Here is a 230,686-nt window from a genome sequence, read left to right as displayed (position 1 = left end):
TGCCTTCTCGAGCAGTGCGGCGAACTTGATCTTCTCGTTGCAGCGCATGCAGGGGTTCGGCGTTCGGCCCGCCGCGTACTCGGCGATGAAGTCATCGACGACGTCGAGCTTGAACCGTTCCGAGAAGTCCCAGACGTAGTACGGGATACCAATGATGTTCGCGGCTCGCTGGGCGTCCATCGAATCCTCGATGGTGCAGCATCCGCGGCTTCCGGTGCGCAGGGTTCCCGGCATCCGGCTCAGTGCCAGATGCACCCCGACGACCTCGTGGCCGGCTTCGACAGCGCGCGCTGCGGCGACCGCGGAATCCACTCCGCCTGACATAGCTGCTAAAACCTTCACCGGAACAGTGTACGCGCCGTATTCTGGGTGCGCTCTGTTTCGGCGAACTCAGGAGCCGAGGACAGTTTTGCGATCGGACAGTCCGGCTCGCGCCGCCTGGGCGTACGCGTGCGGAACGGCGGCGATCAGTGCGTCGATGTCGTCGTCGGTTGTCGAGTGCCCGAGCGTGACGCGGAGTGCCCCCCTGGCCTCGAGTTCATCGCGGCCCATGGCGCGAAGCACGTGCGACGGCTCGGGGATGCCCGCCTGGCAGGCCGAGCCTGTGGAGACCGAGACACCGGCCATGTCGAGGAGGAACAGCAGCGAATCGCCCTCGCAGCCGGGGAAGGCAAAGTGCGCGTTGCCCGGGAGGCGGTTCGACCCCGTCGCTCCGTTGAGCTTCGCGGTCGGAACCGCGTCGAGGATCCCGGCGATCACGCGGTTCCGCAGTGCGGTGAGCCGGCCGGATTCAGTGGACAGCCGCGCCTGGGCGAATCGGGCGGCCACGGCGAACGACACAGTACCTGCGACATCCTGTGTGCCTGATCGCACCTGCCGCTGCTGGCCGCCGCCGTGCAGCAGCGGTTCCACCTGAGCCGAACGGGAGACCACGAGGGCACCGATTCCGACGGGTCCGCCGATTTTGTGCGCGGAGACGCTCAGCGCCGCGAGGCCGGCACCGCCGGTGCTGCCCGAGTCCCGCCGCACAGCGGCGAAGTCCACGGGAAGGTAGCCGTACGCGGCAACCGCGTCGACGTGCAGCGGAACGTCATGTGCTGCGGCGAGCGCGGCGATGTCGGTGACCGGCTGGATGGTTCCGACCTCGTTGTTCGCCCAGAGCATGGTGATCAGGGCGACACGTGGGCCGTGCTCGGCCAGTGCCCGTTCGACAGCGGCAGGCTCGACGGTGCCGTCGCCGTCGAGCGGCAGCCAGGAGATCTCCGCTCCCTCGTGTTTCTCGAGCCACTCGAGGGTGTCGATCGTGGCGTGGTGCTCTCCCCCAGGCGCGAGGATCACCTGGCGGGCACTGTCGACGTTGCGCTTCCAGTAGATGCCCTTCAGGGCAAGATTGATGGACTCGGTACCGCCAGAGGTCAGGACGACCTCGATCGGGTCGCAGCTGAGAGACGTGGCGATGACCTCGCGCGCCTCCTCCAGCATGCGTTTGGCAGACTGCCCCTGCGAGTGAATGGACGCGGGGTTCCCCACCTGACGCATGGCATCCGTGTATGCATCAATCGCCTCAGGAATCATCGGGGTCGTCGCCGCGTGGTCAAGGTAGACGACCATGGCGGTCCTCCCTACTTTCGTCGATTCACGCACGAAACCCGTACCCAACTACTCTAGGTCGCATGACTTCTGCCGGCGCACAGCGCACTCTCGGTGTGCAGGCAACACCGCACGGCGGCGAACTTCGAGTCTGGTCTTCCTCAGCCCAGCAGCTTGAACTCGTGCTCTTTGACTCGAGAGATCCGAACTGGGTCACCGAGACCGTTCCGATGGAACACGGGGCAGGCGACGTCTGGACGGCGCGATCACCTTCGCTGAAAGCGGGGACGCGCTACGCGGTTCGAGCGGCCGGCCCCTCGGGCCCGACCCACGCGTTTGCCCCGTCGAAACTGCTGATCGAGCCGTACAGCCGCGGAATGGTGCGCGTCGCGCCCGGACAGTTTCGCTCGGTGGTCGTCGACGACGGTTTCGACTGGGGCGGCGTGACCAAACCCCACGTGCCGCTCGACAAAACGGTGATCTACGAGGCACACGCCAGGGGCATCTCGATGCTCAACAGGGGTGTCCCGGAGCACCTGCGAGGCAGCTACGCAGGACTGGCCCACCCGGCGACTCTCGATTACCTCACCGACCTCGGCGTCACAACCGTCGAGCTGCTCCCAGTGCACGCGTTCGCATCGGAGCAACGACTCATCAAACAGGGCCTCACGAACTACTGGGGCTACAACAGCCTGAACTTCTTCACCCCGCACCAGCCGTACGGTTCGAAGGCCGCTCAAGTGGAGGGGCCTGGCGCCGTGCTCCGCGAGTTCAAGGGCATGGTCCGGCTGCTGCACGAGGCTGGGATCGAGGTGGTCCTCGACGTTGTCTACAACCACACAGCCGAGGAGGGCAGGGACGGGCCGACGACGAGCCTGCGCGGGCTCGACAACGACGCCTACTACCGTCAGACAGCCGACGGCACGTACATTGACGTGACCGGTTGCGGCAACAGCCTGAACACGGCGCACCCGGTCGCACGCCAGCTCGTTCTCGACTCACTGAGGTACTGGGCAAACGACGTTCAGGTAGACGGATTCCGCTTCGACCTGGCCGTCACCCTCGGGCGGGATGCTAATCACGAGTTCTCGGCCGGGTCCGAGCTGTTGCAGGCGATCACCTCAGACCCCCTGCTTGCCGGCGTGAAGATGATCGCCGAACCGTGGGATGTCGGCGCTGGCGGCTGGCAGACCGGCTCGTTCCCGAACGGCTGGAGTGAGTGGAACGATCGGTACCGCGACCGGGTGCGCAACTTCTGGCTCTCCGACGTCGACTATGCGCGACGTGCCAGTGCAGCCCCCGTCGGCATCGGCGGTTTCGCCACACGCCTTGCAGGGTCAAGCAACACCTTCCCGGTCGAGCGCGGCCCACTGGCGTCCGTCAATTTTGTGACGGCGCACGACGGATTCACGCTGGCCGACCTCGTCTCGTACGACATCAAACACAACGTCGGCAACGGCGAATCGAACCGTGACGGCACAGACAACAACCGCTCGTTCAACCACGGCGCCGAGGGCCCAACCGCCGACGTCGCCGTCTTGGCCACCAGGCGCAAGGCGATGCGCAACCTCCTGGGCACGCTGCTGCTCTCGTCAGGTATACCCATGATCACCGCTGGTGACGAGTACGGCAGAACCCAGCGTGGCAATAACAACGCGTACTGCCACGACTCCGAGCTCACCTGGCTGAGCTTCCCGGTCGACGGCTGGCAGCACAACCTGCGGGCGCACGCCAAGCGGTTGATCGAACTGCGGCGGCAGAACCCGGCTCTTCGCCCTGTGCGGTTCGGCCGGGTCGGTGAGGCGGTGCCGAGTGCGAGCCGGATCGACTGGTACGACGCTTCAGGCAACACGATGAGTGAGGACGACTGGGCACGCGCAGACAACCGCACGCTGCAGTATGTTGCGGCGTCCACTCCCGAGTTCGAGGACTTCAACCGCATCCTGCTGATCGTCCACGGTGTTGAGGAACCCACGACCGTGACCCTGCCTGCGCACGACGACGTCACACGGTTCGAGCTGCTCTGGCGAAGTGATGATGAAACACCGAGAACGGATGCTGTCAGCTCGGTTCCCGGGGACACCATCGACGTTGCGCCAACATCGATGCAACTGTTCCGGCTCTTCTCCAACGACGCCTGACGGGCGGAACATGGCGAAAAAAGACACCTCCGTGGGGACCCCCGCGACCGTAGCGCTGGTGAAGGCGGGGATCGCGTTCACTCCTCACCCGTATGATCACGACCCTGCAGCCGCCGGTTACGGCCTCGAAGCGGCAAGCGCCCTCGGCATCGAAACGACCAGGGTTTTCAAAACGCTGCTCGCCGACGTCGACGGTGCGCTCGTCGTTGCCGTCGTGCCCGTCGCCGGACAACTCGACCTCAAGGCGCTCGCCGCTGCCGTCGGAGGCAAGAAGGCCCGGATGGCCGACCCCTCGCTCGCCGAGCGAAAGACCGGCTACGTCGTCGGCGGGATCAGCCCGATCGGACAGAAGACCCGGCTGCGAACGGTCGTCGACACTTCGGCGGCCCAGTTCGGCAGCGTGTTCGTGTCTGGAGGGCGACGAGGATTCGACATCGAGCTCGCGCCGGTCGACCTCGTGTCGGTGACCAGCGCCACGCTGGCCGGAATCGGCAAGGTCTGAGCGAAGCCCGGGGCCTGGAAACCCACGCGTGTGCGTGTTTCCGGGCCCCGTGGCATCCGCTCTATTCAGCCGTGTGAATCAGTCCAAGCTCGGCCGCATTGGCCAGCAGGTTGTTCTTCGGCACCACGCGCACGCTGTAACCGAAGCCGCCAGGCCGACGCAGCTTGACCGAGCCGACGAACTCGAGGGCGGAACCGTCGTGCTCTGCGCCGTTTCGCTCGTCCTGCTCTACCTCGAGATTGCGCGTGCGGGTCTCGTGCAACTCCTCGTCGCCCGTTTTGCTCTGTCCATAGACCACCTGAACGGCGACGTCGTCCGGCGAGAGGCTTCCGAGTCGCACGGTTGCACGCAGCCGGAGCTCATCACCCACCTGCGGTGTGGCGTCGAGGCCACCGGACTCGACGTGCACGATGGAAACATCCGACCAGGCCGCGGCAACTCGCCGCTTCCACTCGGCCAGCTGGCGTGCGGCCCGGTACCCGTCGAATCGCAGCTCGGCCTGGCTCGAGTGGGCCGGGAGATACAGTTCGGACACGTACTGGCGAACCATCCGGTCTGCGCTCAGTTGCGGCGACAGGGTCGCGAGTGTGTGCCGAACGTGGGTCAGCCAGCGCTCGGGTTCACCGTTCTCGTTCCTGTCGTAGAACAGCGGCGCAATCTGGTGCTCGATCAGTTCGTACATCGAGTTCGCTTCGAGCCTGTCGCGCTCAACCGGGTCGGTCGTGACGGCGGACGGAATCGCCCAGCCGTTTTCGCCGTCGAAGAACTCGTCCCACCAGCCGTCGAGAATCGACAGGTTGAGTGCACCGTTAAGCGCAGCCTTCATTCCGCTTGTTCCGCAGGCTTCAAAGGGGCGCAACGGGTTGTTGAGCCAGATGTCGGTTCCCGGGTACAGTTTCTGCGCCATCGAGATGTCGTAGTCGGGCAGGAACACGATGCGCTCGCGTACCGAAGGGTCGCTCGCGAACTCGACCACTTTTTGGATGAGGCGCTTGCCCTCCTCGTCGGCCGGATGCGATTTGCCGGCGATGACGATCTGGATCGGGCGTTCGGGGTCGGTGAGGAGCCGCTTGAGCCTGTCGGTGTCGTGAAGCATCAGGGTCAGGCGCTTGTATGTCGGCACCCGTCGAGCGAAACCGATGGTGAGAATGTTGGGGTCGAGGATGCTGGCCAGCCAGCTCGGAGTCACTCCCCCCGGGTTTTGGCTCGCCCAGGCACGGGCGACACGACGCCTGGCGTCGGCAACCAGCTCGGCGCGCATGACGTTACGGGTTTCCCAGAGCGCGGCTGTTGACAGCTGCGGGCTGGTCCAGTCCGCGCCGACCGTGTCTCGGCTCCCCCATGTGGCTTCGGCGAGCGCCGTCAACTCCGGCGCGGTCCAGCTCGGGGCGTGCACACCGTTGGTGATCGATGTGATGGGCACATCGTCGGCGTCGAAGCCGGGCCAGAGCGAGGAGAACATGCCCCTCGAGACCTGCCCGTGCAATTGCGACACACCGTTGGCGCGCTGGCCGAGGCGCAGGCCCATGACAGCCATGTTGAAGGCGCCACCGGCTGTTTCCGGTTCGCGCCCAAGCGCCAGAATGTCGTCAACCGCTACCCCGGGGAGCAGGTCGGTCTCAAAGTACCGCCGCACGAGGTCCGTTGAGAACCTGTCGATGCCGGCGGGCACCGGCGTGTGGGTGGTGAACACGGTGCCTGCACGAACGACCTGCAGGGCCTCGTCGAAGCTCAGTCCGCCACGGATCAGGTCGCCGATGCGTTCGAGGCCGAGGAACCCGGCGTGGCCCTCGTTCGTGTGAAACACTTCGGGCGGCCGCACCCCCGCGCGTTCGGCCCAGGCGCGAATGGCCCGGACGCCGCCGATACCGAGGAGGAGTTCCTGCCTCAGCCGGTGTTCCTCGGCACCACCGTAGAGCCGGTCGGTCACTCGGCTCAGCTCATCGGAATTCTCAGGAATGTCGGTGTCGAGGAGAAGAAGCGTGACGCGACCGACGGCGGCAACCCAGACTCGTGCGCTCAGCACCCGGTCGTCCGGCAGGCTGAGGGTGATGACGACTGGGCTGGAGTCCGGCTGGCGAAGCACGCGCAACGGAAGTCCGTCAGGGTCAAGCACCGGATAGGTCTCCTGCTGCCAGCCGTCCGATGACAGTGACTGGCTGAAGTAACCGGCACGGTAGAACAGGCCGACAGCGATCAGCGGGACGCCGAGGTCGGAGGCGCTTTTCAGGTGGTCACCTGCCAGGATGCCCAGTCCCCCCGAATACTGCGGCAGGGCGGCAGCAACTCCGTACTCCGGCGAAAAGTACGCGATGCTCTCGGGCTTGTCCCCCTCGAGGCCCTGGTACCAGCGGGGCTCCTGCAGGTACCTCTTCAGGTCGTCGCGCAGCGCGTTTGCGCGACCGACGAAATCGTCGTCTGCGGCGAGTTCATCAATCCGCTGCTGGCTGATCTCCCCGAAGAGGGTCACCGGATCGTGCTGGTAGTCACGCCACGCGTCAGGCGAGATCTCGGAGAACAGCTCCTGGGTTGGCAGGTGCCAGGCCCATCGGAGGTTGCCCGAAAGTGTCTCGAGAGAGGAGAGTCGCTCCGGGAGTGCCGGGCGAACGGTAAATCGTCGAATGGCCTTCACGCGTTCAGCCTAAGGGTGGGAGGGCGTTCGAAGTCAACACTCGCCCTATTGGGTCGAAGCAGTTTGGTCAAGGCTCATCACTGAGCTCGCTATTCGCGGTACGGTCGGACCGTGGCGAAGAAAGCATCGAGCACAGCGGCGGCGTCAGCCCCACGTGCAGCAGAAACCAGACCATCCGCTCCCGCACGAGGAATCGGGCGCATTCCCGTGCTCGGCCTCTCCCCCGTTGTCTCAGGCGGCCGATGGCCGGCCCGTGGCTACGTCGGCGAGGTGATTCCGTTCGGTGCGACGGCATTCCGAGAGGGGCACGACAGCATCGGCGTCGAGCTGTTGCTCACCGACCCATCGGGGCGTACGCACAGACATCCAATGCGCCTCGTGACCGTCGGTCTCGATGATTATTCAACGCTCGCCCAGGTCACATCGGTGGGAACGTGGACCTTCTCGGTGCGCGCGTACGCCGACGAGTGGGAAACCTGGCGGCACAACGCCGAGATCAAGATCCCCGCAGGCATCGACGTCGAGCTCATGTACACGATGGGTGCCGAACTCCTTGCTCGCGCGGCGACAGACAAGAACCGCCCCGTCCGCGAGCGCGATGCCCTTGCCACCGCCGCAGAATCACTTCTGGACGTCTCTGCTGGCGACGAGGTTCGCTTCGCCGTTCTTTCGGATCCCGAACTCGAGCGCATCATGCAAGTCCGCCCGATCAGAGGACTGGCCAGCGAGTCCGAGCCAGCCGAAATGCGGGTCGAACGCGCTCGCGCGGGCTCCGGCTCCTGGTATGAATTCTTCCCACGTTCGGAGGGCGCGAAGCAGCGCAAAGACGGCTCCTGGCAGTCCGGGACCTTCCGCACAGCGGCAAAGCGCCTCAGCGCGGTCGCGGCAATGGGCTTCGACGTGCTGTACCTGCCGCCGATTCACCCCATCGGTACCTCATTCCGCAAGGGTCCGAACAACACCCTCAATCCGGGTGAGCACGACCCAGGTTCGCCGTGGGCGATCGGTTCCCCCTCCGGTGGACACGACACCATCCACCCGGATCTTGGTACCGTCGAGGACTTCACCTGGTTCTTGGGCCAGGCCGCGAAGAAACAGATCGAAGTCGGCATCGATCTGGCTCTCCAGGCCTCGCCCGACCACCCGTGGGTCATCGAGCACCCCGAGTGGTTCACGACCCTCCCAGACGGGTCCATCGCGTACGCCGAGAACCCGCCAAAGAAGTACCAGGACATCTACCCGGTCAACTTCGACAACGATCCCGAAGGCATCCGCGCGGAGGTCCTCCGTATCGTGCGTTACTGGATCTCGCTCGGCGTGAAGATCTTCCGGGTCGACAATCCGCACACTAAACCCGTCGAGTTCTGGGAGTGGCTCATCGCCACTGTGAACGCTGAGGAGCCCGACGTCATCTTCCTGGCAGAGGCGTTCACCCGTCCGGCCATGATGCAGGCGCTCGCCCGGGTCGGCTTCCAGCAGAGCTACACCTATTTCACCTGGCGCAACACGAAGGAAGAGCTCGAGGAATTCTTCACGAGCATCTCGACCGAAACGGCCGATTTCCTCCGCCCCAACCTCTTCGTGAACACGCCGGACATTCTCACCGAGTATCTCCAGTTCGGTGGTCCAGCCGCGTTCACCATCAGGGCAGCCCTTGCCGCGACTGCGGCGCCAACCTGGGGTGTCTACTCCGGGTTCGAGTTGTTCGAGAACGTGGCCCGTCCCGGCGCAGAGGAGAATATCGACAACGAGAAGTACGAGTACAAGCCACGCGACTTCGCTGCTGCCGAAGCCGCAGGGCGATCGCTCTCGATCTACCTGGGCATACTCAACACGATCCGCAGGGAGCACCCGGCCCTGCAGCAGCTGCGCAACCTCACGCTGCACTCGAGCGATGACGACTCGATCCTTGTCTACAGCAAGCACCTCGACGGTGCATTCACACCGTCTGGCAACTCCGACACCATCCTGGTTGTCGCCAACGTCGACCCTCACTCGGTTCGCGAGACCACGGTTCACATCGACTCGACCGCGTTCGGTATCCCGCTCGGCACCCCGTACCGCGTGACGGACCTCGTCACCGGCAACAGCTGGCAATGGGGAACAGACAACTTCGTCCGGCTCGACGCATTCGTCGAACCGGTACACATCTTCCACGTTGAGGAGCTGAACCAGTGACAGACCCCACAAACCCGACCCCTGATGCACCGAAAGACCCGGTAACAGAATCGCCCTCCCAGCAGGTGAACCAGACGCATGCCGCGAAGCCGGTCGTTGAGAAGCCCCAGGTCGAGGCGGTGACGGATGCTGTCAGCAGCGCCGATTCCGCTTCTGACGTTGAGAGCGCCCCGGTTCCAGACGAATCGGTCCTCGAAGCTGTAGCTTCGGGCGCCTACTATGACCCGCACTCCGTTTTGGGACAGCACTCCGCAGGAGCCCGGACGGTCATTCGTGTGCTCCGGCCGCTCGCTTCAACGGTGACCGCCGTCCTCTCCACCGGTGAGGAAGTTGAACTCGAGCACCTCTACGGTGGAATCTGGGCCGGAAGCCATTCCTATGGTTTCGCCGACTACCGTGTGCGTGCCACCTACGAGAACGGTTCGCCCTGGACATCGGACGACCCCTACCGGTTCCCGCCGACCATTGGCGAACTCGACCTCCACCTGATCGGCGAGGGTCGGCACGAGGAACTCTGGCAGGCCCTTGGCGCCCGCCTCACGACACAGGCGTCCTTCGGCGACCCCGTCGTAGGCACAGCGTTCACCGTCTGGGCACCTCACGCCCGCGCTGTCCGAGTAATCGGCGACTTCAACGGCTGGTACGGCCCGTCGCATTCGATGCGCAATATGGGTCCGACCGGAGTCTGGGAGATCTTTGTCCCTGAGGTTGCCGCTGGCGCCAAGTACAAGTTCGAGATTCTCGGAGCCAACGGCGAATGGGTACGCCGCGCCGACCCGATGGCACGGTTCACCGAGACTCCCCCACTCACGGCATCCGTGGTCGGAGAGTCGACGCACACCTGGTCCGACTCGGAGTGGCTCGAGCACCGCGCGTCAAACAACCCTCACAACGGGCCGATGAGCATCTATGAGATGCACCTCGGCTCCTGGCGACCCGGCCACGGATACCGTGACCTCGCTGACCCGTTGATCGAGTACCTGCGCGCCCTCAATTACACGCACGTCGAATTCATGCCCCTCGCGGAGCATCCGTATGGCGGTTCATGGGGCTATCAGATCAGCGGCTACTACGCGCCGACCAACCGGTTCGGCCACCCCGACGACCTCAAATACCTCATCGACCGTCTGCACCAGGCCGGCATCGGCGTGCTGATGGACTGGGTGCCTGGACACTTCGCCACAGACGAGTGGGCCCTTGGGCGTTTCGACGGACAGGCCCTGTACGAGCACCCCGACCCGCGGCTCGGCGAGCACAAGGACTGGGGCACGTACATCTTCAACTTCGGCAACAGCCAGGTGCGCAACTTCCTCGTCGCCAACGCGCTGTACTGGCTGGAGGAGTTTCACGTTGACGGGCTTCGCGTCGACGCTGTTGCCTCGATGCTCTACCTCGACTATTCGAGGGAAGAGGGACAGTGGGTGCCGAACGAGCACGGCGGGCGGGAGAACCTCCAAGCCATCAGCCTGCTGCAGGAAGCGAACGCGACAGCGTACAAGCGCAACCCCGGTGTCGTGATGATCGCCGAAGAGTCGACCAGCTGGCCCGGTGTGACGAAGGCCACCTCAGGCGGCGGGCTCGGCTTCGGTATCAAGTGGAACATGGGCTGGATGAACGACACCCTCCAGTACATGCAACAGGACCCGATGTACCGCACGCACCACCATGGGGAGCTCACGTTCACCTTCGTGTACGCGTTCAGTGAGAACTTCCTGCTGCCGATCAGCCACGACGAGGTCGTGCATGGCAAGGGCTCGCTGCTGTCGCGCATGCCTGGCGACCACTGGCAGAAGCTCGCCAACGTTCGAGTGTTCCTTGCGTTCATGTGGGCGCACCCCGGGAAGCAACTGCTGTTCATGGGCCAGGAATTCGGGCAGCCGTCCGAATGGTCTGAGGCACGGGGGCTCGACTGGTGGATCCTCGACCAGCCGGCTCACCAGGGCCTGTTCAACCTCGTCGGCCAGCTCAACGCTGTCTACAAGGAAAACCCGGCGCTCTGGGCGCTCGACAACGACCCGAGCGGTTTCGAACTGATCGACGGAGGAGATGCCGAGAACAGCGTGCTGTCGTTCCTCCGCCGCGACAACGAAGGCAACACGATCGCCGTCCTGCTCAACTTCTCGGGTGTCGCACTCAACTCTCATCGGATCGCGCTGCCGGAGGCCGGAGAGTGGGAAGAACTCCTCAACACAGACGCCGCCCATTACGGCGGTTCAGGTGTGGGAAATATGGGGTCGGTCACCGCAACAGATGTGGCGTGGGGCGGTCGTCCGGCATCCGCCGAGGTTACGCTGCCGCCGCTGGGAAGCATCTGGCTCCGGCTTCGACGCTAAACGTTCGCCAGACACACAAAAGCTCCGGCCGAGTCGATCCTGAAAACGGGATCTTCTCGGCCGGAGGTTTGTCGTGTTGTGGTTCTAGTAGAGCAGGTTGGTCAGTCGCGCACGCGCACGACCGACACGAGGATCGGTGACACCGACAACCTCGAACAGGTCCAGGAGGCGTGTGCGAATCACGGTGCGCTCCTCGGCGTCCGCGGTCTCGAACAGGGTGAGGAGCCGGTCAAATGCGTCCTCAACGTGTCCACCCGACAGGTCGAGGTCAACGACGTCGAGCTGCGCGGCCAGGTCATCCGGCTGGGCAGCCGCAGCTGAACGGATCTGTTCAATGGTCTTGCCCTCGAGCCTGTGCAACAGGCTCACCTGGGCCAGGCCGGCGATTGCCATCTTGTCGAGCGGGCTCTGTGCAATGGCCTTCGAATACGCAGCGATCGCTCGGGGATAATCGCCTGCCTCGATCGCCTCGTACGCTTCAGCGTGAAGGGGCGGAAGTGGCGGCTCGACTGGTTCGGCCTCTTCGACCGGCTGCCCCGCGACGACAGCCGTCGACACGACTCCGGTCTGTGCCGCAGCCTGGAGTACCTGTTCGAAGACCTCCCGAACCTGCTGTTCGGGGATCGCACCGGCGAAAAGTTGCAGAGGACGACCACCGATGAGCGCGACCACGGCGGGAATGGACTGCGCCTGGAACGCCTGCGTCAGCTGCGGGTTCGCGTCCACGTCCACCTTCACGAGAAGGAGCCTGCCGCCGTATTCGGCGATGAGCTTCTCCAGGACGGGCGAAAGCTGCTTACACGGGCCGCACCATTCGGCCCAGAGGTCGACGATGACGGGCACCTGCTGCGAGATCTCGAGGAACTGCGCGAAATTCTCGTCAGTTCCATCGAGCACGAGCGACGGCACGTCGACCGTGCCAGGTGTACCAGGTGCACCAGGCGCCGGTGTCGCGGCAGCTTGCGCTCCTGCTGGTGGTCGATTTACCAGGCTGGACAGGTCGACTGCGCCGCGAAGCGCGGCGCCGTTCAGGGCAGACGGCCCGGGCTGGACGCCGCTCATGCGAGTTCCGCCGCTGCGGTCAGGCCCTGGCTGAAGCCGAGCAGCCTGATCTGGTCGCTGCTCCCTGCCGGGGGCACGTAAAACAGAAGCTGGTCACTGTAGGTCGATTGCACGCCCTTCTCCGTTTCCGTGAGTCCACTCAGCGCGGCTACCGCGCCTGATGGCTTAATTTTGGCACCAACCTCGAGGGGCTTCACGACCTCGGTTTCGGCGATGTTGACAGACACAAGGGCACCCGACTCGTTCGTGGCCAAAGCGACAGGGGGCGCCTCACCCGCCGCGACAGAGAACTCGATGGACGCCGTGGTGGGAAGCGCAGCCTTCTTGGCTTCGCGGTCAGAAGCAATGACGCCTCGAAGGGTGTCTCCTTCAGCATCAAAGAGTGATGCGAACTCACTGTTCTCACCGTTGGTGATGACGTCCGCGTATGCTGCGGCGAGCTTGTTCGGGGGAAGCAGAAGGAACGACGAATCCGGCGGCAGTTGCGCCGCTCCGATCGTGGCGGGTGCCACTTCGGGGATCTCCGCTTGCGGCTCGAGACGCATGGCGTACTCGACCTGATAGTTTGACCGCGGCGTCGCCTGAACGAGCACCATGGCCGTTGGAGCCGACGTCGGGTTGGCTTCATCCTGGACGACACTCATCACCGTTCGCGGCCAGGTATCGGTCGCCTGAGGCAATGTGAGCCCGCCCGGCGCCGACGGGATTACTGGCGACGCAGCGTACTCGGGGATTTTCGCCCGGATGGCATAGTTGCCCTTGCGCTCGTCGAGCGCGGGACCGACGAAACGGGTAGCGGCGAGGTCAGCGTTCAGTGCCTGGTCCGCTTCGAGAGTGGTCGTCGAGATGCGTGCTGTGATCCGTTCCAGCTGCGGAGCGGTGACGGCGGGGGCAGGCTGATCGTCCTCCTGCTCGGCGTCCAGCTCTGTTGCGGTCGGCGTCGCTGACGGCGACGCGTCAGGTGCGAGGTCCGGCCAGAATCCTGCAGAACAACCGCTTAAGGCGAGCGACGAGACCAGCGCGATGGGTACCAGAGCGATCATGGACCGGCTCCGCGAACGCTTCGGAGCGCTTCCGTGTCGTTTGTCGGACTTGTAACGCGATGGCTTGGGCACCTTCGGCATTTTCTCCATTCCGGGTCCAGCGCTGATGCCTTTACGGCGCGGCCCGCGACTCTTACGCATGTGGTTGATTCCGAGCAGGTAAAGCGCGAGCCCGACAAGAAGCAAGACGATTCCCGCCGTGATCAACGGACCGGCCCACGGGGTCCTGTTGTCGAGCGGCCAGGAGACGGAAACCTTGGACGGGGCCGGCTCCGTACCATTCGATGCGATGAGGACGCTGACGTCTTCTGGCACGTTGATGGTGGTGAGAACTGCAGCTTCTTCCGAGTTTTCGGCCAGCCACAGGTCGGACCCTCGAGGGTCATCGAGCACTGCCTGAGCCGCCTTCTCCTCATCGGTGAGCGGAGCGGCATCCTCGGGGGCTGCGTCTTCATCGTCCGCTTCCTCGGGGGTGACCACCGAGCTAACGAGCTTCCCGGTCTCATCGTCCAGGGACAACCTGTTGTACGACGCGTCGCCCAGCCATGCGGCTACATCCGCCGTCCTGCCATAGGACACGAAGACGCTGTCACTGCCGGAGACCGTCAGCGTTTGCTGGCCGACTTCCGAAACGAGGACGTCACCACCGATCACGGTGTACGGCAGGTCGCCTTTAACGGTGGTCTCGACGGCGTAGGTGGACGGACCGAGAAAGACGGTGCGCTGAGCGATGCCGAGCACAATCATGGTCGCGGCAACAACGAACGCCACAATAGCGAGTACGAATCGCACTAAATCTCCTTCTCTGTTGCAACCGAACGGGCATTTTCGCCCGATTTGCGGTGAACATCGGGCCGGAAGCAACAGGCACAGACGTTTCAGACTATCCGAAATCCCTGAGAGGGAGCTAGCAGCCGCCCCGTTTCGACGGGTGACGTTCCGGCCGGTTCGTCGACCACTACGATTGTGAAATGTCCATGGTGAGGGAACTCCGGTGAAGATACAGAACCCGTTCCGCTTCGGGCTTATCGGCACACTTGGTGTCGGACTCGGGCTTCTCATCCTGTTTTCGATCGTGTCGCTTTCGACGATCCTGACCTACATCGGCGCTGCGATTTTCATCGCCCTCGGGCTCGACCCAATCGTGACGGGGTTGGAGAAGAAGCGTGTTCCTCGCTGGGCAGCGCTCATCATCGTCATCGTCGGCCTGCTGTCGCTCTTCGCTGGGCTCGTGTGGATGATCGTGCCGATCATCGTGGACCAGATTTCTGAACTGATACGGATCATCCCCGACCTTCAGACCCAGTTTCAGGCGTATCCCCTGATCGAGAATCTTTCCCAGCAGTTCCCATTCATCGACTTCCAGAAGATCATCGAAGACACCGGTGACTTTTTCACGTCGAACATCACGAACATCGGTAGCGGTGCCATCAAGTTCGCCGTCGCGATCGGTACCGCGTTCTTCGGCGCTCTGATCGTCCTGATCCTCACCATCTACTTCACCGCGTCACTCCCCGCAATCAAGCGCGGCTTGTACCAGTTGGTTCCCGCCACCCGGCGCGAGCGTTTCGCTGACCTCGCCGAGCAGATCACCGACTCGGTGGGACGATACGTCATAGGCCAGGTGGGCATCGCCGCATGCAACGGCATCCTGACCTTCATCTTCCTGTCGGTTATCAAGGGCCCGTTCCCACCCGTACTCGCCTGCGTCGCCTTCTTCTTCTCGATGATCCCGCTCGTCGGAACCCTCACCGGGTCGATCATCATCACCCTTGTCTGCCTGATACCCGGACTCGGTTCACCTCTCACAGCGCTTGTCGCTGCGATCTACTACCTCATCTACATGCAGATCGAGGCGTACGTACTGAGCCCCAACATCATGAGGCGCGCTGTCAGCGTGCCTGGGGCGGTTGTGGTCATCGCGGCTCTCGCCGGAGGTTCGCTGCTCGGACTTCTCGGAGCTCTCATCGCCATCCCAACGGCTGCGGCGATTCTGCTCATCATCAAGCAGGTCGTCATCCCGCGCCAGAACGAGCTGTAACGATCGTCAGGTACCTGCGACAGCTCGGTTCAGACGTCCCACTCGTCGGGCAGCGGTAGCGCAGCGGGATTCACAGCTCCGACGATTTCCGAAAGCACGCGGCGGGTCTGTGTCTCCCCGACCCAGAGGTGCTTGCCGCCGTCGACGGCAATGAGGACGGCGTTGGGCACGCTTGCGAAACGCGCGGCGGCTTCCTCGGGGCGAAGATAGTCATCGAATTCCGGAATCAGCGCGATGAGGTCGCGAGGATCGTCCCGCCACTCGTTGAGTTCGTCCTGCGTTGCCCTGTGCAGGGGCGGGGACAGCAGGATGGCACCCTCTACGGCGTGATCCCTGCCGTACTTGAGCACAAGTTCGGTGCCGAACGACCAACCGACGAGCCACGGCCGCGGCAGTCCTCTTTCAGTGATGAAGTCCATAGCGGCGCGCACGTCGTGCTCCTCGGTGACTCCACCGCCGAACTCGCCCTGGCTTGTTCCACGCTCGGATGAGGTGCCGCGGGTGTTGAAGCGCAGCACAGCGAGGTCCGCCATCGCCGGGAGCCGGGCCGCAGCCTTTCGGAGGATGTGGGAATCCATAAAGCCGCCGGCTGTCGGCAGCGGGTGCAACGTGACAAGAGTCGCGACCGGTTCGCGGTCGACGGGCATGGCCAGCTCGCCAACAAGCGTGAGCCCGTCAGCGGTGACCAGAGTGATCTCTTCGCGTACCGCGGGCAGGACAGTGCCGCCTCGCACCTCGATCATGTTCATGGGTTCCGTTTCAGCCGATGCGCCAACAGTGGTTGTGCCAGTGGCGACGCGCGGCGAGATCTGCGTCATCACCGAGCACGCCGTCTGCCCGCCAGATCACAAGATGCGGAACAGCCGGTGCGATGCCCAGTCCGCAGCCGGGGCACAGGTACTCCTTGACTGCCCGCTCAGCGCTGACGGGCTGGACAAAGAATTCCCGACCGCGCCGTGTCTCCGTGCGCTTCCAACCGGACAACAGGTGTTCGAGCGACCCGCCCTCGCCTGCCGATGGGCTCCCACGGCGGCTTCGTGGCCGGTTGCTTCTAGGCATGCACCCATCCTAGGTAACGCGTCGGACGTCAGCTTCAACGCGACGCGCGGAGTCTGCTCAGTACCAGTTCTTCGCCTGGGAGTGGCCCCATGCGCCGCACGGTGTACCGTACCTGCCGCTGATGTAGCCGAGGCCCCATGTGATCTGGGTGGCCGGGTTTGTCGCCCAGTCGCTTCCCGCGCTGCCCATCTTGCTACCGGGCAGAGCCTGCGGGATGCCGTATGCACCGCTCGACTTGTTCTCGGCGTTGACTCGCCAACCGGATTCCTTGTTCCACAGGGCTACCAGGCAGGAGAACTGGTCTTCTCCCCAACCGCGGGCGAGAACCATGTCGTGGGCGATCGCCTGCGCCGAGCCGGGATCAGCTGTCACCTTCGGCAGTGGCGCTGCAGTCTTCTTGGTTGACCCGGTCGCCTTTTCGTCTTCAGGCTCTTCCTCAACCACAACGACCGGCTCAGGAATAGGCGCGGCCACAAACTCGTAGCCGTCGCGAGTGAAGCTTGTCTCGTAGGCACCGGTAACGGCGAGGGCCTGGGTGTCGGCCCCGTCGTAACGGTCGGCGACCTGGAAATACGGGGACGCTGTTGCTCCGGAATACGGGTCAACCACGTTCACAGCGACGACCGCAACCGCCGCAGCGAACGAGAAAAAGAACAGCGTAAACGGACTGCGCGATCGGGGTCTCTCAAACGCCCTTCCGACGCGAGATGCGGGTGGGGAGGACTCGAGTTTCACAGGATGTTTAGCCACGATCTTTCGATTTTAGCCCAGAACAGGGGTTACCGCGAGTTTGCGACAGGAATCACCGAACAGCGAGCATCACTTCGATGACGCTGTCGAGCAACAAATCGACCTGCGCTTCGCGGTAACCGCCACGTTGTGCCCCGAATACGGCCGTGCGTACCGCGTCGGTGCTGAACGGAACTCCACGCTCAAAATAGTCGGTCAGCGAGACGCACAGCGCATCGACATCCGCGACCGAGTATCCCTGGGCCAGGATGCTCGTCCGGTGGAATCGTCGCCCATCCGGCCGCGTGATTCGATTAAGGATCACCTGCGCGGTCTCCCGAGCGGAGCCGAGCCACTCGCCTTTGCCACGTTCGGTGAAGGCGCGTTCGCGCTCGCGAAGGGCGAACGCGTCCTCGAGGCGTTCGAGTGCCGCATCAACGTGGCTGGTTGAGTACCCGCCGCGGACGAGAGAAAAGGACGTGTGTCGAATGTCGGATGCCGTCAGTCCGGTTGGTCCGGAATCGTCGGCATCGTATGCCGCACGCGCTTGAGCAAGGAACGCGTCAACCTGGGTGACGTTGTAACCCTTCGTGCGCTTCCTTGTTGGAGGGAAAGTTGTGCTCACGCGTTCATCCTTTCAGCACCCTGAACGGGTTGCCTAACCGAGCGATCGGACATTTACGCTGTGATCCCGCCGACGCTGAAAAGAGCGAACACCGCGAGGGCTACCGGCGCAGACGGAAGCATCGAGTCGATCCGGTCGAGGAATCCACCATGCCCTGGCAGCCATGAGCTGATGTCCTTGATGCCCATGTCTCGCTTGATCAACGACTCGGTCAGGTCTCCGAGAGTCGCCGTGCCGAGGAGTGCCAGCCCAAAGACCACTCCGACCCACCATTCGGTCTGCAACATGAAAAGGGCAAGCAGCACTCCGGTGACCACGGCCGCAACGCCGGCTCCGGCGAAACCTTCCCACGTTTTCTTGGGGCTGATCTTGGGCGCCATCGGGTGTTTGCCGAGGGTCAGTCCGCTTGCGTATGCACCGATGTCCACTGCCACGACGAGAATGAGGAACGCGAGGGTCCACCACTGCCCCTCTGGCTGAAGTACGAGGCTGATCGCGAAGCTCGCGAGGAACGGAACGTACAGCTGCACGAGCACAGCGGTCACCAGGTCGCGACCGAGGTTGCCGCCGGTGCGTAAGCCTTTCTCGAAGAACTGCGCGATCAGCCGCCAGAGGACAACAAACAGAATCGCCCCGGCGAGCAGCGGCCAACGCCAGTTCGACTCGAGGAAGTAGGCGCCGGCGATGATCGCCACACCTGCCGCGACGGCCGGAATCACGTCGATCCGTCGACCGCTCTCGCGAAGCGCCCGAACAAGTTCGAACGTCGCGAACGCTACGACGGCCGCGCAAAATGCGACGAAGATTGCTTTGACGAAGATCAGGCTCGCGATCAGGATGACTCCGAGCAGGAGACCGAATACGGTCGCCATGACGAGGTTACGACCGGCGCGTGCCTCGATGCGTTCGTTGACCTGGTCGATCTGCGCCCGGGTGGTACGAACCTGTCGCTCAATGTCGGCACGACGTGACCTTAGTTGAGCCTGGAGTTCGTCTCGCGACATCCGCCTCGGCCGCGGGCCGTTGCCGCCTGAGGGGTCGCCCGGTTCGGTCATGCCGCCACCGTGTTTCGAGAGAGCACCACGGGATCTAAATCTCGAGGAGTTCGGTCTCTTTGCGCTTCAGAGCGTCGTCAATGGCGTCGATGTGGGTCTTGGTGACCTGCTCGAGTTCCTTTTCCGCCCGAGCGACGTCGTCATCGCCCACCTCACTCTTGAGAGCGTCGAGGTCGTCCTTGCCCTTGCGACGGATGTTGCGCACGGCGACTTTGGCATCCTCACCCTTGGTGCGGACAAGCTTCACGTATTCCTTACGGCGTTCCTGGGTCAGCTCCGGCAGGGTGACGCGCACAATAGTTCCGTCGTTGGTCGGGTTGGCGCCGAGGTTTGGGACGTCGCGGATCGCCTGCTCGATGTCTTTGAGCGCCGTCTTGTCGTACGGGCTGACGATGATCGTGCGAGCTTCGGTGTTGTTGAGCGAAGCGAGCTGGTCGAGCGGAGTCGGTGTGCCGTAGTAGTTCACGAGGATCTTCTGGAACATCTGCGGGTTAGCGCGGCCCGTCCGGACCGTGGCGAAGTCATCCTTCGCAACCTCAACTGCTTTTCCCATTCGGGTTGTTACGTCAGAGAGAACTTCCGCGATCACGTGCGACTCCTTCTAGTTGCGTGTAGTCATCCTCCATTCTACGTGGAGGACACTGGTGGGTCTGTGGACTGGAGGTCAGTTACTGACCAGGGTGCCGATGCCTGCGCCGAGAATCGCCTTGGTCACGTTGCCCTCAGGCGCCATGCCGAAGACCTGCATGGGCATCGCGTTGTCCATGCACAGGCTGAACGCCGTCGAGTCGACGACCTTGAGTCCGCGCTGGAGCGCTTCCTGGTAGGTGATGTGGTCGATACGAGTCGCGTTGAGGTCGACCTTCGGGTCGGCCGTGTACACGCCGTCGACGCCGTTCTTGGCGACGAGGACGATGTCTGCGTCGATCTCGAGGGCGCGCTGCGCTGCGACGGTGTCCGTCGAGAAGTATGGGAGGCCTGCGCCCGCACCGAAGATGACGACGCGGCCCTTCTCGAGGTGCCGCTCTGCACGACGCGGGATGTACGGCTCAGCGACCTGTGTCATGGAGATGGCCGACTGCACACGGGTTTCGGCGCCGGCCTGCTCGAGGAAGTCCTGCAGTGCGAGCGCGTTCATGACGGTTCCGAGCATGCCCATGTAGTCGGCGCGTCCTCTGTCCATTCCCCGCTGGGACAGCTCAGCGCCACGGAAGAAGTTTCCTCCGCCGACGACGATGGCGATCTCGACGGTCTTTGCAGCTTCAGCGATCTCGCGTGCGATGTTGGACACCACGTCGGGGTTGACACCCAGCGAGCCCGCACCGAACGATTCACCGGAGAGCTTGAGAAGTACCCTGCGCTTCTTCGTGACTGTAGACATCCGTTATTCGCCTTTCGTAAAGCTTTCTGAGCCCAGCTGTTGCGTGTCGCTTCCACGCATGAAAAAGGAGTCCGGATCACGTAGGTGATCCGGACTCCTCATGGTTTACTTACGCGCCGACCTTGAAGCGGGCGAAGCCCGTCACTGTCAGGTTTGCGTCGGCAAGAACCTTCTTGACCTGGATCTTGCTGTCGCGTGCGTAGTCCTGTTCGAGCAGTGCGACCTGCTTGAAGAACGCGGTCAAACGACCCTCGACGATCTTGGGAAGTGCCGCTTCCGGCTTTCCTTCGTTCTTCGAGATCTCGGTGACGATGTCGCGTTCCTTCTCCACAGTCTCTGCCGGAACTTCTTCGCGGGTGAGGTACTGCGGGTCGAACATGGCGATGTGCTGGGCAACCGCGCGAGCGGTCTCAGCGTCATCTCCGGTGTAGCTGACGACGACGCCGATCTGCGGGGGCAGGTCCTGGCTGGTCTTGTGCAGGTAAACAGCGAACTGCTCACCCGTTACCAGGGCCACGCGGCGCAGTTCAACCTTTTCGCCGAGGATTGCAGCCTGGTCGTTGATCAGGTCGGCAACCGACTGGTTTCCGGCCGGAGCAACGAGTGCGTCCTCGAGCGAGGCAGCGCCTGAAGCCGCAACAGCGTCGAGGACCTTGTCGGCCAGGGCAACGAACTTGTCGTTCTTCGCAACGAAGTCGGTCTCGCAGGCGAGCTCGATCAGCGTCGTGGTTGCGCCATTGTTCTTGGCCGCAACGAGACCCTCGCTCGTGGAGCGGTCAGCACGCTTGGCGTTACCCTTTGCTCCCTTGAGACGCAGGATTTCGGTGGCCTTCTCCATGTCACCTTCGGCCTCGACGAGAGCATTCTTGGTGTCGACCATTCCGGTCCCAAGCTGCTCGCGAAGAGCCTTGATGTCAGCAAGAGCGATGTTTGCCATATTCGTGAAACTCCTCGTTTGCGATTAGTTGTTGTCGGCGACCGGCTGCTTCTCAGCCTCGGTCGCTTCCGCCTCGAGGCGCTCTTCGGTCTTCTCGTCGCTTTCAACAGCAACGACCTCGACCGGAGCGTCTTCGGCGATTGCCGCGTTCTTCTCAGCCACTTCAGCGTCAGCGTCGTTCTGCTCGACGGGGGCTTCTGCTGCGTCGGCTCCGAGGAGCTCTGCTTCCCAGGCGGCCAGCGGCTCAACCGGGGCTTCGCCCTCGACTGGCTTCTGGTGACGCTGGATCAGGCCCTCAGCCGCTGCGTCCGCGATGATGCGGGTGAGCAGGCCGACCGAGCGAATCGCGTCGTCGTTACCCGGGATCGGGTAGGTGACTTCGTCCGGGTCGCAGTTGGTGTCGAGGATACCGATGACGGGGATCCCGAGCTTGCGAGCCTCGTCAATGGCGAGGTGCTCTTTCTTGGTGTCGACAACCCACAGAGCCGAAGGCGTCTTGGTGAGGTTGCGGATTCCGCCGAGCGACTTGTGAAGCTTGTCGAGCTCGCGCTTCTTGATGAGCATTTCCTTCTTGGTGAAGCCCGACTTTGCGGTGTCTTCGAAGTCAAGCTCTTCAAGCTCTTTCATGCGAGCGAGACGCTTGGAAACAGTCTGGAAGTTGGTGAGAAGTCCACCGAGCCAGCGCTGGTTGACGTAGGGCTGGCCGACGCGGGTTGCCTGCTCGGCGATCGCTTCCTGTGCCTGCTTCTTCGTTCCGACGAAGAGGATCGTTCCACCGTGGGCGACGGTCTCCTTGACGAAGTCGTATGCCTTGTCGATGAACCCGAGCGACTGCTGGAGGTCAATGATGTAGATGCCGGAACGCTCCGTGAAGATGAATCGCTTCATCTTCGGGTTCCAACGGCGGGTCTGGTGCCCGAAGTGCACGCCGCTGTCGAGCAGCTGGCGAATGGTTACGACGGCCATGAGCCGTTCTCCTATTCTGACGCGCCCGGGATCCGGGCGAGCGTCTGTCGGTTGTCAGTGCGGCCGAGTGGCCGCTCCTCCTGGTGCCCGGCGCACGTCCGCCCTGTCGTAGTTCACGAGAGAGACCGAATGGAAGTGGGAGCCGAATGGGCACGCGTAGTCACCCCGACATGCGAGGTGCTCCGAATATCTTAGCAGGAGACGGCGCGCTCCCGGCGTCCTCAACCGGTGCGACTTTTGTGGGTTGTGCCCACAGAGCCCCAGCTCGAAGCGGCGACCCCCCGGCTGTGAATCAGAGTGGGTGCATGACTGTTCGCGCCAGCACGCTTGTGTGCAGCGCACTCGCGACGATGTGTCTCGGAATGCTGTCTCCGCACGCGTACGCTGACGGCGGCGGCCCCGGAGTGACGGTCGCGGCCCCGGTGGACTATGAGGCCGCCGGAACATGGACGTGGCCCATCGTCGCGTCTCGCGCCGTACTCCGGCACTTCGAAGCTCCGGCGACTGCCTACTCCGCGGGACATCGCGGAGTGGATCTCCTCGCACCGGTGGGCAGCCAGGTCATCGCACCTGCAGACGGCGTCGTGAGCTTCGCCGGCCGGGTCGTCGACCGCCCGCTGCTTTCGATCACCTCTGCCGGCGGGCTGGTCTCGAGCATCGAGCCGGTTGAAGCATCTGTAAGCGAAGGCGATCTGGTCACGGCGGGAGATGTCGTCGGGATTGTGGCCGTTGGTGGACACTGCTCAGATATTTGCGCCCATTTCGGTGTACGGCTGTATGGCGAGTACGTGAACCCGATCGCTTTGCTTGAGACGGTCCCCCGCGCGATTCTCCTGCCTGTGAGAGGCTGAGCGGCATCAAGCCCGAGGATGCGCTCCGCGGTAGCTTTCCTTGAGGCGCTCGGCGGACACGTGGGTGTAGATCTGTGTTGTGCCGAGTGAGCTGTGGCCAAGCAATTCCTGAACGGCCCGGAGGTCGGCGCCGCCGTCCAGCAGATGGGTTGCGGCCGTATGCCGGAGCGTGTGCGGACCTTGCGCGGACCCGCCGGGGAGCGCGGCGAGGAGTCGGCTCACGAGTGAGTACACGCTGCGTGGCCCCATCCGTGCTCCCTTGACTCCCAGGAAGACTGCATCCGTGCTCTGCTCCTGCCGGGTCGACAGTGCAGGGCGTCCCTGTCTCAGGTAGTCGACGAGAGCGGAGTGCGCCGGCACGCCGAACGGAACTACCCGCTCCTTCGATCCTTTGCCAAGCACACGAACGGTCAACCGGTCGAGATCTATGTCGTCCTGATTGAGCCCACACAGTTCGGAGACCCGAATCCCGGTGGCGTAGAGAACCTCGATGAGTGCAGAGTTGCGCAAGGCGACGGGGTCGCCGTTCGCTGCACTCTCGGCGAGCGAGGCAAGCATGACGTCCATCTGGGTGCGCTGAACCACGTGCGGTAGCGACCTGCCCGTCTTCGGCGAACGCAAACGGACCGCCCGGTCAATATCGACGTAGCCGTTTTGGGCCAACCATGCAGACCAGCTGCGCACAGAAGACGATCTCCTGGCGAGGGTAGTTGCACTGAGACCGGACTGGGACGAACTCCACAGCCAGTTCCGGAACAATTCCAGATCCACGTGCGCCACGTCGTCGACGTCCCGTTCAACCGCGAACGCTGTGAAGGCCGACAAATCAGATTCGTAGGCACGGCAGGTCGACGGGGAGTACTGGCGCTCGACAGCGATGTAGTCGATGTAGCGCGCGGTAGCCGTCGAAATCTTCACATTTCCAGAATCGCGTATCCGGGAACAGTTCATCGACAGACTCACCAGGGTTCAGCCCTACCGATAATTCGGGAACGTGCCAGCAATCGGGTGCTGTACCCCGCGGCTCATTGTTTTCGCGTCACAAATATCCACCCCTGCTCGCGCTCGTTCACGGCTCCACGGAGCTGCAGAACACCGAGCACCGACTGCACGACGTCGAGAGGCAGACCCGTTCGTCTCGCAATGTCATCAACGGACCGTCCCGTGCGGGTAGTGAGCGCATCGAGCAAGCGCAGCTCTTCCGAGCTGTACTTCGTAGATCCGGTGGAGCTCCCGAAGATGTTCTCCTCGAGTTCACCACCATCGACAAGTTCTGCCATCTCGTCCGCATTGGTGACGCACGTCGCGCCGTATTCCCGGATCAGCCGATGACACCCAGCCGACGCGGCACTGGTTACTGAACCGGGAACCGCTCCAAGCGGCCGACCGAGCGCCGCCGCGTGCCCCGCGGTGTTCAGCGATCCGGAGCGCCACCCCGCTTCGAGGACGACGGTCGCCTGACTCATCGCCGCAATAAGCCGGTTGCGCTGGAGCAACCTAGGATAAGTACGTGAACACCGCAGCTATATACGCCCGCCAGTCCGAAGACGTCTCAGAGGGTATCGACCGACAAGTGGCACGATGCCGCGCACTGGCCACCGCCCGAGGCTACGACGTGATTGAGCCCTTCGAGGACAACGATACGTCGGCCTTCAAGGACCGAGGCGAGGCGACCGCGTGGGGCAGGATGCTCAGGGCGCTTCGTAGCGGCCTCGCCGACGTGGTTATCGCGGTCGACCTCGACCGACTGCTTCGCAGCCCTCGCGACCTAGGGACGTTGATCGAGACTGGCGCACGCCTTCTCACAGTCGACGGTGAAATTGATCTCACGACGGCGGACGGCGAATTCCGGGCCTCCATGCTCGCGTCGCTCGCACGCTTCGAGGTCCGCCGGAAGAGCGAGCGACAGCTTCGGGCGAACGAGCACCGGGCTGACGGAGGCAGGCCCACACCCGGCCGTCGGCGTTACGGCTACGAGACCGACGGCGTGACCCTCCGCGAGAGCGAAGCCGTCCACGTCCGCCGCATGTTCGAGCACGTCGCCGGAGGCGGCTCTATACGTTCAATGGCGCTAACCCTGCGGGAGGAGGGCGTCGACCCCGCGCCAGGCAAACAGTGGGGACCGGGACGGGTCCGCTACATCCTGACTAACCCTTCCTACGGCGGTGAGGTCCACCGCCGAGGCGCTGCGCTCCCATCTACATCGATAGAGCCCGTCGTCGACCGCGAACTCGCGGAGGAAGTTCGCGCGATCCTCGCCGACGATGCCCGCCGCACGACGCCGGGCCCGACTCCGCGCTACCTGGGGTCTTCGCTTGCCACGTGCGGTATATGTGATGCGTCCATGATGAATCTGGCGGGTGGTTACCGCTGCCGAGAGAGCTCGGCACACCCGTTCATCAAGAAGGAATTCCTGGACACCCGGATTCGCGAAGAAGTCGCGCTCGCGTTCCTGAGCACAGGACACGAACTAATCAAGTCCGACAACAAAGGGGCGGCGTCGCCTCTGGTCGCCGCCCTACACAAGAACGGCGCGGCCGCGCGGCGAACGGCGGCGGACCGCGACGAAGGATTACTCTCACCCGCCGATGCCCGTATAAGGCTGACCGAGCTTCGAGCGGATCGCGAGAGCATCGAAGCGCGGCTCGACGCGCTACGTACGGAACGTTCAACGTCGTCGTCCCTCGCCGACGTTGCCCGCGAACTTCTCGGCGACGAGCCGCGTGTCGTGTCAACTGGAGAATTCTTCGGACCCATGCGTGACGCTCTTGTCGAAAGCTTTGCCGCCCTTGATATCGACCGCCAGCGCGAGACCGCCCGCGCTCTCCTCGACATCACGGTTGACAAAGGACGTGACGCGCGGCGCCGCGTCCGGGTGTGGCACAAGCTGGCAACCCACTTGAACCCCGACCCGACGGCCCTAGCCGACGACTACGACGCCGAATAGGAAGGTCGACTCGCGTAGCCATGGCGAGCTAATAGCGGTCGATCGGACTGTCCAGCGCCGTCGTGGTCGTGTCCTTCGGCGCCGCACTCTAAGAAGAGTCAGGGTCGCGCTCGCCGGATGGGTCGCCGCCGCAGGTCGTGCAAGCTTCGAGCAGCGCGTGTAAACACCCCGTTCGTCCCTCTTCGGTGACAAAGTGACGATACTTACGTCACTTTGTATTCCCCCCTTAAGAGCTCTCTCTCTTGTAGAGGTAATACGAAGTGACGTAACTTCCGTCACTTCGTCACATCTTCCCTCTCGGCGCCGACGTGAGGGCGCGCTGGACCTGACCGCATCTGTGCTTCTGGCCGTGCCTCCGGCGAGCGCCCGAGCGTACAAGGCCGACCGCAGCGCCGGGCGCAGCCTAATACTGAGCAGTTCACGCCTTCCCGGCCCTCTCTTCCTCCGTCCCTGTCGTCTAGAGACGATGAATCACGAACAGAGAGAATCCCATGCCTAACGACGCTCCCATCGTCGACGCCCCCTCCGCTGAGCGCTCGCAAAGGCTCCCGCGAAGCAGGCCTCGCCTTCTCCTCGGCTCCGGCGAGCGCCCGAGCGTTCGCTTCGCGCACTCGCGCCGAGTCGTCCGCCGCGCACCCACCGTCCTGAAATCGGAGACGGGAGCGTGACGGCACCGACGCGGCTCGCTTACCCACTCGCGGACGCATGCCTCATGTGCGACGGACCCATTCTCTACGCCGGGCGAGGGCGCCGAGCGGCCTACTGCTCGCCGACCTGTCGACGGGCCGGACGGACTGAGTACGAGCGTAACCGCGCTCGCCTAGCCTCTCCGACGGCGAGGGTGTCTGCGTCGGCCGAGATCTCCCCCGAAATCGTTGAGCTGGTTGCCCGGCGCCGAGCGCGTCACGCCACTCACCCGTACACCGCAGTCCTTCACGCCGCCGACGACTGGCTCCGGTCAGTCGACGACCTCGATCAACTGCCCGGCAACCTCGGCGACTGGCGCGAGCGCTTCACTGACGACGGTCGTATGGGAGGCGAGTGGAGAAGGCGAGCCCGTCCGCGAGTGGCCGACCCGGCGGCTCTGTGGCTGGCCGAGCATCACCCGGAGGAACTGGCGACGTTCCCGCCGGACGTGTGAGCCGCCTGTCACATAACTAGTAAGTGAGGGCAAAGGATCGTCCCGTCGTCGCTAGTCGTTCGACGGCGGGATGGGGGTCCGGAGCCCTTGATCGTCCCGTCACAAATCGCAGCGACGGGGCAGCACCGCTTCTAGCGTGCGCGGGGCGGGCCTCCTCTTCGGTGCTCCTGTTCACCGTCGAGACGACGGCTCGCCCCCATTCTTCTCCGCCTTTCCCGGCGGTTCCACTCGACGAGGCAGGTACTCGCAGAGCTTCCCGCACCCCTTTCACCCTTTTGGAGATTTCCCATGTCAAACACGTTTACCACTGCTAGCGACCTCGCAACTGTCGCCGCCAAGATCGTAGGTCTCGACCTCAACCTCGCCGGACACGTTTACCGCGACGTCGCCGCCGACTTCAGTTCCGGGCAGGGCAGCACGGTGCGCATCCCAGTTCCCGGCGCGGTAAAGACGAACACGATTTCGATCTACAACACAACGGTGCCCCTCGTCGCTTCAGAGCTCAACGAGCAGGGAATCGACGTCACTCTGAGCACCCATGCGTACAGCCGCGTCCCGCTTGCCGATGGACATCTTGACCTCGACATCACGGACTTGGCACGGCAGGTCCTCGCTCCACAGGCACAGAGCATCGTGCGCTACGTCGAGACCGAGGTTGCCGCCGCGCTCACCGCGACTCCAGAGACCACGTCGATTACGTACGACCCGGCGAACCCGGCGAGGTCATTTACCGCGATCCGCCGGAAGCTCCGTGACAACGGCGTGAAGGCTGACGCCCCGATGATCGCGGCCGTCGGGTCTGACGTCTTCGCCGACCTCCTCGACGGACCGACAGGATCCGCAGGGACCACCTTCGACGCTAATGGGAAGGTCCGAGGTTTCACGGTAGTCGAGTCGACGCGCCTTGCACCAGGGGAAATCGTCGGGTTCATCAAGGAGGCCTTCGCGCTGGTTGTCCGCGCCCCTCGCGTACCGGACGGCGCAAGCTTCGGCCATAGCGTGACGACACAGAACGACGATGGAACGAGCTTCGCCGTCCGTTACATCCGAGACTTCGACTCCGCTCTCGCGATCGATACGTCGCTCGTGTCCGCATACGTGGCCGCTCAGGCACTCCCACTCGCCGTCGACCGGGAAGACGGCACCGTTGCACTCGTCGAGAACGGCGGCGCCATCCGCGTGCTAACTGCCGCATAGTCGGCCAGCATCCAGCCAGCCAGCTCTAGATAGCCCTCGGCCCACTTCCATCGCGGCGGAGGCCGAGGGCCTTCTACGGATGAGCTTCGTCCGTTCAGTGCTCATACGCTTATCGAACTCATGCTGTGGAGGCACCCCCAGTTGCTCGTCCAGCCGATAGTGTTCCTGAATGACCCCGATTGACCTCTCCGCAAGTACAGCGAGCAACGAGACGAACGCGACCGAAGTCGACGACGCGGACGAGACCGATTCCGTCGCGCCCCACGTCGACCCGATAACGTACTTCGGGACCGAATTCGACGTTCACGGTCTCGTTCGACGGTTCAACCAGCGGGCAATAGTTGTTCCCTCCTTCGACCCGAACTCGGAACTGCCTGACGAGCGAGCGCAAGGGTTTCAGCGAGGTGTGGTCTGGCGGCCTGCGCAGAAGCAGAAGTTCATTGAATCCCTGCTGCTGGGCTTCCCTGTGCCCGGCATCTTCCTTGTGGAACAGCCCGGTAAGAAGTATCTGGTCCTCGACGGACAACAACGCCTCACTACTCTTGCGGCTTTCTACGGCGATAAGTTCCGTCTGGACAGCGTCGACGACAAGTTCGTCGACAAGACCTACTCGACACTCGCCGACGACGTACAGCGCATGCTCGACGACACGTTCATCCAGGCAATAATCATTCGCACTCCGACATCAGTCGACGAATATGAGAGCGTCTACCAGATTTTCGAACGGTTGAACTCCGGCGGCACACAGTTGCAGCCTCACGAGATCCGAGTCGCGCTCTACGGCGGCAAGACTGTCGAAGCGATCCGTGAGCTGAACAACGACGATAACTGGCGCAAGCTTTTCGGCAATAGAGATCCACGGTTGAAGGATCAAGAGCTTATTCTTAGAGCTATCGCGCTCAACGCGGAGTCGGAGCAATACTCTGCGCCCCTCAAGGTCTTCTTGAACACTTTCCTCGGCGACCACCGAAACGGAGAAGGGCTCGATCTGGAAGGCCTGTCGCGCCAGTTCACGGAGGCCGCGCGGATCCTCGCCTCGTCGCTCGGAGAACGGCCTTTCCGGCTGGGAACACGCGTTAACGCTGCCATTCTCGAATCCGTGTTCGTTGCGGTGATGGACTTTGTGGCGTCGGGCGCCCACGTCGACCTCCCGGACGAATGGTGGAAGGCCACCTACGACACTCTCCTCACAAACCAGGCCTACCTTGAGTCGGTCAGTAAGGCCACCGCTAACGAGGACACCGTCGCCCGGCGACTCGCGCTGACTCGGGACGCGTTCCGGCGATGACTCGGGCGGGCGTTCGCTATATCGATAGGCGCGCGGCTATTAGGCGGCAACTCGGCGAGATCGACAGCATCGTTCTACTTGCCGGAACGGAAGATGACCTCGCCGTAAGAGGATACCTGGAGCAATTCGCTGTCGTACGTCTCAGCGGCTTCTTGGAAGCAAGCCTCGGCCACATGATCAATGGCTACCTCGAAGAACATACCGCCTCGCGCGTCCTGAATTTCGGCAAGCGCCAGGCGAAGAGGCTCCCGAGCTTGAATCCTGAAAACCTCGAACAGCTAGTTGCCAGCTTCGACAAGGAATGGGGGGCTTCCCTCAATGAGTTCTTAGCTCTCGACGAGAATCGCCAGACCCTCGCAAACCTGATCGGCGCCCGACATGCGCTTGCCCATGGAGACATGACTCACGTCTCTGGCAGCCTTTTGCGTCAGTATCAATCCGTGGCAGAGGCCACGATCTCCCATCTCATGGACCGATTCTTGCCTTTACCCTGAGCCGGACGTGGGGGGTGGGCCCTCCCTCCCCCTCCGTCTCGATCCGATACGGCTTAGCGTCTCCGCGTCTGTACGGGCAAAGGAGTCGCGATCAATACGTCTTCTCCCAAACCGACCTAGGCGACCGTCCCGCGAGTGCCCGGCCCTCGTGTGTTCTACTCGGTGGCCGCCGAAGCGCTCCGCACCCGACGACGCGGCACGAACGGCTCACAACCTACACGCTCCCGCCAGCGTTCACTTTGACCGAACGCACTCATTATTCCGGCGTGGGCGGTACGCTCGCGCGCTTCGCTTGAAGTTCGCGTAATACAACCCGACTGAGACGATTGGTACGCGGGCATGGAGGATCTCACGCTCTAGGATCGGGCTTATGCACCTTCCTGACTGCGCCCGCATCCTGTGGCGAATAGCATGCGACCTCCAGCATGGACTCCGACAAGTTGACGTAGGCAGCTTGGCCGACTGGTTCGCGGCGGTCGCCACGGGGTCCGCGTTCATTGTTGCTGCACTGGCCTACAGGCGCGACATACAGCTACGACGCGAGGCACAAGCGAGACTCGTCTATTCGAAACCGACCACTGCAAAGGTGATCGATGCCGGGGAGCAGGTAGACCCGGAAGGCAACATTCCTATGGTCATCACTAACGGTTGCCATGTAGTACAAGGCGCGGACGGTCGATGGCGCACATTCGCAGCCGAACCGCTTCTCCGAGTCAGGATCGTGATTCATAACGGAAGCGCAGAGCTAGTTAGCCGCCCGAAGGTATACCTCGTTGATGAGGGATATGGCGTATTCCTCCCCCACGGCGAGGCCGAACTAAATCCCATCGATCCAGCCACTGATTTTGCGCAGGACTTCGTGGTCCCCAATCCGCATCACCCCGGCCAGCCCGCCCTTAGTACCATGCTCACTTTCCGGGATGCGCACGGCGCATGGTGGAGACGGAACGGCGATGATCCCGTTCAATCGATCGCTCCGCTAGGCGAGCCACACCGCACCCCCACAGGACGCGCCTGGCGCCCAGTGCGGTAGATGGCACGTCAACTCACGCAGGTCGTGCCGCCGCTCGATATTGAGAACGCTGCTTCCACCTTTCGTCGACGGGGGTGGGGGTCGGCCCCCTCCTCCCCCCTCGCTCCCGCCCGATCCGGCTTAGCGTCCGCCATTCCATGCGCATGACCTGTTATTTTTCACTGACGCACGTCAGCGAACTCTCGTCTACTCCACGACTCCGCGCAGCTGCGCAGGCTTGCGCATCGGCTTACACCGCACTTCTCAGGACCGCCTAGACCAGGCCGACCGTCAAAAACTCGAAGCTAACGGCCACTACGGATTCTGCAAGGACCGAAAGGACGCCCCCGACACGCTTCGAGCTTCAGAACGGCGAGGCCCGGCTTGCGGCAGCTCGCCTCGCGAGGTTCGGTCAGGGAGCCGGGTGCCCCTTAGCGAATGTTCGAAGCGCGGGGAGCCTGGGAAGGTCTGCCCACATTCGACTGGAGCTCTCGGTCGTCGAGGCCCCCGCGATCCGGAAGGCGTCGAAGGGCATCGTCGCGAGTATCCCGGAGAGGGCAGATGCTTTCGCCGACGATACGTAACCGACCTTCCGACCTCGGCCGTAAACGGCGATCGCATGCGGATCGTGCTTATTCTCCGGTTCAGGCTTGAGCAGGTACTCTGCACCGCCGAACGTGTCCCGTTCCTTGTGAGTGAGACAGTACGCAGAGCCGACGATACGAACCCGGATCGAGTCGACCCCGCGAATGTCAAGTATCGAGAGCGCCCTCTCGTCAACGGAAACCTTCTGTATCCGAGGCTGGCGAGCAGCTGGGCTCTCCTTCTTCTCCATATCGGCGACCCAGTCGTCAAACGTCGTGCCGTCGGGCTCTACGACTTTAGTCTCTACGATTCCGCCCGGCCGATTTATGGTCACGGCTAGACCCTTCGGCGCCGCGACCGGGGTAATCACCGGCGGGGTGGATCGCTTCTGCGACGTCGTCGCCGTGGGCCGCTTCGGGGGCGTGCGCCCTAGTAGCCAGTCGAGAATCCCCATCTATGGAGCCTATAGACGACTTGCCCGCCTTTCTCCCGCCATTCAGGGGGCCATCCTTGCCGCCGAGCACGCCCGCCGCTGTCGCGATGCACTGGCGGCTCCTCCGCAGTGCTCAGACAAATCTTGAAGGCCCCTAGGAAATTCCCGCACGCCATGGCGGGTTCCTAAGGGTCGCGAGCGACTGAGCGACCCTCAGACGGGCACACAGCGACTCTACTTCTCTTGCCAAACAGCAACGCCGAAGCCCCTCCGACGAAGGTCGAGAGGGGCTTTTTCTGTTGTGGCGCTGCCTCACGCTTTATCTGCCCGTGCGCGTGACGGCGCTCGCCCAGACCCACGCCCGGCGGACTGTACCGTCTCGTAATTCCCACTCCACGTGCACGGCCCGACGCGTCCAGGCGATGGCGCGGCCTTGTACACGGACGGCCGACTCCAGGAACCTCACCCAAGCATCAACCGTGACGGCTACCCGCGCCTCTTGCATGGCGTCGGTGCGAGCTCGGCGGCTGAGAGCGATGTAGGCTGCGGGCAAATTACCACTTCATTGATAGCGGCGTCGGTCAAGTCACTGCCGTATTCTCGCGTTGCTGCCCACGGGTTCGAAGCTATGCGGGTCAACTTCACCTTCCCAGCGACGCGGGCCGAAGCTATCCTTTCCTCATGACCGACGATGACCTCGGCACACCGAACTGCGACCGCTGCTTAGTTCCTATGACCCTGAGCGGCTCAGTCAGACACCCTTACTGGGCTTGTCCAGAGTGTGGACTTCGCCGCGTGAGCTGAGCTGGATCATCGGCCACATGGCGCAGCACGACCCGAACGTACTTATTTGCTTTTTCGGTGCAGAAAACGCCACTTCGTCGGTGAGCCCCCACACGAAACCTCAGACAGCACAGCGCCAAATTCGACGATTCGGCCGATCAAAGCATCGTGCCCACTCGGGTAAGGGCGGTCCACTCCCCCGGCCAGGAAGGCGATAGTCGTTCCCTGCGCGGCAAGTGCCGCCCGGTGTGCCGCTCCATCGATCCCGTAGGCGGCTCCGGAGACGATCGCGAAACCTCGCCCGACAAGGGCGCTGGCGGCCTCAACAGTGACGTGCTCCCCGTACCCGGTGGCGGCGCGTGCACCGACAAGGGAAATCGACCGATCGGCTTCACGCAACCGTGTGACATCGCCGCGAACCCAGAGGGCGAGCGGCGCGTGCAGCCCAAGGTCGTCCAGTCGTGCGGGCCATCCCGGGTCACCGGGGATGATCAACGTTGCGCGATTGTGTGCAGCCAGGCGCACCGCGGCGAGCGCTGCCACCGAATCAAGACGCGGCATCCAGCGCGCCTGCGCCTTTCGAATCTCTTCGTCCAGTCCATCAGCCTCCCCCTCGCCACCACGGTCCGTCGAACGCACCTCTCGGCAGATTCGATCGGCGCTCCACTTCTCGACCAAGGCACGCAGAGAAACGGATGCCCCAAGTGCCGAGAGCAGGAATCCTGCCGTTCCGTCGCCCGGTTCGGCAAGGCTGCTCCAAACCGCCCTGGCGAATCGCTCAGCGGCGTCTGCACCCGCGTCGATTCCTGCCTGCCTCGGCGGAAGAGCTGTGTTCCTCGCAGTGACTGAGGCGATCGCGCGTCTCACCTCGTCCGGATCCAATTCAAATAGCCGCATGTCAGATTCCTTTTCTCAGGAACAACGCCCTGCCGATGTGGGACTTCTCCGGGCGCTCCGAACCATCCATATCGGCGAGGGTCCACGCGACCCGGAGCACACGGTCGTAGCCGCGCATTGTGATGCTGCCGTGCTCGAGAGCTCTGTCGATCGGTTCGGTGACCTGGCGCGCAAGAGCCCTGGCACCCGAACGCAACCACGGCCCTGGCACCTGCCCGCTTGTCACCCATCCGGTGCCGTCGAGCCGCTCCCTGCTGCGCTGGCGGGCCGCTGCAACGATTCGCCGCGCTTCAGCACTTCCGAGGCGTTCCTTCTCACCGGACACCGTCATCTCTGCACGGGAGATTCGCCGCATTCGAAGCTGAATGTCGATTCGGTCCATCAGGGGGCCGGAGAGCCGACCCAGATATCTGCGAATGGCACTCGGCGGGCACACGCACGTGTTTTCCCTGCTGCCGTACTGCCCGCAGGGGCAGGGGTTCGCGGCGAGGACAAGCTGGAAGCGCCCCGGAAAGTGCGCGACGGCGTGGGCCCGGTGAATGCTGATGGTGCCGGACTCCAGCGGCTGCCGAAGGGCGTCGAGGACGCTCGTCTGAAATTCGGGGGCCTCGTCGAGGAACAGCACACCGTGGGCCGCTCTTGCCGCCGCGCCGGGGCGGATGAACTTACTTCCGCCGCCGAGGATGGATGCAGCGCTCGCGGTGTGATGAGGGTTCTCGAACGGTGGCCGGGTGACAAGGGCCGTTCCGATCGGCTGTCCGGCAAGCGAACGAATCGATGTCACGTCGAGTGCTTCGGCGACACTGAGGTCTGGCAGAATTCCGGGCAGCCTGGCAGCCAACATCGTCTTTCCGGCTCCGGGCGGGCCGAGCATCATGAGGTGGTGGCCTCCGGCCGCAGCGACCAGCAACGCCTGGATCGCTTCGTCCTGGCCCACGATCTCCGCGAGGTCCAGGTCGACTGGAGCGCCAGCATCCGCTCCCGACGTCAGAATCGGTGTCACCGGCACTGGCGAGAGCGCAGCACCGTGCCAGATCGCTGCCTCACGCAGGGAAGCGACAGGGATGACCGTTACGTCCGGGATGAGTCGTGCTTCGTATTCGTTGCCCGCCGGCACCATCACGGTTGTTCGCCCCGCCCGCACGGCTGCGAGCACCGCCGGAAGGACACCCGGGGTCGGGCGCAGCCTGCCGTCCAGGCCGAGTTCACCGATGTGCACGACTCCGTCAATGGAATCATTCGAGACGACGTTGTCAGCAGCCAAACAGGACAGCGCGATGGCGAGATCAAAACCGGAACCATTTTTGGGCAGGCTCGCCGGAGACAGGTTCACGGTGATCCGCTGTCCGGAGAGCCTGCATCCCGCGTTTGCCGCCGCCTGTCGAACACGTCCCTCGGCTTCTCCGAGTGACCGGTCGGCGAGGCCGATGATCACAAATTTGGGAAGCTGCGATGAAATATCCGCCTCAACTTCGATGAGCGAGCCGTCGAGCCCGAGCAGCGCAACAGCCCAGGTGCGCCCGACGGTCATGAGTGGACTCCGGTGAGATGCTCGATCCGCGGCGGCCCGGAGTACGGGAGAAACACCGCGATTGCGTCGATGCGGATGGACGCCACCTGGGGATCGTTCTCGGCACACCAGGTCGCAGCTAGTCGCCGGAGGCGAGCCAGCTTGGCCGCGGTGATGGCCTCAAACGGGTGCCCGTAGGCGAGCGTCGAGCGTGTTTTCACCTCGACGAATGCGAGGACCGCCGTCTCTGCCGCGATGATGTCGATCTCGCCTTGACGGCACCGCCAATTTCGATCGAGGATCCGGTAGCCCAGCCCGACGAGGTGTTCGGCGGCCAGGTCTTCACCACGGCGGCCGAGGGCGATCCGATTCGATACGTATTCCTCCACCCCTCGATGCTGGAACGCTCAGCATCGACGTGCACGGACAACGGGGATCTGGGGAATCAGCGGGCGACGGCGGGCCTTGTGAGGGACCCGCAGAGCGAATAGCAACCACTGGACGATATGTGCCCCAGCGGTGAAACTGAGACCGTGCCAGAACTCCCCGAAGTACATGCCCTCACCACCGACCTGGGCTCGCGGCTGATGGGCCGGGTCATCGAGCGACTCGACGTTGTCGCGTTCGCCGCACTCAAGACCTACGACCCGCCGGTCAGCGCTCTGACCGGCACCACCATTGGCGCGGTGACACGACACGGCAAGTTCCTCGACATCGCATCGGACGACCTGCACATCGTGATTCACCTCGCGCGAGCGGGCTGGATCCGGTGGCGCGAGAATGCGCCAACCGTTGCGCCTCGCGGCGGTAAGACGGCGCTCGCCGCGAGGCTTGTGCTCGACGACGGGTCAGGACTCGACATCACCGAAGCGGGATCGAAGAAGAGCCTGTCCATATCGGTGGTTCGGAACCCGCTTGATGTGCCAGGTATCGCGCGGCTTGGCCCGGATCCGCTCGATGAGAGCTTCACTCTGGGAACGTTTGTGGCGATCCTGCGCGCCGCGGGTCGGGCGCAGATCAAGGGTGTGCTCCGCAACCAGTCGATCATCGCTGGTATCGGCAACGCCTATTCCGACGAGATTCTTCATACGGCTCGCATGTCGCCATTCAAACCGGCGACGCTCACCGATGAGGAGGCGGCACGACTCTTCGACTCCCTGCAATTCACGCTTCGCAACGCAATCGAGCGCGCTGACGGCCTCGCGGCATCCGAGTTGAAAAAAGAAAAGAAGTCAGGGCTTCAAGTGCATGGTCGCACGGGCGAACCGTGCCCGGTGTGCGGCGACATGGTGCGCCAGGTCATCTTCTCGGACACGACGTTTCAGTATTGCCCGACCTGCCAGACCGGTGGCAAGGTGCTCGCGGACCGGGTGCTGTCACGACTGTTGAAGTAGCCGACCACGCCAAACCCTAGGATGTTCAGGTGAGCGGAATTCCCGGGACTCCCCGGCCTGTGTCCATCTACCCTCCGGCGACAAGCCGAAGCTTGGACTCGTGGCTGGCCTCATCTTCGACCAGCACACCTGTCGGCATGCCGAGCCGCCTGCAGCAGATCGCTGATGCTCGGGCTGCGGACATCTCTGTTGGCGCGGTCGCGGTGTCCGGCGGAATCGTGACGATGCTGTTGGGCGCGTACTGGAGTGTCGCAGGTTTAGTCGTCCTGCCGGTGATCATCCTCGGCATCGTTGGCGCTGGGCTGGTTGCGCTCGGCAACGTCCTGCTGCGTCGGGCTCGCAGTCGACTACCGAATGAGCAACGGCTCCGTTCCACCCGCGGCCCCCGCACGGCCCGGGGTGGTGTCGTCACCGCAGCGTCTCTCTGGGGCGTGATGGCTGTGGTCACCGGCGGAGCGTGGTTCGAAGCGCCCCCGCGTGACGGCCTGATAGTGGTGGCCATCGGGTTCTATCTCTTTTTCGCCCTGTTGCTTGTTGTAGGTTTCGTGGTGCCAGCGACTATTCTCGGCCGGGCGAGGGAATCATTGCGCCGCGCAGCCGCCGAGGACGCTGCATACCGCGCCCTGCTCGAGCATGATCGCCTGACCTGGAGCCCACGGTACGGCGACCAAATGTTCGGCCCGTTGTAGCCGCCTCTTTCCGAGAGGGCGGAGCGGAGATCCTGACCGCGCACACGCTCGACCACTCCTAATACGACTCGGTCCGATCGAACCTGAGCAACCCTCGCATTCCCCTAGACCGCGCACGGCTTCATTGGGCAGAATCTGATCATGACGCATACCGAGGGTGGTATCCGAACACCCGATCAACGGTTGCGAGTGTTCGTCAGTTCCACCCTGAAGGAACTCGCCATCGAACGGAAGTTTGCACGCGCGGCCATTGAACGCCTTCACCTCGCGCCAGTGATGTTCGAGCTTGGCGCCCGACCTCACCCGCCACGAGCGCTCTACCGCGCCTACCTCGATCAGAGCGACATCTTCGTTGGCATCTACGCTGAGCGGTACGGGTGGGTGGCCCCGGGTGAAACGGTGTCGGGTCTCGAAGACGAGTACAACCTCTCCACCGACCTCCCCAAGCTCATCTACATCCAGGACCCTGCGCCCGGGCGAGAGCCCCGACTCGTGGAGCTCCTGAACCGCGTGCGCGACGACGATATGGCCGCGTTCAAGTCTTTCGCCACACCTCAGGAATTGCGAAAGCTGCTCGAAGCGGACCTCGCCACCCTCCTCGCTGAACGATTTGATCAGAGCCGTCGGCCCGCTACAAAACCGATCCCTATTCCCCTCGCGGCGGTCGAACGCTCTGCGACCATGCCGACTGCGCTGACCGCGCTCATCGGCAGAGAGGCTGAGCTCACGTCCATCGAGGATCTCCTGAGCCAGCCCTCGGTCCGATTGGTGACTCTCGTCGGGTCGGGCGGAATCGGAAAGACGCGGCTGGCGCTCGAACTCGGACGCCGCGTCGGCGCGAACCCTGACGTCGAGGTCGCTTTTGTGGACCTCTCCCCCGTACGGAATGCAGCGCTGGTTCCCAACGCCATAGCCGAGGCGCTTGGAGTGCTCGACACAGGGGACGAACCGGTGATGGACAAGCTCCGAACCGCTTTGGGCGATCGCCGCATGCTGATAGTTATCGACAATTTCGAGCAGGTTCTCGAGGCCGCACCGGCTCTAAGCCGGCTCCTCGCGTGGGCGGCCGGGGTCACCTTCCTTGTCACCAGCCGCTCGCTCCTCCGCATCTCCGCTGAGCACGCAGTGGACGTCGAGCCGCTCAGCCTCCCAGACACCACCAGATCCCTCAGTCCGCGCAAAGCAATGACGGCGGCAGCCGTCGCTTTATTTGTGGAACGCGCACGGGCAGTGAAACCGGACTTCGAGGCGACGCCCGAGAACGTCGGCGCCATCGCTGCAATCTGTATTGCCCTCGACGGGGTTCCGCTCGCCCTCGAGCTGGCGGCGGCAAGGGTTCGGCTGATGCCGCCAGCGGCGATTCTCGAACGGCTCGACAGGCGCCTGTCGCTCCTCTCGGGTGGGGCACGCGATTTACCGGCCAGGCAGCGTGCACTTCGCAGCACCATTGAGTGGAGCACGAATCTGCTCGGGCCAGACGAGAAACGACTCCTCGCCCGCCTGGGAGTCTTTGCTGGCGGCTTCTCCCTTGAAGCGGCGGAATCGGTCGCGGGCGAGGATGCCGACTCACAATCCGATGTCGTCACCGCCCTTGGCGTGCTTGTCGACAACAGTATGGTGCGCGAGTCGGACCGCGGCGACCGCCCCTACTTCTCCATGCTCGCCACCGTGCGTGAATATGCCGTCGAACAACTTGACGCTTCGGGTGACGGAGGTGCAGCCCGCGACGCGCACGCGAAGTACTATCTAGGCTTTGCCGCGCACCTCGAGAACGACCTCGAGGGCACACGTCAACACGACATCATCGAACAGCTCAACGACGACCGCGACAACCTGCGTGCCGCCGCGCGCCATCTCCTCGACACGAAGCAGTCTGACGCCGTCACGCAGTTTGCCTGGTGCCTGCTGATCTACTGGTGGGTCGCCGGCCTGCTCGGCGAAGTGCGTGCGTGGATGGAAGAGGTCCTCGCAACCGACCAGCCCATCACCGAGAGATCCCGCGCTATCGCCCTGTACTTCACGCGCTCCATCACTCTCTGGCATGACGCGAACGATCACGTGCTGCCCGGCCTGACCGAAAGCGTTGACCTGTTTCGTGACATGCACGACAGCGTCGGTGAGGGGTTTGCCCTCATCTTCCTGGCCCTCGCCATCGTCGCTGACAAACAACCGGACACGCCACGCGCCCAGGAGTCGCTCGAGCGCAGCGTCCATCTGCTGCACACAGCCGACTATCGCTGGGGCGAAGCGATGGCCCTCGTCACCCTCGGCCGGCTCGCACTCATGCAGAACGCGGTCCCCGACGCGATTGAGCGGTTCGAGGAGAGCCTCCGGCTGACGAGGCAGGGCCACGACGACCTCGGCACAACCGTCGCGTTGCAACACCTCGGCTGGGCGCAGTTCGTCAACGGCAGAACGCTGGTCTCTCGTCGGCTGTTCGAGGAGAGCCTCGAAACCGCCGCGCACATCGGTCATGCTGAGGGAGTGGCTTATGGCCTGGAGGGGCTGACCGCCATCGCCGCAGCCGAGCGCCGCTTGAAGCGGGCCGGCCGCCTTCTCTCAGCGGCTGACGAACTCCGCAGGCAAACGGGGCTTTCCGGCGCCAACAGATTCTCGTTCGCCGAGCGTTATCTCGCGCCGCTCCTCGCGGCAGAAAACACCGATCGGTTCGCGAAGGGCACAGCCAGCGCAGGACTTTCCCTCGACGAAGCCGTCGAGTACGCCCTCCACGCGGACTGACTCATCGCCCTACTCGTCGAGCGCGAGTTCCTTCGGAAGTTCAAAATCGCGCGTCGACAACTCTTCGATGTTGACGTCCTTGAACGTCAGAACACGCACGCTCTTCACGAACCGGTCCGACCGGTAGACATCCCAGACCCACACGTCGGTCATGGTGATCTCGAAGTAGAAGTCGTGCTCGGTGTCGCGGCGAACGAGGTCGACGTCATTCGCCAGATAGAACCGACGCTCAGTCTCGATCACATACTTGAACTGCGACACAACGTCGCGATACTCGCGATACAGGGCAAGCTCGACCTCGCGGTCGTAGTCCTCGAACTCGTCTTCTTCCATGGTGAGTCCATTCTACGCGTAGGAAACGAGCCAGCTCTTCCGGTGAAAATCGGTCACCCCGAGGGTACGAATCGCGTCGAGATGCTCCCCGCTTCCGTATCCTTTGTTGCCACTCCAGCCATACCCGGGCATGACTGCGTCCTGCGCAATCATCATGCTGTCGCGATGCACTTTTGCGAGAACGGATGCCGCGGCAACCGACACACAATCCCGGTCGGCTTTGATGCGGGTACGGACATCGAGCGGGCTCGACAACACGGGGTTCAGCCAGTCGTGGTTGCCGTCGAGCAGGATCACGCTTGACGCGACGTCCGCGCCCTGTGAATGAAGCGACTGAAGCGCTCGCTTCCCTGCGAGCCCAAGACAGTGCGTGATGCCGAGCTCATCCACCTCGTGTGCGTCAGCCATCCCGACAGCCCCGAACAGCACCCACTTGCGCAGCAGCGGTTCGAGTTCTTCCCTCCGCTTCTGGCTCAGCAGTTTGGAGTCGCGAAGGCCGGTCGGATGGTCGCCACAGGTCTCCGCAACAACGGCCATGCCGACCGCGACAGGGCCGGCGACGGCACCGCGCCCGACTTCATCACAACCGATCACGAAACGTTTGCCCGAGGAATAGAACTCCCGCTCAACCACGTCGTTCGGGTCAGACACTGCCATCACTACCCGTTCGATTCCCGGATTCCGGCGAACACCGACGGGTAGTTGTCGAGCCACTCCCAGCGGGCACTCGGCCAGCTGATCACGAAGGCGCGACCCACAACGTTGTCGACGGGGACGAACCCATTGCCCGGCTGTTCGCGGTTGTACCGCGAGTCCTTCGAGTTGTATCGGTTGTCACCCATCACCCACAGCGAGTTCGCGGGCACTGTGACGTCGAACGCATCCTTCGACACGCTCGTCACCCCGGCGGGGACAGTGACGTACGGTTCCTGGAGCGGTACCCCATTGACGGTCAACTGTCCGAGCGTGTTGCAGCAGACCACGTGGTCCCCCGGCAACCCGATCACGCGCTTGATGAGGTGGTCATCGCTGTCAGAGGCAGAAAGACCGACGGCCGACATCACCCAGTCGACGGCAGCCACGAGGGGCGGTTGCGTTGGCTTCGCCGTCGGCGGCAACCAGCCACCCGGATCGCGAAAGACGACAACGTCGCCGCGCTGCAGTTCAACGAGGTCTGGAACGAGCTCGTTGACGAGGATGCGGTCGTCGATTTGAAGGGTTTGCTCCATCGAGCTCGACGGAATGAAGAACGAACGCACGAGGAACGTCTTGATGAGGAAGGAGACGAGCAGCGCGACCACGAAGATCACGAGGACATCCCTCACGAAGAGGAGTGCCCCCTTCTTCTGGGACCGCCGTCGAAGCCGCACAGACGTGTCGTCTGCTGGCACTGATGTTTCTGTCATTTAACCGCCCGAGCTCCCCACCAGTTTATCGGTGGGGAGCTCAGTGAAGTTTCGCTGGTACCGCGAAAACCTAGTTGAAGCGCTTTTCCTTGATCTTCGCCTTCTTGCCGCGCAGTTCGCGGAGGAAGTAGAGCTTGGCACGACGAACATCACCGTGGGTGATGACCTCGATCTGCTCAATGACCGGGGAGTGAACCGGGAACTTACGCTCGACTCCAACACCGAAGCTGACCTTACGGACAGCAAAGGTTTCGCGAACGCCTTCGCCCTGGCGACCGATCACGATGCCCTGGAAGACCTGGATTCGAGAACGGTTGCCCTCAACGATGTTGACGTGAACCTTGACCGTGTCACCGGCGCGGAATTCGGGGATGTCGCTCTTGAGGGATGCTGCATCGACGCTGTCGAGGATGTGCATAATGATTCGCTCTCTGTAACCGCCACAGGTCGACTACGAATAAGGGATAGTTGAAAGGTGTCCGCTGCCCTGAGAACTCAGGGCGAAGGCGCTTACTCCCCTGTGGCAGAGTTTGGCCGCGGCACAATGTTCTATTCTGCCATGAAACGGATGCCACGTGCAAAGCGGCCGGAAACCCTCACCTCTCGTCTGTGGAGTTTTCCTGAACGATGATGACGTTGTCGCCGGTTGAGCCTGCGGGTGGAACACGGCGCTGAGTCGGGGGCGTGGCCATCTGCTCGAATTCCGCAAGCGTTTCGCGTGCGCGCCTGGCAGCATCCGTGAAGAAGGCCCACACGACATACCAGAACGCGACGATTCCAATGAGAACTCCGAGCACGGCGAATGTCGACGTGTTCGGGCCGAACAGGCCGAAGCCGACGATGAACGCGTGCCACAGGGTAAGGATGGCAACATCCCACCACGCCACAGCCTTTTCGCGACGCACCGTAGGCCGAACATAAATGAGTGCCGAAACGGCGAGGAGCACCACAAAGAGGATCGGCATCGCGATAACGAGGCCGAGGAACTCCCAGCCGCCACCGCCGAAGATCCCCCATCCGATGAGCGGCCAGATCGGGAGGGCTACGGACGCGATGAACATCCAGGTCCGGAATGTCCGACGTACAATCATGGGCCCAGCCTAGGGTGCCGCGCTGGGAAAATCCCGGCCAGTATGCCGTGATCGCTCAGGGCTGAAGCAGGTCGGGGCGTACGCGACGGGTGCGCTCCAGCTGCTGCTCGCGCCGCCAGGCCGCGATCGCACCGTGGTTGCCGCTCAGCAGGATGGGCGGAACCTCGAGTCCGCGCCATGAGGCGGGCTTGGTGTAGCTCGGGGCTTCGAGCAGCCCATCTTCGTGGGATTCCTCCACGAGCGAGTGCGGGTTGCCGACAACCCCGGGAATCAGCCGCCCGATCGCCTCGATCATGGCCATCACGGCGACCTCGCCCCCGTTGAGGACGTAGTCGCCGAGGCTGACCAGTCGAACCCGAGCGCGCGTCGCTGTGTGATCAAACACCCGCTGGTCGATGCCCTCGTAACGACCGCAGCCGAAGACCAGGTGCTCCTCGTTCGAGAGTTCACGGGCCATCGCCTGGGTGAAGACGTCACCGGCCGGCGAGGGGAAGATCACGAGCGGACCATCGCCCTCGACGGCGTCGGGCTCCGAGTCCGACGCCAGGATGCCGTCGAGAATCTCACCCCATGGTTCGGGTTTCATCACCATGCCGGCGCCGCCGCCGTATGGCGTGTCGTCGACCGTGCGATGACGGTCCGTTGTGGCGTCCCGCAGGTTGTGCACGCCGAGGTCGATGATCCCGGCCTGGCGCGCCTTGCCAAGGAGTGAGATATCGAGCACGTCGAAGAACTCGGGAAAGATCGTGACGATGTCGATTCGCATGCTCAAAATCCTATGGTGAACGCTTCACGCCCGCCGACCGCACTCCGTTTGACGAAACGCGCCGGTGCGACGTCGAACTAGTTGCGTGACGAGTCGTGTGCGTCGGGTTCCGTTGAGCCGGCAGCCGGCTCTTCTGACTCGGCAGAGGTGTCCGTGTCAACATCCTCATGAACGACTTCGCCGTTCACGGTATCCGTGTCATCATCGTCATCCTCAGGCAGCTCTTCGAAGAGCCCGGCTGGCGGCGTGATCGTGACAACTCCGGCCGCGATGTCAACAGCGGGAACAAGGGCTTTCACGAATGGAAGCATGACCTCGCCAGAGGCTGTTTTCACGATGAGAAGATCCTGTGCTGGGAAGTGCTCAACACGAGCGACACTTCCGATGGTTTCACCATCACGGGACACGGCGAGTCCGACGAGCTGGTGGTCGTACCAGGCGTCTTCCTCCGTGGAGGGCTCAGCTGTGTCCTGCTCGATCCAGAGGATCGCTTTGATGAGCGTCTCCGCCGCTGTGCGGTCGGCGACACCCTCGAAGAATCCGACGGCGTGGCCGTTGTACCAGCGCAACTCACTCAGAGTGAGAGTCTTGCCGTGCCAGGGCGACCCGGTCGGAACCTGCAGTGTGAAGACGGCCCCAGGCACGAAACGTGCGGCAGGATCGTCTGTGAAGAGTTCGAGCTTGATGGCTCCCTTGAGCCCGTGGGCCTTCGTGAGCCGACCCACCCTGAGCTGGGTCTTCGGCATTTTTTCGGCGCTCACCTTAGGAATCAGTGTCGACGACGTCGACGCGTACGCGACGACCATCGGCGAGGGCAGAAACCAGGGTGCGCAGTGCCTTTGCCGTACGGCCTGAGCGGCCGATCACACGGCCGAGGTCCTCGGGGTTCACACGAACCTCGAGGACCTCACCGCGTGGTGAGCTCTGCGCTACGACGGTCACGTCGTCCGGATTGTCAACAATCCCCTTGACGAGGTGTTCGAGAGCAGGTGCGAGCAATTGTTACGCCTTGTCTTCTTCTGCAGCAGCGGTCTCGTCTGCGGAAGCGGCCGGAGCCTCATCCTTGACGGCCGGCTTCTCTGCCTTCGGCTTGAGAACAGGCTTCTTCTTCTCGTCAGCGACGAAAGCAACCTTGGGCTCCTTGACCTTGACGGTCGAAACAGCGTCCTTGTCACCCTTGAACTTGCCCCAGTCACCTGTGAGCTTGAGGATGGCGGCGACCTGCTCGGTCGGCTGTGCGCCGACGGAGAGCCAGTACTGTGCACGATCGGACTTGACCTCGATGAACGAGGGGTTCTCGGTCGGGTGGTACTTGCCGATTTCCTCGATGACGCGGCCGTCGCGCTTGGTGCGTGAGTCAGCAACGACGATGCGGTAGTACGGTGCGCGGATCTTACCCATGCGCTTCAAACGAATCTTGACAGACACAATTCTCCTGAATTATTTGTTGTGTGATTGTGCTCGTCACCGGGAGCGTGGGGGCACACTCGGTCCGAAAGCTTTTATTGCTGTAGCGCCTGATTAGAGGGTCGGGCGAGTACAGACTCGACTAACCATTCTGTCAGATATTTTGGCGATTGGTGACCACGCCCGGTGAGGCAGCTTAACCGTTCATGCTGTCTCGCCAGGCGAGCCAGCGCTTGACCTTGGCAATGTCATAGTTCGGCCCAGTCAGCCCAACGGTGAACATCGTGGTTCCGAGCGCATGCAGCCTCTCAGCGTCGTGCTCGCTGGAGTGACGCAACTCCGTGGAAATCTCGATCTCTCGGACATCTCGACCGACCGCCTCTCCGTGGGCACCGAGAACCTCCAGCTTTTCCGCGAGTACCTCCGGCGAGCTGAAGCTGTGCCAGATGTCCGCGTGCTGGGCAACGATCCGCAGCGTCTTCTTCACGCCGCCCCCACCGATCATGATCGGGATCTTGCGTGTCGGCGCCGGGTTGAGCTTCGACCACCGGTCCTCGATGACGGGCAGGTCGCCACTCAAAGCCGCAATCCGGCTTCCCGGCGTGCCGAACTCGTAGCCGTACTCGTCATAATCGCGTTCGAACCACCCCGCTCCTGTTCCGAAGATGAACCGTCCACCCGAGATGTGATCGAGGGTTCTGGCCATGTCGGCCTGGAGGTTCGCGTTGCGGTAGCTGTTGCAGTTAACGAGCGTTCCAAATTCGACACGGCTCGTCTGTTCCGCCCATGCGCCGAGCATCGTCCACGCTTCGAAGTGCAACCCGTCTGGCTCACCGGACAGTGGGAAGAAGTGATCCCAGTTGAAGAGGATGTCCGCTCCCGCCTCTTCCAGTTCCGCGACGGCGTCGCGGATGGTGCCGTATGCGGCGTGTTGCGGGGCGAGTTGAACTCCGATGCGAATGGGGCGTTTCACAGATGACGTCATGCACAAAGCCTAAAGGCGGCCGCCCAGCCGCCGTGGAAGAATCGATGTGTGCCGCGATCCGCGCGGCGGAGGTGGAACAACCGTATGGGTATCGAGTTCACACGATCCGAGCGATCGACAGTCGGCATCGAATGGGAACTCGCGCTGGTCGATCGCAACACGGGCGAGCTCGTCTCTGCGGCCGATGAGGTGCTTCGCGCACTTGAGGATGCCGACGGCCAACCCCACGCACACATCACCGGTGAGCTGCTCCTCAACACCGTCGAGCTGGTCAGCTCTGTTCACTCGCGCGTGAGCGACGCTGTTGCCGACCTCGACGCCCAGTTGCGAGAGGTGCGGCAGGTCACGGACCCCAGGGGCATCGAGCTCATCGGCAGTGGTTCACATCCGTTCGGCCAGTGGTACGACCAGCCGGTCGCCAACAAGGCTCGCTACCACAAGCTCATCGAGCGCACCCAGTGGTGGGGCAGGAACATGCTCATCTGGGGAATGCACGTGCACGTCGGCATCGAGGATCGCGACAAGGTCATGCCGATCCTCAACAGCATGCTGCGATTCTTCCCTCATCTGCAGGCACTGTCGGCGTCGAGCCCGTACTGGGGCGGCGTTGACACCGGCTACGCGTCCAACCGCTCCCTCATGTTCCAGCAGTTGCCGACGGCCGGGCTCCCCTACCAACTGGGAAGCTGGGCTGATTTCGAGGGTTACGTCGCAGACATGACCGCCACGGGCACCATCGACGACTACACGGAGGTGCGGTGGGACATCCGGCCGTCACCACACTGGGGCACCATCGAGATTCGGTTCTGCGACGGAGCGTCGACACACGCTGAGCTCGCGGCCATCGCGGCGCTCATTCACTGCCTGGTTGAGCACCTGTCGACGCTGCTCGACGAGGGACAGGAGCTCCCCACCCTTCAGCCCTGGTACGTGCGGGAGAACAAGTGGCGTTCAGCGCGCTACGGCCTGGACGCGATCGTCATCATCGACAGCGACGGTACGCAGACGCCGGTGAGTGATGACATCCGTCACCTGATCGACGTGCTCTCACCGATCGCCGCAAGGCTCGACTGCGCAGACGAACTCGCGTCGATTCGAACGATTCTCGAAACCGGAGGGAGCGCCAAGCGCCAGCTTGCGAGTGCGGCCGAAAATGGCGGGGACCTCAGAGCCGTCGTTCGCACACTGGTCGGCGAGCTCCGCGAGGGATCAGCGCCGGCCTGAGATCAGGCCAACGGGCTCAGCTGTACCGCCGAGCCCGTTGCGCATCAGCGCCCGAGGAACTTCTGCAGGCTCGCGAGCTCTTCTTCGGTCGGGGCAGCAGAACCCGCTGCGCCGCCGAGCCCGAACCCGGAACCTCCTGGCGCAAGATCGGCGCCCGACTTGGTTCCAGCTGCGAGAGCCGCATTCTCGGTTGCGCGCTTCGCCGGGTTGCCGCTCTTGGAACCCTTTTTCTTGGGCTGCTGCTTCTTCGATCCGCCGCTGCGGGCACCGGGAATCGGGCCCATGCCCGGGATCTGCGGCACGCCGCCCTTGGCAACCGTCTTCATCATCTTCGCGGCTTGCTCGAACCGGTTGACCAGCGCGTTGACCTCGGTCACCGTCGATCCGGAACCGCGAGCGATGCGCAGGCGGCGCGAACCGTTGAGCAGCTTCGAGTTCTGTCGCTCGGCGAGGGTCATCGACTGGATGATCGCCTCGGTGCGAACGATCTCACGCTCATCGAAAGAATCGAGCTGCTGCTTCATCTGGCCCATGCCCGGAAGCATGCCCATCATCTTCTTGATCGACCCCATGTTGCGCAGCTGCTGCATCTGCTTGAGGAAGTCATCGAGAGTGAAGCTGTCGGTCGAGAACTTCTCGGCCATTGCGAGGGCTTCTTCTTCATCGAACGCCGACTGCGCCTGCTCGATGAGGGTGAGGATGTCACCGAGGTCGAGAATGCGGCTCGCCATGCGGTCGGGGTGGAACGGCTCGAAGTCGTCGAGGCCCTCACCGGTTGACGCGAAGATGATCGGCCGGCCGGTGACGGATGCCACGCTCAGCGCGGCACCACCGCGAGCGTCACCGTCGAGCTTCGACAGCACGACGCCCGTGAAGTCGACGCCCTCCTGGAAAGCCTGCGCCGTCTTGACGGCGTCCTGTCCGATCATGGCGTCGATGACGAAGAGCACCTCGTCTGGGTTGATGGCCTTGCGGATGTTCGACGCCTGCTTCATCAGCTCGGCGTCGACACCGAGCCGACCGGCGGTGTCAACGATGACCGTGTCGTACTGCTTCGTCTTGGCGTACGCGATCGAGTCTTTTGCGACGCGAACGGGGTCACCGACACCGTTCCCAGGCTCGGGAGCGTAAATCGCGACGCCCGCCTGCTCCGCAACGACGGTCAGCTGCGTGACGGCGTTCGGGCGCTGAAGGTCAGCGGCCACCAGAAGCGGCGTGTGGCCGTCTTTGGCCAGCCACTTGGAGAGCTTGCCGGCGAGCGTTGTCTTACCGGCACCTTGAAGGCCAGCAAGCATGATGACCGTTGGCGGGTTCTTCGCGAACTCCAGTCGGCGCTGCTGGCCACCGAGGATCGCAACGAGCTCATCATTGACGATCTGCACGACCTGCTGTGCCGGGTTGAGCGCCTTGTTGACCTCATCGCTGAGGGCGCGTTCACGGACCTTGCCGGTGAACTCCTTGACGACGTCGAGGGCGACGTCGGCGTCGAGCAGGGCGCGACGAATTTCACGGACTGTGCCGTCGACATCCGACGCGGACAGCGAACCCTTCTTGCGAAGGTTCTTAAAAGTCTCGGAGAGCCGGTCTGAGAGGTTTCCAAAAGTAGCCATTTGGTGTCCAGTTTACCGAGCATTGCATCGTGCTGTGGACCCGCGGGTGCCGAGGGTTTACTCGAGCAGTTCGATCCCAACGGATTCGCCGCGGTTCGACAGGGAGACGACTAGCGCGAGGTCGGAATTGTCGGGGTCGAATGCGAACTCGAACGCCGCGAACGGGGCGCTCTCGCCCGACTGGTGCGGGTGAATGGCAACCCGGACGAGCTGAAGCGACCGAATGATGTCAACGTCGTTGTCACCCGAGCGGTCGACGAGCATCTCGAGGAGATCGTCACCCACCTCTTCGATGGTCGACTCGATGAAGCTGGTCACGTCGGAGTTGCGGTTGTCGACGTCGCTGAGCATGGCTTCGCGCGCACGCAGGTCGAGTCCGTCGAGCGAACTGACGAACCCCGCTGCCGTGTCGAGCCCGTCGAGAGTCACCGTCTGTCCGCCCGGAGAACTCACTGTGACGTCGACGGGCTGGTCGCCGACCTCGACGGTCTCCGACCAGTAGATGGCTCCGTCTGCGTCGGTCTCGAGCGCCCCGAAGAAGTCGTGTTCGGTCGTCATGATCAGCCAACCAGTTTCTGCGCGAAGACGTGCGGGGTGAAGCCGGTGAGGTCGTGGATTCCCTCACCCTGACCGACAAGTTTGATCGGGATGCCGGTTTTCTCCTGAACGGCGAGGACGAACCCGCCCTTGGCGGAGCCGTCGAGTTTGGTGAGCACCAGCCCGGTCACACCGGCGTGCTCAATGAAAGCCTCGGCCTGCGCGAGCCCGTTCTGACCCGTTGTCGCGTCGAGCACCAGGAGCACCTCAGCGATCGGCGCCTGCTTCTCGACAACCCGGCGGATCTTGGAGAGCTCGTCCATCAGGCCGCCCTTGGTCTGCAGCCGCCCGGCAGTGTCGATGAGCACGATCTCGATGCCGTTGCGCTTCGCAAAATCGACGGTTTGGAACGCGACGGATGCCGGGTCCTGCCCGTGCTGCTGGGGACGAACGATCTGCGCTCCCCCGCGTTCGGCCCAGGTTGCCAGCTGGTCGACGGCTGCCGCACGGAACGTGTCAGCCGCACCGACCACGACGCTGCGTCCGTATGTGCCGAGGAACTTGGAGAACTTGCCGATGGTTGTGGTCTTGCCGACGCCGTTGACGCCAACCACGAGCACAACAGCCGGGCGTTCGCTGAGCTTCAACGTTGTGTCGTATTTCGAGAGGCGTTCTTCGATCGATTCGCGAAGCATCCGCTGGAGGTCTCGAGGGTCTGTTGTGCGGTACCTGTCGACTTTCGCGTGCAGGTCGTCGATCACGGCCTCGGTGACGTCAGGACCGAAGTCTGCGGTCAGCAGCGCGTACTCGAGGTCTTCCCACGTGGTCTCGTCGATTGTGGGCTTCGTGAACATGCCCTTGAGCGCGCCAGACAGGGACCAGGACGAAGTTTGTGCCATGCACTAAGACTAACGAGAGTCTCGGGCAGCGTTAGCCCGCCTTCTCCTCGTTCGCTACCCGCTGACCGACGACGGCAGACACTCCGTCCTGCCGCATCGACACTCCGTAGAGGGCGTCGGCGATCTCCATCGTGCGTTTCTGGTGGGTGATCACGATGAGCTGGCTGGAGAGTCGCAGGTCCTCGAAGATGGTCAGCAGCCGACCGAGGTTCGCGTCGTCGAGCGCCGCCTCAACCTCGTCCATGATGTAGAACGGGCTCGGTCGAGCCTTGAAGATTGCGATCAGCAGGGCGACGGCGGCAAGCGAGCGTTCACCGCCGGAGAGCAGCGAGAGGCGCTCGATCTTTTTGCCTGCCGGTTTGACGGTGACCTCGATGCCCGTTGTGAGCATGTCGTCGGGGTTCGTCAGCGAAATGCTGCCTGTGCCGCCGGGGAACAGGATCGGGAACACCTCACCGAACGCCCTCAGGGTGTCATCGAACGCACTCGCGAAGATGGTCTGCATCTTGTCGTCGAGCTCTTCGATGATGGTCAGCAGGTCTTTGCGGGTGTTCGTGAGGTCGGTGAGCTGCTCGGTGAGGAACTTGTGCCGCTGCTCGAGCGCCGCGAATTCCTCCAGCGCGAGCGGGTTCACGCGTCCGAGCTGTGCGAGTTTGCGTTGCGCCTTGTCGAGGCGTTTCTGTTGTTCCGGTCGAGAGAAGCGGATGCCATCACTTCCGTTTTCCTCGCCACTCGCGTCGGTCGTTGTCTGATCCGGAATCAGAACCTCGGGGCCGTACTCGGCAACGAGCACGTCTTCGACCAGTCCCAGCTCCGAAGCGGCGCGTTCGAGCAGGCTCGACAGGTGCAGCTTCTTCTCGTAGATCTGCAGCTCGAGTCCGTGAACGTTCTCGGTGATGACCTGCAGGCGGTCGCGGAGGCTCTGCTCCTCCCGGCGCAGTCCTGTCAGTTCTGCGTTCTGGCTTGCGCGCTCCTCCTCGGCCCTGGCGAGCAGGAGTTTCGCCTCGGCGACGGACCCGTCGACCGAGTCGAGGACCGACGGGAGGATGTCGGCGACCGATGTGGCTGCGTCGATCTGGCGCTGGCGGATCACGGCCCGGCGGGCGGCGGCCTCCGCTGCGACCCGGTCTGCCTCCATTTGGGCGAGCAGGTTCTTCACCCGTTGCTCTTCGGAACGCACGCGTTCCCGCGCGGTCTCGAGTTGAAGGCGGGACTCGACCTCACGTTCGCGAGCCTGCTCGAGCTCGACGAGGAGCGCCTCGCGGCCTGAGACGTCGAGGATCGGTCGTGGACGCGATCGTGCCGCATCCAACTCAGCTTTGGCCTTGTTTGCCGCGGACTCGGCGTCAGCAACAGCACCAGCGGACTGCGCGAATGCCGCGCTGAGCCTGTCGCTCTCGGCCGTCGACGCTTCGACCTGCACGCGGGCGCGGTTGAGCTTCTCCGCCTGCGCGGCGAGCTGGGCATCGAACTCACGCAGCGCGCCGAGCGCGCTCTTGGACAGTTCCTTGGCTGAGCCAAGCGCTGTGCGCTGCTCGGCGAGTTCGAACCGAACGTCCTCGAGCGCGGCGGTGACCTCGGTGAGCCGCTCGGCGGCGGCGTCACGTTCGGCGATGAGTTCGATGCGGCCCTGCTTGGCGCCGGATCCGCCGCGGAGGACGAAGTCGGTGAGCACGTCTCCCGCGCGGGTGATCAGCGTGACCGGGCCGCCGAGACCGGTGAGGGAAGGGACGGCGAGTCGTGCCGCGTCCACATCATCGGCGATGCCAATGAAGCCGAGGATTCCAAGCACGCCGTTCGGCGCGGCGACGACGTTTGTGGCCGCAACCACGCCGTCGACCGTCGGCCAGACGATTTGCCGCCCCGTGGCATCCGCAATGACGATTTCGACCCGACCGAGGTCGTGGTCCTTCGCGTGGGCGATTGCGCGCTCGGCGGCGGCGCGGTCGTCGGCCAGGAGACCGTCGGCCAGGGTGCCGAGTGCCGCGGCGATGGCAGCTTCGAAGCCGGGTTTCACCGAGACGGCGTCGGCGACCAGCCCGCGGATACCGTCGAGCCCGGCGGCGATGAGGTCGGCTGAGCCGTCCTTGATGTTGAGGGCACGTGAGAGTGCGCTGGTCTGGGCGGCGAGCGCATCACGTTCGCGTTCGTGACCGTGCAGCAGTTCGCGGAGGCGTTCGATTTCGGCTTCGGTTTCGAAGACCCTGGCTTGGGCGAGCTCGTACGCTTCGTCGAGCCCGTTCTCTCCCGCGTCGACGTCGGCGGCCGTTTCCTCCACCTCGGCGAAGTGGCGGATAGCCGCTTCACGGCGTTCGGTCGCCGCTTCAAGGGCGTTCTCCTGGCGAAGGCGTTCGCCCCGGACAGCAGCGAGTCGTGACGCTGCGGCGTCGGCCTGTCCGGTGAGTTTTGTGATTTCGAGGTCGTGTTTGGATACGAGCGCGCTCTGCGCGGCGATCTCCATGTCGACCGCGTCGAGCCGCTCACGTGATGCGAGGGTGGCTTGCTGGGCGGACCGCCAGGCGTCCTCGGCCGTTGAGATGGCCTGTTTGAGGGAGTCGACCTCGGCTCTGGCATCGTCGACCATGGCGCGAGTGACGCTCGATGACGAGTCAAAGGACTCGGACTGCGCTCCGAGGAGAGCGAGCCTTTGGTTGGCGAGGGTGTACAGGTTGCGGAGACGTTCCTGCACCGACTCGAGCGCAAAACTGGTGCGGCGGGCTGCGTCGACGGCGTCGCCGACCTGTGCCTGTTCGATCCGGGCGATGCGCAACTGCTTCTGCTCGAGTTGCTCCTGCAGCACGATGCGCTCGGTGTGCCGCTCGCTCTCGGTGCGGCCGTACCCGTCGAGCAGGGTTCTGAGTGTCACGACCTCGTCAGCGAGCAGTCGCGCCTTGGCGTCGCGCACAATCGACGCGATCGATTGGGCTTCGCGAGCGATTTCAGCCTGGTGCCCGAGCGGCTTGAGCTGTCGACGGATTTCACCGGCGAGGTCGCTGAGCCGCGTGAGGTTGGTCTGCATGGCTTCGAGCTTGCGGAGGGTCTTCTCCTTGCGGCGGCGGTGTTTGAGAATGCCGGCCGCTTCCTCGATGAACCCACGGCGTTCCTCAGGCGTCGCACGAAGAACCGCATCGAGCTGGCCCTGGCCAACGATGACGTGCATTTCACGACCGAGGCCCGAGTCGCTCAGCAGTTCCTGAACATCGAGCAGCCGACAGGTGTCGCCGTTGATGGCGTACTCGCTGCCTCCGTTGCGGAACAGTGTGCGGCTGATTGTCACCTCGGTGTATTCGATCGGGAGGGCCCCATCCGAGTTGTCGATGGTGAGGATCACCTGCGCGCGACCGAGCGGACCCCTCGTGGACGTCCCGGCGAAGATGACGTCCTCCATCTTGCCGCCGCGGAGGGTTTTCGCGCCCTGCTCCCCCATCACCCAGGCGAGGGCGTCGACCACATTGGACTTGCCGGAACCGTTAGGGCCGACCACACAGGTGACCCCCGGCTCGAAGGCGAAGGTGGTGGGTTGCGCGAACGATTTGAAGCCCTTGAGGGTGAGGCTCTTCAAATACACGCTCGCTCCGGTTCTCTCACGCTCTCCTGGCGCACAAATTCTTTGCACTACCGTACCCAACGAATAGCGCAGCGACCCGAATAGACCCGGCCAGAGCGTCGAATGTCCGCTCTTTACAGGTTCCGAGCCCCAGGGTTAAGCTGGTCGGCTGCCCGCGCCGAGCAGCAACGGAGCACGCCGGGAGCCAGTCATGACCATTCAGTTTCACCTCGAGGAGACGAGCATCGATGAGCTCGCCATACCCTCAACCCTCGACTCCGTGGATGGTCGCGCGTTCGTCGAGATGACCGAGCTGCGCAACACCATCGAGCGTGAGGTTCTCGGAACCGGAGACACGGAGTCGACGCCGCGCGAACTCCTCTCGGCGTTTTCCGACAGGTTCGCGCCAAAACGACTCTTCCTCGCTCGGGCCAACGGCAGGATCATCGCTCGCGGCGTCTACGAGTGGCAGCCGGAGGAGGACGCTCCGGCGGCGTTCCTCGAACTTCAGGTTGTGAAAGGCGCCCGTGGGCGCGGCGTCGGAGCCGCGATGCTCGACGTGCTCGAAGCTGCGGCTGTGAGCGACGGGCTCACGGTGTTCCAAGCGTGGAGTTCGCATGTGCTGCCGGTGTCTGCCGACGTGCTTTCGCCCCCGACCGGCTTCGGTGCGATCGAAAGGAACTCCCCGGCCGCCCGCTTTGCATTGGCGCATGGGTACCGCCTCGAGCAGGTCGACCGCATTTCACGGATCGACCTGCCCATCGATCGCGCCCTGCTCGAGCAGCGACGTCGCGACGCCCAAGCCCACGCCGCGGACTATGCGGTCGTGCAGTGGGTGGGGCGGTGCCCCGACGAGTGGCTCGCCGACATGGCGCGCATGCACCAGAGAATGTCAACGGACGCTCCCGCCGCGGCGATCGAGTTCGCCGAAGAACAATGGGACGAGACACGCATGCGCAACCTCGACGATCGCAACGAGGCCGGCGGTCGTGTCAACCTCACCTCGGCCGCGCTCCACATTCCGTCACATCGTCTTGTCGGTTACAGCGACATTGCCTTGCCCGAACAGGAGGGGTCCCCGGCAATCCAGGAGGACACGCTTGTGCTGAAGGAGCACCGGGGACACCGGCTCGGAATGCTTCTCAAGGTCGCGAACCTCGAGCAGCTGATGGCGGTGTCGCCAAAGACACCACGCATCACGACGTTCAATGCGGAAGAGAACCGGCCGATGCTGAACGTGAACGAGGCTGTGGGGTTTGTGGCGACGGGCTGCGAGGCCGCGTGGAAAAAGACCCTGTAGCCCGGTCGTAGCGGCCGATCAAAGAGTCGTGCTCTCCGCGCCACTCGAAATGGTTATCCCCGAAGCCCGCTCGGCCCGAAGGCGCACTGCTGAAATCGGTTCGGCCCAAATGGTCATTGCACAATCGGTTCGGCCTGAATGGTCATTAACATTCGATTTCAATCGCCATATGGGACCGATCGAATGAACCAATCGCCCTTTGGGACGAATCGAATGGACACATCCCCCGTTATGGACGTCCGGCGACGTTTCAGACCCGAAAGTTGTGCGTCTCAAGCGCTCCGCCGCACGGAAGTTCGCGCGACGTCCGTCACATTGGGCGGCCTTAGGCGACAGGCACCTCGATGATCGGCTCGTCGTTGACACTCAACACACGCCACTCCTCCCCAAGGCGCTCGAAGGTTGCCACAGAGCCGTTTCGGATCAGGTCGAACTCACGCCCGGCAAGTGACGACAGCGTGTAGCGAATCAGGGTGCCGTGGCAGACAATCAGCGTGTTCCGGTCGCCGTATTGCGCGCTCACCCGCTCGAGGGCAGTGGTTGCACGCGCGACGACCGCGTCAATCGACTCGAGGCCCGGGTAGTTCCCGTCCGGCCAGTGTTCCGCGATGACCTCGGCCGTTGCGCCTTCTGCGTCGCCGTAGTGTCGCTCGACGAGCTCATCGAATGCGGGGCCGAGTTCGATCCCGAGTCCGTCGGCGATGATCGACGCCGTCTCACGGGCACGGCTCAACGGTGAGCTCACAATGACTTCCCAGTCCACCCCGGCGAGGGTCGCAACGGCGTCGCGCGCCTGTTGCCGCCCTGTGTCGTTGAGCGGGATATCCGTCGATCCCTGCAGACGGTTTTCGAAGTTCCAGTCGGTCTGGCCGTGGCGAATAAAAGCGAGAGTCATACATCCATCCTCGCCGGGGCCGCGCGTTCTCCCTAAACGGGCGTCAGCGAGCGCTCACCGTCGGCGCTGGCACTTCGGGCAGAAGTGCGACGAGCGGTTCATGAACTTCTCCCGGCGAATGGCAGTGCCACACCGGGTACACGGCTTGTTCTCGCGCCCGTAGGCGTTGAGGCTGTGCGCGAAGTACCCCGAGGCGCCGTTGACGTTCACGTACTGGGCGTCAAAACTCGTTCCGCCCTCGGCGAGCGCCTTCTGAAGCACGGCTCGAACCTCGGTCAGGAGCAGGGCAGCTCGACGCTTCGAGAGCGACGATGCGGCCTGCTCGTAGTGAATCTTCGCCGCCCACAGCGCCTCGTCTGCGTAGATGTTGCCGATGCCTGAGATGAGCGTTTGGTCGAGGAGCGCGCGTTTGACCCCTGTCGTTTTGCGGCCGAGCAACGAGAAGAACCGGTTGTCGTCAAAAGCGGGGTCGAGCGGGTCACGGGCGATGTGCGCCACCTGGCTCGGCACGACGGCGGGGCCAACGACGGCGCCCGAGAAACCACCCGGGAACCCATCAGGCGTCGGCAACAGCGAGTCGACGGCCATTCCGCCGAAGATTCGCTGGTCGACGAAGTTGACAAGCAATTCACCGTGGTCGGGCGATTCGATCCCGATCCGAATGCGCGTCAACCGGTCATCGGTTCCCGGCAGGCGCAGCAGCATTTGCCCGCTCATTCCGAGGTGGGTGACGAGGGCAGTTCCGTTGTCGAGGGGAAACCAGAGAAACTTCCCACGCCGCACCGCAGCGACGATCTGTCGTCCTTCGAGGACATCGACGAAGATTCCGGATGCCACGTTGTGACGTTTGAGGGACCTCGCGTCGAGAACGTCAACACTGGTGATCGTTGCGCCGGTGACGGCTGGCTCGAGGCCGGCTCGCACCACCTCAACCTCAGGAAGCTCGGGCACTCAGCTCGGTCCACGCGGTCAGTGCAGCAGCCATCTCGGCGTGCTTCTTGCTCGTTCCCTCACCAACGGCGGTCACGAGGTCTCCGACGGTGACCGTCGCGACGAACACGCGGTTGTGGTCGGGGCCGGACGCGGTGATGTCATAAACCGGGGCAGGCGCGTGGTGTTGGGCTGCCGCTTCCTGCAGGCTCGTCTTCGGATCCATGGCCGCACCAAATCGTGCGGGGTCTTGGAGCAGCGGTTCAACGAGCCTCAGCACGAGTGCCGCCGCTGTCTCAAGGCCCTGCTCGAGATAGACAGCTCCGATAAGCGCTTCCATCGTGTCGGCGAGAATCGATGCCTTGTCGCGGCCACCGGTCAGTTCTTCACCGCGACCGAGCCGGAGGTACTGGCCGAGACCGATCTTCCTGCCGATTTCGGCAAGAGCGATCGTCGACACGACGCTCGCGCGCATTTTGGCGAGGGCACCCTCCGGCAGTTCCGGGTTCTCGCGGTACAGCTTCTCGGTGACACTCAGCCCTAGCACCGAGTCGCCGAGGAACTCAAGGCGCTCGTTGTGCGGGATGCCGCCGTTTTCGTACGCAAAAGAGCGGTGTGTGAGCGCATGCTCCAACACCGCCTCGTTAAGTGACACACCGAGGGTCGCCAGTAGCGACCCTCGGTCCGTCGAGCTTTCTGTTACCGACACTCTCGAGCCTTCGGTTTCAGCGAGCGAAAGCGCAGACTAAACGTCGGCGACCTTGCGTCCCTTGTACTCCATGAACAGCGCGGTTCCGGCAGAGTCTTCGACGACCTTCGCGCGGTGCGGGAGGCTGTACGTGATCTTGCCGTTTTCAACGGTCTTCACGAGGGTGGGGGCTTCGGCCTTCCACTGTGCACGGCGTGCACGGGTGGAGGCTCGTGACATTTTCCGCTTCGGAACAGCCATGACTTATCTCTCTTCTTTGCTTGGAGCATCCGAGTTGTCGGAGCTTGGGTCTTGGGAGAATCCTGCGAGCGCAGACCAGCGAGGATCCAGGTGCTCTTGGGGTTTTCTATCCGGGTTATCTGCCAGCCGCTCGCCGGTCTCTGGGTCGAGTCCGGGACAGTCTGGCCGGCATACCGGCTGAAACGGCAGTGACAAAACCACTGCGTCTCTGATCAGAGATTCAAGATCCACATGGTCATTGTGAACCTCTAGGTCAGAAGCTTCTTCACCAGAGTACGCGAAAAGCTCCTGAAACTCGACTTGGACGCTCTGGGAGATGTCAATCAGGCATCTTCCGCACTCCCCCGTCGCAACAGTTTCGATCTCGGCGGTGACGAGGATGCCCTCGTGTACCGATTCGAGGCGGAGGTGTTCGTGAACAGGAGTGCCCGCCGTGACGGCGATAAGCCCGGCACCCCAGGTCTCGGAAGCGTCGACGGTGAGGTCGCGTTCCTGCATCTCGCCCGGTCGCCGCACGAGGTCGCGGATGTTCACCGCGAATGGCAGCTTGGTGTATTTGGTCACCGAGAAATTCTACAGGGGACGCGGCACGCCTGCTGGACGTCGGCTGTATGTTCCGCCCAGGACGGATGCCGGGGCGAACCTCGCCCGAACCCGAACGGGCAGTGTGGCGTTCGTGGCCATCGCGCGTTGCAGCCGGGTGACGTCGGCAACGAGCGTCGCCCCCTGAGCCGGAGTGGCACCGAGCGAGAAGCGGAGCCGCTCGACGGAGTCGAGCAACCGCGCAAGCGATTCGCGTTCCGCGTCCCCGAGGACGAGCGACCCCGACAGCCGAGCGGCGAACCCGCGCGGAGTTTCCGCTTCGCTTGCACCGATACCGAAGTCGACAGAACTCTCCAACAGCTCCTCCCAGGCCACCGTTGGACCGGCCCGTCCCGCAGCGATGCTGCGGAATCGACGACGGCGCCTGTGGATGCGACTCAGGGCGGGAACAGCAACTATGACAAGAGCGACGAGACCGAGCGCGACGAACAAGCCGAGCGGCGCCTCGTTCTCCCCGACCTGGGAGGCGGTCGGCGCTTCGGCGTCTGGGCCGGTCGGGGCCTGTTCAAGGGGGTCCCGGTTGGCGGAATCCAGGTCGTTCGGGCCTGCCGTGGATTCGTCGCTCGCGGTCGACACGGCGTAATCGGGAACGGATCCGCGGCCAGGTGTCGGCTCGAACGGCACCCACCCGATTCCCGAGAAGTACAACTCGGGCCACGAGTGCAGGTCGTCTGAAGCGACGGTGTAGTTGCGTCTCTCGCCGGCCCCACCGAGGCGATCACCGGGGAGGTATCCGAGCGACACCCGTGCGGGGATGTCGAGGGTCCTCGCCATGATGGCCATGGCAGACGCGTAGTGAACGCAGTATCCGCTCTTTTTCTCCAGGAACCGCGCGATGACATCGAAGCCGTCACCGTCGTAGCCGTCCTCGACTGGCGCTTCGATCGAGTAGGTGAAGTCGGTGCTTCGAAGGTAGTGCTGGAGGGCGTATGCCTTGTCGAATCCGTTGGTGGCGTCCCCGACCGCCTCCCGAGCGGTGTCGGTGATGATCTGCGGAATGTCTGGTGGGAGCTCGAGGAAGCGGCTGACCTCACTCGGGTACGCGCCGGGTGCGGCGATCAGCTGTTCTCGTGTTGGTTTGATGAGGACACTCTCGGCGATGTACGACTGGCCGTTTGCGCTCGACAGTCGGCTGGAGAGTGTGAGCCCGTCGACGTCCCACAACCATCGACCGGAGAGGCCGACGACTCGAACGCTTGGGAACGGCACTGGGATCCAGGGAGCGACCATCGACCCCACTTCGACGGTCGTCGTTGTTGGCTCGGTTGCCACCTCGGTGGACAGCCCGGGCACATCGACAAGGAGGTCGGGTTCGTTGAGCACCCGTTCGGACGCGCGGCTGGCTGACCAGGTGGTGCCGTCGAACTGGTCAAGGGTCAGCAGCCGAAAGTACAGGGACTCGTCTGTGGTCGTCGAGTAGGTGAACTGTCTGGCGCCTCCCGGGCGCCGGAGGTCCTTGCCGAGGTCGGCCAGGGGGCTCACGCCGCGACCAAATGACGAACCGCCCGATGTTTGGAACAGGCTTTCGCCGTTGTAGCCGGGTGCCGTTGCCGCGAGCAGTAGCGACCCGATCACCGCAAAGGCCCCGATACCGAGCATTCCGTGGGGCCGCTTCCTCGCCGACTGGCGAGCTCGGGTGTCGACCCAGAGCAACACCAGGTACGCGGCAGCGCACAACGCGAGCGCGATCAGGTTGACCTCGCCGATGATGAACCCGGGTACGAGTGCGATTGCCACAAGCGGGATGCCGACGAGCGCTGGCATCCTGAAAACTATCGCCGAAAGGTCAGCGAGGATCGCGAAAGTTCCGGCTCCTACGGCGAGAATGAACCGGATGCCGAGGTCGGCCTCGGCTGGGGTTCCCTGCCTTCCGATCGACCTCAGTCCGTCCGCTGTGAGACCGCGGAATGCTTCCACTGTGTCCCACGTGGGGATCACAAGGCCGAGTGCGGTGTCCGACGCGAAGAACAGTACGAGCATGGCAAGCCAGACCGCTGCCCCGATCAGGGTGCCGATGCCGGTGGGCGCGCCGAGGCTCCGCGTTGATGCCGCCGAGCAGAGAATCACCGTGCCGAGCAGGGCGACCCCGAGCCACCAGGATGGGCCGTCGAGGAGCGGTGAGAGCGTGGAGATCGCAACGAGGTAAACGAGCAGTGTTCCGAGGGTCACCGGCCAGAGGCGCCTGCCGTTCGCACGTCGGGCGAAGATGTCGGCGCGACGTTTGGTCCTGGCGGTTCGGGCTCGAGAGGCCTGCTGGCGTTGTGGGGGTCGGGCGGCGACCCGGCGTTCGGGAGCGACAGTTTTAGTTCCGGACATGCCCGTTGCCCCTCGGCATTGCCGCCCCAGGCTGGCGGGCCGGTGTTCCAAAAGCTGCGCGCGACCAGGCATCGAGCACCGTGGTGTGTTCAAACAGGGCCGCTGTGCGCCAACCGGCGTCGCCCAGTGTCTGGACGTCGATCGGATAGTCGGTGCTCTCGCGGCGCTCGGCCGGCGCAAAAAACGCCACGGCCGGGTCTGCGTTGATCTTCATTCCGGCCAGCCGCCTGGCACCGAGCGGCGAAACCTGTCCGAGAACAGCGAACACCGGCATCACTTTGCCTGTACGCCGGATGACGGGGCCGAGCCCCGCGGTGACGTCGTAGTCGTTCGGAACCGGCCACCGCCTGGCCTCGGCGAGCGTGTCGAGCAAGGCCGACGCTGCGCCCGGCTCGAAGTGGGACGTCGAAAACGGTGTCGTCCCGTCTCCGAGAGGAACAGCATCCGTCACCGTTTCGACAAGCCACACCTGGTATCCCGTTTCAAGCAGGTGAACGCCGAGCGACGCGACCAGTTCGACCATGCGCTCGAAGTGAGTGTCACTCATCGCGCCTGACGCGTTGCCGTGCCCGGCAAGCGAGGTGTCGAGAAGCAGGGTGGCCTCTGGGTCGCCCTGGTGTTCCTCCTGACGCACCATGAGCTCACCGCGGCGAGCCGTCTGCCGCCAGTGCACACGGCGAAGCGAATCGCCCGTGCGGTACTCGCGCGCAATGAGCTCATCCGCGCGCTGCACTGCGAAGTGGTTGAGTTCGTGACGCACGCCATCACCGCTCGCATCCTTCAGCCCGGCGTCAGGGAGAAGGGTGACCCGAGGGGTGATCGAAATCTCGCGGGTGCCTGCGATTGCCCGCTCGCCCTGAACCAGACCGAAAGGGTCGCCGTGGGTCACCCAGAGTGGCCCGACCGTATACCGTCCGCGGTGCGCCGACCGAAGCTCGTACTCGAGATCTGTGGCGTAGCCGCGCCCACGCACCCAGCGTCCCTGCGGGAGTTCACCACGCGGCGGTCGACCGAAGACGAACGGCACCTGATCGCTCCACAGCGCGATGGTGTCGAGGTTCGCCTTCGACTGCACTCGCGTTCGCACCGTCGCCGGCTCTCCGACCATCACGCTGGATGGGGAGAACGATCGCGCAGCGCTGAGTTGCGGTTTGTGCGCCTGCACGTAGACCACGCTGCCCGCAAACAGCAACACGAGAAACGCCGAGAGGTACAGTCCCTCGCGCCGATCGAGGGCCGTCGCCACGATCAGCACCGCCGTCGCGATGATCAGCACACTCCAGCCCCGAGCCGTTGGCCTAACGGCCCGCGAACGTCCGGGACGGGGTGCTGCCATGATCAGGTCCCGGTCGTGTGTGACGGCGGTACGACGGTCTCGTCGATAATGCCGTCGATGATGTCGCGAATCAGTTCGTCGGTGTGCTGGTGGTGACCGAGCGCCCGGCTTGTGGGCATGAGCCTGTGCCCGAGCACCGCGTGTGCCAGTTCGTCGATGTCGTCAGGAAGAACGAAGTCACGCCCCTGAACGAGGGCGAAGCTCTTCGCTGCGCGCACCAGCTGCAGGGTAGCGCGCGGACTGCCGCCGAGCCGCAGGTCGGGGTGTTCCCGAGTCGCACGCAGAATGCGCACGGCATACGCCTTGACCGCCGGGGAAACGTAGACGTCGCGCACACTCGCCATCATGCGTTGCAGAGCGGATGCCGTCACTACAGGCTCAAGGTCGGCAAGCGGAGTCGACACGTTGCGTGCGGCCAGCATGCTGAGCTCCGCTGTCTCGTCGGGGTATCCCATCGAGATGCGTGCCATGAACCGGTCGCGCTGCGCCTCGGGAAGGGCGTATGTACCCTCCATCTCGATCGGGTTCTGGGTGGCGATGACGGTGAACGGGCTGGCCAGCCGGTAGGTGGTTCCGTCAACGGTGACCTGGCCCTCCTCCATACACTCGAGCAGCGCTGACTGGGTCTTCGGTGACGCCCTGTTGATCTCGTCACCGATGACGACGTTGGCGAACACGGCCCCCGGCTTGAACTCGAAGCGTCGCTCCGCCTGGTTGTACACGGAGATGCCCGTCACGTCGCTCGGCAGCAGGTCAGGCGTGAACTGGATGCGACTGACCGAGGCGTGGATGGACCTGGCCAGCGCCTTGGCCAGCATCGTTTTTCCAACACCAGGGACGTCTTCGATGAGGAGGTGGCCTTCGGCAAGCAGAACGGTCAGGGCCGTTCGCACGGCGGAGTGTTTACCGTCGATGACCGATTCGACGTTGCGGATGATGTCAGCGGCGAGCTGGTGCGCTTCGGCGACGTTGAGGCCAGCGGAGTCCTCCGCTGTGACCACCTGTTCGTCCGTCCGCGCTGACGTTGGCACGCTGGTCATGATCGCTGCAGGAATCGGGCAACGGCGCTCGGCACGTACGGGGTGACGTCTCCTCCAAGGGACGACACCTGGCGCACGAGGGAGCTCGAAACATGGGCGTGAGCCGGGTCCGGGAGCATGAACACCGTTTCGACACCGGCGAGGTGCCGATTGACGATGGCCATCGGCGTTTCGTATGCAACGTCGACCTGAGAACGGATGCCCTTGACCAGGGCCGTCGCGCCGACGTCAGTTGCGTAGTCGACGAGAAGTCCGACGCTCCACGATGCGACAACGATCTTGCCGTCGATGTTTGCGTCCCGGATGGACTCCTCGAGCAGAGAAACACGTTCGGCGATGGGGAGCAGAGCCACCTTGGACGGGTTATGCACGACGAGGACATGAAGTTCGTCGAAGAGTCCTGCGGCCCTCGCGATCACGTCGAGATGCCCGAGCGTGACGGGGTCGAATGAGCCTGGAACGACGGCGATCCTCTGCATGGCCTCAGCCTAGTGGCACGCGGAACCGGCGAAGCCACTCCCCCAGAAAATCCGCAGTGACCGGAAAGACGTGCTGAACCCAGTTCGGCTACTGCGGACGATGCTGGCTAGTTTTTGCTCAACGCGGCGCGAGCCGATGAATCCACACGCTGCTCGAGGGCGTGCCGAAGAGCAACGTGGTTGTCGAGCGCCGTGTCAGCATCGAGCACGGCCTGGGCATCGCTTCGAGCTTTCGCGATGAGCTCTCCGTCCGACGCCACCCGGAGAAGTTTGAGCGATGAGCGCCCGCCCGACTGCGCACTGCCAAGGACGTCGCCCTCCTGCCGGAGTTCGAGATCCGCCTCGGCCAGTTCGAACCCGTCGAGGGTCGCGGCGACAGCGTCGACACGGGCGCGCGCGAGGGTGTTCGGTGCTGAGTTGGTGACGAGGAGGCAGAGCCCTGCCCATTGTCCCCGACCAACCCGACCGCGCAGCTGGTGCAGCTGGGAGACGCCGAAGCGGTCAGCGTCGAGGACAACCATGGTCGACGCGTTTGGCACGTCGACTCCCACCTCGATCACCGTCGTTGCGACGAGGATGTCAATCTCGTGCGCGGCAAACGCGCGCATGATCCTGTCCTTTTCCTCACTCGGCATCCGGCCATGGAGACCTTCGATTCGAAGTCCGGCCGTCGCCGGGATACGACGGAGCTCAGCCAGTGTGCCGACGACCGTCGACCGCGGAGGACCAGGGTCCTTTTCGGTGAGATCAGGAACCGGCGCCTCAGGATCTGTCGGGTCGAACTCTTCCTCCTCCGGCTCGTTGACGTCGATGGCTGAGCACACGACGAAGGCCTGCCGGCCTGCAGCCACCTCTTCGCTCACTCGATCCCACACCCTGTGTATCCACCCCGGATGCTCGGGAAGCCCTGCGACATACGATTCGATGCCCGCACGACCGGCGGGAAGCTCACGGATCGTGCTGACCTCGAGGTCGCCGAACACCGTCATGGCCACGGTGCGCGGAATCGGCGTTGCTGTCAGCACGAGGACGTGCGGCGGCTTGTTTCCCTTCTGCCTGAGCGCTTCGCGCTGCTCGACCCCGAAGCGGTGCTGCTCATCGACGACAACAAGACCGAGGTCGTAGAAGGTGACGCTCTCGCCAAGCAGGGCGTGGGTGCCAACCACGATGAGAGCCTGGCCGCTGACGATTCGCAGCAGAGCCTTGCGTCGCTCGGCCGCTGGTAGTGCCCCCGTGAGCAGCGTGGGGAAAAGTCGGGCGGAGAGATCAGGGCCGAGTGAGCGCACGAGGGAGCGCAGGTGCTGAGCAGCGAGCACCTCGGTCGGGGCGAGAAACGCCGACTGCCCACCGGAATCGGCTGTGGCGAGCATGGCGCGCAGAGCGACGAGAGTCTTACCCGACCCGACTTCACCCTGCACGAGCCGATTCATCGGAATATCCTCGGCCATGTCCTGCGCGATCTCCGCACCAACCCGCGTCTGGTCGCCGGTGAGCTGAAACGCCAGTGCGTTATCGAATTGCTCGAGCAGCCCGCCGGGAACAGGAACACGGGGGGCGGTCCGCTCGAGCCGAGCAATCTGGCGCTGCTGAAAGAGCGCGGCCTGCAGGAGGAATGCTTCTCGGTAACGCAAGGCGTCGTGCGCTCCGTGCCAATCGGCATCCGTCTGCGGCCTGTGGACTTTCTCAATGGCTTGCCCGTAGCTCTGCAGGTTTTCGCGCTGGCGCACCTCAAGCGGAATGGGATCCGGCAGTTCGGGAAGTGAGTCGAGAACGAGGGCCATGGCCTTGTGCACTTGCCAGCTCGCCACAGTGCTTGTGGCCGGGTAGATAGGAATCGGCGTTTCAGCCCATTTGCGCGCTGCAGATGGCCCTGTGTTCTGGTCTGTCGATTCGAAGAGCTCGTAGTCGGGGTGGGCAAGCTGCAGTGCACCCTTATAGTCGCCAACCTTGCCGGCGAAAATGCCGCGTGCGCCGGGTCGAAGCTCACGGGTGCGCCAGGCCTGGTTGAAGAAGGTGAGGTTGAGGACTCCCTTTCCGTCACTGATGCGCACCTCGAGGATCGAGCCTTTGCGTGCCTTCATCGTGCGCTCGCGCACCTCGAGAACCTCGGCGACGATGGTCACTGGCTCGCCGACGGGCAACTCACTGAGCGCGGTCAGTTCGCCCCGGCGGGCGTAGCGTCGGGGATAGTGTTCGAGCAGGTCGCCGACGGTGACGACGCCAAATGCCCGCTTGAACGCGGCAGCCGTGCGGCCGCCGATGACGCTGTCCAGCTTGGCGGCCAGGGGCTCCACGTTCATGGTCCGAGTCTATTCGGACGCACAGACACTCACCCTCCGGCCGACGGGTACTGTTGGCGGGTGACCAGAATCGTTTCCGGGTTTGCCGGTTCCCTGACCTTGAAGGTGCCGAAATCCGGCACGCGGCCGACGAGCGACCAGGTGCGCGAAGCGATGTTCTCGGCTCTCGATGCCCGCGGGATTCTTGAGGGGGCGCAGGTGCTCGATCTCTACGCCGGTTCCGGTGCGCTCGGCCTTGAGGCTGCGAGCCGCGGCGCAAGCGAGGTCGTGCTCGTTGAGCGAGCGACGGCGGCCGCAACGGTCTGCAAACTCAACGCGAAGGCGGTGTCGAAGGCTGCGCCGCACAAGTTGACAGTAGACGTTGCTGCCCGCTCGGTGCAAAGTTACCTTGACTCCGCCGTTGGCCCGTTCGACCTGATTTTTCTCGACCCGCCGTATGACCTTCCCGAAGCGGAGCTTGCAGCGAACCTCGCGTCGCTCGTCCGCCTCCTCGGCCCGGATTCGCTCGTTGTCGTCGAGCGTAGTTCGAGGTCGCCTGAGCCGACCTGGCCGACCGGAATGGTTCCGACCCGCAGCAAAAAGTACGGCGAAACACTGGTGTGGTGGGCTGTACCCAAGTAGGACTACTAGCCGGTCTTGCCGTTCCACCCTTCGTAGGGATCCCAGCCGAGTACACCGGCGATGGCCTGACCGTCGAGGGTGACGCCGGTTCCTTCGGTGACGTCGCCGATTACGCGGAAGCCGGACGGCAAAGCAGCGTCAGCGCTGAACGTGGCGAGCAGTGCGTGGTCCTCACCGCCACGGAGCGCTGCCTCGGGGTCGGACCCCAGGCGATCCCCGTGCAAGTTGAGGTTCACTCCCGAGGCTTTTGCGATCCGTCTGGCGTCAAGAGCCAGTCCGTCTGAGACGTCGAGCATCGCCGTAGCACCGGCCAGGGCGGCGGTGACGCCGGAAGAAATCGGAGGGCACGGGGCGAGTTGTGCGCCGACGGTGTCTGGGTGCTCACTCCTCAGCCGGTCCGCGCGGGCACGGTCCGGCTTTCCGTCCGCGTCGACGGCATCGGAGAAGAGGAGTCGCAGTCCGGCCGCCGCAACCCCGGCGTCGCCACACAGCGCGATCACATCGCCCGGTCGCGCGCCAGAGCGGGTGACCGGGGCCCGCCCCTCAAGGTCGCCAAACGCTGTGATGGCCAGAGTGAATGTGTCGGAAACCGACATGTCTCCGCCGACAACACCGCAGCCGGGCGCGAGTTCGGCGCAGGCATCCCGGAGCCCGCTGGCGATCTGCTCAAGCAGAGCCACCGGAGTGTCGCGGGTTGCGGCGATCGCGACGACGAGGGCCGTTGGTCGCGCACCCATGGCAGCGACATCGGCAAGGTTCGACGCGGCGGCCTTCCAGCCGAGGTCGTGCCCCGTTGACCAGGCGAACCGAAAGTCGGGCCCGTGCACCATCATGTCCGTCGTCACAACGAACCTGCCGTCAGGGGCGGCGATCACCGCGGCGTCATCCCCTGGGCCGAGAAGAGCTGCTGACGCCACGGGAAGCAACGGGAAGATGCGCTCAAGCACGGCCAACTCATGAACGCTTCCGACGGTGTCGAGCTCAGCGCCCTCGGCGTCGGGGCGGGAGTTGTCAGGCTGCGTCATGGGTTCAACGGTAGCCTGAAAGAGATGTCTTCTCGCGCTCTCCCCTCCCGCTCACTCGCCAGCGGCGTCCTCCTCGCCGCACTCGTTTGCCTCGGCGTCACCGGCTGCAGCCAGGCGGTCAGCCTCTCGCCAGCAGCTGACGCCAACAACCCCGCATGCGCGGACGTGATGGTTCGGCTGCCGGACACGGTCGCCGACAAACCAAAGCGCGAGACGAACGCCCAGTCGACCGGGGCGTGGGGCAACCCGAGCGCTGTGATCATGCACTGCGGCGTCGCCGTACCTGGACCAACCACTGACACCTGCATCTCGCTCAACGGCGTCGACTGGATCGCCGATGAGAGTGATGCCGAGAACGACACGTACCGCTACACCACGTACGGCCGCGAGCCCGCCGTCGAGGTCGTGATCAACGCCGACGCAGAAACCGGAGGGGTCTCAGGCACGACAGCGCTCATCGACCTCACCGGCGCCGTCTCCGTGATCCCCACGACGACGGCCTGCGTTGGCCCGGAAGAGGTGCTCGACTAACCGATCCGCCGAGCGTCGGCCACGTCGATGAGCTCGGTGATGAGATCGGCGTAGCTCAGTCCGCTTGCAATCCAACAGCTCGGGAACATCGAGATGGGCGTGAAGCCCGGCATCGTGTTGACCTCGTTGACGACGATGCCGTCCTCGGTCAGGAAGTAGTCGACTCGCGCGAGGCCTTCCGCGCCGATCGCCTCGAACGCACGAAGCGCCGTCGACTGCAGCTGCGCGAGCGTTTCCGCGTCGATGTCGGCCGGGCAGACGAGGTCGATCCCAGGAGCGTCGAGGTACTTGGCGTCGAAGTCGTAGAAGTCTCGTCCGGTAATCACGATTTCACCGGCGACGGATGCCCGTGCGGGCTCCCCCGGACGGCCTCCGAGCACAGCGATCTCCACTTCGCGCCCAGGCATCCCCTTTTCGATCAGGACCTTGTCGTCCTCGGCGAACGCGATGAGCATGGCTCGATCGAGTTGCTCGGGTGACGTGACCTTGCTCACACCGACGCTGGAGCCGGCACGAGCAGGCTTGACGAAAACCGGCGCACCGAGAGCGGCAAGGGCGTCGTGGGCGACAGAGTTGTCAACGTGGTACTCCCTGCGGGAGACCGTGCGCCACGGAGCGACGGCGATACCGGCGTGCTCGAGCACCGTCTTGGTGAAGTGTTTGTCCATGCCGAGCGCTGAGGCAAGCACTCCGCTTCCCACGTACGGCATGTCGATGAGCTCGAGCATGCCCTGGAGGGTGCCGTCCTCACCGAACGGGCCGTGCAGGATCGGAAAGACAATGTCGATATCGCCAAGCGAGGTGTTCACGCCGTCGACCGTGACGGTCAGCTCACGGCTTGTCGCACTGTCAGGCCACCGCACCCGGCTACCGTTGTCGACGACCTCAGGCAGGTGAGCCGGGTCGAGGGCGAACCGCTCGAACCGGTCCTCTTCCAAAACGAAGACGCCATCCCGGGTGATCCCGACTGGCACAACGTCGAAGAGGGTGCGGTCAATCGCCTGAAGCACTCCCCCTGCCGTGGCGCAACTGATCGAATGCTCGCTTGAACGACCTCCAAACAACACCACCACCCGGCGCTTCTCGATCATCGTTTGTCCTTTCGCCCTGGGGCTCGTCGCTGTCTGTCGTGAGGTGAGGTGCAATGTCTTTGGGGTCGAGGGTGCCGTCGAGCACCTGCTTGACCTGCTCGACGATCGGCATTTCGACGCCGATCGACCGAGCCAGTTCGAGCACGGGAGCGACGCTCGCAAGGCCTTCGGCCGTTTGCTGCATCTGCTTGACCACCGCCGGGAAGCTGTAGCCCTGGCCGAGCAGTCGACCGGCCGTGTTGTTGCGCGACAACGGAGATTGGCACGTGGCGATCAGGTCGCCGAGCCCGGCCAGGCCGGACAGGGTCTCCGCTTTCGCGCCCTGGGCAACGGCGAAGTCGGTCATTTCGACGAGTCCGCGTGTGATGATCGACGCCTTGGTGTTCTCCCCATAACCGACGCCGTCGACGATTCCGATCGCAACGGCGATCAGGTTTTTCAGCACTCCGCCGAATTCGGTACCGATGACATCCGTGTTCACAAATGTTCTGAAGTACTTGTTGCGCGCGAGCAATGCGACAGCCTGCGCCGTTTCGAGGCTCTGCGAGGAGATGACGGCGGCTGTGGGCTGTTCGCGGGCGATCTCGAGCGCGAGGTTGGGACCGGATGCCACGGCAATGCGTGCCGGGTCAATATCGAGCCCCTGGGCGATGACCTCGCTCATGCGAAGCCCTGTGCCCCTCTCGACTCCCTTCATCAGGGAGACCACAATGGTGGTCGGTTCGATGTGAGGGCGAATCGCTGCGAGGTTCTCGCGCAGGGACTGGCTGGGAACCGCGATAAACACCTGCTGTGCACCCTTGAGGGCGTCGGCGAGGTTCGCGGTCGCCGTGAGGTTGTTCGGGAGCTGAACTCCGGGCAGGTAGTCGCTGTTGCGGTGCGACTTGGCGATCTCAGCGGCCAGCTCTGGCCGGCGAGCCCACATGGTGACGTGCGAGCCGCCATCCGCGAGGATCTTGCCGAAGGTCGTGCCCCAGCTGCCCGTGCCGAGTACGGCGACACGCGCTGTTGTTTTGCGGCTCAAAATCGGCCTGTGTCTTTCTGGTTGTGTTTGCTCGGGTCCCACGGCTCAGCGGGTGGGGTCTCACCGCGGAGGTCGGCCAGGAGCTCGGTGATCGCGGCCATCACGACGGCCGTTGCTTCGTTGAGCGTTGTGTTGTCGAGCGGCCGGTCGGCGAAGGCCGAGAGGTCGACCGGGTCGCCGACCTTCACGTCGATCCGCTTGGGCGGGAAGAAGCTGATCTTGCGTGAGTACCGCGCCATCACCTTGTCGGTTCCCCAGTGCGCAATAGGCGTGATCGGGATGCCATGGGTCAAGGCGATCCGGACGGCTCCCGTTTTGCCTCGCATCGGCCAGAGGTCGGGGTCTCGGGTGAGCGAGCCCTCCGGATAAACGACGACGCCCTGGCCTTTCTCGACGAGCTGTCCGCCAGCGGCGACGGGATCCTTCCCGCGAACCGCACCGGCACGCTCGACGGGAACCTGCCCGGACTTGCGCAGCAGGTAGCCGACGACCGGCACGTTGAACAGCCCGGCCTTCGCCATAAATCGCGGCGCCCGACCGAGCTTCCAGACGGCCATTCCGATGACGATCGGATCGATCTCGCTGAAGTGATTCGGTGCGAGAACGAAAGGCCCGTTGCGCGGGAACTTCTCGCCATCGGTGATCTTCAGGCGCATCATCAGCGACGCTGGTGGCAGCGCTATCGTCGCAAGGAGCCAGTAAATGGACGGGCGGGTCTTTTCCGCGCTCGCCCGGAGGCGAACTGGTTTCGGGGCAGTCACCGCCCCATTATCCTTCGAGTACGAAGTCGGCCCCCAGCTGCTCGAGCTTCGTGATGAATTTCTCGTAGCCCCTGCTGATGATGCCGACGTTCGACACTGTCGACGTTCCCTCAGCGCTGAGCGCAGCGATGAGGTGTGAGAACCCGCCGCGGAGGTCGGGAACCACGATGTCTGCACCGTGCAGCTTCGTTGGACCTGAGATCACCGCTGAGTGATTGAAGTTGCGCTGGCCGAACCGGCACGCCTGTCCGCCGAGGCACTCCTTGTGCACCTGGATGGTTGCGCCCATCTCGACAAGAGCGTCGACGAAGCCGAAACGCTGCTCGTACACCGTCTCGTGCACGATCGAAACGCCGCGCGCCTTGGTGAGCGCAACAACGAGTGGCTGCTGCCAGTCGGTCATGAAGCCGGGGTGAACATCTGTCTCGATAATCACCGGGTTCAGCTCGGTTCCCGGGTGGTAGAAACGGATGCCGTCATCGTGGATGTCGAACTTTCCGCCGACCTTGCGGTAAACGTTGAGGAACGTGAGCATCTCCCCCTGGCGTGCGCCTCCGACGAAGATGTCACCCTCTGTTGCGAGAGCCGCAGCTGCCCAGCTGGCGGCTTCGTTGCGGTCGAAGAGCGCCGTGTGGCTGTAGCCCTCGAGCCGGTCGACACCCTCAATGCGGATGACACGATCGGTGTCGACCGTGATGATCGCACCCATCTTCTGCAGGATGTTGATGAGGTCCATGATCTCGGGCTCGATGGCAGCGCCACGAAGCTCAGTGATTCCCTCTGCCCGGACAGCCGTGAGCAGAACCTGCTCAGTGGCGCCAACGCTCGGGTACGGAAGGTGAACCTTCGTGCCCTTGAGGCCGTTCGGTGCGCTCATCCGGATGCCGCTCGGCTGCTTCTCAACAACAGCGCCGAACTGGCGCAGAACCTCGAGGTGGTAGTCGATGGGGCGGTCGCCGATGCGGCAACCACCGAGGTCGGGGATGAACGCCTCGCCGAGGCGGTGCAGAAGCGGACCGCAGAACAGGATCGGAATGCGGCTGGACCCGGCGTGAGCGTCGATGTCCGCCATGTGCGCACTCTCGACGTTGGAGGGGTCGAGCATGAGCACGCCCTCCTCGGTACTCGTGACCTTGACGCCGTGGACGTCGAGGAGTCCACGGACCACCCGAACATCGCTGATGTCGGGAACGTCGCGAAGCACGCTGGGGGTTTCACCGAGGATGGCGGCAACCATGGCCTTCGTGACCAGGTTCTTCGCACCCTTCAGCTCGATGCGTCCCGAAAGCGGACGTCCACCGTGAATGGTGATTTTGTCACCTGCTAGGCCCACGCTGGCTCCTGCCCGTGATGCATCCTGAAGAAGTGAAGTCAAATGTATTACCTGCGCAGCCTGATTACTTGATGGGGAGTGTCCGAGGCCGCCAGTTCTCCCTGGCTGCCTCAAATTCGGTGATTCGCGCCTCGTCGCGCAGGGTAAGGCCTATGTCGTCAAGGCCTTCAATCAATCGCCATCTAGTGTAATCATCGATCTCAAATGAAACCGTGAGCTCACCGACAGTGACCTTCTTGGCAACCAGATCGACGGTTACTTCTATTCCCGGTGCGCGATCGATCTCGTCCCAGATGCGTTTCGTATCGTCCTCGGAGATCTGCGCGGCCAGAAGGCCCTGCTTGCCAGAGTTACCGCGGAAGATGTCACCAAACCTCGGGCTGAGGATGACCTTGAACCCGAAGTCGCGCAGCGCCCACACGGCGTGTTCGCGCGAGGAGCCCGTGCCGAAATCCGCCCCGGCTACGAGCACGCTTGCGCCTGCGAACTCGGGTTGGTTGAGCACGAACTCCGGGTCCTGGCGCCAGCCGGCGAAGAGCGCGTCTTCGAATCCCGTCTTGGTGACGCGCTTGAGGTAGACAGCGGGGATGATCTGGTCGGTGTCAACGTTTGACCGCTTCAGCGGTGCGGCGATGCCTGTGACAGTGGTGAACTTGTCCATGCTCAGTTCGCTCCTTCGAGGTCGGCGGGGCTTGAGAGAGTGCCGCGAATCGCCGTAGCCGCCGCGACGAGCGGCGACACGAGGTGGGTTCGTCCGCCCTTGCCCTGGCGTCCTTCGAAGTTCCGGTTGCTCGTTGAGGCACAACGCTCACCTGGAGCCAGCTGGTCTGGGTTCATCCCCAGGCACATGGAGCAGCCTGCGAACCGCCATTCGGCACCGAAATCCTTGATGATCTGGTCGAGGCCCTCGGCCTCCGCTTCGATCCGCACCCGGGCGGATCCAGGGACAACCATGACTCGAACGCCGTCGGCCTTCTTCTTGCCCTGAATCACGGAGGCGAAGGCTCGAAGATCTTCGATTCGGCTGTTTGTGCATGACCCCATGAAGACCGCGTCGACAGGGATCTCCTTCATCGGGGTACCCGCGGTGAGGTCCATGTACTCGAGTGCACGCTCGGCGGCGGCTCGCTCGTTCGGATCGGTGATGCCGGCCGGGTTGGGGACAGCGTCGCTGAGCGACACACCCTGGCCCGGGTTGGTTCCCCAGGTGACGAACGGGTCGAGGGTGTTGGCGTCGAGGAAGACCTCAGCGTCGAACGCTGCGCCGTCGTCCGTGGACAGTGTGTTCCAGTAGGCGACGGCCTCGTCCCAGTCAGCACCTGATGGTGCGTGCGGGCGACCCTTGAGGTACTCATAGGTGATCTCGTCCGGTGCAACCATGCCGGCGCGTGCCCCAGCCTCGATCGACATGTTGCAAATGGTCATGCGTCCCTCCATGGAGAGAGCACGAATCGCCGAACCGCGGTATTCGAGCACGTAGCCCTGGCCGCCACCGGTTCCGATCTTCGCGATCACGGCGAGGATGATGTCCTTCGCGGTGACGCCGGGCCGGAGCTCACCGTCGACGTTGATCGCCATGGTCTTGAACGGCTTCAGCGGAAGGGTCTGCGTGGCCATGACGTGCTCGACCTCGCTGGTTCCGATGCCGAAGGCCATGGCACCGAATGCGCCGTGCGTCGAGGTGTGCGAGTCTCCGCAGACCACAGTGATGCCGGGCATCGTGAGGCCGAGCTGGGGACCGACGACGTGCACAATGCCCTGCTCGATGTCCCCGAGCGAGTGCAGGCGAATCCCGAACTCGGCTGCGTTCTTGCGCAGGGTCTCGATCTGGGTCCGGCTCGTCAGATCGGCGATGGGCTTGTCGATGCCGATCGTCGGAGTGTTGTGGTCCTCGGTTGCGATCGTCAGGTCGGGGCGGCGAACCGGGCGACCGGCCAGGCGCAGCCCATCAAACGCCTGCGGGCTTGTGACCTCGTGAACGAGGTGAAGGTCGATGTAGATGAGGTCGGGGTTTCCGTCCTCCCCCTTGGCGACGAGGTGGTCATCCCAGACCTTCTCGGCGAGGGTGCGCGGCCGTGGCGTCGGTGCGGCGTGCTTCGGGTGGCCGGTCGGCGCCGGCCCTGTGTGCTCAGTGGACTCAGTTGTCTGCTGCATGATGCGTTCCTTGCGAAGTGTGGTGGATCAGGCATCGACGAACCCCGCGACGGGGTGGCCTGGTGACTAGGCCCCGTCGCGGCAGCTAAGAAGCATCCCGAACAGCACGATCCACAGAATATCACCCACCCGCGACGGCGGCCCTCTTGTCGGCATCCCGAGGCGCGTCGCCGGCGCCACCGCCCTCTTTCGCGCCGGAAACTCGCAGCTCTTTGACCCTAGGATTTACCCGCGCGTTACTCGCGCCACATTTGTCGACTTCTGCCCCAGGAGCCCCATGTCTTCCGTCCCTCCCCCCGCCGGCCGCAGCCTCGCTGTCTCGAGCATCGGCTACATGATCTTTTTCAGCCGCTGGTTGCAGGCGCCGCTCTATCTGGGACTGATCATCGCCCAGCTCATCTACGTCTGGGTGTTCATCCAGGAGCTGTGGCACCTCGGCGACGATGTCATCAACCACTCGGCCGACGTGACCGAGGCAAGTGTCATGCTCGCCGTGCTCGGTCTCATCGACGTGGTGATGATCGCGAACCTGCTCATCATGGTCATTATCGGCGGGTACGAGACGTTTGTTTCGAAGATCAATCTCAGTGGCCACCCCGATCAGCCCGAGTGGCTCTCGCACGTCAACGCGAATGTGCTGAAGGTCAAGCTGGCGATGGCCATCATCGGGATCTCATCGATTCACCTCCTGAAGACCTTCATTGAGGTCGGAAACATGACGGATGCCGGCAGCGGCTCGGACGTGACCGGAGAAAACTACACCTCGCTCGGCGTCTTCTGGCAGGTTGTCATCCACATGGTGTTCATCGTCTCGGCACTCGCCCTCGCCGCCATCGACAGGATGTCGAAGCATGTTCCGCCAGCGGGGCACACCGCCGGGACCTCGCCGACCGGAATGGCGCCCTCTGACCCGTTCGCCGCCGAGCACCGACTCCCGAACACCCACATTGAGGCCGACGCGATCGCTCGCGCCGCAGGGGAACGGCCAGCGCTGCACAACTGATCACGGTGCAGGGCAAAATAGTTCCTCCCGCATCCCGTGCGGGGTGCCACACTGAGGGATGGCGTCCCGCATCGAAGATTATGCGCTGATCAGCGACTGCTACACGGCCGCGCTCGTTGGCATGGACGGAAGCATCGACTGGTTGTGTATGCCCAGGTACGACTCGCCGTCGATGTTCGGTGCTCTCCTGGGCACCGACGACCATGGCAGGTGGAAACTGGCCCCCACCTCCCCGACCGCCCGCGCCAGCCGACGCTATGACGGAGACTCGTTCACCCTGATCACGACGTGGACAACTGACGCCGGCGTGGCGGAGGTCGTTGACGTTATGCCGCAGAGCGACCACCGCGCCGACGTCGTTCGGCGGGTTCGCGGCATCTCGGGTCGAGTCGAGTTCGCCCAGGAGATACGAATTCGGTTCGGTTACTCGTCGGCCATGCCCTGGGTGCGCAAGGTGCCCGAGGAGTCGGGAACGGCACTCGTGGCGGTCGCCGGTCCGGACGGCGTGATCGTGCGAGGTCCTGAGCTCTTTGCCGCCGATCACGAGCACGCCAACTTCTTCGTCGTGAGTGCGGGGAACACCGTCGACATGACGATGACCTGGTTTCCCTCGCACCGTGAGCCGCCAGGCCCGCTGGACGTCGATGAGCAGTTGCAGCTCACCGCCGACTGGTGGCTCGAGTGGTCGGCCATTCTCGAGCAGCACGGAGCGTACGCAGAGGAAGTCGCGCGGTCGCTGCTCATTTTGCGTGCGCTGACGCACGAGGAAACCGGCGGGATCGTTGCGGCAGCGACGACCTCTCTCCCAGAGAACTTCCGCGGGAGCCGCAACTGGGACTATCGGTACGTCTGGTTGCGCGATGCATCGCTCACGGTCACGGCCCTCGTCTCCTGCGGCATCCTGGACAGTGTCAACCGGTGGCGACTCTGGCTGCTTCGGGCCATCGCCGGCGACCCGAAGGATGTTCAGATCATGTATGGGTTGAGCGGGGAACGTGATCTGCCAGAGCGGGAACTGCTCGACCTGCCCGGCTACCGTGGGGCTTCGCCTGTGCGGGTGGGAAACGCGGCAGCGCTGCAGTTCCAGTCGGATGTCATCGGTGAGGTGATGGTGGCGCTTCACGACGCCCGGGTGGCCGGAGTCGCAGAAACCGCATACTCCTGGGCACTGCAGCGCGCGCTGGTGAGCTTCATGGAGACGCACTGGCAGGCGCCAGACCAGGGCATCTGGGAAATTCGAGGCACACCCCAGCGGTTCACCCATTCCCGGGTGATGATGTGGGCGGCGTTCGATCGTGCCATTCGAGCGGTGACCGAATTCGGGCTTGACGGCCCTGTCGACAGGTGGATCGAACTGCGAGCGCTGATTCGTGAGGAGATCGAGGAGGAGGGTTTCGATCCCGTCCGCAACTGCTACACCCAGTACTACGGAACCTCCGAGGTTGACGCGTCGCTGCTGCAACTGGTTGAAGTGGGCTACTGCAGACCGACAGACCCCCGAATGCTCGGAACCGTCGCCGCGATCGAGTCTGACCTGCTGCGCGATGGTCTGGTTTTGCGTTACCGCACCGAAGCCGGCGTGGATGGGCTGCCGGGCGACGAGCATCCGTTTCTCGCCTGTTCATTCTGGCTGGTGACACAGTACGCGGCGAGCGGGCGGGTGGCGGACGCCCGAGCGCTGATGGACCGGCTCGTCGGCTTCGCCAACGACGTTGGGCTGCTCTCGGAGGAGTACGACGTCACGAGTGGCAGGCAGGCCGGAAACACCCCACAGGCGTTCTCCCACCTGGCCCTGGTGCTCGCCGCGAAGGCGATTCGCGCCGCCGAGGCTCGACAGGATTCGTAGCGGGCGGTCAGTGGGATCGCGGTCCGGTGACGATCGCAAGAACTCGTTCGAGAGGGCCTTTGCCGAGGAAGCGCTGCCAGAGCCACGAGAAGACGAGGGTGCCCGCGATGAGCCAGAAGAGAAGCGGCCAGCCCGGATAATCCACGGCGCCCGAACCGTCGCGAATTTGAACGGCGACCGCCAGTACGAGGATCTGCGCGGTGTACACGCTCAACGCCATGGATCCCGCGGCTGCGACCGGCGACAGAACCGTTGTGACGAAGCGCCGAACGACGGCCGGTGCTGACGATGTCAGAAGCAGCACGACTCCGAGAACCGCGACGGCGACGCCGCCCGATCCGAAGATCTCAGCGGTTGATCCCGAGTGTGCAGCGGCTGTGACCTCTGGCGAGAGCCGGGCGACCTGATACCCGGCGACGGCGGAAATGCTGCCAAGGACGATGAGGAACAGTTGTGTCGCGGGCCGGGTGAGACCGGACCGCGCGGCTATCAGTCCGGCCAGCAGGAAGGGAATCCAGACGAGCGCCGGATAGTAGCCGGTGAGGAGGTACTCGCGAGCGCCGCCCAGTATCGTGCCGACGTCGCCTGCCTGGTCGGCGACGGCGCTGGCCAATGCGGGAGCCGCGAGCGCGACAACGACGAGCAGGGCAGCGAGGACGCCTCGAGGCAGGAACAGCAGGGGTAAGACGAGAACGAACATGATCGCGTAGTAGTCGAGAATGATCGCGATCTCGCTGCCGAGCGAGGTGAGCACGATGCCGAGGAGGAAGACGAACAGGGCTCGAATGAGGACAACGCGGTAGATGGCCGCCCGGGAGCCGCGCGGAGACGGGAAGTCTTGCCCGGAGAGGATGCCGAGGGAAGCCCCGGCGAGCGTCGCGAACAGGATTGAGGATCGCCCGTCGACCACCAGCTCGGTGTCTGACGGGTTCGGCATCGTGTGGGCCACGAACATGCCGAGGATCGCGAGCCCGCGGGCGATGTCGACTCCGACGATTCGGGACGGTGGGGTCCCGGATCGGTCGGAGGCGACGTCGCCCAACATGGCGGCTAGACCGGCGCAGTCCCGGCGAGAAGCTCGGCCAGCACGCGTCTGCGTTCCGCTTGTGCTACCGGGTCTGGCACCGGCAGTGACGCGAGGAGCCGCTGTGTGTAAGGATCCTTCGGAGCTCCGAGCACCTCAGCTCCTGTGCCTTCTTCGATGAGTTTGCCGTGGTAGAGCACAGCGATTCGGTCGGCCAGGATGTCGACGACCGCGAGGTCGTGGCTAATGAACAGAGCAGCAAAGCCGAGCTCGGCCTGAAGCTCGGCAAACAGCTCGAGCACGCGAGCCTGAACCGAGACGTCGAGCGCACTCGTCGGCTCGTCCGCGATGAGCAGCTTGGGGTTGAGCGCGAGCGCTCGAGCCAGGCTTGCGCGTTGGCGCTGCCCACCACTGAGTTCGTGTGGGTAGCGCTCACCGTACGATTTCGGCAGCTGAACCGCTTCGAGCAGTTCGCCGACCCGAAGCGAGACGGCGCGGGCGTCGAGGTCCTTGCGGTGCACTTTGAGCGGTTCAGCGACGCACTCGGTGATGGTCAGCAGCGGGTTGAAGCTCGACGCGGGGTCCTGGAAGACAAAGCCGATAGAGCTGCGCTTCGCACGGAACGAGCGTTCCTTCATGCCGTTCATCTCAGAGTCGAGCACTCGAAGTGATCCACCGGTGACCTTGGTCAGGCCGGCGATGGCTCGACCGATTGTGGTCTTGCCTGAACCGGACTCCCCCACGAGTCCGAGCACTTCGCCGGGGGCGATGGTGAAGCTTACGTCCTCCACGGCCCTGAAGCCTGGACGACCCATCCGGCCCGGATACTCAATTTGCAGGTTGCTCGCACGCACGATGGGTTCGACGTCGTGCGGCACTGGTGCCTTGCGCTCGGCCGCGTGAATACGCTGGCCGATGCGCGGGACGGCTGCGAGTAGCTTCTTCGTGTAATCGTTTTGCGGGTTCGCAAAGAGGCTGTAGACATCCGCTTCTTCAACGATTTTGCCCTGGTACATCACGATGACGCGGTCAGCGAGGTCAGCAACGACGCCCATGTTGTGGGTGATCAGCACGATGCTCGAGCCGAACTCGTCGCGGCACCGCCGAAGCAGGTCGAGGATCTCGGCCTGGACGGTGACATCGAGCGCCGTTGTCGGTTCGTCAGCGACGATCAGTCCCGGGTCGAGGACAAGGGCCATGGCGATGACGACGCGCTGCTTTTGCCCACCGGAGAACTGGTGCGGGTAATAGTCGACCCGCACCTCAGGCTCGGGGATGCCGACCTTGGTCAGGATCTCGATTGCCCGGGCCCGAGCAGCTTTTGCACTGAGCTTCGAGTCGTGCGCGCGGAGTCCTTCCGCGATCTGCCAGCCCACCGTGTAGACGGGGTTGAGTGCCGTCGACGGCTCCTGGAACACCATGGAGACGTCGGAGCCGCGGATCTTGCGCAGCTGATCTTTCGAGACCGAGACGACGTCGTTTTCACTCGCGCCGTCTTTGCTTCGGAGAATCACGGCGCCCGAACGGGTAGCGGTTTCGGGCAGCAGGCCGAGGATCGTTTTGGCTGTGACGGTCTTGCCACTCCCGGACTCCCCCACGATGGCGACGACTTCGCCCGGGGCGACGCTGAGGCTGACGCGGTCGACGGCCTTTACAGCGCCGGCGTCGGTCGCGAACGAAACGTCGAGGTCGCGAATCTGCAGTACGTCGGTCATGATCGTCCTTCGTTCTCGAGACCGGCGAGTCCGCCTGGCCCTGCGGTAAGGCTTCCGCCGGGAACCACAGATGTTTCAGCGACCGTTCCCGATGAGGCTGCGACGGCGCGGCGACCGCGGAGTCGTGGGTCCGCGAGGTCGTTGAGGCTCTCGCCGACGAGTGTCATACCGAGAACGGCGAGCACGAGGGCAACGCCGACGGGGATCGACGTCCACCAGATTCCACTCGACACGTCGGACAGCGCCTTGTTGAGGTCGAAGCCCCACTCGCTTGCGGAGGTCGGTTCGATGCCGAAGCCGAGGAAGCCGAGGCCGGCCAGGGTCAGGATGGCCTCTGACGCGTTGAGGGTGAAGATCAGCGGGAGGGTTCTGGTCGCGTTCCGGAGGACGTGCCTGAACATGATCCGAATGTTGCCTGTGCCGACGACTTTCGCGCTTTCGACGTATGCCTCTGACTTAATGCGGACCGTTTCGGCGCGAATTACCCGGAAATACTGCGGAATGAACACGACGGTGATCGAGATCGCCGCGGCGAGAATTCCACCCCAGAGACTTGACTGGCCGCCCGAAATGGCGATCGACATGACGATGGCGAGCAGCAGGGTCGGGAAGGCATAGATGGCGTCACAGATCACCACGAGGATGCGGTCGAGCCAGCCTCCGAAGTATCCCGAGATGAGGCCGAGGGCGACTCCAGCGAAAATCGAGAGCAAAACCGCGACAACCACGACGCTCAGGGCGGTTTGGGCGCCCCAAATGACGCGGGAGAGCACGTCGTACCCGCCGACGGTCGTTCCGAACAGGTGCTCGGCGCTCGGAGGACGCTGTGCGCCGAAAGCGCCGGACTCGTCGCGGAGCTGGCTGTAGCCGTATGGCGCAAGCAGCGGGGCGAAAAGAGCGGTGAGAACGAAGAGCGCGGTCAGGACAAGGCCTGTGACGAGCATGCCTCGCTGGATGCCGACGCTCTGCGACAGCTGGTGGACGACCGGAAGGCGGCGCCACACACTCTGCTTGCGCACCGGGGTGGGCGTTGGTGTGTTGACAGTCATGGTTAGTACCTCACTCGCGGGTCGATCAGAGCGGCGACCACGTCGACGATGAAGTTGGTGAGGGCGACGATCACTGCCAGCAGAACGACGATGCCCTGAACAGCGACGAAGTCACGTGCCTGGAGGTACTCCGTGAGTTGGAAGCCGAGGCCTTTCCATTCGAAGGTCGTTTCGGTGAGCACGGCGCCGCCGAGGAGAAGGGCGATCTGCAGGCCAATGACCGTGATGATCGGAATGAGCGCAGGGCGGTAGGCGTGCTTCGTGACGAGACGGAACTCGCTGACCCCACGCGAACGTCCGGCATCGACGTAGTCGGTCGAGAGCGTTCCGATCACGTTGGTGCGGACGAGTCGCAGGAAGATTCCTGCTGTGAGGAGACCGAGGGTCAGTCCGGGCAGAACGGCGTGAGACAGGACGTCGCCCAAAATGCCGGGGTCGCCGATGCGGAGCGCATCCCAGAGGTAGATGCCTGTTTTGCCCTCGAGCAGCTGCATCTCGAGTTCGGTGCTTGTTGTTCCGCGCCCGGACACCGGAAGCACGTTGAGCCAGACGGAGAAAACGAGTTTCATCAGCATACCCACGAAGAACACGGGCGTTGCGTAGAAGAGGATGGCCACGACGCGCAGGATGGCGTCCGGGGTCTTGTCCCGGAAGTATGCGGCGATCATGCCGAACGGGATGCCAACCGCGAACGCCACGATGAGCGCGTAGAACGCGAGCTCGAGGGTTGCCGCACCGTATGTGAGGAGCACCTCGATGACCGGCCGGTTGTCGCTCAGCGTCGTGCCGAAGTCACCGGTGAGGATCTGTCCGAGGTACTCGAAGTACTGGACAACGATGGGCCGGTCGTAGCCGGCCGCAGCGACGCGTTCGGCGAGCTGGTCAGCGGTGAGGCGATCGCCGAGCGCAGCGGTGATCGGGTCACCTGTCGTACGCATGAGGATGAATACGAGGGTGACGAGGATGAAGATCGTGGGAATGATGAGCAGGAAGCGGATGACGAGGTAACGCCAGAAACTTCCGCTTGACCCTTTCCGGGGGCGGGGGGATGCCGACTTCGACGCGGGTGTTGTTGTCCCGTTCGTCGCCGGGATGGTGAGGGAACTCAGCGGTCAACCTGCCAATCACAAAGGTGTGCAGGGCGACCGGAGGTAACCGGTCGCCCTGCAGAGTATGCCGGAGGTGGACCTCCGGCGGAAATAACTTACTTGCTCAGTGGTGCGTAGCGGAACTTGAACGAAGCGTCGAGGGTCACTCCGTCGACGCCTGATCCGGCAACAGCGACCTGTGAACCCTGGAGGTAGGGAACGGTCGAGAGGTCCGCGGCGACCTTCGCCTGGATCTCCTCGAGGACGCCAGCGCGCTCGTCGGGGTCAACCGTGGTCGCCTGCTGGATGATCAGGTCGTTGACTTCCTTGTTGTCGTAGTGGTTCGCGAGGAAGTTCTCGGTCAGGAAGAACGGCGTCAGGTAGTTGTCGCCGTCAGAGTAGTCCGGGAACCAGCCGAGCTGGTAGGCGGGGTATACATCGCTTGACCGGTCCTTCGAGTACTGGACCCACTCTGTGGTCTGCAGGTTGACCGTGAAGAGGCCCGATGCTTCGAGCTGCGACTTGATCAGCGCGTACTCGTCGCCCGATGACGGACCATAGTGATCGTTCGAGTACTGCAGGTTCAGTTCGACCGGAGTCGTGATTCCGGCTGCGGTCAGCCGCTCACTTGCCTTCTCTTCCGAAGGTGCGCCGTTTCCGTCTCCGTACAGGTCTTTGAGAACCGTGGTTGATCCGGTCAGGCCCTCAGGCATGAAGGAGTAGAGCGGGGTGTATGTGCCCTTGTAGACCTCTTCGGCGATTTCCTCGCGGTCGATGAGGTCGGCAACGGCCTGGCGAACAGCGAGAGCCTTTGCCGGGTCGGCGTCGGCCGTGGTCGAACCGAACGGCTGCGTGTTGAAGTTGAACACGATGTAGCGGATCTCTCCACCGGGGCCCTGGTGAACCTTGACCTTGTCGTTGCCTTCGAGGTCAGCGATGTCCGTCGCGCTCAGGCTGCGGAACGCCACATCGATGTCGCCCTCCTGCACGGCGAGCTTGAGGTTTGCCGACTCCGCGTAGTACTTCACGTTGACAGTTTCGGTCTCAGCCTTGCCGAGCAGACCCTGGTAGTCCGGGTTGGCCTTGTACGAGATCAGGTTGTTGAAGTCGTAGCTGGCGATGGTGTACTGGCCAGCGAATGCTTCGCCGTCGACGATTTCGTCGTCAGTGGTGAGAGCGTCAGCCGCGAACACTTCCTCGTCAACGATCGGGCCGGCTGGGCTCGACAGGATCTGAGCGAAGACCTGATCGTTTGCCTGCTTGAGGTTGAAGACGACTGTGGTCTCGTCCGGCGTCTCGACACTGTCGAGGTTGTAGAGAAGCGACGACGGGCCGTTGTCGTCCTTGATGGCGAGCTGGCGGTCGAACGAGAACTTGACGTCAGACGACGTGAGTTCGTTTCCGTTGGCCCAGGTCAGTCCTTCTTTGAGCGTGACCGTGTACTGAGTGGGCGAGGTGAACTCGGCGGTCTCCGCGAGGTCGGGTTCGACGTCCGGGCTGCCGTATGGGGTGTTCATGAGGAACGGGAACACCTGGTTCATGACAGCGAACGATCCGTTGTCGTACGAGCCAGCCGGGTCGAGGGTGGTGACCTTGTCCGTGGTTCCTACGGTGATGGATTTTGCTGAACCGTCGGAGGAATTACTCCCCGAGGTGCCTGCGCAGCCGGAGATCGCGAGGGCCGTGACAGCGAATGCTGCGGTGGCTGTTGCGATTCGCTTGCCGTTGGTGGATGCGGATGCCATATCCGTCTCCCCTTCTGTGAATGTGTGGACATCGGGACGCGCGGACATCAGTCTGCGACGCCGCAGTGTTTTGGTGTGTTCCTTTACTAGCACAACCGAATGCAGGACGTGAGGCGGGCTCGGGCAATTCCTCGCGGGATTTACACGTCTGCAACATTGGTGCGAAGAACCTTCGACGGATGCCACGGGGCAGGAAGAAGGTACCGAACGCGCAGAGACTGTCAGTTCGAAGGTTAACCACAAAAAACCCCCGCAACAGGAACCTGTTACGAGGGTTTTGTGAGTTGTGACCCCAACGGGATTTGAACCCGTGCTGCCGCCGTGAGAGGGCGGTGTCCTAGGCCGCTAAACGATGGGGCCGGAAACAACGTGTTCGAGTATGGCACACGAATTGGGCTCGATCAAATCGAGCACCCCGCCAGTGCTCCGACACCTTTCGGGAGCGGGTTCAGCCCTACGTTGAGCTGCCCAACTCGCTCCTGCCAGCGTATGCACATACCGCCTCTGCGTCGACCCTCGAGCCGCGTATGCAGCGGAGAGAATACGGGAGCACGCCGAGGTCGCGGTGGGTCCACCCGAGTGACCCTCTCCTCGCGCGCCGTCTTGCTCGGCGGCCGTCGAACGAGTTAGCTCGGAGTATGAAGCTGACGAAACTGGAACACGCCGCGCTCATTCTGGAAGACTCCGGCAGGAAGCTCTTCGTCGATCCGGGCTCGTACACCACGGCGATCACCGACGGAGCCCAGGCCGACGCCATAGTTGTGACGCACGAGCACGCCGACCACTGGACGCCCGAGCAGCTCGAACGCATCAGGTCCAAGAGTCCAGAGGTGCGCATCTTCGGCCCGCAGGGTTTCGCGTCGGCGGCCTCGGCGTTTCCTGTCGAAGTGGTTCAGGAGGGCGATCGGATCGAGGTCGGGCCATTTACACTCGAGTTCTTCGGCTCTCGTCACAACGTAATCCACTCGTCCATCCCGGTCGTCGACAACGTCGGGGTGCTTATCAACGGCAGTCTCTACTACGGCGGCGATTCGTATACCGTGCCCCAAGGCGTCGACGTCGACGTGATGGCTGTTCCTGCTGGGGCGCCGTGGCTGAAAATCGGTGATGTCATGGACTACGTACTGGCCGTGAAACCACGGCGCGCCTTTCCCACACACGAGATGGTGCTCGCGAAGGTCGGGAAGGACATGGCAAACACTCGCATCACCTGGGCGACCGAACAGAACGGCGGAACGTTCTTCCCTCTGGCACCGGGAGACACGCTCGACATTTAGGGCCGGAATGGCAGGTGCGATCGGCGTCCCGAACGCATCGGGTCAGCTCCGGTGCGGCGCTATCGCGCAGTCCCTACACCACGAACACCCAGCGCGCCATGGTTCGGCCCCTGTTACCGATCACGGTCAATTGCAGGCATACTCGTGCTTACGCGGAACGGTCGCCCGTTCCGCACGTATTGGGCTAGAGGAGCACGCCAGGATGACAGACGAACCAGAGATCGAACCGATCGAGATCACCTACGACGAGGACCTCTACCCGGCTCGACCTAAACGGCTTCGACCGCGCTCCAACATGCGCGCCAGCAGTATCCGCCGGTCGTTCTCTGATCCACGAGCCGCAGACGCGTCCAACCCGTCCTACGTTGAATGGCTCATCCGCCAGTCGATGTTGCGCGACGCTGAGGTCCTCGGCCGCGGGCTCTCCGGGCAACCGAGCATGTGGCGAAACCCGTACGCGCGACCTGATGCGCGCCGGGCGATCCAGACCGCGTCAGTCTGGTTCACGGCCTACCCGATCTCGCTCATTACCGGCGACAAGTCCTACCTGGCGGCGCTTGGTGACGATGCACTGTGGGACGCGTTCGAAAAAATCGGGATCACAGCGGTGCACACGGGACCCGTGAAACAGGCCGGCGGAATCACCGGTTGGACGAGCACCGCAAGCGTCGACGGGCACTTCGACCGCATCAGCACCCAGATCGACCCGGCATTCGGCTCCGATGACGAGTTCCGCCAGCTCTCCGACGTCGCCGAGCAGCACGGCGGAAGCGTCATCGATGACATCGTGCCGGGCCACACAGGCAAGGGCGCAGATTTCCGTCTTGCAGAGATGGGTTACAAGGACTACCCGGGCATCTACCACATGGTCGAGATCCCGGAGGAAGACTGGCACGAACTGCCCGACGTTCCCGACCACAGGGACTCCGTCAACCTTGACCCGGCAACCGAGGCACGCCTCGCCGATCTCGGTTACATCATCGGTCAGTTGCAGCGCGTCATCTTCTACTCCCCAGGAACAAAAGAGACGAACTGGAGCGTGACAGCGCCGGTCCTCGGCCCGGACGGGCGTACACGCCGCTGGGTGTACCTGCACTACTTCAAGCAGGGTCAACCGTCGATCAACTGGCTCGACCCAACATTTGCCGGAATGCGCCTGGTCATCGGCGACGCCCTGCACTCGCTCGGCGACCTGGGTTCCAGCGCCCTGCGCCTCGACGCCAACGGTTTCCTCGGAGTCGAGAAAAGTGCCGAGGGCTCCCCCGCATGGTCAGAGGGCCACCCGCTCTCCGAAGCAGCCAACCACGTCATCGCCAGCATGGTTCGCAAGGTCGGCGGCTTCTCCTTCCAGGAGCTCAACCTCACCATGGAAGACATTCGCGACACGGGCCGCGTTGGCGCCGACCTCTCGTATGACTTCATCAACCGACCTGCCTACCAGCACGCGCTGGCCATGGGTGACACCGAGTTCCTGCGCCTCACGCTGCGTACGTCCCTGTCTACCGGTGTCGAGCCGGTCAGCCTCGTTCACGCGTTGCAGAACCATGACGAGCTGACCTATGAGCTCGTTCACTGGGCGACCCTTCACCGCGCCGACCTGTACTCGTTCCGTGATGAAGAAGTGACGGGTGCGCACCTGGCCGAGACCATCCGGGCGGACCTGCTTGAAAAACTCACGGGTGACGCGGCGGACTACAACCTGGTGTTCACCACCAACGGAATCGCCTGCACAACGGCATCCGTTATCGCGGCAGCACAGGGATATTCGACGCTTGACGCCATCACCGAAGACGCGATTGAGAACATCCGCAAGGCACATCTTGTCCTCGTGATGTTCAATGCCTGGCAGCCCGGCGTTTTCGCGCTGAGCGCGTGGGACCTGCTCGGCATGCTCCCGCTGCCGTCCAACGAGGTTACAGATCTCATCGCCGAGGGTGACACGCGGTGGGTTCACCGCGGCGCCCACGATCTGATGGACGTCGAACCCGATGCAACAGTTTCAAGTTCCGGGATGCCACGTGGCCGTTCGCTTTACGGCTCACTTCCTCACCAGCTCGAGGATGAGAACTCCTTCGCGAGCCAGGTGGCCCGCATCCTCGAAGCTCGGACGTCGCTCGGCCTCGACGTTGGAACCCAGTTGGACATCCCTGACGTTGCTCACCCAGGCATGCTCGTCATGGTGCACCGCCTAGACGGTGGAGACCCCACTCTCGAGGACGCACGTCTTCAGGTGACCGTGCTCAACTTCACAGGTGAAACCATTGAGGGCACCGTTCGCTCCTCAGCGTTCACCCCGCGCCGCATCGTGTACAACGCACAGACCGGTGAGGAGATCGGGCACGTCGACGACCTGCAAAGCTTCACGGTCCACCTTGAGCCATACGCGGGTCTGTTCCTGCTCGGGCGCGACCCCGAGGAAGAGCCCATCGAGCCGATGGACACACTCACAGAGGACTGACGTTCATTTCTCGACACCGTGAACAGAGCCCCGGTCGCCCGGGGCTCTGTTGCGTCTCGGGCGGAGTGGTGCCGCCTCGAGAAGCCCGTGCCACGTCCACGCTTCCGACGGCATCGCCACCTGCCTGGCGGGGCCCTGCCGGTACGCTGGGTCGTCCAGTCCGATCATGAGGAGTGTCATGGCAGCGAAGCAACCAGCGATGTCGCCATCGGACCTGCCGGTCGCGGACGTGCTCGACCGCGCCACTGGCCCTCGGCGTGACGAAGCCGACGAACTTCTCGCGCTGTTCGGGGAGATCAGCGGCGAGCGCCCGGTCGTCTGGGCGGGCCGCATCATCGGTTTCGGAGAGTTCGAGTACCGCTACGAGAGCGGACGCCGGGGTCGCTCTCCCCTGCTGGCCTTCGCACCCGGCCCGACCAAGCACACGATTTACCTCGTCAACGATTTCTCGGAGCGCTGGCCCGACCTGATGCCACTGCTCGGGAATCACCGTGTCAGCAAGGCCTGTCTCTATCTCACACGGCTCACCGGGGTGGATCGCACCGCGCTTCGGACCCTCCTCGAGCGCTCCCTCGCCGAAACCCGACTGCAGGCCTCCGATTAGCTCAATCGCGGTGAGTCACCGACCGCGACGACGCCGCATTGCTGTGTAGATACGCTCAACCACCCACAGGAGCACGCCGATCGCCAACAGCACGATAGCGATCCAGTACTGACCGACCGCGCGCCCTGACGTCCACGGCAGCACCAGATACAGGCAGGTGATTGTCCCGACGACCGGCAGGAAGGATGGGGTGTGGAAGTGCTTGTGGTCGACGGGCTGGCGTCGCAGCACCAGCACCGTGACGTTGACGACCGCAAACACGGTGAGCAGGAGGAGCGACGTCGTGCCGCCCAGCAAAGCGACCACCGAGCCTTCAGCGTCAAGAGAGACGTAGACGATAAGGCCGGCTGCCAGCGCGCTGGTGAAGAGGATCGCGGCCCAGGGGGTGCGGCGCTTCGGAGCGACCTTCGCAAGGAACGGCGGAAGCACGTTCTGCCTGCTCATTCCATACAGCAGACGGCTCGCCATCATCATGTTGATCAGGGCGGTGTTTGCAACCGCGAACATCGAGATGAATGGCAGCAGATCATTGATCGGGAATCCCGGCGCAGCCGCCTCGACCGCCGTAACGAGCGGTGTCTCGCTGCCGACGAGTTCGCCGATGGGCACCAGCGCGACCACGGTGATCGACACAAGCACGTAGATCACGGCGGCGATGCCGAGTCCCGTCAACATCATCTTCGGGAAGATACGACTGGGGTCCTTGGTCTCCTCCGCCATGTTGACCGAGTCTTCGAATCCGACCATCGCGAAGAAGGCGAGAGAGGTGGCTGTACTGACCGCGAGCAGCACGTTCTTGTCCTCCGGCGTTTCAAAGGCCACGACCTGCGACCAGTCTGCATTGCCACCGGAGATCGCCCACATACCGATGAGGATCACGAGCAGGAGACCAGACAGCTCCACCAGCGTCAAAACGACGTTGAGCCAGACACTCTCGGCCACACCGCGCAGGTTGACCAGCATGATGAGCACGATGAATGCCAGTGCGATGAGCATCGTCGTCGTGGCTTCGCCCGGGAGCCCAAAGGCGACAGTGAGGTTCGCGGCAAATGCACGGGACGCGGTCGACGCCGAGGTGATGCCAGACGACATCACGACAAAACACACGATGAACGTGACGAAATGAATACCGAACGCTTTGTGCGTGTACAGCGCAGCACCAGCGGCTTGAGGGTACTTTGTCACGAGCTCAAGATAGGAGAACGCCGTCACCGTCGCCACCGCAAACGCGAGCAGGAACGGCAGCCAGGCAGCGCCTCCGACCTCAGCGGCCACCTGGCCGGTGAGCGCGTAGATGCCGGTACCGAGAATGTCACCGACAATAAAGAGCAGCAGAAGACCGGGCCCAAGTACCCGCTTCAGCTCGGGCTGTTCCGGCTCGACCGTTTTGACGACTTGCGTCCAGGACGGATCACTCATCTGATACCCCTCTCGTTGAACACAGCCGACCACATCCGCCGCTCCAGCTCAACCCTGTTCCGGCGATATGGCTCAGCGAGCCGTGACGTGCTGATTGAAGGCGATGCTTGCGGTTGCTCAATATATCGAAGCGGATGCCACTTCGCTCGGCAAAGCGGGCGGCTTGCGTTTTCGCGAAACGCGCGTTTCGTTTGCTTCCTCCCGAGCGGGTCCAGGCGGCTGGCGGCTGGCGGCAGTCATCCAAACCGACGTCAACTCAGCCGCCCGCAATTTCTCGACGTGTCTGCTCCCTCTGCGCGAACTGTTGTACTTGCCATCGATGCACGTCGGGCAACCAATCCAACGGAGCCGTGCTGCCCACGCGCGGATCATCAGATTCGATGCCGTCCCTCAGCGCACGCACGTACGCACGGTCCTGCTCGATCCGGACCGACATGTGCTCATGTCCACCGACCGATCCATGACCGGGAATGACGACGTCGACGGCGTCGACCAGAGACCCGAACCGCCCCAGCGCGGTGAGATAGTCCTCATCCGGGTTCGTAGCTTCGAGGTCGAGGAACGGCATCAGGATGTCTGAGAGCATGTCACCGGCGACGAGGACCCTGCGCTCCTCGATCAGCAGGGCCGCATGGCCTTGGGCATGCGCCCGGTGTTCGAGGATTCGCACTGTGGGGCCATCCCAGGGGATCCATGTGGCCCCGGCCGACAGACCGCTGACGAGACCGAGAAGATCCGTCGGGATGTCGTCGGCATACTCCGGAGGCAACATATCTGCGACCCGGGTTCCCCAATCGGCGGTCGACAGCAATCCTCTCAGCGCAGCGGCGCAACCGGCTGTGCCGTATCGAGGCACTTCGCCGAAACGCGCGTGCCAGAGCACGTGGTCCCAGTCTGGGTGAGTGGAGAAACCTGCCACAACGGGCTGGCCTAACTCGTGAAGGTCATCCGCGATGGAGATCATCTCGTGCTCGGTTATTCCGGGGTCGATGAGCAACACCCCCTTCCGGCCTCGCACGAGCGTGCAATTGCTCTGGATGAACTCGCTTTCATGCACGAACACACCATCGGCCACCTGCTTCAGCATCAGACGCCTTCCTTCGCGCGCTCAGTGCTGCCCTGACTGTTTGTCTGAGTACTCCGATCCGTCCCCTGCGTGGCGTCGTCCTGCATGATTGTGCGGTTCATTTGTTCTCTCCTGTTCTGACAAGGATGGGTAGTGAGCTAGGTATTCAGCCGAGCGCCATGGCGGCCACTGCGAGGGTGCAGATCCCGATACCCGCTCGTTGGCTTACGGCGATCCGCTCGCCGAGAAATAGGGCCGCAAGCAACACCGTGATGGCCGGGTAGAGGGAGGCAAGGACGCCGGCGATGCCGAGACCGGTCGATTGAGTAGCGACCATGAAGGCGAGGGTGCCGACAGCGCCGAGCACACCGGAAGCACTGCCCCAGCCGAGAACGCGAGGCGAGGGACGCCAGTCCTGACGCAAGCCAGCGGCCGCCATAAATATCAGGACTGCTCCGAACGATTGGTTGGCGACAAGCGGCAGCAGCCCGGCACCAGCGGAAACCTGAGCGAGGGCGACGAAAAGAACACCGAACCCCACACCCGCGATAGCACCGTCGACAAACGCTAATCGTGAGTTCGACGACCGATCACCACTTGGAGTGCGGGACACCAACCAAATGCCCGGCAGCGCGGCGACAATACCGAACCAGACAAGCGAACCGGGCCATTCGCCGAAGGCTGCGCCGGCGAGCACGGTCAGAACGGCGGCTCCGACGGCCGAGGTAGGCGCAACGAGGCCCATTCGGCCGCGGGCAAATCCGCGGTAGAGGGAGATGCTGCCTGTTGCCGAGCCGGCTCCTGCCAGGAGTGCCCAGACGAAGTCCGTCGCGCTCGGGCTACCCGGCAGCATGAGCCCAGCGACGAGCATCACGAGAGCTCCAGCACACTGCCCGACCAGCGCAACCTGCCATGACGAGTACCGGCGCGAACCGACGCCGCCGAGAAAGTCCGAGGCGCCGTACGCGATTGCCGAAGCGAGCGCCAGGAAGAAGCCGATGTTCATGGCATCGAGTCTGATGCGCATGCGGACTGGTCAAAAGGTCCGCCTACCGACCGCAAGAGTGGACCATTTGATGTAATAGTGGCATGACAGTGAAGTGGGTGCGCGGTGGCCCCGATCTGCTCGTGATCCTGGACCGCGAGAACGGGCCGCTGGGGATTCAGATCCAAAACCAGCTGAGGGCGGCGATACGCGACCAACGACTCGCCGCAGGCGAACGCCTACCGTCGACTCGGCATTTGGCCGAGGTGCTCGGAGTCTCTCGCGGCACCGTCGTTGACGTGTACGAGCAGTTGGTGGCGGAGGGGTACGTCGATTCAGCGGTCGGCTCAGGTACACGCGTAGCCGTCATATCCTCGACCGTCGCGCCTGCCCCACCAGCCCCAAGCGCGGTTCCGGTCCCGGCGTCATCATCCCGCCTGCTTGAGGTCGATTTCGAATACGGCATACCCGATCTCGGCACGGTACCGCTCGTGGACTGGAGCTGGGCGATGTCGGAAGCGACGCGAACGCTTCCGACCGCCCAATTGGGTGACGAAGACCTGGCGGGGTCGAGGCACCTTCGAGAGGTTGTGACCGCATACCATCGCCGCGCCCGATCCGGCTCCGCGGCCGCTGACGATGCCGTGATCGTGTCCGGCTTCCGCCAGGGACTGACATTCGCCCTCGCGACACTGGCACAGCACGGCATCCATCGCATCGGTCTGGAAGACCCCGGTCCGCGCGAGCACGACCTGATCGCCCGTCGTGCCGGCCTGGACGCCGTGCCAATTCCAGTCGACAATCAGGGCCTCGATGTGGACCGGCTGCGAGAGTCAGGGGCACGGGCGGTCTTGCTGACACCGGCACACCAGTGCCCAACAGGTGTCGCACTTGGGCCATCGCGGCGACGGGACCTAGTTGCGTGGGCTGACCAGGTTGATGGGGTGATCCTCGAAGACGACTACGACGCCGAATTCAGGTATGACCGTCAACCTGTCGGCTCGCTGCAAGGCCTGAACTCCACTCGCGTGATCGCTTTGGGGTCGGTCAGTAAAACGCTCGCCCCCGCGATGCGGCTGGGTTGGGTGCTCGCCCCTCCGCAGTTCATAGGCAGCATCATCGAGGAGAAGCGGCTCAGCAGTCGCGGCGCTCCCGGCTTGGATCAGGAGGCGCTGGCACTGCTCATGGAGACGGGTCGCTTCGACCGCCACCTGCGGCGTGTGAGGGAAATGTATCGCGCGCGCCGGGATGTCCTCGCCGTCGAAGTGGAGCTCGCTTTCGGACCGGGACGGCTACGCGGCCTCGCCGCCGGGTGCCACGCCATGCTGCACCTGCCCGACGGCTCATCGGAGCGCGCCGTCGTCGCTACAGCAGCGACCATGGGCGTCCGCGTAAGCCCACTCAGTGACTACCGAATCCCGACCGCGGGCCCCGGAAAACAACCGCTTCCTTACCCTCCGGCTCTGGTTCTCGGCTTCGGCAACATCGACGAGTACCAGATCCGCCGAGGAATCCGCGCACTCGCAATTGCCGTGAGCCGTTCGGCGCTGCGGTGAACTGTCTCCCGGAGCGAATCGCGCCGCTCACGGCACACCGGGCGGGGCGGCCGTGCGGTTGGCTACGCGTCTGCTCTGCACACGCGCTGTCGTACTTGTAGTGGTACGTGCCGAACCCGATCGTGCTTAGAATTCATAGCTTGGCTGATGACTGCTTATTCGCTGCATCATCTCGATCAGCGATTCGACGTCCTCGGCGGCCGGCTCGTTGTTCGGGAAGCGATGTCGTTCTAACGGAGTGGTCGTCCTGATCGGTCATTCGCTGCTCTCTGATGCCCGGCCCGCCAGCTCCCGAGCTACTGCTCGTCAAGCCGCGAAGCAACCTCGGGCGGGAAACCACCTGTGGCGATCGGACCCCACCGTGTGGGTGTGATCCGAATCAAAGACTTGTCCTGAATGGCCATGGCCGCGCGGTACTCATCCCAGTCCGGGTGCTCGCCAGCGATGCACCGAAAGTAGTCGACCAGTCCGTCAGCGGCTTCAGGCATGTGCAGCACCTCAGCATCTCCGTCGACCTGCACCCACGGGCCGTCCCATTCGTCGGAGAAGACCACGACCGAAGTGTGAGAATGTCGGTCGGCATTGCGGGTCTTGCTGCGGGCCGGGTATGTGGAAATCACGATCCGGCCGTCGGCGTCGACGCCTCCGGTGACCGGAGACATTTGTGGTCGGCCGTCCGCACGAGTTGTGGCGAGGAGCATGCGGTGGCGTGGTCGGACGAAGTCAAGAACTTCGTCGCGGCCGACGTGGGTTGAGGTTGCGATCGTTCGAGCCATTCCCCGACTATATCCGCGGTGCGAGTGATGCCCGAACAAGCCATTGGTCAGCGAAGTTTCATCGGCACACGATGTCCGCCAGGAGCCACGGCGACGCCGTCCACACACGACCTCGTCACGTCATTCCGTCTCAAGCTAGTGAATAAGCGCCTTGAGCAGGATCATCGCGATGCCGAGTGTTGCCGTTCCCAGGCTGCCGAGAATGCGGACAGTCCACGCGCTGCCACGCAACGCGAAAGCGCGGTAGCCGAGCGCGCCGAGAATCACCACGCCCACCCAGAGCGCCAGCCAGATCGCCAGGGCGTCCGGGATGACCCGAAGGGCACCGATCAACAGGAGGACACAGGGAATCAACGCAGAGGTCAAAAAGCCCACCGAACGACGAAGAGACCGCTTGAACGCCGTCCCAAGCGCTATGTCCTTTCCCTCCATCACGGCGTGTCCCGCCACCGTGCCGGCATACACATGCGCCACCCAGAACACGATCACCGTTCCAAGAACGCTGAGGAAGGTCGCCCATGAGGAGGCGCCGTAAGTCCCTGAGACGACAATCATTCCGCTGACCAGGAGCGTCCCGTATACCGATTCTTCGGTAACGAAGCTGTTGCGCGGGTCTTGCTCTGTGCTCGAGCCCGGAGGTGAAAGCTTGCTCATCGGGCGCTCGCTTCGGCACTGGCCTCACTCAGGTGCTCACGACGGTGTGCAGCATGCCGGTGCGGCACGGAGGAGCCTGCACGTCGTACAAACCTGCCCAACCCAGTCAATTCGCGATCAACGGGCGCACTCCGCCTCGCACAGCGAGGAGCCCATTCGACCAATTCCTCTGGCGTGAGTACATGAAATGACCCGATCACGGTGCCTCCGTCTCACGGCACAGTCTGGCACTCTCGGTCGGTGAGAGCCAGAGCTGTGAATCGTATGGTCAGGCCGCAGCCTGACGATGCGGGGTTCCATCCCCATCCCTGCACGGCCGGCGGTCCTCGACGTTTATCCTCCAGTCCGGATGATGCACTCCCCCGTCTTCCGCTCTAACGTCGCCTCAGAGCGGGCACCAATCGGGTTCGACCACGGCGCTCGATAGCTCAGACCGCAGAAGGAGAAACAAGTGAGCGATCTCACCGCCACACCGCTGGATGCCCACGCCGGATCTGCTGGATTCCGCGAGCGCCGTGCGAACGGACGCGCGGCGCGGGAACGCTCACCCAGATCGAGCCACGGGAGTTGGGAGCCTTCCGCACAGCGCGTCGATCCGATCTCCCTGTTGGAAGAGCAGGCAAGCGCCCGGATACCTGAACTCATTCCCGTCCGCCACGCACGCATGATGGTCTCGCCCTTCACCTTCTACCGCGGTGCAGCCCTCCTGATGGCAGCCGACCTGGCCACTGCACCGACGAGCGGGCTCACCGTCCAACTGTGCGGCGACGCGCACCTGTCGAACTTTGGACTGTTCGGAACTCCGGAGCGCCGACTCACGTTCGACATCAACGACTTCGATGAAACCCTTCCGGGTCCATTCGAGTGGGACGTGAAGCGACTCGTCTCCAGCATCGAGGTAGCTGGCCGACACCGCGGTTTCACTGACGACGAGCGGCGCGCAATGCTCCTGGCCGCCACGCGGGGATACCGAAAGCACATGCTCGACTTGGCCGCGGCATCCGCCATAGATGCTTGGTACAACACCTTCGACGTGGAGCAGGCGCAATCGTGGTTGCGCGATGAACGCAAAGCATCGCGTGCAGGGAAGAGGCAGGTAGAAGGCTTCGACACGGTCGTGGCAAAAGCGCGCACCAGGGACCGGATGAAGGCGTTCTCCAAGCTCGTCGCCAGGGTGGACGGGAAACTGCGGATCATCGCTGACCCGCCACTCATCGTGCCGGTCGAAGACGTCGTCGGCGACGAGCGAAGTGCGGAGGAAACTGAGGCGTTAATGCGTTTGCTGCTCGCGCAATACCAGACCACACTTCTCACAGAGCGCCATCCCCTGTCGGAATACACGTACGTGCACATGGCGCGGAAGGTGGTCGGCGTCGGAAGCGTCGGCACCCGGGCATGGATTCTCCTTCTGACCGGACGCGACGACGCCGATCCGTTATTGCTGCAGGCGAAGGAGGCACAGGCATCCGTTCTGGAACGTTTTCTCCCGCCCAGCCGCTACACCAGCCACGGCGAGCGGGTGGTGCGCGGTCAACGTTTGATGCAGGCTGCAAGCGACACTTTCCTCGGGTGGCAGAGCGCCACTGGGGACGGCGGCGTGAAGCGCGACTTCTACCTGCGTCAGCTTCACGACTGGAAGGGGTCCATCGATCCCGAGGTCATGGTGCCTAAAGGTGCGATGCTCTATGCGCGGATGTGTGGCGAGACTCTCGCACGCGCGCACGCACGGTCGGGCGACCGCGTTGAAATCGCGGCCTACCTGGGCAGGTCAGCCGCATTCGACGAGGCGATCGCGGACTTCGCCGAAAGATACGCCGATCAGAACGATGCCGACTATCGCTCCTTCGTTGACGCCATCCATTCGGGGCGCCTCAAGGCTGCCGAGGTCTGACCAAAAGCAGGATCGCGATGGATGTGGCGCGGACATTCCCGCCCGCCAGAGCAACAACTCAGTCTCTCTACGACCAACCTCGGACGAGCGATGGTCCCTGAAACACCGATTCCAATAACCCGCCCTGCGGTGAGGGCAGGTAAGCCGCCTTGGGGCCAGTAAGCCATGCTGTCTCGCTGGGTTTCATCGCCTTGGTGCCGACTCCTAACTCGGACTCAACGGTCAACTCACCACTCTTGACCTGCGCCTGTAGGGGCGGGGATCCGCCGGATGAGTCGCGAACGGAAAACGCCGTGAGAAAGCACCCGGCGGTGCCCCGCGCGAGAGGACTGAACGCGTTGGTCAGCCTCGGACGCTGTATCGGTGTTCGGGACGGCCCGTCGATCCGTAGCGGAGGGTCACTTCCACGTCACCGCGGGTTGCCAAGACGGCGAGGTGCCTCTGCGCCGTCGCCCGAGACAGACCGGCGCGGCCGGCAATCGCGCTCGCGGACGTTTCACCGTCCTGCAGCAAGTCGATAATCAGCTTCTCGGTTGTGGAACGTGACACGGATGCCACTCCACCAACCCGACCGTGCATCACCCGCTGAGCCTTTTCGATAGCCGCCTGGTCGAGCTGGCGGTCTTCCGGAGCAAGGTTGCGGAACCGGCGGTATGCCTCCAGCTGGTCGCTCAGCCGTGTGGGTTCAAACGGTTTGATGAGGTAGTCCAACGCGCCTGCGCGGAGCGCACGGCGGACGGTCGCACCATCTGACGCCGCACTGATCACAATCGCGTCAACGTCGATCTCGGCGACGAAGGCGATCCCGTCGCCGTCGGGAAGATAGACGTCGCAGATGACGAGATCAGGCTGTAAATCGCGCACCGCCGCGCGCGCGGCGCGCACTCCTCGAACAGGCTCGAGGGCGGTGTAGCCGGGGCGCGCAGCCACGATATCTCGATGGAGTCCGCCGACGTGGAAGTCGTCGTCGACAATGAGCACGGAAATTGTTTCGGTCATCGGTCTTCTCCTCGTTCTGGATGGGCCGGCGGCCGCATGACCCCGGGCAGACGGGCGCAGAACACGGCACCGCTTCCTTCGCGGCCACCAGCGTCGGCCAGCCACACCTCGCCGCCGAGACGCGCCGCGACGTCGCGGACGAGCGGCAAACCAATGCCCCGCCCATGCACAGCGTCCGGGTCCAGCTCTTTTCGCCGCATCTCACCGAACACCTGGGCACCGTCGGGCACACCCTGCCCGGAGTCGGACACGGTCATACCGAGTGTGTCGCCGTCGTCGAGCAGTTCCACGTCAACCCAACGCGGCTGCTTCCCGTAGACGGCCGCTCTGACTGCGTTGTCGACGAGGTTGGCGAGCACCGTGGCCACCTCTTCGGGCGCAGAGACGACTCCGCGCACCAGCGAGTCCGAACCCACCGTCAGCAGCACGCCACGCTCACCGGCCTGCGCGGACTTGGCTTCCACCAGTGACAAAAGAAATGGCTCGGTCAGATGCCCACCGGCTGCCGGAATATCAGCGGAGCGTGACGCATCCAGCACGTCGTCGAGATAGTCTCGTGCGTCGGGCACGCGGCCCGCGTCCATCAGCCCGGCCGCGACATGCAGGCGGTTCGCAAACTCGTGGCGCTGCACCCGAAGCGCGTCGGTCATCGACGCAACGGATTCCAGGCGATCCGTGAGGGTCACGACGTCGGTACGGTCGCGAATCACCGCGATCATGCCGAGGTCCCGATTCGGGCGGGACACCGGGTGGGTATCGATGAAAACGACATGGTCGGCGAGCACGACTGGTTCATCCGCGTCCGATCCCCGTCGCCCCCTGGACGGGCTCTTCGGCTCACCGGCCAGTGCCGCGATCACCGGACCAGGCAGCGCGAGGTCGTGGATGCGGCGCCCAACCAGGTCGGAAATGCCGAGCAATCGCGCGGCCGTCGTGTTGGCGACGGTCACCACGCCGTCCGGTCCCCAGGCGAGCACCCCATCGCCTACCCCGTCGAGCACCGCTGCCTGATTCTGTATCAGGGCGGACATCTCCTCGGGCTGAAGGCCGAGGGTGAGGCGCTCGAGGCGGCGCCTGAGGACGATCGAGACCACCGCGCCGAGGGCAAGGGCAGCTGTGGCGGCCAGCGCAACGCCCCCAAGGAGGAGGGGAAGCTCTTTGAAGACACTGCTCGGGGCGAACCCGACGCTCACCTCGCCCACCGGCTCATCGGTATCGGGGTCGCGGACAGGAACCTTGGCGCGAGCAGACTCGCCGAGAGTGCCCGATTCCCACGACACCGTCTCACGTCCGGCCAGCGCCTCGGCAAATCCTGTGCTCACCTCCGCCCCGAGCATTTGCGGGTCGGGGTGTGCGAGGCGTATCCCGTGATCGTCCGTGATCACGATGAACAGCGCGCCGGTGTTGGCCTCGGCCGCCGCCGCGAGAACGGAGAGCGGTCCTCCACGAAGACTCGCATTCGACGGCGTACCGATGTCAGCAGAAGCTCGGGCGACGCCGGCGCGCGCATCGGAGTCGGCGGCGACCGTGCGTGCGATCGACAGTGCTGAAGTTTCGGCCTCAGCCCGTAACTGTTGAACGCCGATAGAGACGAAGACGCCGGTGCAGATCGCGACGATGCCGGTAACGCATGCGAGCTGCCACAGGAGCATCTGCGTCGAGAACCGCATCTCTGCCTCCGATCGACGCATGAGCAAAATGCGCACAACTAACGATACGCGCAATACGTGCAAGAAAGCGCGATACGGGTTGCCGCCCCTTCGGTCTGCCTAAGCTTCACATCCATCGTCATACGCCTCGGCAGCGACCCCCGAGCGGGACTTCCTGACCTGGCCGCACCTCTAAACAAAGACAAAGGAGTCGATGTGCTCGTCGTTCTCGGATTCACCATGATCCTCACCTTCATGGTGCTCATCATGACCAGACGGCTCACGCCGATGGTCGCTCTTATCCTCGTTCCCACGATCTTTGGCCTCTTCGCCGGCGCCGGTCTGGGTCTCGGCGACATGATCATCGAGTCGATCGGTGATCTGGCTCCAACAGCGGCGCTGCTCATGTTCGCGATCATGTTCTTCGGCATCATGATCGACGTCGGGCTGTTCGATCCCCTCATCCGTTCCATCACCCGCTTCCTGGGCAACGACCCGGCGAAGGTCGTTCTGGGCACGGCGATCCTGGCCGGCGCGGTGTCACTAGACGGCGACGGTTCGACGACGTTCATCATCACGACGTCCGCGATGCTGCCGATTTACCTGCGTCTGGGAATGAGCCCAGTCGTGCTCACCTGTGTTGCGGGCCTTATGAACGGCACACTCAACATCGTGCCGTGGGGCGGCCCCACCGTTCGGGCCGCTTCGGCGCTGGGCGTTTCTCCGACCGACATCTTCGTACCGATGCTGCCCTCACTCGCGACGGGCCTCATCATTGCGCTGGCGTTCGCCTGGTTCCTGGGTCTGGCCGAGCGCAAGCGCATCGGCTCGCTCGAGTATTCGCCGGCTGCACTGGCGGACGCCACACCGACAGCGTCGCCGGGTTTCTGGCGCGGGCTCTTCGGCGGCAACCGAGTCGTGCGCGGCACAGACGTCAGGCCCGGAGCAGCGGCAACGCTTTCCACAACCGGCATCGTGACTGTGCGCCCGGGGCAGCGCCTTCCGGCAGGGCCCATAGCCCTGGCCGAGCAGAAGTTGCTCGAGGTCGACGACCACGACACGATGATGGCCGACACAATGCTGAGCGCGGATCGGCCGACACTGCGGCCCAAGCTGATCTGGGTGAACTTCGGGCTGACCGTGGCGGTTATGGTGCTGCTCGTGCTCGATGTCATGCCGCTGGCTTACATCTTCATGGTCGGCACGGGCGTGGCCCTCATGGTCAACTTCCCCAAGCTCCGCAGCCAAGCAGACGAGATAGTCGCTCACGCCCCGAGCATCGTCGGCGTCGTTTCCATGGTGCTCGCCGCGGGCGTCCTGGTCGGTGTGCTGAACGGTACTGGGATGGTTACGGCCATGGCCGACTGGGTTGTGAACGTCGTGCCGGCGTCGATGGGTGAATACCTGGCTGTCATCACCGGAGTGCTCTCTATTCCGATGACCTTCTTCATGTCAAACGACGCGTTTTACTTCGGTATTCTTCCTGTGCTGGCCGAGAGTGCGGCGACCTACGGCATCGACCCGGTGGAGATGGCCCGCGCGTCGATCATCGGTCAGCCCGTCCACCTGCAAAGCCCTCTGGTACCAGCCATTCTTCTGCTCGTCTCTCTCGCAGGCGTCAACCTCGGCGACCACCACAAGAAGGTGCTCTGGCGAGCATGCGTGGTCTCTTTAGTGATGCTGCTTGTCGGCGTGCTTGTCGGCGCCGTCCCGTTTGGCTAAGCGCAGATCAAATCCACAGGTGCTCGTACTGGAGGCGGCGCGGAGGAATGTGGATGGGCATCCTCACCACGCGCGGCGATCTCCTGCGCGAGCACTGTCGAGGAAGCCGACCCCGGATGAATCGACCCTGAGCTCCCGATCAGTCGGTCTTCGACCGTTGTCTATACCCTCCTCCTCGAAGGCCCGTCGGCACCCCGCAACGCGTTCAGCGACATCCGGCGGCCCAACGACGAGAGGGCGCCGTCGCCCGCGTTCGAGGAGATGCTGGCCACGGCGCAACCGCCCTCAACGTTTCCACCCCCCTCAGCGGGAAGGACGGGCACTCGCGTGATGTCATCGATGGCCAGCGGCAGGGCGCTTAGGGGTCGACCGCTCGCGCTACTGCGGTATCAGCCAGACGTATCCGAACGGTTTCAGCTCGATACCGTTCGACGAACGGCCCGAGATCACGTCCGTTCCCGCCAATGACGGCAACGAGACGGTCTCATCGCTGACATTGATAGCGGCGATCACCTCATTCGGCGTTCCCGCTGCACGGCGGACGACGAAGACCCGGGGGTCAAGAACTTCGATTTGTTGATCGGCGAAGGGTGAGAACGCGGGCAACTCTCGACGCAGCTCAAGCAAGGTTCTCAGTCCTTCGAGCATCCCCGATCGACGCGGCGACGACTCGAGTTCTTTCGCGAGCCGGTCGGCGTCGAGCACTTCGCGGTTGATCCGCCGTGAGATGTCGCTCGCCTCCATACCGGCACGATCCTGGCCCGAGCCAAGGAGCGAGTGGTAGTAGATCGCGGGAACGCCGATGAGTGACAAGAGAATGGCATGCGCCGCCAGTCCCCGAACGACAGCAGCTGCATCCGGGTCCTCATCGTTCGGGTCCACCAATGCGTCCAGAAAATTGGTGTTGAGCTCGTACACGTCCTCCGTACCATCCGGATGCCGGGCCATCGACACCCGCCCCCCGCGGGCGACCGTACGCTCGACCAGGAGAGCACGGTCCTCGTCGGTCAAGAGGCCTCGGGTGGGACGAATTCCGATTCCGTCGTGACTCGCGAGGAAATTGAACCAGGTGGCAGTGTCGCTCACCGGGCCGATCGTGCTTGCCCAGTCCGAGAGCGCCGTGGCGCTGCCGGTCACGAATGCGTGCAGCACCAGCGGAGGCAGCGCGAATTGGTAAACCATGTGTGCCTCGTCCGACCCGTTGCCGAAGTACGTGATGTTATCCGCGTGCGGAACATTCGTCTCGGTCAAGAGCAGCGTTCCAGGCGCGAGTTCATCGACGAGGATCCGCCACAGTCGAATGATGGCATGGGTTTGTCGCAGGTGGATGCCGGTGCTGCCGGACTCTTTCCACAGGAAGCCAATGGCGTCGAGGCGCACCGTGGTTGCGCCGCGCGACAAGTATCCGAGCAGAACGTCGGTAAGCTCCAGGAGCACTGCTGGAGTCCTCGGGTCGACATCCACCTGGTCAGGTCCGAACGTCGTCCATGCCCGGGCGACCGTCCCGTCTGGGCGCTCGTACTCGTGGACGAGCGGTGCCATCCGGGGGCGCACGACACGGGAGATGTCGAAGTCATGACCGGGCTCGAGGAAGTAGCCGGCGTACCGCGGATCGCCTGCGAGCCATCCTTGGAACCATGGGCTCGAGGTGGAAAGGTGGTTGGCAACGAAGTCGAGCGCCAGCGCATGGTCTGCGCGGAGGTCCGCAATGTCGTCCCACGAGCCGAGCTCCGGGTTGACCTCCCGGTGGTCTACGACCCCGAACCCGTCGTCTGAGGTCCACGGGTAGATCGGGAGCAGATGGACGTCGGTGACGGCATCCCGGACGTGATCCCTGAGGACCGATGCGAGCGTATGCAGTGGTGTCTCACCCTCTCGCCGGAACGCATCGCCATAGGTGATGAGGTAGGCAGAACCCTCGTCGGGGCGTTCCCTGTCCGCAGGGCCCAGCTCCGGAGCCCAGCGATGTGCGAGATCGAGGAGTGCATCGAGCACCTCGTCGGCGCGCCCCGCGTAAAGCTCAGCGACGAGCGGGCTGAGCCGGCTCCTCAAGTGGTCGAAGTCGACATGAGTCATCGCGTTGGCTCCTTCAGCAGTTGGCGGACCAGATCCAGCCCGTGATCGTCAAGTTCGGAGATCCGGTCCGAGAAGCCGCGCAAACCCGGCGCAGCAAGGACAATGTCGGCCCACTCGTCGCGGAGCGCGAAGGAGGGGCGGGCGACGAGACAATCGGGGTCGGTCGTCCATAGGCGTCCGTGTTGCCAAGCCCGGGCCTCAAGCGACATCCGCCCTCGAAGCCCCTGGGAGCCGTCCTCGCCACCCTCGTGAAATGTGTCCGGTGAGACACGCATGGCGTCGACCAAACCGACACTGGGAAGCATCGGAGCACCGCAACCCAAGAGGTAGGCGTCCTCACCCATGATTTCGCGCACGAGTGCGAGCCCGGAACGGTATGCGGCTATTGCCGTGACGTCTTCCTTGTACCGGCGCGCAGGTACGGCGCCGGAGTACAGGAAATCGAGTTTGAGGTAGTCGACCCCGAGGTCTCGCAGACCGGAAAACACCTCCGTGAGGTACGTACGCACGTCAGGGTGCGTGAGGTCCAGGCCGACGAGGTCATCGCCCCAGTTGTAGCCTGCGGGCCCGGTCAGCCAATTTGGATGCCGCTGCGCGAGGTCCGAGTGCGAGCCAACCGAGAACGGCGCCAACCAGACGCCCGCCCGTCGCCCGCTGTCGCGGATCGTCGCGACGGAGTCGGCGAGCGACCCGAACCGGGGGCTTGGCTTTGTCCACTCCCCCGTGCCGAGGCTCCACCCATCGTCGATCTGGACGACGTCGACCGGCAGCCTCCGGTCATCGATGGCCTGCAGATTCTCGAGGACGTCCGCCGCAGTGACGTCCTCGAAGTAGCGGTACCACGTGCACCACACTTGAGGCGCAGATGTCTCGATGCGGGCTCCGTTCGCCCTGCCGAAGCGGTCTCCGAAGCTCGTGAGCGCCGGGTGCGGGTTCTCGACTTTAGCCGGGGATGCATCCGGTACTGTCCATTGCTCGACTGGTTTGTCGGTTTCCACGATGACGCGATCACCGCGCCACACGGCACGGATTGATGGCACGTCGACCGAGGCGTCCAGCGTGCCGTAGACGCGTGCCGCCGCACCATCTCCCGGGTCGACGACGAGGAGGCCTTCTCCCTGCACTCCTTGCTCGAGCAGGGTGGTTCCCGGGCGAAACCGCATGAGGTGCTGCCACCCCTCGGCGGGACGCTGGAGCGCGTCGCTTTGCCGATACCAGGTCGTGGGGCTCCAGCTTTGCCATCCCTCGGTGTAGACCGCAGCCGCCGCAGCGACCGGTATCTCGTCGATGATGTTCATGCGGCGTTCCTCCGGACGGTTGCGGGGGTGAGATCAAGGTCGACGGGGTGCACAGGTGAACCGTTTGCCTGGGCGGAGGCTGTCGCGGCGAGGCCGATTCGTACGGATGCGGCTACGTGAGCTGCAGAGTTCTCCGGTTCGCGGTCGTCCTCGATGGCACTGAGGAGTTCGCCCATCGCGCCAGCGAAACCGTCGGTGAACCACTGGCCCTCTAGAGCGAAGCGGGTGCGAGTCTCGCCGCGGTCGAGTTCGACGAAGTCGCTGCCCAGCAGCACGCTGCCTCGGATGGTTCCCTCGGTGCCGTGGATCCAAAAGGGGCAACCGCCGGCATTGGTCTGAGCGTTTCCGACGATGCGGAGTGAGGCGCTGGCGCCCGTTGAGAGTGACAATTGCAGGGCCGCATGCCATGGGTTGCGAGCCGCTTCAGGTTGACCGGGAACGCGCGAGTCCTGTGCCGTCACCGACGTCACCTGAGAGCCTTCGAGCCAGCAACGGGTGATGTCGATCCAGTGCACGAGGTAGTCCGACAGGAGCATGTGGGGCATCTCATCGAACGCAGTGCCGGCGAGTGGCGGCAACGGTTTGTCGTGCAGATGCGTCACTCCGACGACGTCTCCGATGCGGCCGTCGCGGATGAGCAAGGTGGCAAGCCGCCAGGCAGGCGCCCATCGAGCGTTCTGGTTCACTGCAACGCGCAGACCGCGCTCGCGAGCGACACCGAGAATGTCGAACAACCGGGGAAGCTCCGCCTCTTCGATGCTCAGCGGCTTCTGTGCAAGGACATGCTTGCCATTGACGACAGCGGCCTCGATGAGGTCGAGTCGCCCGGTCGGCCCGGTGGCGAGGTCCACGACCTCGATCTCAGGATCTCTGAGGAGTTCCGTCACCGTGTCGTAGACAGTTTCGACTCCGAAGCGGGTCGCCAGTTCCTGCGCGGGTCCCGGTGTCCGCGAAGCGACGGCGGTGACCCGGATCCCCCAGGCGGCGTACGCGGGGAGGTGTGCGCTCCCAGCGATCGCCCCTGCGCCGATGAGGCCGACGCGCAGCCGGGAAGCAGGAACCTGCGGCCGGTAGTCGGGCAGTTCGATCATCGTGTGTTCTCCGGCGCGGCGTCGAAGCGAAGGATTGCTTGCAGGATCGCGGAGTCACCCGCGTCCAGGCGCGTGAAGATGTCGGAGACGTCAACGGCATCCACGACGTCGCTGATCAGCTCACCTGCGTCAATCGCTCCGGAGAGCATGAGCTCCATGACCGTGCGAACCAGCCGCGGTTGGTCCCATTTGCCCCCAAGGCCAACTGGCACGCCGGAAATCTGGCTCGCGACGAGGCGCACGCGATTGTGGTGGAACTCTTCCCCGAGGCGCAGGTTGGACGCGCCGCCTTGATAGAAGCCGGATGCGGCGACCAGGCCCTCGACAACGACAGACCGTACGGCCTCGTGTAACGCCCGGTCTATACCTGACAGCTCGATGGCGCTGTCCGCCCCTCCACCGGTCGCTTCCCGGATGTATGCACCCGCGCCGCCCTCGCGGAGAGCATCGACTGTATCGACCGCACCGAACGCCGCGGCCTTCTCGAGCCGCCCCTTGACGGCGTCGACAGCGAGCACGCGAGCCCCGGACAATGTTGCAAGCCGGGTGGCGAGCAGACCGATGACCCCTTGACCAAAGATCGCGACACGCTCACCCAGCCGAACGTCGGCCGCGAGAACGGCGTTGAGCGCGATCGAGGCGACACGCGCGAAGGTGCCGAGGATTGGGTCGGCACCAGGAGGCATCCGTCGCCAGTCGAGTGCACCTGCCGGCAGCACGGCTTCGCTGCGGTGTCCCCAGATTCCGTGCACGATGTCGCCGACTCCCAGCGTCGAGACGTCGCCTGCGACCTCCACAACCTGCCCGACCTCCGAGTAACCCCAGCCTTGCACCGGGTATACGAAGCTCGGCTGGCCGGGAACGAACAGCCGCCGCTCGCTGTCCCACGTCGCGTTGAGGTACGGGTTTGTTCCCCGGTATGCGGTGAGCTCAGTGCCCGCGGAGATGCCCGAGTACCACGTGGCAACCCGTACCGTGCCTGGGACGAGTGTCGCGGCATCGATCTCGACGAGTTCAACGTTGCCGGGCTCGGTGAACTGAACGATTTGAGGCACGGAGGTGCACTCCTTCCGTTTTGCGAAGGTTGTGTTGCGAAACCGAAAGGATCAGCCCTTTTCGGCACCAGCCGTGAGCCCGCCAACGAGGAGACGCTCCGAAGCGAAGAAAAGAACGATGATGGGCAAAGTGATGATGACGGAGCCAGCCATGAGTACCGTCGTCGGGACCTCGATGCTTCCCGAGAGCTGCGAGAGGCCGAGTGAGACGGTCCACGAGTCGCGCTTCTCCACGAGGAAGAGCAGAGCGAAGAGGAACTCGTTCCAGGCAATCATGAAGATGAACAAGCCGTTGGAGACGACAGCAGGCATGGCAAGTGGAAGACTGATCTTCCACATCGTTTGCAGGCGCCCACAGCCGTCGATCGCGGCGGCCTCCTCGAGCGAGACCGGAACCGTCGCGAAATAGTTCCGCAGAGTGTAGATCGAGACAGCCGCGACCTGCGAGACATACACGATGATCAGCGCGACCAGCGATCCGCGCAGTCCGACCTGCGTGAAGAAGACGAAGAGCGGCACGGCGAGCAGGATGGCAGGGAAGAAATACACCGCAAGGAAGAGGCCGGACACCTGGCGACGACCGAAGAACTGCAGGCGGCTCACCGCGTAGGCGCCTGGAATTGTGACGAGCAGCGTGAGCAACACGGTGCTGAGCGCCACAAGCAGCGAATTACGCATGAAGATGATGAAGCCTTGACCGCCCTCCGAAACGGGAGTCAGCACATCGACGTACGTGGATAGATTGAATTCGTCGAGCGAAATCCACAGCGCCCCGGGGTTCTGGAGCAGCGAGTCCAGCGACCGAAAGCTCAGCAGCGCCATGTAGTAGAACGGGAACAAGGCGACGATCATCAGCAGGACGATTACGATTGGCTTCAAAACCCTGAAAAGGCGATTCTCGAAGCGGTCGCGGTTGAAGCCCCGGCGCTCGGGACGAGAAAGTGCCGTCTTGTCGAGACCTGTGGCGGTCATGCCTGTTCCTCCTGTCGTCCGAAGAGTCTGAGGTAAACGGTGACGAGAATCGCGAGGATTGCCGCGAGTACGAGCGCCTGCGCCGCAGCAGCTCCGATATCACCTCGTGCTGTCATGTAGTCGAAGACGCGTACGGCAACCACTTGGGTTCCCGCTCCCCCGCCAGTCAGTAGATAGATGTCGTCGAAATTGTTGAACGTCCAGATGAAGCGCAGCACGGTCAGGACAGCAATGGTCGGGACGAGCTGTGGCCACAGGATGTGCGCGAATCGTTGGCTCGGCGTTGCCCCGTCGATTCGGGCCGCCTCGTCCAGCGATTCAGGCACCGCCTGGAGTCGGGCAGTCAGAAAGAGGAAGGCGAACGGGAACGATCGCCACGCCTCGAAGCAGATCACCGTGACGAGGGCGATGGGCACCTGGATCTCGAGTCCGAAGAGGGACACAGGTAACCACCGCTGAGAGAGAAAGGCGACCGGCTCTGACCATCCCAGTACAGTCTGACCAAACCAGTTCACCAGGCCGTACTGCGGGTTGAGGAGCGTCGACCAGACGAAAGTGGCTGCGACGACGGGAGCGACGTAGGGAAGGAGGAGCGACGCGCGGATGATTCCGCGCCCACGGAAAGGCTTGCGCAGGGCGAGCGCGGCGATGAGCCCAATGCCGATGGCGAGACCGGTACCGAATACGGAGTAGACGATCGTGGTCCACAGTGCTTGCAGGAAGCCTGGCGAGGTGAGCACCTCGATGAAGTTTTCGAACGTGTACGAGCCGAACAGGCCGGTCTCACGGATGTTTATGAGTCGGACTTTCTGGAACGCAAGTGCGATGGCCCAGACGATGGGAACGACGACCGCGATCAGGATGATGGCAAGGGTCGGTGCGATCAGCAGCAAACCAGCGCGCCGTTCCTCACGGTTGCGCCGCGAGCGGCCGCGACGAGCGCCAGGCGCCGCGCCTGCCCTGAGATCAGGCCCGTCATTCGGGATGATGGGGGGCCGACCTGAAAGGTCAGCCCCTCCTGATAGCTGAGTCACTGGAGCGACTCCTGGACGGCGCGGGCCGTCTCGGCCGCCGTGGTCGCCGCCTGCTCGGCTTCGGCGCCCTGAGTGACTTCATTGACAGCGTTGGCGACGGGCTGCTCGCCCTGAAGTGCTCCCAGTAGGTCTCCCTGGCCCTGGGGGATGCCCCACCGTGCAATGTTCGCCGGGCCGGCGGCAACAGCATCGAGCACCTCGGCCGAGTAGAAGTCCGAAAGAGGAGCCTTCGTGTCGACTCCGGCAGGGAGCGTGGCCCACACATCGGAGTAGCGCGTGGGTTCATCCGGCGTTCCGAAGCGAGCCGGCACCTTGCCCTCCGGTGCAATTGCGATCCAGTCTTCGTAGCCGTCGCTCATCATGAACTTGATGAACTCCTGCGAGCCCGTCGCATTCGCGCCGTCAGTGATGGTCCACGACGTGATCTCGCCAAACTGCGCAGGTTCGTCCGAGTCAGGCCCCGCAATCGAGGTGACGACGCCGGTGTTCTCGGCGAGGAACGCCGGGTTTTCGGCGCACTCCGGGCACGTGGGTTTGGCGTCGTTGCGCAGGCCTGCCATCTCGTCCAGGACGAAGCTCGACCAAATGAACATTGCGGCCTGGCCACCGAAGTACGTGGCACGAGTCGTATCGACGTCCTGGGCACCAGGAACCGAGTAGTTCGAGATGAGGTCGCCGTAGAAGTCAAAGGATTCGACGCACTGCTCGGAGTCGAGTGTGATCTCGGCATCCTCGTCAACGAGCTGGCAGTCATTTCCCAGAGCGATCTGCTCGAACGTCTGCTCGGTGAACGCGTCACCTGGCGCGGTCGCGCCAACGAAACCGGCAAGGTCAGAAGAGTTCAGCGCCTCTGCCGCCTCGAGGATCTTGTCATACGAGTCCGGCGCGTCGAGGCCAGCAGCCTCGAAGAGGTCGGTGCGGTACAGGAGCATCTGAAGCCACGACTCACTGGGAACAGCGAGCTGTGCGTCGCCGTCGGCGGTGAGCTCGAGTGCCTTGTCGGAGAACGTCGACGGGTCGAGGTCCTCGACGACGGCTGAAACGGCCTCGGTGTCGATGAGTTCGCTCGCCGAGAGGGTACGCACCTGTGGGAGGGAGATGCCGCCGATGACATCGGGGAGGTCGCCTGCTGCGGCCGACGACGTGATGAGCTGGGCGAACTGGTCCTCGGCAACCGATACAACTTCCACGTCGATGCCTGACTTCTCTTCGAAGTCCGCGACGATAGCCTCCGTGGCCTCGACGCGGTCGGGCAGATCTTCCTGAACCCAGAATGTAATGCCTTGTTCCTCAGACGTCTCACCGTTCTCAGGCTCCGATGTACAGCCGGCGAGTGTGACCGCTGCTACCGCGGACACTGCCATCATTGTCACTGCTATGGATCGACTCTTCATCGCGCGCCTCCTTGAGCATGATGTACCGCAGGGTAATGCCAGCCGCAGTCGAACGACCGATACGTATAAAAGTTAGGTTCGTTTTGTCTAACTGTCAAGCATAATAAGAACAAAGAGATAGGGGGGGCCGGTGAATGCCCGGACCAGGCGATGTGCTGGCACTCATTCGAGAGCACGGCAAACTTACGCGCGGCGACGTACTCAACCTCACGGGCCTGTCCCGTATGACGGTCTCATCACGCATCGACGCATTGCTCGATGTGGGGCTAATCGTCGAGCGAGGGACTGAACGCGTCACGGGCGGCCGCCCATCCAGACGGCTCGAATTCAACACCTCACACGCCACCATTGTGACGGCCTCGGTCGAGACGACCCACACGACGGTTGCCCTGACAGACTTAGCGGGTCGCGTGCGAGCAGAGGAGCGTGTCGCTGTCGCGGTCGCCGATGGACCCGACGTCGCCCTCAATGCAATAGCCGAGCGTGCACGGTCGCTTCTCGGCGGCGAAGGCGACCGCACCCAGGTAGCAGCCATCGGGATCAGTGTGCCAGGCCCAGTCGACCCTGACACGGGTCGGCCGAGCCAGCCACCCATCATGCCCGGCTGGGACGCCTACCCGGTACCCGAGCACCTCCGCGACGCGCTCGGGGTTCCAGTTCTCGTCGGGAATGACGCTGACGCTGCCGCTCTGGGTGAGCAGCGCACCGCTTACCCTGATTCCCGGTCGCTGTGCTTCATCAAGGTGTCGTCAGGAATCGGCACCGGAATCGTCCTCGGCGGGAACGTTTACAGGGGTACCGATGGCGGCGCCGGCGACATCGGGCACGTCAAGATCGCCGGGTACGAGCACCTACTGTGCCATTGCGGCGCCTACGGATGCCTCGCCGCTGTCGCTTCCGGAGGTGCCGTCGCGCGTGCGCTCACAGAGCTGGGAAAGCCGGCCACATCCGGTTCTGACGTTGGCAAATACCTCGCAGCAGGCGACACCGACGCGGCAAGGTTGACGCAGGAGGCGGGCCGGGTCATCGGCGGAGTCGTCGCGACCGTCGTGTCGCTCCTCAACCCTGCCGAGGTGATTCTCGGGGGCATGCTTTCGTCAGCGCCCCTACTGACCGGTGTGCGCGAGACGCTCTATCCTCGTTCCCTCCCTCGAGCAACCCGGCACCTGAGCGTCAGGCTCGCCACGCTCGGACAACACGGAGCTACCGTCGGCCTCGCGGCCCTCGTCGTGGACCGCGAGTACTCGGCCGCAGCTGTGGACCGCTATTTGAGCAATTGAGGACGGACAGTATGGACTGATTGATTCTCCTCATGTCGACTTCTTCAGTGCACGATCCGACATCGGCGTGGACGCCTAAGCGACCGAAGTGCCAGTCGAACGCGAAGTGCTCACTCTTCACGTTTGCGGGAAGAAACGGGCGACGGACCGTTACCTTCACGAGGTAGGGGGATCTGGGTTCATAGCGCGGCCCGCATACGCAAAAACCCCCGCCGTGGCGAGGGTTTTACTGCTGGGGTACCTGGACTCGAACCAAGAACAAATGAACCAGAATCATCCGTGTTGCCAATTACACCATACCCCAATGGCCGAAAGTGTTACCCCCAGCCGAGAGTCAACTGTAGCCTAACCGCGACCCACTCTCAAATTGAGTCGCGGACGATGGCCGCCGAGACCTGCGCGCCGGCGCCGGCAGCGACGATGAGCTGCTCCGGACCCGGAGGAGTGATGTCTCCAGCGGCATATAAACCAGGAACGCTCGTGCGGCCACCCGCGTCAACCAGGAGCAGTCCGCGCTCGTCTGTGAGGGGCTGGAGGGTATCCAGGTAGCCATGGGTCGCGTGCCACAGCGGGCGCACGAAGCCACCGGTTCGCGGTACCACTGTTCCGTCGACGAGGCGCAGCCCGGTGAGCGCTCCTCGGTCTCCGACAAACTCAGCCACCTCGCGTCGCTCGACAGGAATATTCCGCGCCGCAAGCATCCGCTCGTCGGAATATGTCACTTCACCCACACCGTTGGTGAACACGACGACGTCGTCTGACCACACAGTTGCCAGAAGTGCGCGGTCAGCGAGGTCGTCGCTCTCGCCGATAATGGCGAGCTGCTCCCCCGCCTTTTCGTAACCGTCGCACTCGTAGCAGCTGTGCAGTGCCGTGCCGTAGTAGGCGCGCATGTTGCCGATGGCCGGCAGCGTCTCGGTGAGTCCGGTTGCCACGAGTACCCGTCGCGTGGTGACGTCGCGGTCAGCCGAGCCGCGGATGCCGTCCGCCTCAACCCGAAAGCCCTGATCGAGCGGACTGACCCGGGTGACGGTAGCGAACTGCACCTCGGCGTCGTCGTATCCGGCAACTTCCTCGCGGCCCATCTTCCGCAACTCGAGCGGTGAGACGCCGTCGCGCGTGAGAAACCCGTGCGAGTTCAGGGTGGCTGCGTTCCGCGGACGGTTGCCGTCGAGCACAAGCACCCGCTGGCGGGCGCGCACAAGGTTGAGAGCGGCGGAGAGCCCGGCCGGGCCCCCGCCGATCACGACGACGTCGAAGTCCGTGCTCACGACGCGAGGTGCGCCTTGAGCCGCTCGAGGCGAGCGAGGGCGTCGGCTTTTCCGAGGATCTGCATGGACTCAAAGAGCGGCGGAGACACCCGGCGCCCCGAAACGGCAACGCGGAGCGGCCCGTACGCAATGCGCGGCTTGAGGCCGAGCCCCTCGATGAGCGTCGCGGCGAGGGCGCCCTGGAGCGTCTCGGCGGTCCAGTCGGCGTCGGTCACATCAGTGAGCGACGCGATCGATGCGTCCAGCACCTCAGAGGCGTTCTGCGGGAGGCTCTTCAGCGCGTCGTCCTGATAAGCAAACCCCGTGGCATCCGTGAAGAGGAATCCGAGCATGCCCGGAGCTTCCCCAAGCAAGCCGATGCGCTCCTGAACGAGGGGCGCCGCTTCGGCAAGGATTCGACGCTGGTTTTCGGTCAGCGGTTCGGTGAGGATGCCAGCACTTACGAGATACGGAATCGTGCGCTCAGCGAAGTCATCGGCTGCGAGCAGTCGAATGTGGTCTCCGTTGATGGACTCCGCCTTTTTGAGGTCGAAGCGGGCGGGGCTCGGGTTGACGTTGACGACGTCGAATGCTGCAACCATCTCGTCGAGCGAGAACACGTCACGGTCGGCGGAAAGCCCCCAGCCGAGCAACGCCAGGTAGTTGACCAGGCCCTCGGGGATGAATCCGCGGTCCTTGTGGTGGAACAGGTTCGACTCGGGGTCGCGCTTGGACAGCTTCTTGTTGCCCTCACCCATGACGTAGGGCAGGTGGCCGAAGCGCGGTACGAACGTGGTCAGTCCGATGTCGATGAGAGCGTGGTACAGCGCGATCTGTCGCGGGGTCGACGGCAGCAGGTCCTCGCCGCGGAGGACATGGGTGATACCCATGAGCGCGTCGTCGACGGGGTTCACGAACGGGTATAGCGGCTGACCGTTTGGGCGAACCACGACAAAGTCGGTGAACGAACCGGCCGGGAAGGTAATCTCGCCACGAACGAGGTCGTCGAAGCTGAGGTCGGCGTCCGGCACCCGGAGACGAAGCGCCGGCGAACGGCCTTCGGCACGGAACGCAGCCTTCTGCTCGTCGGTCAGGTCGCGGTCAAAGTTGTCGTAACCGAACTGCTTGGGCCTACCGGCAGCCTCGTTGCGCGCATCGATCTCTTCGGCGTTCGAGAAGCTTTCGTAGACGTGACCAGCGGCCTTGAGCTGCTCGATCACACCGGAGTAGATCTCGGAGCGCTGCGACTGCCGGTATGGACCCTGGTCTCCCCCGACGCCTTCACCCTCATCCCAGTCGATCTTCAGCCAGCGAAGAGCATCGAGGATCTGCTGATAGCTTTCCTCGCTGTCCCTGGCGGCATCCGTGTCTTCAATCCGGAAGACCAGTTTGCCCCCGGTGTGCCGCGCATATGCCCAGTTGAAGAGGGCTGTGCGGATCAGACCGACGTGGGGCGTACCCGTCGGGGACGGGCAAAATCGGACGCGAACGTCTGTGCCGGTGGCCGTGGAGAACTGGGGTGTAGTTGCGCTTGACATCGGACCCAATCCTAGTCGCTCGGCGCTGCGAACCCCGGAATTCCGCTAGACCGCAGAGTTCCGCAGCGTGCCGAGCCCGCTGATCTCGACCTCGACAACATCGCCGGACACAATCGGACCGACGCCGGCAGGTGTGCCGGTGAGAATCACGTCGCCTGGCAGCAGCGTGAACACAGCTGATGCGTAGGCGATGATCTCGGCGACCGAGTGAATCATGTCGGTCAGCGGTGCGTTTTGTCGAACGTCGCCGTTCACCCGGGTCTCGAGGGTTGCGCCGTCGAACGTGAGCTCGGTCTCAATGACGGGGCCGAGCGGGCAGAACGTGTCAAAACCCTTGGCCCGCGTCCATTGGCCGTCCGACCGCTGGAGGTCGCGCGCCGTGACGTCGTTTCCGATCGTGTACCCGAAGATGACGCTGTCGGCGTCCTCCGCCCGAACGTTCTTCGCGACCGAACCGATGATCACGGCGAGTTCACCCTCGTGCTCGACCTGCTTCGACAACGACGGCAGGGCGATGCGATCGTTCGGGCCGATCACCGAGGTATTCGGTTTGAGGAAAAGCAGTGGCTCCTCTGGAGCCTCTCCGCCCATCTCCTTCGCGTGGTCGGCATAGTTCTTGCCGACGCACACGACCTTCGACCGCGGGATCACCGGCGCGAGAAGAACGGCGTCGGCGAGCGGCACCCGCTCACCGGTCGTCTCGAACCCCGAGAACATCGGGTCGCCGGCGAGAACAACAAAGTCCGTCTCGTCGAGAATGCCGAAGTTGATGGCGCCGTCGTGGCTGAAGCGTGCGATTTTCACAGGATTCCTTCTGTCGGGTTAGGCGTCGAGCCTGTACAGCCAGCCGTGAGTGTCCTCGCGGCGACCGTACTGAATGTCTGTCAGTTCATCACGGATGCTCATGGTCAGTTCTCCGGGAAGCGCGTCTGGCGATCCGATTGAGAAGTCCGGCCCTTTGAGTTCAGCGATCGGGGTGATGACCGCAGCGGTCCCGCAGGCGAACACCTCGGTAATGTCCCCGGACTCCACACCGGCGCGCCACTCGTCGACGGTGACTTCCCGCTCTTCAACGTCGAAGCCGCGGTCGCGAACGAGCTGGATGATGCTGTCACGTGTGACACCCTCGAGAATGCTCCCTGTGAGTTCGGGCGTCACCACCTTGTTGTCCTTGTGCACGAAGAAGATGTTCATGCCGCCGAGCTCTTCGATGCGGTTGTTGGACTCAGCATCGAGGAACAGCACCTGTGCGCAACCGTTCTCCGCAGCTTCCTGCTGGGGCAGCAGCGACGCAGCGTAGTTGCCGCCGCATTTGGCCGCTCCGGTTCCGCCGCGAGCTGCGCGGCTGTATGACGTGGAGAGCCAGATCGACACTGGCTTCACACCGCCGTGGAAGTACGCTCCCGCCGGGCTGGCGATGACGTAGTAACCGACCCGCTGCGCGGCCCTCACACCGAGGAACGACTCGTTGGCGATCATGAATGGGCGAAGGTACAGGCTCGTGTCTTCGCCGTCAGGCACCCAGGAGATGTCCGCGCGGACGAGCTGGGTGATTGACTCGAGAAAGTCATCGACGCTCAGTTCGGGCAGGGCGAGCCGGTGAGCTGAACGCTGGAACCGCTCAGCGTTCTTCTCGGGCCGGAACGTCCACACCGATCCATCAGCGTGGCGGTATGCCTTGAGGCCTTCGAAGATCTCCTGGGCGTAGTGAAGAACGGATGCTGCTGGGTCAAGTTGTAAAGGACCGTACGGCTGCACGCGGGCATCGTGCCAACCCTCCTCGACCGTCCAGTCGATGGCGACCATGTGATCGGTGAAGTGCTTCCCGAACCCGGGGTTGGCGAGAATGACTTCCCGTTCGGCCTCTGCGACAACACTGTCACTCGGCCGCTGCTCAAAGGACAGAGGGAAGTATTCGGTTTCGGTTTCTGCGAGTGCCATGGTTACGATCCTTCGGTGAGCTGATGCTCGTGTTTTTCGCGATTTGTCTAGTGTGCTCCGATAGCGCGAGCGATGGCATCCCCGATTTCAGAGGTGCTTCGCACGCGAGAATCCCGCAGGGCGATGTCTGCGGTGACAGCAGTGGTCACCGCAGCGGATTCTTCCGCGAGGCCCAGGTGCTCGAGCAGGAGCGCGACGCTGAGGATGGCGGCGGTCGGGTCCGCTTTCTGCTGCCCGGCGATGTCGGGAGCTGAACCGTGGACCGGCTCGAACATGCTCGGGAACGCGCCATCCGGGTTGATGTTTCCCGAGGCCGCGAGCCCGATACCACCGCTGATTGCGCCGGCCAGGTCTGTGAGGATGTCGCCGAAGAGGTTGTCCGTGACGATGACGTCAAATCTAGCAGGGTCCGTCACAAGGAAGATCGTCGCCGCGTCTACGTGGAGGTAATCAACGGTGACCGTCGGGAACTCGGCAGCAACGTCGTTCACGATGCGCTGCCACATGCCCCCAGCGAAGGTAAGCACGTTCGTCTTGTGCACGAGCGTGAGCTTGTTGCGTCGCTGTGCGGCCTGGGCGAAGGCGAACCGCACAACGCGCTCGACGCCGAACGCGGTGTTGACCGACACCTCGTTTGCCACCTCGTGAGGTGTGCCGCGACGAATCGCGCCGCCGTTTCCGACATACGGCCCCTCTGTTCCCTCGCGCACCACCACGAAGTCGACGTCGCCTGCGTCGGCGAGGGGGCTCGGAACACCCGGGTACACACGGGTTGGGCGCAGGTTCACGTAGTGATCGAGAGCGAAGCGCAGCCCGAGCAGAAGTCCGCGTTCGATGTTGGCGTCTTTCAAGCGCGGATCCCCGGGAACGCCGCCGACGGCTCCGAGAAGAATGGCGTCGTGCGCCGAGATGCTCGCCAGGTCCTCAGCCGTCAGCACATCGCCGGTTTCGAGGAACCGGGTCGCTCCGAGTGAGAACCAGGTCTTCTCGAAGACCGTCCCGCTCGCCGCCGTCACCGCGTCGAGCACCTTGACGGCCTCTGCGACGACCTCCGGGCCAATCCCGTCTCCTGGAATTACAGCGAGTTTGACGGGACCGGGCATGTGCGCTCCATGTGTGCGAGAAGGCGAGTGTGAACTGATTCCCAGCCTACTGCGCCGTTTCGCTGCCGCCCCGCACGTTGCGGAGCGCCAACGCCCCGACCGCGCCGGCCGCAACGATGAAGCCGAAGCCGACCCAAGCGGCGAGACCGACGCCGCTGTCGAACGCGACGCGCGCCGACTCGAGGAGCGTCGCCCCAACGTCCGCGGGCAGTTCACCCGCAACAGAGACCGCTCCGCCGAGCGTTTCCGACGCCGCTCGACTTTGCTCGGCCGAGAGGTTCTCCGGCACGACGACCGCGTTGCGATAGGACGCCGTGAGGATCGTTCCGAGCGTCGCTGTTCCGAGAACGGCACCGAGCTCATACGCGGTTTCGGAAACGGCAGACGCCGCCCCGGCTTTCGCAGCCGGCGCGTGGGCAAGCACGAGTTCGTTCGACACGGTTTCGGCAGAGCCGATGCCAAGGCCGAGCGCCACGAAGCACAGGGCAATTCCGGTGGCCGTGATGTCGCCGCCGGTCAGGGCGATGGCACCGTAGCCGAGGGCGGAGAACGACAACGCGACAGGAATGACGATCGACGGACGCACCCGCGCGGCGACGGGCACGATCACGAGCCCCGCCACGATCATCGTGAGCAGCCCGGGCACGAGCGCCAAACCGGCGGCGAGCGGTGCCAGCCCAAGCACAAGCTGCAGGTGCTGGGTGACGAAGAACAGCCCACCGACGAGGGCGATCACGCTGAACAGGTTGACCACGATCGCGCCGCTGAACTGCGGAATGCGAAACAGGGCCATGTCGATCATCGGAGTCTCGACCCGGGACTGCCGACGCACGAACACCACACCGGCAAGCACAGCACCGGCGATGCAGAGCACGGAAATCACGTCGATGCCCTCGGTCGCCGCGTGTTTGATGCCGTAGACGAGCGGAAACATGGTGACAAGAGAAAGGACAATGCTGATCGGGTCGAGTCGACCCGGGTGCGGGTCGCGGGACTCAGGAACGAGGAACGGCGCAAGAAGAAGCAGCGGAACAAGAACGGGCACGGCGATGAGGAACACCGATCCCCACCAGAGGTGCTCGAGCAGCAGACCACCGATCACCGGTCCGAGCGCACTCCCAGCGGCAAATCCGCTCGCCCACACGGCAACAGCCAGGCGCCGCTGCTCACGGTCGGTGAAGATGTTGCGGATGAGCGACAGAGTCGACGGCATCAGCATTGCGCCGAAGAAGCCCAGTATCGCGCGGGCGCCGATGAGCAGCTCGATCGACGGGGCGAACGCCGCGATGATCGACACAACCCCGAATCCGGCCGATCCGATCAGAAGCAGTCTCCTCCGGCCAACCCTGTCGCCGAGGCTTCCCATCGAGACGAGCAGCCCCGCGAGCACCAGCGGATAGATGTCGATCATCCACAGCAATTGTGTTCCGCTCGGTGTGAGGTCCTCCGAGATTGCCGGAAGCGCAAAGTTCAACACCGTGTTGTCGACCGAGACGAGCAGCACCGGGAGCATGAGCACCGCGAGGGCCGCCCATCCACGTACTCCGACCTTCGCCCCGAGAGAAGCGGTTTCTGTTGTCGAGTGTGTGGTTGTCATGCCGGGGAATTACCTTTCAAAGCTGCGGACGCCTGAATTACTGTACCGGCTGGACGGTACACTAGACAAATGACGTCTGCTGCAGAGCGATACGATAAGCGGATGCCACGGCCTGCGTCGACATCGGACCGAATCCTCGTTGCCTACGAAGACCTCCTCATTGAGGTGGGTGAGCGGGGCGCGACACTCGATGCGGTTGCGTCGCGTGCCGGTGTGTCCAAGGGGGGCCTGCTCTACCACTTCGGGTCGAAGGACGCGTTGTCCGCCGGGCTGGTTGAACGACTGAGGGGCCTCACCGAGGCCGACCTGTTCCTGATGAAAGCGGCACCGGCAGGGCCTGTCGACTACCTCATCCGCACGTCGATCGACGCGGCGAGCCAGCTCGACCGTTCGCTCATCGCGACCTCCCGCCTCGCACAGGCCGCCGATGCCCGAGCAAGCGAGGCTCTCGCCACCATCCGCACGTCCTGGCTGACCCTCATCACCGACGCGGTCGGCGACCCCGCTGTCGCTCGCGCCATCGTCCTGGTCAGCGACGGCCTGTACTTCAACTCGGCGATGCTCGGCATGGGAACCCCAGATCCCGCCGACGTGTCTCCCGAAGGAATCGAGAGCCTTCTCACAGTTCTGGCCCGTTTTTCCACCCCTAGCGCGGGTTAACGCCTCCCAAGTAATGTGTCGGCAGGTCGGTTACGGCCGGCCCAACGTCGATTCACACAGAATCCGCAGAATTAGAGGAGCAGCACGATGAGTATTGGTTTGGGAATCTTCCTGATGGCGGTCGGCGCGATCCTCACCTTCGCCGTCAACATCTCCGTCGAATGGCTCGACCTCGACCTGATCGGCTACATCCTGATGGGCGCCGGTCTCGTGGTCTTCATCGTCGGACTGGCTCTTCTCACCCGCAAGCGCCGCTCGGTCGTCACCAACCGCAGCACGGTCGACCCGGCCACCGGTGGCCGCATCGACACGGCGGAGCGTAACGACACGCTGTAGACCAGCGAAACGTAAAAGGGAGGGCAACGGTTGTTGCCCTCCCTTTACGTTTGTGTCCGGGGTTTTACTCGGTGATATCGATCTCGCGAAGGATCGTCGCGTCGATGTCAGCGCGAACGGCCTCGAGAATTTCGTCTGGCACTGGCGAGTCGACGGTCAGCACGCTGAGCGCCTGTCCACCGGCTTCGCGGCGTGCAACCTGCATACCGGCGATGTTGATCGATGCCTCGCCGAAACGGCGGCCGTAAACGGCGACGATTCCGGGACGGTCCGTGTAGAGCATGACGATGTGGTGGTTCGAGATCGGAACCTCAACGTCGTAGCCGTTGATCTCAACGAGCTTCTCGATCTGCTTGGTACCCGTCAGCGTTCCGGAGACCGACACCTGGGAACCGTCGCTCAACGCACCGCGCAGGGTAATGACATTGCGGTATTCGTTGCTCTCGGCATCCGTTATCAATCGAACGACAATGCCGCGCTGCTCGGCGAGCAGCGGCGCGTTGACGTACGACACGGTCTCGCTCACGATGTTGGTGAAGATGCCCTTGAGCGCGGCCAGCTTGAGCACACTGACGTCGTAATCGTTGAGCTCACCGTGCACCTCGACGTCGATGCTCGTAAGCGGCGACGTCGTGAGGGACGCGAAGATCTGGCCGAGCTTCTCGACAAGCGGAATGCCTGGGCGGACGTAGGGGTCGATGACGCCGCCCGCGACGTTCACGGCGTCTGGTACCAGCTCACCGCCGAGGGCCAGTCGCACGGACTTGGCGACGGAGACACCGGCCTTCTCCTGCGCCTCATCTGTCGACGCTCCGAGGTGAGGCGTCACGATGATGTTGGGGAGGGAGAGGAGCTTGTCGTCCGTCGGCGGCTCGGAGACGAACACGTCGAGGCCAGCGCCAGCGATGGTTCCGTCGAGCAGAGCGTCGTACAGTGCGTCCTCGTCGATGAGTCCACCTCGAGCGACGTTGACGATGTACGCCGTCGGCTTCATCAGTGCGAACTGCTCAGTGCTGATCATGCCTGTGGTTTCCGGGGTCTTCGGCATGTGGATCGTGATGAAGTCCGACTGGGCCAGGAGCTCGTCGAGGGTCACGAGCTGCACGCCGAGCTGCTGTGCGCGCGCGCTCGTGACGTAGGGGTCGTATGCGATGACGTTTGTGCCGAATGCCTGCATGCGCGCGGTGATCAGCGCACCGATGCGGCCGAGGCCGATGATGCCGATGGTCTTTTCGTAGAGCTCGGTGCCTGTGTACTTCGAGCGCTTCCACTGCGAGCCCGCCAGCGCGTTGTGCGCCTGCGGAATGTGGCGGGCCAGGCTGAGGATGTGTCCGACGGTGAGTTCGGCGGCCGAGATGATGTTCGAGGTCGGCGCGTTCACGACCATGACGCCCGCTGTTGTGGCGGCCTTGATGTCGACATTGTCGAGCCCGACGCCGGCGCGCGCGATCACCTTGAGGTGCGGTGCAGCCGCGATGGCTTCCGCGTCGACCTTCGTGGCCGAACGCACAAGAACGGCGTGTGCATCAGCGAGAGCCGCGAGGAGCGCGGGCCGGTCGGTTCCGTCGACGTTGCGGACGTCGAAATCGGGCCCGAGGGCATCAACGGTCGCTGGGGAGAGTTCTTCGGCGATCAACACGACCGGTTTTGACACAGATGAATCCTTTGTTTGCAACGGGGACGTCGGGCGCCGCAGCGGTCGGAGCGCTCGTACTGTCGACTTTACTCGGTCCGGTCGGCGTATTACGTCAGCAGGGACCCGGCACCGAAGAGGGCGACGATGTCGAGTGCCACCACCGCTGAGACGCCGAGGCCCGTGAGGTAAAGCAGGACCTGTGCGAGCAGATCCCTCGTGCGGCCGAGGCGAAACGCCAGCAGGAACACGGCGATCGGAATCAGGACGCCGATGCTGAGCACGATCCAGCCGAAGACCGAGATTGCGGTGTCGGTGTCGGACACCAGCCAGCTGATGCCGAGGATGTTGCCCACGGCCTCCCACGCGTCGTACGCGAAGAAGAGGCCGAAGACGACGGCGAGGGTTGTCGTGACCCAGCGCGGGACGCGTGGTCGAGCGGGTGCGCTCTCGGTCATGCGGCACCCCCGACGAGGAACGGCACCGGAATGAGAACGACCACGCCGACAGCGAGCGCGATCAGGCGGACACGGGATGACACGGCTCCCCTGGTGAGCCAGAGGACGGTGCCGAACCAGAGAGCGGGTGCAAGCACGGCAAACCACAGTCCGACGGTGTACATCACCCCGCCGATGATGTCGGTGGGCGTGGCCGAGTCCCTTTGCGCCGCAATCAGCCAGCCAATGATGTAAAGGAGGTACACCCCGCCGAGAATGCCGTGCACAACCAGGGCCACGGAGCCCATCTGGACGCGGGGCTGAGCGTCACCTGTAACGGTGGGCGTCCCGGGTTTGCCGACCACTCGCCATCCGGGCGCCACCTTCGGGCGTGGCGCTGTCGCGCTGGCGGTCGGCTCTGACGCTGAGGTTTGCGCTGGTTCGTCGTCACCGGCCCAGGTCAGGGCCTCGTCATCACTGTCTCGGGGCATGGCATCCAGAATACTGTGGCAAACGACAATCGCCCGCTCCCCCGCCTGCCGTGCGAACGGCCAGGGTGGGGAACGGGCGAGAACGTCAGGAAGCGACTAGCGCGCAACCGATCCGTCTGTGTAGTCGTCGTCGTTCGAGGCGTTCCATGCGAAGAGCTTGCGCAGTTCGCGGCCGGTCTCCTCGATCGGGTGAGCTTCGCCCTTGGCGCGCAGCTCCAGGAACTCCGGAGCTCCAGCGTCCTGGTCGTCGATGAAGCGCTTGGCAAAGGCACCGGACTGGATGTCGGCGAGAACGGCCTTCATGTTCTCCTTGACCGACGGGTCGATAACGCGGGGGCCCGAAACGTAGTCGCCGTACTCTGCCGTGTCTGAGACGCTCCAGCGCTGCTTGGCGATGCCGCCCTCCCACATGAGGTCAACGATGAGCTTGAGCTCGTGCAGCACCTCAAAGTAGGCAACCTGCGGCTGGTAGCCGGCTTCGGTGAGGACCTCGAAGCCGTACTGCACGAGCTGCGAGGCGCCACCGCAGAGCACAGCCTGCTCGCCGAACAGGTCGGTTTCGGTCTCTTCGGTGAAGGTGGTCTTGATTCCACCCGCACGGAGCCCGCCGACGCCCTTGGCGTAGCTGAGCGTGAGCGGCCAGGCGTTGCCCGATGCGTCCTTCTCCACTGCGACGATGACGGGAACGCCTCGTCCTGCTTCGTACTCGCGACGGACCGTGTGGCCTGGGCCCTTCGGGGCGACCATGAGAACGTCGACACCCTCGGGCGCCTCGATGTAGCCGAAACGAATGTTGAAGCCGTGGCCGAAGACGAGAGCCTTGCCCTCGGACAGCTGGTCCTTGATGGACTCTGCGTAAATGGTGCGCTGGAACTGGTCGGGCGCGAGGATCACGATGACGTCAGCCCAGGCGGCAGCGTCTGAGACGCTCTTGACGACAAAGCCCTGCTCCTCGGCCTTGGCGATCGACTTCGAGCCTTCCTTGAGGCCGATGACGACCTCGACGCCGGAGTCGCGAAGGTTCAGCGCGTGAGCGTGCCCCTGCGAGCCGTATCCAACAACGGCAACCTTCTTGCCCTGGATGATCGAGAGGTCGGCGTCAGCGTCGTAAAAAATCTCAGCCACTTGTTTATCTCCTTGTTGTTGAGGTTGTTGCGTGAGCGTAAGCGCGTGGTGCGCGAAGTGCTCGCGGGTTAGTTCTTGAATACGCGTTCGGTGATTGATTTGGATCCGCGGCCAATGGCGAGCTGCCCGGACTGCGCGAGCTCCTTGATACCGAAGGGCTCGAGCACCCTCAGCAGCGCGTTGGTCTTGCCTGAGTCTCCGGTCACCTCGATCACAACGGCGTCTGTGGCGACGTCTACGACACGAGCGCGGAAAAGGTTGACGGCTTCGAGCACCTGCGAGCGGGTCGTGTTGTCAACGCGCACTTTGATGAGAAGGTGCTCTCGCTGCACGGACTGGGCAGGGTCGAGCTCGACGATCTTGATCACGTTGACGAGCTTGTTGAGCTGCTTCGTGATCTGCTCGAGCGGGAGGCCCTCAACGGTGACGACGACGGTGATCCGGCTGAGCCCTGGTACTTCGCTCTTGCCGACGGCGAGGGACTCGATGTTGAAGCCGCGTCGAGCGAACAGCCCGGCGACACGGGTGAGCAGACCTGGTTTGTCTTCCACGAGCAGGCTCAATACGTGGGTGGTCATCTCTAGGCCTCCTCATCGAACGACGGACTGTGGTCCCTGGCGTACTGCACGTAGCTGTTGCTGACACCCTGGGGAACCATGGGCCAGACCATTGCGTCCGCGCTCACCACGAAGTCGATGACGACGGGTCGATCGTTCGTCTCGAGCGCGAGCTGGATTGCCGCGTCCACTTCGTCGGCCTTGGTCACTCGGATGCCGAGGCAGCCGTATGCTTCAGCGAGCTTCACGAAGTCCGGCACGCGGATGGTGTCGTGTCCGGTGTTCAGGTCGGTGTTCGAATACCGTCCGTCGTAGAACAGCGTCTGCCACTGGCGAACCATGCCGAGCGACGAGTTGTTGATGATCGCCACCTTGATCGGAATCTTGTTGATCGCACAGGTCGCGAGTTCCTGATTTGTCATCTGGAAGCATCCGTCACCATCGATTGCCCAGACCACACGGTCGGGTTCTGCGACCTTGGCGCCCATTGCCGCTGGAACCGAGTACCCCATGGTGCCTGCGCCGCCGGAGTTGAGCCAGGAGTTGGGGCGCTCATACTTGATGAACTGTGCCGCCCACATCTGGTGCTGGCCGACACCGGCAGCGTACACACCCTCCGGACCGGTCAGCGCGCCGATCCGTTCGATGACGTGCTGCGGAGCGAGCAGACCATCTGTCGGCTCGGTGTAACCGAGCGGGAACTCCTCGCGGAGCCCGTTGAGGTACGCCCACCAGGCCTCGTTGTCGGGAGTGGTCTCTCGACGGGCCAGGGTATAGGCGGCGGTCAGGTCGACGATGACGTCCTTGGCATCGCCAACGATGGGAACGTCGGCCGTGCGGATCTTGGAGATCTCGGCGGGGTCGACATCTACGTGGATGACTTTGGCGTGAGGCGCAAACAGCGCGGTCTTGCCGGTGACACGGTCATCGAAACGCGCACCGAGCGCAACAATGAGGTCGGATTCCTGCAGGGCGAGAACCGCGGGAACCGTTCCGTGCATGCCCGGCATCCCGAGGTGCTGCGCGTGCGAGTCAGGGAAAGCTCCGCGAGCCATAAGCGTCGTGACGACCGGGGCTCCACTGAGCTCGGCCAACTCAAGAAGTTCAGCGGACGCTTCAGCGCGAATCACTCCACCACCGACGTAAAGGACGGGCTTCTTCGCTTCGACCATCAGCTGGGCCGCCGCCTGGATCTGCTTGCCGTGTGCCTTCGTCACCGGGCGGTACCCGGGAAGGTCGATCTTGGGTGGCCAGTTGAACGGAACGGTGTCCTGCTGGGCATCCTTGGTGATGTCGACGAGCACTGGTCCAGGTCGACCGGTTGAAGCGATGTGGTACGCCGCCGCGATGGTCGACGGAATCTCGGAAGCATCCGTCACCAGGAAGGAGTGCTTGGTGATCGGCATGGTGATGCCGACGATGTCAGCCTCCTGGAATGCGTCAGTTCCCATCAGGGTGGAGAACACCTGGCCGGTGATCGCGAGAAGCGGCACCGAGTCCATGTGCGCGTCCATGATGGCGGTGACGAGGTTGGTCGCCCCTGGACCGGACGTGGCGATAGCCACTCCAACCTTCCCGGTGGATGCGGCGTAACCTTCGGCCGCATGACCTGCACCCTGCTCGTGGCGAACGAGGATGTGACGAATCTTCGTCGTGTCCATGAGCGGGTCGTAGACAGGAAGGATGGCACCGCCGGGCAGGCCGAAAACGTCGGTGATACCGATCAGTTCCAGCGTGCGGACGACGGCCTGAGCACCGGTCAGCAGTTCCGGCGTCTGATCGCCGCTATTTTGGGCCGCTTTGAGTGTGGATGGCGACATGGCGGGGAAAGAATCCGCAGGCATCGTATGGGTTCCCTTGTGAGAGTGGAGATCTGAATCGGGGCGGCAAATTACCCAGTAATCGCGCCCTCCGCGGCGGAGTGCACGAGCTTGGAGTATTTTGCGAGAACGCCTCGGGTATAGCGCGGGGGAAGCGGTGCCCAGCCGTTGCGGCGGGCGGCCAGCTCTTCTTCGTCGACAAGTAGGTCGAGCGACCGAGCTGCGATATCGACCCGTATCAGATCACCATCGCGCACGAAGGCGATGGGACCAGCGTCCACCGCTTCGGGTGCTATGTGGCCGATGCAGAGGCCGGTTGTGCCGCCTGAGAATCGACCGTCCGTCAATAGTAGTACATCTTTTCCGAGCCCAGCGCCCTTGATGGCGGCTGTGATGGCGAGCATTTCGCGCATGCCAGGACCACCCTTGGGGCCTTCGTAGCGGATGACGATGACGTCTCCAGCGGCGATCTCGCCATTGGTCAAAGCGTCCATGGCGCCACGCTCCCTCTCGAAGACGCGAGCGGGACCCTCAAAGATGTCGGCGTCGAAGCCGGCGGTCTTGACGACAGCACCTTCGGGAGCGAACGAACCGGAGAGGATGGTGATTCCGCCGGTGGCGTGGATCGGGTTATCGAGAGTGCGGATAACCTCGCCGTCGAGCGGCATGGGGTTGAGCGCAGCGAGGTTCTCGGCGACGGTCTTGCCTGTCACGGTCAAGCAGTCTCCGTGGATCAGACCGGCGTCGAGAAGTGCCTTCATGACAACGGGGACTCCACCGTGACGGTCGACGTCGTTCATGACGTACTTGCCGAACGGCTTCAGGTCGCCAATGTGCGGCACCTTGTCTCCGATGCGGTTGAAGTCATCAAGCGTGAGTTCGACCTCAGCCTCGCGAGCGATTGCGAGGAGGTGCAGAACGACGTTCGTCGACCCACCGAATGCCATAGCCACGGCGATCGCGTTCTCGAACGCTTTTTTCGTGAGGATGTCACGTGCTGTGATTCCGAGACGCAGCATGTTGACAACGGCCTCACCTGAGCGGTGAGCGAAGTAGTCGCGGCGGCGGTCCGCCGAGGGCGGGGAAGCCGATCCAGGAAGGCTCATTCCGAGCGCTTCAGCGACTGACGCCATGGTGTTTGCCGTGTACATGCCACCGCAAGCACCTTCACCAGGAGCAATGGCGCATTCAATGCGCTTGAGGTCCTCCTCGCTCATGGTGCCTGCCTTGCACGCACCAACGGCTTCGAACGAGTCGATGATCGTGACGTCTTTTTCGGTGCCGTCGCTGAGCTTGACCCAGCCGGGAGCGATTGAACCGGCGTACAGGAACACGCTGGCGAGGTCGAGTCGCGCCGCTGCCATCAGCATGCCGGGCAGCGATTTGTCGCAGCCAGCCAGGAGAACCGTTCCATCGAGGCGTTCGGCCATGACGACTGTCTCAACCGAGTCTGCGATGACCTCACGCGAGACGAGGGAGAAGTGCATGCCCTCGTGGCCCATGGAGATGCCGTCAGAGACGGAGATGGTTCCGAACTGCAGCGGGTATCCCCCACCTGAGTGCACGCCTTCCTTGGCACCCTGGGCGAGCCGGTCGAGCGACAGGTTGCACGGGGTGATTTCGTTCCAGCTCGACGCGATACCAATCTGGGGCTTGTCCCAGTCTTCGTCGCCCATGCCAACAGCGCGGAGCATTCCACGCGATGTTGTGGCTTCGATTCCGTCTGTGACTGCTCTACTGCGAGGTTTCAGGTCGATCTCTGACATAGATCGAGTCTAGAACCTTGAACATGCCCCAAGATTCATCGGCCGGTGGCGGCGCGCTCCTGAGCCAGGGTGGCCAGCACAGCAGCGACGTCGGCGGGCGACGCAACCCGGTAGTTGGCGACGGTGTCCCCCGGGCCACATTTGAGGGACAGGTCTCCTTCGCCGAGCGCCGCGAAACCGTCCTCGTCGGTGACATCATCGCCGGCGTACAGAACGGCTGTCGCTCCTGTGTAGTCCCGGAGGTGCCGCAAAGCGTCACCCTTGGTGACGGAAAGGATGGAGAACTCGATGACGTCCTTGCCGTCCCGAACCTTGACCTGCAGGTTCGCGTCGGCAACGGCTCGCCTCGCTGCCTCGTTCGCGGCCAGCTCGAGTTCGTCAGGGAGACCCCGAGTATGCAGCGCGAAACCAGCGGGCTTAGCCTCAACCCAGGTGCCCGGGTGTTCCGAACTCACGACCGCGAGCACACCTGACAGGGTCGCAACGCGCGCGCGATCGCCGTCACTGAGGGGCGGGTGGGTGTCGACACCGTCAAATCGATATTCCGCGCCGTGCGATCCAACGAGCAGGATCCCATCCGGCGACTCCGACGCACGTGACAGGCTGTCCACAGCCCTGCCTGAGACGAAAGCCACCGTCGTGTGCGACACCTCAAGCAGCCTCGCTACGGCGTCACGAGCCTCGGGTATCGCCCGCGACTCCTCAGGGTTGTCAACGAACGGCGCGAGGGTCCCATCGAAGTCCAATGCGACCAGGAGATGCTCGGTCGACGCCAGGCGGGTGAGCGCTTCGTCGAGAGTGGGAAACATCGGCTCGCTCATCGACGGTCGTCCGGGTGTTCGTGCGAGACCGGGTGGGCGGTCGTCGACTGCTTGAGTTCGTCAAGGAAGACGCGAGACCACTTGACGACGTCGTTTTCAAGAACGCGCTTGCGCAGTGCGCGCATTCGTCGACGCTTCTCCGCCGCTGGCATGTCGATGGCGCGAACGACTGCTTCCTTCACACCCTCGATGTCATGGGGGTTGATGAGAAGGGCCTGACGCAGGTCATCGGATGCTCCGGCGAATTCGCTGAGGACTAGGACTCCACCGAGATCGGCTCGAGTCGCTACGTATTCCTTAGCCACGAGGTTCATTCCGTCGCGAAGCGCTGTGACCAGCATCACATCAGCTGCAAGGTAGAGGGCGACCATCTCCTCACGCGGATAGCCCTGATGCAGGTAGTTAATCGCTGTGTGGCCGATGGAGCCGTAGTCACCGTTGATGCGGCCGACGGTCAGTTCGATCTCGTCGCGGAGTTGCATGTAGCTCGCCACACGTTCACGACTCGGGCTCGCCACCTGCACAAGCGTCACGTCCTGGACGTCGAGGCGGCCCTCTGCGAGGAGTTCACCGAAGGCCTTCAGCCGGTGACCGATGCCCTTGGTGTAGTCGAGCCGGTCGACACCGAGCATGATCGTCTTCGGGTTGCCGAGTTCCTCGCGGATTTCTCGAGCGCGGGCCTGAACTTCCGGCTTTTGAGCGAGCTCGACGTAACTGGTCACGTCGATCGAAATCGGGTACGCGCGAGCGATGACACGACGAACGGGCGCGCCGCGGACGTGCGACCTGTCCCCCGTTGTTGCGTCCGACGAGTCCCCGACCGGAACCCAGACCCGGGTTCCCTTCGTCTCGTAGCCAAACAGCCGACGAACGGCACGAGTGAAGTTGCCGGCGTCTGCGACGCGCTGGAAACCGATGACGTCGGCGCCGAGCAGGCCGGAAATAATCTGCTGCCGCCACGGCAGCTGAGAGAAGATGCCGTATGCGGGAAAAGGAATGTGGTTGAAGAAGCCGATGGTGAGGTCGGGGCGTGCCTCACGGAGCATGCCTGGCACCAGCTGCAGCTGGTAGTCGTGCACCCAGACGGTCGCACCCTTGTCTGCAATCCGGGCCGCCGCGTCTGCGAAGCGTCGGTTCACGGCCACGTAGCTGTCCCACCACTCCCGGTGGTAGCTCGGCTGGGCGATGACGTCGTGATAGAGCGGCCACAGGGTGTCGTTTGAGAAGCCCTCGTAGTACCGCTCAACCTCTTCCTCGTTGAGTGCGATGGGCACCATCTGAATGTTCTCGTGTTCGAACGGATCGAGGACGACGTCCGCAGCTCCTGGCCAGCCTACCCAGGCGCCATCTGTCGACTTCATGAGCGGCTCGAGTGCGGCGACGAGGCCACCGGGCGACATCCGCCAACGCTGGTTGCCCTCTTCATCTGTCACGCTGTCGACGGGGAGCCGGTTCGCGACAACGATGAAGTCGTAGGTTTCCGGTTCAACTTCGTTTTGCGATGCCACTCTGCTCCTTTGTCGCCACTGTTCTGTGGCTGAACAGGCTACCAGCCGGACCAATTCCGCCCCGGGCGGGAGCACATCCCTCATCGTTTGTGATACATGGCCTGTCCCGATTGCATCTATGGACGGAGCGCGACGTTGTCAAGCGTCCGACCGAGTGACCGAATAGTCGATACCGTTGTCGAAAACGGAGGGAATCCCACATGCGTAAGTACGTCTTGAACTTCAGTGTTCTCAGCGCGATCGCCGGAGCGTTTTCGCTCATTCAGACCTCGAAGACCGCTCCGCGTGACTGGCGTCTGGCCCTGCTCTGGGCCGGTTGGCTCGTCGCAGTGGCCAATGCCGTTGCGACCGTTAGCGAGAACAGTGACCAGAAGAAGTTGAAGTCTTAGTCGAGTAACTTCGATTTCCGCGCCATTTGAGGCGTGTCGGCGTGTCAAGCCCCGCATTTGGGGTGACGAGACCCACACTGGTCATATCACTCGCACCAGCCACAGGGAGCTCCGGACATGTTTGGTCGCCGCCGACACCGCGCACCGGTAAACGTTGCTCCTCCGACGCCAGTCGAGGTGCCGATTCCCGCCGTTCAGCTTTCGGAAGAGCAGCTGTTCGATGTTGTGCGAAAGCGCCTCGAGGATTTCATGGGCGCTCAGGGCGAGTGGTCGCTTGTTCGTCGTGCTGACGCAGACACCGACGAGTTTTTCCAGGACATGGCTGCGTTCTCGCTCGCTCGGGATGTGACGAGCTCAATCCTGGGCAAGACCGTTGTTGCGCCGGAAGCCAGCCCCGAGATTGACGTCAAGCTGTCCGGTTTTGCTGGATTCGGGGCATCCGTTCTCGATGCGGAGCCGTTCGAGGCCCCTGACTTTGACACCCTCGTCACACGACCGGTCGCCGAACAGATCACGTTTGAACTGAACGCCATCGCGGTGTGGGCTGATCCCAAACGCCACGACCCGGCTCACGTCAGCGCTGAGCTGGTCAACCCACCGGTACCGACAGACGAGTCACGACCGATCGCGCACGCCTCCTAAGCAAACCGGCGGTCGTCGACTCCGATCGGGTCCCAGCTTGCGGGGCCGGCGGATCCGGCAGCGTACTCGTTCATGGGCACGGCGCCGGACTTCCATGCGGCAAGGACGGGTTCAACGATTCGCCAGCACTGCTCCGCGGTGTCCCCGCGGACCGACAGCGACGGGTCGTTGTCGAGAATGCCCTCGAGAACCTCGCCGTAGGCGTTGAACTGACCCGGGCTGAACTCCGCCTCGAACACCACCCGATCCAGTTCGTGCGGGTCGCCTGGGCCGTTGACGTTCAGCGAAAGCGACATTTGGTCTGGGGCGAGGAACAGCCGGAGCACTGTGGGGTGGGCTCCCCCGCTGAAACCAGTTGGCACCCACTTTGCCGGCTTGAACGTCACGATAATCTCACGCCTGCGTTCGCCAAGAGCCTTGCCTGAGCGGAGGGTGAACGGCACTCCGGCCCAGCGCCAGTTGTCGACCTCCAGAGTGACCTCCGCAAGTGTCTCCGTGTCGCGGGCCGGGTCGACGCCGCCCTCGTCGACATAGGCCGGGTAGTCTCGGCCGTCGACGGCGCCAGCCGTGTACCGGGCTCGACGCGATGAGGCCGAGGGATCGTTCGCCCACGGTCGGGTCGCCCGCAGGACGAGGCCCTTTCCGTCGCGAAGGTCTGCAGCGTCAAGCGTCGACGGCGGCTCCATGGCAACGATAGCCATGACCTGCAACAAATGGCTCTGGATCATGTCGACGAGGGCGCCGGCCTTGTCGTAGTACCCGGCCCGTCCCTCAAGACCGAGTTGCTCGTCATAAACAATGTCGACCCGCTCAATGTGTTCAGAGTTCCAGAGGGGCTCGAAGATCCGGTTGCTGAACCGAAGACCAAGCACGTTGAAGACCGTCGACCGGCCGAGAAAGTGGTCCACGCGGTGGATCTGGTTCTCCGGCACCAGCTTCGCGAGCTGGGAGTTCAGTGCCGCCGCACTGTTCCCGTCGGTTCCGAACGGCTTCTCGAGGGCAAGGACCGTCGCGTCAGGAAGGTCGACCTGCCCGAGGGCCGCACAGGCTTTCATCGTGACCGCGGGCGGGAGTGCAAAGTAGAACGCCGGTGTCCCGCCGGTTTCCGAGAGAAGTTCGGTGAGCGCGGCCGGGTCTGTGACGTCCGCGGTTCGGAAGACTGTTTCGCCGAGCAGTGCGTCGACAGCTGAACCGGATGCCTGGACGGTCGCGAAGGAGGACGACACGGTCTCGCGCCAAGCGGCATCCGTCATCGTCTCCACTCCTACACCAATCAGCCGGACCTGACGGTCGGGCTGTGCTGTGAGGAGCTGGCCAAGGGCGGGGAGGAGCAATCGAGACGAGAGGTCACCGCCTCCGCCGAGAAGGAACAGGGTCGTCGTTGTCCGATTCATGCTCTGACCATAACGTCGGAGGCATGCGTTTGGGGAACGGTAGGCGGACGGCGCGAACTCAGGTAATCTGTCGGCGCCCTTTGACGAAGTAGGCGATGGGTCCGATCCAGTTCACAGCGATCAGCGCACCCCACAACTTCTTGGGACCGTTGACCTGCTCGGGCGGGCGTTTGGCAAGGTCGACCCACGCTGCGGCGGCCAGCGCGAGCTGCACGGCGCCGACGAGGACAACGACCACCTTTCTCCCCGGGCTGAACTCACTCCACTTCGGTTTCTTTGACATTGTGTGTCCTCCTGTTCGAACCATGCATCGAGCGCCGTTGAGATCTCGTGCACCCAGACTGCCGCTCCGGGCTCGCGGTCACAAGGCGTCGAGGAAGACAGCCACGTCGGATGCCACTCTCTGCGGCTGTTCCCAGAGAACGAGATGCCCACAGTTCGCGTACACCACGAGTCTGGATCCGGAGATGGCTGCCGAAAGCGCCTCGTGATCCCGGCGAGAAATGATCTCATCGGCACCGCCCCGAATGATCAGCGCGGGGCAGTCGATTCGACCGGCCTCCGTAGGCTGCCGCGCAGCGGTCAGCCCCGCGAGCGTCGCCTTCCAAACCCGCGCCGGCATTCGTAGTCCGTCACGCACACGATCGTCGAGATACCAGGCGGGCACCGGGACGGACAGCGGGAACCAGTCAAGTGATTTCCGCACCCAGGCCGGATCAACGGGGTCCGTGAGCATGTCCACCTCGGCGAACGGCGCTTGACCAGAGAGCGTCAGAGGCGAGCCAACCAGCACGAGAGCCGCTACCCGCTCTGGACGAGAGACGGCGACCTGTTGCGCAACGTAGCCGCCGCTCGAAGAACCAATCAGTATCGCTGAGTGGGCGCCGATGACATCCAGAAACGCCAACACGTCGGCGGCAGCGTCATCGAGCGTGTACCCGTCTTGCGGCTTGGTCGCCCCGCCATACCCGCGCTGGTCGAACGCGAAGACGTGGAACCGGTGTGGCAACACGAGCAAAAAACGATCAAACGCGGCAGCCGATTCGCCCCACCCGTGCAAAAGTATCAACGGGACTTCCCCGCGTTGCCCCTGTTCAAAATAGGGCACAGTGACGCCGGTGCTGAGGTGCGCCGCTGCCGTGTTCACACGTCGAGGCTATGCCTTCCCGTTGTTGGCCCGTCACCCCTCGGTGGGTCGCGTTTTCAGGTACGCCCGGGCTGTCGGGTAACACTCACTCGAGATCGAGGGTGGCGGCCAGCCAGCGCTGTGCGCGTTCGATGAGGTTCTGCGCAAGCTGGGTGTTCCCTGCCCAGTTTTCGAAGCCGTGGGCGCCGCCTACGACCGTCTCGAACTCGACAGCCACTCCTGCGGCGCGCAGTCGTTCGGCGTACGCGGCAATCTCGTCGTAAAAAAGCTCTATGTCTCCGGCACACAGCCAGGTCGGCGGGAGGTTCGAAAGATCTGAACGCCTCGACGGTACCGAATACGGCGGAACGGTGGCTGCTCCGGGTTCCTGATTCAGATACGACCTCCAGCCAAAGCGGTTGGCCTTATTGTTCCACACCGGGTGGTCGGTGGCATCGAGCTCTCTCCGAGCGGCAGTTCGGTCATCGAGCATCGGTGCGAACAGCCACTGTGCCGCGGGCTGAATGCCGCCGTCATCGTGCAGCTTGTGGACGAGAGACGCGGCGATGCTGCCACCGGCGCTTTCGCCAGCAACCACCACGCGCGCCGGGTCGATTCCCAGTGCGTCCGCGTTGTCGTGAATCCACCTCCAGGTGGTGAGCGCGTCATGGAGCGCTGCAGGGAAAGGCGATTCAGGAGCGAGGCGATACTCCACCGACACCACGGGAATCCCGAGGGCGGCCACCGTGCTGAGGCAGAGCCTGTCGTCCTGCTTCGGAGAACCGATCACCAGGCCACCACCATGGATCCAGAGCACCGCCGGGCGACCCGAGGATCTTCGCGGCTCGTAGATCCGAAGTCGCAGGCCCCCGAAACGCACCCACCGCACCGTGACGTCGGCCACCCGTGGCGAGCGGAGAAGGCGAGGCCCCAACCGCCCGATGGTCCGAATGAGCCGCTTACTGTGGTCCATTCGCGGCAATTTTTGGAGCGCCGCTCGCAGCTCGGGGTGGACCGACTCGCTGTTCACTGTGGACTGCTCTCCCTGGCGCTCGCGACGAGAAATCTTTTCCAGAGGCTAACCCATCCACAACAAACGGCCACGCCGCACGAAAAAGTCCCGATCATCGAGTGACGATCGGGACTTCGTGGTGCACCCCCCGGGACTTGAACCCGGAACCCACTGATTAAGAGTCAGTTGCTCTGCCGATTGAGCTAGAGGTGCGTTTTCCGCTCGAAACTTGCGTTTCGAACCGTGGAAAACAATAGCATGCGCCACGCCCACTGAGCGAATCGAGCGCGCCTCACCATTTTGGTCCGCCGGTATCGTGGTTCCCATGACGATTTCGCCGACATTCTCGCTCGCAGACGACCTTTCCCTTGCTCTCCGACTTGCGGATGCCGCGGACGCCATATCCCTGTCACGCTTCCGTTCCGCAAACCTCGAGATTTCGACGAAACCGGATGCCACGCACGTCACCGACGCTGACCTCGCCGTAGAACGTGCAATTAGGGAGGTCCTTGCCGCCGAGCGGCCGGACGATGGAATTCTCGGTGAGGAATATGGCACAGAGGGTCCGACAAACAGGCAGTGGATCATCGACCCGATCGATGGCACAGCGAACTTCCTGCGCGGGGTGCCGAACTGGGCAACCCTGATCAGCCTGGCGGTCGACGGCGTGCCCGTCGTCGGCGTAGCGAGCGCTCCCGCCTTTCGGAAACGCTGGTGGGCGGCCGATGGCGGTGGCGCCTGGCTCGCCGAGGACGGTGCTGAGCCACGCCGCCTGCACGTTTCCGGTGTGAAGAAGCTGGAGGACGCCTCCCTGAGCTTCCAGAGCATCACCCAGTGGGACGAAGCAGGTTACCTCGACCAGCTCGTCGACCTGAGCCGCACGGTCTGGCGCGACCGGGCATACGGCGACATGTGGTCATACGGTCTCCTCGCCGAGGGACTTCTCGATGTCGTCGGCGAGTTCGACGTCAAGGAGTATGACATCGCTCCGTTCGCCGTCCTGGTGAGGGAGGCCGGCGGCCGCTTCACGGCGATCAACGGGGACGACTCGATTGCCGGCAGGAGCTCACTTGCCACCAACGGCATACTGCACGAAGACGTCCTCCGCAAGCTCGGTCACTGAGCAGGCAACATCCCACCTCGGCCCCCTACTATTCCCTTATGACGAAGCGCCCCAGTGAACCGGTATACAGCACAGCAGTCGCAGTGGGACGCACGCTTTTCGGCGGGCTGGGGCTTAAGCGAATCGTGACCGGTGCCGAGAACATTCCGGCGACCGGCGGCGCCGTCCTCGCTATCACCCACTTCGGGTACATGGACTTCGCACTCACCGAGTGGATGGTCTGGGGCCGCAACCGCCGCCGGGTGCGCTTCCTCGCAAAGAAGGGTGCGTTCGACAAACCCGTCGTTGGCTGGCTTCTTCGCGGCATGCGACACATCTCGGTCGACATGAAAGCCGGGGCGGAGGCCTTCTCGCAAGCCACCGTCGCACTCAAGGCCGGTGAGATGCTCGGCGTCTTCCCCGAAGCTGGCGTGAACACCTCCTTCACCGTTCGCGAGTTGAAGACCGGCACGATCCGAATGGCGGCCGAGGCCGGCGTGCCTGTCATTCCCATCGCTGTATGGGGCGGCCACCGGCTGCTCACCAAAGGCCGCAAGCCGTCGCTCCGTGAGGCGTTCCGCACGCCAATCAGCTACGCGATCGGCGAGGCTTTCACCGTCGCCCCAGACGTTGACGCCCGCGAACGCACCCTTGAACTCCGCGCAACGATGCAGGCCCTGCTCGACACCGCACAGGCGACCTATCCTCACGACGGAAAGGGAGCCTGGTGGCAACCGGCTCACCTGGGCGGAACCGCTCCCACTCCGGAAGAAGCCGCAGCGGCCGAAGCCGAACGTCAGCGTCGCAAAGCCCGCGAAGCCGAAGCCAAAGCCAAAGCCAAGTGACCGCAGGCGCCCGCGTGAGGGCTGTCGCTCTGTGGGCTGCCGCAGCTGTCGCACTCGTCGTTCTCGCCGCACTCGTCTGGGCCAACACAGTGATGGCTGGCGACCGCACGGCCGCACTCAAGGCCTGGACGAACGATGCCATCACGATCACAGACACTGACCACAGCGTGATCCTCTCCCCCACATCTGGCGCGAGCGAACAGGGCCTGGTGTTCGTGCCCGGCGCGAAGGTCGACCCGTACGCCTACCTCTACAAGCTGTCCGGGATCGCCGAGCAGGGCACCACCGTGGTCATCACCAAGCCGATCCTCAACCTGGCCATCGCCGATCCCCGCCCGCTCGACACCTTCACAGCCGACGTGCCTGGCGTCGATCGCTGGCTCGTCGGCGGGCACTCGCTCGGCGGAGTGAAGGCGTGTACGTACGCCACGGACGCCAGCGTCGACGGACTCGTCCTCTTCGGCAGCTACTGCGCGACTGACCTCTCACGCAGTGGGCTCCCTGCGCTGAGTTTCGTTGCTGAGAACGACGGCCTCAGTTCACCGAAAAAGATAGCGGATGCCAGTGGCAACCTTCCCGGCACCAGCACGGCTGTCGAAATTGCAGGCGCGAACCACGCCAACTTCGGAAACTACGGGACGCAACCGGGCGACGGCGAGTCCACCGCGGACGATGACGAGGTGCAGCGGCTCCTCACCGACGAATTCACCGCCTGGGCGGACGGACTCGACCGCTAACGCCCGACCGTTTCTCCCGGGCCGCGGGGTGCCTGCTCACCGGGCCAATGGCATCCGCTTCTTCGATTCGTTCGAGACCCGTGCCAGGCGTCCTGGGCCGACGAAAAACAGCGGCGGCCGGTAGAGCAGTGGTGTGTGATCCCCCGGCGAGATCGTTACGCTCGCGCGACCGAACTTCCACAGCCGGTTGAAGAGGAAAACCGTCACCTCGGTTGGGTCGGTTGGCGACACCTGCCAGGTCCCCGTGCCCCACTGGGCGGGTTGCCCGCGGCCGTTGAAGATCACCGTCGGTTTCGGAAACCAGCCGACCGTCGGTTTGCGAAGAATGAGTTCGAGCCGTCCGGGATCCGCCATGCTGCCAGCTAACCAGAAAGAGTCGGGCAACAGAAAAGGACCACCCCGGAGGGTGATCCTTTTCTGTTCAAGCGCGTGACAGCGACTCTGGAAGTGGAGATGCGGGGAATTGAACCCCGGTCCACTGCTGTGGTCGTGTGCCTTCTACGGGTGTATCCAGTGAAGACGTTCTACTCGGCTCCGGAATTTGCCACTGGCACCTACTCCGACAAGCCCAGCCTCAGTTTGAGTCCCTCTACGCCCTAAGACACAACGTAGAAGCAATCTCTCTAAATGGCGCCAGGATCCGGGTAGAGAGCATTCCCGGTCTGACGGACTTCTTTAGTGCGCTCGCTTAGGCAGCGAGGGCGAAGTCAGTGCGCTTTGAATTGGCACTTATTGTTTTCCAGAGATCGTTAACGAGATAACCCTGGATCCTCGACCCGCTTCTCACAGTTGCGCAGGCAGTGTCGAAACCGATCATCCCCATGCGAATCGTGTGCGTCGTCCCGCATGCGGGAGACGCCTCGAAGTGAATCACTATCACGCGCTGTGGAGTTGCCAAACCGGGAAACCCGGCGATTGCCGCATCGTGCTGATGCAGCTTTTCAGTATACATCCTGAATTGTCTCCCGGGAAATGTTGCGGCCCTTGTAGTCTCGCAGGATGAGCGAAGAAGCGCAGAGAAGTAGCGGTGTGACCATCATCTCGGTTCGCGGCGAGGCGTTCGTGGAGGTGGCACCCGAGCGGGCAACGGTGAGCATCGTGATCGCCGTCGATGGGCCGGAGAAATCTGCTGTGCAACAGAGGGCGTCCGATGCGAGGAACCAATGCATCTCGACCATCCGACCGATGTCGGACGCGAAGGCAGGGCCTGTCACCGAGTGGACGGCGAGCCAGCTCCAGGTGTGGAGTGAGCGGCCATGGAACGCGGATGGCGCACAGCTGCCACCGGTCTTTCATTCGCGCTCCACTCTCGACGTGACGTTCTCCGATCTGGACGCGGTCGGCGCCTGGACTGACACCGCGGCGGCAATGGACGGCGTGACCATCGCGGGGATCGACTGGAAGATCACCGATCTCACTCGACAGGAACTCGAGGGTCGGTGCTCACGCGACGCTGTCGCGAATGCTGCGGCGAAGGCATCCGTCTACGCCTCAGCGCTTGGCCTTGGCGACGTGAGGCCGATCGAGATCTCAGAACCCGCTGCGTCTCAGCCGGAGTATGGAGCAGTGAGCCGGATGGTCATGGCCTCGGCCGGCGATCCTACCGAATTTGCGCCGAAACACATACGCATCGCCGTGCAGGTGAACGCGCGATTCGAGGCGCGCTCTGCCGACTAGGCCTTCTCGACCAGCGCGTCCTGAAGCCTGTCGAGCTCGTGAAGGGTGAGTCCTGAGGCGAGCAGGTATCGATGGACAGAGCCGTGCTCGGCTTCGAGCTCATCGAGCACCGCGTCGAGCACCTCCCCCGGGCTGCCGCCCATCAGGACGCGCAGCTCTGGGGTCTCGGTTCCACCGTGCTGCACGATGATCGAGATCATGTTGTCGAGCCACTCACCGCTAAGGTTCTCCTCCGAGCGGGCGTAGTCCTCGACCACAAGCTGACGGTCGACGCCGACGGCCAGTAACGCGAGAGCAACAACGACGCCGGTGCGGTCCTTCCCGGCGGTGCAGTGCACGAGAACCGGAGCCTCTTCCATGGCAAGCAGTTCGCGGAGTGCGCGAGCAACCACCTCGGAGTGCTGGGTGACGATGCGGCGGTACAACGTCGACAGGCTCACAGCCGTCTCACCCTGCGACGCACCGGAACCCTCGAACAAGGGCAGGTGAACGCGTCGAACCTCGAGACCGTCGAGGTCGTCGGGCATGACACCTACCTCGAAATCGTCGCGCAGGTCGATGACGGTGCCGACGCCGAGCTCACGCACGTGTTGCTTGCCGTCCTCACCGAGGCGGTAGAGACCGTCTGAGCGAAGCAACCGACCATAACGCACCCGGCCGTCGAGAGCCGGATAGCCGCCGACATCGCGGAAGTTGTACGTTCCGCTCACGGACAGCTTCGGCGCGATGGTCACTACTCTCCCAAGTGGTTCTTGGCCGCGATGGCGCGCGCTGCTTCACGCGTGGCTTCGCGCTCACGCAGCGTTTGCCGCTTGTCGTATTCCTTTTTACCTTTGGCGATGGCGATCTCGACCTTGGCCTTGCCGTCACTGAAGTACAGCTTGAGCGGGATGATCGTGTAACCGCCAGGTGCGACCTTGTGACTGATCTTCAGGATCTGCGCCTTGTGCAGCAGCAGTTTGCGCTTGCGGCGGGGCGGGTGGTTGTTCCAGGTGCCGCCGGTGTACTCAGGGATGTGCACGGCGTCGAGCCACGCTTCACCGCCCTCGATAAAGGCGTATCCGTCGACGAGCGACGCACGACCGGCACGAAGCGACTTCACCTCGGTACCGGTGAGCACCATTCCGGCTTCGAAGGTGTCTTCAATGAGGTAGTCGTGGCGCGCCTTGCGATTGGTGGCCACAACGTTTTGACCACGTTCCCTGGGCACGAGCTACTCCGTTGTCTTAATTGAAGCGGATGCTATCCGCTTGCGTGAAAAGCGCCTGGCGCGGTGCCCGGCAGCCCATCAGTCTAACAACACGGCAAGCGCCGTGTGAGCTAGATCTTCAGATACCGCTTGATGGCGAAGTTCGCCGAGAGGGCAGCAAGCACCATTCCGACGAGCAGCAGCAGTGGCACAACGACAATCGCGTCGGAGATGTCGACGAAGTTCACGAACGGCATCATCGGAGCCAGGTATCCGTCGATGAAGAAGTACACGATCGCGATGACCGCTCCACCGGCGAGGATCGACCCGATCACCGCGGAGAACACGCCCTCCAGAATGAACGGCGTCTGAATGAACCGGTTCGACGCGCCGACCAGGCGCATGATGCCGATCTCTTTCCGCCTGGAGTACGCGGACAGTCGAATCGTTGTTGCGATGAGCAGAACGGCCGCGATAAGCATGAGCGCCGCGATACCGATGGCTGTATAACTGGCGACGTTGAGCACCCTGAAGATGGCGTCGAGATACTGCCTCTGGTCGGTCACTTCTTCAACACCTGGTGTTCCGGAGAACGCTTCGACAAGAACCTCGGACTGCGACGGGTCCTTGAGGTTTACCCAGTAGGTCTCGTTGAGCTGCTCAGGCGCGACCAGCTGCGCGAGCTGGTTGCCCTCGAACTGCTGCTGGAAGTTGTCGTACGCCTGCTGGTGATCCTCGAAGTAGCTCTTGTCGATGAACGGTGCGAGCGTTTCTGACTCGAGCTGGCCAAGAACCCCGGCCTTTTGCTCCTCGTTCGCTGCCCCGGCCGTGCAGGTCTCCGCCTGCGAGTCTGCCGTGCAGAGGTAGATGGCGACCTGCGCCCTGTCGTACCAGTAGTTCTTCATCTGGCCGATCTGCATCTGCATCAGAACCGCGGTGCCGACGAAGGTGAGCGAGATGAAGGTGACCAGAATGACCGAGATCACCATCGACACGTTGCGGCGGAGCCCGGTTGAGGCCTCCTGCCAGATCAGGGAGAGCCTCATCGAACCGGCCCCACGTTCTGCTCGTCGCCCGTATCCGGGTCGACGGTGCCACGCAATCCAAGTCGCTCGGCGAGCGAAAGGTGCTCGGTGAGGTCACTCGTCGCCTCGGGGCGAGGAAGTGTGATGGCACCCGTCGCGTTCGATGCGCCGTCGGTGTCCGTCGTGTCGTCCACCGTAGCGACGCGAGTGGGTGCTGGAACGCTCGCGACAGCATCCGTTGTCGAAATCAAAATCTGGTGTGCCTTCGTTTCTGCGTCTGCCTCAGCTGTGGCCTCACGCACCTGATCGCGGGCGATCTTGGCTGACTGGCCCTTGGCGACGGCGGGCCTGAGCTCTGGCACGACGCCGGTTGTGCCGTATCCGCCTTCTCGCTCGTCACGAACGATGACGCCGTCGACGAGTTCGATCACGCGGCGCTGCATCTTGTCGACGATGCCGGCTTCGTGGGTGGCCATCAGCACTGTGGTGCCGCCGGCGTTGATGCGCTCGAGAATCTGCATGATGCCGGCGCTGGTCGCCGGGTCGAGGTTTCCGGTCGGCTCATCGGCCAACAGCACCTGGGGCTTGTTGACGACGGCGCGCGCGATCGCGACACGCTGCTGCTCGCCACCTGAGAGTTCGTGCGGGAGGCGGTCAGCCTTGGTTTCGAGGCCGACCATCTTGAGCACGTCAGGCACGGCCTCCTGAACGTAACCGCGAGACTTTCCGATCACCTGAAGAGTGAACGCCACGTTCTGAAACACAGTCTTGTTCGGCAGGAGGCGGAAGTCCTGGAAGACCACGCCGACGTTGCGACGGAAGTACGGGATCTTGCGGCTCGAAATCGAGCCGAGGTCGTTACCGAGGACGAAGATGGATCCGGAGGTCGGCTTCTCCTCCTTGAGGATCAATCGCAGGCAACTGGACTTTCCCGAACCTGACGCACCGACGAGAAAGACGAATTCTCCTCGAGCGATTTCCAGGTCCATGCTGTCGATTGCCGGACGCTTGGTGCCGGAGTATTTCTTCGTGACGTTCTCAAACCGAATCATGACTCTCCGAGCCTAGGCAGCGATCGAAGCAATGACGGCATGACACGCCTGTGACCGGGACTCCGGCCCGGATCGGCTAGTTGTCGACGGGCTGTTTACGCCAACGGATGCCTGCGGCGATGAATCCGTCAAGGTCACCATCGAAGACGTTCTGCGGGTTATTGACCTCAAAGTCCGTGCGCAGGTCCTTGACCATCTGGTACGGCGCCAGAACGTATGACCGCATCTGGTCACCCCAGCTGGCCGTGATGTTTCCGGCAAGTTCCTTCTTCTTGGCGTTCTCCTGCTCGCGCTGGACAAGAAGCAGTCGGGACTTGAGCACGCGCATCGCCGCTGCCCGGTTCTGAATCTGGCTCTTCTCGTTCTGGCAGCTCACGACGATGCCCGTCGGCAGGTGGGTGATCCGCACAGCCGAGTCGGTCGTGTTGACCGACTGTCCACCGGGGCCTGACGACCGGAAGACATCGACCCGGATGTCATTGTCTGGGATGTCGACCTCTTCGGTCTCGGCCATCAGCGGAACGACCTCGACTGCCGCGAAGCTCGTCTGCCGTTTGCCTGCCGAGTTGAAGGGGCTCATTCGCACCAGACGGTGGGTCCCAGCTTCGACGCTGAGCGTTCCGAACGCGTAAGGCGCATCGATCTCGAACGTCGCGCTCTTGATGCCCGCTTCCTCCGCGTAGCTGGTGTCGAGAACCGTCGCCTTGTACTTGTGCTGCTCGGCCCAGCGCAGGTACATCCGGAAGAGCATGTCGGCGAAGTCAGCGGCGTCAACACCACCGGCGCCAGCGCGGATGGTCACAACAGCGGGCAGCGGGTCGTACTCACCGTTGAGCAGGGTCTGCACCTCGAGGCTGCCGATCTGCTTCTGCAGGTCGGCGAGTTCGGTGCGCGCCTCGGCAGCGGAGTCCTCGTCGCCCTCGGCGTTCGCGAGTTCAATGAGCACCTCGAGGTCGTCGAGCTGCTGCTCGATGGCGACGATCCGGGCCAGCTCTGACTGCCGGTGGCTGAGGGCGCTGGTGATCTCCTGTGCCTTCTCGGTGTCGTCCCACAGGTCAGGAACACCGGCCTGTGCGCTGAGGTCAGCGATGTCAGCGCGAAGAGCGTCCAGGTCGACAACCTCGCGGATGTCCTGGAAGGTGGCTCGGATGGAAGCGATTTGGGCACTCAGGTCTAGATCTAACATGTCGAGTCCAGCCTACCTTTGGCGAACGTTCGAGCGTCTGCCCGCCGCGGCATACACTGAAAAGTGATGACCACCGACAAATCGACAGCCGAGTTTTCCTTCCGCTCCGTCGCCGTCGTGGTGTTTCTTCCCACACTGTTGTTCTCGATCGGCGAAGGTGCGCTCATCCCGCTCATTCCCGTTGCAGCCACCAACCTCGGTGCGAGCCTGGCCATCGCCGGTGTGATCTCCGGCATGGTGATGATCGGTGAGCTCGTCGGAGACATCCCCAGCGGTTGGCTCGTGAGCAAAATCGGCGAGCGCGTCGCCATGATCGGCGCGTCCGCGATCTCCGTGCTCGCCGTACTCGGCGCTGTGCTTGCGCCGAACGTCTGGGTTCTCGCGGCGGCCATTTTCGTCCTCGGCCTGTCGACAGCGGTGTTCGCCCTCGCCAGGCACGCGTTCATGGCAAGCTACGTGCCGATCCAGTACCGGGCTCGAGCCCTGTCCACCCTCGGCGGGGTGTTCCGGGCCGGCCTGTTCATCGGCCCCCTCATCGCCGCTCCCGTCATCCATCTCACCGGCGGAGCGCAGGGCGCGTTCTGGATCATGGTCGTCTCCTGCCTGGCCGCCGTGCTCATTCTCATCTTCCTTCCGGACCCCGAATCGGTGTTCTCCCGAGCATCGCATCCGCAGGCAGCGCATTCGACCCACGCTGCAGGCACACAATCGCCCGGCGCCCGATCCAACGGACTGTTCCACACGATCTGGAACTCCCGCGGGGTCCTCGTCCGGATGGGGTCAGGAGCGGCCCTCATCTCGGCGATGCGCGCGACCCGCACCATCATCCTCCCGCTCTGGGCGGTCAGCCTCGGCGTCAGCGAGGTCAACACAGCACTGATCATCGGCATCGCTGGAGGCGTGGACTTCGCGCTGTTCTACGCGAGCGGCCAGATCATGGACCGCTTCGGTCGCATGTTCAGCGCGATCCCATCCCTGATTGGACTAGGACTCGGGATGCTGTTACTCGCCTTCACGCACGATTCCCCGAATGCGGTCGGCTGGTTCATCGCGGCCGCAGGGCTGCTCGCGGTCGCCAACGGGATCGGCAGTGGAATTCTGATGACGCTCGGCGCCGACCTCGCCCCGGTCGGCTCCCCCGCCCCGTTCCTCGGCGCGTGGCGGTTCACCGGCGACCTCGGTGCCGCTGGCGCGCCTCTTCTCGTCGGCGGACTCACCGCCGTGCTGTCCGTGTCGTTCGCGGCAGGGCTGATCGGTGTCGTCGGCATCCTCGGCGCGATTCACCTCGCGCGAATCATGCCGCGGTACCTGCAGCCGAGGCCCGGCCGCAGGCTCCCCTAGCTCCCGCCGGGGGACGCCGCCTGAACACTCGACACCACGAAGACGGTGACGAGGCCCACAAGGGCGATGCCGCCAAACAGAGACGCCATAACTGTCAGCCGCGACCGACCGGGAGCCGACACAAACCGCGTGACCACCAGTGCTCCGTACAAAATCACCACAAACGCGGCGCCCACCGCAGCGATCACCGTGTGAATCGACATCAGGGGCACGAGCACGGCCAGCACGATGATTGTCAGCAGGGTCCCAAGCCCAAGCCAGATTGCTCCGGTCGAGGTTTGCAGGGCCGGCTGGTTCCGCATCAGTGTCGGGTCGTCCTCCCGGCGGTCGCCGTCGCTCGTCACTGCTTGTCCGCCTCCCGCCAGGTGTCACTCTCAATGTGAGAACCGGCCTGCGGCCCCATCTGCAGCATGCCACCGTCAACAGGCCACGACGCGCCCGTGACGTAGCTCGACGCCGGTGAGGCGAGGAAGGCGATGACGGCCGCGACCTCCCGGGCGTCACCGGGCCGGCCGAGCGGCACTCCAGGTCGCTTCACCTCGTGCGGGTCCTGATCGGTCTGACCGGTCATCGGCGTGGCGATCTCACCGGGAGCGACGGCGTTCGCGGTGATGCCGTGTTCCCCAAGCTCAAGCGCCAGTGTTTTGAGCAGCCCTCCGAGTCCGTGCTTCGCGGCGTCGTACGCAGCTGACCCAACGCGGGGCTGGTGTTCGTGGACGCTCGTCACTCCGATGATCCGTCCGCCGTTGCCCGCAGCGACCATACGCCGCGCAGCCCGCTGGATGCAGACAAAGGCTCCGTCGAGATCGGCCGCGACGGTCTTTCTCCAGTCCTCAAGCGGCATCTCGAGAAACGGTCCGTTGTCACCCCTGCCCGCGTTGTTGACGAACACGTCCACTCCGCCGAGCTCCTGGGCAAGCGCGTCGATCGCGTCGCCGCAGCCGTCGAGGTCGGTGGTATCGAGCCGCGCCGTGACGGCGTTGCGTCCGAGCTCGCGCACCTCACGCGCCGTTCCCTCCGCGCCGTCTTCGTCGCTGTGCCAGGTGATGCCGACGTCCATTCCCGCTTCGGCAAGGGCGACAGCTGTTGCACGCCCAATTCCGGAGTCCGCTCCGGTGACGATCGCGAATCGTGGCTCAAAACTCATGAAGTTGCTCCTTCGATCGGGCACGAGTGGAACGTGCGTGGTGCTTCTACGCAACACCGGCTGTCCTGAGCCGTTCAACCCCTTGACACGGTTCTCCCGCCGCACGACACGGCACTCCCGGGTCAGCGGAACACGCTCCGAGCCACGCTTGTGACTTCCAGACGGATGCCATCTGGCACGAACGCGGTCAGCACCGGCGGCCGCCAATACGACGAGAGGGTCACCGTCGCGCTTCTCCCATCGAGTGAGACGGCCTGCTCCAGGCGGAGTTCCTCGAACCTTCCTGTCGGGTTGTTGCCGAGGAACTCCTCCACATCTGCGGAAACCCCGGCAGAGGACAGCGTCACCCGGGGCACACCGTCGTTCACTGACACCGTCGATAACTCGAACGATTCCGCACCAACGAGAGCGGCAGCATCCGCAAGACTGAACAGCCGTTTGCGTTCGACGTACAAGGACGTTGCGGCCGCCACAAGCAGAATCACGATGAGGGAGAGCATGCCGTAGAAGATCGCGAGAATGAGCGTCGACCCGTCGTCGTTCGGCCGGCCCTGCTTCAAGGACGTCATTGCTCGGTCCAGAACCGGGAGACCCGCTGGGTCGCGGACGATTCAATCGGAACACTTGCCGCCGAGGAGAGGTCGAGAACGTCTGGGACCAGTGGAAGGGGCACATTCACGCGAACGGTGACGGTCACGATTGCGTTGCGTGAAGGGCAACTCGGAGCACCGGAGCACTGCACACTCGTGGAGGCGGAGGCCGCGTTCACACCGTAGTCGGCCAGGCCAAACTCGATGGCTCTGCTCGCGCGCGCCGCAGCCTCCTCCTGGTTGGGCGCCTGAACGAACACGCGGACAGCCTGGCGTGCAGCACCCTCCACTGCGAGCGTGCCCGCTTGCAACGCGGCCAGCGTGATGACCAGGTAGACCAGGGGCACAAGCAGAATCAGACCGACCGTGATGAATTCGAGCGCCGCCGTTCCCGTCTCGCTCCTCAGCCCTCGGAGGACACGACTCGAACCAGCCCTATTCGGCATCGTCCAGTGTTTCGACGGCAGCATGCGCGTCGACCTCCAGCCCTTTGTCGAGGCCGAGCAGCCCGATCACCGGCAACGTGGTGACCACCCGAATTTCGGTACTCGCGTGACCGAGGTACGTGCCGTAGCTTGCGGTGATGTCGCCAGCGAAATCGGATCCGACGGCGGTTGTGATGAGCTCGCGGGTGCGCTCGACTCCATCAGCGAGACCGTTGTCGGCTAGCGCCGCGAACCGCGCGCCTTCCGCTGCAGCATCGGTCACCGTGTTGCGAACATGAAGGGCAAGGCCCAACTGCAGCACCGAAACCGTGAGCAGGGTGAGAAGGACGGTAACCAGGGTGAACTCGACGACGGCCGATCCGTCGTCGTTGCGCCAGTCCAGGCGTGCGAACACGTCAGAGCCCGGAGACCCTGCTGATGGCCTGTTCGAAGATCTGGCTGAGCGCCGGACCAGCCAGTCCCCAGATGACAATGACAAGTCCTGCCGTCATTAGGGTGATCAACACCCAACCGGGCACGTCTCCCGTGTCGTCGTTGAGCTGGTCAGCGATGGTGTGGCGAAGTCGCCGCAGTGTCTTCATGAAGCTCTCTCCTTCTCGTGTGTCGGTGTTGCATCGCGGGTCAGAAGCCGGACTGAAGTACGAAGATTCCGGGGAAGATTGCGAACAGAATGGACAAGGGCAGGATGAGGAAGACGAGCGGGATCAGCATCGCGACCTCCTTCTTCCCCGCGACCTCAAGCAGTGCTCGCTTGGCATCGTCCCTGGCGTCCTGCGCCTGAGCCCTGAGCACCTCGGCAAGCGGCGATCCTCGCTCGAGTGCGGCGACCAGTTGCTCGACACAACGGTTCAGAGCGGGAATGTCTGCCCGCCGAGCGACATCGGTCAGCGCTGTGGCGAGCGGCACTCCCGTGTGAACAGCGGTGACGACACTTCGAAACTCCCTGCTGAGTTCGCCTGAGCCGATATTCCCCATCCGGCGAAGCGCGTCGAGGATGCCCTCACCCGCTGAGAGGCTGAGGCTGAGAAACTCGAGCACGGTCGGAAGCTCGGCGGTCATTCGGTCCGCCCGGGCCGTCGCTTGCCTCGAGAGGGCGGTGTCGCGAAGTACCAGCCCGCCGATGCCGCACAGGATCGGGAGCGCTATGACCAGCGCAACCGGGAGCATCCGATTCACCGATCCGATTCCAGCACCCACGACACCCAACCCGAGTCCGGCCAGGCACCACAGAAGCTGCTCTAGCCGAAACCTCTGCACGTCGATATCCACACCGGCGCGGTCGAGGTTGCGTTGCACAATCGCGCTCCCGCCGAGCACAGCGGTCAGGCTGGCGCTGAGCCTTCGTAACGCAGGGCTGAGCAGCCTGCCGAGAATCGGAAGAGGATCGGTGAATCGCCTCTCGGTGTAGAGCCGGGCGCCCTCGGACACATCAACAAGATACGGCGCAACCCGGTCAGCCAGGGTGGGGCCGCCGAACCGGGGCAGCATGGCGACGATGGACCAGAGCCCGAGGCCCAGGGTCGCACCGAAGAGGATCCCCCAGCCCAGCGACGTGCTCACGTGAACCACCGCCTCTCCTGCGGCAGCCTGCCGAGCGCGAGCATGATTCGGTAAGCGATCACTGAGACGGCAGCACCAACGGCGATGAGCACCGCTCCACCTGGCGAGTTGTATGCGACGGATGCCTCGGGGCGCGTTGACAGCAGGAGGAGAATGAGCCACGGAGCCGCGACGCCCAGTTTGGCGGCGCTCTTGATCCACGATTGCCTGGCCTCGACTTCCGAGCGGATCGCGTGATCGGACCGAAGGTAGGCGGACAAACTGCGCAGCACGGTTGCGAGGTCTGCGCCGCCGACCTCACGCGCCATTCGCAGGGTTTCTATGATCCGGTCCGGTACCGGGTCCGCGAGGTGATCCTTCAGCCGATCAAGGCTTCCGCTGAACGAACCGGTGCTGCGGTAATCACGCTCGAATCCGGCAAACTCTTCCCGAAGCATCTCAGGGCCCGTGCGCGAGAGGCTGGCAACGGCGTCGGGCAGGGCAAGGCCCGAACGGACGGACCCAACGAGGTGATCGACGACATCGGGCCACAAGGCACGGTGAGCCATCCGCTTGGCTCGCGCACGCCATCGAACGAGAAGAACGGGAAGTAGCCCTCCAAGAACAGCTCCACAGAGGCCAAGCGCGAGCACCCCTGTGAGAGCGAACGCGAGTGCGGCAACGAAAACACCGGCGAGGATCGAGAGCGCCAGAAAGACTGGAACCGGCACGGCCGCGAGGCCCGCACCTGCGAGCGCCGAGTGAAGCCGCCCACTGCGTCGCGCCGTTGGCCGGGTGCGCTCGTCCTTCGCGGGGAACAGCCAGGGTGACGCGGTGAGCAGCACACCGGCCGCGAGCAGGCACCCGAGGAGGAAGGTCATGTTCCGCCCCTTCGGAGGATCGCACTCGGGTCGATTCCCGCGGCATCAAACTTGGCGCGTTTTGTGGGGTGGCTTCCTGTTGCCTGCAACAGACCGTCGCGCAGCCCGAACAGCCGACTTGCCTCGATCACCGGGCCGTTCAACACCCCGCTCAGCGCGAGGATCTCGTGAACCCGGCGAAACCCGCTGCCGTCGATCTCGAGATGCACCACGATGTCGATGCATGACGCGACGGTCGGCTGCACGAACGCGGAGTCGATATTGCGCCCGGCCAAGAGCGGCAATGTTGACAGCTTCACGAGCGCGTCCCGGCCTGAGTTCGCGTGGATCGAACACATCCCGGGAAGTCCCGAGTTCATGGCGATGAGCAGGTCGAGGCTTTCAGCCTCACGAACTTCGCCGACCACGAGCCGGTCCGGTCGCATCCTGAGCGCCTCCTTGATGAGACGGCGCAGTGTGACCTCACCGCTGCCTTCGAGGTTCGGCTGTCGGCACTGCATGGCGACGACGTCAGTTGCGGAGAGGTCGAGCTCGAACGTCTCCTCGACGGTGACGATGCGCTCGTGCGCTGGCGCCGTGCCGAGCAACGCGCCGAGCAGCGTGGTCTTGCCAGCCTGGGTACCGCCTGATACCAGGATGTTTTGGCCGCTGCGAACGCAGGCCCTGAGAAACTCGGCAGCCTGCGCGCTCAAGGAGCCGAGGGCAACCAGCTGGGCGAGATCGCGGACGTTCCGTCGGAATTTGCGAATGTTGACCGCAACATGCCGCCTCGTGACGTCTGGAATGGTGACATGAAGTCGTGAGCCGTCTGGCAAGGAAGCGTCGACGAACGGAGAGCTGAGATCGACACGCCTTCCCGTGGATTGCAGCATGCGCTCGACCAAGTCACGAACCGCGGCCTCGGTGAGCACAGTGTTGGTGAGCTCAGCCACGCCGTTTCGTGCGACGAAAACCTTGGTCGGCGAGTTGATCCAGATCTCCTCAATTCCAGGATCATCGAGATATCCCTGGAGCGGCCCGAAACCGGTGAGCGTCGCGACGATCTCGCGCTCAGTTGCGTCCTCGTCGGCGATCAGCGGGAGAGTGCCTCCGAGCGCTCGTTCGCTGTAGCGCCGAACTTCCTCACGAACGTAGGTCTGCGCGAGCCCCGATGACGACGAGAGGTCCGCCCCATCGCGCCGCACTCGCTCGCGAATGCGGTCGGTGATGATCTCGGTGGCCGAATTCATGGAGGAATTCTGCCCGAAACCGACAGGGGCCCGCTTAAGTTATCCACAGGCCACAATTGGGGTGCCCCCGAGGCGGGAGCAAGTGGTCCCCCCGGTTTACAAGCCTCCGCTTCCCCCTAGACTTGTACAGCCAGCGGGAGTGGTGAAATTGGCAGACACGCAGGATTTAGGTTCCTGTGCTTTCGAGCGTGTGGGTTCAAGTCCCACCTTCCGCACGGATCGAGTGGCCCGACAGTCACACCGACCATCGCCGAGCAACGACTTACGGAGTAGTAGCCGCTCATGATTTCGACAGGCCTCATCCCCTGGCTCGACCCGGAAAGCATCATCGGTTCAGCAGGGCCATGGGCGCTACTCGTTGTTTGCCTCATCGTCTTCGCCGAGACCGGCTTGCTCATCGGCTTCCTGCTCCCCGGCGACACACTCCTCGTGATCACCGGCCTCCTCACGTTCCACGGCATGCACTCCGGAACGGCGACAGGCCTCGACCTCGAAATCTGGTGGGTCGCGCTTGCGATCGGTTTCGCCGCTTTCCTCGGCGGAGAGGTGGGCTATCTGATCGGGCACAAGGCCGGTCCGCGAATCTTCGAACGCAAGGAGTCGGGGATTTTCAGCGTGACGAATGTGCAGCGCACCAATGCATTCTTCACCCGCTTTGGCGGACTCGCCGTCATCCTGGCCCGCTTCGTCCCGATCGTCCGGACCTTCGCGCCCGTCGCTGCCGGCGTTGGCCACATGAACTACAAAAAGTACTCGCTGTACAACTTCATCGGCGCCATCATCTGGGGCGTTGGCCTGACTTACTTCGGCTATTTCCTCGGCTATATCCCGCCGGTGGCGAACTTCGTCCAGGAATACATCGACGTCATTCTCATCTCCGCCGTGGTGATCACCCTGATCCCGACCATCTGGCACTACATTCAGTCCAGCCGCAAAGCAAAACATGAAACCGCCGCAGGGCCCGATGGCCGCACCGATGCGGAAGAAGCAGCCCACCTCGCGCTCGATCCCGAAACCTTCCGGAAGAAGCCCGACGTTTCTTAAGGGTGCTGCGGATGCTCGTGGCCGGCGTGTTTCGCTGGCTCAAGTTGGAACGTAGAGTGCTCGACGTCAAAATGGCCGCTAAGGCAAGCTGAGAGCGTGTCAAGCATCTCCCCGGTCCTTCCCCCGCTGAAAACCTCGGCGTCGACGACCACGTGAGCGGTGAAGACGGGCTCTCCCGACGTGATCGACCAGACATGGACGTCGTGCACATCGACGACGCCTGGAGCGCCCCGGATATGATCGCGGATCTGCTGCACGTTTGTGTCGGCCGGTGTTGACTCGTTCAGCACACGCCACACATCGCGAAGCAGCACCCATGCCCTCGGGAGAATACCGGCCGCGATGAGCAGGGACGCGATGGCGTCAACCTGCACGAGGCCGGTGAACAGGATGATGATTCCGGCGATCAGCACACCGACCGAACCGAGCAAATCGCCAAACACCTCGAGATAGGCGCCACGCATGTTGAGCGATGTTTTAGCCGAACTCCTGAGGATGACCATCGAAACGGCATTTGCGATCAGGCCGATGACGGCCACTACGAGCATCGGTGCAGCAAGGATCTCGATTCCCGACGGATCGAGCAGGCGCTGGATGCCCTGGTAGCCGATCCCCCCGGCCACAACCAGGAGGAGAAGTCCGTTGAGCAGCGCGCCAAGCACCTCGGTCCGGCGATAGCCATAGGTGTGCCGCTCGCTGGCAGGCTTCGCGGCGATACTGAGCGCCACCAGGGCGATGAGCAGTCCGGTGAGGTCGCTGAGCATGTGCCCGGCGTCAGCGAGCAGGGCGAGCGATCCCGTCAGGATGCCGCCGACGACCTCAGCGACGAAGACCACCGCGACGATGGCCAGGACCACGAGAAGACGGGAGCGGTGAATATCGCGCGGTGTGTGATCGTGGGCCATAACACCACGCTAGGCGGCACTGCAGCTCCGCACCAGACTCCGCGGGTTGATGGTAACGATGGCCGTTCTCATTACCCGGCTGGCGCGATCGGTCCGTCCGCCGGATACCCTTTCGGTTTATGCCGTAGCGACCGACCGCAGGGTCGGAATGAGATCGGCGAAGGCCCTCGCCCGGTGGCTGATCTCGTTCTTCGTCTCAGGAGCGAGCTCAGCCGCAGACACGTTGTGGCCCTCGGGAACGAAGATTGGGTCGTAGCCGAACCCGTGACTTCCGCTGGGCTGTGTCGCGAGGGAACCGGGCCACACGCCGACCGAGACATGTTCGAAACCAGCGCGGGCGTGACCATCGGGCACGACCAGGGCGATGTTGCAGAGGAAGCTCGCGGCGCGGTGCTCGGGAGCAATGTCGGTGAGTTGAGCGAGCAGAAGCTCGAGATTATCCCTGTCTTTGTGCCCGGGACCGGCCCACCGAGCGGAAAAAATTCCGGGAGCCCCGCCGAGCACGTCCACGGAGATGCCGCTGTCATCAGCCATAGAGATCCGGCCCGTGTGGGCGGCAGCCGCTCGTGCCTTGATGAGCGCGTTCTCGCTGAAGGTCACACCGTCTTCGACCGGCTCAGGCCCGTCGTAGGCAAGAACAGTGACCTCAGGCATCGCAGCACCGAGAATCCTCTGAAACTCCTGAACCTTGTGCTGGTTGTGCGTGGCCAGCACCACCTCGATCGTCATGCTGAGGCTCGGCCCAGGGCCTCAACCTGAAGAGCTGTGAGGTCGGCTGCTCCGCCGACGGCCAGGTCTAGCAACGAGTCGAGCTCTCTCCGGTCGAATGGCGCCCCCTCTGCCGTGCCCTGCACCTCGACGAAAAGGCCACGGCCGGTGACGACGACGTTCATGTCGGTCTCCGCGCGAACATCTTCAACGTATGCGAGGTCGAGCATCGGTTCGCCGTCGATGATTCCGACAGACACGGCCGCAACGCTGTCGATCAGCGGTTGCGCCTTCTGGCCAATGAACTTCTTCTCGCGGGCCCATTCAATCGCGTCCGCGAGTGCGACGTACGCACCAGTGATCGCAGCGGTCCGCGTTCCCCCGTCAGCCTGGAGCACGTCGCAGTCGATGACAATGGTGTTCTCGCCGAGAGCCTTGGTGTCGATGACGGCACGAAGGCTGCGGCCAATGAGGCGGGAGATCTCGTGGGTTCGTCCTCCGATACGACCCTTGACCGATTCACGGTCCATTCGGCTGTTGGTCGAGCGCGGCAGCATCGAGTACTCGGCCGTCACCCACCCTTTGCCTTTGCCCGCGAGCCAACGCGGTACGCCATTAGTGAATGACGCGGTGCAGAGGACCTTGGTCTTGCCGAAAGAGATGAGCGCTGAGCCCTCGGCCTGGTCGCTCCAGCCCCGCTCAATCGTGACCTCACGCAGCTGTGTGGTGATTCTGCCGTCTTTGCGGATGGTGTCTGTCACGAGAATGCTCCTTGAAGTTGCACCGGTAACCGGCGTGGGGATGGGAAAAACAAAATAGGGAGGCTACGAGCCGTAAGCACGCAGTGCGGCGAGGTCGATCACGCCGGTCTGTACGAGATCGACGTGTGAGATTTCCCGACCGATAAGTCGGTGAGCGAGTTCGAGGAACTCGTCTTCGCTTGGACCTGTCGCTTCATAGTGGTGGGCAGGCGGGCGTGGGCTGGTGCGCTCGAGGCCGCCGGAAACGAGTACGCGGTAGACGTCGTTGGCGGTTTCGGTGTCGCTCGACACAAGCGTGACACCGGGGCCCATGACGTAGGAGATCGCCCCTTTGAGGAAGGGGTAATGGGTGCACCCGAGCACGACCGTGTCGACCCGCGCCTCGACGAGGGGCTGCAGGTACTGTTCTGCTGTCGCCAGTACATCGGCACCGGAAGTGATTCCTGCTTCGACGAACTCAACGAAACGAGGGCAGGCCGCAGTGAAGAGTGCCAGTTCGGGTGCAGCGGCGAACGCATCCTCGTAGGCCCGGGAGTTGATGGTTCCCTCGGTACCGATCACTCCAACCCGTCGGTTGCGTGTGCTCGCGACAGCGGTCCGCACTGCCGGCTGAATAACCTCGATGACCGGAACCGAGTATCGTTCTCGCGCGTCTCGAAGCATCGCAGCTGATGCCGTATTGCACGCGATGACAATCATTTTGACGCCCTGTGCAATGAGGTCATCGAGGACTTCGAGGGAATAGCGGCGAACATCCGCGATGGGCTTCGGCCCGTATGGCGAGTGCGCCGTGTCACCGACGTAGAGGATCTCTTCGTTCGGGAGCTGGTCCTGAATCGCTCGAGCGACGGTGAGCCCACCGACTCCGGAGTCGAAGATTCCGATTGGCGCATCATTCACGGGTTCCAGCCTACCGCGCCATATGAGCTCGGGCCGGGAACCGCAACCCTGCGCTCAAAAGAGCGAACCCGTCGCTAGGCTGGCGGGGTGAGCCTCTCGACATCACCACACAACTCAACAGCCCTCCTCACCGATCGTTATGAACTGACGATGGTTGATGCGGCGCTTGCCCATGGAACAGCTGACACCGAGTGCATGTTTGAGGTGTTTGGTCGCCGCCTGCCTGGCGCACGTCGTTACGGCGTCGTTGCGGGCACCGGGCGCCTCCTCGAGATGATTCGGGACTTCCGGTTTTCGGAGACCGAGCTGTCGTGGCTGCGAGACAACGCCGTTGTCGCGCCACGAACACTCGATTGGTTGAGTGATTATCGGTTCTCCGGTGACATTTGGGGATACCACGAGGGCGAGGCCTACTTCCCGAACTCCCCCGTCCTCACGGTTGAGTCGAGCTTCGCTGAGGGCGTTGTTCTCGAGACCCTCATCCTCAGTGTGCTCAACTACGACACGGCCGTCGCCAACGCGGCGACCCGTATGGTGACGGCTGCGCACGGTCGCCCCATCGCAGAGATGGGCTCACGCCGGGCCAACGAGCACGCCGCTGTGGCCGCTGCGCGCGCCGCATACGTCGCCGGGTTTGACGCAACCAGCAACCTTGAGGCTGGGCGCACCTGGGGCATTCCAACCATGGGCACTGCTGCCCACGCCTTTACCCTTTTGCACGAGACCGAAGAAGAAGCATTCCGCGCGCAAATCGCGGCCTCCGGGCCGGAGACGACGCTCCTGGTCGACACGTACAACGTTGAGGCCGGCATCGAAACAGCGGTGCGTGTGGCCGGCGCGGAGCTCGGAGCCGTGCGCCTGGACTCAGGCGACCTGCCCACCTTGGTTCTGGAGGTGCGCGCACAACTCGATGCACTTGGGGCACCACACACGAAGATCACGGTGACCAACGACCTGGACGAACACGCCATCGCAGCTCTGGCAGCGGTGCCGGTCGATTCGTACGGTGTCGGAACCTCAGTCGTCACTGGGTCAGGCTCCCCCGCTGCCGGCATGGTCTACAAGCTCGTTGCTCGCAAGAACACCGAGGGCTCATGGGTCTCGGTAGCGAAGACTTCGGAAGGCAAGGTCGGCGTCGGCGGAAGAAAGTTCCCCGTCCGCCGCCTCAATAGCTCGAACATTGCCGTCGAGGAAGTCGTGTACGTTGGCGACGGCCCCGAAGCATCCGCTCGCTTGCATGAGTCGGAACGGCCGCTACTGGTTCAACTAGTCGACCGTGGCGAGATCGACGCGCAGTACACGGGTCCAGCCGGAACGGCGAAAGCACGCGAGCACCGCGCCCGCGTGCTGAAGGAATTGCCAGCGGATGCTGCACGGCTTGGCCGCGGGGACCCCACGCTGCCGACACGCTTCGTCAGCTGAGAAAAACCGAACTATTCGGACTTCATCTTTTCGTAGATCTCTTTGCAGGTCGGGCAGACCGGGAACTTCTCGGGGTCGCGACCAGGCGTCCACTTTTTACCGCAGAGAGCCTTCACCGGCTTACCGCTGATGGCCGACTGCAGGATCTTGTCCTTCTTCACGTAGTGGGAGAAGCGTTCATGATCGCCGGGCTCGACGCCCTCGCTGTTTAGGAGCTCTTCGAGTTCGCGGTCAAGAACCGATGTGCCTCCGGCGTCAGGCCGGGATCCGGGGTCTGCGATACTCACGCGTGCGTCAATCATGCTGCAATTGTACGCGGTTCACTGGGCCTAATGACTGACGGCGAATGCCATGATTTCGGGTCCGCGACGGTCGAAAACGCGACCGCCGAGCCACACACCGAGGATCAACGCGACAACACCGAGTCCGACTCCCGCCCACAGGGAAAGCACATGCCAGGACGGCTCGCTCGTGAATCCGAACCAGGCCAGAATCAGGGCAGGCGTCGCGACCAGGAGTGACCCGACAAGCCCAAGCGTCTGCGAGAGGCCGCCGAGGGCGCCGGACGACTGAGGCTGCTGGAACGGGCTGTCGCCGGGCAGCGCAGCCGGATACGGGAATCGCGCGGAGATGTAGCTGGACAGGCCGACTCCTCCGAGGAACAACGCGGTCGAGACGCCGATCATCGACGGGAGCACGACCCAGTCGCCGTAGAAGGTGATGCTCACCATCGATCCGATGATGATCAACGGGACGCCGATGAGCAGGATCGGGAACATGCGACCGATTCGGTCTGAGAAACCACGAATGCCGGAGGCAAAGTGCAGCCAGACCGCCGTCGAGTCGAATGCGAGGTCGTTGTGGAGTGACCAGCCGAGGAAGATCGCCATCACGGGCAGGGGAAGCAGCGTGAGCGTCTGCATGTCAACGCCGACCACAAGGAACGGCACGATCATGATGATCGGCACGATCGGGATGATCACGATTGACACGAGGTAGCGGGGGTCGCGGGCCCAGTAGGTGATGCTCCGAGCGGCGATGACCGCCCCGGGACGACCGGGCAGAACGTCGAACCAGCCCATGCCACCGTAGGTCCTAACAACGGGCTCGCGCTCGGGAGTGACGAGCATGTGCGCGACAACTCGGTCCCAGGCCAGCCAGAGCAGGCCCACTGTTGCAACGGCAATCAGAAGCTTGAGGAACGCAGCGCCGATGTCTCCCATGGCAACGTCACCTGGGAACGACCAGACGGCACCGAAGGGGGTCCAGCTGATCACGTCGGCGGCGCTGCCGAGGACAGCGGCTCCGTCGCGGCCCCAGTTCACGCTCGAGAGAAGAATGACCGCCGGAGCCAGGAGCACAAGCAGAACGATGCCGATAACCCCGGTGAGTTCCCGCGAACGGCGGGTGGCGAGCAGCAGGGAGGCGACGGCAGTGGTGACTCTGGCGGCGATAACGCAGGTCGCGACGGCGAGCAAGGCAGACAGGAGCGCCAGGGTGAACGGGAAAAACCCGCGCGACCAGGTGACCGCCGTCAGAAGGCTCAGGATCACAAGTACGACGGAAGGAACACTGACCAAAGCGGCGACAAGCAGTCCCGTTGACAGTGTGCGATCGCGTGTTCCGAAAAGGGCGAACGAGCGCGGGTCCATGTCATCGTCGACCCCGAAAATGAGAGGCAGCAGGACGAAGCCGAGGACCACGAACGAACCGATGAAAACCAGAACGTTGCGAGTGAGATCGTCCGGCGCGAAACGCAGCGCTATGAGGGCTGCGCCGAGGAGGTAAACGATTCCAGCCCCCGCTACGGTCGCCAGAAGAATGCCGAACACCTGCCATGGGCTTCGCCGAAAGACGTTGGCCAGCAGCTGCAGCCTTAGTCGGAGAAGCTGTGCAACCATTCCATACCTTCTGCGGCCTTTCGACCGCCAGCGAGTTCAACAAATCGGTCTTCGAGAGTGCCACTTCCTCGAACGTCATCGACCGCACCGGCAGCGAGCACTTGCCCGTTCACCACGATCGCGACGTGGTCGCACACGCGCTGGATCAGATCCATGCCGTGGCTCGAGAGCACTACGGTTCCGCCGTGCGCGACATACTTCTGGAGAATTTCGATCACGTTCGCGGCAGATACGGGATCGACCGATTCGAACGGTTCGTCCAGAACGAGCAGTCGCGGCGAGTGAATCATCGCGCAAGCCAGAGCGACCTTCTTGGTCATTCCGGCTGAGTAGTCGGTGACCAGCCGGTTGAGGGCGTCTTCCAGACCAAAGGCAGCGGCCAGGTCCTTGACGCGAGACCGGACGGTTGCGCCGTCAAGACCGCGGAGCACACCGGAGTAGTAGAGCAATTGGGCGCCGGTGAGTCGGTCAAAGAGTCGCAGCCGGTCGGGCAGCACTCCGATTGCCCGCTTCGCTTTGTCCGGGTTTTCCCACACGTCGATCCCGTGCACTGTGATGTGCCCGGAGTCGGGACGGAGAAGACCCGTGATCATGGAGAGCGTTGTGGTCTTACCTGCCCCGTTGGGGCCGACAATCCCGTAGAAGGAACCCTCTCGAACCTCGAGGTCGATACCGTCGACCGCGACAGTATCCCCGAAGCTGCGTGACAGGTCGCGAATACTCAGGACAACGGGTGACGTACCTGTTCGGTCCAAATCGTCATCCCGAGTGGACTGGTCCAGGAGCGCCGTTTCGAAATCATCACCATCGAAGACATTAGTTTCGGACAGCTCTGTCGGCAGTTCAGCTGTTGTGGCGTCCGGGAAAACGTCGGCTTCGGGGTACGCGCGGAAAACCTCGGTCGCAGAGTCAGCGGAGTCGGTCGGCTCATTGTTAACCAGTGTCCAGTCCGCTTCCGGAACCATCGGCTCCGTTACCGCGAGCGATTCGATGACTGCAGTCTTCTCCGGGCTCTCATCCGGGTAGACGTCATTTCCAACGAACTCCTGCTCTTCGAACGGCTGCGCGGTCTCGGGCTCGGCCACGTCGCTGTCAACGAAGAGGTCATCGTCGGAACGTTCCGTACCCGCGTCAGTTTCGCGAGCGGGTGCCGTCGGATTTTCGTCGGACGCCGAGGAGACAGGAACGAGAGAGAGGAACGGCCACTTCTTGCTCCACACAAACTTCATCGGCTCGTGGTTTTCCAGACCCGTCGCCTGTTCAGCCGCGTCTGGCATGGTTTCGAACTGCAGCGCGGCTTCCTCAGCGGAGATTTCCGGGAGGGGCGGGCGATCGTCCGCCTCAGACTTCGGCGGTTCCATCGTTTCCGCTGGCGGCACATCAACCTCGGCATCTAGTTTGTCGTGGGCGCTCTCCGGAACCCGGGCAACGCTGCCGACGTCCGCTGACGTTTCGTCCGAACCGCTTTCCGGCGTGACGTGGACAGGCAACGGCGGGACGGGAGGCACAACGGGCAACGGTGGAACAGGCGGGATCTGGCTTGCATCGATCGGGACCTTCGGTCCGACGTGCTCGACCACTTCGGTCGGGGACTTCGCAACCGATGCGGCCACGCGCGCTCGAGGCGCCGGAGTTTTGGCTGACGTCGGTGTGCGCGAGGACGTCGTGGCCTTGGGCGCTCTGGCGGGAGTGCCAGCCGAACGGCCCGTTTCCTGGTCGTTGCGCGCCTCTGACACAGGCGCCTCCGGCTGCTCAGAGGCGATCGAGCCAGTTCCCGCTACAAGTTCAGTGGGCGTCTCGCCTGCAGTTGATGGCGTGGCCTGGATCGGCGATTCGAGTGAGGTCGATTCGGTGGACCCGATGGCGGCGTCACGAAGGTCACTCTCGGTCGACGCAGGAGTTTCCGCCTGAGTCTTCGTCATGATTTTGTGGGGCGTCGCCTTCTTCGGTACGGCTCCGGCCGTCTTCGACTTCGCTGGCGTCTTGCGGGCGGGCGCCTTCGCTGCGGGCTTGTTCACCTGCGCCTGGCCGGAGGAGGGAGTGGCCGGTTCGCTGGCGGATCCAGGCGCTGCTACCTGGGCCTTGGGGGTCGCTCGTGGTGCGCGGGGCTTTCCCGTCGATGATCCCGCGGATGATGTGCGCGCCGGAGTCTTTTTTGCGCCGGAGGCCCCTGCCCCCGCGGTAGTCGTCTTCGCTGGGCTCTTCGGGGAGCCCGGTGTGGCCTTCTTCTTTGCTGCGGGAGCGGATCGGGGCTTCGCAGACGACTCCGGTTCGGTGGTCGGGAACGCCTTTGCGCTCGATTCGCCGGATCCCGATGCGTGACCATCGGCGCCCTGCGGGGCACCGGAGGACTCGATCAAAGGGCTAGAGATCGGCGCAATCTTTTTAGGGTCATCTGGTGTGTCGTCGGGGGAAGCGGGCGGCACAGTAGTCACTGACCCAACCTATCAATTGCCCGTGGCCGATTCGAGACGGATGTCGTTTTGCGTCAAATCTGAACCTGTTAATACGCCGAGTGGCTTATTACGATACGACAACAACAAACGACTTGCTACTGACCCCAATCCGGGTGCCGCGCTAACGTGGACGATGGCATAACGGGGTGTCATTTCGTCTACTTTCAGGTTAACTCCGAACAAATTCCGCCACAGTTGGCGGCCGGACTGCCTTGAATCGATCTTGAGGAGAATCTCGTGACCACCCAGGTAGTAATTCTGGCCGCAGGTATGGGAAGCCGACTCGGCCGTTCATTGCCGAAGCCGCTGACCGAGCTCAGCGACGGCCGCACCATCATGCAGCAGCAGTTCGACAACATCCACCACGCGTTCGGGAAGAACGTCAAGGTGACCATCGTTGTGGGCTACAAGCTCGAGCACATCATCGAAGCTTTCCCTGACGCATCGTTCGTGTACAACGAGCAGTACGACCAGACCAACACATCGAAGAGCCTCATGCGCGCACTCAACGCCTCGCAGCCCGGTGGCGTGCTGTGGATGAACGGTGACGTCGTCTTCGACCCGACAGTTCTTGATCGTGCTGCCGCCATGATGGCCCGCGACCAGTCATTCGTCACCGTCAACACCTCGAAGGTGTCGGACGAAGAGGTCAAGTACACAACCAGCGCCGAGGGATACATCCAGGAGCTGTCCAAGACCGTCAAGGGCGGACTCGGGGAAGCTGTTGGCATCAACTACGTCTCACGCGATGACAAAGCCAACCTGCTTCGCCAGCTGGGCCGTGTTGACGACCAGGACTACTTCGAGCGCGGCATTGAGCTTGCGATCGAACAGGACCGCATGCTCGTCGAGCCCGTAAACATCTCCGACCTGTACGCCGTTGAGGTCGATTTTGCGGAAGACCTCGAGCGGGCAAACCTCTTCGTTTGATCTCGTTCCTTCGACAGACCGGCACGCGTCCTTGACCGTGCCGGTCTTCGTTTGCGGATATGTTTGTGGCTGTGAGTTCTGATTCCGGCGTGCGCCGCACACAGCGGTCGTACCTGACCAGATACCGCCACGCGCTCTGGCTTTTGACCAAGCGGGACCTTCGGGTGCGGTACTCGACAAGCGCTTTGGGCTACGTCTGGTCGATCCTCGATCCACTGGTCATGGCGTTCATCTACTACTTCGTTTTCGTCGTTGTCTTTCAACGCGGCGGCTCGGTTGGTGAAGACCCGTACATCGTGTTTCTCCTCGCAGGGCTTCTGCCGTGGATGTGGTTCAACGGCGCTGTCTCTGACAGCACGAGAGCGTTCATCCGCGAGGCGAAGCTTGTGCGCTCCACCTCAATCCCTCGCACGATCTGGGTCAATCGCCTGGTCCTCTCCAAAGGCATCGAGTACGTTGCCGCACTGCCCGTGCTGTTGGCATTCGCAATCTTCACGGGCGCAGCCCTCAACTGGAACGCACTGCTGTTCCCTCTTGCCATCCTCATCCAGGCGGTTCTCACGATCGGGATCGGCCTCATCGTTGCTCCCCTCGTTGTCTTCTTCCGGGACCTCGAGCGAGCAATCAAGCTCGTTCTCCGGTTCCTCTTCTACGCCTCCCCCATCGTCTACGGCTTCAGCGACCTCCCCGCCGAACTCCAACCATTCGCAGCGTTCAATCCGCTCGGCGGCATCTTCTCGCTGTACCGCTCAGCGTTCTTCCCTGAACAGCTCGACTGGTACCCCGTCATCGTGTCGGCGGCAATGAGCGTCCTCTTCCTGCTGATCGGGCTGTGGGTATTCAAGCGGTCCGAACGCACCGTTCTAAAGGAGCTGTGATGCCGACCCCCGTCATCCGCGTCGCAGGCGCCGGCATTCGATTCAGGCGCAATCGTGGCGGTCGCAGAAACTTCAAGGATCTGTTCTCAGGCAGCACACGGCGCTCGCGCCCCGGTGAGTTCTGGGCGTTCCGCAACGTGAGCTTTGACGTGATGCCCGGCGAAGCGATCGGCGTCGTCGGTCGGAACGGGCAGGGCAAGTCGACGCTGCTGAAGCTCGTGGCCGGCGTTGTTTTGGCTGACGAGGGCACAGTCGACGTCACAGGCGGTGTCGCACCGCTGATCGAGATCACCGGTGGTTTCGTAAATGACCTGACCGTCCGTGACAACGTCTACCTGACCGCTGGTCTGCACGGCATGACCAAGCGAGAGATCGCGGCGCGGTTCGACGACATCATCGACTTCGCGGAAATCGGCGACTTCATCGACACCCCATACAAACATCTGTCGAGCGGCATGAAGGTGCGCATCGCGTTCAGTGTCATCTCGATGCTCGAAGAGCCGATCATCCTCGTTGACGAGGTGCTCGCCGTCGGTGACCGCAGTTTCAAGGAGAAGTGCTACCGCCGCATCGAGGAGTTGCTCGCCGGGGGTCGCACACTCTTCTTCGTCTCACACAACGAGAAGGATCTTCGCCGGTTCTGCACGCGCGGCCTCTACCTGGACAAGGGTGAACTCGTTCTCGATGGTCCGATCAATGAGGTTCTCGACAGGTACAACGCCCAGTACCACAGCTGACCCCAACGGCTGTCAAGCCCACCGGTCTCCCAGCGTGCGAACCTAAACTTATTCTTCTGCGCACCAGCGTGATGAGGGGTAGTTCATGAAAACGCAGTCTGACCGAATCCGTATCGTTGACGACGCCGAGTTCCGCTCCGACCCGGTGGATCCCACTCACGGGCCACTGTGGCTCCGCGGCGTCGATCGCGCCCTTTCCGTTCAGCGACCGGTTGTCGTGGCCCACATTCGTGGCCTCCGCCGACAGTACCCAGGCGCCACTCCCGACCAGCTGGTCAGGGTGCTTGAGCGGCGGTACCTCACGGCCATCACCTCCGGCGGCGCCGCTGTCGGCGCGACAGCCATGGTGCCCGGGGTAGGAACCGGCATCACGATCGCACTCTCCGGGGCAGAAACTCTCGGGTTCCTCGAGACAACAGCCCTCTTCGCCCAGTCGGTCGCCGAAGTGCACGGCATCGCCGTCGACGACCCCGTGAGAGCGCGAGCCCTTGTGATGACGCTCATGCTCGGCAAATCCGGAATCGACCTGGTCAAACAGTTCACCGGCCAGGCTTTCCAGGGCGGGCCGCCACGCAACAGGTACTGGGGCCAGCTCGTGGCCTCGAGCGTCCCGCAAGCTGTGATGGGCCCCGTCGCTGACGACCTCAAACGCCGCTTCCTCAAGCACTTCGCCGTGAACCAGGGATCCTCGTTCGTCGGCAAAGCGCTTCCGTTCGGTATCGGCGCTGCCATCGGCGGCATCGGCAATCACCTCGCAGGCAAGCAGGTGATCCTGTCGTCGAGAAATGCCTTCGGCCCCGCACCCCTCGTCCTGCCTCTCGAACTCGAGCCGCGAGACCGCTCTCGCACCCCGAGCAGGACCATGCGTGCACTTCGCGAACGGATGCCATCACGCGCGAAATCAAAAAAGTCGCCTGATTCAGACCCAGGGAACTAAGCGCTCCTAGAGCTCGTCGTCATCCTCGCCGGTGTCACCCGTCGGCCGGGCAGATCCGCTCGCCGACCCCGAAACGGCTGCGGCCGGTCCGCGCGAGGGAACCGCCGAGATCTGCTGCTCCTCGTCATTGGAGTGAATCGCCGAGTAGTGTTCCCACTGGTCCATCAGGTGCTGGACGGCCGCGTGGAACCGCGCGGTCGCCGCGCCGGGGGCGGTGTCTCCGAAGTATCGCTCGGCCCACACGGCCAGGCGACCGACAGCATCCGGGTCATGAAGAAGGCGATCCGTGTGCCGCACGATCTCGGTTGCGTCGTCAGCCGTCAACCACTCACAGGCGGAAAGGTAGCCGCCGAGATCGATCTTCGCCTCTGGATCAACGGGGCGTGTGATCATCAGCGGCTTGCCGCTGGCCAGACGATCGTAAACCATGGCCGAGATGTCGACGATCGCGACGTCGGCGCTCGAGAGCTGCCAGCCGAGCTCTGAGCCTGTGTCGTGAACGTGCTGCGCTGTCGGATCCGCCGTGTTCGCGGCGGCGAGCATTCCGATGATCTCCCGGTTCGCCGCTCCATACGTGTGATCGACAACACCGCTGCGCGGGTGCGGCCTGTAAACCACCCGGTGCTTTCCTGTGGCGAGGAGGGCCCGCACCAGCTTCACACCGTGGCTGGCGATCGAACCGTACGCCGCAGAACGGCGGTCACCCTCCCACGTTGGCGCGTAGAGCACGACGGTGCGCTCGTCAGGGGTATAGGGAAGCACGCCCGAGTAATGGTCGGCCTGCGGACGTCCGATCTTGATGGCGCGCTTGTCGAAGTCGAAGTCCCACAGCACCTTCTGCAGGCGTGCGAGCGCGGCGTCACCGGCGACGAGGCTGTAGTCATACGCCTTGAACTGGTTGGTCGTCATGTACATCTTGTCGCTCTCACCGTGGTTGATGAAAACGTGCCAGCGCTGCCCGTACCGGAACATCTGGAAGTTCTTCGTGTTCTGGTTGACGTAGAACACGATGCGGATGTCCTGCTCGGCGAGCGTCTGCTCGAGCGCCACGACGGTTCGCACATAGGCGACGGGGAGCGGTGATTCCTCGAACAGTTTCGTCGCTGCGGTCGCTCCCCGGCTCAGCACCACCACAGGCCAGGTTTTCGCGAGTTCTGCGAGCGGTTTGTACCACTGACGAATCTGGTACATGTTGACCTGGCCGTCGGCGAAATAGACGGCGATCTTGTACTTGCCCGGTTCGAGCGGTGGCAGCTTCGAGAGCCGCTGAGACAGCTCGCCTCGAGCTCGACGGTTGGCCAGCAGGTCCCTGCCGATCTTGACGGCCTTGCGCGCGTCGCGGAGTACACCCATACCTTCAAGGGTACCCAACTAGATAACCGGCGGCCGCCCCGCACGGGCCATTCGCACGACTGTGCGCCAACGAACTGGGCGCCGTTCGCCCGGGTTCTCCCGCCAGCCTTCACGCCAACCGCCGAACCATGCCTTCAGCACGACGGGCTTCCTCCACCAGCGCAGCAGCTGGATGCCGGTCCACGAGCCGACATACACCGGGATGAGCGGCAACGGCAGGTTGCGCCGCGCCAACCACACGCGGTTGCGCGCGTTCAGCCGGTAATACTCAGCGTGACGCGTCGGCTGCACGACGGGGTGGTTCGCTTCGAGGTCACCCGCGTACCATGCCCGTTTTCCCTGGTCCCACACCCGCCAGGCCAGCTCGATGCCCTCGTGGGCATAGAAGAATTCGTCGGCCCATCCCCCGGCCGCGTCGAACACCTGCCTCGGCAGGAACACTGCGGCTTCGAGGCAGGAGAACACGTTACTCGGATGCCGTGGGTCACCTTTCCGAATCCGCGGAATCCATCGGCGCGGAGACTCGATACCCGTCGGATCATCGAGCCGCGGCTGCACAAGTCCGATATCGGGCTGAGCGGAAACGAGAGCGATGCAGTCGGCCAGGAAACTGGCATCCGGAATCGAGGCATCGTCATCAAGAAAGAAGATGTAGTCGCCATGCACCTCGACTGCACCCCGATTGCGCCCAGCGGGGATACCGAGGTTCTCGGCGAGACCGAGTGCACGAACACCGTCTGGCAGCCCCGCTGGCTGCCAACCGTTGCCGACGACGACGATATCGAGGGCGACATTCTGTTGCGTCTGAATCGAACGGATGCCACGGGCCAGGTCATCGGGACGGGTGCCCTGGGTGAGCACAACGACTCCGACGGTCGGCAGGGTGCGCTCAGGCACGGACACGTTTCGACGACATGATCGCAACGAAATGTCCGAACAGGGTGACCAGGCCAACACCGAGCAGGAGAACGAGAACCCAGCGCATGGCGAGGACCTCTCCGACGAAGAGGCCGACCACAGCTGCCGCGAAGATCACCATGGTGAGTTCGACCGAGTGGAAGATGCGGTGGAACGGCAGGAACTTCGCGACCTTGCGAGCCAACGCGAGCGCTCCCCCGCGCGGTGCGGATTCGCTCTCGCTGTAGGTGAGCTTGGGAGCACCGTAGTTGGCACGGGCGACACGGACCATGTCGTTGAGCGCCTTGTTGAGCACGATCACAAGGGCGAGGAGCGCGCCGAGGGTCGTATACAGGTAGTCGGCTGGGGCCTCGAACGGGTACCCGGCGGCGCGGATCGCCAGCGCGAGTGGGATGAGCGACTCGGTGGAGTAGTGCCCGACGGCATCGAGGAAGGCACCTGCCGGAGACGAGGTGCGTCGCCAGCGTGCGACCTCACCGTCGCTGCAGTCGACGAGCATCTGCAGTTGGCCGAGCACGAGGCCGAGCAGGGCGCCCCAGATGCCGGGGATGAGCAGAGCACCGGCGATCGACCAGCCGGTGAGGATCATGAGTCCGGTGACGCCGTTTGCGGAGATCGGCGTGCGAAGCAGCAGCCAGGTCAGGTACGGCGAGATGTTGCGCAGGTAGAGCGACGCTGTCCAGTGCTCAGCGTTCCGACGACCGCGAACCTCGGGGGGTTGGGCGACGTCGCGCAGTTCTGAGATGGAGCGAGGTTTGAGGGGCCGTTCAGCCGATACTTCCGACACTCGTGCCTCCGCTTCTTTCGTTCTTCAGCGCGCTGATGTTGCTCGCCAGCGATAGGAAGCCGAGCACGAAGCCAACTCCCCAACAGAAATGAATACAGGGCAACACTACGAGAAACCAGAGCTGCGAGCGCACGCCATCACGACGGGCGACGATCAGGGTGGCGGCGATCACGAGCAGCGCGTACACAGCGGGGATGACCCAGCCGAGAGAGAGGATGGCGGATCCACCGAGTGCTGCCTGCACAATGCCGGCAATCCCGAGCAGCACACCGATGGTCACGCCGAGCACCATCACCGGAGGTGCGAAGTAACGAAGGGTGTTGGCGCTTGGGAACCGTCGGGTGAGTTCGCCGCGCCACATACCGGTCGAAAAGAACTGGCGGGCAAGCGCAGAAAGGCTCGGTCGGGGGCGATAGGTCACTCGAAGCTCCGGCGTGAACCAGACGACTCCTCCTGCGCCACGGATGCGGCGGTTGAGTTCCCAGTCCTGTCCTCGTTTGATCCGCTCGTCGAACATGCCAACACGCTCGAGCGGTTCGCGGCGGAACACACCGAGGTACACAGTGTCTGCCGGGCCCTCGGCACCGCCGACGTGGTGCGGAGTACCACCGAGCCCGACCTTGCTTCCGTATGCCCTGGCGACCGCCCGCTCGAATGCCGTCGTTCCCTGGGCATCCATGATGCCTCCGACGTTGTCGGCGCCCGTGCGGGTAATCGTTTCGACGGCGATGCGTGCGTAGTCCCGTGGGAGCACGGAGTGCGCGTCGACGCGGACCACAATCGGGTAACTCGTTGCAGCGATGGCGATGTTGAGACCAGCCGGAGTCGAGCCGATCGGGTTGGCGATCACGCGAATGCGTCGATCAGCACGAGAGAGTTCGTCGACCAGTTCGTTTGTGCCATCGATGCTCGGGCCGACGGCGATGGCCACCTCGAATGGGCCGGCATAGTCCTGCTCGAGCAGGCTCATCACAGCGGCTTTCACGTGGGTGACGTCGTTGAGAACCGGCATGACATATGAGACACCGACGAGCTCGGCGGCTCCGCCAACTGATGGGTTCTCAGTCATGGTCTCCACTCGCTGAACTGGTCGGCTTGAGCCTACCAGTGAGTTTTTGCGCGTCTCCCGCGACATTCTCAGCTCGGTGTTCTCCGCCGGCCCACGGCGAAGCGCCCGTGAACCAGGGGCTCACGGGCGCTTCGGGTTGAAACCTAGAGAACGAGTTCTCCAAGCGTCACTGTTGCTTTCTTCGTGTCACCATTACGGACGTAGGTGAGTTCGGCCTCGGCTCCGGCCGCGAGAGCCCTGACCTGCGCGGTCAGGTCAGTCGCGCTGGTGACCGGGAAGCCGTTGAAGCTGGTCACGATGTCACCCTTGGTGAGGCCGGCCTCCTCGGCCGATCCTCCCGGAGTGGCTTCGTTGATCAGGGCGCCGACAACGGGGCTGTCTTCCGCAGTCGCGGCATCGCCGACTGTTGCTCCGAGAAGACCGTGCGTGGCCTTACCGTTGTCGATGATCTCGTTCGCAACGCGCTCAGCGATGTTCGAGGTGATCGCGAACCCGACACCGATGCTTCCGCCCTGCGTGGACGAATCTGAACTCGACGCGCTTGCGATCGCGACGTTGACACCGATGAGCTTGCCCTCCTTGTCAACGAGCGCACCTCCGGAGTTTCCCGGGTTGATGGCTGCATCCGTCTGAATCACTGAAAGAGAGATGACCGCCTGCTGACTTGGCGCGGCGTCAGGCGTCTGACCGGGAATGTCGAAGCCCCAGATGTCGTACGGGTCCTGCTGGTTCTCGTCGGTGTTCGAGTTGTCATCCGGCACCGCGGAAGACGCGACGGTGATGCTCCGGTTCAGCGCGCTGACGATTCCGTCTGTCACCGTTCCTGCGAGTCCGAGTGGGGCACCGATCGCAACGGCCATGTCGCCGACGTTGAGCTCGCTCGAGTCAGCAAACGCCATCGGGGTCAGGTCAGTCGCACCCTCGAGCTTGATGACGGCGAGATCATAAACCGGGTCATTGCCGACGACTGTCGCGTTGTAGAGCTTGCCGCTGTTGTCGGTGACCTGGATTTGGGGCTCGGCCAACTCGCCGTCGAGGGTGACCACGTGATTGTTTGTGAGGACGTAGCCGTCCTTGCTCAGAATGACGCCAGAACCGCTTCCGGCGCTCTGTCCGCCTGCCACCGAGAGGGTGACGACACTTGGCGACGCCTTTGCGGCGATCGCCGACGTCTGGGTGACGTCCTCGGTGTCGTTGATGGTGACGTTTTCAGAGCCGATCGCGTTCGAACTGACAGTGCTGCTCTGGTTTGTCGTGATCAGAGCGGACGTACCTGCTCCGGCTGCTCCGCCGACCAGTGCGCCAACGGCCAGGCCTGCAACGAGGAGGCCGACGTTGGAGCGACGCTTTTCGCGCGGCGCGGGAGGCTGGGGGTGGGTGTTCGGTGCGTACCCGGTCGGGCCGTAGCTGGCGCTGCCAGCTGTGGGGGTGCCGTAGGGCTGGTAGTGCTGGCCACCGAACTGTGACGACGCGTCGTAGCCGTTTGGGATGGGCGCCGTTCCGTAGTTCGCCGTTGGCGCCTGCGGGGAACCGAAGGCCGCGCCCTGGGGCGCTGGAGGATAGACGTCCGTCGGCGCGGTTTCGTTGCGCTGCGGCTGCGGTGCACTCCCGCTGAACGGGGGAAAGTGAGCGGCGGCTGCGGTGGGGGTGTCCTCAGCCGCCGTTGCCTGGTCAGAGGACCCTTGTGCCGGTGACTCCGCGGCTGAACCTGTGCCCTGCTGCGCGGCCGGGTTCGGCAGCGGCGGGGCGGGGGGTACGTTTTCGTAGCCCTGGGTTCCAGCAGTGGACTCGACGCCCGAAGCGGGGCCAGCATGGGGGGATGCGGCGTTCGCATCGGGATTTCCGGGTGAAGGAACCTGACGGTTCTCGTCGCCGTTCGAGTCCTGAGGGTGATCGGTCATTGTGGTGCTCCTTCCAAGCAGAGCTAGCTTGGCGACTCTAGCTGTACTTTTCATTCGTGCTGTCTGTGAGCGGCCTATGCCCCAGCCGAGACATCGCTAGGTCGGCTCCGCGCTCCGATGATCGACCGGCTTAGGTGAATTTCAGCCTATCGATTTCCGCTCAGCACCCGGGACCGTTCGGGTTTCTGTTGCACTCTTTGTCGACGAGAACGGTCTTCGCATCCCCGGCGAGCGCCGCGATCGTCACCGCGGGTGCTGAGAGCGTGCCGTCGATTGACATCCATGCGCGTCCTACAGCCCGATACTCGACGGTGAACGCAACGGTGACTGTGACTGAGTAGACGCCGGTTTCGGCGAAGACGTGGCTCGTCGGGGTTGGCGAGAACTCGGGCAGGCCGAGTTCAGCCCATGTAGCTCCGGGAACGGATGTCCTCGACGTTGTGCCATCTCCCCAGGACCAGTTGTAGCTGGCTGGGGTGAAGCGAACCTCGATGGGGACGTCAAACAAAATGCCCGTTTGCATGTGGCGACTGGTGTCGGCAATGAAGTTGGCGGGGAGGCCGATGAGGAGCCAGCCGTCGGGCTCCATCGAGAGGCTCGGGGCGTTGGGACGGAAACGAGCAAGATCGTTGAGCGTGACGAGATCCGGGAGACAGATGGCACCTCCGGTGCACATCATGCCGGTGTCAATGCCGCCAGGGCCGTCGGATCCATCCGAATTGCCCCCGTCACCTGAGCCGCCGTCGTTGTTGTTCCCTCCGCCGTTGTTGCCGCCGCCACCGCCGTTGTTCTGGTCGCCCCGGATCACGGCTTCGCCGTTCTCGATGCTGCCGACTGAACACGTCCCGAGCTTCACTTCGATTGGCGTGCATGCGTTCGCGACCGCGGCGTACGCCGGACTCCCAACCCCGATAACAACTAGGAACCCTACGAGCACCGCTAGCAAGAATCTTGATTTGACCATACGTCGCTCTTCGCTATTGACAGTGTTACTGGGTTCACAGAGACCTCGAATTCGACTTCGAGGGGCGCGCGATCAACCCGATCGTCCGGAGTGACGTCTGCACCGCCGGAGTCAAGGACACGCACTTGGGAGACGTCAAGGCATAACTGGACTGTTATTGCACCTTCCTCCAAGTTGGCCATCGTTGTCTGATCAAAAGACGACGACCCCGTCGTCCGGTAGCCAGCAGATACAAGTCCGCCGATTCCAGCTGCTTCGGTTAGCCAGAAGGCTTCGGTCACGTATGGTCGGATACGTTCTGGCTCTCTTCCCCCGTCCGCTGAAACAGCGTCTGAGATGGCGAGGTACTTCGCGTACGTGTCCGTCGCCGCCGCCAGCGCCTCCTCCTCCGAGGCGAACACTGTGGTCGATGTCGGCGTGGGCGTCGGTTTCGGGGCGGCCGCCGTGCAGGCGACCAAAGCCGCACCGACGAACAACGCGACGGTCGTCGCAAACGTGCGCCGAAGCATCCGTCGTTGGGTTCGTCCGCCGAATTCCATGCAGTCACGTTAGAACAAATCGCCTGATCCCGCTTGAGTTATCCACAGGGGCGGCCCGCGCCGGTTAGCCTTGAAACCGGATACGGCGAATGCCTGTCGGCGGAAGGACTCGAATGACTGTGCACGGCTCCTGGCAGCGAACCGCAGAGGGCGCCGGGCTGCTCAAACCCGACGGCTCGATCGCGGCCACTATTTTCGCCGAGATGAGTGCTCTCGCGACCGCGACCGGCGCCATCAACCTCGGCCAGGGTTTCCCGGACGAAGACGGGCCGGAAGAAGTCCTGTCCGCAGCTCGCCGAGCGATCACCGAGGGCGTGAACCAGTACCCGCCCGGCCGCGGCACCCTCGACCTTCGCGAGGCGATCGCCGAGCACCAACAGCGGTTCTACGGCATCACCTCGAACCCGGAAACCGAGGTCCTAGTCACCGCAGGCGCGACGGAAGCCCTCGCCTCAGCGATTCTCGCGCTGACCGAAGCCGGCGACGAGGTACTCACGTTCGAGCCCTTCTACGATGCGTACGGCGCACTTATCGCTCTGGCGGGCGCCCAACACACCACAGTGCAACTGCGGTGGCCCGATTTCCAGCCCGACCATGACGAGCTTCGCAGTGCCGTGACTGACCGCACGCGCATCATCCTCGTCAACAACCCGCACAATCCAACCGGCTCGGTGTTCTCGCGCGAGACACTCGAGTTGATCGTCGAACTGGCACACGAACACGACGCCATCATCGTGACCGACGAGGTCTACGAGCACCTGACCTTCGGCGTCAGCCACACCCCCGTCGCTTCACTCCCAGGTGCCTGGGACCGCACACTCACCATCTCGTCCGCTGGCAAGACGTTCAACACCACCGGCTGGAAGATCGGCTGGGCAGTTGGTCCCGCCGCCTTGATCACCGCGATCCTGACGGTGAAACAGTTCCTCACCTACGTGAACGGTGCGCCGTTTCAGCCGGCAATCGCGACAGGACTCCGGCTCAGCGACGCCTGGTTCTCTGCCGTCGCCACAGATCTGGAGCGCAAACGCGACGTCCTGGCATCCGGTCTTCGGGCATCCGGATTCGAATTGTCGATACCCGATGGCTCCTATTTCATAGTTGCGGATGCCACGCGGCTGGGATTCGACGACGCCACCGATTTCTGTCGTCGGCTCCCGGAACTCGCCGGGGTTGTCGCTGTTCCGCTCGGGGCGTTTGTATCGCAGAACCATCGCGACGACTATGCCTCACTCGTCCGCTTTGCCTTCTGCAAGAGAGTGGACGTGCTCGAACGGGCCGCTGCCCAGCTGACTCGCTTGGGGCGATAACTGGCCAGGGTCGACCTTAGGCAAGCTCACTCATTCGGAACGACGCGGAACCTTCGCAACGCGAGAGCCGGGTTGCTCAGTCGAACATCCGCGATGTGTGATGCAGAAGCAAATGCCACCGCGACATCTGTTTCGATTCCAATCCCGGCGATCTGAACTCCCGAGGGGTCAACGATCAGGCTGTTCCCAACGCCGATCGGCGGCGTGTGGTCGGCTCCGGCGACATAGACCGTGTTCTCGATCGCCCTGGCGGTGACGAGTGTTCTCCAGTGGTGCTCCTTGAGCGGTCCTCGCACCCACTCGCTTGGCACGAGCACGACGTCGGCACCCGCGTCGACAATGCGACGGGTCACTTCAGGAAAACGGATGTCGTAACAGGTCTGAATACCGAACCTCAGGCCACCTGCGACGAACGTTTCAGGCTCAGTCAGCTCACCCGGCACGACAAAGTTGCTCTCGGTCTGACCGAAGGCGTCGTAGAGATGCTGCTTACGGTAGGTCGCCACCAGCTCGGCCTGCGGGGACAGCGCCACGATGGTGTTGGAGAACCTCGTCGTGTCCCTGCGTTCGGCCATGCCAGCGACCAGGTGGATACCGAGGTCCTGGGCGAAGCCAGCGATGGTTTCGACGAATTCCCCGTCGATCGGCTGTGCACGAGCTACGAGCTCCGGCCCCATCGGGTCGACGAACACACTCGAATACTCGGGAAAGACCACAACGGCGGCCCCGCGCTCGGCCGCGCGCTCGGCAAGTTGGCGAATCTCGGTGAGGTTCGCGTCGACATCCGCGGTCGGGCTGAATTGCGCAATGGCGATGCCAACGGGAGCGTGCTCGATCATGCGCCCAGCTTAGACAGCGAGACACGTTTCGTCGCGGTTGTCTGGAATGCTCCCTCTTGTCGTGCACAATGAACATATGGGATACCTCGTCTATGGCGATGGCACGGAATATGAGATCGACGACCGCGCCCTCGCTCACCTCAAAATCGTTATTGGCTCGAAGCTCCGTCGACAGGAGGGGTTCTTCGTCAGTTGGGAGCACCGGCCTGAGGATGGATCCGGTCGAGTGTCTGTGTGGGTATCGCCAGCCATTCCCCTGCAGTTCCGCTTCGTCGGCAGCAAGCCGCCGCAGCTGAACCGCCACTGGCTCGAAATCCTGGCCGACTCCTCATTCGGCCCGCGCGGATTGCACCTGGTCAGCGAAGCGGACGCAGACAAGATGCCGCCCGTTCGCCCCGGAACTGCTTAGAGAACCCTGTGCGTGTGGTTCGGGGGTGTCAACATCCTCGAACCACAAAAACAGGCGATTCGTTGCGCGCAACCCGAACCCCGGACAATTCCCAACCGTCGATCCGCGCGAAAACGGCACAAATGTGCATGCTGCTTCGTTACTAAGTCGTTACAAATCTCGAAACTAAGATGCAAAGTTGCGCAATTTAGCGTAACCTCGAACAAGTCCGACGGCCTCTCCAGTGCCACAGGACCTCTCGTGAGGCACCTCCCGTCGTTTCCTCGCGGGACGCTCACAAACCATGTTGAATGACGACGCAATTTCCCGAATTGTACTGAGGCCCCGGAGAACTCCTTTGGCAAATGCTGCTGCCCCCATGTCACCGAACGGCTCATCGACCCCTCGAGACACCCCGCAGCAGTCGCATACCCACAACTCCCTTCCCAGCCGCCGCAGCCTCCGCATGCAGGCAGCGCTTCAGGCTGAAGCAGAACTCCTCGCCGAGCAGGCCGTTGCGACATCCGTCGCTCACGCCGATGAGGCTCCTGTTGTGAGTCGTCGGCGCGACCGGCGCAGCGCTCAGGTCATTGAGAACACCGTCGAACAGGTCGCGGAGTCAACAACAGTGTTCCCCCCGGCCGCCGCGCTCGATGCCGAGCCACAGCCCGTAATCATCCATGAAATCTCGATGCCGACTCCGGCTTGGGCCGAGTCCAAAGCACCGGCGCCGGAAAAAGTCGCATCGGCAGCGACACAAGCCGCAAGCGAGCAGAAGCGCACCGAGCCTCCCGTGCTGGTCAGTGATAGCCACGCGGTCCTGGCGGCAGCGTTCATCGCTCCCGCCACAGCGTCGCACCCGCCACGCGCCACGTCGCGCCGTCTGTCGGCTGACACCGCTCTCAACTCAGTTGTATCGGCTACATCGGTCGCCCAGCCCACACCGACCCTGATGCCAGGAGAACGGAAGAGTCGCTGGAGCAACCTCCGCTCGACGGGAATCGTCGCTCTGGCCGTTCCTGGCCTGCTGGCGACGATCGCGCTTCCGGCCTACGCCTTCGCGCCGACCGACGGTGCCGTCGCAGACGCCAACAACCAGATCGTGAGCCAGGCCGCGAAGGGTCAGTCATTCACGGTGAGCGATGACGTCACGCTCGGGCAACTTGAGCGCGACGGATATTCGGCGACGAGCTCCGAGGAACTCGACGCACAGTATGCCTCAAGCACTTACGTGTTCGACGGCACTGCGACCATGGCCGCATACCTCGCACCCTCGTCGAGCGGTTGGTGGCGTCCGCTCCCCGGCGAGATCACCTCTAAGTACGGTCCCCGCGGCCTTATTTGCAACAGTGTCGGATGCTCCAACTCCTTCCACGAAGGAATGGACTTCGGCGGCGCCTGCGGAACTCCGATCAAAGCAACGGCCCCCGGCCGCGTGACCTTCGTCGGTAACGCTGGTGCCTACGGAAACCGAGTGATCATCGATCACGGCGACGGCGTCGAGACCATCTACGGACACCTTCTGAGCGGTTCGTTCGAGGTCGCCGTTGGTGACACGGTCGCCGGCGGAGATTTCATCGCCGAAGTTGGTGCAACCGGCGTCGTCAGCGGCTGCCACCTCGACCTCAAGGTCAACGAAGATGGTGAGCACACTAACCCGGCTCCCTTCCTGCGTGAAAAAGGCGTCGTCGTCTAATACAGCATCGCTATGCCGGCAACACTGGCATGTGACCGGTGCCGCCAGCGAGATTCGTAGCGCAGCCGACACGTCGACACACCCTGATCCGGGCGATAACGCCCGGCAACGTGCGATGTCGGAGGTGGGTGTTTCACTCTCTCCATGAGCACTTTGGGCAGGATTTTCTGGTCCGCGACTGGCGGCCGCTCCCTCGTCTGCTCACAACTGTCGATGTCGGTGGTGGGTGGTGTACTGAAGTCATGAACGAAGCAGTTCGACACTCAGGGTTCCGCACCTTTGCGGGCACCCCGCCGTGCCGCTGCTTTCCGGGTGTTGCTGCTGGTTCGGTGTTCGGTGGTGACCGGGTGTTATGACTCTCGCGGTGAGTGATCTTCCACCGGTCTTCGGGTCGGAGGGAGAGGCTGCGCTCACCGGCCTGTTGCAGCACGTCGGTGACGTTCTCACCGTCCTGGATTTGGATCATCTGGACCGGTTGAGCGGGGACCAACTGTTGACGCAGATGAGTCAGGTCGCTCATGTGCTGCGCGGCAGTGAAGCCGCGCTCGCGGCGATGAGCGCGGAAGTGGCGGTGCGGTCCGACCCGACCCGGGGTGGGGAGGGCCTTGCCGCGAAGCACACCTATCAGCGTCCGTCGCAGCTGATCGAGGTGATCACCGGGCTGTCGTCAGCGACAGCGGGCCGGTTGATCCGGGTCGGGCAACGCACCACCCAACGCGTCAGCGACGCCGGACTGCCGCTGCCGCCCCTGTTTCCCGTGGTCAGCAAAGCGTTGCATGAGGGTTTGATCGGGGTAGAGGCGGCGGAGAACATCACCCGTGAACTCTCTCTCGCCGCACCCCGAGCCGAGGTGGAGCACCTCGCGATCGCGGAAACCGCGCTCGTGGAACAGGCCACCGGCGCAGGATGGCGTGACGGCCTGCCCCTCTCAGCGGACCTGATCGCGATACAGGCACGGCAGTGGCGGGAACGGCTCGACGAAGACGGCATCGAACCCCGCACCGAGAAAGCATTCCAAAAACGCAACTTCTGGATCTCCCGCACGGCGACCGACGGACTAATCAAGTTTGGTGGCCTCGTCACTGTGGACGTCGGGGCGAAACTGCACGCTTTGTTGGATGCGATCCTGAGCCCACGAACGGATTCCCGGTACGAGCCAACCGGAGAAGCGCCTGGCGTTGCGCCCGGGACCTCGAGCGGCGACCACAGCCAGACGCTTCATGCGCCTAGAGGCGCTCCAAGCGCATACGACGCTGCGAGGCGGATCGGAGTTCCCGACAGGCGAACAAATCCCGGAGAAGAGGCGCTGACGGGCTCTGTGGACGGCGAGGAGGGGGCGCGGCTCGTCGATCGTCGGACTGCGGGGCAGAAACGAGCTGATGTGTTCGCGGCGATGATCGACTCACTCGCCCGAGGCACCGATGCTCCGACCGTTACGGGCGCCTCCCCCACAGTCGTGGTCACTGTCACCGCCGATGTCCTCGACTCCGGCAAGGGCACCGGACAGATTATCGGAGTCAACACGCCGGTCTCCATGTCGATCATCAAGCAGATCCTCAGCGACGCCAGCATGATCCCGGTGTTCATTGACCCCGACGGCAAAGTGGTCGCCCTCGGCAATGACCAACGCGGGTTCAGCCGAATCCAGCGCATGGGCATGATCGCCAGGGACGGACCAACCTGCGCCATGCCCGGCTGTCAGATCCCTGCCACCGGTTGTGAAGCCCATCACGTCGTCGAGTACAGCGAAGGTGGCCCAACACACCTCGACAACGGCGCACTGTTCTGTTGGTTCCATCACCGCATGATCAAGACGGGGGTCTTCACGGTCGAGATGGTCAACGGCAAACCCGAAGTCACCATCGCAGAATGGCTCCGCCGCAAGCCGTACTTCCAATAGGCAGGAGATCGGCTTCGGAGGGAACCCTCACACGCCGCGAGCGGACTAGCGGGGGCAAGCAAAAGGCCCGGAATCTTTACGATTCCGGGCCTTTATTGTTGCGGGGGCAGGATTTGAACCTACGACCTCTGGGTTATGAGCCCAGCGAGCTACCGAACTGCTCCACCCCGCGGCACAAGAAATGACTCTAGCACGGGATTTTCGTTCGCGCCAATCGAGGCACCAGGTGAAGGTCGCGAGGGACTCGTTGCGCACCGTTCCATCCATCACTTCTGGCCTCCGAAGTTGTTCAAAAGCCTCACGGAGTCGATGTGCAAGAGGCTCGTGGGGTCACACGCCAGCCGCCGTCACAGCTCCAACGAGAGCGCGTGAAACGGTTCCTCCGTGAAGGCGCGCGGACAGAGCTGCGGCGAAGGGCACGAAGACCAGAGTCGCGGCGAACGGCACGAGGACCAGCCCTGCAAGCGAAGCCCGCGCGATCAGTTCCCCGGTGACCCGTACGTCTCACCGGGGCAAGGCGTGGATGGAAACGAATCTCTCCACGTACACCAGCGAACCCGACACGCAGCGGCCTGAGCGAACGCCGATACCGTCGTCCAGATCTAGGGGCCAGCGCATTCCACCTCGTCACGGCGGCGACACGAGATTCTTCAATGAGTAGCTGACCATCTCGACACCGAAAGGATTCCGCGACCAACTCAACCTCAAAGCGTTGTGCGCCCCGCGCAGCGGACGAACCTTAGGAGCTATATCCGATGCCCATCTCAGAGTTTCCCGACGCCACAGGTACCTGCACAGCCGCATAGTGAGCCCTCGCGGACACGTGGGCGCAGGGAACGAGGTCATCATCGGCTCTTTGGCGAATCCGAGGCCCAGGAGTTTCCGGAGCTTCGAACCCCTTTCGCGAGGGTTAAATGAAGATGGGGTGCCGACCGAATACTCGGTCCGCACCCCATCGCAATGGTGTTGTTATCCGCCGATCAGGGCAATCGCTTCCGCAAGAGCTTCGGAAAGACGAGTGTCTGCCTCACCGTACGCGGTCCAGTCGCCAGCCTGCAGCGCAGCGTCACGGTCCGCCATTGCGGCTTTCGCCTCGTCCAGGGCGACCTTAAGAGCCGCATCCGTCACCGGGTCGCCAGTCTGCGAATCCTCAGTGCCGCCGTCTTCTGTTCCCGTGCCCGGTTCTTCACCAGCATCGGGTGCCGGCGCGGCCGGGTCGTCTGTCGGAGGCGTATTGGTGTCACCGGCCGTTGCTCCTGAGTTACCACCGAACAGGCTGTCCAAGGCTTCGTCAAGCGTGTTCTCGAACGCGATCTGGTCACCGAATGCTACGAGCACCTTCTGAAGAAGCGGGTAGCTGGTTTCACCAGTCGACTGGACGTAAACCGGCTGCACGTAGAGCAGTCCACCACCAACCGGAAGAGTCAGGAGGTTTCCGTTGAGCACCTTCGACTGTCCCTGCTTCAACAGGTTGATGAGAGACGAGACTTCCGGATCGGTGTTGAACGCGTTCTGCACCTGACCGGGACCAGGGACTGTTGCTTCCTTGGGCAGCGTCAGCAACCGAAGTTTTCCGTAGTCGTCGCCGACCTTCCCGTCCGTTGCCCCGGCGTCAGCATCTACCGCCAGGTATCCGGTGAGCACGCTTGATGCGCTGTCACCGGTACCCCGAGGAACGAACGTTGAGTACAGGGAGAATGTCGGAGACTCCTGGCCAGGCATCTGCAGCGTCAGGTAATACGGCGGCTGCAGGAGGTTCTGAGCAGCTTCCGACTGCGGGTCAGCAGGGGTCGACCACGCGTCGGTCTTCGAGTAGAACTTTCCGGCATCCGTCACGTGATATTGACCGAGGATGGATCGCTGCACTTTGAAGAGGTCCGCCGGGTAACGAACGTGGCTCATCAGGTCACCGCTCATCTCGGAGATGGGCTGCAGTGACGATGGGTAAATCTTCTGCCAGGTCTTGAGGATCGGGTCCTCGGTGTCCCAGGCGTACAACGTCACCGAACCGTCATAGGCGTCGACAGTTGCCTTCACGGAGTTGCGGATGTAGTTGATGTTGTCCAGTGCGAATCGCTGGTCATTGTTCTCACTGTCAGCGATTGCCGTGGAGAGACCGACTGTCCGGGAGTACGGGTAGGCATCCGACGTGGTGTATCCGTCGACGATCCAGACGACTCGACCGTCAACGACGCTCGGGTACGGGTCCGAGTCGAGAGTCAGGTACGGCGCGACCTTCTGCACACGGGTCGAGGGATCGCGGTCGTAAAGAACCTGCGACTGGTCGGTCACAGCATCGGACAGGAAAATCTGCTCCGACTGGAACTTGAGTGCGTAGACCAATTTGTTGAGCACGCTGTCAAGCTTCGGGCCGCCGTCACCGTCGAAGGTGTTGTAGGTCTCGGAAGCACCCTCGTCACCTGACGGGTAGTCAAGCTCGACCGGAGTCGCGTCTGAGGGCGCACCGACGATGGAGTAGTCAGGAGACGCCTCACCGAAGTAAATCCGTGGCTCGAACTCCCCAAGCGCTCCCGTCGTCGGGATACCCGACTCGAGGAACACAGGCTGTCCGTCAACCGAACGCTGGTTACCGTACGCGGCAACGAGTCCGTACCCGTGGGTGTAGACAAGGGTGTTGTTGACCCAGTTGTCGGTTGCGTCCTGCTTGAGCTCACGCAGCGCAATGACCGTGTCCTGGCTCTCGCCGTCGATGGAGTAACGGTCAACATCAAGGTCTTCAGAGAACGCGTAGTAGTTCTTGAAGCGCTCAAGCTGCGAGATCGATGGGCTAACAAGGGCCGGGTCGATGATCCGGATGGAAGCCGTGGTCTCGGCATCCTCACGGAGCGCGCCCGCTGTGGCGTCTGTCTTCGCGTTGTACGGGATCTCTTCGACGTCATTGACGTTGTACGCGTCACGGGTGAGGTCGATGTTTCGCTGGATGTACGGCTGCTCGAGGCTCTTTGCGTTGGGGTCAACCTGGAACCGCTGAACAACCCACGGGTACGCCGTTCCGATCAACAGTCCGGCGACGAGAAGCAATGCGGTACCAACAACGGGCAGTCGCCAGCGACCGATGAAAGCGGTCACGAAGAAGAACAGGGCGACGAGCGCTGCGATTCCGGCAAGGATGACCCGGCCAGGAATGGTGGCGTTGTCATCTGTGTAGTTTGCGCCGGTGATCAGGTCACCGGTCTGGTTGAGCGTCACATACTGGTCCAGCCAGATCGACACCGCTTGGAGGGCAAGGTACAGACCGGCCAGGATGGCGATCTGAATTCGGGCGGCCTTGGAGATGCGCAGCTCACGACCCGAGGCGTGGATCGATCCGTAGAGGTAGCAGACGGCGATGGTCAGGATCGTCGAGAGGAGAACAACGGCTGAAGCAAACCCGACCAGGCCGCGGTAGAACGGCAACTCGAACATGTAGAAGGACACGTCGAGGCCGAACTGCGGGTCAACGGTTCCGGCCGGGGTCCGGTTGAACCAAATCCAGACGGTTTCCCAGCGGGTCGCCGTGGAGAATCCGGCGAAGAGCCCGAGCAGCGCGGGGATGCCGTAGGTGGCGGCCCGACGAAGCGGCTCGACCAGTTCCTGGTACCTGTCCAGCTGGCTGGACAGCTTCGCGTATACCGGTCGCAGGCGGTACGCCAGCTGAATGGCCACGTAAACCGGAACGGCCATACCGATGAAGCCGACCACAAACATGATCGCCGAGGCGTACCACTGGGTCGTCAAAACGTTGGTGAACCCGACCTGCTGGAACCACAGGAAGTCCGAGTACAGCCCCGCGAAGATGAAGAATGCGACAACAAGCGCTCCGACCACCGCAGCGGTGATTGCCAGGGGCGCTCGAGATCTGTTCGGGGTAGCGGAATTTGAAGGTGTAGCGGAAGTCACTTTTGGCCTCTGTTGGTACTCGAACGGAATTCCAGTCTATTGGGGAGTTTCAGTCCCCCCGGCTGCTCCCAGCGTGGTCACCGCTCACTCACAGGTAGGCAGCGCCTCGAACCCGGAATCGCTCGAAATTGCGTCGAGGACGGTCGCAGCCTGGTCGAGGGTCGCGACGCTAAACACACGGATGCCGTCTGGAACGTGACCGACGACCTCGTTGCAGTTCGTCTCGGGCGCAAGGAAGTACTTCGCGCCGGCATCCCGTGCACCAAACAGTTTCTGACGGATGCCGCCGATGGCTCCGACGTTTCCTTCGGCATCGATGGTCCCGGTTCCGGCGACATGGGATCCGCCGTTGAGTTCACCCTCGGTCAGTTTGTCCATGATTCCGAGCGCGAACATCATGCCGGCGCTGGGCCCGCCAACGTTGTCGAGCTGGATAGTGACGTCAATCGGGAAGTCGTAGACCATCTTCGTGGCGATCCCGATGATGCCAGTCTCCGTTCCGTCCGCAGCGGTCGCAGGCGTTGGGGTGATCGGGATGTTCATGGGCACTCCCCCACGGACAATGCCGAACGCGGCGGCTGATTCGGTCCCGTTCGCCGCGATCTCCTTTCGGAGGGACGCCAGGTCAGTGACGGTCGTGCCGTTGACGCTGACGAGTTCGTCCTCCACCTTGAGCTCCCCATCGGCTGGCGTGTCCTCGGCGACCTGGCCGACCGTGAGTTGAGCCGGGAACTCGTACCCGAGGGTTGTGAGCGCGGCGGCGACGGCATCCTGCTGGGAGTCGACCATCAAGGCTGCGTTTTCGGCGTCCCGCTGCTCGGTGGTCTCGCCGACGGGGAAGATCGCCTCAAGTGGGACCACTGTCTTGCTCGGGTTCAGCCAGGCGAGGCTGATCTCGAACCAGTTCGGACGCTGGTCAGGGTTGCCCACGGCCTGAACGGTGAGCATGTCAAGCGCGCCACCGGTCTCGAAGGTTTCCGCACCATCCACCGTGATCATCGGCACCTCCTTGTCCTCAATCTCGACGGAGCCGAGCGTGTTGAACACCGGACCCGGCTGCTGGATCACATAGGAGGTTGGCCACAACGCAAGTACAAGCAGAATGACGAAAGACAGGCCAAGCGCAAGCCAGCCACGTTTCGAGCGCTTCCTGGCACGTTCGAGCTGCGCAAGCTCGGCCGGGGTCGCCGGGTACTGCTCGTCGGTGTCCGATGGCGATGGAGGAAAGAGAGTCACTGCGGCCTTTCATGCTGTTCGCGGCTGGCGGACACCGGCAAGCGGAAGCCACGCGAAACTCAGAGGTTCACGCACTAGCGTAGATCGAGCAACCGCACGATGTCTGAAAGGTGGCCTCAGTGCCCGACGTACCTGACAACAATCCCGAGGACGAGTTCCGTGACATGCTGCGGGATTTCCTGTCCGGGAAAGGCGGAGTGGATCCGAGCCAGCTGGCTGGTGCCGCTGGCCTTCCCGCTGACCCGGCCAGCATCCAGGCCATGCTCGGCCAGTTACAGAACGCCATGCGCGGAGCGAGCGACGGTGGAATCAACTGGCAGGTCGCGACAGACCAGGCCGTTCAGATCGCGACGGCAAGCGCCGTTCCGACGTCACCCGAGCAGCGCGCACAGCTCGACCAGGCTTTCCACATCGCAGCTCTCTGGCTTGACGATGTGACACAGATCACCGAACTCACGAGTGTTCCGAAACTGATGACACGTGGCGAGTGGGTTCGGGCAACAATGCCGGTGTGGACCCAGCTCGCCGAACCAGTCGCGACCAGCATTTCCGACGCGCTGACCCGCGTTCTGAGCGAGCAGGCGCCCGAAGAGATGCAGAGCATGGTGCAGGGTGCAAGCAGCCTGCTGCGCAGCATCGGTGGCGCGCTCTTCGCCATGCAGCTCGGTCAGGTCGTCGGCCAGCTGTCGAAGGAGGCCGTCTCCGGTGGCGACATCGGCATTCCCCTCCTCGAAGACAACCAGGCCGCGCTCCTCCCCCAGAGCGTTTCGGCGTTCGGTGAGGGACTCGACATTCCCGACGACCAGGTTCAGATTTATCTCGCGGTGCGTGAACTCGCGCATGCGCGGCTCTTCCGGCACGCACGCTGGCTGCGACTGCACCTGATCTCGTCCATAACTGAGTTCGCCCGTGGCATCCGTATTGATACCGAGCGACTCGAGGGTCTCGCTGACAGTTTCGACCCGGCGAACCCGGAAGAGCTGCGCCAGGCGATGGTTGATGGCTCGCTCATTCCGCCGAAGACAGATGCGCAGCTCGCCACTCTCGCTCGCCTGGAAACGACGCTCGCTCTTGTCGAGGGCTGGGTTGATGTCGTGACCGGTTCAGCAACCTCGCGGCTGCCGAAGTCCGACGCCGTCGCGGAGACCGTCAAACGGCGCCGCGCCACGGGAGGGCCCGCCGAGTCGGCGTTTTCCACCCTCGTCGGCCTCGAGCTGCGCCCGCGTCGGTTGCGTGAGGCTGCGGCGATGTGGCAAAAGGTGACGGATGCTGTCGGTAACGAACAGCGGGACACCCTCTGGTCACACCCTGACCTGATCCCGTCCGCTGACGACATCGATGATCCGACGTCGCTGATCGAGCGTCTCGAGGCTCGCGCTCGTGGTGACGTTCCCGAGCCGGACGAGTTCGACACTGCGCTCGCGGATCTGCTGCGAGGCGAGGACGACCGATCGAGCGGATCGAGCGACGAAACCCCGCCGAGCGTCTAAGGTTCATCGAGCCTCAAGCCCTGGGGAAACGTCGGTCGCGACGGCGCCCGTGCCGCGGTGAACCACTTCGGTGCACGAGCCACGGTGGTCCCGCGTCGCGGTGGCCCCTCGTCGCGATGCCCCACTGCAGCGCCCGCACCTCTGTGGATAACTTTCCCGGGCGGTGCGCCGCTGCGGCAGGATGTCCTGCATGCTCCTCCGACTCGATCCGCGCTACCCGGTCGTCTGGCGCGATACGACGTCGCTGCAGATCGGTGCGGAGACCCCGGTCGCGACACTGTCGAACGTAAGCCGACCGCTCGAGCAGGTAATCGGTGCCCTGATGGCGGGCATCAGCCGACCTCAACTCGAGCGGTTGGCGTCACGCCTGGGCCTTGAGTCAGAAGAGCTTGCGACCTTCCTCGAGCGGATCTCCCCCGCACTCGTTTCCGAGCCCACCAAGCGGAAGGCACTCGGCTGGGTGGTCGACGGTTCAGGACTCACAGCCGACCGCATCGCCTCGCTTTTGACCGGCACCGAGCCCACCCCGCGCGGGTCGACGGGGGCGGCCAATATCACCCTCGCCATTCTTGTCGCCAACCATGTCATCGACCCGCGTCGGTATATTCGGTGGCTGAGCCGCGACATCCCGCATCTGGCCGTCATTTATACGGACACCGGAGCTCGGGTCGGGCCGCTGGTGGAACCGGGCGCCGGCCCGTGCCTGCACTGCCTCGCCAGGCAGGCAGCTGAACACGACGCGGCGTGGCCGGCCATCGCCTCACAACTGCTCGGTCAGGGTGCAGCTTCTGAACGCGAGCCGCTGGTCAGCACAGTAGCCGGGCTCGCGGCTCGGGTAGCGGAGGCACACCTCGCCGGGGCGAAGTCCGAGTTGACGTTCTCGAGCGTCAGTTTCGACGCGCACTCGCCGTCTGGGCGCCGCGTCGAGCACCGGCAACACCCGGATTGCGGATGCCGATCTCTGTCAGGAAACGGGAGCGCTCCCTCGGCTGGGTACCGCGGCCTGGCTGCTCCCCCCACGACAGGAACAGCCGCGATCGCGCCCGGGTGATGCCGACATAGAGCAGTCGCCGTTCCTCGTCGATCTGCTCAAACGTTTTCGCGTAACTGATCGGCACGAGGCCCTCGCTGAGCCCTGGGAGGTAGACAACGTCCCACTCGAGCCCCTTGGCGGAGTGCAGTGTTGCGAGGGTCACAGCTGATACCGTCGGCTCGTGCTGCCCGGCCTGGCGCTCGAGCAGTTCATCGGTGAACTGGCGGAAGGTGGTCCCCGGCGGCATCTGGTCGACGAGGCCCATGATGGCGTTGAGCGACTCCCACCTGTCGCGAACGGCGCCGGCTGTCTCGGGTGCCGTGTGGGTCCAGCCGAGCGAGCGGAGCACGTCCGATACTGACTTGAACAGGGGCTCATCCATCACCGAGACTGAGGCCCCACGAAGGGTCAGGATGGCCTGGCGCACCTCGGGCAGTTCGAAGAACCGCTTGCTGCCCCGAAGGAGGTATGGCACACCGACGTCGCTGAGCGCCGTTTCGATGGCAGCCGACTGAACGTTGATTCGGTAGAGAATTGCAATGTTCTCCGGCTTGACCCCCGAACCGATCTGCTGGAGCACAGACTGGGCTATCGCTCGAGCTTCGGCCTGGTCGTGTGGGTAAGCGGTGATCTCAGGGGCGGGCTGCGACTCGGCGGACCGGTGGGCCTGAAGCGTGAGTGCGCCCGTTCGTCCGCGCATCAATCGGTTGGCGGTATCAACGATGTGCGGCGTCGACCGATAGTTGTGTTCGAGACGCACGACAGTGGCATCCGCGTGTCTCGACGGGAAGTCGAGGAGATAGTCACTCTTTGCGCCCGCGAAGGAGTAGATGGTCTGGCTGGCGTCTCCGACGACGCAGATGTCGTTGCGGTCGCCGATCCAGAGGTCGAGCAACTGCTGTTGGAGAGGCGAGACGTCCTGGTATTCATCGACAACGAAGAACCGGTACTGCTCGTGCACCTGCATGGCCACGGCGGGTTCGGTTTCGATCATTCCGGCGCAGGCGAGGAGCACGTCCTCAAAGTCCAGCTGCTTGCGCTCGTCCTTGAGGTCCTCATACGCCTGCTGCATAGCGGCGACCTGGTCGACGGTGAGCGCCTGTGGGGGCTGGCGTCCGGCGGCAGCGTACTGTTCGACGCTCAGTCCGGAGACCTTACGCCACTCCACCTCCGCGGCAACGTCTCGCAGGGTTGCCGTGTCGAGTTTGAGCCGCAGCCGCTCGGCCGCGTGCCCGAGCATGCGACCCTTGCTGTTGATGAGCGCCGGCATGGTTCCACCGACCGTGTGCGGCCAGAAGTAGTTCAACTGGCTGAGCGCCGCCGCGTGGAACGTGCGGGCATGAACGGATCCGGCACCGAGGTGGCGAAGGCGTCCGCGGAGTTCGGCCGCGGCACGGTTGGTGAAGGTCAGTGCCATTACCCGATTGGCCGCATAGGTCCCTGTCGCGACCCCGTAGGCAATCCGGTGGGTGATGGCGCGGGTCTTCCCTGTTCCAGCTCCGGCCAGAATGCACACCGGTCCGCGCAGGGCTTCGGCGGCAACCTTCTGGTCATCGTCGAGCCCGGCGAGGAGTGCTGATGGTTCGGTGACGGATGTCGTCATCGCGCGGTTCCCGCTCCCGATGTCTCGGCGGGGTCGGTCGTTTGCGTTTCGGTACCGGAGTCGGCGTCAGTGATCTGGTCGGTCTGCGGTCTGGCTGGCTCCGGAGTGGGTCCGGTTGTGGCCGCGCGGGCTGCTTCGTCGAGGCTCGGGCCGCCGTCGGCGGCGAGCCAGTGCTCGATGAGCGCGCGGGCGATGGATGTCGATCCGGGGAGAAGCAGTGTTCCCGCTTCTGCGCGGAGGTCGTCACGGCTCAGCCAGCGCAGATCGACGATCTCGAGACCGTCCGGCTGGATTCCCGCCGGGTTCTGCTCGGGTGCGACGCGCGCTGAGAAACCCAGCATGATCGACCGAGGGAAAGGCCAGGCCTGCGACCCGAGGTACTGCGGGGTGTCGACGTGAAGTCCCGACTCCTCGTGGATCTCGCGCACAACGGCCTGCTCGAGTGATTCACCCGCTTCGACGAAACCGGCGAGCAGCGAGTACCGGCCCTCGGGCCAGAGGATGTTCGAGCCCAGCAGCAACCGGTCATCGTCGTCGAGGACTAGCACGATGATGGCGGGGTCTGTGCGAGGGAAGATCTGGTTGTTGCACTGGGTGCAGCGGCGTGCCCAGCCGGCGCTTTCGGACTCGGTCGCTGAACCACAGCGCGGGCAGAAGCCGGAACTGAGGTGCCAGTTCGAGAGCGCGACGGCCTCGATTCCGAGGCTCGAGAACGGTTCGCTGAGCAGCGGAGCTGCCGAGCGGAAGGTGATCCATTTCTCATCGTCGGGTTCGAGCGCTGTCGCTACCTCATCGGTGGCGACCACCAGTACAACTCGGGTGCCAGCGGGAAGAGAGGCTGCATCGGAAATCGTCTTGCCCAGGTAGGCGAGCGTTGATTCGCCGGTTGGACTGTCGGCCGGGAACAGACGAAGGTTGTCGCCGTCGAGCAGCATGCGTCCTCGCCACAGCACGAGCAGCCGGGTGCTGTGATCGGCGGCCAGTTCGGCGAAGAGTTCCGAGCGCTCCCGCAGGTCAGCGTCGCGGTCTACGGCGCTTGGCGTCAGGGGAAGATTGGCTAGCGCAGCAGGAATCAACGACATACACTCCGGTTCTGAAGGGCGTGGCGTGTGGCTGCCACCCCGCTCGGCGACCTAACCTAGATGCCATGGCCAGATCGCATCTAACTCTAGCCGCGTTGGCAACTTCAGCTGTCGCGGACCTGCAGCTCGTCGGCAGCGGCCCGTTCGGTCACGGCCAGACCGGCGACTTTGATTCGGCGCTGCTCCGCACGGCTGACGATCGTGAGCTGGTCATCCGTGTTCCAGCCAACGAGCAGTCGGCGAGCGACCAGTCCGTCGAGCTCATCGCGCTTCAGGCCATGACGGCGGGAATCCGCAGCAGGCTTCCGTTCGAGGTGCCAAACGTGAAGGGCCAGGTGTCCGTTCGCGGCACTCGCGCTGTGGTCTACGACTACCTCCCCGGCTACAACGTCGAAGCGGCGAACATTCCCGCCGGCGACGGTGTTGCCAGCTCGATCGGTGCAGCCATCGCCGCGATCCACTCTCTTCCCGGTTCGTTCGTTGCCGAGGTGGGACTGCCCTCGCTGACCGCAGCGGACTGCCGTACCGAGGCGCGCAACATCATCGAGCGCTCGTCGGCGACCCGGCTGCTCCCCGCCGCTGTCAAGCAGCGATGGACCGACGCTGCGGCTGACGAGGCTCTGTGGCAGTTCCAGCCGACGGTCATCAACGGATCGCTCAACGCCGAGTCGTTTGTCATCACCGACCACGAGGTCGGCCCCATCGTCACGGGCGTCATCGGCTGGGGTTCCCTGCGTGTCGGAGACCCCGCCCGCGACCTGCACTGGCTGAGCGGCGCAGGTGATGCCGCAGACAGCGTGCTTGCCGCGTACCGCCTCAGCGCCGCTCGGCACCCCGACCGTTTGGTCAGCCAGCGGTCGATGCTTCACGCTGAGCTCGAACTCGCGCGCTGGCTCCTTCACGGCGTTGACACCCGCGACCAGCAGGTCATCGACGACGCTGTCTCGCTGCTGGATGGACTCGTCGACCACGTGCTCGGTGACCTGATGCACCCGCTGTCCCCGCAGACCGGGCCGATCATGGCGGTTGCCGACGTTGAAGAGATGCTCTCTCGCACCCCGCAGACCCGTGGGACGTCCGCAGCTCAGTCGAGCGGTATCGCCATGGAGACCGACAGTTACGACAGGTCCGAGCTCGAAGAGGCACTCGCTGCCGAAGACTCGAACGGTCGCCCGCGCAACGACGAGAAATCGAGACTGTCGAACACGGATGCCATCGAGACCGGTCCCATAGACCTCGTCGGTGTTGAGAAAGCCAGTGTTGGTAACGCCGGTGCGGAGAGAGCTGCCGCCGCGGCCAGGGCCGCGGACGGTGCCAGCGGTGAGTCCCGCGATTCGCACTCGTCAATGGACGCACCGTCAACGAACGCTCGGTCAACCGACGCTCGGTCAACTGACGCGCGGTCAACCGACACATCGTCGACGGATGCCTACACCGCTGAGCTGGACTTCTCCACACTTGAAGCAGCCGAGTCCGGCGAGATCACACCGTTGACCCAGCGCCGCCCCAGCTCCTCCGCCGAGTAGAGGTTCTCGGGGCGCAGGACGAGGTCGTCGGCGACGTAATAGAAAACGGCGTCGATGAGTTCGGGGTCGACTCCCTTCCACTCGGCGTATGCCTGCCGGTAAAGCGCGAGCTGAAACTGGCGTTCGTCGAGCTCGGTTGCGCTTTTTGGCGCTCGCCCTGTCTTCCAGTCGACGATCTGGAATCGGCCGTCCCGTTCATAAACGGCGTCGAGCTTGCAGATGATGATCTGCCCCTCAAGCACGAAATTGATCTCACGTTCGACGTCGATCGGTTTGAGGTCAGCCCACTCCGAGAGTTCAAAGGTTCGCTGCAGAGCCTGAAGCGCTTCGAGTTCCTGCTGCTCGACCGGCATGAGCGTGCCATCGGTTGAGGGCGAATCCGCGTCGGGATCGAGGTCGAGTTCGAACCGCTCAGCGTCGAGGCTCTCCTGGCCACCGGCGATTCCCGACCGCTGCTCGACCCAGCTGTGGAAGAGCGTACCCAGGCGGGTCTGCCGGTAGGGCTTCTCAGGGATGGGGCGACGTAACCTGGCAGCCAGCCCCGCGGCATCCGTCACAAAGTCCTTGAAACGGGAGGCGGGGACGCGGTCGGGCATGGCCACGTACTCCTCGGCGTGCATGCGGCGCCGGCGTTCGGCCAGCAGCAGATCGATGTCTCCGGACCAGGGCGTTTCGGCGGCGGCATCTGCCTCACGAACGGCGGCTGCTGCCGCGTGCACTGCGTCGGCGCGACCTCCGAGCGGATTCAGCGGCCAGACCACGAACTTCTCGTCGGCGGCCAGCGGGTTCTCCTCCGCCTGCGGAGTCTCAGGGAGGTCTTCGCAACAGCCGGGTACCGCGTCGACGATCTCGCGCAGGAACGATCCGGGACCACGCGGTTGCTTTTGGGACGACCAGAACGACCCAGTGACAAGCAGCGCGTCCTTGGCACGGGTGACGGCAACGTAGGCGAGCCGCCTCTGTTCGGCGTCGTTTCTGGCCTCGAGGTCGGCGCCGAACTGTGCGTACGCGTCGTCGACGTCGGCCTGGGTGGCCGCTCCGCGCCAGGCGAAGGTCGGAAGTTCGTGCCGGTCGCCCCGAAACTCGAATGGGAGTTCGCCGAACGCCGTCCAACCGCGCTTGCTGCGCAACGGCGAAGGGAGCTCGCCAGCGACCATGCGCGGGACAACGACGCTGTCCCACTCGAGTCCTTTAGAACCATGGATGGTGAGAATCTGGACGGTTCCTGGCTCAGGATCTTCGCCGCGCGGGCTGAGGTTCTCGCGCTGCTCGGCATCGGCCAGCCAGGACAGGAATGAACCGAGCGACCCGTTCTCGTCGATCGAGAGGTAGGAGGAGATCTGCTCGGTGAACTCGTCGAGGCTCGGCTGGCCGAGCGGTGAGTGATCGTTCGCCGCGACCTCGACGTCAAGCAGGAACTCTTGAACCACGAGGTTGACGAGGTCGTAGAGGTCGAGCCCTGAGCGGCGCCGGAGCGCGGTGAGCTGGCGGGACGCTGTGCGCATCCGCTCGAGGCCGGTCTCGCTGAACTGCTGCAGAGCTTTGTGGCTGGCCGGGGCATTCTGAAGGAAATCGAGGGCATCAACGATGGACTTCCCGTCATCGGAGGACGCCGATTCGAAAAGTTTCTGCTTGACCTCGTCTGGGATCGGCTGCTGGGACAGGTCGCGGTCGGCCAGCCAGCGGGCCAGCGAGCTGAGCGCCTGGATGTCTTTTGCTCCGATGCGCCAGCGCGCGCCGGTGAGCAGGCGGATGAGTTCACTGCCGGCCGTCGGGTCGTTCAGCACCCGGAGGGCAGAGACGAGATCGACGATGACCGGCTGCTCGAGCAGGCCTGCGACGCCGAGGATGTGGAAGGGCACCTGGTGGCGGGACAGCGCGTCGGTGAACGCTGTGACGTTTTTGAGCGATCGACAGAGCATCGCGGCAGATCTTTTCGATCCGTTGGCCGCGGGCCTCGCCAGTTCGGCGGAGAGCCACCCGGCCACAACGTCGGCTTCGTCTGTGACGGTCTCGGGGAAGAGTACCCGAACATCGCCGTTGCCGGCCCAGGGCGGTGAGGTGAGGCGCTGAACCGGGACCGATGCGGAGACGGGCAGCGGTGCAACTATGGCGTTGGCCGCGTCGAGGACACGCGCTGCGTTGCGCCAGCTTGTGGAGAGCGCGAAGGTGGATGCCCCCTCGGTACGGCCGAAGTCCTCCGAGAAACGGGCGAGGTTCGCGCTTGATGCACCCCGCCAGCCGTAAATCGACTGGTTGGGGTCGCCGACGGCCATCACGGCGTGCCCGCCGAACAGCATCGCCAACAGGTCGGTCTGGACGACGGCGGTGTCCTGGTACTCATCGAGGATGACCACCTTGAACCGGGACCGATACTCCTCGATCACGCGGGGCACTCGGCGGCAGATTTCGAGCGCCAGCGCGACCTGGTCGCTGAACTCCATGTATCCACGGCGCTGCTTTTCTTCAGCGAACCTTTCGGCGAGGTCGAGCAGAACGCCGAGCGCGTCAACGTCTCGAACGGCGTCAGTGACCGAGGCAAACGGCGTCCGCTTTGACCGCGTGCCGTCGTGAATGTCGAGGGATGCAATCAGGTGGAATTCCTCGGAGAAGTGCCGAATGGCATCCGTTCGAGAGGAAATATCGTTGTCGCTCAGGGCATGGCTCAACGAGATTACGGCCGCCGTGATCTGGTCGACGCTCTTGTCGAGAGCGGGGAGGCGGTCGTCGGTGCTTCCCACGACGATCGAACGGGCCAGGCGCCAGGCCGACGCCTCGGTGATGACCGTCTGGTCGGGCTCGCGACCGATCAGGCGCGCGTATTCACGGAAGAGGCTGCTGGCGAACGAGTTGTACGTCGCGATGGACGGCGCTTCCAGCACGTCGATGTCAACGGCGTCGTCGGTTTCGGCGATTTTGTCCTGGAGCTGGCCGATCCGTTCGCGCACCCGGGTGGCGAGTTCACCAGCGGCTTTGCGGGTGAAGGTCAGGCCGAGGATTTCGGGCACACGCAGGTAGCCGTTGGCCAACAACCAGACGATGCGGTTGGCCATTGTCTCGGTTTTACCGCTGCCAGCGCCGGCGACGACAAGGGCTGGCGCGAGCGGCGCTTCGATCACGGCGACCTGCTCGTCTGTCGGTTGAGGCAGGTCGAGGAGCACAGCGATCTCGCGCGCCGAGTAAGCGGCGGTCATGCGGACACCGCCGCGACGAGGTGGATGCGATACATGAAGCCTGCTTTCGGGTCTCGTTCGTCGAGGTCCTGCACTCCGAGGAACTCGGCGGCGGCCATTCCCTGCCCGGCGCGCACCACCCGATCGGCGAATTCCGCGCGCTGTTCGGCGGTCATCGCCTCTTGCGCGAGCACTTTGTAGGACTTGCCCCTGGCGCCACCGGAGACATAAAGCAAGGCAGCACCGCCCGACGAGTCCTCGGCGGAAGTTCCCTCGATGGCGTCGGCCGCGAGAGCGAGCTGGTATCCGCCGAGTTGCGGATTGTCCGCCACCTGGGACTTGGTCGGCGCATTCTTGCCTGTCTTGAGGTCAACGATCACAACGTCGCCATTAGGCATCCGTTCGACCCTGTCGATTTTTCCTGACAGTTTCACCTGTCCGAGTTCGACTGCGAAGGTGCCCTCAGCGCTCACCGTCTGGCTGCCGGCCGCCAGGAAGTCGGTGAGGTACTGGCTCAGGCCCTCGACGAGCTTGTGCGTTGTGCGGCGCTGCCGCTCGGCGAGCCACGGCGATTCGAAGTACAACTCTGACCAGTGGGCGTCAATCTGTTTCCACAGCGCTTCGACGCTCACATCGGCCGCGGTGAGTTCCGCCGCTGGGATGTGCCCGGCGTGCTCCATGGCGGCGTGCACAACGGTTCCGATGCCGGCGGCGAGACCCGAGGGTGCCGCTGCCATCGTGTCGATGAACCAGGCGAGCGGTGACTTCTCGAAGGTCTCGAGTTTGGACGGCGAGACGGACACTCGCGCATCCGGGTCACTGAGGTCAACGAGCGGTTCGGTTGTCGATGGGTCGAGCAGTCCGTACCAGTCGTTCGGGTCGGCACCGGGAACACCCTCGGCTGCGAGCCGTGCCAGGGCATGCGCGGCGGTCGCGTCCCCTGTCGTGACGAGTCGCCTGCGGAGGACACCGACCATGCCCCTAAGGGACAACGGATGCCGTGAGCTGGCCGCCTGCCGAACCTCGCTACTGCGAATGGCCGGGAAACGAAGGAACGCTGACGGTTGTTCGTCGTCATTCACCACGGCGCTCAGCACAACCTGATGGCGTGCCCGAGACACGGCGAGCGCGAACATTCGCAGTTCGTCACTCAGCACCTCGGCACGGGCGTCGAGGTCTGCCACAGGAAGCCCGGCGACCACCTGGCTGAGCTGCTGCGGGTAGAGCAGTGTGCCTCGCACCTGGGGGTTTGGCCAGGCACCGTCCTGCAAGCCAGCCAGAACAACAATGTCGAACTCTGATCCGACGACACCGCTCGGAGTGCCGATGAAGACGGCGTCGCTTGCGGCCTGAGGGGTGAGCGAGTCTTCCGGGACCTCGGACGCGAGCACCTCGTCAATGAAGCGCCCAGCCGGTTCGGATGGGTTGCGCTCGACAAACCGTTTGGCGGCGGTGAACAACGCCATCACGCTGTCGAGGTGACGATTGGCCTCATCGGCGGCGAGGCCGGAGCCGAACGCCTGGGCCGACCAGATCTGGGCGAGTCCGCTGCGCTCCCAGAACATCCAGAACAACTCTTCGACGCTCGCGCCGGCGGCGCCAGCGGTTGTCGCTTCGGCGAGCGTTGTCGCGAATCGCCCGACCGAGCGTGCAGCGGCCGAGTCGATGGTGGCGAAGCGTCCGGCTTGGGCCATGGCGTCGACGAGCAACTCGTCGCCCGAGCGGTTTCCGCCGCCCGCGATCTCTTCATGGCGAAGGGCGAGCCGAACGCGCCGAAGAGCGACCGGGTCGAGTCCACAGAGGGGGCCGGTGATCAACCTCGTGAGCAGGTCGACTTCTGGTTCCATCCGGCCGAGCGCGAGCGCAACAGCGTCGATGAGCTGACCAGATGCGAACTCCGAGCGAATGTTGCGTCCTCCAGCCGGAGTCGACGTGGGAACTTCGGCCAGAGCAAGCGACCGGGACAGTTGTGGGATCGTCGCCCCTGAACGAACAATGATCGCCATTTTCTGCCATGGGATGTCGTTGAACAGGTGATGTTCGCGCAGGACCCGAGCGATCGCCTGGTGCTCGGCAGCCGTCGACGTTGCTTCGACGCGGAGCACGGGCGGAATCACGGCTTCGTCGATTTCCGCGCCTTCCGTCTCCGCGGCGGGCGCTGAGCGGTGGGCAACGGTTCCGGCTGCACCGACCCTCGTGGTGATCTGCTGGACGACGGTGCGCAGACCTGGCCCGTGCCGATAGACCGTGCCCAGGGTGAGGGGTGTCACCGGGACCCCCAGCGTCGTGCCGAGTGAACCGAGGGCAGCGGGATCCGAGCCGCGGAAGGTTGTGGCAGCGACGTCTGGGTCGCCGAAGGCGACTACCGCGACGCCACGCCTCGCCAGAACACCCAGAAGCGTGAGCGCGCTTGTCCCCTGCTCCTGCAGGTCATCGACGACGATGAGCCGAATGCCCTCCAGTCCGAATCCGCGCCGGAGCTCGGCCGTCGCCTGGGCGATCAGCTCGGCAGAGTCGAGGTATCCGGTACCGAAACTGTCAACGACCCGCTCGTACTCGTCGATGAAACGCGCGGCCGCGATCCATTCCTCACGGTCATACCGAGCACCGAGGCGTTCGAGTGAGGCGGGGCGAAGCCCGGCCTCCACGGTGCGCATCATCAGTTCGCGCAGCTCGGTTCGAAAACCCTTCAGCCTGCGCACCTCGGCCACCAGCGGGTCGGGCCACGCTGGCCCGGTGCCGTCCAGCTCGTGTCCGGCCAGCAGTTCAGCGATCACGGTGTCTTGCTCGGCGCCGGTCAGCAACCGGGGCGGGTCATAACCCTCGAGGGCCGCTCGGGCACCGACGATCGAGAAGGCGACGGAGCTCAGCGTGCGGGCAAGCGGGCCCGGCGTCGGGACACCGACACGAAGAGCGAGGCGGTCACGAAGCCGAGCTGCGGCGCGACGATTCGGAGCGAGGACGAGAACCTCGGCTGGGCTGTATTCCCTGTGGAGTATGCGATCGGCAACCAGCTCGACGACGGTCGTGGTCTTTCCGCTTCCTGGTGCACCCGAGACGGCAGCAGACGCCGAGTACTCGAGCGCGAGGACGGCTCGTTGCGATTCGTCGAGCTGTACGAGGTCGGCAACGGAGCTCGCATCACGCTCGACCTGAAATCCCCGAATAGCCACGAAACCCACGCTATGTCCGACCGCCGACATCGCCACGACGCAGCGCCGCCCTGTTCGCTCTCGGCGAGTGTTTCCGAGTCGAGTGGCGTCGATCATCTGCCGTAATGTTGGGCGTAACGCAACGAAAGGTGCTGCCAAGTGGAAATCCGTATCGGTATTACGAACAGCGGTCGTGAACTCAGCTTCGAGTCATCCCAGTCAACGGCCGAGATCGAGAAGCTCATCGCAGATGCACTCGACTCAGGCAAGAGCTACTTCACCGTCAGCGATGACAAGGGAAAGATGTACATCGTCCCGACCGCTGGCCTCGCATACGTGGAAATCGGCAGCGAAGAAACTCGCCGCATCGGATTCGTCGGTTAGCGTCCCGTGGAACTCCTCTTCGTCATGCTGTTCGGTCTCGCGATCGGAACGGCGGCCAGGTACCTCGTTCCGCAGCGTGACACACACGGCATCGCCGTGGTCCCCGCTGTCGGCGGGATCGCAGCCGGCGTCGTCTGGCTCGGCCTGACCTGGCTCGGCTGGGCGTGGGACGGCGGTTGGATTTGGGTCATCACCCTGGTGGCGTCAGCCGTCATCTCGACGATCGTGGCCCTCGCACTTGGTCGCGCACGAGCGACGTCAGACACTAAGCGACTGATCGCCCTCGGCGGCTAAGAAGCTTCACAAGCAAAGAGGGGCTGGGCGCGCAAGCGTCCGGCCCCTCTTTGTTTTCAGCCCCACTCGTTTCAGCGCCGTTTGGCGCCGCAATCAAGCCGTGAGACCGAGCGCGTCCATCCGCCGGGTGTGCGTCGCGATCAGTTCGGTGAAGACGGGCTCAATACGCGCGTCCTCCGATTCGCTGTGCCCATCGAGCACCAGGGCTGACTGCGCGAGCAGGAGCGTGTCACCGAGAAGCCGCCTGCCGCACATGGCAAGAAAGTGAGCGCGTTTCGGGTCTACGCCGATGGCATCCGTCAAGAGAGAAACGATCCCGGCCGAGCCCGAATCGGCTCCGAGCAGGCTCGCATACCGCGCACCTTGGTCATGAGGCAGACCGTCGGACAGGCGAATGAAAAAGTCGTCGAGGAAACCCTGCGTGATGTAGATACTCAGGAGATTTTCATTGACGGATGCTCCGCGCGTCAGCGTAAGGAAGTCGTCAACTCTCGAGACATAGGGCGCCATGATCTCGGTCGGGTCATCGCCACGACGACGGATCTCAGCGACCAGACCTGAGTGCTTGGCGAGCGCGAAGCCGGCAGCCGTTGAGAGTGTCTCCTTCGCTGCCAGCTCGCTGATCGCCGAGACCATGGAGATGGATTGGAAGAAGCCGAGCTGCAGGTAAGCGACGAGCCCGAGGTAGCTCGAGGTGTCTGGCGCGAGCTCAGCGAAGTCCACTTTCGTCGACACGACCTGGCTCGATCGTGGCCGGAGGCGAGGCATCGGCGTACGCGGCCGGGGAGATCGAAACCATGAAACCACGGGTCCAGCATAGGTGCTCAGGTAGGGTGGGAATGTCCCGGCATCGGATCGGGACCCTACGCCTGGGAGAACATGCAGGGCGTAGACCTCCTTTATGCATGAACAGGCAACTATAAAAGTGAACTTTACTGATCTCGGCGTCGACCAGGACATGGCTGACGCCCTCGCGGCAAAGGGCATCCTCGCGCCCTTCCCCATCCAGGAACAGACCATTCCCCTCGCCCTCGACGGCCAGGACATCATCGGCCAGGCGAAGACGGGAACCGGCAAGACCTTCGGCTTCGGTCTCCCCCTCCTTCAGCGCATCGGCAACGACCCGGCTCCCGGCGTCGTCGCGCTGATCGTCGTCCCGACCCGTGAACTCTGTGTTCAGGTCACCGAAGACATCGAGCTCGCCGCTGGCAACCGCCCGACGAAGATCGTCTCCATCTACGGTGGCAAGGCATACGAGGGCCAGATCGAGCAGCTCAAGGCCGGCGCGCAGGTTGTCGTCGGAACCCCCGGCCGCCTTATCGACCTCAACAACCAGCGTCTGCTCGACCTGTCGAACGTGCGTGAAATGGTGCTCGACGAGGCAGACAAGATGCTCGACCTCGGCTTCCTGGCTGACATCGAGAAGCTCTTCTCTAAAACTCCTCCAACCCGCCACACCATGTTGTTCTCGGCGACCATGCCCGGCCCGATCGTCGCCCTCGCTCGCCGGTTCATGTCGAAGCCCATCCACATCCGCGCCTCTGACCCCGATGAGGGCCTCACCCAGGCGAACATCAAGCACCTCGTCTACCGCGCGCACAACATGGACAAGGACGAGGTCATCGCCCGCATCCTGCAGTCCAACGGGCGCGGCAAGACCGTCATCTTCACCCGCACCAAGCGGGCGGCCGCGAAGCTCGTCGAGGAACTGAACGACCGGGGCTTCAACGCCGCAGCCGTTCACGGAGACCTCGGCCAGGAGCAGCGCGAGCGTGCGATGGCCGCATTCAAGGCAGGTAAAAAGGACGTTCTTATTGCAACGGATGTCGCTGCTCGCGGAATCGACGTCAACGACGTCACACACGTGATCAACCACACCATCCCGGAAGACGAGAAGACATACCTGCACCGCGTCGGACGCACCGGCCGTGCGGGCAAGACCGGCATTGCGGTCACCTTCGTCGACTGGGACGACCTGCACAAGTGGGCGCTCATCAACAAGGCGCTGGACTTCGGCCAGCCCGAGCCGACAGAGACGTACTCGTCGAGCCCGCACCTGTTCGAAGACCTCGACATTCCTGAGGGCACCAAGGGGCGCCTTCGCCCGACCTCTCTTGTCGCGGCTCCTAGTCGTGGTGCCCGCGAGAGCGGTTCGCGCGACGGTGGCTCCCGTGACGGAGGCCGCGCTCCCCGCGAGGGCGGTTCGCGTGACTCCTCGCGCGGCCGTGGTCGCACACGGACCGCACCCGCTGCAGCCGCTACCGACGAAGCGCCCGTTGTTGCGGCAGGAACACACGACGGCCAGGGCCCCGAGCACCACGACGGCAACAGCGCGCCGCGTCGCCGCACGCGCACTCGCCGCCGCACCAACCGCCCGGAGTAGAACCGTCCGCACGCTCAGCAGAGGCCCGTCCGACAGTTGTCCGGCGGGCCTTCGCCGTTCTCTGTTGCTCGCTGTCGAACGGCGCGTCCACCGCCGTAAGCCTTCAGAGCTCCAGGGGAGCCGTCTATGCTCGCTCGACGGCGCTAGACCCGAACATTGTGAAGCGCTTCCCGGTCCCGCCTCTGTATGTTGTGGACATGCACTTCTCCGATCGCGGTCCTGACGACTTTCCCGCGCCACGATTGATCGACGAAGTCGCCGCGCTTTTCGGGGTCCCAGTGATGGCGTTTGTTCAGCAACCTTCGCTGCAGGAGCAGAGGATCCCGACCACGACCGGGTCATCGTATAACGGTGGCCCCATGACCTTCGACACGGTCGCCATCTCCTACACGCTCTGGCGAAATCCTCATGATCGCAACGACGGTGCCAATCTCGCCGATCTCAGTGATTCGGTCCGTGCGTCGCTTGATGCTGATCCTGTCAGGCCCCCACCTGCCTGGATGATGGAACAGCGCGAGCTCATGCGGTACCCCACACTGTGGGAGGCGGTCATGACCACGCGAGCATCACGAGATGACTGGCAGACGCCAGAGACCACACTGGTTGAGCATGTCAACAACATCCTGACAAACAGCTTCCGCGAGCTGCGAGTGACCGGTGGCATCCCCGGCGAGCTGGATTCTCCGGTGACCGAGCGGCACATCGAGGCTGCCGCCGTCCGCGTCGACGGGGTCGACGTGCCTGGCATGTGCATCAACACGGACCCCCATGTCTACGCGGTAGGAGCGGCCCTGAAGGATCGAACACTCACGGCGGTCATCGCGCGCGAGCACCTCTCCCACATCTCTCTGGCCTTCGAAACACGCACCAGGGGCGGGCTCACCGCCCAGGCAGAGCATTCCTGACGCAGGGCTATCCGACAGTTGTCCGGCGGGCCTGCGCCGTTCCCTGTGCCCGTTGATCAAACGGGCACGGTCACATATGGCGAGTCGGCCCGTGCGTGGTCGCAGGCGGCGGCAAAAATCCGAGAAACGCCGCCGTTATCGACCAAGCAGCGTCGAGAACGAGAGACGACCTACAGCTCGGGAGGGTAAACCGGTTGAGAACCGGTGCCTTCGGCGATGATGGCCTGCACGACAGCATCCGTCGTCGTATTCTCGCCCAGTCGATTCGGCTTGCCAGCTCCGTGGTAGTCGCTGGAACCGGTGAGCACGAGCCCGAACTTCTTCGCAAGCTCGCGCAGTCGCACCTTGCCGTCATCGGTGTTTTCGCGATGGTCGATCTCGAGCCCGAACAGCCCGGCGTCGACCAGCTTTGCGAGGTGCTGCTCGTCGATCATGGCGTCGCGACCGCGAGTCGCGGGATGCGCGATGACCGGCACTCCCCCCGCACGTCGCACCAGCGTCACAGCGAGCAGCGGGTCTGGTGCGTAGTGCGGCAGGTAGTAGCCGTTGCGGGGGTGAAGGATGCCCGTGAACGCCTCGCTGCGCGTCGGCACATGGCCGCGCGCAACCAGCGCGTCGGCGATGTGCGGCCGGCCAACGGTCGCACCGGGTGTCGTCTGGGCCAACACGTCATCCCAGTCGAGCGCGTAGTCGACACCGATACGCCGAACAATCGACTCGGCCCGCTTGAGCCGCGACTCGCGGATGCGCGCGGTCTCGGCGACGAGTTCAGCCGAGAGCGGATCGAAGAGGTAGGCGAGCAAGTGAACACTTTTGTAGCCGTAGCGCGTGCTGAACTCCATCCCGGGGAGGAAGGTGATGTTCTGCTTCTGCGCTTCTCCGGCGGCTTCATGCCAGCCCGCCGTTGAGTCATGGTCGGTGAGCGCGACAACGCCGAGTCCAGCCGCTGCCGCTTCGCGAACCAGTCGGGAGGGTGATTCCGTGCCATCCGACACTCGTGAGTGAGTGTGCAGGTCGCTCGGCCCGCGGAACAACGTATCCCCTGACATAGAGCCAGTGTATGGCTCAGCGCGACACGCCCCTGACACCGGCCTCCCAGCGCCATGTCGGCTGATATCGGTAGTGTGGCCTGACAATGCTCAAGTTTCTCGGCGCCGTCGTGACCATTGCGGTCGCTGTTCTGCTTCTTATCATTACCTGGCCGGCTCTGTTCGACTTTCAGACCACGTGGATTCTCGCCCAGATCCTCAGCATGCGTTCACTCGTGACGGCCATTGCCGCTGGTGCCGTTGTGGTGTTTATCCTGCTGGCGCTGGTCAAACCGCTTCGAGCCTTCGCAGGGACGATGGCGATTCTCCTCGGTCTCTTCGTCGTCGCCAACGGCATCGTTCTCAGCGACCGTGGCTTCGGAAACACCGAGTTCGCCGAAAAGAGTGCCGGCTCGATCACCGTGCTGAGCTGGAACACCCTGGGCGACGCGCCTGGTTCTGCGGCCGTCGCCCAACTCGCCGTCGACGCGGAGGCCGACGTGATCTCCCTTCCGGAGACCACCCAGGAAACGGGCATCGAGATCGCCGAAGCGATGCGTGATGCCGGCCGCCCGATGTGGGTCCACACCGAGTGGTTCGACCAGATCTCTCCCGCGCGCTCAACAACAGTGCTCGTCAGCCCCACACTCGGCGACTACATGAAAGTCACAAGCAACGAGGAACGAAACGAGAACACCAAGGTCCTTCCGACCGTCATCGTGAAGCCCATCGACGGCGATGGTCCGACCATCGTTGCCGCCCACGCTGTCGCTCCGATTGACGGCCAGATGGCAAACTGGCGTGACGACCTGGCCTGGCTGGCCGGGCAGTGTGCGTCAGGCAGCGTGATCATGGCCGGCGACTTCAACGCGACGGTCGACAACATGATCGGTCTCGAAAGTGCCGACGACGCAACACTCGGCCAATGTGCCGATGCCGGGCGCGCATCCGGCAACGGTGCTGTCGGCACCTGGCCGAGCAAAATCCCCGCTCTTCTCGGCGCGCCTATTGACCACGTCATGGCGACGCCGGACTGGACTGTGACCGGCATGCGCGTCGCCACAGAGACCGACGGGACCGGGAGCGACCACCGCCCCGTTCTCGTGCAACTCAGCCCTTCGCCCGCTGCGGGCTGACCGGCCGACCTCGCCACTACTCCCAGACGGGTGGACAATGGGAGGATGCAGAGCGAAACCACCGAATCCGCCACCGGCGTCGCACCGGCGAGCGAAGAAACACCGAGCGAAGAGACGAGGGGTACCTCGAACCGCTCAACAACGCCGGCATCAACCGAGTTCCAGGAGTACATCGGCTCCAACTGGGCAGACCGCGTCGACGAACTCCCCGAGCCGCGCGAGCAGGCTTCATTCGCCGCCCGGCGCCGCGCAGCTGTGTCAGCCGCGTTCGCTGGCAAGCGTGTTGTTGTTCCCGCCGGATCACTGAAACAGCGGTCGAACGACACCGACTACCCATTCCGTGCTCATTCCGCTTTCGTCTACCTCACCGCCTGGGGTGCGGACAGCGAGCCGGATTCGATGCTTGTGCTCGAGCCAAACGCCGACGGCCACGATGCCACCGTGTACTTCCGCGAACGCGCCGACCGCACGTCGAACGAGTTTTACGCCAACCCGGCGATCGGCGAGTTCTGGATCGGGCCGCGCCCCTCGCTGGCGCAGGTGGCCGCCGACCTGAGCATTCACACGGCGCCGCTTGAGAATTTCCAGACGACGGATGCCGACACCACAGTTGGCGAGGACGACGAACTGTCGACTTTCCTCTCCGAGATGCGACTCGTGAAAGACGACTACGAGATCGAGCAGATCCGCCGAGCGGTCGACGCGACAGCCCGCGGCTTCTCCGACGTCATCGCCGACTTCCCTCGAATCACAGCACATGAGCGCGGAGAGCGGGCAGTCGAGGGTGTCTTTTACACCCGGGCTCGACTCGACGGGAACGCTGTCGGCTACGACACCATCGCGGCGTCAGGACCACACGCCTGCATCCTGCACTGGACCCGCAACGACGGCCCCGTCGTACCCGGAGATCTCATGCTCCTCGACGCCGGCGTAGAGGTGGACAGCCTGTACACGGCCGACATCACCCGCACCCTGCCGTCAAACGGACGCTTCACCGACGTGCAGCGCGCCGTCTACGAGGCCGTCCGTGAAGCGGCGGATGCCGCGTTCGCTATCGTCCGCCCCGGGATCATCTTCCGCGATGTGCACGCTGAGGCCATGAAGGTCATCGCAAAACACACTGCTGCGTGGGGCATGCTTCCTGTCAGCGCTGAAGAGTCACTGGATCCGTCCAAACAATTCCACCGCCGTTACATGGTGCACGGAACGAGCCACCACCTCGGACTCGACGTTCACGATTGCGCCCAGGCGCGCCGTGAGATGTACCACGACGGCGAGGTGAAGGAGGGAATGGTGTTCACCATCGAGCCCGGTCTCTACTTCCAGCCGGACGACCTCAGCGTTCCTGAGGAGTTCCGCGGAATCGGCGTCCGGATCGAGGACGACATTCTCGTCACAGCGACCGGAGCGGAGAATCTCTCAGTGAACATCCCCCGCACAGCGGACGACGTCGAGGCATGGATCGCCGGCCTCCAGGCATAACGAGAGCACGAAACACGAAATGCCCCGCCGAAAGGCGGGGCATTTCGTCATTCGAAACGCGGCTACTGCTGCTGTTGCTGCTGCTGCGGCGATGCGTCGAGAAGGTTGCGCGCCCGGTTCGCGAGCTCAGGCGCGACGGTCACCGCGTAGCTCGTTGCGATGACCTGCATCACCGAGGTGAAGTCACGACGGCGGCGGTTCAAAGCGTAGGAGACCACGGAGAACATCATGCCGAACGCGGCACCAATCAGCACGGCCGCACCAACGAAGGTGATGTTCGCTGCCGGGTTGATGATGATGAGCAGGAGTCCGAAGAACAGGCCGAGCCACGCGCCGCTCAACGCACCGGCTCCGGCGGTACGTCCGTAGCTCAGACGACCGGTGACACGCTCGACACTCTTCAGCCCGTCCCCGACGATCGAGATCTGCTTGACCGGGAAGTCAGCCTGGGCCAGGGTGTCGACGGCGCTTTGCGCCTGCTTGTAGCTCTCAAAGCTTGCGACGGTTTCACCGCGCGGGATCATTGCCTCGAACGGGTACTTGTCTGCGCCTCGGCGCTGCTGTGGGTTACTCACTCATCCATTCTCACACCGGTATGGCTCGCAACCCAGCCCCGGAGCATCCGCTTCGCCCGCTTCCCAGCCGTTATCAGCGATCGGCACTAAGTTAGAGGGGTGAGTGGCTCGAGAGTTTTCGTCGCCCGGTTGGCCGGGTGCACAGTTTTTGACCCAGCGGGCGACCGTGTGGGCAAGGTGCGCGACGTGCTCGTTGTGTACAGGAAGAACGACCCTCCCCGCGTCGTCGGACTCATCGTCGAAATCCCGGGGAAACGACGGGTGTTTGTCTCCATCGGTCGTGTCACCTCCATCGCCTCAGGCCAGATCATCACAACAGGGCTGATCAACGTGCGTCGCTTCGAGCAGCGCGGCGGCGAGGTGCGGGTCATCGCCGAACTCCTCGGACGCAAGGTGCTCTTCGTCGACGGCTCGGGCGAGGCCACGATCGAAGATGTCGCCATTGAAGAGGTTGGTCCGGGTGCCTGGGCTGTGAGCCAGTACTTCGTGCGTCGACCCAAGCTGTCGCCGTCACCGTTCGCCAAGGGAACAACAACGTTCGCGACCTGGCGTGAGATTCGTGAGAAGCAGACCGGGTCGGAAGCGCAGTCGGCCGAACAGCTCATCGCCACATACTCCGACCTCAAGCCGGCCGACCTCGCAAACACCCTGCTCGACCTGCCCCAGGACCGGATGATCGAGGTCGTCGAAGAACTCCCGGACGACCGTGTTGCCGACGCGCTCGAGGAAATGCCTGAGACCGACCAGGTTTCGATCCTCACCCAGCTCGGCGACGAACGCGCCGCGGACGTGCTCGACCAGATGCAGCCCGACGACGCCGCCGACCTGATCGCGCAGCTCCCGCTCGAGCGCGGAGAGCACCTGCTCGAACTGATGGAGCCAGAGGAAGCCGAAGACGTTCGAATGCTCCTGGCGTTCGCCCCGGACACCGCTGGCGGCCTCATGACCACGGAGCCCGTCATCCTCTCCGCAGACTCCACCGTCGCCGAAGCGCTCGCCCTGATTCGGCGCCCCGAGCTGCCGCCAGCCCTTGGCGCCGCGGTCTGCGTCACCCTGCCGCCGTACGAACCGCCGACGGGACGTTACCTCGGCATCGTGCACTTCCAACGAATGCTGCGCTACCCGCCGCACGAGCGACTCGGCGCCATCATGGATCAGAGCCTTGACCCCGTGACGGCGAAGGCATCAGCGGCAGAGGTGTCGCGAATCCTGGCCAGCTACGACCTCGTTTCCGTGCCCGTCGTCGACGACACACACAGACTCGTCGGGGTGGTGACAATTGACGATGTCCTCGACTACCTGTTGCCCGAAGACTGGCGAAGTCAGAACGACGACGAACCGGTAACGACGCACAAACCACAGGGAAGGAGGGCCGTTCGTGGCTAGGAACCGCAAAAACGACGTGCGCCTCGACGCCCCGAAGGGCCTTCGCACGTCAATGCTCCCCGGGCGCAAGCGTGAGTCCCGTGATCGGTTCGGCCGATTCACCGAGTGGGTCGCCCGCGCCATGGGAACCCCCGCATTCCTGGCTGGCCTCACGATCTTCTGCCTGGCCTGGATCGCGTACAACACCTGGGGCCCCGAGAATTTCCGGTTCGACTCTGCGGCACTCGGGTTCACGGCCCTCACCCTCATCCTGTCGCTTCAGGCGTCGTACGCCGCTCCGCTCATCCTGCTGGCGCAGAACCGTCAGGACGACCGTGACCGTGTGCAGATCGAGCAGGATCGGCAGCGCTCCGAGCGTAACCTCAACGACACCGAGTACCTCGCCCGAGAGGTGGTTGCACTCCGCCTCGCCATGAAGGACATGGCCTCGAAGGACTTCATTCGGCAGGAGCTCCGTTCGCTCCTCGAAGAGCTCGACAAGGACAAGGGCGATGCTTCCCGCTGACCTCGCGTCGCGAATCTCCACAGCACTTCGCTCGGTCATCGACCCCGAAATCCGCAAGCCGATCACCGATCTCGGCATGGTCGGCGACATCGCCGTGTCCGAGAACGGTGCGGCAGCCGTCGCCATCAAACTCACCATCGTCGGGTGTCCTGCGGCCACGGCGATCGAACGGGATGTCGCAGCGGCTGTCGCCAGCGTGCCCGGCGTCACGAGCACCAGCATCACGGTCGGCGTGATGACACCTGAAGAACGCCGCGCCCTCACCGACTCGCTCCGCGGCTCGCGCGCCGCGCGCCAAATGCCGTTCGGACCAGGCAGCCTCACCAAGGTCTACGCCGTCACGAGCGGCAAGGGCGGCGTCGGCAAATCGACCCTCACAGCCAATCTCGCTGTCGAACTCGCCTCCCGCGGTCTCAGCGTCGGGATTGTCGACGCGGACGTGCACGGTTTCTCGATCCCCGGACTTCTCGGACTAACGGATGCGACGTCTCGCGCCGGCACGATCACCTCACCTACGCAGGTGGGAGACATGATCCTCCCTCCGATCGGCTACGGCGTGAAGGTCATTTCCATCGGCATGTTCCTCGACCCAGCGCAGGGAGCTGGCGGCCAGGCGAAGGCCGTTGCCTGGCGGGGGCCGATGCTGCACCGCACCATCAGCCAGTTCCTCACCGACGTCTACTTCGGTGACCTCGACGTGCTCCTTCTGGATCTGCCTCCTGGCACAGGCGATGTCGCGATCTCGCTCGGACAGCTGTTGCCGAACGCCGAGGTGCTCGTAGTCACGACCCCGCAGCCCGCAGCTGCCGATGTGGCCGAACGCAGCGGCATCGTCGCTCGGCAGACCGGGCAGAAGGTCATCGGCGTGATCGAGAACATGGCTGGGCTCGCCCAACCCGACGGTTCGATCCTCTCGCTCTTCGGCGAGGGTGGGGGTGCTGAGGTTGCCAGGCGCCTGAGCGCGGCTGCCGACGTCGACGCTGTGCCGCTGCTCGCGAGCGTGCCGTTGAGTGTTCCGCTTCGAGCAGGCGGTGACACCGGCGCGCCAGTGGTTCTCGAGCACCCCGACGATCCGGCGAGCATCGCCATCCGCACCGTGGCCGATTCGCTGCTCGCACGCGGTCGCGGACTGGTCGGCCGCCGACTCGGACTCGCTCCGGCCTGATCGGCGAAGGTGATGCGGCGGCGAACGGTCCTGATCGGGCTGATCAGCGCTGTGCTGGCCACGACAGCGGTCGGCTGTTCCGCACTTGCACTCCCGACGCCGACCGCTTCGCCTGACACCGTTCGGTTCGAGGTCACACAGGCGCGCACCGACTATTCGAGCGGAACGCTCGTGCTCCGGGTCATCAACGAAGGCTCCGAGAGCATCACCGTCTCGAACGCCACACTGAGCTGGCCCGGCTTCGCCGCCCCAGCTGCCTGGCCGAAACCCACCGAGGTCACCGCCGGCCGCACCGTCGACCTCCGCACAACGGTGCCCGATGTCGCCTGCGGAAACACCATCGAGCCGTCGGACGCCCCGACACTCTCGGTCACCCTGGGCTCAGGCGATCCGGCCACTGTGACGCCATCCGACCCGCTCGGCACGCTCCCCCGCCTGCACGACACCGAGTGCATCACGGTCCGAGTGGATCGGGTGCTGACCCTCGACACCGCCGGTCCGCTCACGATCGACGGTTCAGGTGCGAACGCTGTCGCCGTGATTCCGCTCCGTTTCACCCCAACCGGGGCGAACGGGAGCGTTCTCATCAGAAGCGTTGCGTCGACTCCGCTTCTCGCCCCCGAGGACGGATCCGACAGCTGGCCGCTCTCGGTGACGATGGATGCGGCATCCGCTGTTCACGAGGTGAACCTGCGAATCCGCCCAGCCCGCTGTGACTCTCACGCGATCGCCGAAGACAAGATCGGCACTGTTCTGGTGCTGACCGTCGACGTCGACGGTGTCACGGGCGCGTACCGGTTCGCCGTGGACGACGCCACGCGGGCTGCACTCTACGGATTCGTGAAACAGGTGTGCGGACTGCCGTGATTCCTGTTAGGTGGCCTCAAGATCGAATGGGGGCGCCGTCACCGGTTCCCCATCGAGGATTTTGCGCTGCCGATCGGCTGCTGTGCTCAGGCGGGGTTTCTGCCAGACCACATCGTCATCCGCGTCGAGTGTCGACTGCGCGTCTGCCCGTGCCGTCTTGTCGAAGCTCGGTGGCGCGATCACCGGTTCGGGAGGTGAGTCGTCGAGCAGTGCCTCGCGGATGATGCGGCGAGGGTCGTACTGTCGCGGATCGAGCTTTTTCCAGTCGACCTCGTCGAACTCGGGACCCATCTCGTCGCGCATCCGTTCTTTGGCGCCCTGAGCCATGTCGCGGAGCGATCGAATGAGGCGCGCGAGCTGTGCGGCGTAGACGGGAAGACGTTCGGGGCCAAGCAGGAAGACAGCTATCACCCCGATGATGAGGAGCTTCTCGAAAGTGAGGCCAAAGAACACGAGTTCACACTATCGCGCCGCGCCTGACAAATGGCGCGGAACCGCTCCGATATCGTTGGGTCGAACCACCACCGGGAGCTGAAGTGTCTGAACAAGATTCGAACTGGAAATACGCCGACTACATCGTCACCGAGTCTGATTCGATCCAGAAGGCGCGTGCGCAGTCACTCGAACTCGGCATCGAACCGATCTCACCGGCCATGGGAGCGCAGGCCGCTGTCATTGCGGCGACCACCGCAGCGGTGAACATCGTCGAGATCGGCACGGGTGCCGCCCTCTCCGGACTGTGGTTGCTCTCGCCGTCACAGCGATCGGTGCTCACCACCATCGACTCAGAGGCCGAGCACCAGGGTTACGCGCGGCAAATGTTCTCCGACGCGCGCATCGCCCCGAACCGGGTGCGCCTGATCACCGGCCGCTCGCTCGACGTGCTCACCCGCATGAACGAGAACTCGTACGACATCGTCTTCGTCGACGCTGACCCGAGCCAGGTGATCGAGAACGTCGAGCACGGACTCCGCCTCGCCCGTACCGGCGGAACGGTCCTCGTTCCCCACGCGCTCTGGAAGGGCAAGGTCGCAGACCCGGCCCAGCGTGACGATGTGACGAGCGCGTTCCGACTCCTCGTGCAGGAGCTCGCCTCGTCGAACGCCGTTGTGAGCGCCCTCTCCCCCGTCGGTGACGGACTGCTGCAGATCACGAAACTTGCCTGACCGGTTCTAAAAAGAAGAGCGGATGCCTGTGGTCAATGACCACGAACATCCGCTCTTCTGAGAAAACTCGGTTAGCTGGCTGCGACGACTCCGGCCAGTGCATCGTGAAGTTCTCGAGCTTCGGCGTCGTTGACTGAGACAACCAGGCGCCCGCCGCCTTCGAGCGGAACCCGCACGATGATCAACCGACCCTCCTTTACGGCCTCCATTGGCCCGTCGCCAGTCCTCGGCTTCATCGCTGCCATTCGGCTCCCCTTTCGTTGCTTTGTCCTCCCTATTATCCGCTACCGACGGCGGACGAAGGAAATCGGTCGTCACAATGACCCGAATTGGGGCGATTTATGGCGGTGTCCAGTCGTAACCGTCGACACGCCAGGCGATGGAAATCCACCACACCTGCGCGGCGATGGACGCCAGCACGATCCCGATTCGATAGGCCCGCGACCGCGGAACGGCGAAAGCGCCTGCCGCAGGGAACAGCGGAACGAGGAGCCGGAAGGTGCTCGACTGCGGAAAAAATACGGCGAGCAGATAGATGAGGTAGCTGGCAAGCCAGAGCCGGAGGTCGACGCCGAGCCGCCGCGCCGGGCGGGACAGCAGGCCGAGGGTGGCCAGCGCAACGAGCACTGCGACACCGAGGATGCCCCACCAGGCGGAACCCGGCAGTCCGAGACCGTGTGTCGCCCACCAACTCAGCCCCTGGTACCACGGCGCGAACGGAACAAGGTGGCCGTGTCCGATGTATGCGCTTCGCCAGGCCAGCTCGGTGTCGGTGTACGCCGTCAGTGAGCCGGTGACGCCCCACGCAATCGCCGGCCAGGCCAAACCGAACAGTCCGCTGGCGACGGCGAGGGCGAAAGGAGGAACGATGTCGCGCACGCTGTCCCCCGTCGACCCACGACGAATCCAGCGCACGAGAACGTGGAGGACGAGGAACAGAGAGAACGCAAGACCTGACGGCCGGGTGAAACACATCACGGTGACGACGGGCAACGCCGCCAGGTAGCGCCGAGTGAGCACGAGGTAGAGGGCGCTGGCCAAAAGCAGCAGGTTCAGCGACTCGGCGTACGCCACCTGAAGGATCGGCGACAGCGGAGCGACGGAGAACAGCACGACACTGAACAGCGCCGTCGATTCGTCGAGCACGAGCAACATCAGCCGATAGAACACGAGGGTGGCCGCCAAGGTCGCCAGCACAGAAACAATCACAGCCGCTACCGCCCAGTCGAGGCCGGTGAGTCCCATCAGAACTCGCACGACGGCCGGATACACGGGCATGAACGCCCAGGCGTTCTCGCCGACGTGCCCGTCAGCCGTGAGCGGGAGCTCGCTGGGATACCCGGCGAATGCGACGATCTGATACCACCGGCCGTCCCACATCGACGCGAAGTCCGGGTACGACGGCGACGCTCCCGTCCACGCGTTCGCCGGTTGCGCGTTCGCGAACGCCAGGAGAAGAGCCGTAGTGATCAGCCGGCCGGCTGCGGCGATAACGAGGACACGGCCCCACCAACCCAGCCGGTGCCAGAGGTCAGGCAAGCGCACCGGTCAGCCAGGTGCGCAATCCGTTCTCGCACGCCACGATCTCATCGAGGGCGACGCGTTCGTCGTCGGCGTGCGCGGTCAGCGGGTCGCCGGGGCCGTAGTTCACCGCTGGAATGCCGAGAGCCGAGAACCGGGCGACGTCTGTCCAGCCGTACTTGGGCAGCGCCTCTCCCCCGACGGCCCGCGTGAACTCCTGAGCGATCGGGGCGTCGAGTCCGGGTCGCGCGCCGTCGGCCGCGTCGACCACGTCGATCTCGAAACCGGTGAACAGCTCGCGCAGGTACTCGACAGCCTCAGCCGCCGACCGGTTAGGGGCGAAGCGGTAGTTGATGTGCACGCGGCACTCGTCAGGAATGACATTGCCGGCGATTCCACCAGAGATCCCGACAGCGTTGAGGCCCTCACGGTAGACAAGCCCATCGACCTCGACGGAGGCCGGGAGATACGCCGCGAGGATGTTGAGGACGGGAGCGATCCCGTGAATGGCGTTCTTTCCAACCCAGCTTCGTGCGGAGTGGGCCCGAAGTCCGCGGGTCACCACGTCGATGCGTACTGTGCCGTTACAGCCGCCCTCGATGTCGCTTCGGGTCGGCTCACCGAGAATGGCGAAGTCTCCGACGAAGAGGTCGGGTCGGGCTGCGGCCAGGATGCCGAGTCCGTTCTTGTCGCTGGCCACCTCTTCGCCGTCGTACCACATCCAGGTCACGTCAATGGTGGGATCGGCGAGCTCGGCAGCGAGCTTCAGCTGCACGGCAACGCCGCTCTTCATGTCTGCCGTCCCGCGACCCCAGAGGTAGTCGCGGCCGTCGATTGTTTCGAATCGGGTAGGCAGGTTGTTGTTCACCGGGACGGTGTCGATGTGGCCAGCGATGATTGCGCGCTGGGGCTTCCCGCCGGAGGTTCGTGCGACAACCGTGTTCCCGACCCGAAGCACGTCGAGGTGCTGGTAGTCGCCCAGCGCACGTTCGATCGCGTCAGCGAGCGGTGCTTCGTTGCCCGAGACGGACTCGATGTCGCAGATCGTCTTCGTGAGGTCGATGCTCGACGCGGTCAGATCGAGTTCGGGCAGGGTCGTTGGCGATTCCGGCATGGTTTCAGTCTATGGTCGCGGCCGCTGCCGACCGGCGTCACACCGTCGAACCGTTCGCTAGCCTTGGAACCATGACCGACTCCGCTCTTTCTGCCACGCACGCCTGGGGCTACGGCCTCGCCACAATCGCCGCCGACGGCACAGTTCTCGACACCTGGTACCCGGAGCCGCAGCTCGGCGCGATCCCCGCCGGCCGCGAACGCTGGATCGCACCGGCCTCGATCGAGGCCCTCGCCGGCACTGACGAACGACGGAACGTGCGGATCGACATCGTCACCGTGGAGATCGAACTGCAGGCAGCGCCGAAGGACACCCCGGACGCGTACCTGCGCCTGCACCTGCTCTCCCACCTCCTGGTCGCACCGAACACCATCAACCTCGATGGCATCTTCGGGCACCTGCCGATCGTCGTCTGGACCAACGCTGGCGCGGTGAGCCCAACTGCTTTTGACACGCTCCGCCCCTCACTCTCCCGAGCGGGCATCTCGGCGACCGGCATCGACAAATTCCCTCGGCTCCTCGACTACGTCACCCCACCCAAGGTTCGTATCGCCGACGCGTCACGCGTGCGGCTCGGCGCACACCTCGCTCCGGGCACAACGGTGATGCACGAGGGGTTCGTGAACTTCAACGCCGGAACCCTCGGCGCTTCGATGGTTGAGGGCCGCATTTCGCAGGGAGTCGTCGTCGGTGACGGCTCTGACATTGGCGGTGGAGCATCGATCATGGGAACACTCTCCGGAGGAGGAACCCAGCGCGTCACGATCGGACAGCGTGCACTCCTCGGAGCGAACTCCGGCATCGGGATCTCCATCGGGGACGACTCGGTTGTGGAGGCAGGGCTGTACGTCACGGCTGGCACGAAGGTCACCGTGGTCGGTGGTGCGAAAACCGCGGACGGCGCTCCGCAGACGGTGAAGGCTGTCGAGCTCTCCGGCGTGCCAAACTTGCTCTTCAGACGCAACTCCCTCACCGGAGCCGTCGAGGTGTTGAACCGCACAGGCGCGGGGATCCAACTCAACGAAGCGTTGCACGCCTGACACCAGGCCGCACGACCCGCCGTTTTCACAAAGGAGTGATGTGGTTCCGAGGACCCCCCGAGCGCCGCGATCGCGCTGGTTCACCGTCCTGCTCAGCGCTGTTGGCGTTCTCGTGGTCCTGGTGCTCGTCGCCGGCGGGCTCGTCGCTTTCACGGTTCAGCGATCGTTCCCACAGCTGAGCGGCGAGCTTTCGGTACCCGGTCTCGAAAACGAGGTAACCGTGTCGCGCGACGCCGCCGGCATTCCCATGATCGAGGCCGACTCAGCCACCGACCTGTTTCAGGCGCAGGGTTTTGTGCACGCGCAGGACCGGTTCTGGGAAATGGACTTTCGGCGGCACGTGACGAGCGGACGCCTGGCCGAGTTATTCGGTGAGTCCCAGGTCGGCACTGACACTTTCGTTCGAACTCTTGGCTGGCGGAAGGTCGCTGAGCAGGAGGTCGAACTGCTCGACCCGCTCACCCTGAGCTGGTATCAGGCGTATGCCGACGGCGTGAACGCGTACCTGGCCGAACGGTCCGGCGCTGCGCTCTCGCTTGAGTACGCGGTGCTCGGTCTGCAGAACCCAGGCTACGAGCCGGAGAAGTGGACGCCAGCTGACTCGGTGGCGTGGCTCAAGGCAATGGCATGGGACCTTCGCTCGAACCTCGAAGACGAAATCGAGCGCACCATTCTCTCCACCGCCGTCACGCCGGAGCAACTGGCCGATCTCTACCCGCCATATCCATACGACGACAATCCCACAGTACTGTCGGCCGATGCCACGCCATTCGGGCAACCCCCGGTCGAAACCGAACCGGGAGCACAGGCATCCCTCGATTCGCTTGTCGCTCTGAAAGAGCTGATGTCGTCCATGCCCACGCTTCTCGGTCGCGCGGGGAGCGACATCGGGTCGAACTCATGGGTGGTCTCTGGCAGCCTCACCGGATCGGGCAAACCCCTGCTCGCCAACGACCCGCACCTCGGCCCATCACTGCCGTCCGTGTGGTACCAGATGGGCCTGCGTTGCTCGACGGTGTCGGTGGAATGCCCATTCGACGTTGCCGGCTTCACCTTCTCGGGCCTGCCAGGCATCATCATCGGTCACAACGCCCGGGTCGCCTGGGGTTTCACGAACCTGGGCCCGGACACCGCAGATCTCTACCTCGAGAAAGTGGCAGACGGAAACTATGAGCTCGATGGCACGCTCCGACCGCTGACCATTCGGGAAGAGGTCGTCAAGGTCGCCGGAGGCGAGGACGTCCCCATCAAAATTCGGTCGACCGAACGCGGGCCGCTCGTCACCAACCTGACCGGGCAGTTCACCGACATCGCCAACGACTATCCGGCCACCAGCGGACTTCCCGAGGGCGCGTATGAGCTGTCGCTGCAGTGGACTGCGCTCACTCCCGGGCGCACATCCGGCGCGATCTTCGCCGTGAACGCGGCGACGGACTGGCAGAGTTTCCGGGAGGCGGCGAAGCTGTTCGAGGTTCCGTCGCAGAACCTCATCTATGCCGACGTTGACGGCAACATCGGTTACCAGGCGCCCGGACTCATTCCAATTCGGGCGTCAGGAGACGGAACTGTTCCACAGCCTGGCTGGACAAGCGCGTCCGGCTGGCGGGGCTACATCCCATTTGACGCTCTGCCGTCGCAGGTCAATCCGGCGACCGGATACATCGTCACGGCCAACAACGCCGTGGTCGACTCGAACTATCCGCACCTCATCACCCGGGACTGGGACGCCGGCTACCGCGCGAACCGCATCGAGGATCGCCTTCGCACCCTGGTCGACGCCGGAACACCCATCACTTCCGAGACCATGAGCAACATTCAGGCGGACAACCACAACGCTCTGGCTGAGGTCATGGCCCCCTACCTCGCCGAACTCACCCCTGCTGGCAACGCGAGGAACGGCAAGATTCTTCTCGACGGCTGGGACTTCGCCGACGACGCAAACAGCGCGCAGAGTGCGTACTTCAACATCTTCTGGCGTGCGCTCCTTGAGAACACCTTCGCGCCCCAGTTACCCGAATCCCTCCCCCCGTCTGGAGGCGCCCAGTGGTTCCAAACTGTCAGTAATGTGCTCGCCGAACCCAACTCCTCGTGGTGGACGAGCGCCGACGGTGACATCCGCAACCGCGACGAGGCCCTCACGGCGGCGCTGAGCTCCGCATGGACGGAAGCGGTCAACCTCATGGGCGACGACCCGCAAAAATGGACCTGGGGTGAACTGCACACGCTGACGCTGCGCAACGCCAGCTTCGGTGAGTCAGGGATCGCCCCGATCGAGTGGCTGTTCAACCGCGGCCCATACGAAGTCGCCGGCGGCTCCTCCGTCGTGAACGCCAACGGATGGTACGCGCCAGCCGGCTACGCGGTCGACTGGGTGCCGTCGATGCGGCAGGTTATCGACCTCGCCGACCCTGACGCATCCACCTGGGTGAACCTGGCCGGCGCATCAGGTCACGCATTCGCTCCGACATACGTGGATCAGACCGAACTCTGGCGGGACCACAAAACCCGTTCATGGCATTTCACACCGGATGCCATTCGGCAAGCGGCAACGGACGTCCTGACCCTGACCCCCTGACGCCTCAGGAACGACGAAGCCCCACCGACGAGGGTCGGTGGGGCTTCGTCTCTGAACTCAGCGCTGCGGCAGGTCGCGGGCGGCTGAGCCCGTGTACAGCTGCTGCGGGCGGCCGATCTTCGTCTGCGGGTCCTCGTTCATCTCACGCCAGTGCGCCACCCAGCCGGGCAGGCGCCCGATGGCGAACAACACGGTGAACATGCGCGTGGGGAAGCCCATGGCCTTGTAGATGACACCGGTGTAGAAGTCGACGTTCGGGTACAGGCGACGTTCCTTGAAGTAGTCGTCTTCGAGGGCGATCTGCTCGAGTTCCTTGGCGAGGTCGAGCAGCGGGTCGCTGATTCCAAGCTGGGCGAGCACCTCGTCCGCGCTCTCCTTGACGATCTTCGCGCGAGGGTCGTAGTTCTTGTATACGCGGTGTCCGAAGCCCATGAGCTTGACACCCTCTTCTTTGTTCTTCACCCGCTCGACGAACTTGGCAACACCCTCACCCGAGTCGCGGATGCGGCCGAGCATTTCGAGCACGGCTTCGTTGGCGCCACCGTGCAGCGGGCCGGACAGAGCGTTGATACCCGCGGAGACCGAGGCGTAAAGGTTCGCACCGGTTGATCCGACGAGTCGAACCGTCGATGTTGACGCGTTCTGCTCGTGGTCCGCGTGCAGAATGAGCAGTCGGTCGAGGGCCTTGGAAAGAACTGGGTCGATTTCGTACGGCTCAGCCATGTTGCCGAAGTTGAGACGCAGGAAGTTGTCGACAAAGCTCAGGCTGTTGTCCGGGTAGAGGAACGCCTGGCCCGTGGCCTTCTTGTGTGCGTAACCGGCGATGACCGGAAGCTTAGCGAGCAGGCGAATCGTCGTGAGCTCAACCTGCTCCGGGTCACGCGGGTCAGCGGCGGACTCGTAGTAGGTGGACAGGGCAGAGAGGGCGCTCGAGATGACGGCCATCGGGTGGGCCGTGTGCGGCAGCGCGGAGAAGAAGTGCTTGAGGTCTTCGTGAAGCAGGGTGTGGCGGCGAATCTTTTCGTCGAACTCACCGAGCTGGTCAGCCGTCGGCATTTCGCCGTAGATGAGAAGCCAGGCAACCTCGAGGTAGGTCGACGATGCGGCCAGCTGCTCGATCGGGTATCCGCGGTAACGCAGGATCCCCTGGTCACCATCGATGTAGGTGATCGCCGATTTGGTTGCGGCCGTGTTCACGAACCCGTAGTCCAGAGTGGTAAGCCCCGACTGGCGCGTCAGCGTTGAAACGTCAAGACTCGATGCGCCCTGGCTGGCCTTGAGGATCGGAAACTCTGCCGTTCCGCCCGGGTAAGTCAGGGTAGCTTTCTCTGTCACTTCGCTTGGCTCCTGCTCGACGTCGCCCACGGCGCCTCCTTGTACTGGTTGTTCCAGGTGATTGTGCGGCGTTCCTGCCCCGCGAAATGAGTGGTCGCGGCGGCCGGTCCGGATACAGCCTAATCGGCTCAGCGACCAACTACCGCATCGGCCAACGCTGAACCATCTGGCTTGGAGTTATTCTCCAACGGCGACGGACGAGAGACGATCCGCCGCAGCGGAGATCCTCTCGTCTGTTGCCGTGAGGGATAACCGAATGTGCTGGGGGTAAAAGTCGCCGTAGAAGGTTCCTGGGCCGGCGAGGATGCCGAGGTCGGCGAGACGCCCAATCGACTCCCACGCGTCGCGTCCCTCTGTCACCCAGAGGTAAAGTCCCGCCTCCGAACGATCCAGCGTGAACCCTGCTTTCTGGAGGGCAGGCAGCAGCAGCGCGCGCCGCGCGGCGTACCGCGCTTTCTGCGCTTCCACGTGTTCGTCGTCTGCCAGGGCTGCAATCATCGCGGTCTGAAGCGGTGCGGGCAACATCAGCCCGGCATGCTTGCGCACGGTCGTCAGTCGCGCAAGCGTGGCCGAGCAGCCCGCGGCGAATGCGGCGCGGTATCCGGCCATGTTCGACTGCTTGCTGAGCGAATAGATAGCCAGGATTCCGTTTACATCGCCGTCGGTCACTCGGGGATCGAGGATCGACGGAATCGGGGCTTCCGCCCACTGGCCAGCCCACCCCAGCTCGGCGTAACACTCGTCGTTGACGATGAGTGCTCCGAGCTCGCGCGCTCGAGCGACGCTTCGACGGAGGTATTCGACGTCGAGAACGTTGCCGTCGGGGTTGCCTGGCGAGTTCAACCAGATCAGTTTGGTTCCGACTGGCCATTCGTCGGGGTCATCGGATGCAACGGCTGTTGCACCGCACATGGCCGCACCGATGGCGTAAGTGGGATACGCGGCGCGCGGGTGCACGATGACGTCGCCGTTACCGATGCCGAGCATGAACGGCAGAAGCGCGACGAGCTCCTTCGACCCGATCGTCGGAAGAACGTTGCGGGTTGTGAGACCAGGCACTCCCCTGCGCCTCGCGAACCACGAGGCTATTGCCTCGCCGAGGGCAGGAGTTCCAGCGGTCGTCGGGTACGCGTGGGCGTCTGTTGCGCTCGACAGGGCGTCCCGAACAACATCGGGCGTCGCGTCGACAGGTGAGCCGATGGAGAGGTCGACGATTCCGTCGGGATGCTGGCGAGCACGCGTCGCAAACGGCACCATGGCATCCCACGGATAGTCCGGGAGGGGCTGGAGCGCCACGCCTCAGACGCCGGCCTGCGGCGGCAACGCCGCGATCACCGGGTGGTCGTACTTGATGACGCCAACCTTCGCTGCGCCGCCTGGCGATCCGACCTCGGTGAAGAATTCGACGTTGGCCTTGTAGTAGTCGGCCCATTCCTCCGGGAGATCATCCTCGTAGTAGATGGCCTCGACCGGGCAAACGGGTTCGCAGGCTCCACAGTCCACGCACTCGTCCGGGTGAATATAGAGCGAACGTTCACCCTCGTAAATGCAGTCGACGGGGCACTCATCGATGCACGCGCGGTCTTTGACATCCACGCACGGGAGGGCGATGACATAGGTCACAGTTGGTGGGTTCCCTTCGAAAGACGGCTTCGTTTAGTCTACGCCCGACCGACGGCCGACTCGGGCGCTTGGGCGCGCTCGGGCAACCGCGGCCATGCGACAACGACCGTGGCGATGAGGACGGGGCCGATGGTCCAGAGGATGCCGGCGAGCCCCTGCGGGATCAGGACAGCACCTCCGGGACTGGGCAGCGAGAACAGTGCAATGACAGCGACAATGCCGATGGCGGCGAGGAGCACGACGAGCCGATCGCGGAGCAGCAGACGAAATCCGAGAAGGAGAGCGGCGACCCCGAGCAGCGCGAGCGGAAGGCCGAGGGGCAGTCGCAGCATTCCGACGTTGAGCGTTGACTGGTGTGCCACAGTGCCAACGGCACCAAAGACAGCACCGACAATCAGGGCGAGGATGCAGCTGATTGCGCGGCTGCGCGTCGATGACTGCTGCGTCTGCGCAGCGGGCGCAGCACTGGCACTAGTGGTTCCGGTCGGGTGCGGTTCGGTCGACAGGAATTTGTTGTCATTCATCTGGCTGTCGTCGTATCCGCTCACTGCCTCAGTGTACCGAGCAGAGCGGGTGGACCGCTGTGTGCGAACTGCCAGTGCCTCGGGCCATCTGGACCGGGTGGGACGCCACCTTGGAGGTTACCCCATGCCTGTCGTCGCCCGGAGCGCGGCGGCGACAAGCGCAGCGGCGATAACGACGACGAGGAACGGGACCCGGAGCCAGTAAAGGCCGGCAGCAACGACGAGCGCGGGCACCCGAGCGTCGAGCACGAGTTGTTGCCCGGCTCCCAGGGTCTGCACGGCGATCAGGGCCGCGAGAAGCGCGACGGTGAGCAGGTCGGCCGTTCGGGCAGCCGTCGGCTTTTCGAGCCAGTGCGGGGGCACGGCGTAACCGGCGAGTTTGATCGCGGCACAGGCGATCGACGCAAGGAGGATGATCTGCCACATGGTCACGACGTGTTCCCCCTTGGCGATGCGCCGCGAACGCCGAGCCAATTGGTCGCACCGAAGACAACGGCGACGAGCGCAGCCGCAATCACAGGCACGCCAGGCGCGACCACCGGTGTCAGGGCAGCGGCAAGCACGGCGGCGGCACTCGCGACGGCGATCGTCTGGCGACTCCGGAGCCTGGGCCAGAGCAGGCCGAGGAACGCGGCCGCGGCCGCGGCGTCCAGCCCGTACGCCCGAGTGTCTCCGAGCAGGTCCCCGATGAGCGCACCGAGAACGGTCGTGAGGTTCCAGCCGATGAAAACGACGAGACCCGTCACCCAAAACCCGCGACGCCGAGCGGCGAGGTCCTTCTGGGCAAGCGCAACGGCCGTTGACTCGTCGATGGTGAGCCACGCGGCTGCAATGTCGCGCATCCAGCCGTTTCCACCGACGATCGGTTTCATGCGCATTCCGTATGCGGCGTTTCGGGAGCCAAGCAGAATGGCACTGGTGATCGCCGCGGGCCCGGCGGAGACTCCCCCCGTCGCCAGCACCCCAACAAGGGCGAACTGGGAGCCGCCGGTGAACATGAGGAGACTCAGAACACAGGTTTGCCAGATGTCGAGTCCAGCCGCGACAGCGAGAGCACCAAACGAGACGCCGTAGGCGGCCGTGGCGATCCCGACCGCGATCCCCTGTCGTGTCGCGACCTGCACCGGTGTGCTCGCGCGTCCGGAGCGCCCGGTCATCGGACGGCCTCCATTCTGCACGGGGCGCATGCGGTGACCGGGTCGGTTCGCGCGCGTGACATGGGTCACAGGTTATCGGCAAACAACGAAGCGCTCGGAACCGAAGGGTCCCGAGCGCTTCATGAAAGAGCGGAGCTGTTACTCGTTCTGCTTCTTCAGACGGCTCGTCGCGCGAGCGCGAGCGTTGGCGTCCAGCTCGACCTTGCGGATACGAACAATCGCCGGGGTGACCTCGACGCACTCGTCTTCACGCGCGAACTCGAGGCACTCCTCGAGCGACAGCTGACGTGACGGCGTCATCGACTCAAAGGTGTCCGAGGTGGACTGACGCATGTTGGTCAGTTTCTTTTCCTTGGTGATGTTGACGTCCATGTCATCGTTACGCGAGTTTTCGCCGATGACCATGCCCTCGTAGACCTCTTCGGTCGGGTTGACGAAGAACGTCATCCGCTCCTGGAGAGCGATGATGGCGAACGGGGTAACAACGCCGGAGCGGTCAGCGACGATCGATCCGTTATTACGGGTCACGATGGGGCCAGCCCACTCGTCGTAGCCATGCGAGATCGCGTTCGCGATTCCGGTACCGCGGGTGATGGTCATGAACTCGGTTCGGAATCCGATCAGTCCACGCGACGGAATGATGAACTCCATGCGGACCCAGCCTGTGCCGTGGTTCGCCATGTTGTCCATGCGGCCCTTGCGCGCTGCGAGGAGCTGAGTGATCGCGCCGAGGTATTCCTCGGGAACGTCGATGGTGAGGTGCTCGAACGGCTCGTGCGTCTTTCCGTCTACCTTTTTGGTCACAACCTGGGGCTTGCCAACGGTGAGCTCGAAGCCCTCACGTCGCATCTGCTCGACGAGGATCGACAGGGCGAGTTCGCCTCGGCCCTGAACTTCCCACTTGTCGGGAGATCCGATGTCGATCACACGGAGGGAAACGTTACCGACCAGTTCGCGGTCGAGGCGGTCCTTGACCATACGCGCGGTGAGCTTGTGGCCCTTAACCTTGCCGACGAGCGGAGAGGTGTTGGTTCCGATGGTCATCGAGATGGCCGGCTCGTCGACCGTGATGGTCGGGAGCGGGCGAACATCGTTGGGGTCAGCGAGCGTCTCACCGATGGTGATGTCGGGGAAACCGGCGACTACGACGATGTCGCCTGGGCGGCCGCTTTCAGCCGGGTAACGGTCGAGAGCCTTCGTGATGAACAGCTCGGTGACGCGCACGTTGTGGACCGAGCCGTCGTACTTGACCCAGGCGACCGTCTCGCCCTTCTTGATCGTGCCCTGGAACACGCGAAGAAGCGCGAGGCGACCGAGGAAAGGAGACGCGTCGAGGTTGGTCACGTGCGCCTGGAGGGGGTGCTCGTCGTCGTAGACCGGAGCAGGAATGTGCTTGATGATGGCGTCGAACAGCGGCTCGAGGTCATCGTTGTCAGGCAACGTTCCGTTCTCGGGCTTGTTCCAGCTCGCGGCACCGTTACGGCCCGATGCGTAGACGACGGGAACGTCGAGGACGGCGTCGAGGTCGAGGTCGGGAACGTCGTCTGCCATGTCGCTGGCGAGGCCGAGGAGCAGGTCCTGGCTTTCGGCAACAACCTCGTCGATGCGAGCGTCGGGACGGTCCGTCTTGTTGACGAGAAGGATGACGGGCAGCTTGGCTTCGAGTGCCTTGCGGAGCACGAAGCGGGTCTGCGGGAGCGGGCCCTCGCTCGCGTCGACCAGGAGGACAACTCCGTCGACCATGGACAGGCCGCGCTCGACCTCTCCACCGAAGTCGGCGTGGCCCGGGGTGTCGATGACGTTGACAGTGATGGGTCCGTTGGTGGCGTGCTTGCCCTTGTACGAAACCGCTGTGTTCTTCGCGAGGATCGTGATGCCCTTTTCGCGCTCGAGCTCATTCGAGTCCATGGCGCGTTCTTCAAGGTGTGAGTGCTCGGCGAACGAGTCCGTCTGACGGAGCATGGCGTCAACCAGCGTGGTCTTGCCGTGGTCAACGTGAGCAACAATGGCTACGTTTCGGAGGTCGTCGCGCGAAGCAAGCGCCATGAAAAGATTCCTTACAAAAAGAGATGTCGCGAGTACGTTGAGCGCGACGGGAGATGTACAGATGCGGGCCAGAATCCGACCCAACAGGATATCCTACCGCACTCGGTGCTTCGTTCGCTTGAGCCCGCACAGGCTTCCCTCAGAGTGCGCCGACGGAACGGACCATCAGCGTGAGCGCAGGCACACCCCGAACTGTTGCTTAGGTTGCCTCGAGAAGCCGCGCTTGCGCTGCCGCGCACCGCTAGCGACGAGATACCGACGGAGAACCGGACCGAGAGTTTCCGACTTGCCCGGCCACGTGGCATCCGTCGCTTGAAAGCTCCGACGCAGCCTCTGTTGGCGTTCGGAGCGCGTCAGCGACCCCGCAACGCACAGGAGCACCTGTGCGGCGCACACGGTCGACCAAAGGTCTCGCGCGAATGCCGCACCGGTGCTCCCGGTGGTCGTGACTGTTTAGCGGCCGAACTCGAAGTTTCCTCCGGGGATGGCGGCGAGCAGATCCTGCGTGTAGGTCTCGCGTGGGTTGTCGAAGACCTCATCCGTTGTCGCGGCCTCGATGATCTGGCCTTTCCGCATCACGCAGACGTTGTCTGCAACGAGCCGCACGACAGCGAGGTCGTGGGTGATGAAAAGGTAGGTCAGGCCAAGCTCGGTCTGCAGCTCGGTGAGCAGGTTGAGGATCTGGCCCTGGACGAGAACGTCGAGTGCAGACACCGCCTCATCGAGAACGAGTACATCGGGCTTGAGCGCGAGTGCCCGTGCGATAGCGATGCGCTGGCGCTGCCCTCCCGAGAGCTCACTCGGGTAGCGGTAGCGGGTTGACGCCGGGAGCGACACCTGGTCGAGCAACTCAAGCACGCGGGTCTGGCGCTCACGAGCGGAACCCACCTTGTGTGCGAGAAGCGGCTCGGCGATGGTGTTGCCGACGCTGTACTGCGGGTCGAGTGAGCCGTACGGGTCCTGGAACACGGGCTGCACGCGACGACGGAACTTGAGCAGTTCGGACCCGCGGAGACCCGCGATGTCCTGGCCGTCGAATTCGATCGTGCCGCTCGTGATGCTCTCAAGCTGGAGCAGCAGCTTGGCGACCGTTGACTTACCGGATCCCGACTCGCCGACAATCGCCGTCGTCGTTCCCTTTTGCACGCCGAACGACACGTCGTTGACGGCTTTGAGCTCGTCAGTCCTGAAGCCCTGCTTGCGGATGCGGTAGACCTTGGACACGTTGCGAACCGAGATGAGGTCCTTCGCGGGAGCTGCGTGCTCGCGCTCGGCCGCACGCTCGAGAAGCGTGGTGTCGATGGCGCCCTTCGCGAAGATCTCGGTGTCTGCCGAGTCATTTTGCTTGACCGCCTGGATTCGACGCGATGCGAGGCTCGGAGCCGCTGCGACGAGTCGCTGGGTGTACGGGTGCTGCGGGTTTGCGAGGATTTCCTGCGACGGCCCGGACTCGACGACCTTGCCCTGGTACATCACGACGAGCTGCTCGGCACGCTCGGCAGCGAGACCGAGGTCGTGGGTGATGAAGAGCACGCTCGTGCCGTAGTCCCGGGTCAGCGTCGCGAGGTGATCGAGGATCTGGCGCTGAACTGTCACGTCGAGTGCGCTTGTCGGCTCGTCGGCGATGAGCAGCTTCGGCCGGCTGGACAGGCCGATTCCGATGAGCACACGCTGACGCATTCCGCCCGAGAACTGGTGCGGGAACTGCTTGAGGCGGTCCCCAGCGTCGCTGAGCCCCGCTTCCTGGAGCACCTGGATGGTGCGGAGGCGCGCCTCTTTGCCCTGGGCGATGTTGTTGGCCTTGATGGCCTCTTCCACCTGGAAGCCGATGCTCCACACCGGGTTGAGGTTCGACATCGGGTCCTGCGGGACGTATCCGATGAGGTTTCCGCGGACCTCCTGGATCTCGCGGGCTGACAGCGTCGTGAGGTCGCGGCCTTCGAAGAGGATCTGTCCTCCTGTGACCTTGCCTGTGCCGGGCAGGAGGTCAATGATCGACTGGGCGGTCGTTGACTTTCCTGATCCGGACTCTCCGACGATGGCCAGGGTCTGACCCGGGTACAGCGTGAGATCGACACCGCGGACAGCGGGGACAATGCCGCGCTGCGTCTGGAACCCGACCTCGAGGTCGCGGATCTGAAGAAGCGGCTCGGTGGAGGAATCGTACTGTTCGTTGACAGCGTCAACTATGGGGAGGCTCATCGACGTGCCCTCGCCTTCGGGTCGAGTGCATCACGGACGACATCGCCAAGCATGAGGAACGAGAGCACAGTAAGTGAAAGGGCAGCTGCCGGGTAGAGCAGCGTCTGCGGGCTGGTGCGAATGGAGGTACGCGCCTGGCCGATGTCGTTACCCCAGGACATGACGCTCGGCGGGAGGCCGATACCCAGGAACGAGAGTGTCGATTCCGCGACGATGAACGTTCCGAGCGACACCGTCGCGATGACGATGACCGGAGCGATGGCGTTCGGGACCACGTGCCGCAGAAGAATCTTGAACCTTGAGACACCGAGTGCGACTGACGCCATCACGTAGTCCGAGTTTTTCGCGCTCAGCACGGCACCACGCATGATGCGCGCGATCTGTGGCCAGGCGAAAATCGACAGGACGAGCGCGACAGTAACAGGCGTGCGGCTCGGAAGGACGCTCATCAGCACAATTGCGCCGAGGACGGTCGGGATGGCGAAGAAGATGTCACCGAGGCGGGAGACCAGTGAATCAAGGAGGCCTCCGTAGTAACCGGCGAGAGCGCCAATCACAATGCCGACAATGGTGACGAGAAGTGTTGCGAGCAACCCAACGGTGACAGACGCCTGTGTACCGAAGATCAGGCGTGCGTATACGTCACAGCCCTGGCGGGTGAAGCCGAGTGGGTGTCCGGGTTCCCCTCCGCCGTTGCTGTTGGCGAGGAGACAGTTTTTGTCAGGCGAGACCGAGGTGAACAGGCCGGGGAACAGCGCCACGACGACGATCAGCACAATGAGAACCGACGAGATCCAGAACGTCGGCCGACGGCGCATCGACTCCCAGGCGTCCGCCCAGGTGCTGCGTGCCTTCTGCGATTCATCGAGCTTGTCGATCGGTGCGACCGGGGTGTCCTCGAGAGGAGCAACGTAATGACCCTGTGAAGCGTATTTCTTATTTGGCATAGCGAATCCTTGGGTCAAGTGCCGCGTAGAGCAGGTCGACGAGTAGGTTGGCGACCACGAAGACGATCACCATGACGGCGATGAACGACACGACCGTCGGACCTTCGCCGAGCGTGACCGCACGGTAGACAGTTCCACCAACACCGTTGATGTTGAAAATGCCCTCGGTCACGATCGCGCCGACCATCAGCGATCCCAGGTCGACACCGAGGTACGTGACGACAGGTACGAGCGAGTTGCGCAGCACGTGAACCGTGACGACGCGACGCCGTGAGAGCCCCTTCGCCGTTGCGGTGCGGACAAAATCAGCATTGAGATTGTCTGCCACGCTCGCGCGGGTGAGCCGGACAATGTAGGCGAACGACACCGACGCGAGCACGATGGCTGGAAGAACGAGCTCACTCCACGGCGCGTCACCGCTTACCGTCGGCCGGAACCATCCGAGTTGGATACCGAAGACGTACTGCAGCACGAATCCGATGACGAAGGTCGGGACCGAGATGAGCAGGAGGCTGACGACGAGCGCGCTTGCGTCGAACCACTTGCCCTTGCGCAGGCCAGCAATGAGCCCGACGAGGATTCCCGCGAAGGCTTCGAAGACCAGCGCGAGGAGCGCCAGGCGTGCGGTGATGGGGAAAGCGGATGCCATGACGTCGGAGACTGGACGGCCCGAGTATGTGGTTCCCAGGTCACCCTGGAAGAGTCCGCCGATGTACAGGAAGTACTGCACGATGAACGGCTTGTCGAGGTTGTACTCGGCCCGGATCTGCGCGATCACGCCCGGAGCGGGTGGACGATCACCGAACAGAGCCGCAATGGGATCTCCGGGGAGAGAGAAGACCATGAAGTAGATGAGGAAGGTCGCCCCGAAGAACACGGGGATCATCTGAAGGATGCGTTTGCCTGCGTACCAGAGCATCAGGTTGTTTCGCCGGGTCGAAAGTACATGAAGTTCACAATCACTGGAGAAGTCTAATCAGTGAAATGTCCGGGGCGAATTCGCCCCGGACATTTCACGTTTTCGGTCTGGGCTCGGTGAGCCTAGCCCTTGGTGATTTCGTGGTACAGCGGAACGGAGTCCCAACCGAATACCACGTTGTCGACGGTGTCAGCCGAGACACCGGTCACGTTGGAGTACCACAGCGGGATAGCCGGGAGGTCCTTCAGCAGGACTTCCTGTGCTTCCTGGTACTTCGCGGTTGCGTCTTCGACGTTGTCCGCCTGTCCACCTTCCTTGAGGAGGTTGTCGAACTCTTCGCTCGAGTAGTCCTCGTAGTTCGATCCGGCACCGGTCTGGTACAGCGGAGCGAGGAAGTTGTACAGCGACGGGTAGTCGGCCTGCCATCCGGCGCGCGTTCCACCGGTCAGCTTGTCGTTGTCGCGGTCGTCGATCGCTGCTGCGAACGTCGGGTACGGCTTGCCCTGCGCGGTGATTCCGAGCGTGTTGGAGATGCTGTTGGTGACAGCGTCAACCCAGCCCTGGTGTCCACCATCGGAGTTGTATGCGATGTCGAAGACGGTGTCGCCGTACGGGGCGATCGCGTCTGCTTCAGCCCACAGCTTCTTGGCTTCGTCCGGGTTGAACTCGAGAACGTCTGCGCCTTCGAGCTTGTCGGTCCAGCCGTCGATCACCGGGGAGGTGAAGTCGGTGGCCGGGGTGCGGGTGCCCTGGAAGATCACGTCGGTGATCTCTTCGCGGTTGATAGCCATGGAGATGGCGGCGCGACGGAGCTTGCCCTCTTCACCGCTCCAGTGCTCGAGGTAGTAAGGCATGTTGAAGCCCTGGAAGATCGCGGCTGGCTGGTTGACAGCACGGTCGCCGAAGTCGCTCTCATAGGTTTCGAATGCCGAGTCCGGGATGGCGTCGAGGACGTCGAGGTTTCCACCGAGGACATCCGCGTATGCGGCGTCCTGCGTTGCGTAGAAGATGATCTCGAGTCCACCGTTGGCCGGCTTACGAACGCCGTCGTAGTCCGGGTTGGTGACGAGGTCGATCTTTTCCTCGTGAACCCACGCGCCTTCGCCGTCGAGCATGTACGGTCCGTTGCCGATCGGGTTTTCGCCGAATGCTTCCATGTCCTCGAAAGCAGCGCTCGGCAGCGGCATGAACGCCGTGTAGCCGAGTCGCAGCGGCCAGTCAGCCTCTGCGTTTGCGAGTTCGACGGTGAACGTGGTGTCGTCAACAACCTTGAGGCCCGACATGGTCTCAGCGAGGGGGTCGCCAACCTGAACCGGCTTGCCGGTCGTTTCGTCGATCGCACCGGACGGGTCGTCCTTGGTGTTCTGCAGGTCGCTGAAGCCGACGATGTTGTCGAAGAAGTACGAACCACCCTGTGCGTTGTCGTACAGAACTGCGTAGTTCCATGCGTCGACGAACGAGTTCGACGTGACCTCTTCACCGTTGGTGAAGGTCCAGCCGTCTTCGAGGGTGACCGTCCAGTTGGTGGCATCCTCGGACTCGATTGACTTCGCAACCTCGTTCTCGATGGCGCCTTCGGCGTCATACGAAACGAGACCGGCGAAAATCGACGTCATGATCTTGCCTCCACCGGTTTCGGTGGTGTTGGCGGGAAGCAGAGACATCTGCGGCTCGCTGCCGTTGGTGGTGATGATGGCGTCAGTGTTAGCGTCCGAAGAGTTCTCAGAGCCACCGCTGCTGCTGCAACCTGTCAGCGCCAATGCGCCAACAGACAGCAGCGCGACGGCACCGAGGCCTACGCGTGATCTTTTCAATTTTCCTCCTGTGCAAGTTCGCACGGCAGACAGAATTGTGCCCCGACTGCGGTGCTGGATAACAAGAACCCTAAGTAGGGTGAGGCCCATCTGCAAATTTGTCGAGTGAATCGTTACTTACTGGAAACGCAATTTGCGCGTTCTTAATAAAGTCGCAGGAATTATGCGTGTGGATGAAGAAGCACGCAATTTTTCGGTGATGATGGGCACGAACACAAGAGAGAGGCGCAATGACTCGAACCTCCCGGACGCGCGCATGGTGGGAAATTGCGATAGTCCTTGCCCTCTCACTTGGCGCATCTGCCGTCTATTCAGTGGTCTCTCTCATCGCCCGGCTCACCGCGGACGCGCCGTTGTCCGAGCAGAGCGCGAGCCTGAACCCGTCCCGTAATTCACGTGAGTGGCTCGACCTCACCTATCAGTTTCTCGGCATCTTCTTCGAACTCGCCGTTGTCGCTCTGGCGCTCTACCTGCTGTGGGGTGCTCGAATGAGCGGACCTGCGCGCATTGGGCTCACATTCGCGCAACCGCGTCGCGATCTGCTTCGGGGCGTCGTCCTGTTTCTCGCGATCGGCATCCCTGGGATCGTGCTGTATCTGGTCGGCAAGGCCATAGGCATCACGGTCCCCATCGCCGCTTCTCCCCTCGACACCTATTGGTGGACGGTGCCGATCCTCATTTTCTCGGCACTGCGAGCGGCGCTCGTTGAAGAGGTCATCGTTGTGGGCTACCTGTTCACACGGCTGCGCGAGCGAGGCTTCTCGGACTGGACGATCATCCTCTCCACTGCCGCCCTTCGCGGCAGCTACCACCTGTACCAGGGCATCGGCCCATTCATCGGCAACGTCGTCATGGGCATCGTTTTCGGCTGGTGTTACCGGAGATGGGGCAGGGTCATGCCGCTCGTGATCGCACATCTGCTCCTCGACGTCGTGTCGTTCGTCGGCTATCCACTCGCTGTCGGGCTGTTCCCTGACTTTTTCAAGGTGCCTCAGTAAGACCCCGTCCAGCACTTGATCGCTCGCGTGGCAAACCATTAGGGTTGCTCGAGCGCACAGGGTGGTGCGCCGCGCAGCGTTGCGCGAACTTGAGGAGGATCATGCCCCACGACGACATGGGTACCCATATCCCGACGACGGCGATCGATTACATCGCGATCGAAGAGTCTCCGGATTTCATAGCCCACAAACGCAGGCACAGGAGTTTTGTCTTTCCACTCGCTGTTGCCTTCCTGCTCTGGTATTTCGCCTATGTCCTGCTCGCGGATTACGCGCACGAGTTCATGTCGACGAAGGTCATCGGCAATATCAACATCGGTTTGATCCTCGGATTGAGCCAGTTCGTCACCACCTTTGCAATCACCACCTGGTACGTCTCATTCGCCAACCGGAAGCTTGATCCGGCAGCCGAGAAGTTCCGCGCCCAACTCGAGGAGGCTGAGCGAGCATGACTGTTGGCGACCCGATTTTGAACATTTCCATCTTCGCGGCGTTCGTCGTCGTGACCCTCGTCATCGTCATCCGTGCCTCCCGCACGAACAAGACGGCGAATGACTTCTACGCGGCCGGTCGCTCGTTCAGCGGTGGCCAGAACGGCACGGCCATCGCAGGCGACTATCTGTCTGCGGCGTCGTTCCTCGGCATCTGTGGTGCCATCGCCGTGAACGGCTACGACGGATTCCTCTACTCCATCGGATTTCTCGTCGCCTGGCTTGTCGCGCTTCTGCTCGTCGCTGAGCTGCTTCGCAACACGGGTAAATTCACGATGGCGGATGTTCTTTCGTTCCGTCTCAAGGAACGTCCCGTTCGGCTTGCGGCTGCGACCGCAACCCTCGCGGTGTGCTTCTTCTACCTGCTGGCCCAGATGGCCGGTGCGGGTGGGCTGGTTTCGCTGCTCCTCGGAGTCAATGACCGAGTCGGGCAGTCCGTGGTCATCGCCGTTGTCGGCGTGATCATGATTGCCTATGTGCTCATCGGCGGAATGAAAGGCACCACCTGGGTGCAGATCATCAAAGCCGTGCTGCTGATCGCTGGCGCCGGAGTGATGACCATCTGGGTGCTCGCGCTCAACGGATTCAACCTGTCAGCCCTGCTCGGCGAGGCCGTCGCCGTTGCTGGAGAAGACATCCTGAACCCGGGCGCCCAGTACGGAGCAACGGGAACCTCGCGCCTCGATTTCGTGTCGCTCGCGCTCGCGCTCGTGCTGGGAACAGCCGGCCTCCCCCACGTCCTCATGCGGTTCTACACGGTGCCGACCGCGAAGGAAGCGCGCCGAAGTGTCGTGTGGGCGATCTGGCTCATCGGACTCTTCTACCTGTTCACACTCGTGCTCGGCTATGGCGCGGCATACCTCGTCGGCAAGGACACCATCCTGGCCGCACCTGGCGGCGTGAACTCGGCGGCACCGCTGCTCGCGTTTGAGCTCGGCGGGTCGATCCTGCTCGGCATCATCTCGGCGGTCGCGTTCGCGACCATCCTGGCCGTGGTTGCCGGACTCACCATCACCGCGGCGACGTCGTTCGCTCACGACGTCTATGCCAACGTGATCAAGAAGGGTGCCGTCCCTCCGAA

208 protein-coding genes, 5 tRNA genes, 1 other RNA gene and 1 pseudogene (2 of these 215 only partly in view) are annotated in these 230,686 nt (G+C 63.6%); 67 read left to right on the top strand and 148 right to left on the bottom strand.

All coding sequences use genetic code 11. The features are described 5' to 3' along the window. Both mnmA and D9V28_RS03285 read right to left on the bottom strand, forming a co-directional pair. Window positions 1–342: the start of a tRNA 2-thiouridine(34) synthase MnmA gene (gene mnmA, locus D9V28_RS03290; RefSeq protein WP_183086413.1), read on the bottom strand. The gene continues 783 nt to the left of window position 1, outside the view; only the first 342 of its 1,125 coding nucleotides appear in the window; the start codon lies at window positions 340–342; its stop codon lies off the left edge, out of view. 48 nt (window positions 343–390) lie between these two features. Further along, entirely contained in the window at window positions 391–1,611 is a 1,221-nt protein-coding gene (locus D9V28_RS03285) for a cysteine desulfurase family protein (protein WP_121658254.1), read from the bottom strand. A 62-nt stretch (window positions 1,612–1,673) separates the two neighbouring features. On the opposite strand from D9V28_RS03285, the gene glgX reads away from it, so the two are divergent. Next, window positions 1,674–3,731, top strand: a complete 2,058-nt coding sequence (gene glgX, locus D9V28_RS03280) for a glycogen debranching protein GlgX (protein WP_121658253.1) — start codon at window positions 1,674–1,676, stop codon at window positions 3,729–3,731. Between the two features lie 10 nt (window positions 3,732–3,741). Then, on the top strand, window positions 3,742–4,233 hold the full coding sequence (gene ybaK / locus D9V28_RS03275) for a Cys-tRNA(Pro) deacylase (RefSeq protein WP_121658252.1): 492 nt from the start codon (window positions 3,742–3,744) through the stop codon (window positions 4,231–4,233). A gap of 61 nt (window positions 4,234–4,294) precedes the next feature. Here the strand turns inward: ybaK and glgP are convergent, their stop codons facing one another. Further along, window positions 4,295–6,865 (bottom strand): alpha-glucan family phosphorylase, encoded by a 2,571-nt coding sequence (glgP, locus tag D9V28_RS03270; protein WP_121658251.1) that lies wholly within the window; start codon window positions 6,863–6,865, stop codon window positions 4,295–4,297. A gap of 111 nt (window positions 6,866–6,976) precedes the next feature. Between glgP and D9V28_RS03265 the strand changes: the two genes are divergently transcribed. Both D9V28_RS03265 and glgB read left to right on the top strand, forming a co-directional pair. Further along, the gene (locus D9V28_RS03265; RefSeq protein WP_183086412.1) at window positions 6,977–9,043 is read left to right on the top strand and encodes a maltotransferase domain-containing protein; all 2,067 of its coding nucleotides are present in this window, start codon (window positions 6,977–6,979) and stop codon (window positions 9,041–9,043) included. Then, window positions 9,040–11,376: a 1,4-alpha-glucan branching protein GlgB gene (gene glgB / locus D9V28_RS03260; RefSeq protein ID WP_121658249.1), complete on the top strand. Its 2,337-nt coding sequence runs from the start codon at window positions 9,040–9,042 to the stop codon at window positions 11,374–11,376. Before D9V28_RS03265 ends, glgB begins: the two co-directional genes overlap by 4 nt. Before the next feature lie 84 nt (window positions 11,377–11,460). Here glgB and D9V28_RS03255 read toward each other — a convergent pair whose 3' ends face one another. After that, window positions 11,461–12,438, bottom strand: coding sequence for a tetratricopeptide repeat protein (locus D9V28_RS03255; RefSeq protein ID WP_121658248.1), 978 nt, complete (start codon window positions 12,436–12,438; stop codon window positions 11,461–11,463). Then, window positions 12,435–14,273 carry a DUF8094 domain-containing protein gene (locus tag D9V28_RS03250; RefSeq protein WP_121658247.1) on the bottom strand — a complete coding sequence of 613 codons (1,839 nt, stop codon included), beginning with the start codon at window positions 14,271–14,273 and terminating at the stop codon, window positions 12,435–12,437. The genes D9V28_RS03255 and D9V28_RS03250 overlap by 4 nt, the downstream gene beginning before the upstream one ends. 202 nt (window positions 14,274–14,475) lie before the next feature. Between D9V28_RS03250 and D9V28_RS03245 the strand changes: the two genes are divergently transcribed. Further along, window positions 14,476–15,522, top strand: coding sequence for an AI-2E family transporter (locus D9V28_RS03245; protein WP_121658246.1), 1,047 nt, complete (start codon window positions 14,476–14,478; stop codon window positions 15,520–15,522). A gap of 29 nt (window positions 15,523–15,551) precedes the next feature. On the opposite strand, the gene D9V28_RS03240 is transcribed toward D9V28_RS03245, so the two are convergent. From D9V28_RS03240 to rpsB, 9 genes are all read right to left on the bottom strand, one after another. Further along, on the bottom strand, window positions 15,552–16,271 hold the full coding sequence (locus tag D9V28_RS03240) for an alpha/beta hydrolase (protein WP_371869986.1): 720 nt from the start codon (window positions 16,269–16,271) through the stop codon (window positions 15,552–15,554). 10 nt (window positions 16,272–16,281) lie between these two features. After that, window positions 16,282–16,581, bottom strand: coding sequence for a hypothetical protein (locus D9V28_RS03235; RefSeq protein ID WP_121658245.1), 300 nt, complete (start codon window positions 16,579–16,581; stop codon window positions 16,282–16,284). Window positions 16,582–16,638: 57 nt separating this feature from the next. Then, window positions 16,639–17,190: an aggregation-promoting factor C-terminal-like domain-containing protein gene (locus tag D9V28_RS03230; protein WP_229727706.1), complete on the bottom strand. Its 552-nt coding sequence runs from the start codon at window positions 17,188–17,190 to the stop codon at window positions 16,639–16,641. Between the two features lie 193 nt (window positions 17,191–17,383). Further along, window positions 17,384–17,935 carry a DivIVA domain-containing protein gene (locus D9V28_RS03225; protein WP_121658243.1) on the bottom strand — a complete coding sequence of 184 codons (552 nt, stop codon included), beginning with the start codon at window positions 17,933–17,935 and terminating at the stop codon, window positions 17,384–17,386. Window positions 17,936–17,988: 53 nt separating this feature from the next. Continuing rightward, complete coding sequence (locus tag D9V28_RS03220; RefSeq protein WP_121658242.1) at window positions 17,989–18,990, bottom strand: phosphatidate cytidylyltransferase; 1,002 nt, start codon at window positions 18,988–18,990, stop codon at window positions 17,989–17,991. Window positions 18,991–19,024: 34 nt separating this feature from the next. After that, on the bottom strand, window positions 19,025–19,579 hold the full coding sequence (gene frr / locus D9V28_RS03215; RefSeq protein ID WP_121658241.1) for a ribosome recycling factor: 555 nt from the start codon (window positions 19,577–19,579) through the stop codon (window positions 19,025–19,027). Between the two features lie 75 nt (window positions 19,580–19,654). After that, entirely contained in the window at window positions 19,655–20,371 is a 717-nt protein-coding gene (pyrH, locus tag D9V28_RS03210; protein WP_121658240.1) for a UMP kinase, read from the bottom strand. Window positions 20,372–20,480: 109 nt separating this feature from the next. Next, window positions 20,481–21,308 carry a translation elongation factor Ts gene (gene tsf, locus D9V28_RS03205; protein WP_121658239.1) on the bottom strand — a complete coding sequence of 276 codons (828 nt, stop codon included), beginning with the start codon at window positions 21,306–21,308 and terminating at the stop codon, window positions 20,481–20,483. Between the two features lie 24 nt (window positions 21,309–21,332). Further along, window positions 21,333–22,274 (bottom strand): 30S ribosomal protein S2, encoded by a 942-nt coding sequence (gene rpsB / locus D9V28_RS03200; protein ID WP_121658238.1) that lies wholly within the window; start codon window positions 22,272–22,274, stop codon window positions 21,333–21,335. Window positions 22,275–22,579: 305 nt separating this feature from the next. On the opposite strand from rpsB, the gene D9V28_RS03195 reads away from it, so the two are divergent. Then, entirely contained in the window at window positions 22,580–23,125 is a 546-nt protein-coding gene (locus D9V28_RS03195; protein ID WP_183086411.1) for a M23 family metallopeptidase, read from the top strand. A 6-nt stretch (window positions 23,126–23,131) separates the two neighbouring features. Here D9V28_RS03195 and D9V28_RS03190 read toward each other — a convergent pair whose 3' ends face one another. Both D9V28_RS03190 and D9V28_RS03185 read right to left on the bottom strand, forming a co-directional pair. Beyond that, the gene (locus D9V28_RS03190) at window positions 23,132–24,043 is read right to left on the bottom strand and encodes a tyrosine recombinase (RefSeq protein WP_229727705.1); all 912 of its coding nucleotides are present in this window, start codon (window positions 24,041–24,043) and stop codon (window positions 23,132–23,134) included. A gap of 107 nt (window positions 24,044–24,150) precedes the next feature. Then, on the bottom strand, window positions 24,151–24,591 hold the full coding sequence (locus D9V28_RS03185) for a DNA-processing protein DprA (RefSeq protein ID WP_121658235.1): 441 nt from the start codon (window positions 24,589–24,591) through the stop codon (window positions 24,151–24,153). A gap of 44 nt (window positions 24,592–24,635) precedes the next feature. Here D9V28_RS03185 and D9V28_RS03180 point away from each other — a divergent pair, with 44 nt between their 5' ends. The 5 genes from D9V28_RS03180 (at window position 24,636) to D9V28_RS16500 (ending at window position 30,192) form a co-directional block, all read left to right on the top strand. Beyond that, entirely contained in the window at window positions 24,636–26,072 is a 1,437-nt protein-coding gene (locus D9V28_RS03180; protein ID WP_121658234.1) for a recombinase family protein, read from the top strand. A gap of 841 nt (window positions 26,073–26,913) precedes the next feature. After that, window positions 26,914–27,213: a hypothetical protein gene (locus D9V28_RS03175; protein WP_121658233.1), complete on the top strand. Its 300-nt coding sequence runs from the start codon at window positions 26,914–26,916 to the stop codon at window positions 27,211–27,213. Window positions 27,214–27,501: 288 nt separating this feature from the next. Then, window positions 27,502–28,410, top strand: coding sequence for a major capsid protein (locus tag D9V28_RS03170; protein ID WP_121658232.1), 909 nt, complete (start codon window positions 27,502–27,504; stop codon window positions 28,408–28,410). Window positions 28,411–28,579: 169 nt separating this feature from the next. Beyond that, window positions 28,580–29,698, top strand: coding sequence for a DUF262 domain-containing protein (locus D9V28_RS03165; RefSeq protein WP_121658231.1), 1,119 nt, complete (start codon window positions 28,580–28,582; stop codon window positions 29,696–29,698). A 173-nt stretch (window positions 29,699–29,871) separates the two neighbouring features. Next, the gene (locus tag D9V28_RS16500) at window positions 29,872–30,192 is read left to right on the top strand and encodes a hypothetical protein (RefSeq protein ID WP_147440899.1); all 321 of its coding nucleotides are present in this window, start codon (window positions 29,872–29,874) and stop codon (window positions 30,190–30,192) included. A gap of 1,424 nt (window positions 30,193–31,616) precedes the next feature. Here D9V28_RS16500 and D9V28_RS03150 read toward each other — a convergent pair. From D9V28_RS03150 to D9V28_RS03135, 4 genes are all read right to left on the bottom strand, one after another. Beyond that, complete coding sequence (locus D9V28_RS03150) at window positions 31,617–32,243, bottom strand: HIRAN domain-containing protein (protein ID WP_121658228.1); 627 nt, start codon at window positions 32,241–32,243, stop codon at window positions 31,617–31,619. Window positions 32,244–33,068: 825 nt separating this feature from the next. Further along, window positions 33,069–33,902, bottom strand: coding sequence for a DNA-processing protein DprA (locus D9V28_RS03145; protein ID WP_121658227.1), 834 nt, complete (start codon window positions 33,900–33,902; stop codon window positions 33,069–33,071). Window position 33,903: 1 nt separating this feature from the next. Then, complete coding sequence (locus D9V28_RS03140) at window positions 33,904–35,433, bottom strand: YifB family Mg chelatase-like AAA ATPase (protein WP_121658226.1); 1,530 nt, start codon at window positions 35,431–35,433, stop codon at window positions 33,904–33,906. Then, complete coding sequence (locus tag D9V28_RS03135) at window positions 35,430–35,801, bottom strand: YraN family protein (protein WP_121658225.1); 372 nt, start codon at window positions 35,799–35,801, stop codon at window positions 35,430–35,432. Before D9V28_RS03135 ends, D9V28_RS03140 begins: the two co-directional genes overlap by 4 nt. Window positions 35,802–35,945: 144 nt before the next feature. On the opposite strand from D9V28_RS03135, the gene D9V28_RS03130 reads away from it, so the two are divergent. The 3 genes from D9V28_RS03130 (at window position 35,946) to D9V28_RS03120 (ending at window position 40,234) form a co-directional block, all read left to right on the top strand. Next, window positions 35,946–36,806 carry an Fpg/Nei family DNA glycosylase gene (locus D9V28_RS03130; RefSeq protein ID WP_121658875.1) on the top strand — a complete coding sequence of 287 codons (861 nt, stop codon included), beginning with the start codon at window positions 35,946–35,948 and terminating at the stop codon, window positions 36,804–36,806. Between the two features lie 29 nt (window positions 36,807–36,835). Next, window positions 36,836–37,495 (top strand): hypothetical protein, encoded by a 660-nt coding sequence (locus D9V28_RS03125; RefSeq protein ID WP_147440898.1) that lies wholly within the window; start codon window positions 36,836–36,838, stop codon window positions 37,493–37,495. 141 nt (window positions 37,496–37,636) lie between these two features. Continuing rightward, a complete protein-coding gene (locus tag D9V28_RS03120; RefSeq protein ID WP_121658223.1) occupies window positions 37,637–40,234 on the top strand; it encodes a DUF4062 domain-containing protein in 2,598 nt (865 codons plus the stop codon). A 9-nt stretch (window positions 40,235–40,243) separates the two neighbouring features. Here D9V28_RS03120 and D9V28_RS03115 read toward each other — a convergent pair whose 3' ends face one another. The 10 genes from D9V28_RS03115 to D9V28_RS03070 form a co-directional block, all read right to left on the bottom strand. Beyond that, entirely contained in the window at window positions 40,244–40,567 is a 324-nt protein-coding gene (locus D9V28_RS03115; RefSeq protein ID WP_108391321.1) for a DUF2469 domain-containing protein, read from the bottom strand. 12 nt (window positions 40,568–40,579) lie between these two features. Next, window positions 40,580–41,224, bottom strand: a complete 645-nt coding sequence (locus D9V28_RS03110) for a ribonuclease HII (RefSeq protein ID WP_121658222.1) — start codon at window positions 41,222–41,224, stop codon at window positions 40,580–40,582. Window positions 41,225–41,226: 2 nt separating this feature from the next. Further along, window positions 41,227–41,973: a signal peptidase I gene (lepB, locus tag D9V28_RS03105; protein ID WP_121658221.1), complete on the bottom strand. Its 747-nt coding sequence runs from the start codon at window positions 41,971–41,973 to the stop codon at window positions 41,227–41,229. A 70-nt stretch (window positions 41,974–42,043) separates the two neighbouring features. Next, window positions 42,044–42,391 carry a 50S ribosomal protein L19 gene (rplS, locus tag D9V28_RS03100; protein WP_121658220.1) on the bottom strand — a complete coding sequence of 116 codons (348 nt, stop codon included), beginning with the start codon at window positions 42,389–42,391 and terminating at the stop codon, window positions 42,044–42,046. A gap of 178 nt (window positions 42,392–42,569) precedes the next feature. After that, window positions 42,570–43,064 (bottom strand): hypothetical protein, encoded by a 495-nt coding sequence (locus tag D9V28_RS03095; protein ID WP_147440897.1) that lies wholly within the window; start codon window positions 43,062–43,064, stop codon window positions 42,570–42,572. Between the two features lie 55 nt (window positions 43,065–43,119). Beyond that, entirely contained in the window at window positions 43,120–43,830 is a 711-nt protein-coding gene (gene trmD, locus D9V28_RS03090) for a tRNA (guanosine(37)-N1)-methyltransferase TrmD (protein WP_121658218.1), read from the bottom strand. Window positions 43,831–43,907: 77 nt separating this feature from the next. After that, a complete protein-coding gene (gene rimM / locus D9V28_RS03085) occupies window positions 43,908–44,576 on the bottom strand; it encodes a ribosome maturation factor RimM (RefSeq protein WP_229727704.1) in 669 nt (222 codons plus the stop codon). A gap of 16 nt (window positions 44,577–44,592) precedes the next feature. Next, window positions 44,593–44,829, bottom strand: a complete 237-nt coding sequence (locus tag D9V28_RS03080) for an RNA-binding protein (protein ID WP_090709355.1) — start codon at window positions 44,827–44,829, stop codon at window positions 44,593–44,595. 3 nt (window positions 44,830–44,832) lie between these two features. Beyond that, on the bottom strand, window positions 44,833–45,258 hold the full coding sequence (rpsP, locus tag D9V28_RS03075; protein ID WP_121658216.1) for a 30S ribosomal protein S16: 426 nt from the start codon (window positions 45,256–45,258) through the stop codon (window positions 44,833–44,835). A 175-nt stretch (window positions 45,259–45,433) separates the two neighbouring features. Beyond that, entirely contained in the window at window positions 45,434–46,222 is a 789-nt protein-coding gene (locus D9V28_RS03070; protein WP_121658215.1) for an LLM class F420-dependent oxidoreductase, read from the bottom strand. A gap of 84 nt (window positions 46,223–46,306) precedes the next feature. On the opposite strand from D9V28_RS03070, the gene D9V28_RS03065 reads away from it, so the two are divergent. Further along, window positions 46,307–47,446, top strand: a complete 1,140-nt coding sequence (locus D9V28_RS03065) for a glutamate--cysteine ligase (RefSeq protein ID WP_121658214.1) — start codon at window positions 46,307–46,309, stop codon at window positions 47,444–47,446. Window positions 47,447–47,490: 44 nt separating this feature from the next. On the opposite strand, the gene ffh is transcribed toward D9V28_RS03065, so the two are convergent. The 4 genes from ffh to smc are packed head-to-tail and all read right to left on the bottom strand — an operon-like array spanning window position 47,491 to window position 54,060. Next, the gene (gene ffh / locus D9V28_RS03060; protein ID WP_121658213.1) at window positions 47,491–49,056 is read right to left on the bottom strand and encodes a signal recognition particle protein; all 1,566 of its coding nucleotides are present in this window, start codon (window positions 49,054–49,056) and stop codon (window positions 47,491–47,493) included. Window positions 49,057–49,113: 57 nt separating this feature from the next. Next, on the bottom strand, window positions 49,114–49,614 hold the full coding sequence (locus tag D9V28_RS03055) for a DUF2004 domain-containing protein (RefSeq protein ID WP_121658212.1): 501 nt from the start codon (window positions 49,612–49,614) through the stop codon (window positions 49,114–49,116). A 2-nt stretch (window positions 49,615–49,616) separates the two neighbouring features. Then, a complete protein-coding gene (ftsY, locus tag D9V28_RS03050; protein WP_121658211.1) occupies window positions 49,617–50,492 on the bottom strand; it encodes a signal recognition particle-docking protein FtsY in 876 nt (291 codons plus the stop codon). 31 nt (window positions 50,493–50,523) lie between these two features. Next, on the bottom strand, window positions 50,524–54,060 hold the full coding sequence (gene smc / locus D9V28_RS03045; RefSeq protein WP_121658210.1) for a chromosome segregation protein SMC: 3,537 nt from the start codon (window positions 54,058–54,060) through the stop codon (window positions 50,524–50,526). A gap of 190 nt (window positions 54,061–54,250) precedes the next feature. Between smc and D9V28_RS03040 the strand changes: the two genes are divergently transcribed. Then, entirely contained in the window at window positions 54,251–55,339 is a 1,089-nt protein-coding gene (locus D9V28_RS03040; RefSeq protein ID WP_121658209.1) for a GNAT family N-acetyltransferase, read from the top strand. A 325-nt stretch (window positions 55,340–55,664) separates the two neighbouring features. Here the strand turns inward: D9V28_RS03040 and D9V28_RS03035 are convergent, their stop codons facing one another. The 10 genes from D9V28_RS03035 to D9V28_RS02990 form a co-directional block, all read right to left on the bottom strand. Then, window positions 55,665–56,234, bottom strand: coding sequence for a histidine phosphatase family protein (locus tag D9V28_RS03035; RefSeq protein WP_121658208.1), 570 nt, complete (start codon window positions 56,232–56,234; stop codon window positions 55,665–55,667). A 54-nt stretch (window positions 56,235–56,288) separates the two neighbouring features. Continuing rightward, window positions 56,289–57,185, bottom strand: coding sequence for a bifunctional DNA-formamidopyrimidine glycosylase/DNA-(apurinic or apyrimidinic site) lyase (mutM, locus tag D9V28_RS03030; protein WP_121658207.1), 897 nt, complete (start codon window positions 57,183–57,185; stop codon window positions 56,289–56,291). After that, complete coding sequence (rnc, locus tag D9V28_RS03025) at window positions 57,169–57,873, bottom strand: ribonuclease III (protein WP_121658206.1); 705 nt, start codon at window positions 57,871–57,873, stop codon at window positions 57,169–57,171. The genes mutM and rnc overlap by 17 nt, the downstream gene beginning before the upstream one ends. A gap of 36 nt (window positions 57,874–57,909) precedes the next feature. Continuing rightward, entirely contained in the window at window positions 57,910–58,113 is a 204-nt protein-coding gene (gene rpmF / locus D9V28_RS03020) for a 50S ribosomal protein L32 (RefSeq protein WP_121658205.1), read from the bottom strand. A gap of 3 nt (window positions 58,114–58,116) precedes the next feature. Beyond that, window positions 58,117–58,677, bottom strand: a complete 561-nt coding sequence (locus D9V28_RS03015) for a YceD family protein (RefSeq protein ID WP_371869985.1) — start codon at window positions 58,675–58,677, stop codon at window positions 58,117–58,119. Window positions 58,678–58,686: 9 nt separating this feature from the next. Then, the gene (locus D9V28_RS03010) at window positions 58,687–61,032 is read right to left on the bottom strand and encodes a transglutaminase TgpA family protein (RefSeq protein WP_183086410.1); all 2,346 of its coding nucleotides are present in this window, start codon (window positions 61,030–61,032) and stop codon (window positions 58,687–58,689) included. Continuing rightward, the gene (locus D9V28_RS03005; protein ID WP_121658203.1) at window positions 61,019–62,368 is read right to left on the bottom strand and encodes a DUF58 domain-containing protein; all 1,350 of its coding nucleotides are present in this window, start codon (window positions 62,366–62,368) and stop codon (window positions 61,019–61,021) included. The genes D9V28_RS03010 and D9V28_RS03005 overlap by 14 nt, the downstream gene beginning before the upstream one ends. Window positions 62,369–62,370: 2 nt before the next feature. Then, complete coding sequence (locus tag D9V28_RS03000) at window positions 62,371–63,408, bottom strand: AAA family ATPase (RefSeq protein ID WP_121658202.1); 1,038 nt, start codon at window positions 63,406–63,408, stop codon at window positions 62,371–62,373. Continuing rightward, the gene (coaD, locus tag D9V28_RS02995; RefSeq protein WP_121658201.1) at window positions 63,405–63,887 is read right to left on the bottom strand and encodes a pantetheine-phosphate adenylyltransferase; all 483 of its coding nucleotides are present in this window, start codon (window positions 63,885–63,887) and stop codon (window positions 63,405–63,407) included. The genes D9V28_RS03000 and coaD overlap by 4 nt, the downstream gene beginning before the upstream one ends. Window positions 63,888–63,994: 107 nt before the next feature. Beyond that, window positions 63,995–66,187 carry an ATP-dependent DNA helicase RecG gene (locus D9V28_RS02990; protein ID WP_121658200.1) on the bottom strand — a complete coding sequence of 731 codons (2,193 nt, stop codon included), beginning with the start codon at window positions 66,185–66,187 and terminating at the stop codon, window positions 63,995–63,997. A 60-nt stretch (window positions 66,188–66,247) separates the two neighbouring features. Between D9V28_RS02990 and rsmD the strand changes: the two genes are divergently transcribed. Then, entirely contained in the window at window positions 66,248–66,808 is a 561-nt protein-coding gene (rsmD, locus tag D9V28_RS02985; RefSeq protein WP_121658199.1) for a 16S rRNA (guanine(966)-N(2))-methyltransferase RsmD, read from the top strand. Window positions 66,809–66,813: 5 nt separating this feature from the next. Here rsmD and thiL read toward each other — a convergent pair whose 3' ends face one another. Beyond that, complete coding sequence (gene thiL, locus D9V28_RS02980) at window positions 66,814–67,833, bottom strand: thiamine-phosphate kinase (protein WP_121658198.1); 1,020 nt, start codon at window positions 67,831–67,833, stop codon at window positions 66,814–66,816. A gap of 24 nt (window positions 67,834–67,857) precedes the next feature. On the opposite strand from thiL, the gene D9V28_RS02975 reads away from it, so the two are divergent. After that, entirely contained in the window at window positions 67,858–68,364 is a 507-nt protein-coding gene (locus D9V28_RS02975) for a DUF3515 domain-containing protein (RefSeq protein WP_121658197.1), read from the top strand. Here D9V28_RS02975 and D9V28_RS02970 read toward each other — a convergent pair. The 6 genes from D9V28_RS02970 to leuC all read right to left on the bottom strand — a co-directional run bounded on the left by D9V28_RS02970 (window position 68,361) and on the right by leuC (window position 74,727). Further along, window positions 68,361–69,455, bottom strand: a complete 1,095-nt coding sequence (locus D9V28_RS02970) for a D-alanine--D-alanine ligase family protein (RefSeq protein ID WP_121658196.1) — start codon at window positions 69,453–69,455, stop codon at window positions 68,361–68,363. The genes D9V28_RS02975 and D9V28_RS02970 overlap by 4 nt on opposite strands. Next, entirely contained in the window at window positions 69,358–70,479 is a 1,122-nt protein-coding gene (locus tag D9V28_RS02965; protein ID WP_121658195.1) for an NAD(P)H-dependent glycerol-3-phosphate dehydrogenase, read from the bottom strand. Before D9V28_RS02965 ends, D9V28_RS02970 begins: the two co-directional genes overlap by 98 nt. Then, a complete protein-coding gene (locus tag D9V28_RS02960; protein ID WP_229727703.1) occupies window positions 70,476–71,240 on the bottom strand; it encodes a lysophospholipid acyltransferase family protein in 765 nt (254 codons plus the stop codon). Before D9V28_RS02960 ends, D9V28_RS02965 begins: the two co-directional genes overlap by 4 nt. A 7-nt stretch (window positions 71,241–71,247) precedes the next feature. Continuing rightward, on the bottom strand, window positions 71,248–72,573 hold the full coding sequence (murA, locus tag D9V28_RS02955; protein ID WP_121658194.1) for a UDP-N-acetylglucosamine 1-carboxyvinyltransferase: 1,326 nt from the start codon (window positions 72,571–72,573) through the stop codon (window positions 71,248–71,250). Window positions 72,574–72,637: 64 nt separating this feature from the next. Further along, a complete protein-coding gene (leuD, locus tag D9V28_RS02950; RefSeq protein WP_121658193.1) occupies window positions 72,638–73,234 on the bottom strand; it encodes a 3-isopropylmalate dehydratase small subunit in 597 nt (198 codons plus the stop codon). 2 nt (window positions 73,235–73,236) lie between these two features. Next, entirely contained in the window at window positions 73,237–74,727 is a 1,491-nt protein-coding gene (gene leuC / locus D9V28_RS02945; RefSeq protein ID WP_121658192.1) for a 3-isopropylmalate dehydratase large subunit, read from the bottom strand. A gap of 277 nt (window positions 74,728–75,004) precedes the next feature. On the opposite strand from leuC, the gene D9V28_RS02940 reads away from it, so the two are divergent. Further along, a complete protein-coding gene (locus D9V28_RS02940; protein WP_121658191.1) occupies window positions 75,005–75,730 on the top strand; it encodes a TIGR00645 family protein in 726 nt (241 codons plus the stop codon). Window positions 75,731–75,788: 58 nt separating this feature from the next. Continuing rightward, the gene (locus tag D9V28_RS02935) at window positions 75,789–77,576 is read left to right on the top strand and encodes a glycoside hydrolase family 15 protein (RefSeq protein WP_121658190.1); all 1,788 of its coding nucleotides are present in this window, start codon (window positions 75,789–75,791) and stop codon (window positions 77,574–77,576) included. 7 nt (window positions 77,577–77,583) lie between these two features. On the opposite strand, the gene D9V28_RS02930 is transcribed toward D9V28_RS02935, so the two are convergent. From D9V28_RS02930 to D9V28_RS02905, 6 genes are all read right to left on the bottom strand, one after another. After that, the gene (locus D9V28_RS02930; RefSeq protein WP_121658189.1) at window positions 77,584–78,621 is read right to left on the bottom strand and encodes a DUF418 domain-containing protein; all 1,038 of its coding nucleotides are present in this window, start codon (window positions 78,619–78,621) and stop codon (window positions 77,584–77,586) included. A 5-nt stretch (window positions 78,622–78,626) separates the two neighbouring features. Continuing rightward, window positions 78,627–80,315: an ABC transporter ATP-binding protein gene (locus D9V28_RS02925; protein ID WP_121658188.1), complete on the bottom strand. Its 1,689-nt coding sequence runs from the start codon at window positions 80,313–80,315 to the stop codon at window positions 78,627–78,629. Then, window positions 80,312–81,364: an ABC transporter permease gene (locus D9V28_RS02920; protein WP_121658187.1), complete on the bottom strand. Its 1,053-nt coding sequence runs from the start codon at window positions 81,362–81,364 to the stop codon at window positions 80,312–80,314. Before D9V28_RS02920 ends, D9V28_RS02925 begins: the two co-directional genes overlap by 4 nt. A 2-nt stretch (window positions 81,365–81,366) precedes the next feature. Next, a complete protein-coding gene (locus D9V28_RS02915) occupies window positions 81,367–82,473 on the bottom strand; it encodes an ABC transporter permease (RefSeq protein WP_371869995.1) in 1,107 nt (368 codons plus the stop codon). 95 nt (window positions 82,474–82,568) lie between these two features. Continuing rightward, a complete protein-coding gene (locus D9V28_RS02910) occupies window positions 82,569–84,197 on the bottom strand; it encodes an ABC transporter substrate-binding protein (RefSeq protein ID WP_121658185.1) in 1,629 nt (542 codons plus the stop codon). A 287-nt stretch (window positions 84,198–84,484) separates the two neighbouring features. Further along, a tRNA-Glu gene (locus D9V28_RS02905) sits at window positions 84,485–84,557 on the bottom strand. A gap of 278 nt (window positions 84,558–84,835) precedes the next feature. Here D9V28_RS02905 and D9V28_RS02900 point away from each other — a divergent pair. The 3 genes from D9V28_RS02900 to D9V28_RS02890 all read left to right on the top strand — a co-directional run bounded on the left by D9V28_RS02900 (window position 84,836) and on the right by D9V28_RS02890 (window position 88,536). Then, window positions 84,836–85,474, top strand: a complete 639-nt coding sequence (locus D9V28_RS02900) for an MBL fold metallo-hydrolase (protein ID WP_121658184.1) — start codon at window positions 84,836–84,838, stop codon at window positions 85,472–85,474. Between the two features lie 202 nt (window positions 85,475–85,676). Beyond that, window positions 85,677–87,932: a maltose alpha-D-glucosyltransferase gene (treS, locus tag D9V28_RS02895; RefSeq protein ID WP_121658183.1), complete on the top strand. Its 2,256-nt coding sequence runs from the start codon at window positions 85,677–85,679 to the stop codon at window positions 87,930–87,932. Between the two features lie 178 nt (window positions 87,933–88,110). Further along, window positions 88,111–88,536, top strand: coding sequence for a DUF1801 domain-containing protein (locus D9V28_RS02890; protein ID WP_121658182.1), 426 nt, complete (start codon window positions 88,111–88,113; stop codon window positions 88,534–88,536). Between the two features lie 15 nt (window positions 88,537–88,551). On the opposite strand, the gene D9V28_RS02885 is transcribed toward D9V28_RS02890, so the two are convergent. The 3 genes from D9V28_RS02885 to D9V28_RS02875 form a co-directional block, all read right to left on the bottom strand. Next, window positions 88,552–89,955: an APC family permease gene (locus D9V28_RS02885; RefSeq protein WP_121658181.1), complete on the bottom strand. Its 1,404-nt coding sequence runs from the start codon at window positions 89,953–89,955 to the stop codon at window positions 88,552–88,554. Between the two features lie 256 nt (window positions 89,956–90,211). Next, window positions 90,212–91,042, bottom strand: coding sequence for an MBL fold metallo-hydrolase (locus tag D9V28_RS02880; RefSeq protein ID WP_121658180.1), 831 nt, complete (start codon window positions 91,040–91,042; stop codon window positions 90,212–90,214). 145 nt (window positions 91,043–91,187) lie between these two features. Beyond that, window positions 91,188–92,048 carry an EamA family transporter gene (locus tag D9V28_RS02875; protein WP_220700441.1) on the bottom strand — a complete coding sequence of 287 codons (861 nt, stop codon included), beginning with the start codon at window positions 92,046–92,048 and terminating at the stop codon, window positions 91,188–91,190. A gap of 62 nt (window positions 92,049–92,110) precedes the next feature. On the opposite strand from D9V28_RS02875, the gene pdxR reads away from it, so the two are divergent. Next, the gene (gene pdxR / locus D9V28_RS02870) at window positions 92,111–93,562 is read left to right on the top strand and encodes a MocR-like pyridoxine biosynthesis transcription factor PdxR (RefSeq protein WP_121658179.1); all 1,452 of its coding nucleotides are present in this window, start codon (window positions 92,111–92,113) and stop codon (window positions 93,560–93,562) included. A 296-nt stretch (window positions 93,563–93,858) separates the two neighbouring features. Here pdxR and D9V28_RS02865 read toward each other — a convergent pair whose 3' ends face one another. Both D9V28_RS02865 and D9V28_RS02860 read right to left on the bottom strand, forming a co-directional pair. Then, entirely contained in the window at window positions 93,859–94,338 is a 480-nt protein-coding gene (locus D9V28_RS02865; protein WP_121658178.1) for a PPOX class F420-dependent oxidoreductase, read from the bottom strand. A 135-nt stretch (window positions 94,339–94,473) separates the two neighbouring features. Beyond that, window positions 94,474–94,992, bottom strand: coding sequence for a hypothetical protein (locus D9V28_RS02860; protein ID WP_121658177.1), 519 nt, complete (start codon window positions 94,990–94,992; stop codon window positions 94,474–94,476). A 451-nt stretch (window positions 94,993–95,443) separates the two neighbouring features. Here D9V28_RS02860 and D9V28_RS02855 point away from each other — a divergent pair, with 451 nt between their 5' ends. After that, window positions 95,444–96,883 carry a DUF2252 domain-containing protein gene (locus tag D9V28_RS02855; RefSeq protein WP_229727702.1) on the top strand — a complete coding sequence of 480 codons (1,440 nt, stop codon included), beginning with the start codon at window positions 95,444–95,446 and terminating at the stop codon, window positions 96,881–96,883. A gap of 342 nt (window positions 96,884–97,225) precedes the next feature. Here D9V28_RS02855 and D9V28_RS02850 read toward each other — a convergent pair whose 3' ends face one another. Continuing rightward, window positions 97,226–97,882 carry a response regulator gene (locus tag D9V28_RS02850; RefSeq protein ID WP_121658176.1) on the bottom strand — a complete coding sequence of 219 codons (657 nt, stop codon included), beginning with the start codon at window positions 97,880–97,882 and terminating at the stop codon, window positions 97,226–97,228. Next, the gene (locus tag D9V28_RS02845) at window positions 97,879–99,552 is read right to left on the bottom strand and encodes a sensor histidine kinase (RefSeq protein ID WP_183086408.1); all 1,674 of its coding nucleotides are present in this window, start codon (window positions 99,550–99,552) and stop codon (window positions 97,879–97,881) included. The genes D9V28_RS02850 and D9V28_RS02845 overlap by 4 nt, the downstream gene beginning before the upstream one ends. 219 nt (window positions 99,553–99,771) lie before the next feature. Here D9V28_RS02845 and D9V28_RS02840 point away from each other — a divergent pair, with 219 nt between their 5' ends. Continuing rightward, window positions 99,772–101,253: a CitMHS family transporter gene (locus D9V28_RS02840; RefSeq protein WP_229727757.1), complete on the top strand. Its 1,482-nt coding sequence runs from the start codon at window positions 99,772–99,774 to the stop codon at window positions 101,251–101,253. A gap of 378 nt (window positions 101,254–101,631) precedes the next feature. On the opposite strand, the gene D9V28_RS02835 is transcribed toward D9V28_RS02840, so the two are convergent. The 7 genes from D9V28_RS02835 to D9V28_RS02805 form a co-directional block, all read right to left on the bottom strand. Continuing rightward, window positions 101,632–103,113 carry an alpha-amylase family glycosyl hydrolase gene (locus D9V28_RS02835; RefSeq protein WP_371869994.1) on the bottom strand — a complete coding sequence of 494 codons (1,482 nt, stop codon included), beginning with the start codon at window positions 103,111–103,113 and terminating at the stop codon, window positions 101,632–101,634. Between the two features lie 212 nt (window positions 103,114–103,325). Next, entirely contained in the window at window positions 103,326–104,627 is a 1,302-nt protein-coding gene (locus tag D9V28_RS02830) for a glycoside hydrolase family 36 protein (protein ID WP_121658173.1), read from the bottom strand. Further along, entirely contained in the window at window positions 104,624–105,718 is a 1,095-nt protein-coding gene (locus D9V28_RS02825) for a Gfo/Idh/MocA family protein (protein WP_121658172.1), read from the bottom strand. Before D9V28_RS02825 ends, D9V28_RS02830 begins: the two co-directional genes overlap by 4 nt. Next, window positions 105,715–106,773: a zinc-dependent alcohol dehydrogenase gene (locus D9V28_RS02820; protein WP_121658171.1), complete on the bottom strand. Its 1,059-nt coding sequence runs from the start codon at window positions 106,771–106,773 to the stop codon at window positions 105,715–105,717. The genes D9V28_RS02825 and D9V28_RS02820 overlap by 4 nt, the downstream gene beginning before the upstream one ends. A 51-nt stretch (window positions 106,774–106,824) precedes the next feature. Next, on the bottom strand, window positions 106,825–107,745 hold the full coding sequence (locus D9V28_RS02815; RefSeq protein ID WP_121658170.1) for a carbohydrate ABC transporter permease: 921 nt from the start codon (window positions 107,743–107,745) through the stop codon (window positions 106,825–106,827). After that, window positions 107,742–108,779, bottom strand: coding sequence for a carbohydrate ABC transporter permease (locus D9V28_RS02810; protein ID WP_121658169.1), 1,038 nt, complete (start codon window positions 108,777–108,779; stop codon window positions 107,742–107,744). The genes D9V28_RS02815 and D9V28_RS02810 overlap by 4 nt, the downstream gene beginning before the upstream one ends. After that, entirely contained in the window at window positions 108,776–110,173 is a 1,398-nt protein-coding gene (locus D9V28_RS02805) for an ABC transporter substrate-binding protein (protein ID WP_121658168.1), read from the bottom strand. Before D9V28_RS02805 ends, D9V28_RS02810 begins: the two co-directional genes overlap by 4 nt. 134 nt (window positions 110,174–110,307) lie before the next feature. Here D9V28_RS02805 and D9V28_RS02800 point away from each other — a divergent pair, with 134 nt between their 5' ends. Then, complete coding sequence (locus tag D9V28_RS02800; protein WP_121658167.1) at window positions 110,308–111,453, top strand: ROK family transcriptional regulator; 1,146 nt, start codon at window positions 110,308–110,310, stop codon at window positions 111,451–111,453. Window positions 111,454–111,685: 232 nt separating this feature from the next. Here D9V28_RS02800 and D9V28_RS02795 read toward each other — a convergent pair. The 7 genes from D9V28_RS02795 to D9V28_RS02765 all read right to left on the bottom strand — a co-directional run bounded on the left by D9V28_RS02795 (window position 111,686) and on the right by D9V28_RS02765 (window position 118,882). Continuing rightward, a tRNA-Gln gene (locus tag D9V28_RS02795) sits at window positions 111,686–111,757 on the bottom strand. 58 nt (window positions 111,758–111,815) lie between these two features. Beyond that, window positions 111,816–112,724 carry an NAD(P)/FAD-dependent oxidoreductase gene (locus tag D9V28_RS02790; protein ID WP_121658166.1) on the bottom strand — a complete coding sequence of 303 codons (909 nt, stop codon included), beginning with the start codon at window positions 112,722–112,724 and terminating at the stop codon, window positions 111,816–111,818. Continuing rightward, the gene (gene gltX / locus D9V28_RS02785) at window positions 112,721–114,241 is read right to left on the bottom strand and encodes a glutamate--tRNA ligase (protein ID WP_121658165.1); all 1,521 of its coding nucleotides are present in this window, start codon (window positions 114,239–114,241) and stop codon (window positions 112,721–112,723) included. Before gltX ends, D9V28_RS02790 begins: the two co-directional genes overlap by 4 nt. A gap of 45 nt (window positions 114,242–114,286) precedes the next feature. Further along, window positions 114,287–115,045 (bottom strand): fumarylacetoacetate hydrolase family protein, encoded by a 759-nt coding sequence (locus tag D9V28_RS02780; RefSeq protein WP_121658164.1) that lies wholly within the window; start codon window positions 115,043–115,045, stop codon window positions 114,287–114,289. Window positions 115,046–115,063: 18 nt separating this feature from the next. Then, on the bottom strand, window positions 115,064–116,182 hold the full coding sequence (locus D9V28_RS02775; RefSeq protein WP_121658163.1) for a branched-chain amino acid aminotransferase: 1,119 nt from the start codon (window positions 116,180–116,182) through the stop codon (window positions 115,064–115,066). A 47-nt stretch (window positions 116,183–116,229) separates the two neighbouring features. Next, the gene (locus D9V28_RS02770; RefSeq protein ID WP_121658162.1) at window positions 116,230–117,285 is read right to left on the bottom strand and encodes a 3-isopropylmalate dehydrogenase; all 1,056 of its coding nucleotides are present in this window, start codon (window positions 117,283–117,285) and stop codon (window positions 116,230–116,232) included. A gap of 46 nt (window positions 117,286–117,331) precedes the next feature. Continuing rightward, window positions 117,332–118,882 carry an MFS transporter gene (locus D9V28_RS02765; protein ID WP_121658161.1) on the bottom strand — a complete coding sequence of 517 codons (1,551 nt, stop codon included), beginning with the start codon at window positions 118,880–118,882 and terminating at the stop codon, window positions 117,332–117,334. A gap of 69 nt (window positions 118,883–118,951) precedes the next feature. On the opposite strand from D9V28_RS02765, the gene D9V28_RS16400 reads away from it, so the two are divergent. Next, entirely contained in the window at window positions 118,952–119,542 is a 591-nt protein-coding gene (locus tag D9V28_RS16400; protein WP_280524726.1) for a TetR/AcrR family transcriptional regulator, read from the top strand. A gap of 87 nt (window positions 119,543–119,629) precedes the next feature. Continuing rightward, window positions 119,630–119,878, top strand: a complete 249-nt coding sequence (locus tag D9V28_RS02755) for a DUF6458 family protein (protein ID WP_121658159.1) — start codon at window positions 119,630–119,632, stop codon at window positions 119,876–119,878. 64 nt (window positions 119,879–119,942) lie between these two features. Here D9V28_RS02755 and serA read toward each other — a convergent pair whose 3' ends face one another. From serA to otsA, 9 genes are all read right to left on the bottom strand, one after another. Next, window positions 119,943–121,532: a phosphoglycerate dehydrogenase gene (serA, locus tag D9V28_RS02750; RefSeq protein ID WP_121658158.1), complete on the bottom strand. Its 1,590-nt coding sequence runs from the start codon at window positions 121,530–121,532 to the stop codon at window positions 119,943–119,945. Window positions 121,533–121,621: 89 nt separating this feature from the next. Beyond that, on the bottom strand, window positions 121,622–121,969 hold the full coding sequence (locus tag D9V28_RS02745; protein ID WP_121658157.1) for a hypothetical protein: 348 nt from the start codon (window positions 121,967–121,969) through the stop codon (window positions 121,622–121,624). Further along, window positions 121,966–122,439 (bottom strand): DNA polymerase III subunit gamma/tau, encoded by a 474-nt coding sequence (locus tag D9V28_RS02740; RefSeq protein WP_121658156.1) that lies wholly within the window; start codon window positions 122,437–122,439, stop codon window positions 121,966–121,968. Before D9V28_RS02740 ends, D9V28_RS02745 begins: the two co-directional genes overlap by 4 nt. A 96-nt stretch (window positions 122,440–122,535) precedes the next feature. Then, window positions 122,536–123,645 carry a ketol-acid reductoisomerase gene (gene ilvC, locus D9V28_RS02735; RefSeq protein WP_342353046.1) on the bottom strand — a complete coding sequence of 370 codons (1,110 nt, stop codon included), beginning with the start codon at window positions 123,643–123,645 and terminating at the stop codon, window positions 122,536–122,538. Then, a complete protein-coding gene (ilvN, locus tag D9V28_RS02730; protein WP_121658154.1) occupies window positions 123,633–124,142 on the bottom strand; it encodes an acetolactate synthase small subunit in 510 nt (169 codons plus the stop codon). Before ilvN ends, ilvC begins: the two co-directional genes overlap by 13 nt. A gap of 2 nt (window positions 124,143–124,144) precedes the next feature. Next, window positions 124,145–125,941, bottom strand: coding sequence for an acetolactate synthase large subunit (locus tag D9V28_RS02725; protein WP_229727755.1), 1,797 nt, complete (start codon window positions 125,939–125,941; stop codon window positions 124,145–124,147). Between the two features lie 71 nt (window positions 125,942–126,012). Continuing rightward, on the bottom strand, window positions 126,013–127,707 hold the full coding sequence (ilvD, locus tag D9V28_RS02720) for a dihydroxy-acid dehydratase (RefSeq protein ID WP_121658152.1): 1,695 nt from the start codon (window positions 127,705–127,707) through the stop codon (window positions 126,013–126,015). Between the two features lie 35 nt (window positions 127,708–127,742). Further along, window positions 127,743–128,516, bottom strand: a complete 774-nt coding sequence (otsB, locus tag D9V28_RS02715) for a trehalose-phosphatase (protein ID WP_229727701.1) — start codon at window positions 128,514–128,516, stop codon at window positions 127,743–127,745. Between the two features lie 8 nt (window positions 128,517–128,524). Beyond that, on the bottom strand, window positions 128,525–130,120 hold the full coding sequence (otsA, locus tag D9V28_RS02710) for an alpha,alpha-trehalose-phosphate synthase (UDP-forming) (RefSeq protein WP_121658150.1): 1,596 nt from the start codon (window positions 130,118–130,120) through the stop codon (window positions 128,525–128,527). A gap of 116 nt (window positions 130,121–130,236) precedes the next feature. Here otsA and D9V28_RS02705 point away from each other — a divergent pair, with 116 nt between their 5' ends. Together D9V28_RS02705 and D9V28_RS02700 are read left to right on the top strand one after the other, a co-directional pair. Further along, window positions 130,237–130,425, top strand: coding sequence for a hypothetical protein (locus D9V28_RS02705; RefSeq protein ID WP_121658149.1), 189 nt, complete (start codon window positions 130,237–130,239; stop codon window positions 130,423–130,425). A 117-nt stretch (window positions 130,426–130,542) separates the two neighbouring features. Further along, window positions 130,543–131,067 carry a hypothetical protein gene (locus D9V28_RS02700; RefSeq protein WP_121658148.1) on the top strand — a complete coding sequence of 175 codons (525 nt, stop codon included), beginning with the start codon at window positions 130,543–130,545 and terminating at the stop codon, window positions 131,065–131,067. Here the strand turns inward: D9V28_RS02700 and D9V28_RS02695 are convergent. From D9V28_RS02695 to D9V28_RS02675, 5 genes are all read right to left on the bottom strand, one after another. Further along, the gene (locus tag D9V28_RS02695; RefSeq protein WP_121658147.1) at window positions 131,064–132,461 is read right to left on the bottom strand and encodes a glucose-6-phosphate dehydrogenase; all 1,398 of its coding nucleotides are present in this window, start codon (window positions 132,459–132,461) and stop codon (window positions 131,064–131,066) included. The two genes, D9V28_RS02700 and D9V28_RS02695, sit on opposite strands and share 4 nt — an antisense overlap. A gap of 58 nt (window positions 132,462–132,519) precedes the next feature. Continuing rightward, window positions 132,520–132,744, bottom strand: a complete 225-nt coding sequence (locus D9V28_RS02690; RefSeq protein ID WP_121658869.1) for a PLDc N-terminal domain-containing protein — start codon at window positions 132,742–132,744, stop codon at window positions 132,520–132,522. A gap of 78 nt (window positions 132,745–132,822) precedes the next feature. Beyond that, a complete protein-coding gene (locus D9V28_RS02685; RefSeq protein ID WP_121658146.1) occupies window positions 132,823–133,608 on the bottom strand; it encodes an alpha/beta fold hydrolase in 786 nt (261 codons plus the stop codon). An 85-nt stretch (window positions 133,609–133,693) separates the two neighbouring features. Next, window positions 133,694–134,560 (bottom strand): alpha/beta hydrolase, encoded by an 867-nt coding sequence (locus D9V28_RS02680; protein ID WP_229727699.1) that lies wholly within the window; start codon window positions 134,558–134,560, stop codon window positions 133,694–133,696. Window positions 134,561–134,736: 176 nt separating this feature from the next. Next, a tRNA-Lys gene (locus tag D9V28_RS02675) sits at window positions 134,737–134,812 on the bottom strand. Between the two features lie 112 nt (window positions 134,813–134,924). On the opposite strand from D9V28_RS02675, the gene D9V28_RS02670 reads away from it, so the two are divergent. From D9V28_RS02670 to D9V28_RS02660, 3 genes are read left to right on the top strand one after another with little or no spacing between them, the layout of a single operon-like run. After that, on the top strand, window positions 134,925–135,722 hold the full coding sequence (locus D9V28_RS02670; RefSeq protein ID WP_121658868.1) for an inositol monophosphatase family protein: 798 nt from the start codon (window positions 134,925–134,927) through the stop codon (window positions 135,720–135,722). Between the two features lie 38 nt (window positions 135,723–135,760). Next, a complete protein-coding gene (locus D9V28_RS02665; RefSeq protein WP_121658144.1) occupies window positions 135,761–136,546 on the top strand; it encodes a lysophospholipid acyltransferase family protein in 786 nt (261 codons plus the stop codon). Beyond that, window positions 136,543–137,283 carry an alpha/beta hydrolase gene (locus D9V28_RS02660; RefSeq protein WP_229727698.1) on the top strand — a complete coding sequence of 247 codons (741 nt, stop codon included), beginning with the start codon at window positions 136,543–136,545 and terminating at the stop codon, window positions 137,281–137,283. The genes D9V28_RS02665 and D9V28_RS02660 overlap by 4 nt, the downstream gene beginning before the upstream one ends. A 36-nt stretch (window positions 137,284–137,319) precedes the next feature. Here the strand turns inward: D9V28_RS02660 and D9V28_RS02655 are convergent, their stop codons facing one another. Both D9V28_RS02655 and ssrA read right to left on the bottom strand, forming a co-directional pair. Further along, a complete protein-coding gene (locus tag D9V28_RS02655; RefSeq protein ID WP_121658143.1) occupies window positions 137,320–137,637 on the bottom strand; it encodes a hypothetical protein in 318 nt (105 codons plus the stop codon). A gap of 91 nt (window positions 137,638–137,728) precedes the next feature. Continuing rightward, window positions 137,729–138,104: a transfer-messenger RNA gene (ssrA, locus tag D9V28_RS02650) on the bottom strand. Window positions 138,105–138,282: 178 nt separating this feature from the next. On the opposite strand from ssrA, the gene D9V28_RS02645 reads away from it, so the two are divergent. Beyond that, window positions 138,283–138,960 (top strand): SIMPL domain-containing protein, encoded by a 678-nt coding sequence (locus tag D9V28_RS02645; RefSeq protein WP_121658142.1) that lies wholly within the window; start codon window positions 138,283–138,285, stop codon window positions 138,958–138,960. On the opposite strand, the gene D9V28_RS02640 is transcribed toward D9V28_RS02645, so the two are convergent. The 5 genes from D9V28_RS02640 to prfB all read right to left on the bottom strand — a co-directional run bounded on the left by D9V28_RS02640 (window position 138,957) and on the right by prfB (window position 143,412). After that, window positions 138,957–139,694 (bottom strand): tyrosine-protein phosphatase, encoded by a 738-nt coding sequence (locus D9V28_RS02640; RefSeq protein WP_121658141.1) that lies wholly within the window; start codon window positions 139,692–139,694, stop codon window positions 138,957–138,959. The genes D9V28_RS02645 and D9V28_RS02640 overlap by 4 nt on opposite strands. Further along, window positions 139,694–140,170 (bottom strand): SsrA-binding protein SmpB, encoded by a 477-nt coding sequence (gene smpB, locus D9V28_RS02635; protein WP_121658140.1) that lies wholly within the window; start codon window positions 140,168–140,170, stop codon window positions 139,694–139,696. The genes D9V28_RS02640 and smpB overlap by 1 nt, the downstream gene beginning before the upstream one ends. A gap of 110 nt (window positions 140,171–140,280) precedes the next feature. Beyond that, complete coding sequence (gene ftsX / locus D9V28_RS02630; RefSeq protein ID WP_121658139.1) at window positions 140,281–141,195, bottom strand: permease-like cell division protein FtsX; 915 nt, start codon at window positions 141,193–141,195, stop codon at window positions 140,281–140,283. Further along, a complete protein-coding gene (gene ftsE, locus D9V28_RS02625; RefSeq protein WP_121658138.1) occupies window positions 141,192–142,226 on the bottom strand; it encodes a cell division ATP-binding protein FtsE in 1,035 nt (344 codons plus the stop codon). Before ftsE ends, ftsX begins: the two co-directional genes overlap by 4 nt. 76 nt (window positions 142,227–142,302) lie before the next feature. Beyond that, a complete protein-coding gene (gene prfB, locus D9V28_RS02620) occupies window positions 142,303–143,412 on the bottom strand; it encodes a peptide chain release factor 2 (protein ID WP_121658137.1) in 1,110 nt (369 codons plus the stop codon). 66 nt (window positions 143,413–143,478) lie between these two features. Here prfB and D9V28_RS02615 point away from each other — a divergent pair, with 66 nt between their 5' ends. Beyond that, a complete protein-coding gene (locus tag D9V28_RS02615) occupies window positions 143,479–144,753 on the top strand; it encodes an MFS transporter (RefSeq protein WP_121658136.1) in 1,275 nt (424 codons plus the stop codon). On the opposite strand, the gene D9V28_RS02610 is transcribed toward D9V28_RS02615, so the two are convergent. The 9 genes from D9V28_RS02610 to D9V28_RS02570 all read right to left on the bottom strand — a co-directional run bounded on the left by D9V28_RS02610 (window position 144,750) and on the right by D9V28_RS02570 (window position 150,585). Next, a complete protein-coding gene (locus D9V28_RS02610) occupies window positions 144,750–145,097 on the bottom strand; it encodes a hypothetical protein (protein ID WP_121658135.1) in 348 nt (115 codons plus the stop codon). The genes D9V28_RS02615 and D9V28_RS02610 overlap by 4 nt on opposite strands. Further along, entirely contained in the window at window positions 145,094–145,900 is an 807-nt protein-coding gene (locus D9V28_RS02605; protein ID WP_121658134.1) for an SDR family oxidoreductase, read from the bottom strand. The genes D9V28_RS02610 and D9V28_RS02605 overlap by 4 nt, the downstream gene beginning before the upstream one ends. A gap of 122 nt (window positions 145,901–146,022) precedes the next feature. Further along, the gene (locus D9V28_RS02600) at window positions 146,023–146,469 is read right to left on the bottom strand and encodes a Tad domain-containing protein (protein WP_121658133.1); all 447 of its coding nucleotides are present in this window, start codon (window positions 146,467–146,469) and stop codon (window positions 146,023–146,025) included. Further along, window positions 146,466–146,936 (bottom strand): hypothetical protein, encoded by a 471-nt coding sequence (locus D9V28_RS02595; RefSeq protein ID WP_121658132.1) that lies wholly within the window; start codon window positions 146,934–146,936, stop codon window positions 146,466–146,468. Before D9V28_RS02595 ends, D9V28_RS02600 begins: the two co-directional genes overlap by 4 nt. Then, window positions 146,926–147,330 (bottom strand): TadE/TadG family type IV pilus assembly protein, encoded by a 405-nt coding sequence (locus tag D9V28_RS02590; RefSeq protein WP_229727697.1) that lies wholly within the window; start codon window positions 147,328–147,330, stop codon window positions 146,926–146,928. Before D9V28_RS02590 ends, D9V28_RS02595 begins: the two co-directional genes overlap by 11 nt. 1 nt (window position 147,331) lies before the next feature. Continuing rightward, window positions 147,332–147,517: a hypothetical protein gene (locus tag D9V28_RS02585; RefSeq protein WP_121658131.1), complete on the bottom strand. Its 186-nt coding sequence runs from the start codon at window positions 147,515–147,517 to the stop codon at window positions 147,332–147,334. Between the two features lie 40 nt (window positions 147,518–147,557). Beyond that, window positions 147,558–148,496, bottom strand: coding sequence for a type II secretion system F family protein (locus tag D9V28_RS02580; protein ID WP_229727696.1), 939 nt, complete (start codon window positions 148,494–148,496; stop codon window positions 147,558–147,560). Next, entirely contained in the window at window positions 148,493–149,356 is an 864-nt protein-coding gene (locus D9V28_RS02575) for a type II secretion system F family protein (protein ID WP_121658130.1), read from the bottom strand. The genes D9V28_RS02580 and D9V28_RS02575 overlap by 4 nt, the downstream gene beginning before the upstream one ends. Beyond that, window positions 149,353–150,585, bottom strand: a complete 1,233-nt coding sequence (locus D9V28_RS02570) for a TadA family conjugal transfer-associated ATPase (RefSeq protein ID WP_121658129.1) — start codon at window positions 150,583–150,585, stop codon at window positions 149,353–149,355. Before D9V28_RS02570 ends, D9V28_RS02575 begins: the two co-directional genes overlap by 4 nt. A 133-nt stretch (window positions 150,586–150,718) precedes the next feature. On the opposite strand from D9V28_RS02570, the gene D9V28_RS02565 reads away from it, so the two are divergent. Both D9V28_RS02565 and D9V28_RS02560 read left to right on the top strand, forming a co-directional pair. After that, a tRNA-Leu gene (locus D9V28_RS02565) sits at window positions 150,719–150,800 on the top strand. A 67-nt stretch (window positions 150,801–150,867) separates the two neighbouring features. Then, complete coding sequence (locus tag D9V28_RS02560) at window positions 150,868–151,629, top strand: DedA family protein (protein WP_121658128.1); 762 nt, start codon at window positions 150,868–150,870, stop codon at window positions 151,627–151,629. Here D9V28_RS02560 and D9V28_RS02555 read toward each other — a convergent pair. From D9V28_RS02555 to murI, 4 genes are all read right to left on the bottom strand, one after another. Continuing rightward, window positions 151,626–152,534 (bottom strand): cation diffusion facilitator family transporter, encoded by a 909-nt coding sequence (locus D9V28_RS02555; protein WP_121658127.1) that lies wholly within the window; start codon window positions 152,532–152,534, stop codon window positions 151,626–151,628. The two genes, D9V28_RS02560 and D9V28_RS02555, sit on opposite strands and share 4 nt — an antisense overlap. Window positions 152,535–152,651: 117 nt before the next feature. Next, a complete protein-coding gene (rdgB, locus tag D9V28_RS02550; protein WP_121658126.1) occupies window positions 152,652–153,263 on the bottom strand; it encodes an RdgB/HAM1 family non-canonical purine NTP pyrophosphatase in 612 nt (203 codons plus the stop codon). Beyond that, on the bottom strand, window positions 153,260–154,003 hold the full coding sequence (gene rph / locus D9V28_RS02545; protein ID WP_121658125.1) for a ribonuclease PH: 744 nt from the start codon (window positions 154,001–154,003) through the stop codon (window positions 153,260–153,262). The genes rdgB and rph overlap by 4 nt, the downstream gene beginning before the upstream one ends. A 63-nt stretch (window positions 154,004–154,066) precedes the next feature. Beyond that, entirely contained in the window at window positions 154,067–154,903 is an 837-nt protein-coding gene (gene murI / locus D9V28_RS02540) for a glutamate racemase (RefSeq protein ID WP_121658124.1), read from the bottom strand. Window positions 154,904–154,990: 87 nt separating this feature from the next. Between murI and D9V28_RS02535 the strand changes: the two genes are divergently transcribed. After that, complete coding sequence (locus tag D9V28_RS02535; protein ID WP_121658123.1) at window positions 154,991–156,325, top strand: nicotinate phosphoribosyltransferase; 1,335 nt, start codon at window positions 154,991–154,993, stop codon at window positions 156,323–156,325. An 11-nt stretch (window positions 156,326–156,336) separates the two neighbouring features. Here D9V28_RS02535 and D9V28_RS02530 read toward each other — a convergent pair whose 3' ends face one another. The 3 genes from D9V28_RS02530 to D9V28_RS16200 are packed head-to-tail and all read right to left on the bottom strand — an operon-like array spanning window position 156,337 to window position 160,148. Beyond that, complete coding sequence (locus tag D9V28_RS02530) at window positions 156,337–156,627, bottom strand: DUF3039 domain-containing protein (protein ID WP_121658122.1); 291 nt, start codon at window positions 156,625–156,627, stop codon at window positions 156,337–156,339. A gap of 27 nt (window positions 156,628–156,654) precedes the next feature. Next, window positions 156,655–158,226 carry a hypothetical protein gene (locus D9V28_RS02525; RefSeq protein ID WP_229727695.1) on the bottom strand — a complete coding sequence of 524 codons (1,572 nt, stop codon included), beginning with the start codon at window positions 158,224–158,226 and terminating at the stop codon, window positions 156,655–156,657. Then, window positions 158,202–160,148 carry an ATP-binding cassette domain-containing protein gene (locus D9V28_RS16200; protein ID WP_229727694.1) on the bottom strand — a complete coding sequence of 649 codons (1,947 nt, stop codon included), beginning with the start codon at window positions 160,146–160,148 and terminating at the stop codon, window positions 158,202–158,204. The genes D9V28_RS02525 and D9V28_RS16200 overlap by 25 nt, the downstream gene beginning before the upstream one ends. On the opposite strand from D9V28_RS16200, the gene D9V28_RS02515 reads away from it, so the two are divergent. From D9V28_RS02515 to D9V28_RS02495, 5 genes are all read left to right on the top strand, one after another. After that, entirely contained in the window at window positions 160,147–160,548 is a 402-nt protein-coding gene (locus D9V28_RS02515; RefSeq protein WP_121658121.1) for a hypothetical protein, read from the top strand. The genes D9V28_RS16200 and D9V28_RS02515 overlap by 2 nt on opposite strands. Window positions 160,549–160,919: 371 nt before the next feature. Next, on the top strand, window positions 160,920–161,612 hold the full coding sequence (locus D9V28_RS02510; RefSeq protein WP_121658120.1) for a phosphocholine cytidylyltransferase family protein: 693 nt from the start codon (window positions 160,920–160,922) through the stop codon (window positions 161,610–161,612). A 59-nt stretch (window positions 161,613–161,671) separates the two neighbouring features. Next, window positions 161,672–162,490, top strand: a complete 819-nt coding sequence (locus D9V28_RS02505; protein ID WP_183086407.1) for an ABC transporter permease — start codon at window positions 161,672–161,674, stop codon at window positions 162,488–162,490. Next, window positions 162,490–163,227 carry an ABC transporter ATP-binding protein gene (locus tag D9V28_RS02500; protein WP_121658119.1) on the top strand — a complete coding sequence of 246 codons (738 nt, stop codon included), beginning with the start codon at window positions 162,490–162,492 and terminating at the stop codon, window positions 163,225–163,227. The genes D9V28_RS02505 and D9V28_RS02500 overlap by 1 nt, the downstream gene beginning before the upstream one ends. 85 nt (window positions 163,228–163,312) lie before the next feature. Further along, a complete protein-coding gene (locus D9V28_RS02495) occupies window positions 163,313–164,164 on the top strand; it encodes a hypothetical protein (protein ID WP_121658118.1) in 852 nt (283 codons plus the stop codon). A 6-nt stretch (window positions 164,165–164,170) separates the two neighbouring features. Here D9V28_RS02495 and D9V28_RS02490 read toward each other — a convergent pair whose 3' ends face one another. From D9V28_RS02490 to D9V28_RS15915, 7 genes are all read right to left on the bottom strand, one after another. After that, window positions 164,171–165,517 (bottom strand): CDP-glycerol glycerophosphotransferase family protein, encoded by a 1,347-nt coding sequence (locus tag D9V28_RS02490; protein ID WP_229727692.1) that lies wholly within the window; start codon window positions 165,515–165,517, stop codon window positions 164,171–164,173. A gap of 18 nt (window positions 165,518–165,535) precedes the next feature. After that, window positions 165,536–166,420 carry a glycosyltransferase family 2 protein gene (locus tag D9V28_RS02485; RefSeq protein WP_244934438.1) on the bottom strand — a complete coding sequence of 295 codons (885 nt, stop codon included), beginning with the start codon at window positions 166,418–166,420 and terminating at the stop codon, window positions 165,536–165,538. After that, window positions 166,407–167,222 (bottom strand): CDP-alcohol phosphatidyltransferase family protein, encoded by an 816-nt coding sequence (locus D9V28_RS02480; RefSeq protein ID WP_121658117.1) that lies wholly within the window; start codon window positions 167,220–167,222, stop codon window positions 166,407–166,409. Before D9V28_RS02480 ends, D9V28_RS02485 begins: the two co-directional genes overlap by 14 nt. Beyond that, window positions 167,203–168,291 carry a glycosyltransferase family 2 protein gene (locus D9V28_RS02475; protein ID WP_229727690.1) on the bottom strand — a complete coding sequence of 363 codons (1,089 nt, stop codon included), beginning with the start codon at window positions 168,289–168,291 and terminating at the stop codon, window positions 167,203–167,205. The genes D9V28_RS02480 and D9V28_RS02475 overlap by 20 nt, the downstream gene beginning before the upstream one ends. Before the next feature lie 143 nt (window positions 168,292–168,434). After that, complete coding sequence (locus tag D9V28_RS02470) at window positions 168,435–170,192, bottom strand: trypsin-like peptidase domain-containing protein (protein WP_121658116.1); 1,758 nt, start codon at window positions 170,190–170,192, stop codon at window positions 168,435–168,437. 160 nt (window positions 170,193–170,352) lie between these two features. Further along, window positions 170,353–171,156 carry a PKD domain-containing protein gene (locus D9V28_RS02465; RefSeq protein ID WP_183086406.1) on the bottom strand — a complete coding sequence of 268 codons (804 nt, stop codon included), beginning with the start codon at window positions 171,154–171,156 and terminating at the stop codon, window positions 170,353–170,355. Continuing rightward, window positions 171,132–171,695 (bottom strand): hypothetical protein, encoded by a 564-nt coding sequence (locus tag D9V28_RS15915; RefSeq protein ID WP_147440895.1) that lies wholly within the window; start codon window positions 171,693–171,695, stop codon window positions 171,132–171,134. Before D9V28_RS15915 ends, D9V28_RS02465 begins: the two co-directional genes overlap by 25 nt. Window positions 171,696–171,808: 113 nt before the next feature. Here D9V28_RS15915 and D9V28_RS02455 point away from each other — a divergent pair, with 113 nt between their 5' ends. Further along, window positions 171,809–173,005, top strand: a complete 1,197-nt coding sequence (locus D9V28_RS02455) for a pyridoxal phosphate-dependent aminotransferase (protein ID WP_121658113.1) — start codon at window positions 171,809–171,811, stop codon at window positions 173,003–173,005. A gap of 26 nt (window positions 173,006–173,031) precedes the next feature. Here the strand turns inward: D9V28_RS02455 and D9V28_RS02450 are convergent, their stop codons facing one another. Further along, window positions 173,032–173,844 (bottom strand): carbon-nitrogen hydrolase family protein, encoded by an 813-nt coding sequence (locus tag D9V28_RS02450; RefSeq protein ID WP_121658112.1) that lies wholly within the window; start codon window positions 173,842–173,844, stop codon window positions 173,032–173,034. A gap of 76 nt (window positions 173,845–173,920) precedes the next feature. Between D9V28_RS02450 and D9V28_RS02445 the strand changes: the two genes are divergently transcribed. The 3 genes from D9V28_RS02445 to D9V28_RS02435 all read left to right on the top strand — a co-directional run bounded on the left by D9V28_RS02445 (window position 173,921) and on the right by D9V28_RS02435 (window position 177,828). Then, complete coding sequence (locus tag D9V28_RS02445; protein ID WP_121658111.1) at window positions 173,921–174,253, top strand: DUF7882 family protein; 333 nt, start codon at window positions 173,921–173,923, stop codon at window positions 174,251–174,253. Between the two features lie 358 nt (window positions 174,254–174,611). After that, a complete protein-coding gene (locus D9V28_RS02440) occupies window positions 174,612–175,928 on the top strand; it encodes a peptidoglycan DD-metalloendopeptidase family protein (protein ID WP_183086405.1) in 1,317 nt (438 codons plus the stop codon). A gap of 364 nt (window positions 175,929–176,292) precedes the next feature. Continuing rightward, a complete protein-coding gene (locus tag D9V28_RS02435; RefSeq protein ID WP_183086404.1) occupies window positions 176,293–177,828 on the top strand; it encodes an HNH endonuclease signature motif containing protein in 1,536 nt (511 codons plus the stop codon). A gap of 98 nt (window positions 177,829–177,926) precedes the next feature. On the opposite strand, the gene D9V28_RS02430 is transcribed toward D9V28_RS02435, so the two are convergent. The 3 genes from D9V28_RS02430 to D9V28_RS02420 all read right to left on the bottom strand — a co-directional run bounded on the left by D9V28_RS02430 (window position 177,927) and on the right by D9V28_RS02420 (window position 182,964). Next, a tRNA-Met gene (locus D9V28_RS02430) sits at window positions 177,927–178,000 on the bottom strand. 797 nt (window positions 178,001–178,797) lie between these two features. Continuing rightward, entirely contained in the window at window positions 178,798–181,728 is a 2,931-nt protein-coding gene (locus D9V28_RS02425; protein WP_229727689.1) for a UPF0182 family membrane protein, read from the bottom strand. Window positions 181,729–181,812: 84 nt separating this feature from the next. Next, on the bottom strand, window positions 181,813–182,964 hold the full coding sequence (locus D9V28_RS02420; protein ID WP_121658107.1) for a YlbL family protein: 1,152 nt from the start codon (window positions 182,962–182,964) through the stop codon (window positions 181,813–181,815). Between the two features lie 119 nt (window positions 182,965–183,083). Between D9V28_RS02420 and D9V28_RS02415 the strand changes: the two genes are divergently transcribed. Next, on the top strand, window positions 183,084–184,454 hold the full coding sequence (locus tag D9V28_RS02415; RefSeq protein ID WP_371869984.1) for a zinc-dependent metalloprotease: 1,371 nt from the start codon (window positions 183,084–183,086) through the stop codon (window positions 184,452–184,454). A 181-nt stretch (window positions 184,455–184,635) separates the two neighbouring features. Then, window positions 184,636–185,358 (top strand): annotated as a pseudogene (locus tag D9V28_RS16195) (TOMM precursor leader peptide-binding protein); the annotation flags it as partial. Here the strand turns inward: D9V28_RS16195 and D9V28_RS02405 are convergent. Together D9V28_RS02405 and nudC are read right to left on the bottom strand one after the other, a co-directional pair. Continuing rightward, the gene (locus D9V28_RS02405; protein WP_121658105.1) at window positions 185,342–187,090 is read right to left on the bottom strand and encodes an ATP-dependent helicase; all 1,749 of its coding nucleotides are present in this window, start codon (window positions 187,088–187,090) and stop codon (window positions 185,342–185,344) included. The pseudogene D9V28_RS16195 and the gene D9V28_RS02405 sit on opposite strands and share 17 nt — an antisense overlap. Next, window positions 187,087–188,172, bottom strand: a complete 1,086-nt coding sequence (nudC, locus tag D9V28_RS02400; RefSeq protein WP_121658104.1) for an NAD(+) diphosphatase — start codon at window positions 188,170–188,172, stop codon at window positions 187,087–187,089. Before nudC ends, D9V28_RS02405 begins: the two co-directional genes overlap by 4 nt. 95 nt (window positions 188,173–188,267) lie before the next feature. Between nudC and D9V28_RS02395 the strand changes: the two genes are divergently transcribed. After that, window positions 188,268–189,698, top strand: a complete 1,431-nt coding sequence (locus D9V28_RS02395; protein WP_229727688.1) for a phosphotransferase — start codon at window positions 188,268–188,270, stop codon at window positions 189,696–189,698. On the opposite strand, the gene D9V28_RS02390 is transcribed toward D9V28_RS02395, so the two are convergent. Together D9V28_RS02390 and D9V28_RS02385 are read right to left on the bottom strand one after the other, a co-directional pair. Beyond that, entirely contained in the window at window positions 189,602–192,892 is a 3,291-nt protein-coding gene (locus D9V28_RS02390) for an ATP-dependent helicase (protein WP_121658102.1), read from the bottom strand. The genes D9V28_RS02395 and D9V28_RS02390 overlap by 97 nt on opposite strands. After that, entirely contained in the window at window positions 192,889–196,044 is a 3,156-nt protein-coding gene (locus D9V28_RS02385) for a UrvD/REP family ATP-dependent DNA helicase (RefSeq protein ID WP_121658858.1), read from the bottom strand. The genes D9V28_RS02390 and D9V28_RS02385 overlap by 4 nt, the downstream gene beginning before the upstream one ends. Window positions 196,045–196,182: 138 nt before the next feature. On the opposite strand from D9V28_RS02385, the gene D9V28_RS02380 reads away from it, so the two are divergent. Continuing rightward, on the top strand, window positions 196,183–196,407 hold the full coding sequence (locus D9V28_RS02380; RefSeq protein WP_121658101.1) for a DUF3107 domain-containing protein: 225 nt from the start codon (window positions 196,183–196,185) through the stop codon (window positions 196,405–196,407). Between the two features lie 6 nt (window positions 196,408–196,413). Next, window positions 196,414–196,701, top strand: a complete 288-nt coding sequence (locus tag D9V28_RS02375) for a hypothetical protein (RefSeq protein ID WP_121658100.1) — start codon at window positions 196,414–196,416, stop codon at window positions 196,699–196,701. A 93-nt stretch (window positions 196,702–196,794) separates the two neighbouring features. Here the strand turns inward: D9V28_RS02375 and D9V28_RS02370 are convergent, their stop codons facing one another. After that, window positions 196,795–197,436: a ferritin-like fold-containing protein gene (locus tag D9V28_RS02370; RefSeq protein ID WP_229727687.1), complete on the bottom strand. Its 642-nt coding sequence runs from the start codon at window positions 197,434–197,436 to the stop codon at window positions 196,795–196,797. Between the two features lie 166 nt (window positions 197,437–197,602). On the opposite strand from D9V28_RS02370, the gene D9V28_RS02365 reads away from it, so the two are divergent. Next, window positions 197,603–199,084, top strand: a complete 1,482-nt coding sequence (locus tag D9V28_RS02365; RefSeq protein WP_443093940.1) for a DEAD/DEAH box helicase — start codon at window positions 197,603–197,605, stop codon at window positions 199,082–199,084. Window positions 199,085–199,443: 359 nt separating this feature from the next. Then, a complete protein-coding gene (locus D9V28_RS02360) occupies window positions 199,444–199,989 on the top strand; it encodes a hypothetical protein (protein ID WP_147440894.1) in 546 nt (181 codons plus the stop codon). A 170-nt stretch (window positions 199,990–200,159) separates the two neighbouring features. On the opposite strand, the gene D9V28_RS02355 is transcribed toward D9V28_RS02360, so the two are convergent. Then, window positions 200,160–201,038, bottom strand: a complete 879-nt coding sequence (locus D9V28_RS02355; protein WP_121658096.1) for a PHP domain-containing protein — start codon at window positions 201,036–201,038, stop codon at window positions 200,160–200,162. Between the two features lie 86 nt (window positions 201,039–201,124). Here D9V28_RS02355 and D9V28_RS02350 point away from each other — a divergent pair, with 86 nt between their 5' ends. Beyond that, window positions 201,125–202,153, top strand: coding sequence for an endonuclease/exonuclease/phosphatase family protein (locus tag D9V28_RS02350; protein WP_121658095.1), 1,029 nt, complete (start codon window positions 201,125–201,127; stop codon window positions 202,151–202,153). 45 nt (window positions 202,154–202,198) lie between these two features. Further along, on the top strand, window positions 202,199–203,635 hold the full coding sequence (locus tag D9V28_RS02345; RefSeq protein WP_121658094.1) for an aminopeptidase P family protein: 1,437 nt from the start codon (window positions 202,199–202,201) through the stop codon (window positions 203,633–203,635). 62 nt (window positions 203,636–203,697) lie between these two features. Here D9V28_RS02345 and D9V28_RS02340 read toward each other — a convergent pair whose 3' ends face one another. After that, the gene (locus tag D9V28_RS02340; protein ID WP_229727686.1) at window positions 203,698–204,210 is read right to left on the bottom strand and encodes a YflT domain-containing protein; all 513 of its coding nucleotides are present in this window, start codon (window positions 204,208–204,210) and stop codon (window positions 203,698–203,700) included. 99 nt (window positions 204,211–204,309) lie between these two features. Here D9V28_RS02340 and D9V28_RS02335 point away from each other — a divergent pair, with 99 nt between their 5' ends. From D9V28_RS02335 to D9V28_RS02320, 4 genes are read left to right on the top strand one after another with little or no spacing between them, the layout of a single operon-like run. Continuing rightward, complete coding sequence (locus D9V28_RS02335) at window positions 204,310–205,596, top strand: magnesium transporter MgtE N-terminal domain-containing protein (protein ID WP_121658092.1); 1,287 nt, start codon at window positions 204,310–204,312, stop codon at window positions 205,594–205,596. Between the two features lie 52 nt (window positions 205,597–205,648). Further along, window positions 205,649–206,101 (top strand): DUF1003 domain-containing protein, encoded by a 453-nt coding sequence (locus D9V28_RS02330; RefSeq protein ID WP_121658857.1) that lies wholly within the window; start codon window positions 205,649–205,651, stop codon window positions 206,099–206,101. Next, window positions 206,088–207,266, top strand: a complete 1,179-nt coding sequence (locus D9V28_RS02325; protein WP_121658091.1) for a P-loop NTPase — start codon at window positions 206,088–206,090, stop codon at window positions 207,264–207,266. The genes D9V28_RS02330 and D9V28_RS02325 overlap by 14 nt, the downstream gene beginning before the upstream one ends. 12 nt (window positions 207,267–207,278) lie before the next feature. Further along, window positions 207,279–208,133 (top strand): hypothetical protein, encoded by an 855-nt coding sequence (locus tag D9V28_RS02320; RefSeq protein WP_121658090.1) that lies wholly within the window; start codon window positions 207,279–207,281, stop codon window positions 208,131–208,133. A 6-nt stretch (window positions 208,134–208,139) separates the two neighbouring features. Here the strand turns inward: D9V28_RS02320 and D9V28_RS02315 are convergent, their stop codons facing one another. Beyond that, window positions 208,140–208,586 (bottom strand): twin-arginine translocase TatA/TatE family subunit, encoded by a 447-nt coding sequence (locus D9V28_RS02315; RefSeq protein ID WP_121658089.1) that lies wholly within the window; start codon window positions 208,584–208,586, stop codon window positions 208,140–208,142. A gap of 83 nt (window positions 208,587–208,669) precedes the next feature. On the opposite strand from D9V28_RS02315, the gene D9V28_RS02310 reads away from it, so the two are divergent. Continuing rightward, a complete protein-coding gene (locus tag D9V28_RS02310; protein ID WP_121658088.1) occupies window positions 208,670–209,299 on the top strand; it encodes an O-methyltransferase in 630 nt (209 codons plus the stop codon). Window positions 209,300–209,370: 71 nt separating this feature from the next. Here the strand turns inward: D9V28_RS02310 and D9V28_RS02305 are convergent, their stop codons facing one another. From D9V28_RS02305 to dapE, 3 genes are all read right to left on the bottom strand, one after another. Then, complete coding sequence (locus tag D9V28_RS02305; RefSeq protein WP_121658087.1) at window positions 209,371–209,544, bottom strand: DUF3117 domain-containing protein; 174 nt, start codon at window positions 209,542–209,544, stop codon at window positions 209,371–209,373. Between the two features lie 94 nt (window positions 209,545–209,638). Further along, the gene (locus D9V28_RS02300) at window positions 209,639–210,844 is read right to left on the bottom strand and encodes a hypothetical protein (RefSeq protein ID WP_371869983.1); all 1,206 of its coding nucleotides are present in this window, start codon (window positions 210,842–210,844) and stop codon (window positions 209,639–209,641) included. Next, window positions 210,831–211,934, bottom strand: a complete 1,104-nt coding sequence (gene dapE, locus D9V28_RS02295; protein WP_121658086.1) for a succinyl-diaminopimelate desuccinylase — start codon at window positions 211,932–211,934, stop codon at window positions 210,831–210,833. Before dapE ends, D9V28_RS02300 begins: the two co-directional genes overlap by 14 nt. A 71-nt stretch (window positions 211,935–212,005) precedes the next feature. Between dapE and dapD the strand changes: the two genes are divergently transcribed. Both dapD and D9V28_RS02285 read left to right on the top strand, forming a co-directional pair. Beyond that, window positions 212,006–212,974, top strand: coding sequence for a 2,3,4,5-tetrahydropyridine-2,6-dicarboxylate N-succinyltransferase (dapD, locus tag D9V28_RS02290; protein WP_121658855.1), 969 nt, complete (start codon window positions 212,006–212,008; stop codon window positions 212,972–212,974). A gap of 40 nt (window positions 212,975–213,014) precedes the next feature. Then, the gene (locus tag D9V28_RS02285) at window positions 213,015–215,549 is read left to right on the top strand and encodes a penicillin acylase family protein (protein ID WP_183086403.1); all 2,535 of its coding nucleotides are present in this window, start codon (window positions 213,015–213,017) and stop codon (window positions 215,547–215,549) included. Between the two features lie 57 nt (window positions 215,550–215,606). Here the strand turns inward: D9V28_RS02285 and D9V28_RS02280 are convergent, their stop codons facing one another. From D9V28_RS02280 to D9V28_RS02230, 11 genes are all read right to left on the bottom strand, one after another. Beyond that, window positions 215,607–216,914 (bottom strand): citrate synthase, encoded by a 1,308-nt coding sequence (locus D9V28_RS02280; RefSeq protein WP_371869982.1) that lies wholly within the window; start codon window positions 216,912–216,914, stop codon window positions 215,607–215,609. A 147-nt stretch (window positions 216,915–217,061) separates the two neighbouring features. Further along, complete coding sequence (dapC, locus tag D9V28_RS02275) at window positions 217,062–218,180, bottom strand: succinyldiaminopimelate transaminase (protein ID WP_121658085.1); 1,119 nt, start codon at window positions 218,178–218,180, stop codon at window positions 217,062–217,064. A gap of 3 nt (window positions 218,181–218,183) precedes the next feature. Further along, window positions 218,184–218,507, bottom strand: a complete 324-nt coding sequence (gene fdxA / locus D9V28_RS02270) for a ferredoxin (protein WP_121658084.1) — start codon at window positions 218,505–218,507, stop codon at window positions 218,184–218,186. Window positions 218,508–218,545: 38 nt separating this feature from the next. After that, window positions 218,546–219,055, bottom strand: a complete 510-nt coding sequence (locus D9V28_RS02265; protein ID WP_229727684.1) for a DUF6113 family protein — start codon at window positions 219,053–219,055, stop codon at window positions 218,546–218,548. 93 nt (window positions 219,056–219,148) lie between these two features. After that, window positions 219,149–219,463 carry an AzlD domain-containing protein gene (locus D9V28_RS02260; protein WP_121658083.1) on the bottom strand — a complete coding sequence of 105 codons (315 nt, stop codon included), beginning with the start codon at window positions 219,461–219,463 and terminating at the stop codon, window positions 219,149–219,151. Continuing rightward, window positions 219,460–220,188: an AzlC family ABC transporter permease gene (locus D9V28_RS02255; RefSeq protein ID WP_121658082.1), complete on the bottom strand. Its 729-nt coding sequence runs from the start codon at window positions 220,186–220,188 to the stop codon at window positions 219,460–219,462. The genes D9V28_RS02260 and D9V28_RS02255 overlap by 4 nt, the downstream gene beginning before the upstream one ends. Before the next feature lie 138 nt (window positions 220,189–220,326). Beyond that, entirely contained in the window at window positions 220,327–222,234 is a 1,908-nt protein-coding gene (gene typA, locus D9V28_RS02250) for a translational GTPase TypA (RefSeq protein WP_121658081.1), read from the bottom strand. 453 nt (window positions 222,235–222,687) lie between these two features. Then, window positions 222,688–224,436 carry a dipeptide ABC transporter ATP-binding protein gene (locus D9V28_RS02245; protein WP_121658080.1) on the bottom strand — a complete coding sequence of 583 codons (1,749 nt, stop codon included), beginning with the start codon at window positions 224,434–224,436 and terminating at the stop codon, window positions 222,688–222,690. Beyond that, window positions 224,433–225,383, bottom strand: coding sequence for an ABC transporter permease (locus tag D9V28_RS02240; protein WP_121658079.1), 951 nt, complete (start codon window positions 225,381–225,383; stop codon window positions 224,433–224,435). Before D9V28_RS02240 ends, D9V28_RS02245 begins: the two co-directional genes overlap by 4 nt. Beyond that, window positions 225,373–226,302 carry an ABC transporter permease gene (locus D9V28_RS02235; RefSeq protein WP_121658078.1) on the bottom strand — a complete coding sequence of 310 codons (930 nt, stop codon included), beginning with the start codon at window positions 226,300–226,302 and terminating at the stop codon, window positions 225,373–225,375. Before D9V28_RS02235 ends, D9V28_RS02240 begins: the two co-directional genes overlap by 11 nt. Window positions 226,303–226,424: 122 nt before the next feature. After that, window positions 226,425–228,116, bottom strand: coding sequence for a peptide ABC transporter substrate-binding protein (locus D9V28_RS02230; protein ID WP_121658077.1), 1,692 nt, complete (start codon window positions 228,114–228,116; stop codon window positions 226,425–226,427). Window positions 228,117–228,346: 230 nt separating this feature from the next. On the opposite strand from D9V28_RS02230, the gene D9V28_RS02225 reads away from it, so the two are divergent. From D9V28_RS02225 to D9V28_RS02215, 3 genes are all read left to right on the top strand, one after another. Continuing rightward, window positions 228,347–229,114, top strand: a complete 768-nt coding sequence (locus D9V28_RS02225; RefSeq protein ID WP_121658076.1) for a CPBP family intramembrane glutamic endopeptidase — start codon at window positions 228,347–228,349, stop codon at window positions 229,112–229,114. A 101-nt stretch (window positions 229,115–229,215) separates the two neighbouring features. Continuing rightward, window positions 229,216–229,566, top strand: coding sequence for a DUF485 domain-containing protein (locus tag D9V28_RS02220; protein WP_229727683.1), 351 nt, complete (start codon window positions 229,216–229,218; stop codon window positions 229,564–229,566). Then, window positions 229,563–230,686, top strand: partial view of a solute symporter family protein gene (locus tag D9V28_RS02215; RefSeq protein WP_121658075.1) — the 5' portion only. Its footprint extends 457 nt past the window's final position; the window shows 1,124 of its 1,581 coding nt (coding positions 1–1,124); its start codon is at window positions 229,563–229,565; the stop codon falls past the right edge of the window. The genes D9V28_RS02220 and D9V28_RS02215 overlap by 4 nt, the downstream gene beginning before the upstream one ends.

The sequence above is a fragment of the Mycetocola zhadangensis genome (assembly GCF_003668565.1).
GTDB classification, from domain to species: domain Bacteria; phylum Actinomycetota; class Actinomycetes; order Actinomycetales; family Microbacteriaceae; genus Mycetocola_A; species Mycetocola_A zhadangensis.
Note: the sequence above shows the minus strand (reverse complement) of the source record. Positions and strands in the feature narration are given on the sequence as shown.

What these genes read in the sequence shown, in the direction of transcription:
- D9V28_RS03285 (WP_121658254.1), bottom strand. Translation starts at nt 1,611, where the DNA reads ATGGTCGTCTACCTTGACCACGCGGCGACGACCCCGATGATTCCTGAG.
- glgX (WP_121658253.1), top strand. Translation starts at nt 1,674, where the DNA reads ATGACTTCTGCCGGCGCACAGCGCACTCTCGGTGTGCAGGCAACACCG.
- ybaK (WP_121658252.1), top strand. Translation starts at nt 3,742, where the DNA reads ATGGCGAAAAAAGACACCTCCGTGGGGACCCCCGCGACCGTAGCGCTG.
- D9V28_RS03255 (WP_121658248.1), bottom strand. Translation starts at nt 12,438, where the DNA reads ATGAGCGGCGTCCAGCCCGGGCCGTCTGCCCTGAACGGCGCCGCGCTT.
- D9V28_RS03240 (WP_371869986.1), bottom strand. Translation starts at nt 16,271, where the DNA reads ATGAACATGATCGAGGTGCGAGGCGGCACTGTCCTGCCCGCGGTACGC.
- D9V28_RS03235 (WP_121658245.1), bottom strand. Translation starts at nt 16,581, where the DNA reads ATGCCTAGAAGCAACCGGCCACGAAGCCGCCGTGGGAGCCCATCGGCA.
- D9V28_RS03220 (WP_121658242.1), bottom strand. Translation starts at nt 18,990, where the DNA reads ATGACCGAACCGGGCGACCCCTCAGGCGGCAACGGCCCGCGGCCGAGG.
- pyrH (WP_121658240.1), bottom strand. Translation starts at nt 20,371, where the DNA reads ATGTCTACAGTCACGAAGAAGCGCAGGGTACTTCTCAAGCTCTCCGGT.
- tsf (WP_121658239.1), bottom strand. Translation starts at nt 21,308, where the DNA reads ATGGCAAACATCGCTCTTGCTGACATCAAGGCTCTTCGCGAGCAGCTT.
- rpsB (WP_121658238.1), bottom strand. Translation starts at nt 22,274, where the DNA reads ATGGCCGTCGTAACCATTCGCCAGCTGCTCGACAGCGGCGTGCACTTC.
- D9V28_RS03195 (WP_183086411.1), top strand. Translation starts at nt 22,580, where the DNA reads ATGACTGTTCGCGCCAGCACGCTTGTGTGCAGCGCACTCGCGACGATG.
- D9V28_RS03185 (WP_121658235.1), bottom strand. Translation starts at nt 24,591, where the DNA reads ATGAGTCAGGCGACCGTCGTCCTCGAAGCGGGGTGGCGCTCCGGATCG.
- D9V28_RS03170 (WP_121658232.1), top strand. Translation starts at nt 27,502, where the DNA reads ATGTCAAACACGTTTACCACTGCTAGCGACCTCGCAACTGTCGCCGCC.
- D9V28_RS03165 (WP_121658231.1), top strand. Translation starts at nt 28,580, where the DNA reads ATGACCCCGATTGACCTCTCCGCAAGTACAGCGAGCAACGAGACGAAC.
- D9V28_RS16500 (WP_147440899.1), top strand. Translation starts at nt 29,872, where the DNA reads ATGATCAATGGCTACCTCGAAGAACATACCGCCTCGCGCGTCCTGAAT.
- D9V28_RS03150 (WP_121658228.1), bottom strand. Translation starts at nt 32,243, where the DNA reads ATGGGGATTCTCGACTGGCTACTAGGGCGCACGCCCCCGAAGCGGCCC.
- D9V28_RS03145 (WP_121658227.1), bottom strand. Translation starts at nt 33,902, where the DNA reads ATGCGGCTATTTGAATTGGATCCGGACGAGGTGAGACGCGCGATCGCC.
- D9V28_RS03140 (WP_121658226.1), bottom strand. Translation starts at nt 35,433, where the DNA reads ATGACCGTCGGGCGCACCTGGGCTGTTGCGCTGCTCGGGCTCGACGGC.
- D9V28_RS03120 (WP_121658223.1), top strand. Translation starts at nt 37,637, where the DNA reads ATGACGCATACCGAGGGTGGTATCCGAACACCCGATCAACGGTTGCGA.
- D9V28_RS03115 (WP_108391321.1), bottom strand. Translation starts at nt 40,567, where the DNA reads ATGGAAGAAGACGAGTTCGAGGACTACGACCGCGAGGTCGAGCTTGCC.
- D9V28_RS03110 (WP_121658222.1), bottom strand. Translation starts at nt 41,224, where the DNA reads ATGGCAGTGTCTGACCCGAACGACGTGGTTGAGCGGGAGTTCTATTCC.
- lepB (WP_121658221.1), bottom strand. Translation starts at nt 41,973, where the DNA reads ATGACAGAAACATCAGTGCCAGCAGACGACACGTCTGTGCGGCTTCGA.
- rplS (WP_121658220.1), bottom strand. Translation starts at nt 42,391, where the DNA reads ATGCACATCCTCGACAGCGTCGATGCAGCATCCCTCAAGAGCGACATC.
- D9V28_RS03095 (WP_147440897.1), bottom strand. Translation starts at nt 43,064, where the DNA reads ATGATTGTACGTCGGACATTCCGGACCTGGATGTTCATCGCGTCCGTA.
- trmD (WP_121658218.1), bottom strand. Translation starts at nt 43,830, where the DNA reads ATGCGAATCGACATCGTCACGATCTTTCCCGAGTTCTTCGACGTGCTC.
- rimM (WP_229727704.1), bottom strand. Translation starts at nt 44,576, where the DNA reads ATGCCGAAGACCCAGCTCAGGGTGGGTCGGCTCACGAAGGCCCACGGG.
- D9V28_RS03070 (WP_121658215.1), bottom strand. Translation starts at nt 46,222, where the DNA reads ATGACGTCATCTGTGAAACGCCCCATTCGCATCGGAGTTCAACTCGCC.
- D9V28_RS03065 (WP_121658214.1), top strand. Translation starts at nt 46,307, where the DNA reads ATGGGTATCGAGTTCACACGATCCGAGCGATCGACAGTCGGCATCGAA.
- ffh (WP_121658213.1), bottom strand. Translation starts at nt 49,056, where the DNA reads ATGGCTACTTTTGGAAACCTCTCAGACCGGCTCTCCGAGACTTTTAAG.
- D9V28_RS03055 (WP_121658212.1), bottom strand. Translation starts at nt 49,614, where the DNA reads ATGACGACCGAACACGACTTCTTCGGGGCGCTCGAGACCGACGCAGAC.
- ftsY (WP_121658211.1), bottom strand. Translation starts at nt 50,492, where the DNA reads ATGGCACAAACTTCGTCCTGGTCCCTGTCTGGCGCGCTCAAGGGCATG.
- D9V28_RS03040 (WP_121658209.1), top strand. Translation starts at nt 54,251, where the DNA reads ATGACCATTCAGTTTCACCTCGAGGAGACGAGCATCGATGAGCTCGCC.
- D9V28_RS03035 (WP_121658208.1), bottom strand. Translation starts at nt 56,234, where the DNA reads ATGACTCTCGCTTTTATTCGCCACGGCCAGACCGACTGGAACTTCGAA.
- rpmF (WP_121658205.1), bottom strand. Translation starts at nt 58,113, where the DNA reads ATGGCTGTTCCGAAGCGGAAAATGTCACGAGCCTCCACCCGTGCACGC.
- D9V28_RS03010 (WP_183086410.1), bottom strand. Translation starts at nt 61,032, where the DNA reads ATGTCCGGAACTAAAACTGTCGCTCCCGAACGCCGGGTCGCCGCCCGA.
- D9V28_RS03005 (WP_121658203.1), bottom strand. Translation starts at nt 62,368, where the DNA reads ATGGCAGCACCCCGTCCCGGACGTTCGCGGGCCGTTAGGCCAACGGCT.
- D9V28_RS03000 (WP_121658202.1), bottom strand. Translation starts at nt 63,408, where the DNA reads ATGACCAGCGTGCCAACGTCAGCGCGGACGGACGAACAGGTGGTCACA.
- coaD (WP_121658201.1), bottom strand. Translation starts at nt 63,887, where the DNA reads ATGCAGAGGATCGCCGTCGTTCCAGGCTCATTCGACCCCGTCACGCTC.
- D9V28_RS02990 (WP_121658200.1), bottom strand. Translation starts at nt 66,187, where the DNA reads ATGAACGTGGAGCCCCTGGCCGCCAAGCTGGACAGCGTCATCGGCGGC.
- thiL (WP_121658198.1), bottom strand. Translation starts at nt 67,833, where the DNA reads ATGACGCAGCCTGACAACTCCCGCCCCGACGCCGAGGGCGCTGAGCTC.
- D9V28_RS02975 (WP_121658197.1), top strand. Translation starts at nt 67,858, where the DNA reads ATGTCTTCTCGCGCTCTCCCCTCCCGCTCACTCGCCAGCGGCGTCCTC.
- D9V28_RS02970 (WP_121658196.1), bottom strand. Translation starts at nt 69,455, where the DNA reads ATGATCGAGAAGCGCCGGGTGGTGGTGTTGTTTGGAGGTCGTTCAAGC.
- leuD (WP_121658193.1), bottom strand. Translation starts at nt 73,234, where the DNA reads ATGGACAAGTTCACCACTGTCACAGGCATCGCCGCACCGCTGAAGCGG.
- leuC (WP_121658192.1), bottom strand. Translation starts at nt 74,727, where the DNA reads ATGCAGCAGACAACTGAGTCCACTGAGCACACAGGGCCGGCGCCGACC.
- D9V28_RS02940 (WP_121658191.1), top strand. Translation starts at nt 75,005, where the DNA reads ATGTCTTCCGTCCCTCCCCCCGCCGGCCGCAGCCTCGCTGTCTCGAGC.
- D9V28_RS02935 (WP_121658190.1), top strand. Translation starts at nt 75,789, where the DNA reads ATGGCGTCCCGCATCGAAGATTATGCGCTGATCAGCGACTGCTACACG.
- D9V28_RS02930 (WP_121658189.1), bottom strand. Translation starts at nt 78,621, where the DNA reads ATGTTGGGCGACGTCGCCTCCGACCGATCCGGGACCCCACCGTCCCGA.
- D9V28_RS02925 (WP_121658188.1), bottom strand. Translation starts at nt 80,315, where the DNA reads ATGACCGACGTACTGCAGATTCGCGACCTCGACGTTTCGTTCGCGACC.
- D9V28_RS02920 (WP_121658187.1), bottom strand. Translation starts at nt 81,364, where the DNA reads ATGACTGTCAACACACCAACGCCCACCCCGGTGCGCAAGCAGAGTGTG.
- D9V28_RS02910 (WP_121658185.1), bottom strand. Translation starts at nt 84,197, where the DNA reads ATGGCATCCGCATCCACCAACGGCAAGCGAATCGCAACAGCCACCGCA.
- D9V28_RS02900 (WP_121658184.1), top strand. Translation starts at nt 84,836, where the DNA reads ATGAAGCTGACGAAACTGGAACACGCCGCGCTCATTCTGGAAGACTCC.
- treS (WP_121658183.1), top strand. Translation starts at nt 85,677, where the DNA reads ATGACAGACGAACCAGAGATCGAACCGATCGAGATCACCTACGACGAG.
- D9V28_RS02890 (WP_121658182.1), top strand. Translation starts at nt 88,111, where the DNA reads ATGGCAGCGAAGCAACCAGCGATGTCGCCATCGGACCTGCCGGTCGCG.
- D9V28_RS02885 (WP_121658181.1), bottom strand. Translation starts at nt 89,955, where the DNA reads ATGAGTGATCCGTCCTGGACGCAAGTCGTCAAAACGGTCGAGCCGGAA.
- D9V28_RS02880 (WP_121658180.1), bottom strand. Translation starts at nt 91,042, where the DNA reads ATGCTGAAGCAGGTGGCCGATGGTGTGTTCGTGCATGAAAGCGAGTTC.
- D9V28_RS02875 (WP_220700441.1), bottom strand. Translation starts at nt 92,048, where the DNA reads ATGCGCATCAGACTCGATGCCATGAACATCGGCTTCTTCCTGGCGCTC.
- pdxR (WP_121658179.1), top strand. Translation starts at nt 92,111, where the DNA reads ATGACAGTGAAGTGGGTGCGCGGTGGCCCCGATCTGCTCGTGATCCTG.
- D9V28_RS02865 (WP_121658178.1), bottom strand. Translation starts at nt 94,338, where the DNA reads ATGGCTCGAACGATCGCAACCTCAACCCACGTCGGCCGCGACGAAGTT.
- D9V28_RS02860 (WP_121658177.1), bottom strand. Translation starts at nt 94,992, where the DNA reads ATGAGCAAGCTTTCACCTCCGGGCTCGAGCACAGAGCAAGACCCGCGC.
- D9V28_RS02850 (WP_121658176.1), bottom strand. Translation starts at nt 97,882, where the DNA reads ATGACCGAAACAATTTCCGTGCTCATTGTCGACGACGACTTCCACGTC.
- D9V28_RS02845 (WP_183086408.1), bottom strand. Translation starts at nt 99,552, where the DNA reads ATGCGGTTCTCGACGCAGATGCTCCTGTGGCAGCTCGCATGCGTTACC.
- D9V28_RS02840 (WP_229727757.1), top strand. Translation starts at nt 99,772, where the DNA reads ATGATCCTCACCTTCATGGTGCTCATCATGACCAGACGGCTCACGCCG.
- D9V28_RS02830 (WP_121658173.1), bottom strand. Translation starts at nt 104,627, where the DNA reads ATGAACATCATCGACGAGATACCGGTCGCTGCGGCGGCTGCGGTCTAC.
- D9V28_RS02825 (WP_121658172.1), bottom strand. Translation starts at nt 105,718, where the DNA reads ATGATCGAACTGCCCGACTACCGGCCGCAGGTTCCTGCTTCCCGGCTG.
- D9V28_RS02815 (WP_121658170.1), bottom strand. Translation starts at nt 107,745, where the DNA reads ATGACCGCCACAGGTCTCGACAAGACGGCACTTTCTCGTCCCGAGCGC.
- D9V28_RS02805 (WP_121658168.1), bottom strand. Translation starts at nt 110,173, where the DNA reads ATGAAGAGTCGATCCATAGCAGTGACAATGATGGCAGTGTCCGCGGTA.
- D9V28_RS02800 (WP_121658167.1), top strand. Translation starts at nt 110,308, where the DNA reads ATGCCCGGACCAGGCGATGTGCTGGCACTCATTCGAGAGCACGGCAAA.
- gltX (WP_121658165.1), bottom strand. Translation starts at nt 114,241, where the DNA reads ATGTCAAGCGCAACTACACCCCAGTTCTCCACGGCCACCGGCACAGAC.
- D9V28_RS02775 (WP_121658163.1), bottom strand. Translation starts at nt 116,182, where the DNA reads ATGGCACTCGCAGAAACCGAAACCGAATACTTCCCTCTGTCCTTTGAG.
- D9V28_RS02770 (WP_121658162.1), bottom strand. Translation starts at nt 117,285, where the DNA reads ATGCCCGGTCCCGTCAAACTCGCTGTAATTCCAGGAGACGGGATTGGC.
- D9V28_RS02765 (WP_121658161.1), bottom strand. Translation starts at nt 118,882, where the DNA reads ATGACAACCACACACTCGACAACAGAAACCGCTTCTCTCGGGGCGAAG.
- D9V28_RS16400 (WP_280524726.1), top strand. Translation starts at nt 118,952, where the DNA reads ATGACGTCTGCTGCAGAGCGATACGATAAGCGGATGCCACGGCCTGCG.
- D9V28_RS02755 (WP_121658159.1), top strand. Translation starts at nt 119,630, where the DNA reads ATGAGTATTGGTTTGGGAATCTTCCTGATGGCGGTCGGCGCGATCCTC.
- D9V28_RS02745 (WP_121658157.1), bottom strand. Translation starts at nt 121,969, where the DNA reads ATGACCGAGAGCGCACCCGCTCGACCACGCGTCCCGCGCTGGGTCACG.
- D9V28_RS02740 (WP_121658156.1), bottom strand. Translation starts at nt 122,439, where the DNA reads ATGCCCCGAGACAGTGATGACGAGGCCCTGACCTGGGCCGGTGACGAC.
- ilvN (WP_121658154.1), bottom strand. Translation starts at nt 124,142, where the DNA reads ATGACCACCCACGTATTGAGCCTGCTCGTGGAAGACAAACCAGGTCTG.
- D9V28_RS02725 (WP_229727755.1), bottom strand. Translation starts at nt 125,941, where the DNA reads ATGTCGCCATCCACACTCAAAGCGGCCCAAAATAGCGGCGATCAGACG.
- ilvD (WP_121658152.1), bottom strand. Translation starts at nt 127,707, where the DNA reads ATGTCAGAGATCGACCTGAAACCTCGCAGTAGAGCAGTCACAGACGGA.
- otsB (WP_229727701.1), bottom strand. Translation starts at nt 128,516, where the DNA reads ATGTTTCCCACTCTCGACGAAGCGCTCACCCGCCTGGCGTCGACCGAG.
- otsA (WP_121658150.1), bottom strand. Translation starts at nt 130,120, where the DNA reads ATGAGGGATGTGCTCCCGCCCGGGGCGGAATTGGTCCGGCTGGTAGCC.
- D9V28_RS02705 (WP_121658149.1), top strand. Translation starts at nt 130,237, where the DNA reads ATGCGTAAGTACGTCTTGAACTTCAGTGTTCTCAGCGCGATCGCCGGA.
- D9V28_RS02700 (WP_121658148.1), top strand. Translation starts at nt 130,543, where the DNA reads ATGTTTGGTCGCCGCCGACACCGCGCACCGGTAAACGTTGCTCCTCCG.
- D9V28_RS02695 (WP_121658147.1), bottom strand. Translation starts at nt 132,461, where the DNA reads ATGAATCGGACAACGACGACCCTGTTCCTTCTCGGCGGAGGCGGTGAC.
- D9V28_RS02690 (WP_121658869.1), bottom strand. Translation starts at nt 132,744, where the DNA reads ATGTCAAAGAAACCGAAGTGGAGTGAGTTCAGCCCGGGGAGAAAGGTG.
- D9V28_RS02680 (WP_229727699.1), bottom strand. Translation starts at nt 134,560, where the DNA reads ATGGACCACAGTAAGCGGCTCATTCGGACCATCGGGCGGTTGGGGCCT.
- D9V28_RS02670 (WP_121658868.1), top strand. Translation starts at nt 134,925, where the DNA reads ATGACGATTTCGCCGACATTCTCGCTCGCAGACGACCTTTCCCTTGCT.
- D9V28_RS02665 (WP_121658144.1), top strand. Translation starts at nt 135,761, where the DNA reads ATGACGAAGCGCCCCAGTGAACCGGTATACAGCACAGCAGTCGCAGTG.
- D9V28_RS02655 (WP_121658143.1), bottom strand. Translation starts at nt 137,637, where the DNA reads ATGGCGGATCCCGGACGGCTCGAACTCATTCTTCGCAAACCGACGGTC.
- D9V28_RS02645 (WP_121658142.1), top strand. Translation starts at nt 138,283, where the DNA reads ATGAGCGAAGAAGCGCAGAGAAGTAGCGGTGTGACCATCATCTCGGTT.
- ftsX (WP_121658139.1), bottom strand. Translation starts at nt 141,195, where the DNA reads ATGAGGCTCTCCCTGATCTGGCAGGAGGCCTCAACCGGGCTCCGCCGC.
- ftsE (WP_121658138.1), bottom strand. Translation starts at nt 142,226, where the DNA reads ATGATTCGGTTTGAGAACGTCACGAAGAAATACTCCGGCACCAAGCGT.
- prfB (WP_121658137.1), bottom strand. Translation starts at nt 143,412, where the DNA reads ATGTTAGATCTAGACCTGAGTGCCCAAATCGCTTCCATCCGAGCCACC.
- D9V28_RS02615 (WP_121658136.1), top strand. Translation starts at nt 143,479, where the DNA reads ATGACCACCGACAAATCGACAGCCGAGTTTTCCTTCCGCTCCGTCGCC.
- D9V28_RS02605 (WP_121658134.1), bottom strand. Translation starts at nt 145,900, where the DNA reads ATGAGTTTTGAGCCACGATTCGCGATCGTCACCGGAGCGGACTCCGGA.
- D9V28_RS02600 (WP_121658133.1), bottom strand. Translation starts at nt 146,469, where the DNA reads ATGACGTCCTTGAAGCAGGGCCGGCCGAACGACGACGGGTCGACGCTC.
- D9V28_RS02595 (WP_121658132.1), bottom strand. Translation starts at nt 146,936, where the DNA reads ATGCCGAATAGGGCTGGTTCGAGTCGTGTCCTCCGAGGGCTGAGGAGC.
- D9V28_RS02585 (WP_121658131.1), bottom strand. Translation starts at nt 147,517, where the DNA reads ATGAAGACACTGCGGCGACTTCGCCACACCATCGCTGACCAGCTCAAC.
- D9V28_RS02575 (WP_121658130.1), bottom strand. Translation starts at nt 149,356, where the DNA reads ATGACCTTCCTCCTCGGGTGCCTGCTCGCGGCCGGTGTGCTGCTCACC.
- D9V28_RS02570 (WP_121658129.1), bottom strand. Translation starts at nt 150,585, where the DNA reads ATGAATTCGGCCACCGAGATCATCACCGACCGCATTCGCGAGCGAGTG.
- D9V28_RS02560 (WP_121658128.1), top strand. Translation starts at nt 150,868, where the DNA reads ATGATTTCGACAGGCCTCATCCCCTGGCTCGACCCGGAAAGCATCATC.
- D9V28_RS02555 (WP_121658127.1), bottom strand. Translation starts at nt 152,534, where the DNA reads ATGGCCCACGATCACACACCGCGCGATATTCACCGCTCCCGTCTTCTC.
- rdgB (WP_121658126.1), bottom strand. Translation starts at nt 153,263, where the DNA reads ATGACGATCGAGGTGGTGCTGGCCACGCACAACCAGCACAAGGTTCAG.
- D9V28_RS02530 (WP_121658122.1), bottom strand. Translation starts at nt 156,627, where the DNA reads ATGATTGACGCACGCGTGAGTATCGCAGACCCCGGATCCCGGCCTGAC.
- D9V28_RS02525 (WP_229727695.1), bottom strand. Translation starts at nt 158,226, where the DNA reads ATGGTTGCACAGCTTCTCCGACTAAGGCTGCAGCTGCTGGCCAACGTC.
- D9V28_RS02515 (WP_121658121.1), top strand. Translation starts at nt 160,147, where the DNA reads ATGATTTTGTGGGGCGTCGCCTTCTTCGGTACGGCTCCGGCCGTCTTC.
- D9V28_RS16200 (WP_229727694.1), bottom strand. Translation starts at nt 160,148, where the DNA reads ATGACGAAGACTCAGGCGGAAACTCCTGCGTCGACCGAGAGTGACCTT.
- D9V28_RS02505 (WP_183086407.1), top strand. Translation starts at nt 161,672, where the DNA reads ATGTTTGTGGCTGTGAGTTCTGATTCCGGCGTGCGCCGCACACAGCGG.
- D9V28_RS02500 (WP_121658119.1), top strand. Translation starts at nt 162,490, where the DNA reads ATGCCGACCCCCGTCATCCGCGTCGCAGGCGCCGGCATTCGATTCAGG.
- D9V28_RS02495 (WP_121658118.1), top strand. Translation starts at nt 163,313, where the DNA reads ATGAAAACGCAGTCTGACCGAATCCGTATCGTTGACGACGCCGAGTTC.
- D9V28_RS02490 (WP_229727692.1), bottom strand. Translation starts at nt 165,517, where the DNA reads ATGGGTGTACTCCGCGACGCGCGCAAGGCCGTCAAGATCGGCAGGGAC.
- D9V28_RS02475 (WP_229727690.1), bottom strand. Translation starts at nt 168,291, where the DNA reads ATGACTGAGAACCCATCAGTTGGCGGAGCCGCCGAGCTCGTCGGTGTC.
- D9V28_RS02470 (WP_121658116.1), bottom strand. Translation starts at nt 170,192, where the DNA reads ATGACCGATCACCCTCAGGACTCGAACGGCGACGAGAACCGTCAGGTT.
- D9V28_RS02465 (WP_183086406.1), bottom strand. Translation starts at nt 171,156, where the DNA reads ATGGTCAAATCAAGATTCTTGCTAGCGGTGCTCGTAGGGTTCCTAGTT.
- D9V28_RS15915 (WP_147440895.1), bottom strand. Translation starts at nt 171,695, where the DNA reads ATGGAATTCGGCGGACGAACCCAACGACGGATGCTTCGGCGCACGTTT.
- D9V28_RS02455 (WP_121658113.1), top strand. Translation starts at nt 171,809, where the DNA reads ATGACTGTGCACGGCTCCTGGCAGCGAACCGCAGAGGGCGCCGGGCTG.
- D9V28_RS02450 (WP_121658112.1), bottom strand. Translation starts at nt 173,844, where the DNA reads ATGATCGAGCACGCTCCCGTTGGCATCGCCATTGCGCAATTCAGCCCG.
- D9V28_RS02445 (WP_121658111.1), top strand. Translation starts at nt 173,921, where the DNA reads ATGGGATACCTCGTCTATGGCGATGGCACGGAATATGAGATCGACGAC.
- D9V28_RS02440 (WP_183086405.1), top strand. Translation starts at nt 174,612, where the DNA reads ATGTCACCGAACGGCTCATCGACCCCTCGAGACACCCCGCAGCAGTCG.
- D9V28_RS02405 (WP_121658105.1), bottom strand. Translation starts at nt 187,090, where the DNA reads ATGACGACATCCGTCACCGAACCATCAGCACTCCTCGCCGGGCTCGAC.
- nudC (WP_121658104.1), bottom strand. Translation starts at nt 188,172, where the DNA reads ATGTCGTTGATTCCTGCTGCGCTAGCCAATCTTCCCCTGACGCCAAGC.
- D9V28_RS02390 (WP_121658102.1), bottom strand. Translation starts at nt 192,892, where the DNA reads ATGACCGCCGCTTACTCGGCGCGCGAGATCGCTGTGCTCCTCGACCTG.
- D9V28_RS02365 (WP_443093940.1), top strand. Translation starts at nt 197,603, where the DNA reads ATGCATGAACAGGCAACTATAAAAGTGAACTTTACTGATCTCGGCGTC.
- D9V28_RS02360 (WP_147440894.1), top strand. Translation starts at nt 199,444, where the DNA reads ATGACCTTCGACACGGTCGCCATCTCCTACACGCTCTGGCGAAATCCT.
- D9V28_RS02355 (WP_121658096.1), bottom strand. Translation starts at nt 201,038, where the DNA reads ATGTCAGGGGATACGTTGTTCCGCGGGCCGAGCGACCTGCACACTCAC.
- D9V28_RS02350 (WP_121658095.1), top strand. Translation starts at nt 201,125, where the DNA reads ATGCTCAAGTTTCTCGGCGCCGTCGTGACCATTGCGGTCGCTGTTCTG.
- D9V28_RS02345 (WP_121658094.1), top strand. Translation starts at nt 202,199, where the DNA reads ATGCAGAGCGAAACCACCGAATCCGCCACCGGCGTCGCACCGGCGAGC.
- D9V28_RS02330 (WP_121658857.1), top strand. Translation starts at nt 205,649, where the DNA reads ATGCTCCCCGGGCGCAAGCGTGAGTCCCGTGATCGGTTCGGCCGATTC.
- D9V28_RS02325 (WP_121658091.1), top strand. Translation starts at nt 206,088, where the DNA reads ATGCTTCCCGCTGACCTCGCGTCGCGAATCTCCACAGCACTTCGCTCG.
- D9V28_RS02320 (WP_121658090.1), top strand. Translation starts at nt 207,279, where the DNA reads ATGCGGCGGCGAACGGTCCTGATCGGGCTGATCAGCGCTGTGCTGGCC.
- D9V28_RS02305 (WP_121658087.1), bottom strand. Translation starts at nt 209,544, where the DNA reads ATGGCAGCGATGAAGCCGAGGACTGGCGACGGGCCAATGGAGGCCGTA.
- dapE (WP_121658086.1), bottom strand. Translation starts at nt 211,934, where the DNA reads ATGCCGGAATCGCCAACGACCCTGCCCGAACTCGATCTGACCGCGTCG.
- dapD (WP_121658855.1), top strand. Translation starts at nt 212,006, where the DNA reads ATGACCGACTCCGCTCTTTCTGCCACGCACGCCTGGGGCTACGGCCTC.
- D9V28_RS02255 (WP_121658082.1), bottom strand. Translation starts at nt 220,188, where the DNA reads ATGACCGGGCGCTCCGGACGCGCGAGCACACCGGTGCAGGTCGCGACA.
- typA (WP_121658081.1), bottom strand. Translation starts at nt 222,234, where the DNA reads ATGGCGCTTGCTTCGCGCGACGACCTCCGAAACGTAGCCATTGTTGCT.
- D9V28_RS02245 (WP_121658080.1), bottom strand. Translation starts at nt 224,436, where the DNA reads ATGAGCCTCCCCATAGTTGACGCTGTCAACGAACAGTACGATTCCTCC.
- D9V28_RS02240 (WP_121658079.1), bottom strand. Translation starts at nt 225,383, where the DNA reads ATGCCAAATAAGAAATACGCTTCACAGGGTCATTACGTTGCTCCTCTC.
- D9V28_RS02235 (WP_121658078.1), bottom strand. Translation starts at nt 226,302, where the DNA reads ATGCTCTGGTACGCAGGCAAACGCATCCTTCAGATGATCCCCGTGTTC.
- D9V28_RS02225 (WP_121658076.1), top strand. Translation starts at nt 228,347, where the DNA reads ATGACTCGAACCTCCCGGACGCGCGCATGGTGGGAAATTGCGATAGTC.
- D9V28_RS02220 (WP_229727683.1), top strand. Translation starts at nt 229,216, where the DNA reads ATGCCCCACGACGACATGGGTACCCATATCCCGACGACGGCGATCGAT.